The sequence below is a fragment of the Photobacterium sp. GJ3 genome (assembly GCF_018199995.1).
In the GTDB taxonomy this organism is placed as follows: domain Bacteria; phylum Pseudomonadota; class Gammaproteobacteria; order Enterobacterales; family Vibrionaceae; genus Photobacterium.
In genome coordinates, this window is sequence record NZ_CP073578.1 from 576,716 (window position 1) to 807,401 (window position 230,686).

The 230,686-nt window shown below is 50.6% G+C and carries 191 protein-coding genes, 6 tRNA genes, 1 other RNA gene and 5 pseudogenes (2 of these 203 cut by a window edge); 137 read left to right on the forward strand and 66 right to left on the reverse strand.

Annotated features, from left to right (window positions below; all coding sequences use genetic code 11):
* Positions 1-1,218, forward strand: partial view of a murein transglycosylase gene (sltY, locus tag KDD30_RS02625; RefSeq protein WP_211647263.1) — the 3' portion only. It extends 720 nt beyond the left edge of the window; 1,218 of the gene's 1,938 nt are visible here — the last part of the coding sequence; the start codon falls outside the window, past its left edge; the stop codon is at positions 1,216-1,218.
* Between the two features lie 104 nt (positions 1,219-1,322).
* Positions 1,323-1,637 carry a trp operon repressor gene (trpR, locus tag KDD30_RS02630; protein WP_211647264.1) on the forward strand — a complete coding sequence of 105 codons (315 nt, stop codon included), beginning with the start codon at positions 1,323-1,325 and terminating at the stop codon, positions 1,635-1,637.
* 1,207 nt (positions 1,638-2,844) lie between these two features.
* Here the strand turns inward: trpR and yjjX are convergent.
* The gene (gene yjjX, locus KDD30_RS02635; protein WP_211647265.1) at positions 2,845-3,387 is read right to left on the reverse strand and encodes an inosine/xanthosine triphosphatase; all 543 of its coding nucleotides are present in this window, start codon (positions 3,385-3,387) and stop codon (positions 2,845-2,847) included.
* A 117-nt stretch (positions 3,388-3,504) separates the two neighbouring features.
* On the reverse strand, positions 3,505-4,146 hold the full coding sequence (locus KDD30_RS02640; protein WP_211647266.1) for a helix-turn-helix domain-containing protein: 642 nt from the start codon (positions 4,144-4,146) through the stop codon (positions 3,505-3,507).
* A gap of 326 nt (positions 4,147-4,472) precedes the next feature.
* Between KDD30_RS02640 and KDD30_RS02645 the strand changes: the two genes are divergently transcribed.
* Both KDD30_RS02645 and KDD30_RS02650 read left to right on the forward strand, forming a co-directional pair.
* Entirely contained in the window at positions 4,473-4,760 is a 288-nt protein-coding gene (locus KDD30_RS02645; RefSeq protein WP_211647267.1) for a hypothetical protein, read from the forward strand.
* A gap of 41 nt (positions 4,761-4,801) precedes the next feature.
* Positions 4,802-7,195, forward strand: coding sequence for a DUF3772 domain-containing protein (locus KDD30_RS02650; protein WP_211647268.1), 2,394 nt, complete (start codon positions 4,802-4,804; stop codon positions 7,193-7,195).
* Positions 7,196-7,337: 142 nt separating this feature from the next.
* Here KDD30_RS02650 and KDD30_RS02655 read toward each other — a convergent pair whose 3' ends face one another.
* From KDD30_RS02655 to KDD30_RS02670, 4 genes and pseudogenes are all read right to left on the reverse strand, one after another.
* Entirely contained in the window at positions 7,338-8,198 is an 861-nt protein-coding gene (locus tag KDD30_RS02655; RefSeq protein WP_211647269.1) for a GIY-YIG nuclease family protein, read from the reverse strand.
* Positions 8,199-8,377: 179 nt separating this feature from the next.
* Positions 8,378-8,617, reverse strand: a pseudogene (locus KDD30_RS02660) (hypothetical protein); the annotation flags it as partial.
* A gap of 2 nt (positions 8,618-8,619) precedes the next feature.
* Positions 8,620-10,374 (reverse strand): restriction endonuclease subunit S, encoded by a 1,755-nt coding sequence (locus KDD30_RS02665; RefSeq protein ID WP_211647270.1) that lies wholly within the window; start codon positions 10,372-10,374, stop codon positions 8,620-8,622.
* Positions 10,374-11,864, reverse strand: coding sequence for an N-6 DNA methylase (locus KDD30_RS02670; protein WP_211647271.1), 1,491 nt, complete (start codon positions 11,862-11,864; stop codon positions 10,374-10,376). Before KDD30_RS02670 ends, KDD30_RS02665 begins: the two co-directional genes overlap by 1 nt.
* Positions 11,865-12,053: 189 nt before the next feature.
* On the opposite strand from KDD30_RS02670, the gene KDD30_RS02675 reads away from it, so the two are divergent.
* Both KDD30_RS02675 and KDD30_RS02680 read left to right on the forward strand, forming a co-directional pair.
* Positions 12,054-12,272, forward strand: a complete 219-nt coding sequence (locus KDD30_RS02675) for a hypothetical protein (RefSeq protein ID WP_211647272.1) — start codon at positions 12,054-12,056, stop codon at positions 12,270-12,272.
* Between the two features lie 379 nt (positions 12,273-12,651).
* Positions 12,652-13,326 (forward strand): site-specific DNA-methyltransferase, encoded by a 675-nt coding sequence (locus KDD30_RS02680; protein ID WP_211647273.1) that lies wholly within the window; start codon positions 12,652-12,654, stop codon positions 13,324-13,326.
* Positions 13,327-13,374: 48 nt separating this feature from the next.
* On the opposite strand, the gene hsdR is transcribed toward KDD30_RS02680, so the two are convergent.
* The 3 genes from hsdR to smpB form a co-directional block, all read right to left on the reverse strand.
* The gene (gene hsdR, locus KDD30_RS02685; protein ID WP_211647274.1) at positions 13,375-15,822 is read right to left on the reverse strand and encodes an EcoAI/FtnUII family type I restriction enzme subunit R; all 2,448 of its coding nucleotides are present in this window, start codon (positions 15,820-15,822) and stop codon (positions 13,375-13,377) included.
* 245 nt (positions 15,823-16,067) lie between these two features.
* Positions 16,068-16,435, reverse strand: a transfer-messenger RNA (tmRNA) gene (ssrA, locus tag KDD30_RS02690).
* 44 nt (positions 16,436-16,479) lie between these two features.
* Positions 16,480-16,962, reverse strand: a complete 483-nt coding sequence (gene smpB, locus KDD30_RS02695; protein ID WP_211647275.1) for an SsrA-binding protein SmpB — start codon at positions 16,960-16,962, stop codon at positions 16,480-16,482.
* Positions 16,963-17,104: 142 nt separating this feature from the next.
* Here smpB and KDD30_RS02700 point away from each other — a divergent pair, with 142 nt between their 5' ends.
* On the forward strand, positions 17,105-17,539 hold the full coding sequence (locus tag KDD30_RS02700; protein WP_211647276.1) for an SRPBCC family protein: 435 nt from the start codon (positions 17,105-17,107) through the stop codon (positions 17,537-17,539).
* Complete coding sequence (locus tag KDD30_RS02705) at positions 17,529-17,924, forward strand: RnfH family protein (RefSeq protein WP_211647277.1); 396 nt, start codon at positions 17,529-17,531, stop codon at positions 17,922-17,924. Before KDD30_RS02700 ends, KDD30_RS02705 begins: the two co-directional genes overlap by 11 nt.
* A gap of 83 nt (positions 17,925-18,007) precedes the next feature.
* Here the strand turns inward: KDD30_RS02705 and bamE are convergent, their stop codons facing one another.
* From bamE to nadK, 3 genes are all read right to left on the reverse strand, one after another.
* Entirely contained in the window at positions 18,008-18,364 is a 357-nt protein-coding gene (bamE, locus tag KDD30_RS02710; protein WP_211647278.1) for an outer membrane protein assembly factor BamE, read from the reverse strand.
* 170 nt (positions 18,365-18,534) lie between these two features.
* Entirely contained in the window at positions 18,535-20,202 is a 1,668-nt protein-coding gene (gene recN, locus KDD30_RS02715; protein WP_211647279.1) for a DNA repair protein RecN, read from the reverse strand.
* Between the two features lie 173 nt (positions 20,203-20,375).
* Positions 20,376-21,254: an NAD(+) kinase gene (gene nadK, locus KDD30_RS02720; RefSeq protein WP_211647280.1), complete on the reverse strand. Its 879-nt coding sequence runs from the start codon at positions 21,252-21,254 to the stop codon at positions 20,376-20,378.
* Positions 21,255-21,458: 204 nt separating this feature from the next.
* Between nadK and grpE the strand changes: the two genes are divergently transcribed.
* From grpE to dnaJ, 3 genes are all read left to right on the forward strand, one after another.
* Complete coding sequence (gene grpE / locus KDD30_RS02725) at positions 21,459-22,082, forward strand: nucleotide exchange factor GrpE (RefSeq protein ID WP_211647281.1); 624 nt, start codon at positions 21,459-21,461, stop codon at positions 22,080-22,082.
* Between the two features lie 213 nt (positions 22,083-22,295).
* Complete coding sequence (dnaK, locus tag KDD30_RS02730) at positions 22,296-24,215, forward strand: molecular chaperone DnaK (RefSeq protein WP_211647282.1); 1,920 nt, start codon at positions 22,296-22,298, stop codon at positions 24,213-24,215.
* Between the two features lie 88 nt (positions 24,216-24,303).
* Complete coding sequence (gene dnaJ, locus KDD30_RS02735) at positions 24,304-25,446, forward strand: molecular chaperone DnaJ (RefSeq protein ID WP_211647283.1); 1,143 nt, start codon at positions 24,304-24,306, stop codon at positions 25,444-25,446.
* Positions 25,447-25,522: 76 nt separating this feature from the next.
* On the opposite strand, the gene KDD30_RS02740 is transcribed toward dnaJ, so the two are convergent.
* Positions 25,523-25,972 (reverse strand): type IV pilin protein, encoded by a 450-nt coding sequence (locus KDD30_RS02740; protein WP_211647284.1) that lies wholly within the window; start codon positions 25,970-25,972, stop codon positions 25,523-25,525.
* A 21-nt stretch (positions 25,973-25,993) separates the two neighbouring features.
* Between KDD30_RS02740 and KDD30_RS02745 the strand changes: the two genes are divergently transcribed.
* From KDD30_RS02745 to mepA, 6 genes are all read left to right on the forward strand, one after another.
* Complete coding sequence (locus KDD30_RS02745) at positions 25,994-26,587, forward strand: Tfp pilus assembly protein FimT/FimU (protein WP_211647285.1); 594 nt, start codon at positions 25,994-25,996, stop codon at positions 26,585-26,587.
* Positions 26,574-27,170 (forward strand): PilW family protein, encoded by a 597-nt coding sequence (locus KDD30_RS02750; protein WP_211647286.1) that lies wholly within the window; start codon positions 26,574-26,576, stop codon positions 27,168-27,170. Before KDD30_RS02745 ends, KDD30_RS02750 begins: the two co-directional genes overlap by 14 nt.
* Positions 27,167-27,733 (forward strand): hypothetical protein, encoded by a 567-nt coding sequence (locus KDD30_RS02755; protein WP_211647287.1) that lies wholly within the window; start codon positions 27,167-27,169, stop codon positions 27,731-27,733. The genes KDD30_RS02750 and KDD30_RS02755 overlap by 4 nt, the downstream gene beginning before the upstream one ends.
* Positions 27,717-28,142: a prepilin-type N-terminal cleavage/methylation domain-containing protein gene (locus tag KDD30_RS02760; protein ID WP_211647288.1), complete on the forward strand. Its 426-nt coding sequence runs from the start codon at positions 27,717-27,719 to the stop codon at positions 28,140-28,142. Before KDD30_RS02755 ends, KDD30_RS02760 begins: the two co-directional genes overlap by 17 nt.
* 59 nt (positions 28,143-28,201) lie before the next feature.
* Entirely contained in the window at positions 28,202-28,492 is a 291-nt protein-coding gene (locus tag KDD30_RS02765; RefSeq protein WP_211647289.1) for a DUF2218 domain-containing protein, read from the forward strand.
* 459 nt (positions 28,493-28,951) lie between these two features.
* Positions 28,952-29,821 (forward strand): penicillin-insensitive murein endopeptidase, encoded by an 870-nt coding sequence (gene mepA, locus KDD30_RS02770; protein ID WP_211649471.1) that lies wholly within the window; start codon positions 28,952-28,954, stop codon positions 29,819-29,821.
* An 8-nt stretch (positions 29,822-29,829) separates the two neighbouring features.
* On the opposite strand, the gene KDD30_RS02775 is transcribed toward mepA, so the two are convergent.
* Positions 29,830-30,084, reverse strand: a complete 255-nt coding sequence (locus tag KDD30_RS02775) for a YfhL family 4Fe-4S dicluster ferredoxin (RefSeq protein ID WP_211647290.1) — start codon at positions 30,082-30,084, stop codon at positions 29,830-29,832.
* A 578-nt stretch (positions 30,085-30,662) separates the two neighbouring features.
* Positions 30,663-32,036 (reverse strand): tRNA 5-hydroxyuridine modification protein YegQ, encoded by a 1,374-nt coding sequence (yegQ, locus tag KDD30_RS02780; RefSeq protein WP_211647291.1) that lies wholly within the window; start codon positions 32,034-32,036, stop codon positions 30,663-30,665.
* Positions 32,037-32,329: 293 nt separating this feature from the next.
* On the opposite strand from yegQ, the gene KDD30_RS02785 reads away from it, so the two are divergent.
* Both KDD30_RS02785 and KDD30_RS02790 read left to right on the forward strand, forming a co-directional pair.
* Positions 32,330-33,310, forward strand: coding sequence for an SPFH domain-containing protein (locus tag KDD30_RS02785; protein WP_211647292.1), 981 nt, complete (start codon positions 32,330-32,332; stop codon positions 33,308-33,310).
* Positions 33,307-33,792 carry an NfeD family protein gene (locus tag KDD30_RS02790; RefSeq protein WP_211647293.1) on the forward strand — a complete coding sequence of 162 codons (486 nt, stop codon included), beginning with the start codon at positions 33,307-33,309 and terminating at the stop codon, positions 33,790-33,792. The genes KDD30_RS02785 and KDD30_RS02790 overlap by 4 nt, the downstream gene beginning before the upstream one ends.
* A 60-nt stretch (positions 33,793-33,852) precedes the next feature.
* Here the strand turns inward: KDD30_RS02790 and rdgC are convergent, their stop codons facing one another.
* A complete protein-coding gene (gene rdgC, locus KDD30_RS02795) occupies positions 33,853-34,764 on the reverse strand; it encodes a recombination-associated protein RdgC (protein ID WP_211649473.1) in 912 nt (303 codons plus the stop codon).
* A gap of 200 nt (positions 34,765-34,964) precedes the next feature.
* On the opposite strand from rdgC, the gene KDD30_RS02800 reads away from it, so the two are divergent.
* The 5 genes from KDD30_RS02800 (at position 34,965) to KDD30_RS02820 (ending at position 43,462) form a co-directional block, all read left to right on the forward strand.
* Entirely contained in the window at positions 34,965-36,194 is a 1,230-nt protein-coding gene (locus KDD30_RS02800; RefSeq protein ID WP_211647294.1) for an exonuclease SbcCD subunit D C-terminal domain-containing protein, read from the forward strand.
* 196 nt (positions 36,195-36,390) lie between these two features.
* Positions 36,391-40,155: an AAA family ATPase gene (locus KDD30_RS02805; protein ID WP_211647295.1), complete on the forward strand. Its 3,765-nt coding sequence runs from the start codon at positions 36,391-36,393 to the stop codon at positions 40,153-40,155.
* A gap of 132 nt (positions 40,156-40,287) precedes the next feature.
* Positions 40,288-40,977 carry a phosphate regulon transcriptional regulator PhoB gene (gene phoB, locus KDD30_RS02810; protein ID WP_211647296.1) on the forward strand — a complete coding sequence of 230 codons (690 nt, stop codon included), beginning with the start codon at positions 40,288-40,290 and terminating at the stop codon, positions 40,975-40,977.
* A gap of 121 nt (positions 40,978-41,098) precedes the next feature.
* Complete coding sequence (phoR, locus tag KDD30_RS02815) at positions 41,099-42,403, forward strand: phosphate regulon sensor histidine kinase PhoR (RefSeq protein WP_211647297.1); 1,305 nt, start codon at positions 41,099-41,101, stop codon at positions 42,401-42,403.
* Between the two features lie 54 nt (positions 42,404-42,457).
* Entirely contained in the window at positions 42,458-43,462 is a 1,005-nt protein-coding gene (locus tag KDD30_RS02820; RefSeq protein WP_211647298.1) for a PstS family phosphate ABC transporter substrate-binding protein, read from the forward strand.
* A 52-nt stretch (positions 43,463-43,514) separates the two neighbouring features.
* Here the strand turns inward: KDD30_RS02820 and ppx are convergent, their stop codons facing one another.
* The 3 genes from ppx to KDD30_RS02835 are packed head-to-tail and all read right to left on the reverse strand — an operon-like array spanning position 43,515 to position 47,694.
* A complete protein-coding gene (gene ppx, locus KDD30_RS02825; protein WP_211647299.1) occupies positions 43,515-45,023 on the reverse strand; it encodes an exopolyphosphatase in 1,509 nt (502 codons plus the stop codon).
* On the reverse strand, positions 45,020-47,143 hold the full coding sequence (gene ppk1 / locus KDD30_RS02830) for a polyphosphate kinase 1 (protein ID WP_211647300.1): 2,124 nt from the start codon (positions 47,141-47,143) through the stop codon (positions 45,020-45,022). Before ppk1 ends, ppx begins: the two co-directional genes overlap by 4 nt.
* A gap of 29 nt (positions 47,144-47,172) precedes the next feature.
* On the reverse strand, positions 47,173-47,694 hold the full coding sequence (locus KDD30_RS02835; RefSeq protein WP_211647301.1) for a glycine cleavage system protein R: 522 nt from the start codon (positions 47,692-47,694) through the stop codon (positions 47,173-47,175).
* Positions 47,695-47,953: 259 nt separating this feature from the next.
* Between KDD30_RS02835 and KDD30_RS02840 the strand changes: the two genes are divergently transcribed.
* The 4 genes from KDD30_RS02840 to phoU are packed head-to-tail and all read left to right on the forward strand — an operon-like array spanning position 47,954 to position 53,240.
* Positions 47,954-50,167 (forward strand): ABC transporter permease subunit, encoded by a 2,214-nt coding sequence (locus KDD30_RS02840; protein WP_211647302.1) that lies wholly within the window; start codon positions 47,954-47,956, stop codon positions 50,165-50,167.
* A gap of 31 nt (positions 50,168-50,198) precedes the next feature.
* Positions 50,199-51,674 carry a phosphate ABC transporter permease PstA gene (gene pstA / locus KDD30_RS02845; RefSeq protein WP_211647303.1) on the forward strand — a complete coding sequence of 492 codons (1,476 nt, stop codon included), beginning with the start codon at positions 50,199-50,201 and terminating at the stop codon, positions 51,672-51,674.
* Positions 51,675-51,688: 14 nt separating this feature from the next.
* The gene (gene pstB / locus KDD30_RS02850) at positions 51,689-52,507 is read left to right on the forward strand and encodes a phosphate ABC transporter ATP-binding protein PstB (protein WP_211647304.1); all 819 of its coding nucleotides are present in this window, start codon (positions 51,689-51,691) and stop codon (positions 52,505-52,507) included.
* A 13-nt stretch (positions 52,508-52,520) separates the two neighbouring features.
* Positions 52,521-53,240, forward strand: a complete 720-nt coding sequence (gene phoU, locus KDD30_RS02855) for a phosphate signaling complex protein PhoU (RefSeq protein WP_211647305.1) — start codon at positions 52,521-52,523, stop codon at positions 53,238-53,240.
* A gap of 60 nt (positions 53,241-53,300) precedes the next feature.
* Here the strand turns inward: phoU and ppk2 are convergent, their stop codons facing one another.
* Positions 53,301-54,113, reverse strand: a complete 813-nt coding sequence (gene ppk2, locus KDD30_RS02860) for a polyphosphate kinase 2 (protein WP_211647306.1) — start codon at positions 54,111-54,113, stop codon at positions 53,301-53,303.
* 214 nt (positions 54,114-54,327) lie between these two features.
* On the opposite strand from ppk2, the gene KDD30_RS02865 reads away from it, so the two are divergent.
* Positions 54,328-55,812 (forward strand): alpha/beta fold hydrolase, encoded by a 1,485-nt coding sequence (locus KDD30_RS02865; RefSeq protein ID WP_211647307.1) that lies wholly within the window; start codon positions 54,328-54,330, stop codon positions 55,810-55,812.
* A gap of 45 nt (positions 55,813-55,857) precedes the next feature.
* Here KDD30_RS02865 and KDD30_RS02870 read toward each other — a convergent pair whose 3' ends face one another.
* On the reverse strand, positions 55,858-56,610 hold the full coding sequence (locus KDD30_RS02870; protein ID WP_211647308.1) for a copper homeostasis protein CutC: 753 nt from the start codon (positions 56,608-56,610) through the stop codon (positions 55,858-55,860).
* A gap of 137 nt (positions 56,611-56,747) precedes the next feature.
* A complete protein-coding gene (locus tag KDD30_RS02875; RefSeq protein WP_211647309.1) occupies positions 56,748-57,350 on the reverse strand; it encodes a peroxiredoxin C in 603 nt (200 codons plus the stop codon).
* A gap of 129 nt (positions 57,351-57,479) precedes the next feature.
* On the opposite strand from KDD30_RS02875, the gene KDD30_RS02880 reads away from it, so the two are divergent.
* From KDD30_RS02880 to aceA, 3 genes are all read left to right on the forward strand, one after another.
* Positions 57,480-58,376: a hydrogen peroxide-inducible genes activator gene (locus KDD30_RS02880; RefSeq protein ID WP_211647310.1), complete on the forward strand. Its 897-nt coding sequence runs from the start codon at positions 57,480-57,482 to the stop codon at positions 58,374-58,376.
* 617 nt (positions 58,377-58,993) lie between these two features.
* Positions 58,994-60,601, forward strand: coding sequence for a malate synthase A (gene aceB, locus KDD30_RS02885; RefSeq protein ID WP_211647311.1), 1,608 nt, complete (start codon positions 58,994-58,996; stop codon positions 60,599-60,601).
* Positions 60,602-60,763: 162 nt separating this feature from the next.
* Positions 60,764-62,071 carry an isocitrate lyase gene (gene aceA / locus KDD30_RS02890; RefSeq protein WP_211647312.1) on the forward strand — a complete coding sequence of 436 codons (1,308 nt, stop codon included), beginning with the start codon at positions 60,764-60,766 and terminating at the stop codon, positions 62,069-62,071.
* A gap of 349 nt (positions 62,072-62,420) precedes the next feature.
* Here the strand turns inward: aceA and KDD30_RS02895 are convergent, their stop codons facing one another.
* Positions 62,421-63,050: an ACP phosphodiesterase gene (locus tag KDD30_RS02895; protein ID WP_211647313.1), complete on the reverse strand. Its 630-nt coding sequence runs from the start codon at positions 63,048-63,050 to the stop codon at positions 62,421-62,423.
* Positions 63,051-63,345: 295 nt separating this feature from the next.
* On the opposite strand from KDD30_RS02895, the gene KDD30_RS02900 reads away from it, so the two are divergent.
* The 7 genes from KDD30_RS02900 (at position 63,346) to secF (ending at position 71,421) form a co-directional block, all read left to right on the forward strand.
* Positions 63,346-64,461 (forward strand): trypsin-like serine protease, encoded by a 1,116-nt coding sequence (locus KDD30_RS02900; protein WP_211647314.1) that lies wholly within the window; start codon positions 63,346-63,348, stop codon positions 64,459-64,461.
* A 278-nt stretch (positions 64,462-64,739) separates the two neighbouring features.
* Entirely contained in the window at positions 64,740-65,759 is a 1,020-nt protein-coding gene (locus KDD30_RS02905) for a serine protease (RefSeq protein WP_211647315.1), read from the forward strand.
* A 94-nt stretch (positions 65,760-65,853) separates the two neighbouring features.
* The gene (gene queA, locus KDD30_RS02910; protein WP_211647316.1) at positions 65,854-66,909 is read left to right on the forward strand and encodes a tRNA preQ1(34) S-adenosylmethionine ribosyltransferase-isomerase QueA; all 1,056 of its coding nucleotides are present in this window, start codon (positions 65,854-65,856) and stop codon (positions 66,907-66,909) included.
* Positions 66,910-67,106: 197 nt separating this feature from the next.
* Positions 67,107-68,234, forward strand: a complete 1,128-nt coding sequence (gene tgt / locus KDD30_RS02915; protein WP_211647317.1) for a tRNA guanosine(34) transglycosylase Tgt — start codon at positions 67,107-67,109, stop codon at positions 68,232-68,234.
* A gap of 21 nt (positions 68,235-68,255) precedes the next feature.
* Positions 68,256-68,591, forward strand: a complete 336-nt coding sequence (gene yajC / locus KDD30_RS02920) for a preprotein translocase subunit YajC (RefSeq protein ID WP_211647318.1) — start codon at positions 68,256-68,258, stop codon at positions 68,589-68,591.
* Between the two features lie 25 nt (positions 68,592-68,616).
* Positions 68,617-70,461 (forward strand): protein translocase subunit SecD, encoded by a 1,845-nt coding sequence (gene secD / locus KDD30_RS02925; RefSeq protein ID WP_211647319.1) that lies wholly within the window; start codon positions 68,617-68,619, stop codon positions 70,459-70,461.
* A 12-nt stretch (positions 70,462-70,473) separates the two neighbouring features.
* Positions 70,474-71,421 (forward strand): protein translocase subunit SecF, encoded by a 948-nt coding sequence (secF, locus tag KDD30_RS02930; protein ID WP_211647320.1) that lies wholly within the window; start codon positions 70,474-70,476, stop codon positions 71,419-71,421.
* A gap of 112 nt (positions 71,422-71,533) precedes the next feature.
* On the opposite strand, the gene suhB is transcribed toward secF, so the two are convergent.
* The gene (gene suhB, locus KDD30_RS02935) at positions 71,534-72,334 is read right to left on the reverse strand and encodes an inositol-1-monophosphatase (RefSeq protein ID WP_211647321.1); all 801 of its coding nucleotides are present in this window, start codon (positions 72,332-72,334) and stop codon (positions 71,534-71,536) included.
* A 201-nt stretch (positions 72,335-72,535) separates the two neighbouring features.
* Between suhB and trmJ the strand changes: the two genes are divergently transcribed.
* The 22 genes from trmJ (at position 72,536) to KDD30_RS03045 (ending at position 94,056) form a co-directional block, all read left to right on the forward strand.
* On the forward strand, positions 72,536-73,276 hold the full coding sequence (trmJ, locus tag KDD30_RS02940) for a tRNA (cytosine(32)/uridine(32)-2'-O)-methyltransferase TrmJ (protein WP_211647322.1): 741 nt from the start codon (positions 72,536-72,538) through the stop codon (positions 73,274-73,276).
* A gap of 103 nt (positions 73,277-73,379) precedes the next feature.
* Positions 73,380-73,886: a Fe-S cluster assembly transcriptional regulator IscR gene (iscR, locus tag KDD30_RS02945; protein ID WP_211647323.1), complete on the forward strand. Its 507-nt coding sequence runs from the start codon at positions 73,380-73,382 to the stop codon at positions 73,884-73,886.
* A gap of 31 nt (positions 73,887-73,917) precedes the next feature.
* A complete protein-coding gene (locus KDD30_RS02950; RefSeq protein WP_211647324.1) occupies positions 73,918-75,132 on the forward strand; it encodes an IscS subfamily cysteine desulfurase in 1,215 nt (404 codons plus the stop codon).
* Positions 75,133-75,164: 32 nt separating this feature from the next.
* A complete protein-coding gene (gene iscU, locus KDD30_RS02955) occupies positions 75,165-75,551 on the forward strand; it encodes a Fe-S cluster assembly scaffold IscU (protein WP_046218868.1) in 387 nt (128 codons plus the stop codon).
* A gap of 20 nt (positions 75,552-75,571) precedes the next feature.
* Complete coding sequence (gene iscA / locus KDD30_RS02960) at positions 75,572-75,895, forward strand: iron-sulfur cluster assembly protein IscA (RefSeq protein ID WP_211647325.1); 324 nt, start codon at positions 75,572-75,574, stop codon at positions 75,893-75,895.
* A gap of 80 nt (positions 75,896-75,975) precedes the next feature.
* The gene (gene hscB, locus KDD30_RS02965) at positions 75,976-76,494 is read left to right on the forward strand and encodes a co-chaperone HscB (protein ID WP_211647326.1); all 519 of its coding nucleotides are present in this window, start codon (positions 75,976-75,978) and stop codon (positions 76,492-76,494) included.
* Positions 76,495-76,535: 41 nt separating this feature from the next.
* Entirely contained in the window at positions 76,536-78,389 is a 1,854-nt protein-coding gene (gene hscA, locus KDD30_RS02970) for a Fe-S protein assembly chaperone HscA (RefSeq protein WP_211647327.1), read from the forward strand.
* Between the two features lie 2 nt (positions 78,390-78,391).
* Entirely contained in the window at positions 78,392-78,730 is a 339-nt protein-coding gene (fdx, locus tag KDD30_RS02975) for an ISC system 2Fe-2S type ferredoxin (protein ID WP_211647328.1), read from the forward strand.
* Between the two features lie 87 nt (positions 78,731-78,817).
* Positions 78,818-79,018 carry a Fe-S cluster assembly protein IscX gene (gene iscX / locus KDD30_RS02980; RefSeq protein ID WP_305800642.1) on the forward strand — a complete coding sequence of 67 codons (201 nt, stop codon included), beginning with the start codon at positions 78,818-78,820 and terminating at the stop codon, positions 79,016-79,018.
* 355 nt (positions 79,019-79,373) lie between these two features.
* Entirely contained in the window at positions 79,374-80,663 is a 1,290-nt protein-coding gene (pepB, locus tag KDD30_RS02985; RefSeq protein ID WP_211647329.1) for an aminopeptidase PepB, read from the forward strand.
* A gap of 70 nt (positions 80,664-80,733) precedes the next feature.
* On the forward strand, positions 80,734-82,011 hold the full coding sequence (pepB, locus tag KDD30_RS02990) for an aminopeptidase PepB (RefSeq protein WP_211647330.1): 1,278 nt from the start codon (positions 80,734-80,736) through the stop codon (positions 82,009-82,011).
* A 59-nt stretch (positions 82,012-82,070) separates the two neighbouring features.
* Positions 82,071-82,499, forward strand: coding sequence for a nucleoside-diphosphate kinase (gene ndk, locus KDD30_RS02995; protein WP_211647331.1), 429 nt, complete (start codon positions 82,071-82,073; stop codon positions 82,497-82,499).
* A 192-nt stretch (positions 82,500-82,691) separates the two neighbouring features.
* The gene (locus tag KDD30_RS03000) at positions 82,692-83,816 is read left to right on the forward strand and encodes a bifunctional tRNA (adenosine(37)-C2)-methyltransferase TrmG/ribosomal RNA large subunit methyltransferase RlmN (protein ID WP_211647332.1); all 1,125 of its coding nucleotides are present in this window, start codon (positions 82,692-82,694) and stop codon (positions 83,814-83,816) included.
* A gap of 90 nt (positions 83,817-83,906) precedes the next feature.
* Entirely contained in the window at positions 83,907-84,641 is a 735-nt protein-coding gene (pilW, locus tag KDD30_RS03005; protein WP_371826077.1) for a type IV pilus biogenesis/stability protein PilW, read from the forward strand.
* Positions 84,631-85,635, forward strand: coding sequence for a cytoskeleton protein RodZ (rodZ, locus tag KDD30_RS03010; protein ID WP_211647334.1), 1,005 nt, complete (start codon positions 84,631-84,633; stop codon positions 85,633-85,635). The genes pilW and rodZ overlap by 11 nt, the downstream gene beginning before the upstream one ends.
* 14 nt (positions 85,636-85,649) lie before the next feature.
* Positions 85,650-86,765: a flavodoxin-dependent (E)-4-hydroxy-3-methylbut-2-enyl-diphosphate synthase gene (ispG, locus tag KDD30_RS03015; protein ID WP_211647335.1), complete on the forward strand. Its 1,116-nt coding sequence runs from the start codon at positions 85,650-85,652 to the stop codon at positions 86,763-86,765.
* 120 nt (positions 86,766-86,885) lie between these two features.
* A complete protein-coding gene (hisS, locus tag KDD30_RS03020; RefSeq protein WP_211647336.1) occupies positions 86,886-88,154 on the forward strand; it encodes a histidine--tRNA ligase in 1,269 nt (422 codons plus the stop codon).
* Positions 88,155-88,167: 13 nt separating this feature from the next.
* Positions 88,168-88,779 (forward strand): tetratricopeptide repeat protein, encoded by a 612-nt coding sequence (locus tag KDD30_RS03025; protein WP_211647337.1) that lies wholly within the window; start codon positions 88,168-88,170, stop codon positions 88,777-88,779.
* A gap of 12 nt (positions 88,780-88,791) precedes the next feature.
* Positions 88,792-89,949 (forward strand): outer membrane protein assembly factor BamB, encoded by a 1,158-nt coding sequence (gene bamB, locus KDD30_RS03030; RefSeq protein WP_211649486.1) that lies wholly within the window; start codon positions 88,792-88,794, stop codon positions 89,947-89,949.
* A gap of 150 nt (positions 89,950-90,099) precedes the next feature.
* Positions 90,100-91,605 carry a ribosome biogenesis GTPase Der gene (der, locus tag KDD30_RS03035; RefSeq protein ID WP_211647338.1) on the forward strand — a complete coding sequence of 502 codons (1,506 nt, stop codon included), beginning with the start codon at positions 90,100-90,102 and terminating at the stop codon, positions 91,603-91,605.
* A gap of 415 nt (positions 91,606-92,020) precedes the next feature.
* A complete protein-coding gene (locus KDD30_RS03040) occupies positions 92,021-92,290 on the forward strand; it encodes a zinc ribbon domain-containing protein (protein WP_211647339.1) in 270 nt (89 codons plus the stop codon).
* 152 nt (positions 92,291-92,442) lie between these two features.
* Positions 92,443-94,056 carry an ABC transporter ATP-binding protein gene (locus KDD30_RS03045; RefSeq protein WP_211647340.1) on the forward strand — a complete coding sequence of 538 codons (1,614 nt, stop codon included), beginning with the start codon at positions 92,443-92,445 and terminating at the stop codon, positions 94,054-94,056.
* A 26-nt stretch (positions 94,057-94,082) separates the two neighbouring features.
* Here KDD30_RS03045 and xseA read toward each other — a convergent pair whose 3' ends face one another.
* Entirely contained in the window at positions 94,083-95,432 is a 1,350-nt protein-coding gene (gene xseA / locus KDD30_RS03050; RefSeq protein WP_211647341.1) for an exodeoxyribonuclease VII large subunit, read from the reverse strand.
* A gap of 291 nt (positions 95,433-95,723) precedes the next feature.
* On the opposite strand from xseA, the gene guaB reads away from it, so the two are divergent.
* From guaB to KDD30_RS03070, 4 genes are all read left to right on the forward strand, one after another.
* Positions 95,724-97,187, forward strand: a complete 1,464-nt coding sequence (gene guaB / locus KDD30_RS03055; protein ID WP_211647342.1) for an IMP dehydrogenase — start codon at positions 95,724-95,726, stop codon at positions 97,185-97,187.
* Between the two features lie 111 nt (positions 97,188-97,298).
* Positions 97,299-98,876, forward strand: coding sequence for a glutamine-hydrolyzing GMP synthase (gene guaA, locus KDD30_RS03060; protein ID WP_211647343.1), 1,578 nt, complete (start codon positions 97,299-97,301; stop codon positions 98,874-98,876).
* 375 nt (positions 98,877-99,251) lie between these two features.
* Positions 99,252-99,602 (forward strand): helix-turn-helix domain-containing protein, encoded by a 351-nt coding sequence (locus tag KDD30_RS03065; protein WP_249199177.1) that lies wholly within the window; start codon positions 99,252-99,254, stop codon positions 99,600-99,602.
* The gene (locus KDD30_RS03070) at positions 99,596-100,909 is read left to right on the forward strand and encodes a type II toxin-antitoxin system HipA family toxin (RefSeq protein WP_211647344.1); all 1,314 of its coding nucleotides are present in this window, start codon (positions 99,596-99,598) and stop codon (positions 100,907-100,909) included. The genes KDD30_RS03065 and KDD30_RS03070 overlap by 7 nt, the downstream gene beginning before the upstream one ends.
* Positions 100,910-101,032: 123 nt before the next feature.
* Here the strand turns inward: KDD30_RS03070 and KDD30_RS03075 are convergent.
* Positions 101,033-101,172 (reverse strand): annotated as a pseudogene (locus KDD30_RS03075) (transposase); the annotation flags it as partial.
* Between the two features lie 74 nt (positions 101,173-101,246).
* Complete coding sequence (locus tag KDD30_RS03080) at positions 101,247-102,185, reverse strand: LysR family transcriptional regulator (protein ID WP_211647345.1); 939 nt, start codon at positions 102,183-102,185, stop codon at positions 101,247-101,249.
* A gap of 61 nt (positions 102,186-102,246) precedes the next feature.
* Here KDD30_RS03080 and KDD30_RS03085 point away from each other — a divergent pair, with 61 nt between their 5' ends.
* Together KDD30_RS03085 and KDD30_RS03090 are read left to right on the forward strand one after the other, a co-directional pair.
* Positions 102,247-103,230, forward strand: a complete 984-nt coding sequence (locus KDD30_RS03085; protein WP_211647346.1) for an aldo/keto reductase — start codon at positions 102,247-102,249, stop codon at positions 103,228-103,230.
* Between the two features lie 290 nt (positions 103,231-103,520).
* The gene (locus KDD30_RS03090; RefSeq protein WP_211647347.1) at positions 103,521-105,077 is read left to right on the forward strand and encodes an AbgT family transporter; all 1,557 of its coding nucleotides are present in this window, start codon (positions 103,521-103,523) and stop codon (positions 105,075-105,077) included.
* Between the two features lie 73 nt (positions 105,078-105,150).
* Here KDD30_RS03090 and fghA read toward each other — a convergent pair whose 3' ends face one another.
* Together fghA and KDD30_RS03100 are read right to left on the reverse strand one after the other, a co-directional pair.
* Positions 105,151-105,999: an S-formylglutathione hydrolase gene (gene fghA / locus KDD30_RS03095; RefSeq protein ID WP_211647348.1), complete on the reverse strand. Its 849-nt coding sequence runs from the start codon at positions 105,997-105,999 to the stop codon at positions 105,151-105,153.
* A gap of 8 nt (positions 106,000-106,007) precedes the next feature.
* A complete protein-coding gene (locus tag KDD30_RS03100) occupies positions 106,008-107,126 on the reverse strand; it encodes an S-(hydroxymethyl)glutathione dehydrogenase/class III alcohol dehydrogenase (RefSeq protein ID WP_371826063.1) in 1,119 nt (372 codons plus the stop codon).
* 145 nt (positions 107,127-107,271) lie between these two features.
* On the opposite strand from KDD30_RS03100, the gene tadA reads away from it, so the two are divergent.
* Positions 107,272-107,814, forward strand: coding sequence for a tRNA adenosine(34) deaminase TadA (gene tadA / locus KDD30_RS03105; protein WP_211647349.1), 543 nt, complete (start codon positions 107,272-107,274; stop codon positions 107,812-107,814).
* 35 nt (positions 107,815-107,849) lie between these two features.
* Here tadA and mltF read toward each other — a convergent pair whose 3' ends face one another.
* Positions 107,850-109,325, reverse strand: a complete 1,476-nt coding sequence (gene mltF / locus KDD30_RS03110) for a membrane-bound lytic murein transglycosylase MltF (protein ID WP_249199178.1) — start codon at positions 109,323-109,325, stop codon at positions 107,850-107,852.
* 421 nt (positions 109,326-109,746) lie between these two features.
* Here mltF and purL point away from each other — a divergent pair, with 421 nt between their 5' ends.
* The 3 genes from purL to KDD30_RS03125 all read left to right on the forward strand — a co-directional run bounded on the left by purL (position 109,747) and on the right by KDD30_RS03125 (position 115,227).
* Entirely contained in the window at positions 109,747-113,652 is a 3,906-nt protein-coding gene (purL, locus tag KDD30_RS03115) for a phosphoribosylformylglycinamidine synthase (RefSeq protein ID WP_211647351.1), read from the forward strand.
* 226 nt (positions 113,653-113,878) lie between these two features.
* Positions 113,879-114,217 carry a nitrogen regulatory protein P-II gene (glnB, locus tag KDD30_RS03120; protein WP_036751576.1) on the forward strand — a complete coding sequence of 113 codons (339 nt, stop codon included), beginning with the start codon at positions 113,879-113,881 and terminating at the stop codon, positions 114,215-114,217.
* Positions 114,218-114,432: 215 nt separating this feature from the next.
* Complete coding sequence (locus KDD30_RS03125) at positions 114,433-115,227, forward strand: hypothetical protein (protein WP_211647352.1); 795 nt, start codon at positions 114,433-114,435, stop codon at positions 115,225-115,227.
* 21 nt (positions 115,228-115,248) lie between these two features.
* On the opposite strand, the gene KDD30_RS03130 is transcribed toward KDD30_RS03125, so the two are convergent.
* Positions 115,249-115,881 carry a YitT family protein gene (locus KDD30_RS03130; protein ID WP_211647353.1) on the reverse strand — a complete coding sequence of 211 codons (633 nt, stop codon included), beginning with the start codon at positions 115,879-115,881 and terminating at the stop codon, positions 115,249-115,251.
* 488 nt (positions 115,882-116,369) lie between these two features.
* Here KDD30_RS03130 and glyA point away from each other — a divergent pair, with 488 nt between their 5' ends.
* The 10 genes from glyA to KDD30_RS03180 all read left to right on the forward strand — a co-directional run bounded on the left by glyA (position 116,370) and on the right by KDD30_RS03180 (position 126,029).
* Positions 116,370-117,620, forward strand: a complete 1,251-nt coding sequence (gene glyA / locus KDD30_RS03135) for a serine hydroxymethyltransferase (RefSeq protein WP_211647354.1) — start codon at positions 116,370-116,372, stop codon at positions 117,618-117,620.
* Positions 117,621-117,773: 153 nt separating this feature from the next.
* Positions 117,774-118,223, forward strand: a complete 450-nt coding sequence (nrdR, locus tag KDD30_RS03140) for a transcriptional regulator NrdR (RefSeq protein WP_211647355.1) — start codon at positions 117,774-117,776, stop codon at positions 118,221-118,223.
* A gap of 6 nt (positions 118,224-118,229) precedes the next feature.
* The gene (gene ribD / locus KDD30_RS03145) at positions 118,230-119,366 is read left to right on the forward strand and encodes a bifunctional diaminohydroxyphosphoribosylaminopyrimidine deaminase/5-amino-6-(5-phosphoribosylamino)uracil reductase RibD (protein WP_211647356.1); all 1,137 of its coding nucleotides are present in this window, start codon (positions 118,230-118,232) and stop codon (positions 119,364-119,366) included.
* 4 nt (positions 119,367-119,370) lie between these two features.
* Positions 119,371-120,030, forward strand: a complete 660-nt coding sequence (locus KDD30_RS03150; protein ID WP_211647357.1) for a riboflavin synthase — start codon at positions 119,371-119,373, stop codon at positions 120,028-120,030.
* A gap of 44 nt (positions 120,031-120,074) precedes the next feature.
* A complete protein-coding gene (gene ribBA / locus KDD30_RS03155; protein ID WP_211647358.1) occupies positions 120,075-121,178 on the forward strand; it encodes a bifunctional 3,4-dihydroxy-2-butanone-4-phosphate synthase/GTP cyclohydrolase II in 1,104 nt (367 codons plus the stop codon).
* A gap of 183 nt (positions 121,179-121,361) precedes the next feature.
* The gene (gene ribE / locus KDD30_RS03160; protein ID WP_211647359.1) at positions 121,362-121,832 is read left to right on the forward strand and encodes a 6,7-dimethyl-8-ribityllumazine synthase; all 471 of its coding nucleotides are present in this window, start codon (positions 121,362-121,364) and stop codon (positions 121,830-121,832) included.
* Complete coding sequence (nusB, locus tag KDD30_RS03165; protein ID WP_211647360.1) at positions 121,832-122,302, forward strand: transcription antitermination factor NusB; 471 nt, start codon at positions 121,832-121,834, stop codon at positions 122,300-122,302. Before ribE ends, nusB begins: the two co-directional genes overlap by 1 nt.
* A 141-nt stretch (positions 122,303-122,443) precedes the next feature.
* The gene (gene thiL, locus KDD30_RS03170) at positions 122,444-123,421 is read left to right on the forward strand and encodes a thiamine-phosphate kinase (protein WP_211647361.1); all 978 of its coding nucleotides are present in this window, start codon (positions 122,444-122,446) and stop codon (positions 123,419-123,421) included.
* Between the two features lie 3 nt (positions 123,422-123,424).
* Positions 123,425-123,910, forward strand: a complete 486-nt coding sequence (gene pgpA, locus KDD30_RS03175; RefSeq protein WP_211647362.1) for a phosphatidylglycerophosphatase A — start codon at positions 123,425-123,427, stop codon at positions 123,908-123,910.
* 133 nt (positions 123,911-124,043) lie between these two features.
* Positions 124,044-126,029, forward strand: a complete 1,986-nt coding sequence (locus KDD30_RS03180) for a hypothetical protein (protein ID WP_211647363.1) — start codon at positions 124,044-124,046, stop codon at positions 126,027-126,029.
* Positions 126,030-126,158: 129 nt separating this feature from the next.
* Here KDD30_RS03180 and KDD30_RS03185 read toward each other — a convergent pair whose 3' ends face one another.
* The 5 genes from KDD30_RS03185 to rlmA form a co-directional block, all read right to left on the reverse strand.
* Entirely contained in the window at positions 126,159-126,953 is a 795-nt protein-coding gene (locus tag KDD30_RS03185) for an ABC transporter ATP-binding protein (protein WP_211647364.1), read from the reverse strand.
* A gap of 24 nt (positions 126,954-126,977) precedes the next feature.
* Positions 126,978-127,904: an ABC transporter permease gene (locus tag KDD30_RS03190; protein ID WP_211647365.1), complete on the reverse strand. Its 927-nt coding sequence runs from the start codon at positions 127,902-127,904 to the stop codon at positions 126,978-126,980.
* A gap of 63 nt (positions 127,905-127,967) precedes the next feature.
* A complete protein-coding gene (locus KDD30_RS03195) occupies positions 127,968-128,936 on the reverse strand; it encodes an ABC transporter substrate-binding protein (protein WP_211647366.1) in 969 nt (322 codons plus the stop codon).
* A gap of 396 nt (positions 128,937-129,332) precedes the next feature.
* On the reverse strand, positions 129,333-130,289 hold the full coding sequence (locus tag KDD30_RS03200) for a ChaN family lipoprotein (RefSeq protein WP_211647367.1): 957 nt from the start codon (positions 130,287-130,289) through the stop codon (positions 129,333-129,335).
* 213 nt (positions 130,290-130,502) lie between these two features.
* On the reverse strand, positions 130,503-131,324 hold the full coding sequence (gene rlmA, locus KDD30_RS03205; protein WP_211647368.1) for a 23S rRNA (guanine(745)-N(1))-methyltransferase: 822 nt from the start codon (positions 131,322-131,324) through the stop codon (positions 130,503-130,505).
* 387 nt (positions 131,325-131,711) lie between these two features.
* On the opposite strand from rlmA, the gene KDD30_RS03210 reads away from it, so the two are divergent.
* Positions 131,712-132,770, forward strand: a complete 1,059-nt coding sequence (locus tag KDD30_RS03210) for a porin (RefSeq protein WP_211647369.1) — start codon at positions 131,712-131,714, stop codon at positions 132,768-132,770.
* Positions 132,771-132,841: 71 nt separating this feature from the next.
* Here the strand turns inward: KDD30_RS03210 and KDD30_RS24440 are convergent, their stop codons facing one another.
* From KDD30_RS24440 to KDD30_RS03235, 6 genes are all read right to left on the reverse strand, one after another.
* Positions 132,842-133,165, reverse strand: coding sequence for a helix-turn-helix domain-containing protein (locus tag KDD30_RS24440; RefSeq protein ID WP_249199179.1), 324 nt, complete (start codon positions 133,163-133,165; stop codon positions 132,842-132,844).
* Between the two features lie 35 nt (positions 133,166-133,200).
* A complete protein-coding gene (locus KDD30_RS03215; protein ID WP_249199180.1) occupies positions 133,201-134,112 on the reverse strand; it encodes a sigma-54 dependent transcriptional regulator in 912 nt (303 codons plus the stop codon).
* The gene (locus KDD30_RS03220; protein ID WP_211647370.1) at positions 134,096-136,465 is read right to left on the reverse strand and encodes an ATP-binding protein; all 2,370 of its coding nucleotides are present in this window, start codon (positions 136,463-136,465) and stop codon (positions 134,096-134,098) included. Before KDD30_RS03220 ends, KDD30_RS03215 begins: the two co-directional genes overlap by 17 nt.
* 169 nt (positions 136,466-136,634) lie before the next feature.
* Positions 136,635-137,282, reverse strand: coding sequence for an ABC transporter substrate-binding protein (locus tag KDD30_RS03225; protein WP_211647371.1), 648 nt, complete (start codon positions 137,280-137,282; stop codon positions 136,635-136,637).
* Positions 137,243-137,698 carry a hypothetical protein gene (locus tag KDD30_RS03230; RefSeq protein ID WP_211647372.1) on the reverse strand — a complete coding sequence of 152 codons (456 nt, stop codon included), beginning with the start codon at positions 137,696-137,698 and terminating at the stop codon, positions 137,243-137,245. The genes KDD30_RS03225 and KDD30_RS03230 overlap by 40 nt, the downstream gene beginning before the upstream one ends.
* A 412-nt stretch (positions 137,699-138,110) precedes the next feature.
* Positions 138,111-138,602 (reverse strand): YfbU family protein, encoded by a 492-nt coding sequence (locus KDD30_RS03235; protein WP_211647373.1) that lies wholly within the window; start codon positions 138,600-138,602, stop codon positions 138,111-138,113.
* A 72-nt stretch (positions 138,603-138,674) separates the two neighbouring features.
* Between KDD30_RS03235 and KDD30_RS03240 the strand changes: the two genes are divergently transcribed.
* Complete coding sequence (locus KDD30_RS03240) at positions 138,675-139,451, forward strand: energy-coupling factor ABC transporter permease (protein ID WP_371826064.1); 777 nt, start codon at positions 138,675-138,677, stop codon at positions 139,449-139,451.
* 94 nt (positions 139,452-139,545) lie between these two features.
* Here the strand turns inward: KDD30_RS03240 and pflA are convergent, their stop codons facing one another.
* The 3 genes and pseudogenes from pflA to KDD30_RS03255 form a co-directional block, all read right to left on the reverse strand.
* Positions 139,546-140,286 carry a pyruvate formate lyase 1-activating protein gene (gene pflA / locus KDD30_RS03245; RefSeq protein WP_211647374.1) on the reverse strand — a complete coding sequence of 247 codons (741 nt, stop codon included), beginning with the start codon at positions 140,284-140,286 and terminating at the stop codon, positions 139,546-139,548.
* A gap of 111 nt (positions 140,287-140,397) precedes the next feature.
* Positions 140,398-142,673 (reverse strand): annotated as a pseudogene (pflB, locus tag KDD30_RS03250) (formate C-acetyltransferase).
* A 139-nt stretch (positions 142,674-142,812) separates the two neighbouring features.
* A pseudogene (locus KDD30_RS03255) lies at positions 142,813-144,302 on the reverse strand (DUF3360 family protein).
* 1,091 nt (positions 144,303-145,393) lie between these two features.
* Between KDD30_RS03255 and KDD30_RS03260 the strand changes: the two are divergent.
* From KDD30_RS03260 to KDD30_RS03275, 4 genes are all read left to right on the forward strand, one after another.
* Complete coding sequence (locus tag KDD30_RS03260; RefSeq protein ID WP_211647375.1) at positions 145,394-146,164, forward strand: ABC transporter ATP-binding protein; 771 nt, start codon at positions 145,394-145,396, stop codon at positions 146,162-146,164.
* A 115-nt stretch (positions 146,165-146,279) separates the two neighbouring features.
* Positions 146,280-147,056 (forward strand): ABC transporter substrate-binding protein, encoded by a 777-nt coding sequence (locus KDD30_RS03265; RefSeq protein ID WP_211647376.1) that lies wholly within the window; start codon positions 146,280-146,282, stop codon positions 147,054-147,056.
* A gap of 119 nt (positions 147,057-147,175) precedes the next feature.
* On the forward strand, positions 147,176-147,916 hold the full coding sequence (locus KDD30_RS03270; protein WP_211647377.1) for an ABC transporter permease: 741 nt from the start codon (positions 147,176-147,178) through the stop codon (positions 147,914-147,916).
* A 3-nt stretch (positions 147,917-147,919) separates the two neighbouring features.
* The gene (locus KDD30_RS03275) at positions 147,920-148,597 is read left to right on the forward strand and encodes an ABC transporter permease (RefSeq protein ID WP_211647378.1); all 678 of its coding nucleotides are present in this window, start codon (positions 147,920-147,922) and stop codon (positions 148,595-148,597) included.
* Between the two features lie 240 nt (positions 148,598-148,837).
* On the opposite strand, the gene grxB is transcribed toward KDD30_RS03275, so the two are convergent.
* On the reverse strand, positions 148,838-149,488 hold the full coding sequence (gene grxB / locus KDD30_RS03280) for a glutaredoxin 2 (protein WP_211647379.1): 651 nt from the start codon (positions 149,486-149,488) through the stop codon (positions 148,838-148,840).
* Between the two features lie 51 nt (positions 149,489-149,539).
* Positions 149,540-150,352 carry an exodeoxyribonuclease III gene (xthA, locus tag KDD30_RS03285; protein ID WP_211647380.1) on the reverse strand — a complete coding sequence of 271 codons (813 nt, stop codon included), beginning with the start codon at positions 150,350-150,352 and terminating at the stop codon, positions 149,540-149,542.
* 179 nt (positions 150,353-150,531) lie between these two features.
* Here xthA and KDD30_RS03290 point away from each other — a divergent pair, with 179 nt between their 5' ends.
* On the forward strand, positions 150,532-151,500 hold the full coding sequence (locus KDD30_RS03290) for a glutathione S-transferase family protein (protein WP_211647381.1): 969 nt from the start codon (positions 150,532-150,534) through the stop codon (positions 151,498-151,500).
* Here the strand turns inward: KDD30_RS03290 and KDD30_RS03295 are convergent.
* From KDD30_RS03295 to KDD30_RS03320, 6 genes are all read right to left on the reverse strand, one after another.
* Entirely contained in the window at positions 151,497-153,221 is a 1,725-nt protein-coding gene (locus KDD30_RS03295) for a response regulator (protein WP_211647382.1), read from the reverse strand. The two genes, KDD30_RS03290 and KDD30_RS03295, sit on opposite strands and share 4 nt — an antisense overlap.
* Positions 153,222-153,566: 345 nt before the next feature.
* Positions 153,567-153,651, reverse strand: a tRNA-Tyr gene (locus tag KDD30_RS03300).
* Between the two features lie 67 nt (positions 153,652-153,718).
* Positions 153,719-153,803 (reverse strand) — tRNA-Tyr (locus KDD30_RS03305).
* Positions 153,804-153,869: 66 nt separating this feature from the next.
* Positions 153,870-153,954 (reverse strand) — tRNA-Tyr (locus tag KDD30_RS03310).
* Positions 153,955-154,020: 66 nt separating this feature from the next.
* Positions 154,021-154,105: transfer RNA gene (locus tag KDD30_RS03315), tRNA-Tyr, on the reverse strand.
* 64 nt (positions 154,106-154,169) lie between these two features.
* Positions 154,170-154,254, reverse strand: a tRNA-Tyr gene (locus KDD30_RS03320).
* A 330-nt stretch (positions 154,255-154,584) separates the two neighbouring features.
* On the opposite strand from KDD30_RS03320, the gene KDD30_RS03325 reads away from it, so the two are divergent.
* Complete coding sequence (locus KDD30_RS03325) at positions 154,585-155,568, forward strand: efflux RND transporter periplasmic adaptor subunit (RefSeq protein ID WP_249199182.1); 984 nt, start codon at positions 154,585-154,587, stop codon at positions 155,566-155,568.
* Positions 155,568-158,708 (forward strand): multidrug efflux RND transporter permease subunit, encoded by a 3,141-nt coding sequence (locus KDD30_RS03330; RefSeq protein WP_211647383.1) that lies wholly within the window; start codon positions 155,568-155,570, stop codon positions 158,706-158,708. Before KDD30_RS03325 ends, KDD30_RS03330 begins: the two co-directional genes overlap by 1 nt.
* Before the next feature lie 72 nt (positions 158,709-158,780).
* Here KDD30_RS03330 and KDD30_RS03335 read toward each other — a convergent pair whose 3' ends face one another.
* A complete protein-coding gene (locus KDD30_RS03335; protein ID WP_211647384.1) occupies positions 158,781-159,368 on the reverse strand; it encodes a porin family protein in 588 nt (195 codons plus the stop codon).
* Positions 159,369-159,632: 264 nt separating this feature from the next.
* Positions 159,633-160,223, reverse strand: a complete 591-nt coding sequence (locus KDD30_RS03340) for a porin family protein (RefSeq protein WP_211647385.1) — start codon at positions 160,221-160,223, stop codon at positions 159,633-159,635.
* 326 nt (positions 160,224-160,549) lie between these two features.
* On the opposite strand from KDD30_RS03340, the gene rluF reads away from it, so the two are divergent.
* The 4 genes from rluF to KDD30_RS03360 all read left to right on the forward strand — a co-directional run bounded on the left by rluF (position 160,550) and on the right by KDD30_RS03360 (position 163,961).
* A complete protein-coding gene (rluF, locus tag KDD30_RS03345; RefSeq protein WP_211647386.1) occupies positions 160,550-161,635 on the forward strand; it encodes a 23S rRNA pseudouridine(2604) synthase RluF in 1,086 nt (361 codons plus the stop codon).
* A gap of 116 nt (positions 161,636-161,751) precedes the next feature.
* The gene (gene aroC, locus KDD30_RS03350) at positions 161,752-162,849 is read left to right on the forward strand and encodes a chorismate synthase (RefSeq protein ID WP_211647387.1); all 1,098 of its coding nucleotides are present in this window, start codon (positions 161,752-161,754) and stop codon (positions 162,847-162,849) included.
* A gap of 195 nt (positions 162,850-163,044) precedes the next feature.
* Complete coding sequence (locus tag KDD30_RS03355) at positions 163,045-163,587, forward strand: elongation factor P hydroxylase (RefSeq protein ID WP_305800643.1); 543 nt, start codon at positions 163,045-163,047, stop codon at positions 163,585-163,587.
* 101 nt (positions 163,588-163,688) lie between these two features.
* Positions 163,689-163,961 carry a YfcL family protein gene (locus KDD30_RS03360; RefSeq protein WP_211649497.1) on the forward strand — a complete coding sequence of 91 codons (273 nt, stop codon included), beginning with the start codon at positions 163,689-163,691 and terminating at the stop codon, positions 163,959-163,961.
* Between the two features lie 308 nt (positions 163,962-164,269).
* Here KDD30_RS03360 and KDD30_RS03365 read toward each other — a convergent pair whose 3' ends face one another.
* From KDD30_RS03365 to KDD30_RS03390, 6 genes are all read right to left on the reverse strand, one after another.
* Entirely contained in the window at positions 164,270-165,409 is a 1,140-nt protein-coding gene (locus KDD30_RS03365; RefSeq protein WP_249199183.1) for an LPS O-antigen chain length determinant protein WzzB, read from the reverse strand.
* Between the two features lie 275 nt (positions 165,410-165,684).
* A complete protein-coding gene (locus KDD30_RS03370) occupies positions 165,685-165,882 on the reverse strand; it encodes a hypothetical protein (protein ID WP_211647389.1) in 198 nt (65 codons plus the stop codon).
* Between the two features lie 286 nt (positions 165,883-166,168).
* Complete coding sequence (locus tag KDD30_RS03375; protein ID WP_211647390.1) at positions 166,169-168,403, reverse strand: YjbH domain-containing protein; 2,235 nt, start codon at positions 168,401-168,403, stop codon at positions 166,169-166,171.
* Complete coding sequence (locus KDD30_RS03380) at positions 168,403-169,239, reverse strand: capsule biosynthesis GfcC family protein (RefSeq protein ID WP_211647391.1); 837 nt, start codon at positions 169,237-169,239, stop codon at positions 168,403-168,405. The genes KDD30_RS03375 and KDD30_RS03380 overlap by 1 nt, the downstream gene beginning before the upstream one ends.
* 61 nt (positions 169,240-169,300) lie before the next feature.
* The gene (locus KDD30_RS03385; protein ID WP_211647392.1) at positions 169,301-170,020 is read right to left on the reverse strand and encodes a YjbF family lipoprotein; all 720 of its coding nucleotides are present in this window, start codon (positions 170,018-170,020) and stop codon (positions 169,301-169,303) included.
* A 94-nt stretch (positions 170,021-170,114) separates the two neighbouring features.
* A complete protein-coding gene (locus KDD30_RS03390) occupies positions 170,115-170,405 on the reverse strand; it encodes a hypothetical protein (protein ID WP_211647393.1) in 291 nt (96 codons plus the stop codon).
* A gap of 810 nt (positions 170,406-171,215) precedes the next feature.
* On the opposite strand from KDD30_RS03390, the gene KDD30_RS03395 reads away from it, so the two are divergent.
* From KDD30_RS03395 to wecA (KDD30_RS03475), 17 genes are all read left to right on the forward strand, one after another.
* Positions 171,216-172,376 carry a polysaccharide export protein gene (locus KDD30_RS03395; protein WP_211647394.1) on the forward strand — a complete coding sequence of 387 codons (1,161 nt, stop codon included), beginning with the start codon at positions 171,216-171,218 and terminating at the stop codon, positions 172,374-172,376.
* A gap of 3 nt (positions 172,377-172,379) precedes the next feature.
* Entirely contained in the window at positions 172,380-172,820 is a 441-nt protein-coding gene (locus tag KDD30_RS03400; RefSeq protein ID WP_211647395.1) for a low molecular weight phosphotyrosine protein phosphatase, read from the forward strand.
* A 115-nt stretch (positions 172,821-172,935) separates the two neighbouring features.
* Positions 172,936-175,095 (forward strand): polysaccharide biosynthesis tyrosine autokinase, encoded by a 2,160-nt coding sequence (locus KDD30_RS03405; RefSeq protein ID WP_211647396.1) that lies wholly within the window; start codon positions 172,936-172,938, stop codon positions 175,093-175,095.
* 47 nt (positions 175,096-175,142) lie between these two features.
* Positions 175,143-176,210, forward strand: a complete 1,068-nt coding sequence (rfbB, locus tag KDD30_RS03410) for a dTDP-glucose 4,6-dehydratase (RefSeq protein ID WP_211647397.1) — start codon at positions 175,143-175,145, stop codon at positions 176,208-176,210.
* On the forward strand, positions 176,207-177,088 hold the full coding sequence (gene rfbA, locus KDD30_RS03415; RefSeq protein ID WP_211647398.1) for a glucose-1-phosphate thymidylyltransferase RfbA: 882 nt from the start codon (positions 176,207-176,209) through the stop codon (positions 177,086-177,088). The genes rfbB and rfbA overlap by 4 nt, the downstream gene beginning before the upstream one ends.
* Positions 177,089-177,104: 16 nt before the next feature.
* Positions 177,105-177,974, forward strand: a complete 870-nt coding sequence (gene rfbD, locus KDD30_RS03420) for a dTDP-4-dehydrorhamnose reductase (RefSeq protein WP_211647399.1) — start codon at positions 177,105-177,107, stop codon at positions 177,972-177,974.
* 1 nt (position 177,975) lies between these two features.
* Positions 177,976-178,521, forward strand: a complete 546-nt coding sequence (rfbC, locus tag KDD30_RS03425; protein ID WP_211647400.1) for a dTDP-4-dehydrorhamnose 3,5-epimerase — start codon at positions 177,976-177,978, stop codon at positions 178,519-178,521.
* A gap of 20 nt (positions 178,522-178,541) precedes the next feature.
* Complete coding sequence (locus KDD30_RS03430; protein ID WP_211647401.1) at positions 178,542-179,495, forward strand: nitroreductase family protein; 954 nt, start codon at positions 178,542-178,544, stop codon at positions 179,493-179,495.
* A 10-nt stretch (positions 179,496-179,505) separates the two neighbouring features.
* Positions 179,506-180,771, forward strand: a complete 1,266-nt coding sequence (locus KDD30_RS03435) for a flippase (protein WP_211647402.1) — start codon at positions 179,506-179,508, stop codon at positions 180,769-180,771.
* Entirely contained in the window at positions 180,752-182,035 is a 1,284-nt protein-coding gene (locus KDD30_RS03440) for a hypothetical protein (RefSeq protein ID WP_211647403.1), read from the forward strand. Before KDD30_RS03435 ends, KDD30_RS03440 begins: the two co-directional genes overlap by 20 nt.
* Positions 182,010-183,179, forward strand: coding sequence for a glycosyltransferase (locus KDD30_RS03445; RefSeq protein WP_211647404.1), 1,170 nt, complete (start codon positions 182,010-182,012; stop codon positions 183,177-183,179). Before KDD30_RS03440 ends, KDD30_RS03445 begins: the two co-directional genes overlap by 26 nt.
* Positions 183,157-183,957 (forward strand): glycosyltransferase, encoded by an 801-nt coding sequence (locus tag KDD30_RS03450; RefSeq protein WP_211647405.1) that lies wholly within the window; start codon positions 183,157-183,159, stop codon positions 183,955-183,957. The genes KDD30_RS03445 and KDD30_RS03450 overlap by 23 nt, the downstream gene beginning before the upstream one ends.
* Positions 183,958-183,962: 5 nt before the next feature.
* Positions 183,963-185,072 (forward strand): glycosyltransferase, encoded by a 1,110-nt coding sequence (locus tag KDD30_RS03455; protein ID WP_211647406.1) that lies wholly within the window; start codon positions 183,963-183,965, stop codon positions 185,070-185,072.
* A 23-nt stretch (positions 185,073-185,095) separates the two neighbouring features.
* Positions 185,096-186,352: a hypothetical protein gene (locus KDD30_RS03460; RefSeq protein WP_211647407.1), complete on the forward strand. Its 1,257-nt coding sequence runs from the start codon at positions 185,096-185,098 to the stop codon at positions 186,350-186,352.
* Positions 186,349-187,401, forward strand: coding sequence for a DUF1972 domain-containing protein (locus tag KDD30_RS03465; RefSeq protein WP_211647408.1), 1,053 nt, complete (start codon positions 186,349-186,351; stop codon positions 187,399-187,401). The genes KDD30_RS03460 and KDD30_RS03465 overlap by 4 nt, the downstream gene beginning before the upstream one ends.
* Positions 187,402-187,410: 9 nt before the next feature.
* Positions 187,411-188,319, forward strand: a complete 909-nt coding sequence (gene galU, locus KDD30_RS03470) for a UTP--glucose-1-phosphate uridylyltransferase GalU (RefSeq protein WP_211647409.1) — start codon at positions 187,411-187,413, stop codon at positions 188,317-188,319.
* A 54-nt stretch (positions 188,320-188,373) separates the two neighbouring features.
* Positions 188,374-189,465, forward strand: a complete 1,092-nt coding sequence (gene wecA / locus KDD30_RS03475) for a UDP-N-acetylglucosamine--undecaprenyl-phosphate N-acetylglucosaminephosphotransferase (protein WP_211647410.1) — start codon at positions 188,374-188,376, stop codon at positions 189,463-189,465.
* 439 nt (positions 189,466-189,904) lie between these two features.
* Here wecA (KDD30_RS03475) and wecA (KDD30_RS03480) read toward each other — a convergent pair whose 3' ends face one another.
* Positions 189,905-190,942 (reverse strand): UDP-N-acetylglucosamine--undecaprenyl-phosphate N-acetylglucosaminephosphotransferase, encoded by a 1,038-nt coding sequence (gene wecA, locus KDD30_RS03480; RefSeq protein ID WP_211647411.1) that lies wholly within the window; start codon positions 190,940-190,942, stop codon positions 189,905-189,907.
* Between the two features lie 254 nt (positions 190,943-191,196).
* Between wecA (KDD30_RS03480) and KDD30_RS03485 the strand changes: the two genes are divergently transcribed.
* The 8 genes from KDD30_RS03485 to KDD30_RS03520 all read left to right on the forward strand — a co-directional run bounded on the left by KDD30_RS03485 (position 191,197) and on the right by KDD30_RS03520 (position 202,533).
* Entirely contained in the window at positions 191,197-195,024 is a 3,828-nt protein-coding gene (locus KDD30_RS03485; RefSeq protein WP_211647412.1) for a DEAD/DEAH box helicase, read from the forward strand.
* Between the two features lie 79 nt (positions 195,025-195,103).
* Entirely contained in the window at positions 195,104-195,334 is a 231-nt protein-coding gene (locus KDD30_RS03490) for a hypothetical protein (RefSeq protein ID WP_211647413.1), read from the forward strand.
* Positions 195,309-195,632 carry a type II toxin-antitoxin system RelE/ParE family toxin gene (locus KDD30_RS03495; RefSeq protein ID WP_211647414.1) on the forward strand — a complete coding sequence of 108 codons (324 nt, stop codon included), beginning with the start codon at positions 195,309-195,311 and terminating at the stop codon, positions 195,630-195,632. The genes KDD30_RS03490 and KDD30_RS03495 overlap by 26 nt, the downstream gene beginning before the upstream one ends.
* A 335-nt stretch (positions 195,633-195,967) precedes the next feature.
* Positions 195,968-197,431 carry a mannose-1-phosphate guanylyltransferase/mannose-6-phosphate isomerase gene (locus KDD30_RS03500; protein WP_211647415.1) on the forward strand — a complete coding sequence of 488 codons (1,464 nt, stop codon included), beginning with the start codon at positions 195,968-195,970 and terminating at the stop codon, positions 197,429-197,431.
* 48 nt (positions 197,432-197,479) lie between these two features.
* Positions 197,480-198,856 (forward strand): phosphomannomutase CpsG, encoded by a 1,377-nt coding sequence (locus KDD30_RS03505; RefSeq protein ID WP_211647416.1) that lies wholly within the window; start codon positions 197,480-197,482, stop codon positions 198,854-198,856.
* 497 nt (positions 198,857-199,353) lie between these two features.
* Positions 199,354-200,724: an MBL fold metallo-hydrolase RNA specificity domain-containing protein gene (locus KDD30_RS03510; RefSeq protein WP_211647417.1), complete on the forward strand. Its 1,371-nt coding sequence runs from the start codon at positions 199,354-199,356 to the stop codon at positions 200,722-200,724.
* Positions 200,725-200,896: 172 nt separating this feature from the next.
* The gene (locus tag KDD30_RS03515; RefSeq protein ID WP_211647418.1) at positions 200,897-202,069 is read left to right on the forward strand and encodes a nucleotide sugar dehydrogenase; all 1,173 of its coding nucleotides are present in this window, start codon (positions 200,897-200,899) and stop codon (positions 202,067-202,069) included.
* Positions 202,070-202,203: 134 nt separating this feature from the next.
* Entirely contained in the window at positions 202,204-202,533 is a 330-nt protein-coding gene (locus tag KDD30_RS03520; RefSeq protein WP_211647419.1) for a hypothetical protein, read from the forward strand.
* An 89-nt stretch (positions 202,534-202,622) separates the two neighbouring features.
* Here KDD30_RS03520 and mnmC read toward each other — a convergent pair whose 3' ends face one another.
* On the reverse strand, positions 202,623-204,650 hold the full coding sequence (gene mnmC / locus KDD30_RS03525; protein ID WP_249199184.1) for a bifunctional tRNA (5-methylaminomethyl-2-thiouridine)(34)-methyltransferase MnmD/FAD-dependent 5-carboxymethylaminomethyl-2-thiouridine(34) oxidoreductase MnmC: 2,028 nt from the start codon (positions 204,648-204,650) through the stop codon (positions 202,623-202,625).
* 210 nt (positions 204,651-204,860) lie between these two features.
* On the opposite strand from mnmC, the gene fabB reads away from it, so the two are divergent.
* From fabB to purF, 10 genes and pseudogenes are all read left to right on the forward strand, one after another.
* On the forward strand, positions 204,861-206,075 hold the full coding sequence (gene fabB / locus KDD30_RS03530) for a beta-ketoacyl-ACP synthase I (protein WP_211647421.1): 1,215 nt from the start codon (positions 204,861-204,863) through the stop codon (positions 206,073-206,075).
* Between the two features lie 281 nt (positions 206,076-206,356).
* Positions 206,357-207,522, forward strand: a pseudogene (locus KDD30_RS03535) (4-phosphoerythronate dehydrogenase).
* Complete coding sequence (locus tag KDD30_RS03540; RefSeq protein ID WP_211647422.1) at positions 207,519-208,532, forward strand: aspartate-semialdehyde dehydrogenase; 1,014 nt, start codon at positions 207,519-207,521, stop codon at positions 208,530-208,532. Before KDD30_RS03535 ends, KDD30_RS03540 begins: the two are co-directional and overlap by 4 nt.
* A gap of 490 nt (positions 208,533-209,022) precedes the next feature.
* Positions 209,023-213,846 (forward strand): FimV/HubP family polar landmark protein, encoded by a 4,824-nt coding sequence (locus tag KDD30_RS03545; RefSeq protein WP_211647423.1) that lies wholly within the window; start codon positions 209,023-209,025, stop codon positions 213,844-213,846.
* 126 nt (positions 213,847-213,972) lie between these two features.
* Positions 213,973-214,752: a tRNA pseudouridine(38-40) synthase TruA gene (truA, locus tag KDD30_RS03550; protein WP_211647424.1), complete on the forward strand. Its 780-nt coding sequence runs from the start codon at positions 213,973-213,975 to the stop codon at positions 214,750-214,752.
* Between the two features lie 310 nt (positions 214,753-215,062).
* Positions 215,063-215,992, forward strand: a complete 930-nt coding sequence (gene accD, locus KDD30_RS03555; RefSeq protein WP_211647425.1) for an acetyl-CoA carboxylase, carboxyltransferase subunit beta — start codon at positions 215,063-215,065, stop codon at positions 215,990-215,992.
* Positions 215,993-216,212: 220 nt separating this feature from the next.
* Positions 216,213-217,499 carry a bifunctional tetrahydrofolate synthase/dihydrofolate synthase gene (folC, locus tag KDD30_RS03560; protein ID WP_211647426.1) on the forward strand — a complete coding sequence of 429 codons (1,287 nt, stop codon included), beginning with the start codon at positions 216,213-216,215 and terminating at the stop codon, positions 217,497-217,499.
* A 2-nt stretch (positions 217,500-217,501) separates the two neighbouring features.
* Complete coding sequence (locus KDD30_RS03565) at positions 217,502-218,068, forward strand: SPOR domain-containing protein (protein ID WP_211647427.1); 567 nt, start codon at positions 217,502-217,504, stop codon at positions 218,066-218,068.
* Positions 218,069-218,132: 64 nt separating this feature from the next.
* The gene (gene cvpA / locus KDD30_RS03570) at positions 218,133-218,624 is read left to right on the forward strand and encodes a colicin V production protein (RefSeq protein ID WP_211647428.1); all 492 of its coding nucleotides are present in this window, start codon (positions 218,133-218,135) and stop codon (positions 218,622-218,624) included.
* 129 nt (positions 218,625-218,753) lie between these two features.
* A complete protein-coding gene (gene purF / locus KDD30_RS03575; RefSeq protein ID WP_211647429.1) occupies positions 218,754-220,271 on the forward strand; it encodes an amidophosphoribosyltransferase in 1,518 nt (505 codons plus the stop codon).
* A 78-nt stretch (positions 220,272-220,349) separates the two neighbouring features.
* Here purF and KDD30_RS03580 read toward each other — a convergent pair whose 3' ends face one another.
* Both KDD30_RS03580 and KDD30_RS03585 read right to left on the reverse strand, forming a co-directional pair.
* Positions 220,350-220,949: a Yip1 family protein gene (locus KDD30_RS03580; RefSeq protein ID WP_211647430.1), complete on the reverse strand. Its 600-nt coding sequence runs from the start codon at positions 220,947-220,949 to the stop codon at positions 220,350-220,352.
* Between the two features lie 192 nt (positions 220,950-221,141).
* Positions 221,142-222,020, reverse strand: coding sequence for a LysR family transcriptional regulator (locus tag KDD30_RS03585; protein WP_211647431.1), 879 nt, complete (start codon positions 222,018-222,020; stop codon positions 221,142-221,144).
* Positions 222,021-222,352: 332 nt separating this feature from the next.
* Between KDD30_RS03585 and KDD30_RS03590 the strand changes: the two genes are divergently transcribed.
* The 3 genes from KDD30_RS03590 to galU (KDD30_RS03600) all read left to right on the forward strand — a co-directional run bounded on the left by KDD30_RS03590 (position 222,353) and on the right by galU (KDD30_RS03600) (position 225,146).
* On the forward strand, positions 222,353-223,444 hold the full coding sequence (locus KDD30_RS03590) for a response regulator (RefSeq protein WP_211647432.1): 1,092 nt from the start codon (positions 222,353-222,355) through the stop codon (positions 223,442-223,444).
* A 155-nt stretch (positions 223,445-223,599) separates the two neighbouring features.
* Positions 223,600-224,097, forward strand: coding sequence for a transcription/translation regulatory transformer protein RfaH (gene rfaH, locus KDD30_RS03595; protein WP_211647433.1), 498 nt, complete (start codon positions 223,600-223,602; stop codon positions 224,095-224,097).
* Between the two features lie 146 nt (positions 224,098-224,243).
* Positions 224,244-225,146 (forward strand): UTP--glucose-1-phosphate uridylyltransferase GalU, encoded by a 903-nt coding sequence (gene galU, locus KDD30_RS03600; RefSeq protein WP_211647434.1) that lies wholly within the window; start codon positions 224,244-224,246, stop codon positions 225,144-225,146.
* Positions 225,147-225,229: 83 nt separating this feature from the next.
* Here the strand turns inward: galU (KDD30_RS03600) and folD are convergent, their stop codons facing one another.
* A complete protein-coding gene (gene folD, locus KDD30_RS03605) occupies positions 225,230-226,087 on the reverse strand; it encodes a bifunctional methylenetetrahydrofolate dehydrogenase/methenyltetrahydrofolate cyclohydrolase FolD (protein WP_249199185.1) in 858 nt (285 codons plus the stop codon).
* Positions 226,088-226,436: 349 nt separating this feature from the next.
* Here folD and KDD30_RS03610 point away from each other — a divergent pair.
* The 5 genes from KDD30_RS03610 to lon all read left to right on the forward strand — a co-directional run.
* Positions 226,437-226,513 (forward strand) — tRNA-Arg (locus KDD30_RS03610).
* 411 nt (positions 226,514-226,924) lie between these two features.
* Positions 226,925-228,232: a trigger factor gene (tig, locus tag KDD30_RS03615; protein ID WP_211647436.1), complete on the forward strand. Its 1,308-nt coding sequence runs from the start codon at positions 226,925-226,927 to the stop codon at positions 228,230-228,232.
* Between the two features lie 107 nt (positions 228,233-228,339).
* Positions 228,340-228,963 carry an ATP-dependent Clp endopeptidase proteolytic subunit ClpP gene (gene clpP / locus KDD30_RS03620; protein ID WP_211647437.1) on the forward strand — a complete coding sequence of 208 codons (624 nt, stop codon included), beginning with the start codon at positions 228,340-228,342 and terminating at the stop codon, positions 228,961-228,963.
* A 118-nt stretch (positions 228,964-229,081) separates the two neighbouring features.
* On the forward strand, positions 229,082-230,362 hold the full coding sequence (gene clpX, locus KDD30_RS03625) for an ATP-dependent protease ATP-binding subunit ClpX (protein ID WP_211647438.1): 1,281 nt from the start codon (positions 229,082-229,084) through the stop codon (positions 230,360-230,362).
* Positions 230,363-230,500: 138 nt separating this feature from the next.
* Positions 230,501-230,686, forward strand: partial view of an endopeptidase La gene (gene lon / locus KDD30_RS03630; protein ID WP_211647439.1) — the 5' end (the start) only. The gene runs 2,187 nt beyond the window's last position; the window shows 186 of its 2,373 coding nt (coding positions 1-186); the start codon lies at positions 230,501-230,503; its stop codon lies off the right edge, out of view.

The window sequence follows — 230,686 nt, forward strand, 5'->3', positions numbered from 1 at the left end:
ACCGAATTTAACCGTCAGCTCAGTACACTGGCGTATCAGCGACTGGTGCGTGTGGATACTGCCGAAGCGCGGAAGCAACTGGAGCGGGTGGCTGATGGCCAGAAACTCAGTTCAGATCAAAAACAGGCGCTGGCAAATTATACTGCGGCCCGGCTGATGGATTCCGATAACCCTGAGCAGATCCGCTGGCGGGATGCCACGTTGCGTCTGAGCAAAGATGATGATCTGATCAGCCGACGGATTCGCGTGGCGCTGCGTGAAGGCAACTGGACGGAAGCACAAGCCTGGATCCCGGCGTTGTCGAAGGAAGAACAGGAGACGTTGCGCTGGAAGTTCTGGCAGGCGCACCTGCTGGCAAAAACCAATCCGGTAGCCGCCAAACCGCAATATCAGGCGTTGCTGGGCGACCGGAACTTCTACAGTGCAGCGGCTGCCACCGTGTTGGGTGAGACTATTGACTTCCCGGTGGAAACCCTGACGGATGCCGAAAAAGATGTGTCGCCATATCTGCCGGCCCTGAAGCGGATCGAGGAAATGCTGGCGACAGAGAAAGTCTATGATGCCAATCTTGAATGGTGGTATTTGCTCAAAGATCTGGATCCGAAAGCCATCTGGCCATTGGCCGGTTATGCCGGTGAGAATCAGTGGCACCATCTGACGGTACAGGCCACGATTTATGGTCAGATGTGGGAGCATCTGTCGCTGCGTTTCCCGCTGGCCTTTGCAAATACGTTTCAGTCATACGGCAAGCAGCGTGAACTGCAGACGACGACTATGATGGCACTGGCACGTCAGGAAAGCGCCCTGAATCCACAGGCTGTCTCGCCGGTTGGCGCACGGGGATTGATGCAACTGATGCCCGCGACGGCGAAACATACCGCGCGAAAACTGGGTTATAAGTATTCAGGGGTGAGCAGTCTGTTCGAGCCGGAAGTGAATATCCGGTTGGGCAGCGGCTATCTCAAAATGATGCTGGAGCGCTATGACAATAATCGCATCTTCGCTTTTGCTGCGTATAACGCCGGGCCGGGCCGTGTGACCCGCTGGCGGGACATCAGCGGGGGTCAGTTGGATGCCTTTGCGTTCATGGAAACGATTCCTTTCGGGGAGACCCGCGGTTATGTTCAGAATGTGCTGATGTTTAAGGGATATTACGACAAGCTTCTGGGTCAGGATGTCCAACTGCTGACGACGGAAGAGCTGAACGCAAAGTACTGATTCAGTGCTGAGAGTCGCCATTCAGGCTGGTTCAGGGTAGAATTCGGGAGTGTTTGTCAGCCTGTGCAGTCAACCGATTGCACAGGTTTCAGTTGAGGAAAACCATGTCATCTCAATCCGAAACGCCGGAATTCACCGAATGGCAGCAGATTGTCACACTGTTTCGTCAGGCTTCTGCCGATGGTAAAGATGAGCTGTTGCTGCGTCTGTTATTAACGCCGGATGAGCGCGAATCTCTGATCGCCCGCGTGAATATCTTCCATGAATTGCTCAATGGCGAGCGCAGCCAGCGTAAAATCAGCGAGCTGCTCGGCGTTGGCGTCGCCACCATTACCCGCGGCTCCAATGAGCTCAAACATCACGATGAAGAAATCCGTCACTGGTTGTCGGCATTTCTGCAGGAACAGTCGAAAGGCTGACGCTCCTTTTCCCCTATTCAAATGTTCCCTCCCCTTGAAAAGGGGGAGGGACAGATCGAGCTTGCTGTAATTTCAGGCATTCCCTTCGATTATGAGGTGAGGATTCGGGTGGGGTTCGTACAGCGCGCACGGACTTGGCATTGGTGCCAGATAACCCCCGCCTAACCTCCCCCTTGAAAAGGGGGAGGGACTGCTCGAGTTTGTTGTAATTTCAGACATTCCCTTTGAATGTGAGGGGAGGGTTAGGGTGTGGTTCGTACAGCGCGCACGGACTTGGCATTGGTGCCAGATAACCCCCGCCTAACCTCCCCCTTGGAGGAATTGTCCAAGTTTGTTGTGAGTCCAAACGTTCCCTCCCCTTGGCAAGGGGAGGGTGGGGTTCGTACAGCGCGCACGAATCTGGCATTGGTGTCAGATAACCCCCGCCTAACCTCCTCCTTGGAGGAATTGTCCAAGTTTGTTGTGAGTCCAAACGTTCCCTCCCCTTGGCAAGGGGAGGGTTAGGGTGGGGTTCGTACAGCGCGCACGGACTTGGCATTGGTGCCAGATAACCCCGCCTAACCTCCCCCTTGAAAAGGGGGAGGGACAGATCGAGTTTGTTGTAATTTCAGACATTCCCTTTGAATGTGAGATGAGGGTTCGGGTGGGGTTCGTACAGCGCGCACGAATCTGGCATTGGTGCCAGATAACCCCCGCCTAACCTCCCCCTTGGAGGAATTATCCAAGTTTGTTGTGAGTCCAAACGTTCCCTCCCCTTGGCAAGGGGAGGGTTAGGGTGGGGTTCGTACAGCGCGCACGAATCTGGCATTGGTGTCAGATAACCCCCGCCTAACCTCCTCCTTGGAGGAATTGTCCAAGTTTGTTGTGAGTCCAAACGTTCCCTCCCCTTGAAAAGGGGGAGGGAGTGTTCGAGTTTGTTGTAATTTCAGACATTCCCTTTGAATGTGAGATGAGGGTTCGGGTGGGGTTCGTACAGCGCGCACGGACTTGGCATTGGTGCCAGATAACCCCCACCTAACCTCCCCCTTGAAAAGGGGGGAGGGACAGATCGAGTTTGTTGTAATTTCAGACATTCCCTTTACTTGTGAAGTGAAGATTTGGGTGGGGTTCGTACAGCGCGCACGGACTTGGCATTGATGCCAGATAACCCCCGCCTAACCTCCCCCTTGAAAAGGGGAGGGACAGATCGAGTTTGCTGCAAGTCGCGTTAATCTGTGGTGTACAGGGCCGGATTGATAAAGGGGATCAGTGCCAGGATCAGCGCCTGATGGTACACACTGCTGCGGCTGAGCCGATGATCCGTCAGCATGGCGATGGCCCCGCCTTGTTGCTTCACATTCTGTTGTTGGAACATATCATCCATCACGTCCCCCAATTCTTCTCCCTCATGCAGGCGAGTCAGCGCCTGTGGCGGCAGAGGCAGTGACGCAGAGCGTGATTCGCCGCGTTGCTGGCCGTTCTCAATTACCATCCAGGCGAAAGTTGCCCCGCCGTCCAGACCCGCTTCCAGGCTGACATAATAATCCGCTGCTGGCTGAAGTTGCTTAGCATGTGTCACCCGGTTGCGGGCACCTGTCAGCGTCTCGTCGGCGCACATCGGTTGAGCCCGGACACCACTGTCGACAGCCAGACCTTCAATGTTCAGTTTTATCTCAGGGAATACGTCACGGAATGCGGCTTCGACAGCACGGATTTTGGCTGGATTGGTTGAGGCAACAATAATTTGGATCGGGGAAGTTGGGGTGTGCATGATTCGCTCCTTCAGTTCACGCCGCTATTGTACGTGTTGAAAGGACGCTGTCACCCCTGATCTGCAACAAGGTGCGTTCACAGATCAGGAAGCGAGACAGGATCACCAGACAGGCGATCAGATCCGGTCGAAAGACCAGTCAGACTGAATGATATAACCGTGGATTTTGAACTCGTCGTGATTGACGAACAGGTTCGGGAAATCCGGCTGAGAGGTTGAAAACACCACACCGTCGGCCAGTTGCGTCATGTGATAGAAATCGGGCTCGCTGCCGCGAACTGATGCAAACACAGGCTGTTTCGGGCGATACGGCGCTTTGCGTGTGGCCAGCGCATAGCTGCCCAGTGGCGCACATTGCGCAATGTTTTCGTTATCCACCAACAGGCCCAGACAGTCTTCGCGGCTGAGATGGTGCGGGATAGCCCGCTTGCTCAACACTTCCACTTTGCCACCATCCCGGTAAGACAGATAGTCTTTGCGGTGAATGATCGGAATGTAAGTGGATGTGGTGTTATGGCCGGTTTCCTGGCTGATAGCCGTGGTTGCCTGAGTCCCGGAATCAATCTGACCCGTCAGCAGGTAGCTGATGGAGGTGTTCAGGGTTTGGGCAATCTTTTCCAGCTCACGGACTTCGATACCATACTTACCGGACAGCTTACGGCTCATGGTGCCTTGTTGCAGACCCAGTGTTTCTCCCAGTTGTTTTTGGCTGATCCCTTGGATTTTCGCCAGGCGTTTAATGCGCTCTAAATATTCCATATGAATGGCTTCCCGCTCGCAGAAAAAAAGAATGCGAAAGGCATTCGCAAAAGTCATAAATTATTTTACTGATATCCTTGTCTAAAGGTTTTACTCAAGCTGAAAAGTGCGATGGATTTCGTCAAAGGAATATGCATTTGCACTCAATTGGGTAAAAAAAGGAACAATATTTTCTCAGTAAAATAAGCCAGCAGGAAAAATCAGTCTGCCACCCGCGCATAAAAATATCATATCAATCTCCCCACCGGAATAAATTTAGTGCATGAAAAGTGAGGTTTTGTGCATATTTTCTGTTATGCAACATCACGATTTTCGGGATAATCCAAATGGGATGTGAGCTTGCTTCAAAGCTGTTTAGCGCTTTATTTTTTGAAAACGATCTCATATCCCCTGAGGCGATGTGTGAAATCTCTATAGTTCTGCCTGAAAATATCCTGTCAGAGAATAATCCGAGGCTGTTCTTGACTCATTCAAGAGATGGCAACCCAAAAATGGGTAACGAAAGACCGAAATCTTCAAGCAAAGATTCGGGGCGCAAAATAATTCGGTTGCCATTGGATCAACAGCGCCGTTTTCTTAGCCTTATGACGACACCGGCAAGCGCCATCGCATAAGCTCAGAGGATGTTCAGTGATTGCTTCCGGTAGGTTCGAGCATGCAGCAACGGATGCGGCCTTTTGTCTGGCTGATTGGGCTGGTCAGTCTTCTGGTGTCGTGGTGCGCTTTGGCTGAAGAAGCGGCACTGACGACTTTGCATCAAAAAGAGCCCTATCTTTCCTGGGATCAGACAGCATCAAAAGCCCGGCAACTGCTGAAGGATGCGTCTGCTGAAACGGCTGCGCTGGAGCAGCTCCGGGCCACGCTGGCGGATCAGCGTGCCGAAGCGTATCAATTGTCTCAGGATAAGTCGGTGGACGTTCGCTGGCTTGAAGCGCAGATCAAATCTCTCGGTCCGGAACCCAAAGACGGTGACAGTGAACCTGAAGTCATCGCCAGCCGCCGGGCGGAGCTGGAGAACGAACTTGCCACCGCCAGCGCCCCGATATTTCTGGCCGATGCCGCCTATGAACGGGCAAATTTGCTGGTGGGAGAAATCGATCAGCAGATCCGCCAGCAATTGGCCGATAAACTGCTCACCAAAAGCCCGACACCGCTCTGGCCCGGACATTGGGGTGATGCCCTGCGGGAACTGAAGCGCTACGCCAGTCAGCTCAGGCAGGAATTCCGGGCCGTCCGGCAAGATGCCAAACAAAATCAGGCCATGACGGGGTCGATTCTGCCCTTCGTTGCCCTGACGGGGCTTGCGGTACTGATCATGCTGCTGGTGCAACCCTGGGCAATCAACCAGCTAGACAGATTCAGCCGCAGTCTGACCCGGAAAAGTACGATTTTAGCCTGTAATCTGTTTTCCACTTTGCTCCGGCTGGTTTTTCCGTTACTGACGGCGATGTTATTACTGACTGCCATCGGCGTACTGAAACTGCCGCTGGCTTCTGCTCAGATGACGATCCGTGCTTTGGGTGCCGTTGCTTTTTATATCGTGCTCAGTCACTGGCTGGGTTTTTTGATCTTCCGGCCCAATGCGCCCGAACAGCGGATCGTTCAGCTGGATAACCCGTCGGCGAGGGAAGGGATGCGCATTTGCCAGTTGCTCGGGCTGTTTATCGGCCTGATTGTGCTGCTCACCGCGCTGAAAGGAGATTACTCATTTTCGGCGGCCAGCTCAGCCATTTTTACATTTCCGGCGATCCTGCTGGGCAGCTGGCTGATGTGGCGTCTGGCGCAGCTGCTAAGTCAAGCGGCCCACAGCGCCGCATCACATGCGCAGGAGAGCGAGCAGGGCAGCCATGTCAGCCGGGGGATCCTGAATGCACTGGTCTGGCTGATGAAAACCTCCAGTGTGCTGAGTGTGGTGTTTGTCTGTCTCGGCTACGACAGTCTGGCGCGGCAGGCCATTATTCCTATGGTGATGTCCATTGCGCTGCTGGCGTTCGCCATGGTGATCTATTACGGGCTTTTGAATCTGATGGCCCGGATTTTCACCCGGGATGACAAAGAAGAAGACGCAGGCCCCAGTGAAAGTCTGTTGCCTATCATGCTGATTGTGATCATCTTCTTCCTGTTCGCACCTGCACTGGCTCTGATCTGGGGCGCACGCCTCACGGATATTGCCGAAGTCTGGCGGTTGCTCTCTGACGGCATCGAGCTGGGCGACGTGCGTTTATCACTGGATGTCATCATCACCTTTTTTGTGGTGTTGCTTGCCGGGATCCTGCTGACCCGCTGGATTCAGTATGTGTTGCGCAATTCTGTTTTACCGAAAACCAAGACCGACCCCGGCGCGCGTACCGCGATTGTGACCGGGCTTGGCTATGTCGGCTATACACTGTCAATCATCATTGCGGTCTCTGCCGCAGGGCTTAATCTGTCCAGCCTGGCTGTCGTGGCCGGGGCGCTTTCGGTCGGGATTGGTTTTGGCTTGCAGACTATTGTGTCGAACTTTGTTTCCGGGATTATTCTGCTGATTGAGCGGCCTATCAAAGAGGGCGACTGGATTGAAGTGTCCGGCCATTCAGGATTCGTCCGCAAAATCGCAGTGCGATCCACCCGGATCGAAACGTTTGATCTGCAGGATGTAGTGGTGCCCAATTCCGATCTCATCGCCGGTATCGTCAAGAACATGACCCTGCGTTCTAACCACGGCCGACTGGTTGTATCCGTTGGCGTGGCCTACGGCAGCGATCTCAACCTCGTGAAAGAAGTCCTCATGGACGCCGCCAAGAACCACGCCATGGTCCTGAGCTACCCCGCACCCAGCCTCGTATTCACCAGCCTGGGCGACAGCGCCCTGCAATTTGAACTGCGATGTTTCATCCGCGACATCAAAGAATTCATGGTCGTTAAATCCGATCTCCTGTTCGAAATCTACCAGACCCTGACCGACAAAGGCGTCAGCATCCCATTCCCGCAACGGGACGTTAGCATTAAAGGCCTCGAAGCGCTGGTCAAAGCGTGGGGGAAGAAAGGGGTGTCGAGAGATGAGGGATAGCAGGATGAATAAAACAAAAATCCCGCCGGGGCAGGACCTTGGCGGGCTTTGTGGTATCCGAAGATGTTGCTTTTCACTTTATGGCGCATTGTCAGTGAGTCAAGCTGTAATGCTAAGGTGCAGTTGAGCGTGAACCGGATGTCTAAACTCCCATCTCGATTTCTTTCAGCGATCGGCCTTGAGCGTCGCGCCAGTAGTCAGGCCCGCTGCAGGGATAGCCAAGCAGCACAGCGGAGGCCTGCGAGGCACTGGTAAACAAAATATTATCGGTGGCAATCAGCTTGTCATCGTTCTCGACTAATAACCCTTTTTCTATCAGGCCGGCTCTCAATTTGGTGTAGCCAATCGAAAGGCTCTTTTGTGCGTCCGGCAATGCCTGAGAGTTTTTGAGGACCACAATGCCTTCATCGGTTAACTTGGCAGTCGCGTCAATTTTTTTAACTTTCAGCTTTAACAGGCTTTTCTGTTGCGTTTCGGTTTCCTGAGGATCGAAGATGACTTTCGGCTCGAGTAATTTATGGCCCAGAGAGCCAATCACAACGCGGATGCTGTCGATAAATGTTTCCATGGCATCTCTGTCTCCACGGGGCAGAGATGAGGTTGGTGGGCGTTTGTCGTTATCCAGTGCGTATCGGTTCGATGACATGACAATCTCGATGAGCCGGGCTTCCAGATATTTCACATGTGCTTTGGTCAGGTTTTCATCTTTGTTGGTAAAGCAGATGGCTTCATTCCAGAAATCTTTTGCCGCGATGTGTTGCTGCAATCGCCTCTGGATGTGCTCTGCTTCACCAATGTAAACAAGGTTTTTGCCCGTATCGGAATCAAACCCAAACAGAAAATAGACGCCCGGTCTTTGTGTCTCTTCCCAATCCGTCAGATCTTTGACATGAATGCGGGGAACAGCAATGGCTTGTCCGGTCCAATTAACAATTTCTGCATGGCGAATGCCGGTCACCGTTCCGTTTGCGAGATAAATTTTGAGTTGTGTGCCACGCGCCATATGAAAAGCCTTTGAATTCGAAGAGATTAATTCAAAGCATGCTAATACGAATGTATTGTTATTTCTATCGCTTACGCTGGAAAATGAGTTTGTCGTGGTTAACTTATTCAGGAACAGGATGGCCTCATGGGCGTCGATATCTAACCCTTTCCTCTTCAACTAATGGGCAAAATCGTCACACGCTTAAGTTTAAAAGCCGCGATGTTGGCATTCTTGTCGATGGCTAACAGGTCGATACGACGACGGCTGTCTTCCCAGTCTGAAAACTCCTCTGGTATCACCAAACAATCAGGAGCGATGGCATCAATACAGCCTTTCAACGCTTCTTGTAAATCGTGCCGCTCTTGCAGCCCTTCGGCTGCAAAAGTGGTCGGTGTCAGTGCGGTGAGGTTTTTATTGGCGATATTGTAAATGCTCATGATTATATCGCCTGTTCAACAATGGCATCAGTGAGGTGAAGCTGCGTTTTTTGACTGTTACGAAGGCGTTGTTTGAGTTGGTCGCAAACTAAAGTCATTGAAGACGTAACACTCACTATACTGTTCTGTTGGGTTCTTGGCGGAAGAGGGATAACAAATTCTCTGAGTAAACTTAAGTTTAAACCTTTGTAAGCTATCCCCTTTAAATTGGATTCAATCATCAACCAAAAGAAAGGAGAAAGAATTAAGTTTCTCAGATATTCACCTGAAATAGCTTTATTGACAGCCAACATTGCAACCTCTCTTGCAATGTTATACCCGTTCAAACTATCAGGTACTAATGCTACACCACCAAGAGTACCGCGAATGTTTAAAAGAACCTCTCCTCCTTGAAGTCTTGTTCTTTTGTATTGTTCTTCAATACCTTCAACAACATTCCGAACCCCAGACAAATCAATATACCCAGGCTTAACATCACTGCATCTTAGTGTAGGAACTCCTCCAAGTTCAGGCTCAGCCTCCAACTTAATGATACCGTAGGAAATATCTCGCTCTGGGTCGATCACCTCCAATAAACGACACCACTCCCATCCATTCGGCAGTTCAAACGGCTTTTCATCTTCAGAAATCGGCGGTAGCGCTTTTTGCTTTTTGATTTTCTTATCTTTGACTAGCTGCGCTTTTTCTTCCGCAATTCTTTTCAGTAACTCAGCAGCAGGCTCGTCATTTGGATCTTGCGGAACCAACTTACCCATCACCGCCAGTTGTAGGATGGTTTGCTTAAGCTGGTCGATACTCTCTTCAGTAGTGAATAAAGTATCGAAATACTCACTGATTCGCGCCCAGTTTTGCATTAACTCGTCAGCATCGGCAGAGTTGGTGAGTGTATCCAAAAGAGTTGTTACCAGCACTTGATACGCTTCAATACTGGCTTCGGTTTGTTGCTCTAGCTGATCGCAGAGTGCCATTAGCTCATCGACTTTGGCGACAATGCGATGTTGTTCTTCAATCGGAGGAATATAAACAACTAATTCTTTAAGAACAGAAGCTTTGATTCCTTTTGCTGTTGTTCCTGTCGCTTTTTCGGATAATAAATTCTGAAAGCTTGGAGACATAAGAAATAAACGTAGATAATTCGAAATATCGCTTAAGTGAAATTGCAGGCAGATTGCTCGCTGAGCTAATGCAAACTTTTCTTCTAGATCTACTTGAGCTACGTTGCCTAGTGGTGCTTCAGGAGTAAACAAAATATCACCAATGCGAGGAAAGCCCCTTGTCATCCAGGTTTTATATTCTGCCTCTGATATGAACTCTTCAGGTTGTAGGGATAAATAACCAAACTTAACATTCTTGGCTGTAATAAGGCGCACACCTGCGTTCAACTTTTTTGGTGTCTTGCCCCTGTAATCGATAAATTTTGCTAAGTTTCCTAGCTTAATTCTGCCCCAAGTTTCAGGAACTAAAATATATTCTTCACTATCAAGAATACTCTGACTAGCTTTTGTCTTAAGGTTTTCTTCAACAGTTAATCTTGACTGCTCTATATGATTTTTTTTGAGTAAGGTTGCAACAGGCTCATCATTGAGGTCTTGTGGGACTAACTTACCACGAACCGCTAGTTCAAAAATCAGCTCACGCAGCTTCTTAACACCGTAAAGTTCCAGTTTCTTGCTGCTACCGCGACCAGAGGTCGATTTGGTCTTAACTGCTGAAGTCCAAATATGAATGTGCTCGGTGATTAGGTTCTCTAAAGCCATTATTGCTCTCCACCTTGCTTTTTATCTTGAATGGTAGAGCTAAGCGCATCACCGAGAATGTCTTTCAGTTGGTCACGTAGTGCCTTAATTTCTTGCTGTTGTTGCTGATAGCTCGCCAGTAACTCTTCAGGATCATGGCTGACGACTTCGTCCTGATACGGGTTTTTAATATCAAGGTTAAAGTTGCGCTCGATAATATCTTCAATCGACACTTTCCAAGCTTGCTTGGTCTCGATGCGGCTAGCGAATCCATCGGCCTCGTTACCCCACCAATCGATCTCTTGCTGGAACTCCTCAAACTTCATTGGTTTGGTTTTGCTGTAGTTCTTCACGCCTTCTGGGTAAGGGTGCTCATAGAACCACACTTCTTTGGTCGGTTGGCCTTTGGTAAAGAACAGAATGTTGGTCTTAATACCTGTGTATGGGTTGAACACGCCATTCGGTAAGCGAACAATCGTGTGAAGGTAACATTCTTTCGTCAGCATCTTTTTGATTTTGGTTTTTACACCTTCACCAAACAGGGTGCCATCAGGCAACACCACTCCTGCGCGACCATTTTTATCCAAGACTTCGACAATAAGCTGCAAGAACAGATCGGCGGTTTCACGAGTTTGCATTTCGGCAGGGAAGTTCTTTTCAATCCCGTCCTCTTCTGTACCGCCAAACGGTGGGTTAGTCGCAATCACATTGATATTGCTATCCCAGTTTGAAAGCGGTTTATTGAGCGTGTTGCCATGCTTAATCTGCACAGGGACTTCGATGCCGTGGAGCATCATGTTGGTGATACACAGCAAATGTGGCAGTTGTTTCTTCTCTACACCATGGATTTGCTTTTGCAGAGTTTGGTGGTCGGCTGCGCTTGTTACGTAGTTCTCTTTAACGTGATCGAACGAGCAAGCCAGGAATCCGCCCGTACCGCATGCTGGATCCATAATCTGCTCACCCAGTTTAGGGTCAAGACGATTGACGATAAAGCGAGTCACTGCGCGAGGGGTATAGAACTCACCTGCGTTGCCTGCGCTTTGAAGATCGCGCAGAATTTGCTCGTAGATATCACCAAATAGGTGTCTCTCATTGGAGTCGGTAAAATCAATTTCGTTGAGCTTGTTAATCACCTGACGAAGCAACGTGCCGTTTTTCATGTAGTTGAAGGCATCACTAAAGGCTTCTTTCACCACATAGCCGCGCGGGTTAATATCACTCGGTGCCGTTAGGTTCTTCAGTTTAGGGAACAAGTCATCGTTAACAAACTCAAGCAGTTCATCACCTGTAATGCCTTGATTATCTGCCGCCCAGTGACGCCATAGGTACTTCGCTGGGATGGGTTCGCGGTAATCATCTAGCTCGAACTCCAGCTCTTCTTCTTGGGCATCAAACACTTTAAGGAATAAAAGCCAAGACATTTGGCCCAGACGCTGTGCGTCACCATCAACACCTGCATCTTTACGCATGATGTCTTGAATGGACTTAATCACTGAACTGATTGACATGGTTTACTACTGCTAACGGACAAAAAATTGGGTCGGATCATAACAGATTTGATGCGAAATAAGTGAACTTAACATTATGATACTGAGTGAGTATTCGTGATTTAATATGTCGCTGTGAAGGTAAAGATAACCGACTTCATGTTTACCGCTGTATAAGAAGGGATTCACTGTATTTTCAAGGAGAGCAATATGTATAAAGGACATTGGTATGACGTGATGGGAAAAAAGCGAACCGACCTGAGGGCGATGACTTTAGACTTTGAATCGCTTCAGCTTGCTTTAGATGAAGCAATGAGTGTCTTGCCAGATACTCGCTTGATCGTAATGAATGAGAACTTGAATTGGGGGCTGATTTCAATCGAAGGGACCAAGCGTATGTTGATATGTAAGTTGTCTACCCCTGGTTAACCACTTAAATATTAAGGTTATGCTACCTGACTCACTGTTTTGTTTTTAAGCTACTCGTATCATATTTCCCGTCTGAGATAGGAGATTAATATGACATGTAGTTGCTGTCACAAGCGTTTAAATATAGGGATGATTCATAAAAAAGATCCTTACACGGGTCAGAAGTTCAAATCATGTCCTCACTGTTCTGATGCTAATGGGGGAGAGCACATTTTTCACCCTTACCCATCGTCCTTTGGTAAAACACCTGCTAGAGTTACGGCTCGAAACCCAGAAGGATACCAAAGCTACTGCATTGATTGTCGTCGACTCGATAGAGGTGTGCAATCTCAAACCTATATGAATGGGAAAAAATGCGGTAGTCTTGTATAGGAATCTGATGAATTTATATCAAGACGATGCAGTAAAATGGTTATCAACGCTCGATTCTGAGAGCGTTGATTTAATCATCACAGATCCGCCTTATGAGTCTTTAGAAAAGCATCGAAAGATTGGTACGACGACCAGACTAAAAGTGAGCAAATCCTCAAGCAACCAATGGTTTGATATATTTCCTAACCAAAGGTTTGAAGAGCTTCTTCTCGAAATATATCGGGTACTCAAGAAAAATTCCCACTTTTACCTTTTTTGCGACCAAGAAACTATGTTTGTCATTAAACCTATTGCAGAGAAAGTCGGGTTTAAGTTTTGGAAGCCTATTATTTGGGATAAGGTTTGTATCGGTATGGGATACCATTACCGCGCACGCCATGAGTACATCTTATTTTTTGAAAAAGGTAAGAGAAAACTGAATGATCTGGGAATGCCAGATATATTAACGCATAAGCGGGTATTTAAAGGCTATCCAACTGAAAAGCCAGTAAGTTTACTTGAAGTACTTGTTACTCAAAGCAGCAAGGAAGGGGAGTTAGTCATAGACCCGTTTTTTGGCTCGGGTTCAACGTTGATGGCTGCTGATAATCTAAAAAGACGGTTTAAAGGGAATGATATATCGTCAGCAGCACATGAACATTTTCGCCAGCGTATTTTGCCTGTAAGCAAGAAAGTCAGTTAAATTGAACGGCTACCTGATGGTAGCCGTGTGGCGAAATTAAGTTAAGTGCTATGCCGACTGATAAATTGCAAACTCCAGTTCAGTGATGGCTTCCAAGTACTGCTCTTTACCACCAAAACCTTTTTTGATGATTTCGAGAGGGCGACCCATTTCATCAAAAGGTTTTACTTTCAGTACATGGATGTTCTCAATTTCTTGCACACCTTCGTCAGCATATTTATCAAGAAGGTTATTGAGCACCTGCTGAGCGGTTTCGCCATACTTCGTAAAGTAATTACGCTTTTTGACGTTTTCAGCGCGTTCTTTCCTTGTTAATGGCGGCTGATCGTAGACGACATGACAAATCATATCGAATGGATCGAGGTCCTTACCGACCTCCAGTTCTAGCACCTCCCAGATGATACCTGCTTCAGCGAGCTCATCAATGATCGCTTGCTTCTTGTCGGCATCTTGCCAGCGCTTAACAAAGTCATCCATTGAGGTGAACTGTTTTGCCATCGTCTTGCGTGTGTAGTCTTTAAATGACTCGGTGACTAGCTTTCCATCTGCGTCATAGTACTGAACACGCTCGGCAATGGCTTTAACGGTGACACCATTGACATGGAATTTGCGAACGCGGTTTTCGTTTTGCCAATCAGCATCATCGATCGAGTTGCTACCATCAGAATAGGTATTGCCAGACTCATATGAAGCTTCAGGTTCATGAATGCTGGTTGGATCGGTGTCTTCTTCAAATGGATTATCTTGTTCAGACTCGTTTACATCATCAATGATTTCATCGAGCCCTTCATCAGTTTCAAAATCTTCTGGTGTGGTATCTTTGACACGTTCAGGAATGCCATCAAAGCGTTCATCAGCAAACAGCTCTGTGGCTTTTTTGAAGTCGAGAATGGTAAACCATAGCTTTCCGTAACGATCATCAATTCGAGTACCGCGACCAATAATTTGCTTGAACTTGGTCATCGACTGTATGCCTTGGTCAAGAACAACCAGCTTACAAGTTTTTGCATCGATGCCCGTTGTCATCAGCTCCGAAGTGGTTGCGATGACTGGATAAGACCTCTTCGGGTTGATGAAGTTATCGAGCTGTGCTTTACCGATTTCATCATCGCCCGTAATCTTCATGACGTATTTTTCGTTTTTGGCAACTTGCTCTGGGTTACAGTTGATTAGCGCTCGGCGCATGCGTTCTGCATGGTCAATGTCGTTACAGAACACAATTGTTTTCGCCATTGGATCGGTGTGCTTGAGATAGTTGGTAATGGTTTGTGCGACAAGCTCAGTACGTTCATCGATGACCATGGTTCTATCGAAATCTTTCTGGTTATAGATTCTATCCTCAATGATTTCACCATGCTTATCGATTTGACCTTTCGTTGGTCGCCAGCCTTGAAGATCCACATCAATATCCACACGAACTACTTTGTAAGGTGCAAGGAAGCCATCTTCGATACCTTGTTTGAGGGAATAAGTATAAATGGCATCGCCAAAGTACTCAGCATTTGAAACGATATCGGTTTCCTTTGGCGTGGCAGTTAAACCGATTTGAGTTGCAGAACCAAAGTATTCAAGAATCTCTCGCCATGCACTGTCTTCGGAGGCGCTCCCTCTGTGACACTCGTCGACAACAATCAGGTCAAAGAAGTCAGGATCGACTTGTTTATAGGCTTTCTGATGCTCTTCTGGTCCAGTGAGCGCCTGATAAAGCGCAAGATGGATTTCGTAAGCTGGATCGACTGTTCGCCCCGTGACTTTTGTCATTGCTGTGCCAAAAGGCTGGAAATCGTTAGTCTTAGTTTGATCGACTAGGATGTTTCTATCTGCCAAAAACAGGATGCGTTTTTTGGCTCGTGACTTCCACAAACGCCAAATGATTTGGAAAGCGGTGTAGGTTTTCCCTGTGCCTGTTGCCATAACCAGTAGCACTCGGTCTTGGCCTGCTGCCACGGCTTCGACCGTTTTGTTTATCGCTTGTAGCTGATAGTAGCGGGGAGACTTTCCGCTACCGTCATAATGGTAATCTTGAGTGATGACTGGAAGGTGTTCGGTTTTGTAGCCTTTCCAAACGCAGTACTTGTCCCATAGTTGCTGAGGTGTTGGAAAGTCTTCAAGTCGAATTTCTATTTCGAGTTGAGCTGAGTTAGTTTTGTCATGAAAAATGAAACCGTCACCATTTGAAGCAAAAGCAAACGGAACGTCGAGCAAGGTGGCGTAGTCCAGCGCCTGCTGCATGCCTTTGCCAATATCATGTTTGTTGGCTTTGGCTTCGACAACGGCTAAGGGCATGCTTGGCTTGTGGTACAGAACGATATCTGCTGACTTAACTTTTTTTCTTGCTGCCGCTTGGCCACGTACTATCACTTTGCCGTCTCGGAGTTTTACTTCCTGACGGATCTGGGACATGTCATCCCAGTCAGCATCTTTGATGGCTGGTAGAATAAATTTCGTGATGATGTCTGTTTCAGACAGCTTTGCTTTATTTATTGTCGATTCCATGCGATTAGCCAGCTCATTACAAATGCATTTGCATGACTATATCAAACGATGAATAAAAGCAGAAAAGATACCGACTTATGAGTGATGCGGATAACGGAATGGCTATCCAAACAGTTTCACTACATCTTTAGCTATTCTTTGGATAACTTTAAAACGGGAGGTTTTGATGAAACAAACAAAAAGCCCGCCAGGTCAGGACCTCGGCGGGCTTTGTGACATCCGAAGATGTCGTCGTATATACGATTTGGTGGAGCTGGCGGGAGTTGAACCCGCGTCCAAAATCACTCTAACCAATGGCGCTACATGCTTAGTTTGTCTTTAATCTCGTCAGAACGCTGCGAACAAACACGCCACGCTAAGACACACCTGAATTAGTTTTAACGCTTCCGCTCCCAGGTCAAAGCTTCCACGCGATCTCGTTTGGGTTTGACTACCCTTGGTCCCCGTCCTACGAGCTAAGGCTAGGGAGGATAGGCTCTAAGCAGGTTATTAAGCTGCTAGTGCGTAGTTTTCGTCGTTTGCGACTATTTTTTTGCGGCTTTTTAAAGAGGCCAACCGCACCTCTGCATGCTCCACAGGCCTTCATGATCCTGTCGAATCCTGAATCAGCCCCAAAGAGGTGTTCCATACTAGCAGAAAATTCTGCTAGGTCAATGACTACCGCGAACTATGCTTCATAATTCGTGCCTTATCGCGCTGCCAGTCGCGATCTTTGGCGTCGGCACGCTTGTCATGCAGCTTCTTACCTTTCGCGGTCCCTAATTTCAGTTTAACCCAGGATCCCTTCCAGTAAAGCGACAGGGCAACAATGGTTTCACCGTCGCGGTTCACGGCACCAATGATTTTGTCGAGTTCGCGGCGGTTTAACAGCAGCTTACGCACGCGGCCCGGATCGGTCACAACGTGGGTTGAGGCGGCGTTCAGCGGCGTGATGGTCATGCCAGATACGAACGCTTCGCCGTTACGCAAAAAGACGTAACTTTCTGTAATGTTTGCTTTACCCGCACGCAGAGACTTCACTTCCCAGCCCTGGAGCGAAATGCCGGCTTCATATTCATCATGAATCGAGAATTCATGGCGGGCAGACTTATTCAGCGCAATGGTGTTGCTGCCCGGCTTGTTTGGTTTTTTCTTTGCCATAGCTCGTTATTATACGTATTCAATCTGTTAGGGGGAACGATTTTCCCAAGGCCTGTGCCCATGATTTCACTGAGCCACTGAATCTTTGGCAGATCGCCGACTAATGGTATCATTAGCGGCGATATAGGGTTAAGGAGAAACTATGCCTCAAATCAGTCGCTCTGCACTGGTCCCGTTCAGTGCCAAGCAAATGTTTGACCTGGTGAACGATGTCGAGTCGTATCCGGCATTTCTGCCCGGATGCTCTGGCACTAAAATTCTGGAAAGCTCTACAGAACATATGATGGCGTCGGTAGACGTTTCCAAGGCCGGGATTAAAAAAACCTTTGTGACTCGTAACACGCTGGAAGGTATTCATAAAATCAGCATGCAGCTGGTGGAAGGGCCGTTTCGTAAACTGGTGGGTGGCTGGCACTTTACCGAGCTGGATACGGACGCCTGTAAGGTGGAGCTGAAGCTGGATTTCGAGTTTACCAATGTGCTGGTGGAAGCTGTGTTTGGCAAGGTTTTCCATGAGCTGACCAACAACATGGTGAACGCTTTTACCCAACGGGCCAGGGAAGTTTATGAGCTCTGAGCAAAATCATCTGATTCATGTGGAGGTGGTGTACGCGCTGCCCAACACCCAGCGGGTGATCAAACTGGCGATTACCCCGGATACGTCTGTACAGGAGATCATTGAGCGCTCCGGGGTGCTGGAAATGTATCCGGAGATTGACCTGAAAAAGAACAAGGTCGGGGTGTTCAGTCGTCCTGTGAAGCTGGACGCTCAAGTACACGAAGGAGATCGGATTGAGATTTATCGCCCTTTGCTGGCCGATCCGAAAGAAATTCGCCGCAAGCGCGCCGAACAGGCTAAGCAGGAAGCCCTGGCGGCAAAAAAAGCAAAGAAGGATGAAAGCGCAGATTCAGCGGAACATGCTGCTAAATCTTCTGAGCAAATGCCAGACACCGATGCCTGAGTCGAGCTCGATGTGAACCCGATAGAGAAAAGCTCGCCGAGGCGAGCTTTTTTGTGTTCTGTGTCCCATCACTGGTGAGCTGCTTAATTTAACGGATCGTTGAAGTTCGGCCCTGGCTGATAATCTCCGGTCATGCGGGTCAGCAAGCGGTTTTGATCAAAGGTTAAAATCAGATTTTTTTGTTCCGGCTCATTGTGGCCCGGTTTGTGGTAGAACACATAATACCAGGTGTTTGGGTATTCAGGCTCAACCAGCATTGGGGAACCCAGAACATAGCGTACTTGCTCCTGATTCATGCCATATCGCAGATTGTCGATATCCTTTTCATCCAGGTAGTTCCCCTGATTGATATCGATACGGTAGACCAAGCGTTCAACCAAAGAGCAGCCGCCCAGCAGGCTGACACTCAACGCCAGCGCGGCAAAAGTTTTCCAGTTCATAGCATCCCGGCAAAATAATCAGTTCTGTCTGTGATGATAAGCAAGTTACAGGCAAAGTGAAAGCACGATAAAAAAACTCGCCTCATCCGAAGGATGAAGCGAGGGTTGAGACGCATGAAATGTCAAAAAGTTGCATCTTAAAGCAGTAGAAAAGAGAGTTTTTGTTGAAACTATGCCGCGACCAGCAATTCTTTGGCGTTCGCCAGTGTACGTTCGGTAATTTCACTGCCGCCCAGTAAACGTGCCAGTTCACCAATTCGGGAGCTTTCGTCCAGCGGTTTCATGCTGGTTTCAGTCTGGCCCTTGCTGGTTTTCTTGGCGACAAACATTTGCTGATGGCCGCATCCTGCCACTTGTGGCAAGTGAGTTACACAGATAACCTGCGTTGAATCGCCCAGTGTGCGTAGCATCCGTCCGACAATGGCAGCAGTCGGGCCACTGATCCCCACATCGACCTCATCGAAAATCAGGCTTGGGGTTTCCACTTTCTGTGCCGTGATCACCTGAATGGCCAGTGAGATTCGCGACAGTTCACCACCGGAAGCCACTTTGCCCAGCGGTTGCAGCGGCTGACCCGGGTTGGTGGACACCATAAAGGTGATGGTATCGAAGCCCAGCGGTGTCAGCATCCGCTCCGGATCGCTGTGAATGTCGATCTGGAACACCGCTTTCTCCATGCTCAGTTCGTGCATGCTGTGCGAAATCTTTTTGTTCAGTTCTTTGGCATAACGCTGACGACTCTTGCTGAGTTTTTCCGCGCTTTCCAGAAACGCCAGACGTTTCTTCTCAACGGCATCTGCCAGCGCATCCAGTTTTTCGTCGCTGCCGTCGAGATTATCCAGTTCAGTCAGTAAATCCTGATGCTTTTGCCAGAGCTCAGCGGGCATCACATAGTGCTTGCGTGCCAGCGACATGATTGTTGCCAGTCGTTCTTCCAGAAACACCAGACGCTGCGGATCCATATCCAGATGATCCAAATATCCGCGCAATTCCTGGCTGGCTTCCTGGATCTGAATCATGGCTTCTTCCAGCATGGGCGCCAGTGTGCTGAGTTTGCTGTCCATCTCACCCAGATCAATGACCTGCTGGCTGGCTTGTTGCAGCAGTTGCAATGCATTAACTTCATCGCCTTCATAGAGGATGGACAGCGCATTCTGGCTGGTCAGTGCCAGATCGCCGGAATTCGACAGTCGCTTGTGCTCTTCTTCGATTTCCGCAAATTCTTCTTCCCTGAGGGCGAGATCATTGAGCTCTTTGACCTGATATTGGATCAGCTGTTTTTGTGCCTCGTTATCGGCACGGTTCTGACTCAGGCGGCTCAGTTCGTTCTTGGCCTGACGCCAGGCCTGATAATCACTGCGGACTGAATCCATCAGGCCATTGTGACCGGCATAGTTATCCAGCATTTCTTGTTGGTGTTCCGGGCGCATCAGCATCTGATGGGCATGCTGACCATGGATGTTGATCAACAGCTGTCCGAGTGCTTTTTGCTGAGAGGCTGGGACCGGACTGCCATTGATAAAGCCGCGGGAACGGCCTTCTTTGGTGATCACGCGGCGTAAAATACACTCGTCACCTTCTATCAGCTCATTATCTTCCAGCCAGCGTCGGGCGGCCTGATTGTTGCGCAGGGAAAAGGTCGCGTGAATTTCGGCTTTGCTTTCGCCGGGGCGCACCATGCTGGCTTCGGCGCGGTCGCCGAGGCACAGGCCCAGCGCGTCAATCGCAATCGACTTACCCGCACCGGTTTCACCTGTAATGGTTGTCATCCCAGGTTTCATCTCGAATTCGAGATCTTTGACAATAGCAAAATTAGAGATCGTCATATGAGCCAGCATGTGTGTTCACCTGTTTAAATCAACACCTGTTTATTTGCACAGTATATACTGTATCTACATACAGTAAAGTGCTGGTCGCAGAATTTCTTGTGAAAAATGTGATGTGAGGTAAGTTTTTGGCAGACAATAAAAAAGCCAGCAATGGCTGGCTTTGGCAGTGAGCAAAGGATGCGTCAGAAAAGTTTACTCGACCAACCCAGTTTGCCCCGCAGAATGTTGTAGTAGCTGTAGCTTTTCGGGTGGATGAGCTGAAGCTGATCCGGGCTCTGATAAATGTGGATTTCATCGCCGGGATTGACCGGCAGCGAAACCTGGCCGTCGCAACTGACTTCCAGCGTCCGGCCATCGTCGGGCACAATCAGTTTGATCCGGCGATTACCGTCGACCACCAAAGGGCGGCAGGACAAGGTATGCGGGAACATGGGCACCAGTGTGATGGCATTCAGGCTCGGCGATAAAATCGGCCCGCCGCCCGACAAAGAATAGGCGGTTGAGCCGGTTGGGGTGGCAATGATCAGGCCGTCAGAACGCTGCGAAAAAGCAAAACTTTCATCAATATAGACCTCGAACTCAATCATGTGAGCGATTTTGTCCGGGTGCAGCACGGCTTCGTTCAGCGCGGCATTGCGGCTTTTGATCTGGCCGTGACGGTGAATCTCAGCTTCCAGCAGAAAGCGGTGCTCGGTGACGAATTCACCATCCAGCACTTTTTCCAGTTCCTGCTCGAAATTGTCGGGATCCAAATCAGTCAGAAAGCCGAGATTACCGCGGTTCACGCCAATGACTGAAATATCAAAGCGGGAGAGAACGCGGGCAGCGCCGAGCATATTCCCGTCACCGCCGACGACAATGGCCAGATTCGCGCGGTCACCAATGGTGAGCAGATCGCAAAAGACCTCTGCTGGGACATCCAGATCATGGGCAAGCCGGTGATCCACCAAAACTTGATAGCCTTTGGCTGTCAGCCAGTGGTAAAGACTGGTGTGGGTGTGAATCGCGTCAGGGTTTCTCGGTTTGCCAATCAGGGCAATGATTTCAAACGGGCGCGTCATGTCCTTGATCCAACGGGTAAGATTGGGGCCAGTATAGCCTCACGGATGACGAATTGTCGCCCTTTGTCGTCGATCTCGGGTTGAATCGTTGAACTTCATCCCCATAATATGCCCATCACGTTTTAAGAGTGGTCGATTCACTGCGTCTGCGCGGCGGGTCGGCCATGCATTCACCCTTTTTGAGCTTAGCGGAGTAGCGAAAGCATGAGCAAGAAAGACGAAATGTTAAAGGAAGAAGCGCTGCAACAGGCACAGGCTGAGTCAGCAGAAGTTGAGCAGGCTGCTGAAAGTGCAGAAGAACTCACTCCGGAAGGACTGGCACTGGAACGTATCGAAGCGCTGGAAGCCGCACTGGCAGAGAGCGAAGCCAAAGTGAAAGATCAGCAGGATTCTGTTCTGCGTGCCCGTGCCGATGTGGAAAACATGCGTCGTCGCAGTGAGCAGGAAATTGATAAAGCGCGTAAGTTTGCGCTGGAGAAATTTGCCGGTGAACTACTGCCTGTGATCGACAACATGGAGCGCGCACTGGAAGTTGCAGACAAGTCTGATGAAACGATCAAGCCAATGGTTGAAGGCGTTGAGCTGACTCTGAAAACCATGACGGACACGGTAGAGAAGTTTGGCCTGAAAGCCATCAACCCGCTGGGTGAAGTGTTCAACCCTGAATTCCACCAGGCAATGTCCATGCAGGAAAGTGCGGAACACGCGCCAAACACCGTGATGATGGTGCTGCAGAAAGGTTATGAGCTGAACGGCCGTGTGGTTCGTCCGGCAATGGTCATGGTCGCGAAAGCGGCACCGGGCAGCAGCGTAGACACGCAAGCCTGATTGTCTGTTGGGGCAGATTGAAGACAAAGCCCACTCCGGTGGGTTTTACTTTTTTGAAATTTTTTTCAGTCTGACCCTTGAAAAGGTATCCGGTGGCCTTATTTAGTAGTCATACGATACCGTACTTGAATAAACCGTGGGCCTCGGCCCCATGCTCGTCGCTGTGTTCAACGGGACGAAGCCAGTAAACCAACGAATTTCGGAGAAAGCCTGATGGGTAAAATCATTGGTATTGACTTGGGTACAACCAACTCATGTGTCGCTGTACTGGATGGTGATAAGCCACGCGTAATTGAGAACGCTGAAGGCGATCGCACAACGCCGTCTATCATCGCCTATACACAAGATGGCGAAACTCTGGTCGGTCAGCCTGCCAAGCGTCAGGCGGTGACAAACCCAGAAAACACTCTGTTTGCAATCAAGCGTCTGATCGGTCGTCGTTTTGAAGACGAAGAAGTTCAGCGTGATATCGAAATCATGCCGTTCAAAATTGTCAAAGCTGACAATGGCGACGCTTGGGTTGAAGCGAAAGGCCAGAAAATGGCTGCACCTCAGGTGTCTGCAGAAGTTCTGAAGAAAATGAAGAAAACTGCAGAAGACTATCTGGGCGAGAAAGTGACTGGCGCAGTGATTACTGTTCCGGCTTACTTTAACGATGCACAGCGTCAGGCAACTAAAGACGCAGGCCGTATCGCGGGTCTGGAAGTCAAACGTATTATCAACGAACCAACTGCTGCTGCTCTGGCTTACGGCCTGGACAAGAAAGGCGGCGACCGCACCATCGCAGTATATGACCTGGGTGGTGGTACGTTCGATATCTCGATTATCGAAATCGATGAAGTTGAAGGCGAGAAAACCTTCGAAGTACTGGCAACCAACGGTGATACTCACCTGGGTGGTGAAGACTTCGACAACCGTCTGATCAACTATCTGGTAGATGAGTTCAAGAAAGAACAAGCCATCGATCTGCGTAAAGATCCACTGGCAATGCAGCGTCTGAAAGAAGCGGCTGAGAAAGCGAAGATCGAACTGTCTTCTGCACAGCAGACTGACGTGAACCTGCCGTACATCACTGCGGATGCGACAGGTCCGAAACACATGAACATCAAAGTGACCCGTGCCAAGCTGGAGTCATTGGTAGAAGATCTGGTTCAGCGTTCTCTGGAGCCAATGAAAGTTGCTCTGGCTGATGCAGACCTGTCTGTCAGCGAAATCACCGACGTGATCCTGGTGGGTGGTCAGACGCGTATGCCAATGGTTCAGGCAAAAGTTGCTGAATTCTTTGGTAAAGAAGCGCGTAAAGACGTGAACCCGGATGAAGCTGTTGCTGTTGGTGCAGCGGTTCAGGGTGGTGTTCTGGCCGGTGACGTGAAAGACGTTCTGCTGCTGGACGTGACCCCGCTGTCTCTGGGTATCGAAACCATGGGCGGTGTGATGACCAAGCTGATCGAGAAGAACACCACGATCCCAACCAAAGCGGAGCAAGTGTTCTCTACAGCTGAAGACAACCAGAGCGCAGTAACGATTCACGTTCTGCAGGGTGAGCGTAAGCAAGCGAACTTCAACAAGTCGCTGGGCCAGTTCAACCTGGAAGGCATTCAGGCTGCCCCTCGCGGTATGCCACAGATCGAAGTTATCTTCGACCTGGATGCGGACGGTATTCTGCACGTTTCTGCGAAAGACAAGCAGACCGGTAAAGAGCAGAAGATCACGATTCAGGCTTCTGGTGGTCTGAGCGATGATGAAATCGAAAAAATGGTTCAGGAAGCAGAAGCAAACAAAGAAGCGGACAAAAAGTTCGAAGAGTTAGTTTCTGCGCGTAACCAGGCTGACCAGCTGGTTCACGGTACCCGGAAGCAAATCGAAGAAGCGGGTGAAGCACTGCCTGCGGACGAGAAAGAGAAAATCGAAGCCGCTGTTTCTGAACTGGAAGAAGCACGTAAAGGCGAAGACAAGGAAGCGATTGATGCCAAAGTTCAGGCACTGATCGCGGCTTCTCAGAAGCTGATGGAAATTGCCCAGCAGCAAGCTCAGGCACAAGGCCAGCAGGCTGAAGGCGGTGAGCAGGCTCAGTCGAAAGACGACGACGTTGTAGACGCTGAGTTCGAAGAAGTTAAAGACGACAAAAAATAAGAGTGTGAATTCATAATCTTATTTGAGCACGGGCGTTTAGGGGGAACTCTTACGCCCGTAGCTGTATGAGGCAGGTGACAGTTTAACTATGTCAAAACGTGATTTTTACGAAGTGTTAGGCGTGGGCCGTGACGCCGGTGAGCGTGACATCAAAAAGGCCTATAAACGTCTGGCGATGAAATTCCACCCGGACCGTAATCCGGGTGATGAGACAGCGGCGGAAAAGTTCAAAGAAGTGAAAACCGCTTATGAAATACTGACGGATCCGCAGAAAAAAGCGGCTTACGATCAGTATGGCCATGCAGCCTTTGAACAAGGCGGTATGGGCGGCGGTGGCGGCTTCGGCGGCGGCGCGGATTTCAGTGACATCTTTGGTGATGTCTTTGGGGATATCTTTGGTGGCGGTGGTCGCCGTGGCGGACACCAGCGTGCCCAACGCGGTGCTGACCTGCGCTACAACATGGAACTGACCCTGGAAGAAGCCGTTCGTGGCTGTACCAAGGAAATTCGCGTTCCGACTCTGGTGAACTGTGAACCATGTGATGGTTCTGGTGCGAAGAAAGGCTCATCGCCAACCACCTGTGGGACCTGTCATGGTTCCGGCCAGGTGCAGATGCGTCAGGGTTTCTTTGCCGTTCAGCAAACCTGTCCGCACTGTCATGGTCGCGGCAAGATTATCACTGACCCTTGCGGTAAGTGTCATGGTCAGGGCCGGGTTCAGGAAACCAAGACCCTGTCTGTGAAGATCCCCGCCGGTGTGGATACCGGTGACCGCATTCGCCTCAATGGTGAAGGTGAAGCCGGAGAATTCGGCGCACCAGCTGGCGATCTCTACGTGCAGGTGCACGTGCAGAAGCACGCGATCTTCGAGCGCGATGGCAACAACCTGTACTGCGAAGTGCCGGTCAGCTTTACCATGGCTGCACTGGGCGGCGAAGTTGAAGTACCGACGCTGGATGGTCGTGTGAGCCTGAAGGTGCCTTCTGAAACGCAGACCGGCCGCATGTTCCGGATGCGCGGCAAGGGGGTGAAGTCGGTGCGCGGTGGTGCTGTGGGCGACCTGATTTGTAAGCTGGTGGTGGAAACCCCGGTGAATCTGAGTGCCCGCCAGAAGGAATTGCTGCAAGAGTTTGAGCAGACGCTGACAGGCTCTGATGCCAAAAAGCATAAGCCCCGCTCTGAAGGTTTCTTCGACGGTGTGAAAAAATTCTTTGATGATCTGACTGGCTAATCGTCCGCCTGATTGGTCATGCTGAAAGCCGACACCTGGTGTGTCGGTTTTTTTATATCTGTTTTTCATTCAGGGCTTACCAGCACGAGGGTGGCAGTGATGTGCCGTCTGCTTTTAGAGTTAATTGAGGGCATGGGCGCGCAGTTTGATAACTTTCTGCCCGCAGGACGTAACTGCCCTGATGATTTTCCAGCCGATACCTGTAATCAGGGTTTTCAAAACGACAGGCCGGGCAGAGCTCAGGAGAGAGTTCTCCGGGGATTGCTTTGCCTTGTGTCAGCGTTTGCTCAATCGATAAGTGAAGCATGATGAGATCGGCCTGCGCCTGTCTGAAGTTGGCTTGCTGCAGTTGCGCCTGAAAAGCCGGATAGGCGATTGAGGCCAGAATCCCGATGAGGCCGAGTACAATCAGCATTTCGATCAGGGTCACGCCTTGCTGGCGGTGTTGTTTCATCGGCTTGATTTCCTTTCGATTGAGCTCTCTTTCGGGCCTGTTGCCTGCTGCCATATTCTGAGGTTTCGCCATGATGTGCGCCAGAGAATGTCGATGGCAGGAGAAGCACTTTTGGCAGAATGGGAAACGACACAAAAAATGGCTGGGCTGCGCGGTGTGTTTTTGCAGCGATCTGCGAGTCAGCGAGGGGTGACGCTGCTTGAGCTGAGTCTGGTGCTGACACTGATGATGCTCCTCGCGATGTCGGTTGTGCCTTCATTTTCAGCCATGCTGGCTCAGCAGCGGCTTCAGCGGCTAGTGACCGAACTGGAGTGGTTGCTGGTGCAGGCAAAATCAGAATCTGTGATGCGGGGAGAGCCCGTTCAACTGGTGATGCGTGGTGTCCCTCATGTGGCGTCCGTCGGGCGAGAAACCAAAGCCAACTGGCAGATCGCCGTGAATTCAGCCACGCAACAAAATCTGCTCAAAACACTGTCTGGGGAAGGGTATCCGGCACTACAACTCAGCCGGAGCTTTTCAGAGGCGGTGGTGCCGCTCGATTCCCTGACGGGCCGCCCGCATGCTGCCGGAAGCTTGTATGTTCGTCAGTCGGGTCAAGACGAAGTTGTCCGGATCACTTTCAGTAATGTGACCGGGCGGATTTATGTCTGTGCTTCCCGGACATTCGCTGATTATGCAGCCTGTTAGCGCGCCACGTTCAGGCCGGGCAGAGGCCGGTTTCAGTTTGATGGAAATGACGGTTGCCAGTGCGCTGAGCCTGATGGTGTTGTCGCTGCTGATCCACCTGCTGGTGGCCGGCAAGCAGGCTGCACTCAGTCAGACGCGCGCATTGGTTCTGGCGCAGGATGTTCAGGATATCTGGCGGATGCTGTCGGGTGATATTCGCCGGGCAGGTTACCGGAGCGATTCGGCGCAACGGGCGGCTCATAGGTCACAGGAACCCGTGGTGTATGTGTCTGCCGGGGATTGCGTCGTGCTGCACTATGAGTTGGCAGACACGCGGGTGACCAAAGCCTATTACCGGGATGACGATGTGCTGAGGCTCCGCTCGACAACGGTCAGTTTTCCTGTGCCGGAAATGGCTTGTCAGGGTGGGCAATCTTTACTGGATTCCCGCTGGATGCGGGTGACGGACTGGCAGGTGAGGTCTGAATGGATTGAACGCGATGGACGAGGTGTTCAGCACCTGACGCTGAGTCTGGCTGTGACTGCGCAGGATGGCTCGGTGACTCACCGGGAGCGCATGACGCTGCGGGTTCGTAATTCATGAGGGGTTGGCAGAAATGCTCGGGTGTCGCCAGTACCCGGCGGCAAAAGCAACCCGTGAAATATCAATACGGCGTCGCGACCTTACTGATGACCGGGCTCGTGCTGACTGTCGCGATGATGTTTGTGATGAGCCGGTACAGTACAACGCTTTATCAGGTGAAGCGGGCACAAAATACAGTGTTATCCCGGCAGGCGCACTGGCTGGCTGAAGGTGGGTTGGCATGTGGCTTCGAATGGCTTCATGAAACAATTCAGACCCGGTTTCCAGAAACGAAATCTGTCAGTCATCAGCCCCAACAAGTGGCCAGCTGTCAGCTGGGTGCAGAAAACAGACAGCGTAAAGTCTGGGTCCGTGCACTGGGTGAAGGCGGTTATCAGATCACGGCAGAAGCCAAGGTTGCCGGAAAAGCCCGCGTCCGGCTGGGTTATCAGGCATTTTTATGGCTTTGTCAGAACGGGAGACCCGGGGATTGTCAGCGGTTTACGGCGGAAATGCCTGTGAGCGACGGGGATAGCGTTGTTCTGAAATGGCAGGCGGGGAGCTGGCATGATTTTCCGGCGTAATCCAAATCATCAGCAGGGCGGTGGATTGCTGGAAGTGCTGGTGGCGATGGTGCTGGTCAGTGTAGGGTTAGCCGGGCTCATGAAGCTTCAGGCTTATCTGAATCTTCAGGCTGACAATGCATGGGTCACGCTGTCCGCGGTAACGCTTGCAGAATCAAGGCTGGAGCGTTTGTTGGCTCGTCAGCCAGAATCGATCTCCGGCAGCCGTGAGGCGTTGCACATCCGGGGCACTGAGATTGAAATTACACATGGGATTCAGCCGAAGCCGGGAAGAAACGGACTTTACCGAATCGGCGTTTCTGTCGTGTGGCAGGACCGATGGCAACAAGGGCATCATATTGAAATACATACGGAACACTACTTTCCTGATTCCCTCGCCGGGCTCTCAAACCGGAATGAATCACCATGATAATACTTCTCATTTCTGATATTAGTGCCCTCTGAATTTAGAATGGTTGGGAGACCATCATGCAACGGATTGAAACAACAACCCTGAAGACACCGGACGGCAGTAAGTATCTGCGTCACCTGTGCAAACACTTCAATCATAAGGTGGATGCAGAATGGAACGATACACAGGGGCAGGTTTTTTTTGATATGGGCACATGTGAATTTAACGCGACCCCATCTTCGCTGACGATTGCGTGTCGGGCAGATACTGACGATGCCCTGGTCGTGGTGAAAGAAATTGTGAAATCTCACTTTGATCGGTTTGCCCGGCGTGAAGACCTTGTCTTGATTTGGGGACTTGCTGAATAAAGTTTCACAATGATCAGCTTTTTGAGCTTTGGGGTTCCAATAGTCAAAAAGCTGTACATGCTGTACACCTTCTATAAATCAATGAGTTATTTGCTTTTGGGTTGTTGCGATCCTTTTGCCGGAAAAACCGTACAGCACTGAGGTGCACTTGTCTTCGAATGCTGTACTTGTCCGTTTCTCGTGCCGGGGTGAGGATGTTCTGGCAATTGGTAAGAGGAATGTGCTGACGACTCTCTGACTGGCTCAGCGAATCAGGTTCAATGATTTCCACAGTAAAATGATCCGGATGGTATAAACTTGTGTGATGAATATCGCAAATTTATCACAGGGTGACATCCGGTGTTTTATCTCATGAAGCAGTATGCCGTCTTGCAATGGGCTTCGGACAGTCTGCGTCGGCATTGCCATCCATTCGGCAAACCGTCACGATGGCTGGCGTTCTTTTGCCTGACAACCTTGATGCCGCTCTCTGCCGGGGCGACCCCCTGGGAAAAGTTTAAAAATCCAACCACAGCGCAGCCTCAGGCGATTGGCAGTTACAGTAATGGCTGTCTGGCGGGGGCTTCTGTGTTGCCGGCACAGGGAGAGGGATATCAGCGGGTACGCGCTGAGCGGGGCCGATATTATGGTCACGAGAGCATGATTGCGTTTCTGGAAGAATTGTCGGGCAAAGCGCATAAGCTCAAGCTGGGGAACTTACTGGTCAGCGATATTGCTATGCCCAGAGGCGGGCGGTTCCGTTCGGGGCATGCCAGCCACCAGACCGGTCTGGATGCCGATATCTGGCTGACAACGCTGGCGCAGCCGGCGACAGAAGAAGAACTGTCGTCGCTTCAACCCCTGCCTATGGTGGATCTGAAAGCTTACCGGATTCTTTCCGAGAACTGGTCTGAAAATCAGGCGAATCTGATCCAACTGGCGGCTGCAGATGATCGTGTGGCCCGGATTTTTGTGCATCCGGTGATCAAGGAGCAACTTTGTGCCGTGCAATGGACCGACAGAGACTGGCTGAGAAAAGTACGTCCCTGGTGGGGACATTATTATCATTTCCATGTCCGGCTGCATTGCCCGCAGGGTAACCGGGATTGCAAAGAACAGCGGCCACCTCCGACGGGGGATGGCTGTGGCGCGGAACTGGCGTCCTGGAAGCCGAAACCCGCATCAGAACGAAAAGTCGCGGCTGCGAAGCCTGCTAAAAAACGGCCACCGTTGATCCCGGTGCAGCACCCGGGGTGTATGGCGATGCTGAATGGCCCGGCTGAGACGCAGGGCCAGGATCATTACGCTGCCGGTGAGCCGACACTCAAATCCTCGCAACGGGCGCAGTAAGTCTGCGTTTAAGCCAGGCCTTGCAGGACAACGAATTTTTCCAGTAATGCTTCCTCGGTTTCGACATGGTCGGGATCGAGGATGATGCAGTTGGTGATCGGACAAACCGACTGGCAGGTTGGCTTCTCATAATGACCTTTGCACTCTGTGCAGCGTGCCGGGTCGATCTCATAGATATCATCGCCCATGCTGATCGCATCGTTCGGACATTCAGGATCACACATGTCACAGTTGATGCATTTGTCGGTAATGAGTAAGGCCATCGTGTTACTTCCGCGTAAATTCAATGCGTTAGGAAGAGGGCAAGTGATCGGTGCACTTTGTGATATGCCCCCAAAAAATGAAAGGAGATACAGCGCCGCAAAGTCTAGCACAGAAGTCGTGAACGCCAAATAAAACGGGGAATATAGCCCTGATCGTGTCAGGAAACTCAGGTGTCCCGTTGATTTAACGTTATTTCCCTCATAGCCGCACATCATATGTGTTCAAGCAATGCAGATGCCGGGCTGTTTGTCGTCAATCGGATCAACCGATCCTGGTGAGCTGGCATCAACATTGAAGTGGGCGCCTGAAATGCCGGGTGCTGTGTGGTTCCTGAATTTTACGGGGGAAGTGGTTAATGAAGGTGAGATTAGACCCCATAGCCTTAATCGTCGTCTCCATCTTACTGGGGTGGGGTTGGACTGAAATCACGACTGAACCAGTCTGTCAGCAGGAAATGATGCAACAGGGTGTGCGGTACACGATTCCGATCAAGTGCTCGGATATCCCGAATGTCACGGTGAAGGGTTAATCAGCCACCGTATTGCATCACTGCAGCAATACGGTGGTCTGATCTGGATTAAGCCGCGGTTGGGTTTCGGGTTGTGGCGCCGTCATTCAGTTGACGCATCAGCAACGCGAAGGACAGATCCAGCGCTTCAGGAACCGGAATAAAGACGAAATGGCCGCTGCCTTTGGCATCGTCAATGGACTCTGACTTACGGTTTTCCATGTGGTCCAGTTTGAAAATCACATTCCCGTTCGGTGTCATCAGCTCCAGACTGTCGCCCACTAAGAACTTGTTGCGGACTTCGACTTCTGCCAGTTCACCTCGGCGTTTGCCGGTGAACTCACCGACAAACTGCTGGCTGTCGGAAATCGAATAACCGTAGTCATAATTCTGATAAGCATCATGGGTATGACGGCGCAGGAATCCTTCGGTGTAGCCGCGGTGTGCCAGGCTTTCGAGCGTGGACATCAGGCTTTCATCGAATGGCTTTCCGTCAGCCGCATCATCAATGGCTTTTCGGTATACCTGTGCCGTCCGGGCGCAGTAATAGAAAGACTTGGTCCGGCCTTCAATTTTCAGGGAGTGAACGCCCATTTTGCTCAGGCGATCAACATGCTGAACAGCACGCAGATCCTTTGAGTTCATGATATAAGTGCCGTGTTCATCTTCGAATGCGGCCATTTTCTCATCCGGACGGTGACTTTCGCTCAGTAGCATCACCTGATCCGTGGGTTTCCCTTCGCCCAGCGTTGGCGCAACTTCCTGCATCTGAACCGCCGCGCTGGCTTCCTGAACTTCCACAATCTGACCCGCGTCATTCTCTGTGGCCGTTTCGGCTTTGTATTCCCAGCGGCAGGCATTGGTACAGGTGCCCTGATTCGGATCGCGTTTGTTCATGTAACCGGACAGCAGGCAGCGACCGGAATAGGCCATGCACAGCGCACCATGGACGAAAATTTCCAGCTCGGTATTCGGGCATTTTTCGCGGATCTCTTCTATCTCTTCCAGGGACAGCTCACGCGACAGGATCACCCGCTCGATCCCCTGGGTTTCCCAGAACTTGACCGTGGCCCAGTTCACAGCATTCGCTTGAACGGAAAGATGGATCGCCATGTCCGGAAAGCTCTCCCGAACCATCATGATCAGGCCAGGATCGGACATGATCAGTGCATCCGGGCCCATGTCGATAATCGGAGTCAGATCGCGGATAAAGGTTTTCAGTTTCGAGTTATGGGGCTGAATGTTACACACCACATAGAACTTCTTCCCCTGCGCATGGGCTTCATCAATGCCAATCTTCAGGTTCTCATGGTTGAACTCGTTGTTGCGGACACGCAGGCTGTAGCGGGGCTGGCCCGCGTAAACGGCGTCGGCACCGTAAGCGAACGCATATCGCATATTTTTGAGGCTGCCGGCAGGCGATAACAATTCAGGTTTAAACATAACTCGGGATTCCCCTTTTGGGTCAACGTCTGATGTCAGATCAGGCCGTACTCCTGTTCACTGTGCTGTGAAGTCATGGGAGACGGAAAAATAGAGGCCCGGATTTTACTGCGAAGCGCATGCGCTGGCAAATAGCCTGAGATTTTTTAAGGGTATTATTGGCCCATTTTTGCATTCAGAAGAAATCGTGATGTGAACTAAGTACCATAATCTTTTGGTCGTCTATATGAATATGAGCGAAACCGGTTTATTTTCTTACTGTTTAACCTATTGCATATCATTGGAAATCAAGAATGGATTTTGTATATTTAATCTCGTCTGTGTTCAGTGTCTGGGTCGTTCTGGCGATTCTGATCATTATTATTCTTCGTTCGGCGATCAAGTTTGTGCCACAAAATACGGCAATTGTGGTGGAGCGTTTTGGCAAATATCAAAAGACCATGGAAGCGGGTCTGAATTTTCTGGTGCCACTGATCGACCGTGTCGCGTATTCGCAAACCCTGAAAGAGCAGGCTTATGATGTTCCGAGTCAGTCTGCTATTACCAAAGATAACATTTCACTGGTTGTGGATGGCGTGCTGTATCTCAAGGTGATTGACCCGTACAAAACCAGTTATGGCGTCGATGATTACATTTTCTCGGTCACTCAGCTGGCACAGACCACGATGCGGAGTGAAGTCGGTAAGATGGATCTGGACAAAACCTTTGAAGAACGTGAAAACCTGAACACGGCAATTGTCTCTGCCATCAATGATGCGGCAATGCCATGGGGTGTTCAGGTGCTGCGTTATGAAATTAAAGATATCGAGCCACCGCGCTCTGTACTGGATGCCATGGAGCGTCAGATGAAAGCGGAGCGGGAAAAGCGTGCGGTCATTCTGGAATCTGAAGGGAAACGCCAGAGTGAAATCAACATCGCAGAAGGGATGAAGCAGGCTCGCGTCCTGGCGGCCGAGGCAGAAAAAGCTGAGCAGGTATTGAAAGCTGAAGGTGAAGCGCAGGCGATTCTGGCGGTTTCAAAAGCTGAAGCGGATGCCTTGTCCATTGTGGGCCGGGTGGCAGTGACTGCAGAAGGCCAGAAAGCGATTCAGTTGGATCTGGCAGACAAAGCCATTCAGGCCAAAGCTGCGATTGCGAAAGAATCTTCTGTGGTTCTGCTACCAGATAGCAATGCCTCTGCAACCAATGTGGTGGCAGAAGCCATGACCATCATTCATCAGCTGAATCGACAGCAAGGCGGTCAGCCGCAGTCGCCAGTTGAGGAGCATTCATGATCAATGACCTGTTTGGCCTCAGTCCTGCGCAATTCACCATTGTCGTCGGGCTGATCCTGCTGGCAGTGGAAGTGTGGATGCTGGGGTTATCGACCATCGTATTGCTGGCGCTGGGGGTGTCAGCGGTGCTGACCGGTACTCTGGCGCTGGTTGGCGTGGTTCCGGAAACCCTGACAGCACTGGCCAGCGTCAGCGGGATTGGTGCCGGGTTGCTGACGTTCCTGCTGTGGAAGCCGATGAAACGTTCGCAGCGAGCACAGCGGCCGACGCAAAATACCAGCAGCGATTTCATTGGTCTGAAGTTCAGGCTGGATGCCCCTTTGAGTCATGAACAGCAGGGTACTGTGAAATATTCAGGCATCAGCTGGACGCTGGTGCTGAGTCATGATTATCAGGGAGATGTGGTCGAAAAAGGGCAGGAAGTGGAAGTGGTCGCCGTCGATGTTGGCCGTTTTACCGTCATGCCACGACATTTGGATTAATCTGAATGACCTCCCCTGAACAGGGGGAGGTGTGTTCCGCGAATCCGGTTGTCTGAACGATCAGACGCGCTCTTCCAGCCCGCCCATTTCCTCAAACAGATTCGGCAAAATCGCAGACAGTTCACCGCACATCAGCGACAGATCCGCATCCAGACGCTGTGCCATATCTTCACGGTCAATATCGTCGTTTTGTTCTCTCAGTTCATCCGAGAATTTCAGACGTTTGAGCGACAAATCATCCCCCAGCACGAAATCCAGACGGTCCTGCCAGTTGATTGCGAGTTTAGTCACGACTTTATCGGCTTCAATGTGTGCCAGGATTTCATCACTGCTCAGATCCTGCTGCTTGCAGCGAATCACGCCGCCATCTTCCAGCACAGCTTTCAGCTCGGCTTCCTCACCCACGGTAAAGCCGTTCGGTGACTCCCCTGAGCGCACCCACTCCGTCAGCGTTTGTGCCGCAGGTTTCGCTGTGGTGACCGGGACAACCGGCAGGCTGCCGATACTTTTGCGCAGCAGACCCAGCAGATCTTCAGCTTTCTTAAAGCTGCCCGCGTCAACCAGCAACAGTCCCTGAGCGGGCATGATCAGCGCATAGGTGTGGCTCTGGCGACTGAAAGCACGCGGCAGTAAATCCATCACGATTTCATCTTTCAGGGTGTCTTTTTCGCTTTTCTTCAGCTTACGGCCCTGTTCTTTTTCCTGCGCCTCAACTTTGGCATTCAGCGAGTCTTTGATCACCGAAGCCGGCAGCATTTTCTCTTCTTTCCGGGCACAGATCAGAATGTTGTCACCGGCCACATGAGTGTACATATCGCCGTGTCTGCCCAGTGCGGAAACCCAGCCAAATTTCTGAATGTCCTGGCTGCCGCAAGGCGTGAAGCGGAACTCTTCCAGTTGTTTTTCAAGCTGATCCGGATTGATTTCGGTTTCGCGGCTGAAGCGATAAGTCAGCAGGTTTTTAAACCACAGCATAGTAGTGACAGATCCTAGGTTTGTGCATTGGGGGACAATCTTATACCCAAGCTGCCCCAAGATGCTAGGTTCGCAGTCCGGCAAAATCCGCACGATTTTGTCGCATTTTTTTCGATTGCGTGCTCAGTGCCTGACGGGCTGAGGTACAATCGGCCTCTGATTAATTTGAGCATCCAAGCGGCACAGACAGGATCGGCATGAAAATTCTTCACACTTCAGACTGGCACCTCGGGCATCAGCTGCATGGCTATCCCCGGGAATACGAACACCAGCAGTTTCTGGACTGGCTGGCAGAGACCCTCGAACAAGAGCAGGCCGATGCGTTGCTGGTGGCGGGAGATATTTTTGACACCGCCAACCCGCCCGCCAGTGCCTGGCGGATGCTGTACCGGTTTCTGGCCCGGCTGGCGAAAACCCTGCCCAAACTGAATGTCGTGATGACGGGCGGCAACCATGATTCGCCCAGCAAACTGGATGCGCCCCACGAATTGCTGAAAGCCTTTGATTTGCATCTGGTGGGTGGGATCAGCCGGGATGACCAGGGTCAGCTGGAGATGGAGCGGCTGCTGGTGCCCTTGACCGATGCTGCCGGAAACACGGCGGCCTGGGTGCTGGCGGTGCCTTTTCTGCGGAGCAGCGACCTGCGTACCGAAGACTTAACCGAAACAGATGATCGCCTGATCAAAGGTGTGGAAACTCTGTATCAGCAGGTGACAGCGGCTGCGATTCAACGACGTGAGCCGGGTCAGGCACTGATTGGCATGGGGCATGTTTATATGGCTTCGGGTCAGTTGTCTGAGATGTCGGAGCGCCGGGTGCTGGGCGGCAATCAGCACGCCCTGCCTGCGTCGATTTTCCCGCAAGAACTCTGTTATGCCGCGCTCGGCCATTTGCACCTCGCACAGCGGGTGGCGAAACAAGAGCACATTCGCTATTGCGGCTCGCCTTTGCCTTTGTCGATGTCAGAGCGTCATTACAAGCATCAGGTGGTGTTACTGGAAACTGACGGCGAACATCTGTCCGAGATTCGGCCTGTTCCGGTGCCCAGAACCGTCGAGATGCTGAAAGTGCCTGCGGAGCCACAGCCACTCAAAGCGGTGCTGAAAGCCCTGACATCGCTTGAGCTGGATGAGCATCCCCGGGAAGCTCAGCCGTTTCTTGAAGTGCCGGTGCTGCTCGAAAAGCCGCAGGCGATGCTGCGCGAGAAAGTCATGCAGGCGCTGGAAGGTAAAGCGGTCCGGCTGGCAAAAATCACTCCGCATTATCAGCAGCAGGACAACGCTCCCTCGCTGGCGCACCAGCGATTGTCGGAAGTCAGCCCACAGCAGGTGTTTGCCCTGAGCTGGCAGCAGAAATATGACGGTCAGCCTTCAGATGCCATGCGTGATGCATTTGAACAGTTGCTGACACAGGTTGAAGATGAATAATACCAATCGCAGTCAATCACTGGTCATCCTAGCTTGTTCAAATGTTCGATCACTGCGTTAGATTTTTTGATTGTAGAATCAGGACTTATCTAAAAAATCTGCCTTGTTCTCAAACATTTTTCCTGCGCTATTTTTGATCACTGACTGACTTTGATTGGTATAACCCCCGGACTCCGAATTTTAAGGCTGACTTATCATGAAAATACTGGTTTTGAGAGGCGAGAATCTCGCCAGCCTGCAAACACAGTTCGAGATCGATTTTGCCAACGGGCGGCTGGGGGAAGCCGGTCTGTTTGCGATTACCGGAAAAACCGGTGCCGGAAAATCTACGCTGTTGGATGCGGTCTGTCTGGCGCTGTACGACCGCATGCCGCGTCTGCAATCGAATAAAAAGAACGATGCAGAGATTGGCCGGGGTGAAGATGACAACCGCCTCAAAGCCAATGACGTTCGCAGCATCCTTTCCCGGGGCAAGGCAGAAGCTTTTGCTGAGGTGGATTTTCAGGCTAATGACGGCACGCAGTGGCGGGCACGCTGGCAGGTGCGCCGGGCCCGAGGCAACGCGGAAGGGCGGATTCAGCCTGCGGAGCAGTGGCTGGAAAATCTTGAATCGGGGCAGCGTTTTGCGGGGAAGAAACAGGAAGTTCAGGCAGAAATTGAGCGGTTAATTGGCCTGACGTTCGATCAGTTTCGCCGGGCAGTGATGCTGCCGCAGGGCGAATTCGCTGCTTTTCTGAAAGCCGGAGCGGATGACCGGGCTGCCCTGCTCGAAAAGATGACGGGCGGGGAAATCTATGGCCGTTTATCCGTTGCGGCCTTTGAAAAAGCCCGAGAAGAAAAACAGAAACTGAATCAGTTGCAGGAAAAACTGGGAGATATTGCGCTCCTCAGCGATGCAGAAAAACAGGCGCTGGATGAAGCGATCGCGGTCCTGAAAGCCCAGTTGACGGCCAGCGAGAAGCGGCTGGCTGAACTCGGGCAACATCAGCAGGCGATGGTGCATCAGGCGGCTTTGCAGCTGCGGGTCACCCAGAGCCAGCAGGCACTGGCGGAGACCCACGTGCAGTGCGAACAGGCCGCCCCCCGCAGCGCGTATCTGGCGCAGCTGGAAAAAGCCCAGCCCGCACGGGCAGATTTTATGCTGCTGAATCAGTCAAGATTGCAAATAGAACGGCTGGAAAAATCGCAGGTCACCGCGCAGCTGGCTCTGGACAGTCATCAGCAGCAGCGGATTCAGGCTGATGCCGCGGCTGAACAGGCGCAAGCGGCGCTGCTGAAGGTACAACAGGACTGGCAGACGTTTGAGCCCAAGCTGAAACAGGCCCATCTGCTGGATCAGAAAAAAGAAGGTCTGGAACAGCAGCAACAGATTTACCGGCAGGAAATGCAGTCGTTGCAGCAGCAACTAAATCAGGAAAATGAAAACTGCCAGCGTTTGCAGGCGGAACAGCAAGCGCTTGAAGCGCAAGGTCAGCAGCTCGCTGTCCGGCTGGAACAGCATCAGGCGCTGGCCGCCGTGGCTGAGCAACATGCGTCGGTGCAAGATAATCTGAAGCAATACCTGAGTGCTCACCGGGCGATGAGCCGGATCAAGCATGAGCGTCAGCTCGGATTGCAGGAGCAACAGACTTATCAGCAGCAGAGCAGCACGCTGAATCAGGAAAGCGAACACCTGCTGACTCAGAAGCAGGCTTTGACACAGCAATTGGCGGCTCTGGATATCAATGCGCTGGAAGCGGCTCAGGCGCAAAGTCAGCAAGCGTATCGTCTGAGCCAGCAACGATTGGATGGTTTACGCCAGCTGATGGCGCAGGCGCAGGAATGGAGCAGTTTGCTGGAGCGGGAGGGACGGCTGACGCAGGAGCTGCAGGAACTGAGCCAGGCCCGGCAAACGGCCGAACAACGACTCGAGGTGCTGAGCCCGGAACTGGCTCAGATTCATGTCCGCATTGAAGAATCGGATTATCAGTTGCAGCAGAACCGGGCTGTACTGCAATTGACCGATTATCGCAGTTTACTGAAACCGGGGGAGCCCTGTCCGCTGTGTGGCGGCGCGGATCATCCTTACGCAGCCCAGCATCCTGTGGTGGAAAGTCTGCTCGATCAGCAGCAACAGCGTCGTCAGGCACTGGCAAAAACCGCGCAGCAACTGGAGGGGGAACGCCATCATCTTGAACAGTTGCTGCCGCAGCATGCCCAGCGTTTGGCCGTGATTCAGGATGAGCTGGCCAGTCTTCAGGTGGTGTCCGCCAAGGCTGCAACCCAGATTGGTCAGCAGGCGCTGTCACTGGAGATTTCGCTTGCCGCAGACATCAGCGGGGAAGAACTGCGGACGCAATGGCAGGGATGGCAGCAGGAAGCCGAACAGCTTCATTTGCAGATGAAACAACTGCAGCATCAAGATGAAATCAGCCAGGATCAGATCCGGCAAGGCCGGGCACTGGAGCAGCAGATCCAGCAACTGGTTCAGGCGGCATCACAGCTGTCTGAGCAAAAACATCAGCTCGATCAGATCGAAGCGGGCAGACAGGCACGTCTGGCGGCTTTGGATGAGCAGCAGCAGGAACAGCAGCAGGTGCTCAAGCACAGGGCAGAGGCGCTGAATCTGCCGTTCGGTGGGGAAGTCTGGTTGACAGGGCTTCGGGAGTTGGGCGAGGAGCAATATCTGCTGCAACTGAATCAGCAGGTGGCGGATTACCGGCAATGGCAGCAGGCGCGGCTCACAACCGAAAAGCAATTGCACGAACTGGCCCCCCGTATTGCTCAGAGTCAGACGCAACGACAAAACCTGCACAAGCAACATCAGGAGATAGCACAGAAACAGAGCGCTTTGTCGCATGACATCCAGCAGTTGTGGCAGACGCGACTGGCCTTGGTCGGTGAGCAGCCACTTGCGCCATTAGAGGCGCAGCATCAGGCACTGATTGAAAATGCCCGACGGGCAGTCACCACCAGTGAGCAGCAGCAGCGACAGACCGGTGAAGCCTGTGCTGCTGCACATTCGGCGTTGCACAGCCTTCAGCAGCAGTTGAACGAAGCACAGGCCGAATCAGAGCGCGTGCATCAGCAATGGCAGGACTGGCACCAGAAACTGGGGATGGATGCTGCGGAACTGGTGGCCTTGCTCAGCCGGGAGGAATCCTGGGTGGCTCAGGAAAAAGCGGCCTTGCAAGCGCTGGATCAGGCGCAGGCGGATGCCCGGACCCGATTATCTGAGCGCGAGCACGCGCTCGAAGAACATCAGCCGAAGGTGGTGGCTGCGACGGCTTGGTTCGTCGCACAGGATATCCCGATGGAGGCTGCGCAGCAGGAAGCCTGCCAAGCCCGGTGGCTTGAAGAGAAACATCTGCTGGAGGAGCAGCATTTCAGCAAGCGTCAGCAACGGACCCAGGCCGAACAGGCCGAGCAGCAGGCGGGAGCGCTGACCACGCAGTTACAGCAGCAGCAGGCGCAAACCGAGCTCTGGCTGAATATCAGTGAGCTGATCGGTTCTTCTACCGGCGATAAATTCCGTAAGCTAGCCCAAGGGCTGACCTTGCAGCAACTGGTGCTGCTGGCAAACGAACATTTGCAGGATCTGGCACCGCGTTATGCCCTGCAGCCTGTGCCGGGCAGCCCGCTGGCCCTGCAGGTGATCGATCATGATATGGGCGACGAAGTACGCAGTGTCGAGTCCCTGTCCGGTGGCGAGAGCTTTCTGGTGTCGCTGTCGCTGGCATTGGGTCTGGCGTCGCTGGCGGCTGATACCCGTCAGTTGGGCTCACTCTTTATTGATGAAGGCTTCGGGACGCTGGATCCGGACAGTCTGGAGATGGCGCTGGCCTGTCTGGATGCATTGCAGGCCGATGGCCGTCAGATTGGGGTGATATCCCATGTTGGGACACTGGTTGAGCGCATTGGCGTTCAGGTGGCCGTTGAGGCGATGGGCGGCGGCCGAAGCCGGGTCAAAGTCACAGGTTGACGAGGCTTGAACAGCATAAGATGACAGTTTAATAGCAATCCCATTAAGCTTTTCGCCGACGGGTCACAAAAGTGTCATACTTTATTCGGATAATGGCGCCCGACAGAGAGCTACGACTTAGGTATCGAAACTATGGTTAAACGGATTCTTGTGGTTGAGGATGAAGCACCAATCCGCGAAATGTTGTGCTTTGTACTGGAACAGAAAGGCTATCAGGCCATTGAAGCGGAAGATTACGATTCAGCACTGGAAAAGATCAACGAACCTTTTCCTGAGCTGATCCTGCTCGACTGGATGTTACCGGGCGGCTCCGGGATCAACCTGATCAAGCACCTCAAGCGTGATGAAGTCACCCGGAACATCCCGGTTGTGATGCTGACGGCTCGCGGTGAGGAAGAAGATAAAGTCCGCGGACTGGAAGTGGGTGCGGATGACTACATCACCAAGCCTTTCTCTCCGAAAGAGCTGATGGCACGTTTGAAAGCGGTGATGCGTCGTGTATCTCCGACATCGCTGGATGATGTGATTGACGTGCAGGGGCTGAAACTCGATCCGGTGTCGCACCGCGTGACGTCGAATGATGAGCCGCTGGACATGGGACCAACAGAGTTCAAGATGCTGCATTTCTTTATGACGCATCAGGAGCGGGTTTACAGCCGTGAGCAGCTGCTGAACAATGTCTGGGGCACCAATGTGTATGTGGAAGACCGGACGGTTGACGTTCATATCCGCCGACTGCGCAAAGCGTTGGAGTCAGGCGGTCACGATAAAATGGTGCAGACTGTGCGCGGCGCAGGGTACCGCTTTTCCACAAGGATTTAACTGCCGGTTTGAACCGCTGCAATTTTTGTATTTCGTTTCTGAAGCGGTTCCGGAACGCTGAAAAAAGCCAGAAGTTGGATGTCCGGTTGTCGCCGACCGCAACTGCTGGTGGGAGACATTAATGGTAGAACGTTTGTCCTGGAAAAAGCTGGTCAGAGAACTGGCTTTTTTTTATTTGCCCTGGGTAATTCTGGGCCTGATCTTCGGCGATATGCCTTGGTTTTTGCTGGCTGCCAGCTGGATCTTGCTGGGCTGGCATTGCCACAACCAGCTGAAAATGTCGCACTGGCTTTGGACGGACCGGAGTCTGACACCGCCGTCCGGTTCCGGCAGCTGGGAACCGCTGTTTAACGGCATTTATCGCTTACAGCAACGGAACCGCCGTCGTCGCCGGGAACTGGCAACCCTGATCCGTCGATTCCGCAACGGGGCAGAATCCCTGCCGGATGCCGTGGTGGTCTTTCGCAGTGAAGGCAATATTGTCTGGTGTAATAAGCTGGCTCAGGATCAACTGGGTTTACGCTGGCCGGATGATGCCGGTCAGCCAGTCAGCAACCTGCTGCGGAGCCCGGATTTTGTGCGTTATCTGGCGCGTCAGGATTTTGAGGATCCGCTGGAAATCACTTCTCCGCTGAATTACGACCGCACCCTCGAGCTGCGGATTATGCGTTACACCGAAGGGGAATACCTGATGGTGGTGCGGGATGTATCTCAGCTGAAACAGCTGGAAGGCATGCGCCGCAATTTCTTTGCTAACGTTTCTCACGAGCTGCGTACGCCGATGACGGTCCTGCAGGGGTATCTGGAAATGTCCCGTGATCCGGAAATGCTGATCGGTCCGATGTGGGAAAAAGCCCATGGTGTGATGACGGAGCAGCTCACCCGGATGAATTCGCTGGTTGAGCAACTGCTGACGCTGTCTAAAATCGAAGCGGCACCGAACCTGGAACTGGATGAGCGTGTCGATGTGCCCGCCATGCTGGATGTTCTGGAGAAAGAAGCGATCTCGCTCAGTGGTGATAAAGATCAGGTGTTTGAGTTTGAGGTGGATGAAGCACTGCATGTTCTGGGCGATGCGGACCAGCTGCGCAGTGCCATTTCAAACCTGGTGTACAACGCGGTGAAGCACACGCCGCCGCAGTGTAAAGTCAGTGTGCGCTGGTTCCTGTCATCAAAAGGGCCGCGCCTGGAAGTGACCGACACGGGCAGTGGGATCGAACCGCAACATATTCATCGTCTGACCGAGCGCTTTTACCGGGTTGATAAAGCCCGTTCCCGCGAAACCGGGGGCAGTGGCCTCGGACTGGCGATCGTGAAACATGCTCTCAGCCATCATGACACATTCTTAGAAATTCAAAGTGTGGTGGGAGAAGGCAGTACATTTTCGTTCACATTGCCGCAGCGACTGGTTGCGAAAGCCGCCTGAAGCGAGGATAGTGTGCGACGGCTGAATCGAGGAGGGGACAGAGCGGTCCATGAAATGCAGAGGGCAGAGTGTGAAGAGCAGTTGGATTGGACTGGGATTGCTGGGGTCGTGAGTTCAGGTCTGGCCTGGGCAGGCAATGATATTCAGGCGTCAACTGCGCCGGAATGGCCGGTGTACCAACCCGTGGCTGAGATTCAGGGAACCCTGAGTTCCGTTGGCTCTGATACGTTTGCGAATTTGATGACTTACTGGTCCGAAGCATTTCGCCACCTCTATCCGCAGGTCAATATTCAGGTACAGGCGATCGGTTCCTCGGCAGCGCCAACGGCTTTAACAGAAGCAACGGCGCAACTGGGGCCGATGAGCCGTCCGATGAAGACCAAAGAAATCGCGGCATTTGAACAAAATTACGGTTACAAACCCACCCCAGTTCGGGTCGCCATTGATGCGCTCGCTGTGTTTGTCCATGAAGATAATCCGTTGCCGGGTCTGCGTTTTCAGCAAATTGATGCCATGTTTTCCCGGACCCTGCGGTGTGGCGGCAATCGCCAAATTACGCACTGGGGGCAGCTGGGGCTGACGGGACGCTGGGCCATGCGGGATATTCAGCGGTTTGGCCGGAATTCTGTCTCTGGGACATACGGTTATTTTAAGCAAAAAGCCTTGTGTAACGGCGATTTCCGGAATGATGTCAACGAGCAGCCGGGGTCGGCATCTGTGGTTCAGTCAGTGTCGACTTCTCTCAATGCGATTGGCTATTCAGGCATTGGTTACCGGACCACGGGGATACGCGCCATTCCAGTCGCTCAGGGGGATGGGCCGTTTGTGGCCGCGACGCATGAGAACGTCGCCAACGGGAGCTATCCGCTCGCACGTTATCTCTATATTTATATCAATCAGGTGCCGGGTAAGCCGTTGCCAAAACTACAGGCAGAATTTCTGCGTTTTGTACTGTCGGCGCAGGGGCAGCAGCTGGTCGATAAAGATGGGTATGTGCCCTTACCACCAGCTGTCCTGGCCAGAGAACTGGCCGCGCTGGGGCTGACACCAGCCCATTAAACGTTGAGGTGAGTGCTGCGCAGGCAGGAAGATCACCCGCACAGCACGGGCTTCACACCATCTCTTCCGATGGACTGATGCTCAGCTCCCAGCCAGCTTTTCGCCAGTATTCCTGTTCTTTATCCAGATCGGCAGCCAGCAGTCGGTTATTGGTCTGCCAGCCATCCGGTAAATTCAGTAACCATTTTTCTTTCTCTGCCGTCAGCACCATCGACGGCAGCGGCTCATCGGTGCGCTGGCCGTGCAGTGCGACCGCCAGACGCAGTGCCCGGATCATCGGATAAAGATGCTTGCGCTTAAATATGCTCAGCTCAGGCATTTCATCGAGTTTGAGGGATTTGCGCTGGAAGCGGGCCAGTGTCGCCAGCACGGTCTGTTCTTCCAGATTAAAGCCGGGCATCGTACTGTGGCGCAGCAGATAAGCGGAGTGGCGGTGAAAACCGGGATAACTGATACTGAGCCCGACTTCGTGTAAAAGTGCGCCCCAGTTCAGCAGGGACACCAGATCCGCATGGGTGCTGCCAGCCGTCGCCTGTATGTAAATCTCTTTCGCCGTATCCCGGACCCGGGTTGCCTGATCGATATCCACATTATATTGCGTTGCCATCGCTGTAGCTGTCCGGATCCGGATATCGCTGTGCCGGAAACGTTCTTCCATTTCATACAGCAGACCTTCACGTAATGCACCGTCCGAAAAGATCATCTGATCGATTTTTAAGGCAGTGAAGACTGCGCTCAGAATGGCGACGCCTGCGGCAAAGACCGGCTTCCGGTCATCTGGCAGACCGGGTAACGTCAGCTCGTCACTGTGTTTACAGGCGGTCACCAGCTTCACGACCTCTTCCAGCCGTTCTTTGCTGATGATGCCATCCGCATGGCCCTGCGCAATGATGACTTCCCGAATCGCTTTAATGGTGCCGGAAGCGCCGATGGCGGTATCCCAGCCCAGCCGTCGGTACCGACTGGCGATGCTCTCCATTTTTTGCAGCGCAGCCATGTGTGCCGCAGCCATCGCTTTGGGGGAGATCTTGCCTTTCGGGAAAAACTGCTGGTTGTAACTGACACAGCCCATGTGTTTGCTGTATTGCAGTTTGGGCTGAAATCCTTCACCGATGATCAGTTCCGTACTGCCGCCGCCGATATCAACGACCAGCTTCTGTCCCGGTTCATGCTGGGTATGTGCGACTCCCAGATAGATCAGCCGGGCTTCTTCTGTCCCGGCAATAATTTCAATGGGGTAAGGCAGAACCCTTTCGGCACGTTTTAAAAAGACAGCGGCATTTCGGGCCTGACGCAAGGTATAGGTGGCGGCAATCCGGACATTTTCAGGGTCAAATCCCTGAAGTCGTTCGGCAAACATCGCCAGACAACTCAGGCCGCGCTGAATGGCGGCCTGATCCAGTTCCATGTTGTCATTGAGGCCGTCAGCCAGATGAACCCGTTGTTTATGTCGGCTGACAATCTGCAGGCTGTGGCCGACCACCCGGGCAACCACCATATGGAAACTGTTGGAGCCCATATCGATGGCGGCTATTTCTCGGGGACGATCGATTTCTATCATGCGGCGTTTTCGTTATTCTCTTGAGTGGCTTCAGCATCAGCCTTTCGGCTGGCTTCCTTTTGCAGCTTTTTTTCAGACTGCTTCAGATAATCGTAGATCTCAATCTGAGATCGGATCTTTCGTTTGTTGCCACGAGGCACGTAATTATTGCTCATCGACTTGTCCAGAATCCGGGCCTTGACCGTGTCTGAGAACTGGATATTGAGAATGTCGATGATCTTCTGTTTGAGCTCGGGCTGGCGGATCGGACAGCCGACTTCAATCCGGTTATCGATATTACGCGTCATCCAGTCTGCGGAAGAAATATAAACTTCCGGGTTGCCATCGTTTTCAAACACCATGATTCTGGGGTGCTCCAGAAAACGATCGACAATACTGATGATGCGAATGTTGTCACTGATCCCCGGTATTCCCGGGACCAGCGAACACATGCCCCGGATGATCATATCAACCTGAACACCCGCGCTGCTGGCCTGATACAAGCGATTGACCAAGCCTTTATCGACCAGATTATTCACTTTCAGTGTAATCGCCGCGCGCTGATTCTGCTTGGCATTGTCAATTTCCCGGTCAATCAGCTCGTACAGACGGCTGCGGGAGTTGCGCGGCGAGACGATGAGCTGGTTGAATTTCACCGGACGATAAGGGTTCTGAATAAAGCTGAAGACCTGACGGACTTCGTTGGTCAGTTCCGGATCGGCGGTAAAGAGAGAGAAATCGGTGTAGATGCGGGCGGTTTTCTCGTGGAAGTTGCCGGTTCCGATATGGGCGTAACGGACAATTTCGTCGCCTTCCTGCCGGGTGATCAGACAGAGTTTTGAGTGAATCTTCAGGCCCGGCACACTGAACACGACACGAACATCGGATTCGGTCAGCCGACGTGCCCACTCAATATTGGCTTCTTCATCGAATCGGGCCTGCAGTTCCACAACGACCGTGACCTGCTTGCCGTTGTTCACGGCATCAATCATGGAATCAATGATGCGGGAGTTTTTCGCCACCCGGTAAATATTGATGTAAATACTCCGGACTTTGGGATCGAAAGCGGCCTGGCGCACAAACTCTGTCATGTGATTGAAAGAGTGATACGGGTAGTAGAGCAGGATATCCTGTTCCCGAATGGCTTCAAAAGCGTTGCGGGCACTGGTGAACTGGTAGCTGTCGATCGGCGGCAGGGGCTTATTTTCCAGATACTTGCGCCCGACATTCGGGAAGCTGATGAAGTCTTTAAAGTTATGGTAGCGGCCACCGGGAATGATACTGTCGTAGCTGGAGACTTTCAGCAGGCTGCACAGCTTTTCGATTAATTCGCCCGGCATGTCCCGCTGATACACAAAACGCACCGGCATCGCGGTCAGTCGCTGACTCAGGCCTTCGGACATCAGCTCCAGAATACTGTGATCCACTTCCTGACTGAGATCGTATTCCGCATCCCGGGTCATTTTCATGGAATAAGCAGATAAACTGTCGTAATCAAAGAACCCACTGAAAATGTCATCCAGACACAGACGAATGATGTTATCGAGCAGAATCAGTGTCTTGCGGTTTTTGCCTTTGGCTTCCGGGACTTTGATGAAACGGGGCAACTGATCGGTTGGGATCTCCAGCAGTGCATACTGACTGGATTCGCCCTGCCTCATATCAATGGCCAGATAGGTGTATTCATCTTTCAGGAACTGAAGCAGATCGATATCTTCGGTCAGCAGGATCGGGGTGACATGCGGCAGAATGGTGTTGCGGAAATAGCGTTTCAGCCATTCGCTCTGGTTGTCATCAATTTGCTGTTCATTGACCAGAAAGATATTGCGCCGTGCCATTTCCAGCAGGATTTCATTGTAGAGCGTGTCGAAGTCCTGATTCATTTTCAGCACCCGACTCTGAATCTTACTCAGCAGATGCTTGGCATTGTCGTTGACCCCTTGCTCCTGACTGATCAGGATGCGCCGCTTTACATCAGCAAAGCGGACTTTATAGAACTCATCGGTGTTGCTTGAAAAAATACCCAAAAAGCGAACGCGCTCAATCAGTGGGACGGATTTATCAGCGGCTTCCTGCAGGACGCGTTCATTAAAAGACAGCCAGCTCAGTTCTTTATCGATATAAAGCGGTTCAGTACTCATGATTTTCCTAACACAAGAATCAACAGCAATTAATGGACCTCGATTCCCTCCGGTTCTTCGAAATCAATCGTCAGATCATCTGCGAGACTTTCCAATTGCAATTGCACGGTCGACACAGAAAGCGATGCTGGAATTTCGAGTTCGAACCAGGCGGTAAAAATGGGGTAGCCCCAATTTGGAGCACTGTGGGTATCGGTTTTCAATTTATAAATATTGATGCCCAGCTCGCCGAGGCTGGTCGTAACTTCTTTGACAATGCCGGGACGGTCATTCCCGGTGACGGTCAGCGATTGCAGTTGCTTGGGAGGCGGAGTGAGGTGAGTGTCTTCTTCAATATGAATCTTCAGCCCTTCGAGTTTGGACATGGCCTGCCGAAATGCTTTCACGGATGCTTCCGGAACATCGACCTGAAGAATGCCGGCAAATTGTCCGGCCAGATGATTCATACTGCTACCCAGCCAGTTTCCCTGGTGCTGATATACAGTATCCGATAACTTTCCAACTAAACCTTGGCGATCCTGGCCAATGACAGTAATGACAAGATGCTTCATGTCGTGCCTCCTTCTGGTAGCGGTTCAATTCATTATCTGACCCCACTCTGATTATGTCCAGACAGGATATGCATTGAGTGACCAGAATACGGCTACCGTCATAAAGCATTCAGATTATTCGGTTTTTGTGACACTTTTATGTCAGCCAACCATCCTGTGCACAGATTCATTTGTGAAATGAAAAACTTACGGGTCGTGTAATATAATTGTCATCTAACAGACATATAATTTGTCAGTATGTAACTTTCATGGGGTGAGAATGGCAAATGCCGGTGCATTTTTGACAGACGACAGCCGTATCCGTCGATATAAAGACAGGGTGGCGCGTTATAGTGTGATTGCCGGTGGAATTTTTGTCCTTTTAACGCTCGTTCTGATCTTCTTCTATCTGCTGTATGTGATATTGCCTGTTTTCTCACCGGCAAGGATCACACCTGTTCAGGCATTCACGGTACCGCTTTCAGACACCCGGGCGGTGATGCTGAATGATCAGGGCACCGCTGCATTTCATTTTTCATCATCCGGTGAGCTGAGTCTGGTCCCGCTGAATCCGAAAGCAACCCCTGTGTCGTCGCTTTCTGTGTCGGTGATGGAACAACCAACCAGCTTTGCCGCTGGTTTGCCGCATGAACAGGTTTTTGCCTACGGGGATGCCCGCGGGGGCGTGCGTGTGGTCAAACCTTTGGTTCATCAGGGGCAGCTACGGGCCGCCTATCCGCTGGATCAGACGTATATCCAGCTCGATCCGCTGGGGCAGCCTTTGGTCCGGTTGGCGATTTCTGTCCGGCGGCAGGTTGCGACCCTGGTTGGTCTGACGCAGGATCACCGTTTGGTCGCGAAAGTGTTTCAACGCACGCATGGCTTAGATGCCAGTGCGCAGGACTGGGCTGAAACCACGCTGTCCATGCCTGAGATCTCTGAAGAGATCACCGCGATGATTGCGACGCCGGATGGTCGTTCGCTGTATCTGCTGGCAGGAGACTGGCTGCGTGCGATTGATTTACAAGGGGTAAAAGGCAGCATCCGCCTGCAGCAGAATGTCAGCCGGGGCTCGGGTCAGCCTGTGGCCATGACCGCATTGTCCGGGGCGAACTCTTTGCTGATCACTGGTGCGAACGGCGACGTGGTTCAGTGGTTTGAAGGGGTGAAAGGCGGGCGCCGCCAGTTGATAGCGGCCCGCAGTTTTGAAGCAGCGCAGGGCGGATTGCAGCAACTGACCCCGGAGTATTACCGAAAAGGTTTTTTTGCGATTCAGGACGACGGCACACTGAATGCGTATTACATGTCGGACAGCACCCACCCGGTGCTGAGCACGCCGTTATTTATCAAGAAACAGGGTCAATTACCTGAACTGATGGCCATTTCGCCGCGGGCCAATCGTCTGCTGGCGATTGACGGGGCGCAATGGCAGTTATTCTGGGTTGAAAACCCTTATCCAGAAGTCAGCTTTCACAGTCTGTGGCGAAAGGTCTGGTACGAAGGTTATCCAGAGCCGGATTATGTCTGGCAGTCGACTTCGGCTTCCGATGAATCCGAGCCCAAACTCAGTTTAGTGCCAATCGTATTTGGCACGCTGAAAGCCGCCGTTTATGCACTGTTTTTTGCGATTCCGCTGGCATTAGCCGGTGCGATCTATACGGCTTATTTTATGTCGACCAAGATGCGCCGGGTCATTAAGCCTACGGTTGAGATCATGGAAGCCTTACCCACGGTGATTCTGGGATTTCTGGCCGGGATCTGGCTGGCGCCGCTGGTGGAAACCCACTTGATTGGCATTGGGCTGTGTTTGCTGATTTTGCCGCTGGCGATGGTTGCTGTCGGGTTCGGTTGGGCATTCCTGCCGGGACGCTGGCATCGCCGGGTGCCGACAGGTCTGCATATATTGCTGTTGATGCCGGTGCTGGTGCTGGTCGGTTATCTCTGCTTTGCAATTAGCCCTATGATTGAGCAGGCGTATTTCAACGGTGATATCCGCTCTTATCTGACGAATGTCTGGGGCATTGGTTATGATCAGCGCAATGCGCTGGTGGTCGGGATCGCCATGGGGTTTGCTGTCATCCCAACCATCTTTACCATTGCAGAAGACGCGATTTATTCGGTGCCGTCTCATTTGAGTAATGGGTCGCTGGCATTAGGTGCGACGCCGTGGCAAACCCTGACCCGGGTGGTGCTGCTGACGGCCAGCCCTGGGATTTTCTCGGCGGTGATGATGGGGCTGGGCCGGGCCGTCGGTGAAACCATGATTGTGCTGATGGCGACCGGAAATACACCGTTGTTGGAGTGGAATGTGCTGGAAGGGCTGCGCACCCTGTCTGCAACCATCGCGATTGAAATGCCGGAATCAGAAGTCGGCAGCGCACATTATCGTGTGCTGTTTCTGGCGGCATTTGTCTTGTTTATTTTTACGTTTTTCTTCAATACCCTGGCAGAAATCGTGCGTCAGCGATTGCGCGATAAATACAAATCGCTCTGATAGCCGGGGTAAGGGCTGAGTTGCAAAATCAATGTTGAAATGGATGCGTTCCGGTTCCCCCTGGATCTGGCTGACGGCAGGTATGGTCAGCCTGAATCTGCTGGCGGTGCTGGGCTTATTACTGATGATAGGCTGGAAGGGGCTGAGCTACTTCTGGCCGGCACAGGTTTATCAGTTTGACGTTGATCTGGCCGATCAACGGCAAAGTGTGCTGGGTGAAATTTATGAAACCAGTGCCGTTCCACGTCAGCAATTGTTGGATGCCGGATACGCGTTGCCGGATTCAGGCAACCCGACGATTACCCGGTATCTGATTAAAACCGGCAACCGGGAGCTGGCTGTACTGGACTTTATCACCCTGCTGGATACTCAAATCCGGACTAAGGACATTGCTCATGGGGCGGTGGTGATAGAGCGTGTCCGAAACGGCAAGTTTTATGGCTATCCGCAGGCTTTGCTTCATGGTTTGGAGCGTCGTGAAATCACCGCTCCCGACATGCTGTTGACCTGGCTCGATCATGCGATCGCCGAGCGGGAAACCCAGGCTGATTTTCAGGCGGTACAACAATCACAGGCGCTGTTGATCCAGGATGCGCAGGGACAAGAGGTCCGGATTCCGCTGACGGATATTTTAGATCTCTGGTATCCCAATGATATGTCCTGGCACGACAAGCTGATGCACTGGGGCAGTCAGGTGCGCCATTTTGTGACGGATGCGCCCAGAGAAGCCAATACCGAAGGCGGTGTTTTTCCGGCGATTTTCGGCACCGTACTGATGGTGTTACTGATGAGTGTGATTGTGACTCCTTTGGGGGTACTGGCTGCAATTTACCTGCACGAGTACGCGGAACAGAATCGCTTGACCCGCATCATCCGTGTCGCGGTGATCAATCTGGCTGGTGTCCCGTCCATCGTATATGGGGTGTTCGGCTTGGGCTTTTTTGTGTACATGGTTGGCGGTACGCTGGACGAGCTCTTTTTTTCGGATCAGCTCCCGGCACCGACATTTGGCACCCCGGGGATTCTCTGGTCAGCACTGACGCTGGCGATTCTGACGCTGCCAGTGGTGATTGTGTCGACGGAGGAAGGCTTGGCGCGGATTCCGCCTTCAATCCGCCATGGCTCGCTGGCGCTGGGCGCCACGCAGGCTGAAACCCTGTGGCGGATTGTACTCCCGATGGCCAGCCCGGCGATTATGACGGGATTAATTCTGGCAGTGGCCCGTGCGGCGGGAGAAGTGGCACCACTGATGCTGGTCGGTGTGGTGAAAATGGCCCCGTCTTTGCCAATTGATGCACAGTTTCCATACTTACATTTAGACCGGAAGTTCATGCACCTTGGCTACCACATCTATGATGTTGGCTTTCAAAGCCCGAATGTCGAGGCGGCACGGCCGCTGGTGTACGCAACTTCATTGCTGCTGGTCACCGTGATTGTCGGGCTGAATCTGACGGCCATCGGGATTCGTAATCATCTGCGGGAAAAATTCCGCGAACTGGAACAATAACGAGAAGGGTGGAGATGTTTTCATTCAACGCCAGTATGGACTTGCTCAAGCCAGTCGATCTGACCGCACTGCCAGAGGAAAAAACGGCGCTGACCATCGACGGGCTGGATTTGTATTATGGTCAGAAACAGGCGCTGTATCATATCAACATGAAGATTGCCAAAGGGCAGGTCACGGCGTTTATCGGTCCTTCCGGCTGTGGTAAATCGACCCTTCTTCGCTGTATCAACCGGATGAACGAGCTGGTGGAAGGCTGCCGTGTTGAAGGGCAAATCCTGCTGCATGGCAAAAATATCTATGATCAAAACGTAGATGTGGCGGCATTACGTCGTCAGGTTGGCATGGTGTTTCAGCGACCCAACCCGTTTCCCAAGTCTATCTACGAAAATGTGGTATACGGCCTTCGGCTGCAGGGCGTGAAGAATAACCGGGTGCTGGATGACGCTGTGGAGAATTCACTGCGCGGTGCTGCCTTGTGGGATGAAGTGAAGGATCGTCTGCACGAAAATGCCTTTGGACTGTCCGGCGGTCAGCAACAGCGACTGGTGATTGCACGGGCCATTGCCATTGAGCCTGAAGTGATCCTGCTGGATGAACCAACGTCTGCGCTGGATCCGATCTCGACACTGACTATTGAAGAGCTGATTAACGATCTCAAGAAAAAATATACGGTGATTATCGTGACCCATAACATGCAGCAGGCTGCACGGGTGTCGGATAATACCGCATTTATGCATATGGGCGAGCTGGTGGAATACGCGTCAACCAATGATATCTTCACCACCCCGAAAGAAAAACGTACCGAAGATTACATTACTGGCCGTTACGGCTAAGGAGTTGCAGCGCATGTTGGATAATTTAAGTCTCAGCCGTCATATCTCCGGCCAGTTTAATGCCGAGCTCGAAAGCATTCGCACCCATGTGCTGGCAATGGGCGGCTTGGTGGAACAGCAATTGACTGATGCCCTGAAAGCCATGCATAAGCAGGATGTTGATCTGGCCCGACGGGTCATTAAAGATGATCACAAGGTGAATGCCATGGAAGTGGCCATTGATGAAGCCTGCACCCGGATCATTGCCAAGCGCCAGCCAACCGCCAGTGACTTGCGGTTGGTGATTGCGATTATCAAGACGATTACGGATTTGGAACGCATTGGGGATGTGGCAGAGAGCATCGCCAAGGTTGCGCTGGAGAATTTCACGAACAAACAATACAACCTGTTGGTGTCACTGGAAGCCCTGGGCCAGCATGCAGCCCGGATGCTGCACGAAGTCTTGGATGCGTTTGCCCGGATGGACGTGAAGGCGGCGATCCGGGTCTATCAGGAAGACGACCGTATTGATAAAGAGTATGAAGCGATCATTCGCCAGCTGATGACGTATATGATGGAAGATCCAAGGTCGATTCCCAATGTCCTGCAAGTGATGTGGTCTGCGCGCTCCATTGAGCGGGTCGGGGATCGCTGCCAGAACATCTGCGAATACATTATTTATTTCGTCAAAGGCAAAGATATTCGACATACCAGTCCGCAGGAAATGGAACATTTTATCGACAGCAACCGCTAGAGGATGGCTGATAGCCATGTTTTCAGGGAGCTTCAGGCTCCCTGATTGTTTCGGGCGGGATCAGTCATGATCGCCCTTGTCGAATCGGTCTGGTACAAAGGTTTGCTCATCCATCGGCGGGCGGTTATAACCTTCTTTATTGATCTCAGGTAACTCGATGTCCGGGTATTCGATGGTTTCGTAAGGAATCTGGCTGAGTAAGTGCGAGATGCAATTGATCCGGGCTTTTTTCTTATCATCGCTGTCGACCACCCACCAAGGGCTTTGTTTGGTGTCGGTGTGGGCAAACATTTTGTCTTTGGCTGCGGAATATTCGACCCAGCGCGAGCGGGATTCTAAATCCATCGGGCTGAACTTCCAGCGCTTAATTGGCGTATTAATACGCTCCAGAAAGCGCTTTTCCTGCTCTTCGTCAGAGACGGAAAACCAGTATTTGATCAAAATGATGCCGGAGCGCTGCAGCATGCGCTCGAACTCAGGGCAGGCAAGCAGAAACTCTTCATATTCTTCTTCGGTGCAAAACCCCATGACTTTTTCGACACCGGCCCGGTTGTACCAACTGCGGTCAAACAGCACAATTTCTCCGGCAGAAGGCAACTGCTCCACATAACGCTGAAAATACCATTGGGATTTTTCTTTCTCGGTGGGTTTTGGCAAGGCGACCACCCGGCAGACCCGAGGATTGAGTTTTTCGGTGATCCGCTTGATGGTTCCGCCTTTCCCCGCGGCATCCCGGCCTTCAAAAATCACCAGTACACGCAAGCCTTCCTGCTTCACCCATTCCTGGCATTTCACTAATTCGATCTGAAGGTGCTCGAGTGCTTTTTCGTAATCTTTCTTTTTCAATTTGTTACTTAAATCATAGCTGCTCATACTCTTCTCCATTTTTATGGAACGGTGCGCACATTAACTGCTATCATCTCGGCGCTTTCTAGTTGTGACAAGTAGATATCTTTCAGAATGTTACATCGGGCTAATGAGAGACCCAAAGAAAATGCAGCTGAACTAAATTGATCTGGACGTCATTTTAGTCAAGCGGTTTTATCGGGACAAAGCAATGAATAGTTAGAATTATAAGGATAATAAAATGAATAAGTTCGCACTAAGTGCATTGGGATGTTTGGTGTTAACTGGATGTGGAGGCGATGGTGGAAACAATAACAATTTTGCTGCCAGACAACAGTTCATTATGGAGAATTGCCCTTACAACATGACCTGTGATTACCTGAGCGTGCCCAAGGATTATTCTCAGCCTAATGGCGAGATGGTCGATGTATTCTATGGTGTCCATCCTGCCCGCAATCCAAATGAACGTATCGGCGCTTTACTGATGAACTTTGGTGGGCCTGGTGCCGAAGCCGTTCAAAGTGCTGCCTACATGGCTGAAAACTTATTCCCTGCAGAAATTTTAGATCGTTTTGATATTGTTGGGATCGATCCGCGGGGGGCCGGACTGAGTGTTTTTGCCGATTCGTTAACTCAGTGCGCGGTTGCCGAATACAATGAAACCGGAAGTTGTGACAATACATATCGTCAGGTTGCGCCCTTCCTCGGCAGCAACTCTGTGGTCAATGACATTGATAGGCTTCGGGAAAAACTTGGCGATGAGAAGCTGACATTCCTTGGATATTCATATGGGACGCGTTTGGGCGCTTTGTATGCGCATACTTATCCAGATCGTGTCCGAGCCATCGTTCTGGATTCACCGATGTCGCCTTCACTGGCGAATAACGTTGAAATCAGGGTTGGAAACAGCGCTGGATATGAAAAAATTGCATCATACCGACTTGATTATCAATGGAATCCTGATCGTGAACGTCGTTACCTGACCGTGATGGAAGATGCTATGACGAATGGCAATTATATAGCGCGAGATATGAATCTGGAAGTATCCGATGTGGTGCAGGCGATGCATGCCACAGTTGCTAGAGAGTCTTCAAGTGATTGGAGTGATGTTTCTTTCTCATTGCAAAGTTTATTAGATGATGACTATGCGTATTCACTGTCATGGGATTTGCAGTGGCAGCGTAACGTCAATCAAGGTGAAGTAACAGCAGACGATTTGCGAGGCAATGCACTCTTCAGAGCGGTGGTCTGTACTGATGAAAGAACGCCGCTATCGGATAACCGGATTCATGCCTCTGAATATCGGTATAGCGATGCTTCTGCTTTGTATGGTCGGTTAACCTTTGCTGAAACTGCTGGGCTTTGTTTGGGCTGGTCTGCGCAACGCGATCCAATTGCTGATATGTCCGATTTGGGCCAGAAACTCAATGGACAGCAGATTTTGGTCATCGGGGGGCAGTATGATCCGGCCACCCCTTATGTATGGGCAGAAGAAATGGTGCAGGCACTTGGAACTTCAGCCAGTTTCCTGACCATGAATGATTATGTGGATCATGCTTTCAGCTACAATAACTTTAATTGTATTGATCAGGCTACGACTGATTATCTGATTAGACCGGAAAGTAAGGTGATGGACAGAACTTGCTCACCATCTTCATGGTATTCGGATCGGTTTGGCAAAAAGCTAAGAATTCCTCATCCGGTTGATAAGATCCAAGGGTTCTGAGGTCATTGGCCTGCTTGATGGCAGGCCTTTTAATTGTCCGTCTGTTCAGCGTATCGTTTTAACCGCCTGAAGCACAGCGGCAATTTTTTCTGCGCTGGTGACGGGAATGGCGAAGTCGTCCACACTGGCATCACCCATGTGCGCACTGGCGGCGATATGTTCCATCAGGCTTGCCCGTGTTGTTTTGCCCGACAGGTGTAACTCTTTCACGCCGGTTTGAACCAGAATGTCGGCAGCGTTATCCGCGGTAACCCCAGCACCGGCCATGATGCTCAGGCGGTTATCGCAGTAGCGCACCATTTCGGCCAGCGTCTCTGCACCGTCCAGTGCTGTGGCTTGTAAGCCGGAAGAAAGGACCCGTTCACAGCCCGCAGCCATCACCATATCCAGAGCTTCGTAAACATTCACACACTGGTCAATCGCGCGGTGGAAAGTGACGCCCAGACCATCGGCAGCCTGCATGAGTGCGGCGAGCTGATCGTGATCGACTTTTCCTGCGGTGTTGAGTACGCCAATGACGACGCCCTGTAAGCCAATCTGTTTGGCCGCATGAATATCAGCCAGCATGATTTCCATATCCTCCCCGGAGAACAGGAAATCGCCCTGGCGGGGCCGGATCATGGCATAAACCGGAACACTCGACAGGCGGGCCGCCTGACGCATGAATCCGACGCTCGGGGTCAGCCCACCCAGAGAGAGGGATGAGCAGAGTTCAATGCGGGTTGCACCGCCCTGTTGTGCGGCATGAAGGGATTCAATGTTGTCGATACAGACTTCAAGATGGGTCAGTGCAGTCATGATTCAGCCTTTGCAAAAAAATATCATGGCTGAGTGTAATCGCTGAAAGGAGCGGAGTCGAAGCGGAAGATCAAAGAAGCTCAGAAAAAAGAAGCCCGGCACAATGGCCGGGCTCAGAAATCTAGCGCAAAGCTGGATTACAGGTCAGCAGTGTGCTCAGACAGGTAAGCTGCAACGCCGTTTGGAGAAGCGTCCATACCTGCTTTACCTTCTTCCCACTGTGCTGGGCAAACTTCACCGTTCTTCTGGTGGAAGTTCAGAGCGTCAACCATACGCAGCATTTCGTCGATGTTACGGCCCAGTGGCAGGTCGTTCACAACTTGGTGGCGAACAACGCCTTCTTCGTCGATCAGGAAAGAACCACGGAAAGCAACGCCAGCTTCTGGGTGCTCAACATCGTAAGCTTTACAGATTTCGTGCTTCACGTCTGCAACCAGAGGGTATTTCACTTGACCGATACCGCCGTTTTCAACAGCAGTGTTACGCCATGCGTTGTGAGAGAACTGAGAATCGATCGATACACCGATGACTTCAACGCCTTTTGCTTGGAAATCAGCGTGACGCTTGTCGAAAGCAATCAGTTCAGAAGGACATACGAAAGTGAAGTCCAGCGGGTAGAAGAAAACAACCGCTTTTTTACCTTCTGTGAACTGCTTGAAGTTGAAGTTTTCAACGATTTCACCGTTACCCAGAACTGCAGCAGCTGTGAAATCTGGTGCTTGACGACCTACTAGTACCATGTTGGTGCTCCTAATATTGGAATGTTTACCACCCCGTATGGGCAGTCCCTGATAAAACAGGACACACTATATCGAAAGTGCTACATTGAAAAAAGTGGAATAAATAGATTATTACAATCGAAAAATACGATGAGCAAATTTCCTTCACTGAAGCAACTGCATTATCTGGTGACTTTATATGAAACCCGTCACTTTGGTGAGGCCGCCAAGCAATGTTTTGTCAGCCAGTCTACCTTGAGTTCCGGGATCCAGAATCTGGAAGACTTGGTTGGATGCCAATTGATTGAGCGCGATAACAAAGCGCTGGTGTTTACGTCGGTTGGTGAAGAAGTGGTGATCCGGAGCCGGGAGTTACTGGCCCGGACGCAGGATATGATGGAACTGTCGAAAAGTGGCGATGATCAGATGGCAGGGCAGGTACGTCTGGGTTGTATTCCGACCATTGCGCCTTTCCTGCTGGGAGATTTGGTCCAGGCCGTCAACCGTCGTCATCCACAGCTTCACCTGTTATTAAGAGAGGACACCACGGATAACCTGCTCAGCGCCCTGAGAAACGGCGAAATGGATGTGCTGATTCTGGCATTACCGGTGGAAATCAGTGGTATGCAAAGTCAGGTGGTGGGGCGGGATCCGTTCAAAATGGTGCTCAGCAAAACTCAGGCTGTCCGGGTGGCATCGCCGCTGCGCTATACGGATTTGCCCGACGAATCTGTGTTTTTACTGGAAAAAGAACATTGTCTGACTGGTCATGCGGTCTCAGCCTGTCAGCTGACCAGTAAAGAGAAGATCAATCCTTTCGCGGCAACGAGCCTGCATACGCTGGTTCAGATGGTCTCCAATGGTCTGGGATCGACGTTTATTCCCCAGATGGCGATAAAGCATGGCTTGGCAGATAACCCGGATCTGGTCATTTTGGAACCACCGGGTGATGCCGCATACCGGGAAATCGGTCTGGTCTGGCGTCCGACTTCAAGCCGAATTCCGACCTTTCAGGCGCTCGCAGCGATTGTTGCCGACTTACTTTAAGTGCTTCCAAATGGGTCAGCAGAAAATATCTTTATATTTGGTGAATGATTCTGCTGATCTGCCATTCTTCTGAAGTATTATCCTGTCCCGGAAAAATCTCAAACGACTGATTTTGTAGATTTTTTCTGTTTCGTTCAGAAAAACAATTCTGTTTTGCATCATGAAAGTGATTCCCTGTGTGTATGACTCCTATAATTTTTGTCTATAAATGTATTGAGATTGAGCCGTTTGCATCCGGTTGCTGATCCGGCTGATGTTTTAAACGTTCTTTTTGCAATTCAGAATTGCACCCGAAATTGTTATTTAATTACGTAATCCTCAACATTTTTGAGGTCGTACAGATTGAAAGACAAAAAAACGGAAATATCGCTTCAGGCTGTTTTAATTTGGTGTTTTGAGTAATAGCTCTATACTTTTCAAGTGTTTGATTTTGTGTATTTTTATTTGTTTTGTTGATTGGGTTGAGTTTTGGGGTGGTTTGCTTTTCTCAATTCATTCAGGCAACTTAGCTTCCATGTCGGGGCCAATTCTGGTCTAAGCTGAACATCAGCGAGCGCCTTGCTTAGGTAGTTATTTAGTTACAGCTGTCTGTGGCTGAAGCAAATGGGGAGATTTCAATGGATAGGGACAATCAATATCAGTTTGGTCAGTTGACCTTGAAGGCATCACTGTCTGATTCGCAACGCGATATTTTAAGTGATGAGGCGATGGCATTCGTCGACAAACTGGTGACCCGTTTTGCTGCCCGTGTCCCTGAGTTGCTGGCAACCCGTGAAAGCCGTCAGAAGGCCATTGATGACGGCCAGCTGCCGGATTTCCTTCCAGAAACCCGGGATATCCGTGAAAGTGACTGGACCATTCAGAATATTCCTGCCGATCTTCAGGACCGCCGTGTCGAGATTACCGGTCCGGTCGATCGGAAAATGGTGATTAATGCGCTCAATGCCAACGTGAAAGTTTTCATGGCTGACTTTGAGGATTCATTCGCACCGGCCTGGAGTGCTGTGATTGATGGTCAGCGAAACCTGCGTGACGCGGTCAATCGCACGATCGCTTATACCCAGCCTGAAACGGGCAAAGTCTACGAACTGAACGCGGACCCTGCGGTATTAATTTGCCGGGTGCGCGGACTGCACCTGCCGGAAAAACACGTGCTTTGGCAAGGTCAGCCCATTCCTGGGGCGCTGCTGGATTTCGGTCTTTATTTTTTCCATAACCACAAACAATTGCTGGCCAATGGCAGCGGGCCATATTTCTACGTGCCGAAACTGCAGGCCTATCAGGAAGCGGCCTGGTGGAGCGATGTTTTCAGCTTTGCTGAGGATGAAGCAGGCCTGTCTCGTGGCACCATCAAAGCCACCGTGCTGATAGAGACGCTGCCGGCAGTATTCGAAATGCATGAAATTTTGCACAGCCTGAAAGAGCATATCGTCGGCCTGAACTGTGGTCGCTGGGATTATATTTTCAGCTACATCAAAACATTGCGTAATCACCCGGACCGCATTTTACCGGACCGTCAGGTGGTGACGATGGAAAAACCATTTCTGAATGCATACTCCCGTTTGCTGGTCCGAACCTGTCACCAGCGTGGCGCCTTTGCCATGGGCGGTATGGCTGCCTTCATCCCGTCAAAGGATCCAGAGCAGAATGCCTGGGTGCTGAATAAAATCCAGACCGATAAAGCGCTCGAAGCGAAGAATGGTCACGATGGCACCTGGGTGGCACACCCGGGACTGGCTGATACCGCGCGTGCTGTGTTTGATGAGTATCTGGGGGAGCGTTCGAACCAACTGGATGTGACCCGTGAATCCGATGCGCCGATTACCGCGCAAGAACTGCTGGCCCCTTGTGAGGGGGAGCGAACGGAAGAGGGCATGCGCCACAATATCCGTGTCGCGGTGCAATACATTGAAGCCTGGATTTCCGGTAACGGTTGTGTGCCGATTTATGGCCTGATGGAGGATGCAGCGACGGCAGAAATCTCCCGCGCTTCAATCTGGCAGTGGATCAAGCACGGCAAGACGTTAAGCAATGGTCAGGTGGTCACAAAAGAGTTGTTTGCGCAGATGCTGGCAGAAGAAATGCAGGTGCTCGAGCAGGAAGTCGGGGCATCCCGGTTTCATCAGGGCCGGTATCAGGAAGCCGCATCAATGATGGCACGCCTGACCACCAGTGAAGCACTGGTGACCTTCCTGACATTGCCGGGCTATGAATACCTTGAATAAGCCCGGCGTTGTAAAAGTCAGGCAATGAAACGTTAGCGACATACGATTGAAACATGGCTGTCCGGGAAACCGGACAGCGGAAGCCCAAGAAACCCAATGAAAACTGAACCGCAGAACCTCCAGATTTTGCGAATTATCGTCACATAATATGAGGGATTTATTATGACACTGACTCGCCAGCAACAGATTGAAGCCATTGAAAAGGACTGGGCTGAGAATCCGCGTTGGAAAAACGTGAAGCGTACCTATACCGCGGAAGACGTGGTGAACCTTCAGGGTTCCGTCGTCCCGGCGAACACACTGGCTCAGCGCGGTGCTGACAAGCTGTGGGATCTGGTGAACGGTGCTGCGAAAAAAGGGTACGTGAACTGTCTGGGTGCGCTGACCGGTGGTCAGGCTGTCCAGCAGGCGAAAGCTGGAATTGAGGCGATTTACCTGTCTGGCTGGCAGGTGGCGGCAGATAATAACACGGCCTCTTCGATGTATCCGGATCAGTCGCTGTATCCGGTGGATTCTGTCCCGGCCGTGGTGAAGCGAATCAACAACTCTTTCCGCCGGGCTGATCAGATTCAGTGGGCGAATGGGAAGAGTCCGGAAGAAGGCGGTATTGACTACTTCCTGCCAATTGTCGCAGATGCAGAAGCCGGTTTTGGTGGTGTTCTGAATGCTTACGAGCTGATGCGCAGCATGATTGACGCGGGTGCGGCCGGGGTTCACTTTGAAGACCAGCTGGCTTCTGTGAAGAAGTGTGGCCACATGGGCGGCAAAGTGCTGGTGCCGACGCAGGAAGCCGTTCAGAAATTGGTTGCCGCCCGTCTGGCCGCAGACGTTGCAGGTACAACCACGCTGGTGATTGCGCGGACCGATGCCAATGCTGCTGATCTGCTGACCTCGGACTGTGATGCATACGATGCCGACTTCATCACCGGTGAGCGGACTCCGGAAGGTTTCTATCGCGTTCGCGCCGGCATTGATCAGGCGATCGCCCGTGGTCTGGCTTACGCACCATATGCCGACCTGATCTGGTGTGAAACGGCGACGCCGTGTCTGGAGGAAGCCCGTAAGTTTGCAGAAGCGATTCATGCAGAATATCCGGATCAGCTGCTGGCCTATAACTGCTCCCCGTCTTTCAACTGGGAGAAGAATCTGGATGCTGCAACCATTGCGAAGTTCCAGCAGGAACTGTCTGACATGGGCTACAAGTATCAGTTCATTACTCTGGCAGGGATCCATAACATGTGGTTCAACATGTTTGAACTGGCCCACGCTTATGCGCAGGGCGAAGGCATGCGTCATTATGTCGAGAAAGTACAGCGTCCTGAGTTTGCGGCAGCAGAGAAGGGTTATACCTTCGTGGCGCACCAGCAGGAAGTGGGTACTGGTTATTTCGACAAGATGACCAATGTGATTCAGGGCGGAAACTCTTCAGTGACCGCGCTGACCGGCTCGACCGAGGAAGATCAGTTCTGAGCAGACTGATTGGATTTGACTGAGCAATCTATCCTAGTAAGACCGTTTCGCAGCTGTACTCCGGAAGGAGATTGCGATGAGCGTTATCTTCTATATCCAGGGGCTGGTCACGCAGCCCCAGAAAGATAGCCTTTGAATACCAATCGCAGTCAATCACTGGTCATCCTAGCGGGTTCAAATGTTCGATCACTGCGTTAGATTTTTTGATTGTAGAATGACGACTTATCTAAAAAATCTGCCTTGTTCTCAAACATTTTTCCTGCGCTATTTCTGAACATTGACTGACTTTGATTGGTATAACTTTGAAATTGTTATCGCCTTGGGAGCCGTTGGCTCCCCTTTTTCTTTCTTAATCTTTCGAAGAACCAGCCGGATCCGGCTGAATCAACCTTGCCTGATTTTCCTGCCAGTACATCCGGCTTGCCGCCATCAATCTCGGGTACAGAATCAGGAAACTCTCCTCCAGTGCAGCGTAATGTGTCGTCAGAAACTGCGGGCACTCAGACAGTGCATGCAGTTTGGGACGTCTGGCGGCCATCCGCGCCAACGCATGATGAATACTTTCAGCCCGGCGGTACTCCAGCAACCACGCTTGTTCCCACATTCGCGTGGTCATTTGCTGGTACGTCTCTGGTACGGGTTCGGCAAAACCTTCGATTTCCGCTCTGGCCAGTGCAACAAATGCGGTGAGCGGTAACGTATGAAATGCAGTCCAGTGTCGTGCCAGATAATGGTCCCAGATCATATCCAGAGCAATGCCGCTGACCCGGCGGATCGCGGGCGGAAACGCCTGACGCCAGGCCCGGACTTCGGGCTGGCTGTCAATAAAGCCGTCGACAAAGCGATGCAGCCGGATCCCCGCAGCCACTTCTGGCGAGTATTGCCTGTATGGGTCACCACGGACAAAATCAGCCAGCAGGTTGCCGGTCAGATGGCTCTGGCAATGATCGGCCAGATGCAGATGTGCAAGGAAATTCATGTGCTGTACTTGTGAAAGAAGTCATCGTCTGGCCCCAGTTCTTCAGGACGCATACCAACACTGTAACAGGGAAATGGATGGGCTGTGCAATCGGAGTGCCAGAAATTGAAACGCCCTAAGAGTGTTTCCCGGTTGACAGAAAGTCTGTGCCATGGTGTCCAACTTTTTAGAAAATCTGTCTCGAATCGGAAGAAATGGTCACTTCAGGGGTCAATATCACAAAGCGGCTGGTAGTTTTTTATACAATAAAAAGAGATGTCGCAGTCATTTTATGTTCAGACAAGGTGAAGGTGTAATGCGAATCTCAAAAGCGATGAAGGTTTCTACAGGGGTGGCACTGGTCATTTCTGTACTCAGTTGTTCTGTTTTTGCGCAGCAAAATTCTTCACAAGATGAAGTCTCTGCGGTGGCGAAAATCATTGGCGGAACACCAGCCGAGCAGAATGCATTACCCTGGCAGGCTTTAATTTATATTGATTATGGCCGGGATGGGCAGGATATCTTTCAATGTGGCGGGGTGATCATCGATGCGATGACCGTCCTGACTGCGGCACATTGCATGGAACAGAACCAAGTTGTTGCCATGCCTTTTGAAATATTAGTCTGGGGAGGTATTACTGCGACCAGCAGTGCCCGGCAGAGCAATGCCTATACAGTGGCCAGTGTGACCATTCATCCTGATTTTGACGCTGATACCTTCGCCAATGATATTGCGTTGCTGCGATTGAATTCTGCACTCACCGGTGATGTACAGCCGATTCAGATTGCCACGATCAGTGAGCAGTTTGAGGCCGATCTGACTTTCGACAATACCTATACCCAAGGGGGTGTCAATCCGGAAAATCTGCTGGTTTCCGGCTGGGGCCTGACGTCTACTGAGCCTGATGCCATAGTCTCTGATACGTTACAGCAGGTACTGCTGTCTGGGGTGCCGGATGAGGTGTGTGATCGGGTCTGGAGTAATATTAATCTCGGGAACCGGGACCAGGTTATTTGCGCGATCTCTCCGTCACCGGCGGTTGAGCGGGACAGTTGCCAGGGGGATTCCGGCGGACCCCTGGTATGGCAAAACCCGCAGAATGAGGGTGATCCGGACTTCGGACTCCGGCTGGTCGGGCTGGTGAGTTTTGGGGCTCAGTGTGCCTCCGATGTGCCGGCAGTGTATACGGAAGTGTCGCATTACCGGACCTGGATTGGCTCTGTCGCGGGTGTCGGGCTGGATTTTGACCCCGATCCGGTTTACATCACCGATCCATTTGAACGGGCCAACATGAATCCAGAATCGTCTTTTCAAGATGCAGAAACACCCGTTCAATCAGGACTGTCCCGTTCTGACAGCGGTGGTGGCAGTCTGGCGCCTGGCGGACTGTTGGGATTACTCTCCCTGTTGTACTGGCGCAGGAAAAAGTAAGCGGCAGTCAGCCTTTTGGCGTCTGAATGAGCGGCGCGAATTGTGCAGGAAAGCTGACACGATGGACGGGTCTCACCTGTGGTGCAGGCCCGTTTCGCAATTCTAACCCAGAATATCATTTATGTAACAATTGACGATTTTTATCGGGCCTTATACTTAACCCACTGTAGTTCATGAGGGTAGTAGTGATGAAGGCCCCCATCGATAAGTGCCTGTTATTCCTTCTATTATGTGTTTTTCATGTTTCTCCTGTTTTTGCTGAGACTGAGCCGCCGCCCATGGGGAACACGGAAAATCCACCTGAAGCCAGAATCATTGGCGGTATCTCCGCCATGCCGGGGGAAGTGCCCTGGCAGGCGTTCATCAGTATCGATTTCTCCAGCAACGGGACAGAAGCCTATCAGTGTGGGGGCGTGGTGGTTGATGCCAGAACTGTCCTGACAGCTGCCCATTGCATCATCAATGCCGGGCGAAGAGCGACACCTGAGCATGTCCGGGTCTGGGCCGGTATTACTTCACTGCTTGGGGCAACCAGTCGCAGCGTCACGCCCGTGAGCGCCATTACGGTCCATCCGGCTTATAACAGCAGTAATTTCAATCATGACATTGCCATATTGCAATTGGCGATGGATCTGCCCGAAGCGGCAATCCCTATCCAGATTGCGTCTGTAGCCACACAACAGCGAGCAGATAATGCGTTTGCCAATACCTGGGTGGTGAATGGTGATCGACCGGGAAACCTGCTGGTGACAGGGTGGGGCAGTACAACGCCAAATCCGGACGCACCCGGGGCAACGCAACTTCAGCAAACCTTGTTATCCGGTGTGCCGGACAGGAACTGCGACATGCTGTGGGGCAGTTCGGTGAATCCGCAGGTGTACCGTATTTTTGTGTGTGCTTCTCCCCCTTCTCCCCGGTTGTCGCGGGACAGTTGTTATGGTGATTCCGGCGGGCCGCTGGTTTGGCAGGATCCGCAGGCGAGCAGTGATCCGGACTTCGGCCTGCGTCTGGTCGGGCTGGTGAGCTTCGGCGAAGGATGTGCCGGAAACCTGCCGGGCGTCTATACACAAGTGTCAACCTATCTGGATTGGATTGCCGCGGTAGTGGGCAGCGGTTTTGTCGCAACCCCGGCTTCCGTTTTTGCCATGAATCCTTTTTTGAAAGATTACAGTCAGGCCGGGCTGGAGAACTTTAATGTTCAGAGCAGTGGCGGCGGCGGAGATGACAGTGGTGGTGGTCTGTCGTTGTTGATTTTACTGGCCCTGACTGGGCTGGCCATCCTGCGAACCCGACGCTGACAACTGAGCAAAGTATTTCATCCCATTTCTGCGGGCTTGATCTTGCAGTAAGGCAGCCTATACTAGCTGCCTGCTGTAAGTTAGGGCCCAAAAAATGCAAGTTTCAGATTTTCACTTTGACCTTCCCGATGAATTGATCGCGCGATATCCGCAACCTGAGCGGTCTGCGAGCCGTTTACTGCAATTAGACGGCAATAGCGGTGAGATTGCGCATCAATCGTTTAAAAATGTGTTGGATCTGGTTCAGCCAGGTGACTTGCTAGTGTTTAACAACACGCGAGTGATTCCGGCACGTCTGTTCGGCCGTAAGGCAAGTGGCGGTAAGCTGGAAGTTCTGGTTGAGCGGCTGCTGGATGATCAAAGCATTCTGGCACATGTTCGTGCTTCAAAGGCACCGAAGCCGGGTACACAACTGCTGCTGGGCGAAAACGATGAATTCGAAGCCGAAATGGTTGCCCGCCATGACGCTCTGTTTGAAATTCGATTCAACAGCGAGCTGACCGTACTGGACATTCTGGAACAGGTCGGCCATATGCCATTGCCGCCTTATATCGACCGCCCGGACGAAGATGCAGACAAAGAGCGTTATCAGACCGTCTATAACGCTAAGCCAGGTGCGGTTGCAGCACCGACGGCTGGACTTCATTTTGATGATCAGCTGCTGGCAGACATCAAAGCCAAAGGCGTTGAATTTGCTTTTGTGACCCTGCATGTTGGTGCGGGAACATTCCAGCCGGTTCGCGTTGATAACATTCATGACCATCACATGCATGCGGAATACGTAGAAGTACCGCAGGAGGTTGTCGATGCGATTCAGGCAACCCGTGCTCGGGGCGGTCGCGTGATTGCAGTGGGCACTACTTCAGTTCGTTCACTGGAAAGTGCAGCACAGGATGCCCTGAAAAACGGCACTGAACTGGTCCCGTTCTTTGGCGACACCGACATTTTCATTTTCCCGGGCTACGAATTCCAGTTGGTGGACGTATTGATTACGAACTTCCATCTGCCGGAATCAACACTGATCATGCTGGTCAGTGCTTTTGCGGGATATGAGCACACCATGAATGCTTATCGTCAGGCGGTTGCAGAGCAGTACCGCTTCTTCAGTTATGGGGATTCCATGCTGATCACGCGGCGGCAGGCTGAATAAAAAACCTTCGGTTAGCGACATGTTTTTGCTTTGTGGCAATCCGTGTCGAACTTTCCCCGAATCTGACTGTCTGGCTTTCAGCCGGACAGTTTTCGATCTCATGGCAGATCACTGTTGCATCAGGCGAAGGGCCTTTTGCATAAACCTGGGTCGTCAGACCTGAATGTCAGACTGTTTCTCTGGCAATTGGAGGCTTTGTGAAATTTGAATTAGATAAATCTCTGGGACGTGCTCGTCGCGGCCGTCTGGTATTTGAACGCGGTACCGTAGAAACGCCGGCATTTATGCCTGTGGGAACTTATGGCACCGTCAAAGGAATGACACCGGAAGAAGTCAAAGAAACGGGTGCTCAGATCCTGCTGGGGAACACCTTCCACCTGTGGCTGCGTCCGGGTCAGGAAGTGATGAAGCTGCATGGCGACCTGCATGATTTCATGCAATGGCAAGGTCCGATTCTGACGGATTCAGGCGGCTTCCAGGTGTTCAGTCTGGGGGATATCCGTAAGATCACTGAAGAAGGCGTTCATTTCCGTAACCCGGTGAATGGCGACAAGATCTTTATGGATGCCGAGAAATCCATGGAAATTCAGTACGACCTGGGGTCAGATGTCGTGATGATTTTCGATGAATGTACACCGTACCCGGCGACGCACGAAGAAGCCAAGCAATCGATGGAAATGTCACTGCGCTGGGCCAAACGCAGCCGGAACCATTTCGATAAACTGGGTAATGAGAACGCACTGTTCGGCATTGTTCAGGGTGGCGTGTATGAAGATCTGCGTGATGTGTCCGTGAAGGGCCTGACGGAGATTGGTTTTGATGGTTACGCGGTGGGTGGTCTGGCCGTTGGTGAACCGAAAGAAGACATGCACCGTGTACTGGAGCATACCTGTCCGCAACTGCCGGAAGATAAGCCACGTTACCTGATGGGTGTGGGCAAGCCGGAAGACCTGGTGGAAGGTGTGCGTCGCGGCATCGACATGTTTGACTGTGTGATGCCAACCCGGAACGCACGTAACGGTCACCTGTTTGTCACTGGTGGTGTGATCAAGATCCGCAATGCGAAACATAAAACGGATACAAGTCCACTGGATCCGCATTGTGACTGTTACACTTGTCGCAATTATTCGAAGGCGTATCTGTACCATCTGGATAAATGTAATGAAATTTTGGGTGCGCGCCTTAATACAATCCACAACTTACGTTACTATCAGCGTTTGATGGAAAGCATTCGTCAGGCGATTGAAGAAGATCGTTTCGACGCATTCGTAGAAGAGTTCTACGCGCGCCGGAACCGAGAAGTTCCACCGTTGAAAGACATTTAACTATAACGAGGACGTGAATAAATGAGTCTTTTTGTTTCTCAAGCACATGCTGCTGCTGAAGGTGCACCACAGGGTGGCGGCATGCAACTGTTCATCATGCTGGGCCTGTTTGCAGTCATTTTCTATTTCATGATCTACCGTCCGCAGGCGAAGCGGGTGAAAGAGCATAAAAACCTGATGTCTTCCATGGGCAAAGGGGATGAAGTGCTGACGAATGGTGGCCTGGTTGGCAAAATCACCAAAGTGTCTGAAGAAAATGACTACATTGTGATCGCACTGAATGACACCACTGAAGTGACAATCAAGAAAGATTTTGTTTCTGCGGTTCTGCCAAAGGGCACAATGAAATCTCTGTAATTTATGGCTTTGAAGGATCTTCTCAGTGTTAAACCGGTATCCCTTGTGGAAGAACCTGATGGTAGTGTTCGCACTGCTGATCGGTTTGCTTTATGCACTTCCCAATGTGTACGGTGAAGATCCAGCGATCCAAATCTCCGGGGCGCGTGGCGCCTCGGTAGATATGTCAGCGCTGGATAAAGTCACCGCGCAACTTAATCAAGATAATCTCTCCTACAAATCTATCGCATTCGAAAATGGGACTATTCTGGTCCGGTTCCAAGACACTGAGACGCAAATCAGTGCCCGCGATTTAATGAATCAATCTTTGGGTGATGACTACGTTGTTGCTCTCAACCTTGCCCCATCGACGCCCCAGTGGCTGGAAATGCTGGGGGCAACACCGATGAAACTTGGTCTTGACCTGCGTGGTGGTGTTCATTTCCTGATGGAAGTGGATATGGATGCGGCCATGGAAAAGCTGCTGACCCAACAGGAAGAGGCGTTCCGTACCGAGCTGCGTGAAGCCCGCATTCGCTACCGTTCGATTGATGTAAAAGAGAATGGTGTTGAAGTGCGCCTGCGTAATGAAGAGCAGGTTCAGCAGGCAAGACGTGAACTGTCCAAGTTACATCAGGATATGCTGTTCAGCGAAGGCAGCGGTTTCGCATTGAATGCACAATTTACCGAAGGCCGTTTGCAGGAAATCCGCAATTACGCCGTTGCTCAGAACATTACGATTCTGCGTAACCGGGTGAATGAACTGGGTGTTGCCGAGCCGCTGGTTCAGCGTCAGGGTGCGAACCGTATTGTTGTTGAATTACCGGGTGTTCAGGATACTGCTCGTGCGAAAGAGATTCTGGGAGCGACTGCGACCCTGGAATTCCGTGAAGTAGACACCGGGGTCGATTTGGCTGCGGCTGCGTCAGGACGCGTACCGCCAGGCAGCGAAGTGAAAACCTCGCGTGAAGGCAACCCGGTTGTCCTGAAAAAACGCGTGATTCTTGAAGGTGCACACATCACAGACTCCACTTCCGGAAGTGATGAATATGGCCGTCCTCAGGTCAGCATCAAGCTGGACAGCGAAGGTGGCAGTAAAATGACCGCTTTCTCACGGAGTAACGTGGGTAAGCTGATGGCCACGCTGTTTATCGAATATAAAGACAGCGGCAAGCGCACTCCGGAAGGTAAAGTGATTCTGGAGAAACATGAAGAAGTGATCAACCAGGCCACGATTCAGACGGTGCTGGGACGTGACTTCCGGATTACGGGAATTGATACCCCGGCTGAAGCGCAAAATCTGTCTCTGCTGCTCCGTGCCGGTGCACTGATCGCCCCAATCTCAATTGTTGAAGAACGGACGATTGGTCCATCAATGGGACAGCAAAACATCGACATGGGAATCCAGGCTTGTATTTGGGGCATGGTCGCGGTGATGTTGTTCACCCTGATGTACTACCGCAAGTTCGGTCTGATCGCCAATCTGGCACTGGCGATGAACCTGGTTCTGATCATTGGTGTGATGTCGATGATTCCGGGGGCGACGATGACGTTGCCGGGGATCGCCGGTATTGTTCTGACCGTCGGTATGGCGGTGGATGCCAACGTCTTGATCTTCGAGCGGATTCGTGAAGAGCTGCGCGAAGGACGGAGTCCGCAACAGGCGATTCAGCAAGGTTACGCGAATGCCTTCAGTACGATTGCAGATGCCAACATTACCACGTTAATCACCGCGATCATCCTGTTTGCGGTGGGAACCGGGGCAATCAAAGGCTTCGCAGTCACCCTGTCTATCGGTATTCTGACGTCAATGTTTACGGCCATTATCGGGACCCGCATGCTGGTGAACCTGCTGTATGGCGGCAAACGTATCGATAAGTTGTCGATCTAAGGAGACGCTGACATGTTTCAAATCTTGAAAGCGGATAAAGTGATCGACTTTATGCGTTGGTCAAAACTGGCCTTTGTGTTGTCTGCCGTCATGATCATTGCCTCGATTGGCGTGGTTGCGACCAAAGGTATGAACTGGGGGCTGGACTTTACCGGTGGTACGCTGATTGAAGTCGGCTTTGAGAATCCGGCTGATCTGGAGCAAATTCGTCAATCACTGGAAACAGCTGGTTTTGGCGATGCGATCGTTCAGAACTTTGGCACGGCCCGTGATGTCATGGTGCGTTTGCAGCCGCGTGAAGGCGTTGCTGGCGAAACACTGGGTAATCAGGTGCTGGATGCCCTGCGCGATGGGACTCATCAGCAAGTGGAAATGCGACGGATCGAGTTTGTTGGCCCGAATGTTGGTGATGAACTGGCAGAAGCGGGCGGTATGGCGATTCTGGTCTCGTTGATTTGTATTTTGCTTTACGTTTCCATGCGCTTTGAATGGCGTTTGGCTGCGGGTGCTGTTCTGTCACTGGCGCACGATGTCATTATCACGATCGGCATCTTTTCTCTGCTGCAGATTGAAGTTGACCTGACCATTGTTGCAGCACTGCTGACTGTTGTCGGTTACTCACTCAACGATACCATCGTTGTGTTCGACCGGATTCGTGAAAACTTCCGGAAGATGCGTAAAGGTGGCCCGGCAGATATCATGAACAACTCCATCACACAAACATTAAGCCGGACGCTGATCACGTCAGGAACAACCTTGTTTGTTGTGATTGCACTGTTCATGAAAGGCGGCACCATGATCCACGGTTTTGCAACCGCATTGCTGATTGGTATCACGGTCGGTACTTACTCCTCTATTTATGTGGCTTCTGCACTGGCGCTGAAATTGGGGATTACCCGTGAGCACTTGATGCCACCAAAAGTTGAGAAGGAAGGCGAAGAATTTGATGCGATACCTTAAGGCAGTTATCTGGTGGTCAGCTCGATGACCACTGTTCTTCAGTCGAAAAAAAGCCCCGGCCATTAACCGGGGCTTTTTCAGTTCTGAGCTCCCTGTTCGGGATCAGTCAGACTTATTTCTTCAGCGCTTCACTGCCGTGTTCACGGATCTTGGACAGAATCGGTTTCACAACACGAACGTTACCTGCCACGATGTTACCGGACACCAGGTAGTTTGTATTACCAGTGAAGTCAGTACAAATTGCGCCTGCTTCACGTGCAATCAGTTCACCTGCAGCCATTTCCCATGGCTTTTGGCCCAGTTTGAAAACGCCGTCAACACGACCAGCTGCCAGATAACACAGATCCAGCGCAGTCGAACCGGACTGACGCATATCATCACATTCAATGAACATGGCGTGTTGAATTTTTGAATAGCTTTCAGCGTGTTGTTTTGCCGCAAAAGGCAGGCCAGTTGCCAGAATGGTACCGGTCAGGTCACGTGGCTGAGAGGCACGGATACGCTGGTTGTTCAGCTGAGCGCCAGAACCACGGGTTGCAGTGAACAGTTCGTTACGGGAAGGATCGTAAACAGCAGCAACTTCGGTGCGGCCACGCATGCGCAGGGCAACAGAAATTGCAAAGTGCGGCAAGCCGCGAACGAAGTTATTGGTGCCATCCACCGGGTCGATGATCCATTGGCATTCTTTGTCACGGCCTTCCTTTGTGCCAGACTCAGCACCCACGATACAGTGCTCAGGATAGGATTTCAGAATCGTGTCGATGATCATCGCTTCTGCTTCGTGATCGATATTGGTGACAACATCGTTGCCTTTTTTACTGACTTCAATGCCTTGTGGTTTTTCTAAAGACTTAGCGACATGGTCACCGGCTTTACGTACAGCACGGATCGCGATATTGAGCATCGGATGCATAGGATCTTCCCAACGGATGTTAAAGAACTAAAAAGCGGCGGGGAGTATATCAGAGACTGTGCAAAAGGGAAGCGGTTATTTTTCGTACGAAACTGGCTGTGCAGATCTGTCCAATATCTCTCTAATAATGTTTTCCCCACTTTATGATTGGCTGTGCTAAAATCCCCCGGTTTTGGAATCAGAGTTGGAAAACACACCTTCATGTTAGAGCAAATCCGCGTGGTGCTGGTGGGCACATCTCATTCAGGAAATATTGGTTCAGCGGCACGCGCCATGAAAGTGATGGGATTAAGTCAGTTGGTGCTGGTTGAACCGGCCTGTGAAATTGACGGACAGGCAATCGCACTGGCTGCCGGTGCGGCAGATATCGTTGAAAACGCCAGAATTGTGAGCAGCCTGGACGAGGCGATAGCCGATTGCGGTCTGGTGATTGGCTCCAGTGCGCGCTCCCGCAGCCTGGAATGGCCGCAACTGAATCCGCGAGAGTGCGGTCTTCAATCGATTGAAGAAGCGCCTTCTCATCCGGTCGCGCTGTTGTTCGGACGTGAGCGGACCGGCCTGACCAACGAGGAGCTGCAAAAGTGCCACTGCCATGTGTATATTCCGGCAAACCCAGAGTATAGCTCGCTGAATCTTGCCATGGCGGTACAGACAATCAGTTATGAAGTCCGGATGGCTTATCTGGCCAAAGAAGCACAGGCATTCCCTGCAGAAGAGACGTTGCCGGAATATCCGAGAACCATGGAACTGGAAAAGTTCTTTGACCATTTGCAGGAAGTCATGGCGCAGACCCAGTTTATCAGCAACCGTTCCGGCATGGTGATGCAAAAACTTCGCCGATTGTTTGTCCGGGCCAGACCGGAAGAACAGGAGCTGAATATTCTGCGTGGCATCCTGTCTTCAGTGCAAAAATCCCTCTCAGGACAGAAAAAACAGCCATAAATGAACAAGATAAAACCTGACTGTTTTACTCAGGTATATACTTGACCAAATTAGTCAGGTATGCGACACTGCTGCCATAGATTGAAGTGGGTAGCGGTGTGTTATGAGATTGACATCAAAAGGACGGTATGCAGTCACAGCCATGTTAGATGTGGCACTGCATTCTCAGGAAGGTCCGGTGCCTCTGGCTGATATTTCAGAGCGCCAGGGGATATCACTGTCTTATCTTGAGCAATTATTTGCTCGCTTGCGCAAAGCCGGTTTGGTTGCGAGTGTTCGCGGACCTGGTGGCGGCTATCGCTTGGGTGAAGAAGCAGATCAGATTGCAGTGGGCACTGTCATTGCTGCTGTCGACGAATCTGTTGATGCAACGAAATGTCATGGGAAAGGCGATTGTCAGGGCGGCGTACGCTGTCTGACCCATACCCTCTGGCATGATTTGAGCACCCGAATCAGTGACTTCCTGAACAATATTACGCTCGGTGAGCTGATGCAGGATAATGACGTTATCGAAGTTTCGGATCGTCAGGACCAACGCCTTCAGAAATCGTCCTTTGGAAATAAAAATACACACGACAGCGCCACTATAGGTGTCGATGTTCGCTCCTAGCGCCCAGCGGCCCGTGTTTTTGGAGATGAAGATGAAACTGCCAATATATTTAGATTATTCTGCTACTTGCCCTGTTGATCCACGTGTTGCCGAGAAAATGGTGCAATGCATGACAATGGACGGAAACTTCGGTAACCCGGCGTCCCGTTCTCACCGTTTCGGCTGGCAAGCCGAAGAAGCAGTTGATACTGCCCGTGAGCAAGTGGCTGACCTGCTGAATGCTGATCCACGCGAGATCGTATTCACGTCAGGTGCAACAGAATCTGATAATTTGGCGATTAAAGGTGTCGCACACTTTTACGCGAAGAAAGGTAAGCACATCATTACCTGCAAAACCGAGCACAAAGCAGTTCTGGACCCATGTCGTCAACTGGAGCGTGAAGGCTTCGAGGTGACTTATCTGGAGCCTGAAACCAATGGTCTGATCGATCTGGCGAAATTGCGTGATGCCATTCGTGAAGACACCATTCTGGTTTCTATCATGCACGTGAACAATGAAATCGGTGTGATTCAAGACATCACAGCGATCGGTGAAATCTGCCGTGAAAACGGTGTGATTTGCCACGTGGACGCTGCGCAATCTGCAGGCAAACTGCCAATTGATGTTCAGGAAATGAAAGTTGACCTGATCTCTCTGTCTGCACACAAAGTTTATGGCCCGAAAGGGATTGGCGCACTTTATGTTCGTCGTAAGCCGCGTATCCGTCTGGAAGCGCAGATGCATGGTGGTGGTCATGAGCGCGGTATGCGTTCAGGGACTCTGGCAACGCATCAGATCGTGGGCATGGGCGAAGCATTCCGTATTGCAAAAGAAGATATGGAAAAAGATCGTCAGCACGCACTGGCGCTGCGCAACCGCCTGCTGGACGGTGTGAACGACATCGAAGCGATGACGGTCAACGGTGACCTGGAACAACGTGTTCCGCACAACCTGAACATCAGCTTTGCTTTTGTTGAAGGTGAGTCGCTGTTGATGGCGCTGAAAGACCTGGCGGTTTCTTCAGGTTCTGCCTGTACTTCTGCAAGTCTGGAGCCTTCTTATGTACTGCGTGCATTGGGTCTGGACGACGAGCTGGCACACAGTTCAATCCGCTTCTCTTTCGGTCGATTCACAACTGAAGAAGAAGTAGACTACGCAATTTCGCAAATCAGTTCCGCAGTCAACAAACTGCGTGAGATGTCACCGCTTTGGGATATGTACAAAGAGGGAATCGATCTGAACACAGTTGAGTGGGCGCACCACTAAGTTGCGATCTGCACGAATTCGAGGATACTACCATGGCATATAGTGACAAAGTAATTGATCATTATGAGAATCCACGTAACGTGGGCTCTTTTGACAAAGATGACAAAAACATCGGTAGCGGTATGGTGGGTGCACCAGCCTGTGGCGATGTGATGAAACTGCAAATCAAGGTATCGGATGAAGGTATCATTGAAGATGCACGCTTTAAAACATACGGTTGTGGTTCAGCAATCGCATCCAGCTCTCTGATCACTGAGTGGGTTAAAGGGAAGACACTGGACGAAGCTGCATCGATCAAAAACTCAGCCATTGCTGAAGAGCTGGAATTACCTCCTGTGAAGGTACACTGCTCGATTCTGGCTGAGGACGCCATCAAGGCGGCAGTCAGCGATTACAAAAAGAAACATCAAAGCAATTAATGAAATAAGGGTTGTTGTATATGGCCATTACCATCACTGAAGCGGCGGCGAGCCGTGTTGCGGCTTTTCTGGAAAATCGAGGCAAAGGCATTGGCTTGCGCCTGGGGGTCCGGACATCAGGATGTTCTGGTATGGCCTATGTCCTTGAGTTCGTTGACGAACTGGATGAAGGAGATCAGATTTTCGAGCAACATGGTGTGAAAGTCATCGTGGATGCCAAAAGTCTGGTTTATCTGGAAGGGACAGAACTGGATTTTGCCAAAGAAGGGCTGAATGAAGGTTTTCAATTCAACAACCCGAATGTATCCAGCGAATGTGGTTGTGGTGAAAGCTTCAACGTTTAATATTTGCTGACGGCAGACCCTGCCAGGGCGCGGACCTTCAGTGCCGCGCTACTTGCTTGTAAACCGATATCAGACGCCATATGAATCATTTCGAACTCTTTGGGCTACCTTTCCAATTTGAATTGGACGGTAGCCTTCTTGCCACTCGCTTCCGCGAATTACAACGCCGATTCCATCCGGATAACTTTGCGACCGCTTCAGAGCGTGATCGATTGATGGCTGTCCAGAAGGCAGCGCAAATCAATGATGCATTTCAGACGCTGAAAAATCCGGTATCCCGTGCGGAATATATGCTGGCAGAGAACGGCGTAGATATTCGTGCAGAGCAGCAAACCTTGCAGGATCCAGAATTTCTGATGCAGCAAATGGAACTGCGCGAAGCTTTGGAAGAGATTCCTTCCGCTGCTGATCCACAAGCAGCTCTGTTTGATTTTGATCTGCAGGCCGTACATTTGCAAAAAGCCCAGCTCAGTGAGCTGAAGACCCTGCTGGAATCCGGTGAGTGGGAACCAGCAGCCGTTGCAGTGCGAAAACTGAAGTTTATCGACAAACTGCGTACTGAAGTCGAGCGTCTTGAAGAGACGATGTTCGACGACTAACTCTTTCAACCCTATTCCAGCGAAAGCCCACAGGAAGGACAATGGCACTGTTACAGATTGCTGAACCCGGTCAAAGTGCTGCACCGCATGAACATAAACTCGCGGTGGGAATTGATCTGGGAACAACCAACTCCCTCGTTGCTGCGGTCCGTAGCGGCGTGGCTGAGACTCTGCCAGACGAGCAAGGCAAGTCAATTTTACCCTCTGTCGTTCATTACGATGCGGACACGATTCGCGTGGGTGAACCCGCAAAATCACTCGCCCAGCAAGATCCGGCGAATACTATCATCTCTGTAAAGCGAATGATGGGACGTTCTCTGGCTGATATTCAGCAACGTTATCCGAATCTGCCTTATCAGTTTGAAGCGTCTGAGTCTGGCTTACCTCAGGTCGTGACCCGCCGGGGGAAAGTGAATCCGGTTCAGGTGTCTGCTGATATCCTGAAACACTTGAGTGAGCGTGCTAAAGCGACTCTGGGTGGCGATCTTGAAGGTGTGGTGATTACGGTCCCTGCATATTTTGATGACGCTCAGCGCGCCGGTACTAAAGATGCTGCAGCGCTGGCCAATCTCAAGGTCCTGCGTTTACTGAATGAACCGACAGCGGCGGCAATTGCGTATGGCCTGGATTCAGGTCAGGAAGGCGTGATTGCTGTCTATGACCTGGGTGGGGGGACTTTCGATATCTCCATTCTGCGTTTGTCGAAAGGTGTTTTCGAAGTTCTGGCAACGGGTGGCGATACCGCATTGGGCGGGGATGACTTTGACCATCTGCTGAGTGACTGGATTCTTGCCCAGAGCGGCCACGAAGCTGCACTGACGGCGTCTGAACGCCGTGCGCTGCACGATGTCTCTACCGCTGCCAAAATCACACTGTCTGATCAGGATCAGGCTGACATTGATGTGCTGGGCTGGCAGGGTACGATTTCCCGGGCACAGTTTGATGCGCTGATTCAGCCATTAGTGAAAAAGACTTTGATGTCTTGCCGTCGCGCTGTAAAAGATGCCGGCATCGATCTGGATGAAGTGATTGAAACCGTCATGGTTGGCGGGTCAACCCGAGTTCCGTTGGTACGGGATATGGTTGGCGGTTTCTTCGGAAAAACGCCACTGACCTCAATCGATCCGGATAAAGTGGTTGCGATTGGTGCTGCGATTCAGGCGGATATTCTGGCTGGTAATAAGCCTGATTCAGAAATGCTGCTGCTGGATGTGATCCCGCTTTCTCTGGGTATCGAAACCATGGGTGGCATGATTGAGAAAATTATTCCACGCAATACGACAATCCCTGTGGCTCGTGCACAAGAGTTCACCACGTTTAAAGATGGCCAGACAGCGATGTCGGTACATGTGGTGCAGGGTGAGCGGGAAATGGTCGCAGATTGCCGTTCCCTGGCGCGCTTTACCCTGCGTGGTATTCCGGCCATGGCAGCGGGCGCGGCGCACATTCGCGTGACCTATCAGGTAGATGCGGATGGGCTGCTGTCGGTGACCGCGATGGAGAAAAGTTCTGGTGTTCAGTCATCTATTCAGGTCAAACCTTCTTATGGTCTGACGGATAACGAAATCGCCGACATGATCCGCGACTCAATGACACATGCCCGTGAAGATAAAGACGCGCGTGCGCTTGCCGAACAGCGTGTCGAAGCGGACCGTGTGCTTGAGGGGCTGATTGCTGCGCTGGCTGCCGATGGCGAGACGCTGTTGTCGAAAGAAGAGCGTGAAGCACTGGAAGCCGTGATGATGGAGCTGGTTCAATTGCGACAGGGTGATGATCCGCGCGCCATTGAAGCCGGTATTAAGAAAACAGATAAAGCAAGCCAGGAATTTGCCGCGCGCCGGATGGATAAATCCATTCGAGAGGCACTGGCCGGTCAATCGATTGATGAGGTTTAGGCATGCCTAAAATTGTTGTATTACCCCATGTAGAACTTTGCCCGGAGGGGGCGGTACTGGAAGCCAAGACAGGTGAGACCGTACTGGATGTTGCCCTGCGTAATGGGATTGGCATTGAGCATGCCTGTGAGAAATCCTGTGCTTGTACAACCTGTCACATTGTCATCCGCGAGGGTTTTGACTCTCTGGAAGAAAGTGAAGAACTGGAAGATGACATGCTGGATAAAGCTTGGGGGCTGGAGCCAGAATCCCGTCTGGGTTGTCAGGCCAAAGTGGCTGATGAAGATTTGGTTGTAGAGATTCCACGCTACACCATCAATCTGGCCAGCGAAAACCACTAATTTCCCTCCAGCCCGTTCACGTGCCGTGAGCGGGCTTGCTACACTCTAAAGACTTCTTCTTTTCATCAAAGACCTGCAGGTGAAATTATGGGACTGAAGTGGACGGATTCAAGAGAACTTGCCTTAGCATTAATCGATGCGCATCCGGATATTGATCCCCAGCAAATCCATTTTGTGGACTTGAGAGATTGGATTCTGGCGTTGGACGTCTTCGATGATGATCCGAAACACTGCGGTGAAAAAGTGTTAGAAGCGGTACAAATGTGCTGGATGGAGGAAATGGACTGACGTTGATTGCAACAATAGTCGATCATTCTCTTAATCTTGCTGCAAATGCCTTGTTTATTTGTGGTTTTGTCGGCAAGGTGAACCAATCGCTTACGATTTTCAGTTCAGGCCAATCATTTACCTGTAACTGATAAAGCTATTCAGCGGGCCCTGAGGTCCGCTTTGTTGTTTTTTCGCACGGCTTATCTTGCTTCTTGCCGGAGCGACCCCCATAACCATGGATATTTGAAGGGCGATGCAGTGCATTGACCTGAAAAAGCATGACCCACGGGTGCAGAGCCAGGTGCTCTGATGAGATAAGCATGCCGTCGGCTGTGTTGAACACGGTATCCGGCGATGATTCGAGGAGTTTTTCATGTCTGCCACTATGTCAGTCTTCCTGACCGAAGAAACCGCAGCAGCGCAATGGGGCGAGAACGCCCTGATTTCCTTTACTGCTGAAGGTGTCCAAATTCATATCACCAATGATGATGTGCTCAACACAATTCAGCGGGCCGGTCGCCTGCTGGACGGGCAGGGGATTAAGCAGGTTAGCCTCAGCGGAGAGGACTGGGATCTGGAAACGATCTGGTCGTTTATTCAGGGACACCGGAACGCGAAGGCGGGCAATCAGGTCAGTTGGACTTCACTGGAAGATGCCGACGAAGCTGAACTTCAGGCGCGTCTGACTGCAACCAATTGGGTGCGCGATATCATCAACCAGAGTGCCGAGGTGGTGAATCCGTCACACCTGGCAAATCGCGCGGGCGAATTTATCAAATCACTGGCCCCGGATCAGGTCACTTATAAAGTGATCAAAGGCAATGACTTGCTGGATGAAGGCTGGGTGGGCATTCACACGGTCGGCCGGGGTTCTGAGCGTTCGCCTGCAATGCTGATTCTGGATTACAACCCAACGGGGGATGCAGAAGCACCTGTGTTCGCTTGTCTGGTCGGTAAGGGCATTACCTTTGACTCCGGCGGTTACAGCATGAAACCGTCTGCCGGTATGGCTTCGATGAAAGCCGACATGGGTGGTTCAGCCATGGCGACCGGTGGTCTTGCACTGGCGATTGCCCGTGGCGTAGAAAAGCGGATCAAGCTGGTTCTGTGCTGCGCTGAAAACATGGTGTCTGGTCGTGCCTTTAAACTGGGTGACATCATTACCTATAAAAATGGCAAGACGGTTGAAATCCTTAATACCGACGCCGAAGGCCGACTGGTACTGGCTGATGGCCTGATTTACGCCAGTGCCCAGAAGCCAAGCCTGATTATTGACTGTGCGACCCTGACGGGTGCTGCGAAAAATGCACTGGGCAATGACTATCATGCACTGTTCAGCTTTGATCACGGCATGGCGCAAAGAGCGCTGATCGCGGCCAGTGAAGAGCATGAAGGCCTGTGGCCGCTGCCGCTGGGCGAGCACCACCGTCGGATGATGCCGTCCGGTTTTGCGGATCTGGCTAATATTTCAAGCGGTGATTTTATGCCAGGCGCCAGCACTGCGGCGGCATTCCTGTCTTACTTTGTCGAAGACTACAAACAAGGCTGGTTGCATTTAGACTGCAGCGGCACATACCGCAAGTCAGCCAGTGATAAGTGGGGCGTCGGTGCAACAGGCATGGGTGTGCGCACACTGGCAAATCTTCTGGCGCAGGACATTTAACTTTATCTTTGAATTGAATTGACGCACAACAGGTCAGCCTGTTGTGCGTTTTAACGCAGGGAATACCGTTATGCTTACCGTATTACTTTCCGCTGAACCGAGTCAGGGTGTCTGGGGCGACAAGGCGCTGGTTTCTTATCACAACGATAGTGCAGTGATTCACTTTCAGGGTGATTTTGTGCTGCGTCGCATCCAGCAGGCTGCCCGCCAACTGTCCAACCAGGGAGCAACGCAGGTTAGCCTGAGCGGCGATGGCTGGAGCTATGAGCGTCAGTGGGCGTTCTATTGTGGCTTTGTTGCACCCCGGAAAGCTGTTGAAGTGCAGTGGGCATCCGACGATGAAGATGAAATCGAACTGCTGAATGCGCGCCGCCGCAGTGCGGAGTGGGTGCGCCAGGTGGTGAACGCGACCCCGGAAGATATGTATCCGGAGAAGCTGGCGAAAGACGCAGTTGCCTTCCTGGAAAATATTGCTGGCAACCACATCAGCCATGACATTCTGGTGGGTGACGAACTGCTGAGCGAAGGCTGGATCGGGACACACAGTGTTGGCCGCGCGAGCAGCCGCCCGCCAGTCATGCTGACGCTGGATTACAACCCGACTGGCGACGCCGATGCCCCGATTCATGCTTGTCTGGTCGGGAAAGGGATCACGTTCGATTCCGGTGGTTACAGCATCAAGCCAAGTGCAGGCATGGTTGCGATGAAATGTGACATGGGCGGTGCAGCGACCGTTGCAGCAGCACTGGCTTATGCAATTGAGCAGGGCCTGAAGAAGCGTGTGAAACTGATTTTGTGCTGTGCAGAAAACATGGTTGCCGGGAACGCCTATAAACTGGGCGACGTGCTGACTTACAAGAATGGCCTGACGGTAGAAGTTGTGAATACAGATGCGGAAGGTCGTCTGGTTCTGGCTGATGGCCTGATCAAAGCCAGCGAAATGAAAGCGCCATTGATCATTGATGCCGCGACGCTGACAGGCGCAGCGATGATGGCCGTTGGTCAGGACTACAATGCTATTTTCTCGATGCAACCTGAACTGCTGAGAAAAGCGCAGCAGTTGTCTGAACTGGTCAATGAACCTGCATGGCCGTTACCGCTGCAGAAATGGCACCAGAGCTATTGCCCGTCAGACTATGCGGATACCGCGAACAGCCGGACGGTGAAAGGCGGTGGTATGGGCGGCGCTTCGAATGCGGCAGCGTTCCTGTCTCGTTTCGTCAGTGATGACAGCCGCTGGGTACATTTTGACCTGGCTTCCTGCTTCCGGGATGGTGCGGATACCCGTTGGGCAGCTGGCGCGACCGGTCTGGGGGTAGCGAATATTGCTGCCTTGCTGTTACAGTAAGGCTCAGAGGGCAGGGAAGCCTGCCCGCCTGAAGTGAATCAAGCATAAGGAATATAATAATGACAATTGAACGTACCTTCTCAATTGTGAAGCCTGACGCCGTGGGACGGAACCAGATTGGCGCAATTTATCACCGGATGGAAAGCGCGGGCCTGACGATCGTTGCGGCCAAAATGCTGCACCTGACTGCCGAGCAAGCGCAAGGCTTTTACGCAGAGCATGAAGGCAAACCTTTTTATGAACCACTGATTGAATTCATGACCTCAGGTCCGGTCATGGTTCAGGTGCTGGAAGGTGAGCAGGCGATTCCCCGCTACCGTGAACTGATGGGCAAAACCAACCCGGAAGAAGCGGCTTGTGGCACCCTGCGCAATGATTTTGCAGAAAATACACGACTGAACGCAGTTCACGGCTCCGACAGCCCTGAATCTGCTGCGCGTGAAATTGCGTACTTCTTCTCTGAGGACGAGATTTGCCCGCGTGGGTAAGCGTCAGCCAGAATTGAACAAACGGGAAGCTCAGGCTTCCCGTTTCCGTATGGAGTCATCCACACGGCTCAACTATGCTTTCTGTGGGAAAAGTGGAAACGCATCGATAAAGTCTGTACAATTTCGCGCCTTGAATCTCCCGTATTCGGGCCACCCAAACGGATCTGTCATTTTTTAGTGAGGCAACAACCGATGACTAATGCCAAAATCAATCTGCTGGATTTTGATCGCGAAGGACTGCGGCAATACTTTGCCGATGAGCTGGGCGAAAAAGCCTTCCGCGCCGATCAGGTCATGAAGTGGATGTATCATTTCGGTTGTGATGACTTCGATCAAATGACGAACATCAACAAGAAGCTGCGCGAAAAGCTGAAAGTTGTCGCTGAAATTCGTGCGCCTTACGTGTCGGAAGCACAGCATTCCTCAGACGGCACCATCAAATGGGCGATGCGTGTTGGCGATCAGGATGTTGAAACCGTGTATATCCCGGAAGATGACCGGGCGACCTTGTGCGTTTCATCTCAGGTCGGCTGTGCGCTGGACTGTAAGTTCTGTTCCACAGCGCAGCAGGGTTTCAACCGGAACCTGAAGGTTTCAGAAATTATCGGTCAGGTTTGGCGTGCAGCCAAAGAAATCGGTGTTGAGAAAGAAACGGGTCGCCGCCCAATCACCAATGTGGTGATGATGGGGATGGGTGAACCGCTGCTCAACATGAAAAACTTGATCCCGTCGCTGAAAATCATGCTCGACGATCTGGGTTTCGGCCTGTCCAAGCGCCGCGTCACCGTTTCGACTTCGGGTGTGGTTTCTGGTTTGGAGCAAATGATCGGAAAAATCGATGTTGCACTGGCGATTTCTCTGCACGCAGGAAACGATCAGCTGCGTTCTGAAATCATGCCAATTAACGACAGATACAACATTGAAACCTTCCTGGATGTTGTCCGTCGTTATGTGGCTTCTTCGAATGCGAACCGCGGGAAAGTCACCGTGGAATATATCCTGCTCGATCATGTTAATGACAGCATGGATCATGCGCGTGAGCTGGCCCAAACGCTGAAAGATACCCCAGCGAAAATCAACCTGATCCCGTTTAACCCGTACCCGGGCTCGCCTTACCGTAAACCAAGTAATTCCAGAATCGATCGGTTTATGAAGACCTTGATGGAATATGACTTTACGGTCACCGTGCGGAAAACGCGCGGGGATGATATTGATGCAGCCTGCGGACAGTTGGTGGGAGATGTGATTGACCGCACGAAAAGAACCATGGCCAAGCAAGCCCATGGTGAACCAATTCCGGTTAAAGCGGTCTCATAACCAAGAGATGCCACCCTGAAGAGGGCATTTCAGGGATGCGTGCAGGGAGCAATGATGGTCCGTCAGAGACTGTATCCAATCACAAGCGGCATGATAGCCGCTTGTTTTTTAATGGGCTGTGTGACCGTAGAATCGCCAGCCAAGCGACAATCCGTTGATCCTGTTGCGGCTTCTGATGCCAGAGTGACGCTGGGCCTGAGTTATCTGGAGCGCGGCCAGTGGCAGCGCGCCCATCTGAATTTGCAAAAAGCACTCGATGCCGCCCCCGCTTATCCAAGAGCACAGTTGGCATTGGCACATTATTACCAGAAAGTGGGTGAAAATCGTTCAGCTGAAGCACTCTATGTCCGGGCTTTGCAAGATTCCCCAAAAAATGGCGATGTGCTTAATAACTATGGTGTATTCTTGTGTAGTGAAGACCGCTACGGTGAGGCGATTTCGGCTTTTGACCGAGCCGTCCTGCAACCGGATTATTTTCAGGTCGCATCCAGCTATGAAAATGCTGCTTTGTGCAGCATGAAGCAAGGGAATGCGACAGAGGCAGCGGATTATTTCAGAAAAACACTGGATCATGAACCATACCGGCCAGTCGCCATGCTGCAACTGGCGAAAATAGAGATGAGCGACGGTCAATTCCGTGCAGCCGATGACAGACTGGCTCAGTTCAGCCAGCGTTATGGTGAGACTGCTGATAGTCTTCTTCTTAAAATTCAGTTGTCCCGCCGGAATGGTCGCCTTGATCGGGTGGAAAAATATGCCGAATTGTTAAGACAACAATTTCCTGATTCTCAGCAATATCAGAATTATCTAGCCAATGAATACTGAACAGAACGAAGAACGAGTAACGGAAGACGTCATTCGTCCGGGCGACATACTCCGTCAGGCGCGTGAGCAGCTAGGCTATTCTCAGAAGGATGTCGCTAGCCGCTTGCGTTTGCGGGTATCAGTGATCGATGACATTGAGCAAAACAGATTTGATGAAGCACAAATGGCCACGTTTACCCGTGGTTATGTAAGATCTTATGCCAAGTTTGTCGGACTGGATGTAAACGATGTCTTGAGTAAGCTGGAGAGCTGCGGCCAGGGGCAACCTCAGGCGCAGACCATGCAAAGCTTTTCCCGTAAAACTAATCGCGAAAAACATGACAGCCGGATCATGGGGCTGGCCTGGATTTTCGGCGCCGTAGTCGTCGGAATGACCGCGGCCTGGTGGTGGCAGGCAGAGCAGAAAACCGAAACACCGGTGATCACCGAACAAGCCAGCACAGGCTCCCAGCCATTGGATGAGTCTCTGGCGGGCACGACGGATGAACTCGGGACCATGAGTCGCGATGACGTGAGTGCGATTGCAGAAGGGATCACTCAGCCACAGTCACCGGAAACGGCCAATGCTGTGGGTGAAGAGTACAGCAACGCTGCGACAGATAATGATTTGCCCCTCAGTACTTTTGATGAAGCAGCGCAGAATCCGGGGAGTGAAACACAACCTGGCTTTCTCGCTGATGAGGCAGGCAATGCTCTCTTTGATGAGGTGACTGAATCGCTGACTGCAGAGACGACGCTGGCAGAAGAGGTGCAGGTTCCGGATCTGAAACTGACATTTAACGGTGATTGCTGGATTGATATCCGCGATGCAAAAGGCAAACAGCTTGAAACTGGGATTAAAAGTTCCGGTGATGTGGTTTCTCTGGACGGTCAGGCACCGTTTAAGATAGTGCTCGGTGCGCCGAGTGTTGTTACAATGAGCTTTAAAGGTGAACCAGTTGATCTGAGCGGCTATCCGGCCGGTAAAGTCGCCCGGTTGAAATTGCCGTTGTAAGCAGAGAATGAGAGATGCATAACGAGTCCCCGATTAAACGTCGTCCGTCTACCCGAATTTATGTAGGCAAAGTGCCGATTGGTGATGGTGCGCCGATTGCTGTGCAGTCGATGACCAACACCCGAACCACCGATGTCGAAGCAACGGTTGCACAAATCCGTGCTCTGGAAAAGGTAGGGGCAGATATTGTCCGTGTCTCTGTTCCGACGATGGATGCGGCAGAAGCTTTTAAGTTAATCAAACAGCAAGTGAATGTGCCCTTGGTGGCAGATATTCACTTTGATTACCGGATTGCTTTACAAGTGGCGGAGTACGGGGTGGACTGCCTGCGGATCAATCCGGGAAATATCGGCCGCGAAGATCGCATTCGTGCCGTTGTGGATTGTGCCCGCGACAAGAATATCCCTATCCGGATTGGGGTGAATGGCGGCTCTCTCGAAAAAGATCTGCAGCTCAAATACGGTGAACCCACCCCTGAAGCGCTGGTTGAATCTGCCATGCGCCATGTCGATATTCTGGATCGTCTGAACTTTGATCAGTTCAAAGTCAGTGTGAAAGCCTCCGATGTGTTCCTGGCCGTTGAATCCTACCGCAAATTGGCGAAAGAAATTCAGCAACCGCTGCATCTGGGGATTACGGAAGCGGGTGGTGCCCGTGCGGGTGCTGTGAAATCTGCTGTGGGCCTGGGGATGCTGCTGGCTGAAGGGATCGGGGATACACTGCGTATCTCTCTGGCCGCAGATCCGATTGAAGAAATCAAAGTGGGCTTTGACATTCTGAAATCGCTGCGCATCCGCTCCCGGGGCATTAACTTTATTGCCTGCCCGACCTGTTCCCGTCAGGAATTCGATGTGATCGGAACCGTGAACGAGCTGGAACAGCGCCTGGAAGATGTGACCGTACCGATGGACGTCTCTGTGATTGGCTGCGTCGTCAACGGTCCGGGTGAGGCGGAAGTGTCGCATATGGGGATTGCCGGCGGTAACCGCAAGAGTGCTTTTTATGAAGACGGTGTCCGTCAGAAAGAGCGCTTCGACAATGATAATGTGATCGACCAACTGGAAACGAAAATCCGTGCCAAAGCAGCAATGCTGGATCAGCGCAACCGGATTGACGTGATCGAAAAGTAAGCCTTTTCTGTTTACCTTGCCCCGGAATCCTGCGGGGTAAGGTTCACAACGACCTGCAGAACCGATATATTCGGTTTAATCTATTCGAACTTAATCCCCTTCGGTGAATTGAGAATCAACGTGGCGAAACAAATTCAAGCAATCCGAGGCATGAACGACTGCCTCCCATCCCAGTCTCCACTGTGGCAAAAAGTGGAAAATACCGTGAAACAGGTCGTCAGCGCCTACGGTTATCATGAAATCCGTATGCCGATTGTCGAAATGACGAATCTGTTCAAACGTGCCATTGGCGAAGTGACCGATGTGGTTGAGAAGGAAATGTATACCTTCGAAGACCGGAACGGCGACAGCCTGACATTGCGACCAGAAGGAACGGCGAGCTGTGTCCGTGCCGGGATCGAAAATGGTCTGCTGTACAATCAGGAACAGCGTCTGTGGTATATGGGCCCGATGTTTCGTCATGAACGACCACAGAAAGGCCGATATCGTCAGTTCCACCAGTTCGGTGTTGAAGTTTTTGGCATTGAAGGGCCGGATGTTGATGCAGAGCTGATCATGATGACGGCCCGTTTGTGGCGTGAGCTGGGTATTGACAAGCATGTGCGCCTGGAGCTGAACTCCATTGGTTCTTCTGATGCGCGTGTTGCTTATCGTGAAGCGCTGGTTGCTTTCCTTGAACAGCATATTGAAGTACTGGACGAAGACTGCAAACGCCGGATGTATACCAACCCGATGCGTGTTCTGGACTCCAAAAATCAGGCGGTACAGGAACTCCTGGCGGATGCACCGAAGTTGTCTGAGTATCTGGACGAAGATTCCAAAGCACATTTTGCCGGATTGTGTGAACTATTAGACGCTGCTGGCATCGAATACCAAGTAAATGAACGCCTTGTGCGTGGTTTGGATTATTATAACCGCACTGTATTTGAGTGGATCACCAACAGTCTGGGTGCTCAGGGCACTGTCTGTGGTGGTGGCCGCTACGATGGCATGGTTGAACAACTGGGTGGCCGTGCAACGCAGGGCGTCGGTTTCGCCATGGGCCTGGAACGTCTGGTGCTGATGATGGAAGAGCTGAAGCTGACTGACGTTCGTCGCAGTGTGGATGTTTACGTGGTGACGGCTGGTGAAGGCACGCTGATGGCGGGCATGAAGCTGGCAGAATCACTGCGTGAAACGGTTCCGGGTCTGCGGGTCATGAGCCACTTTGGCGGGGGGAACTTTAAGAAGCAGTTCAAACGTGCGGATAACGTTGGTGCTGTGGTTGCCCTGGTTCTGGGTGAAAACGAAATCGCAGACAATACTGTGGTGCTGAAAGACCTTCGTGGTGGCGAGCAGCAAACTTTACCTCAGGCAGAGGTTGCGGCCAAGCTGGCAGAATTGATTTAAGAGAGGACAGGACGTGGACGTCAATACCACTGAAGATCAACAGATTGAATCCATCAAAGCATGGATGAAGGAAAACGGGAAAGCCGTTGTGCTTGGCGCCGTATTAGGTTTAGGTGGCCTGTATGGCTGGCGTTATTACCAAAGTGAAGTTCAGACGGCCAAAGAGCAGGCCTCGGAAGCTTACTCTCAGGCCGTGCAGGCACTGGCCAGTGGTAACGACGAAGCGATCAGCCAGACACAAAGCTTTATTCAGAGTCATGAAAGCAGTCATTATGCGGTGCTCGCTGCATTGCAACTGACCAAAGTACAGATCGAGAAAGGCGATCTGGATGCGGCTGCCGAACAATTGAACTGGGTCACCAGTCACACGGAAGATTCTGCACTGTTAGCCGTTGCGCATACGCGACTGGCGCGGGTTCTGGCCGCACAACAATCGTTTGATACTGCGTTGTCTGAGCTCGATAAAGTGACTGCAGAAAGCTGGCAGGGCAAAATTGCTGAACTGCGCGGTGATATTCTGCTGCAAAAAGGTGACAAGTCCGCTGCACGTAATGCTTATCTGGATGCGAAGGATCAAGGCGCTTCACCTGCACTACAGATCAAGCTCGACGATTTAGCCCAGTAAAGGCGACAGATGATGCGCAAGCGATTGAAGCAAGCTTTAGCTCTGGCCGTTGCCATTGGTGTGTTAAGTGGCTGTGCCAGTGAGGAAGAAGCGGTACAGATGGCACCTTTGCCAGCTGTGACCAATCAGTTCACGCCCGTGCAGGACTGGACTCGCAGCATCGATGATGGTGTACAGCATTTTTACTCTCGTCTGGTGCCTGTGACGGGGTATGGCAAGCTCTATGTTGCCAGCCGGAACGGTTTGATCGAGGCACTTGATCCGGTAACAGGTCAATTGGTCTGGGAACATCAGATCGACGCGGAAGAGAGTGCCAAGCTCTCGGGCGGCCTGTCTGTGGCATATAATAAAGTGTTTGTCGGCAGCGAAAATGCTGAAGTCATTGCACTGGATGCTGAAACGGGTGAAGAAGCCTGGCGTGTCAAAGTGGATGGCGAGGTGCTTGCAAAACCATTGGCAGATGAAGGCATGGTGATGGTCAATACCAGCCGAGGCATTCTGCAGGCCATGGATGCACAAACGGGTGCCACGAAATGGCAAATCAGCAGTGAAGTGCCAACGCTGACGCTGCGTGGTGACAGCGCACCGGTGTCGATTTCCGGTGGCGTCTTCTGGGGACAAGCGAATGGCCGTTTAGCCGGCGCTTATATCCAGAATGGCCAGTTGATCTGGCAGCAACCTGTCGGGCAGCCTCAGGGTGCGACTGAGATTGATCGTCTGGTCGATGTCGATGCGTCGCCGGTGATTGATGGGGGCCGTTTGTATACAGCAGGTTATAACGGCAATCTGATTGCCATTGATCTGCGCAGCGGTCAGCAAGTCTGGAAGCGGAATTATTCGTCGGCAACAGATTTTGTGATTGAGTCTGGCGTGCTGTATCTGGTGACGGCAGAGGATCATCTGGTCGCTGTCGATATCCGCAGCGGGACGGAGTTGTGGCAAAATTCCGAGTTGTCACACCGGATACTCAGCGCGCCTGCTGTGATTGGCGGACGTCTGGTGGTCGGTGACAGTCTGGGCTATCTGCACTGGTTGGATCCGCTGAACGGTGAGTTTGTCGCTCAGCAACAAACAGACGGCAGCGGCATTTCAGTCCCGCCGTTGGCACTGAACGATGGGTATCTGGTGGTGACCCGAGAAGGCAAACTGAGCAAAATGCATTTGCCTTAGTCACAGGCCTATTCTGTGATAAGATTAACGCTTCGGCTCCTGTTTGTGTTCGCATCAGGGGCCGTTGTTATTCTACCCGTGGCGTCGTGATTGTCGTTTGAGACAAACATGGCTTCATTAAGATGATGAAAAGATAGAGGTAAGCTCATTATGATTCCTGTAGTTGCCCTTGTCGGGCGCCCGAACGTGGGTAAATCGACGTTGTTTAACCGTCTTACCCGCACCCGGGATGCGCTGGTCGCTGACTTTCCTGGCCTAACCAGGGATCGTAAGTACGGTCGAGCAGAGCTCGAAGAGAACGAATTTATTGTCATCGACACTGGCGGTATCGACGGAACAGAAGAAGGCGTTGAAACCAAAATGGCAGAACAATCGCTGATGGCGATTGAAGAAGCCGACGTGGTTCTGTTTCTGGTGGATGGCCGTGCCGGACTGACGGCAGCGGACGAAGCCATTGCCAAGCACCTGCGCAGCCGCGATAAACCGACCTTCCTGGTTGTGAATAAAATCGACGGGATTGATGCAGACAGCGCTTGTTCCGACTTCTGGAAACTGGGTGTAACCGAAATGCACCAGATTGCCGCGTCGCAGAACCGGGGCGTGACTGCGTTAATGGAGCGTGCGCTGGCGCCATTTGTGGAAGCCTGGACAGCCCGTCAGACGGAAGATGAAGAGTTAGTCGATATCGAAACGCTGGATTCGGTTGAAGCGATTGAAAAAGCAAATCTGACCGAAGAAGATGCGGAAGCGGCTTACAAGCGTCTGCAGGAGCAGCCGATTAAGCTGGCAATTATCGGCCGCCCGAATGTGGGTAAATCTACACTGACTAACCGGATTCTGGGTGAAGAGCGTGTGGTTGTGTACGACATGCCGGGCACCACGCGTGACTCCATTTATATTCCAATGGAACGTGATGGACAGGAGTATGTCCTGATTGATACTGCGGGTGTTCGTCGACGCAAAAACATGAATGAAGCCGTTGAGAAATTCTCGGTGATTCAGACACTGAAAGCGGTTGAAGATGCCAACGTTGTATTGCTGGTGATTGATGCCCGTGAAAATATCTCTGATCAGGATCTGAGCCTGTTAGGCTTTGCCCTGAACGCTGGCCGTTCACTGGTTATTGCCGTCAACAAATGGGATGGTCTGGATAACGAAGTCAAAGAGCGTGTGAAGTCTGAACTGGACCGCCGTTTGGGCTTTGTTGATTTTGCCCGGATTCACTTTATTTCTGCATTGCATGGGACAGGCGTAGGTCATTTGTATGAATCGGTCCGGGAAGCATATCAGTCTGCGACCAAGCGAATCAGTACTTCTTTGCTGACCCGCATTATGCAAATGGCACAGGATGATCACCAGCCGCCAATGATTCGTGGCCGACGTGTGAAACTGAAGTATGCGCACGCAGGGGGTTATAACCCGCCGATTGTGGTGATTCACGGGAACCAGGTGAATGAATTGCCTGGCGCTTATAAGCGTTACCTGATGAACTATTATCGTAAAACGCTGGAGATGATGGGAACACCGATTCGTATTCAGTTCCAGAACAGCGATAACCCGTACGGCAATATGAAACGTCAGAAGCTGACCGTTTCTCAGGAGCGCCAGCGTAAACGACTGGCAACCGCGCTGAAGAACAGAGAACAAAATCAGTAATCCACCAGAACCCGGCCAGTGTGCCGGGTTTTTTTTGATCTGAATCTGGGGAAATCGATCCTCTGGCAGGAACAATGGGATCAAATAACGCAGATTATGCTGCCCGATTTGGGTTGTGTGATCACGGCAGAAACAGGCTAACTTATTGTTAACCCAATCAGAAATTGAGAAATCAGATCAAAGGTTATGTTTTGGTTCATTCTGGATCTCGACGAAAAAAGGACAGGTTTGTGTATTTTATCCTGTTTAAAATCCAAATACAGCACATGTAACTTATGCTTTCGGGAAGTGTATTGATAAATATTCTTTTCAGGGGTGATCGCTGATCATTCCGGACTTTGTCGTTGATCATGTCTTTGTTGCGGATCCCTGCTATCGTCATCTCAATGGTGTTATTCATGGAGCAGACCATCTGATGTCACAGTCATTCTGTCCGGTTTGTCAGCTGCCGTTGTTATGGCAATTGGGCGGGTATTATTGCGCGCACTGTCAGAAAAAGGTCGTTAAGGAAGCATTCTGCGATGATTGCGAGCATCTATTGGAGCGCGTCAACGCTTGTGGTGCCGACAATTATTTTTGCCCGCATTGCAATACCCTTAAATCTAAGTCGCGGGCGCGGATTACTTTTCGGATTGCAGCGCCTGATTCACAGAAAGATTCAGGAAATCCTTCTTCCTCGGCATAGATTTTCCGGACAAAAACGATCTGAGCCTGATTTTTGCCATTTTTTACTGCTGATTTCGTATGAATCTGTAGTCAGCCTCCTTGTTTCAATATACTCTTATTTGCCAATAATTCTCATTATTACTTATGGACGAGAAACGTAAGGGTTCAGGTATGAATAAGCACAAGTCGCTGCTGACAGTCGATGCACTGTCGGTGTCGTTCACGATGGAAAGTGGTACCGTAGATGCGGTGAAATCAATGAGTTTCACCCTGGATAAGGGGCAGACACTGGCCCTGGTAGGTGAGTCCGGGTCTGGTAAGTCGGTCACTTCCAGTGCGGTGATGGGGTTGTTGCCAAAGAATGCGCGTGTTTCACCGACAAGCCAAGTTTGGTTTCAGGGCACTGAACTGCTTGCTTTGCCGGATAAAAAACTACGTCAATTCCGGGGTGGGAAGATTGCCATGATTTTCCAGGAACCCATGACCTCGCTGAACCCTTATATGCCCGTTGGCGAGCAGGTTGCGGAAGCGATCCGGTGCCACCGGAATGTGTCCATGAAAGCTGCGATGGAAGAAACGCTGGCTTTGTTTGAGCGGGTACATTTACCGGATCCCCGGAAACGTCTGCGTCATTATCCCCATGAATTCTCTGGCGGTCAGCTGCAACGGATCATGATTGCGATGGCACTGGCGAATAAGCCAGATCTGCTGATTGCCGATGAGCCAACTACGGCGTTAGATGTGACAGTACAGGCGGAAGTGCTGGCTTTATTGAAAGAAATTCAGGCTGAAATGGGGATGGCCATTTTGTTCATCACCCATGATCTGGGTGTTGTACGGCATTTCGCCGACGATGTGGTTGTGATGTGTAAAGGGGAAGTTGTCGAGACGGGCTCCGTCGAGAAAGTGTTCCATCAGCCGGAAGACCCCTATACCCGGATGTTGCTGGATGCTGAACCGAAACCTGTCGTGCGAGACGATAACTCTTCTTCTCCTCTGATATTGCAGGCTGAAGACGTCCGTGTGAATTATGTGCTGAAATCGAACTGGCTGGGCCAGCCAACCGAGTATCTTGAAGCGGTGAAGGGGATCAGTCTCCAATTACGTCAGGGCGAAACGCTGGGGATCGTGGGCGAATCCGGCTCAGGAAAATCAACACTGGGCCGCGCACTCATGCAGCTGCTACCTTCAACCGGAAATATTGCCTTTGAAGGCAAGAACATGAACCAGATGACTGCTTCGGAGCGATTTGAGCTTAAGCGGCACATGCAGATGGTCTTTCAGGATCCGTTTGGTTCTCTGTCACCGCGGATGACTGTCGGGGAAATCATTACGGAACCGCTCACGGTCTTCACCAAGATGACCCGGGCAGAACGGATGCAGAAAGCGCGTCAGGTATTACAGGAAGTGCGTCTGGACCCACACAGTATCAACCGCTATCCTCATGAGTTTTCCGGTGGGCAGCGTCAGCGGATTGCGATTGCACGAGCGCTGATTTTTGAGCCGAAATTCATTTTGCTTGATGAACCAACATCGGCGCTGGACCGTTCCGTTCAGCTGACGGTACTGGATCTTCTGAAAGATATTCAGCGCAAACACAATATCGGCTTTCTATTTATCAGCCATGACTTGGCAGTGGTGCGTGCCATTTCTGATCATGTCATGGTGATGCAGCGTGGCGAAGTGGTTGAGCAGGGAACGCCTGATCAGATCTTTGACCATCCTCAGCAGGCTTATACTCAGCGTTTGATCAGCGCGTGTATGCTGATTGAAGACGCCGCTTAAACGTTAATCTGAATCGGGAATATCGCTCAGTCGGTGACGGTGGAGCGAATATCACCATCGGCCAGTGTGGTTTTCAGTGTATCGCCGGTTTTCACCTGAGCAGCACTGCGGATCACCTGGCCGTTGTCATTTCTTGTGATGGAGTATCCGCGCGCCAGAGTGGCTAGCGGACTGACCGCATCCAGAGTTTCGGTCGCGATGGCGAGCTGGTGCCGGGCGTTGACCAGTCGACGGTCCATGGCATCCAGTAATCGGCGCTGTTGAGCGTTCAACTGTGCAGACAGTTTTTCCAGTCGCTGTGCCGGCGTGTGCAATGCCAGTTGATACTCGCAGCGGTGAAGGTGTTGCTGACGATCGGCCACCTGCTTGCGTATGGCACGTTCCAGACGGTTTCTTAACTCATCCAGGCGCTGACTCTGCTGATTCAGCTGTACCTGCGGATGCTGGCGATCCAGACGGTGCTGCCAGCGCACAAGCTGGCTCTGACGACCTGACAGATAATGGCGCATCGCGTGTCGCAGGTGCTGCTGACGCTGGTTGATTTTCTGAAGCTGAGCACTGAGATCACGGCTCACCAGTTCTGCCGCGGCAGAAGGCGTTGGCGCACGCATATCGGCCACAAAATCAGCAATGGTGACGTCCACTTCATGCCCGACGGCACTGATAATCGGAATTTGGCTGGCTGCAATTGTCCGGGCGACGATTTCCTCGTTAAAAGCCCATAAATCCTCGAGAGAGCCGCCCCCGCGTCCGACAATCAGAACATCGCATTCCTGTCGGGCATTGGCCCGGCCGATGGCCTGCGCAATGGAAATCGCAGCGCCGTCACCCTGAACTATGGTCGGGTAAATCACAATGGGTAGCCCGGGATCCCGGCGTTTGAGCACGTTGAGAATATCGTGCAGTGCTGCACCGGTTTTGGAGGTGATAATGCCGACCCGTTTCGGTTCTTCCGGCAAGGGCTGTTTGAGACTCTGTGCAAACAAACCTTCTGAAGCCAGCTGCATTTTTAGTTGTTCAAACTGTTGCTGCAGGCGGCCATCGCCTTCTGGCTGCATACTTTCGACAATCAGCTGGTAATCGCCACGCGGCTCATACAGGGAAAGTCTGGCTTTCACCAGCACCTGATTACCATTGGCCGGACGGAACGTTACTCGCTGATTGTTGCCACGGAACATGGCGCATTTCACCTGAGCCCGCGCATCTTTAAGCGTGAAGTACCAGTGCCCGGAAACAGGCGCTGAAAAGTTAGACAGCTCGCCGACCAGCCAGACAACCCCCATCTCATTTTCCAGTAACAGACGCACCTGTGCGTTGAGGCTGGAAACAGTGAAAATACGCTTGTTCTGAGATGAAGCAGTCGGGTATAGACTCACGGCAACGGGACCTGTATTTGCAGGAATAGACTTAGCTGAGGATGGTGCCCGAAATTGGCAAGAGTATCAAATGAATGTCGTGACGGGGTGGTTGAAAAGTCGACAGACGCAATGAGGCCGGGGAATTTGGCCCGCAGCTCGGTCACTTAAACCGGAATATATTACGTATCAAGTGAAAAGTGTCAATTAATTTTTTTAATTTTTTTCTAGCCAAACGTTTGCTTGGTACGTATAATTCGTCCGCAATATTTTATCCCTTCTTTAAAACCTTACATGGTGTGAGATATTGCGATGTTACGTATCAAACAAGAAGCTTTGACCTTTGACGATGTCCTGCTGGTTCCGGCACATTCGACTGTACTTCCTAACACTGCGGATCTGCGCACCCGTCTGACCAAAACAATCTCGCTGAACATTCCGATGGTGTCTGCATCTATGGATACAGTCACTGAAGGCCGTCTGGCGATTGCGTTGGCCCAGGAAGGGGGCATTGGCTTTATTCACAAGAATATGTCAATCGAGCAGCAGGCACGTGAAGTGCGCATGGTGAAGAAATTCGAAGCGGGTGTGGTTCAGGAGCCGGTGACGGTAAAACCTTACCAGACCATTCTGGATGTGAAGCGCCTGACCGAAGAAAACGGCTTTGCCGGCTATCCTGTTGTTGATGATAATCACGCGCTGGTGGGGATTATCACGGGTCGTGACGTCCGTTTCGTGACGGATCTGTCACAGACCGTTGAAAGTGTGATGACCTCTAAAGAGCGTCTGGCTTCTGTGAAAGAAGGCGCTTCCCGTGAAGAAGTGGAAGCTGTGATGCAGGCGCACCGTGTCGAAAAAGTGCTGGTTGTGAACGACAGTTTCCAACTGAAAGGCATGATCACTGCGAAAGACTTCCAGAAAGCAGAACGTAAACCCAATGCATGTAAAGATTCGCAGGGACGTCTGCGTGTCGGTGCTGCTGTCGGTGCGGGTGCTGGTAACGAAGAACGTGTGAAAGCACTGGTTGAGGCTGGTGTGGATGTGCTGCTGATTGATTCATCACACGGCCATTCTGAAGGTGTCCTGCAACGTATCCGTGAAACCCGCGCCGCTTTCCCTGAGCTGCCGATTGTCGGCGGAAATGTCGCGACAGCCGATGGTGCGCGTGCCCTGATTGAAGCCGGTGTCAGTGCGGTCAAAGTAGGTATTGGCCCAGGTTCAATCTGTACAACCCGGATTGTCACCGGTGTGGGCGTGCCACAAATCACAGCGATTGCTGATGCTGCAGCGGTTGCGAACGAGTACGACATTCCTGTGATTGCCGATGGCGGTATCCGCTTCTCTGGCGATATGTGTAAAGCCATTGCAGCAGGTGCATCCTGTGTGATGGTGGGCTCGATGTTTGCCGGTACCGACGAAGCACCGGGTGAAGTCGAGCTGTATCAGGGCCGTGCTTATAAATCTTACCGTGGCATGGGCTCCCTGGGTGCGATGTCCAAAGGTTCTTCTGACCGTTACTTCCAGACGGACAATGCTGCCGACAAACTGGTGCCGGAAGGTATCGAAGGCCGCGTGGCTTACAAAGGCCACCTGAAAGAGATCGTTCACCAGCAAATGGGCGGCCTGCGCTCCAGCATGGGTCTGACCGGATCGGCAACGATTGAAGATCTGCGCACCAAAGCTGAGTTTGTTCGTATCTCTGGTGCCGGTATGCAAGAGTCACACGTTCATGATGTGACCATTACCAAAGAAGCACCGAACTACCGTCTGGGCTAACCAGCGACAGACAGACCGGTTGCTCAGGCAGCCGGTCTTCGTTAACACGACAGATTTTTTCCGGAGCGGGTAGCCGCTCCTTCAGATTCAATTGATATTTGAGACTGCCCAATGACCACAAATATTCATGCGCAACGTATCCTCATCCTGGACTTCGGTTCTCAATACACACAGCTGATTGCACGTCGTATCCGTGAAATTGGTGTGTACTGTGAACTGTGGAGCTGGGATGTTGAAGAGGCGGATATCCGCGATTTCAATCCGAACGGTATCATCCTGTCTGGCGGTCCTGAGAGCGTGGCAGCAGAAAACTCACCGCGTGCCCCACAATACGTGTTTGAAGCGGGTGTGCCTGTTCTGGGTGTGTGCTACGGCATGCAAACGATGGCAGAGCAGCTGGGTGGTAAAGTTGCCGGTTCCGACATGCGTGAATTTGGTTATGCTCAGGTTGAAGTCGTTGAGCCAACCGCACTGCTGAAAAACATTGAAGATGCTGTGGCAGAAGATGGCCATGCGCTGCTGGATGTCTGGATGAGCCACGGTGATAAAGTGGTTGAAATCCCGGCTGATTTTGTGAAAGTCGCAGCGACCGAAACTTGCCCTTACGCAGCTATGGCAAACGAAGAGAAGCGTTTCTACGGCGTTCAGTTCCATCCGGAAGTCACCCATACCCGTCAGGGACAGCGTTTGCTGGAAAACTTCGTGATGAACGTCTGTGGCTGTGAAAAGCTGTGGACGCCGTCTTCTATCATTGACGACGCAGTTGCCCGCATCAAAGCGCAGGTTGGCGATGACGAAGTGATTCTGGGACTGTCTGGCGGCGTGGATTCTTCTGTCGTTGCGATGCTGATCCACCGTGCGATTGGCGACAGACTGACCTGTGTGTTCGTCGACAATGGTCTGCTGCGTCTGAACGAAGGCCATCAAGTGATGGAAATGTTTGGCGACCACTTTGGTCTGAACATCGTTCATGTCAATGCTGAAGATCGTTTCCTGTCTGCGCTGGAAGGTGTGGATGAGCCGGAAGCGAAGCGTAAGATCATTGGCCATGTGTTTGTGGATGTTTTCGATGAAGAATCGAAGAAACTGAAAAACGCCAAGTGGCTGGCACAGGGCACCATTTATCCGGACGTGATCGAATCTGCGGCGTCGAAAACCGGCAAAGCACATGTGATCAAGTCGCACCACAACGTTGGTGGTCTGCCAGAAGATATGGCCATGGGCCTGGTTGAGCCGCTGAAAGAGCTGTTCAAAGACGAAGTGCGTAAGATTGGTCTGGAACTGGGTCTGCCGTACAACATGCTGTACCGTCACCCGTTCCCTGGACCAGGTCTGGGTGTGCGTGTGCTGGGCGAAGTGAAGAAAGAATACTGTGACCTGCTGCGCCGTGCGGATGCAATCTTCATTGAAGAACTGCATAAAGCCGACCTGTACAACAAGGTTTCTCAGGCCTTCACTGTCTTCCTGCCAGTCCGCTCTGTGGGCGTGATGGGCGATGGCCGTAAGTACGACTGGGTTGTGTCGCTGCGCGCTGTTGAAACCATCGATTTCATGACCGCACACTGGGCCCACCTGCCATACGATTTCCTGGGCAAGGTATCTAACCGCATCATCAACGAAGTCGACGGTATCTCCCGTGTGGTTTACGACATCTCCGGTAAGCCGCCTGCGACGATTGAGTGGGAATAATTTTCCAACCGGAAACGTCTGGCACTACATATCTAAGCCCGCATGATTGCGGGCTTTTTTTGTTTTTGGCTCTGGTCGCTGCTTAAGTCGAAAGTTGTTCAGGTATCCTGTATCCGCGAGTGTTTGGAGCTGAAGGGTGGCAACAACGTTTTGGGACAGTGGCTACACAACACCTGACACGGCCCGATTACAAGTGATATTAACGTGTTTTAATGATTTTATTTTAGGTCAAAAAATGTGTTTATATGACTTTATGACCTGTTTTTAGGTCGTTAGGTTTTTCTTGAATCTTACGTTCGTGACTACCATAATGACTTGTAATCAGGTCATTATGGTAATATTGTGCACTTAAGGACTGAAAAATAGGTCATTATTATGGAGTTTAATATATACGCTATGTCAGATGAGGCACTTTCGCTTGAGCTTGGCCGGCGAATTGAAAGACGAAGGTTGGATAATCAAACGCCTTTTACTCAGTCTGAGTTAGCAAAGAAAGCAGGTATCAGCCGCTCTACCTATCAAAATATGATTGAGGGCAAAGCGACCTTGGTGAATATTATTAAGGTCCTCAGAGTATTGGAGGCTCTGGAAGGAATTGAATCTTTCTTACCTGATCCTGGCATCAGTCCAGTACAACTATTAAAGATGCGAGGTAAGCTCCGACAGCGAGTGAGGGGCGCTGCTGAAAAATCAAAAAGTGAAGATGAGGAGGACTTAGATTGGTAGATAAAAAATACGAGATGGCAAAAGTGAGTATCTTTGGAAAAGACGTCGGAGCTTTAGCAAGAAACTCGGATACTGGTGTCGTGAGTTTCGAATATTTCAAGGAATGGCTGAAAGGAGGATTCGCTATTTCTCATAAGCTACCTCTAAAGTCTGGTGTTTTCAGTTTTCCAAACTTGAGTTTTCCAACATATAAAGGTTTGCCAGCTGCATTTGCGGATACCCTACCTGATGATTTTGGTAATGCAGTCATCAATGCTTGGCTTGCAAGGCAAGGACGCGATCCGCAATCTTTCAGTGCATTGGAACGATTGCTTTATACTGGCACTAGAGGGATGGGGGCACTTGAGTACACTCCAGCTTTAGCAGAAAGAGCTAAAACGAATAGCGAACTGCTTGAAATGGATGCGCTTGTGGTCATGGCGCAATCGGTTCTGGATCAGCGTAATAATATCAATGAAACGATACAAAATGACGATGCGGAGCAGGCATTGTCTGGCATTGTTCAGGTGGGTACATCTGCCGGTGGTGCTCGCGCTAAGGCTGTAATAGCTGTCAATGCAGATCGTACTCAGCTTCGTTCTGGCCAAGTGAATTGTCCTGAAGGGTTTGAGCACTTCTTGATTAAGTTTGATGGAGTGGTAGAACGTTCATCAAGTCGTGAAGTTTTTGGCGATCCGAAAGGGTTTGGCTTGATGGAGTATGCATACTATAAAATGGCCAAAAAGGCGGGTATTGACATTTCTTACTGCGAGCTGCTTAGAGAGAATGGAAGGGCCCACTTTATGACGAAGCGATTTGACCGCATTGGAAATGATAAAGTGCATTATCAATCTTTGTGTGCAATGGATCATGCTGATTTTAAAAAGCCGGGATCTTATAGTTATGAAGAACTTTTTACTCTGTTACGCATTCTAAAATTAGATAGAAACGCGGCACTGGAGACCTTTAGACGTATGGTTTTTAACGTCATGGCTCGCAACCATGATGATCATACAAAAAATTGGGGTTTTGTTTTTAACGACCAAAAAAAGTGGACTTTAGCTCCTGCGTTCGATTTAGCATACAGTTATAAGCCTGGTTCACCTTGGGTGGATAGTCATCAGATGTCTATAAATGGTAAACGCGACAATTTTATTAAACAGGATCTGATGGGGGTATTACCCGAATCCTTGAGAGCAGAAGCGGAAGAAGTCATGAAAAAGGTCCATGAAGCCGTCTTAGATTGGCGAAGAATAGCAACTGATATTGGAGTCGAGTCATCGTTTATCGATGAAATTGAATCTAATCATCGTCTTTCATTGATATAGACTTATGCTGCTGCGAGTTAAGGTGTACGGTTGAGGATAATCTTAACTCTCATGAGGTTGACGCGACTATAACCCATCGTTTATTTATTGATACCAAGGCTATTCTATCTAACTGATTTCTGGGCTGTAGCGTTGAATCCAGGCATAAAGACGATGTGTTGTTGTTCCTAGACGATTGGCCACATCAGCCACGCTATGACCTTTTTCGTAACCTGTTTGACGGCTTCAATTTTGAATTCTTCTGGGTATCGCTTGCTGCTCATCAGCACCTCTCTACGAATCATTTTGTCTGACTAAAAGGTGTCTATCAAGTCGGTGGCTATTCAGGCTGGCTTTTTCATGGCGCTAAACTTTCACGCTTTTCTGTGAGCAGTTGGCTCAGAAAATCAGCGACAGCTCTGATTCTTCGGGAGTGCGCCAGATCGGCATGAATCGCTAACCAGATGGGCTGATCGCAGCCCAGATCACGCTGTACGCAAACCAAATCTTTGGCTTGGGCAATAAAATGAGGCAGAACCGCCATACCAATGCCAGATTGCACGGCGCTGAGCTGAGCGGACATGCTAGTGGTGGTGATGCGGCAAGGTTTTCCGCGCAGCGTACGTTCCAGCCATTGGGCGGCAGGGAGGTGCTGTTGGGTCTCTGACCAGCCAATAAAATCATCCTGTTCCAGAGAACTGCGTCGCTCGGGATCTGAACGGCGTTCTAAGTAGCTTTGGGATGCGTACAGGCCAAATCCCAGTTCGCCTAATCGCCGGATACTGACATGACCGCGTTCGGGTCTCACCATTCGTAAGGCCATGTCGGCATCGCGCCGGTGTAAATTCACAGTCGAGACACTGGTCACAATTTCCAGAGTTAAGTTTGGATGGGCTTCAATGAATCTGGGCAGTGCCGGGATGATGAGATGGTCAGCAAGCCCCTGCGCTGTTGCCAAACGAACGTGCCCCATCACACTCTCATTCTGGCCGCGAACGGCATCGCTCAAGGCATAGCCCGCCAGCTCAAGTGCTTCAGCCTGAGGTATGAGCGCGGCACCTTCATCGGTGAGTTTGTAGCCCAATTGATCTCGGGTGAACAGCCGGACACCTAATGCCGATTCCAGTCGCTCCAGACGTCTGGAGGTTGTGGCAATGCCGAGCTTTAATACCTTTGAGGCGCTGCTCAGTGTGCCTTCTCTCGCGACTGCTAAAAAGATTCGTGTGTCATCCCAGTTCAAGTGCGGGCCGCCCGCTGACTTTCCGTTATCGGAAAACTGATTGCGATTTTCTGTCATATTAAGCTCCATTTTTGGGAAATATACTGAAATACGTTGAACAAACCAAGGGAGAATCACGATGAAAAAACGCATCTTAGGGAACGGGCTGGAAGTGTCGGCGATTGGACTCGGCTGCATGGGAATGAGTGAGTTCTATGGCCCGCGAGATGATCAGGCATCCATGCGGGTACTTCATCAGGCCGTCGAGCTGGGGTGTACGCTGCTGGATACTGCCGACACTTACGGAAACTTTCATAATGAAGCACTGATTGGTGATTTTCTGAAAGAAAACCGTGCTGAAGTTCAGATCGCCACGAAGTGTGGCATTGTGCGTCAACCCGGACAGTATCAACGGCGTATCGACAACAGCCCTGAATATATCCGAAGCGCGTGTGAGCATTCGCTTCGACGCTTAGGCGTTGAGTGCATCGATCTGTACTACATTCACCGTTTAGATCCAAACGCAGCCATCGAAACTACAATGCAGACACTTGCGGCTCTGGTTGCCGAAGGAAAAATTGCTCATATCGGGCTGTCGGAAGTCAGTGCGAGCACGCTGAGAAGAGCGCATGCGGTTCACCCGGTTACTGCCGTTCAAACGGAGTATTCGCTGTGGACGCGTGATGTGGAAGCTGAAATCCTGCCAACCTGCCGCGAATTGAATATTGGCTTCGTTCCATACTCACCGCTTGGCCGGGGGTTTCTGACCGGCCGTTTTCATTCGCAGAGTACTTTCGAGGCCGATGATTCCCGAAAAGCATTACCGCGCTTCACGCCGGATAATCTGAAAGCCAACAGTCCACTTTCTGATGCCGTGATGCAGATGGCGCACGCCAAGTCATGTACGCCCGCACAAATCGCACTGGCCTGGTTGCTGGCGCAGGGCAATCACATCGTGCCGATTCCCGGAACAAAGAGAATCGCGCACCTTGAGGATAATCTCGGTGCCGTCAATATCACGTTAACGCCAGAGGATTTAGCACAAATCGAACGTGCGCTCGGAGATTTTCAGCCTGCCGGGGCGCGCTATACCGAAGAAGGAATGAAAGGCGTGAACGTATAGGTCCATTCATCCATACCTGTGGAAAAATTTTTATTCAATCTGAGTCATAATTATTGAAAAAGGTGTCTGGAAAGACGCCTTTTTTGCACATCAAATTCAGGGAAAGAACAGATTTTTCCTGTGGTTTAACAATCCATTCATAAAATCATTAATGGATAATTATTCTGTAATTATTTATTAATCCAGTGCCTGTTGCTGATTTTTCGGCTCATATTAGTTTTACTGAATTATGACAATCGAGTAATCTCAAACCCTTTCATAACTCATTCGATTCATAAGGAAGTACAACTATGAGTGAGACCCTGAATCCGGCGAAGCATTCGCGGGGTGTGATTGCGTTCATAGAACGTGCGGGACAAAAAATACCGGATCCGGTTGTGATCTTCATGTTTCTGTTCGCTTTTGTACTGGTTCTGACCAGTCTGATTGGTGGTATGCAGTTTGAGGTCATGGGCGCTGATGGAAACGGCGTGACGCATACCATCAAAAGCATGACGGAAACAGAGCATGTCCGCTGGCTTTTCGATAACGCTTTGCTGCAGAACTGGCTGGCGTTCGGCCGCGGTGTACTGGGTGTGATTCTGATTGTGATGCTGGCTGTGGGCATTGCGGAGCATTCCGGTCTGCTATCGGCGTTGATTAAGAAAATTGGCCTGCGGATCAGCGATCGCTGGTTGCCGTACATGGTGGTTTTTCTGGGGATTATGTCCTCGATTGCCAGTGATGCGGGCTATCTGGTCCTGGTTCCGCTGGCAGGCCTGCTGTATGCCGGTTTGGGAAAGAACCCGCTGATTGGGATGGCTGCGGCATTTGCTGGCGTGTCTGCCGGTTTCAGTGCGAACCTGATCCCCGCAACACCTTCTGATGTCATTCTTGGGGTCAACGCACGCATTTTTGCCGAGTCGCAGGGCGTTCCGTTTACAACGGCCAGCGGTGAACCGCTGAACCCGGCGACCATGCACTATTACTTCATTTTTGTGTCGACCATTGTGCTGACTGTGGTGGGCGGCTGGATCACCAACCGCTTTATTGCCCCGCGTTTGTCGGGCATGGCGTTTCAATTGCCGGATGATCTGAAACTGGATGATTTCCAGCTGTCATCTCAGGAACAGAAAGGACTGCTGATGGCGGGCCTGGGCCTGCTGGCTGCACTGCTGGGCGTTTATCTGCTGGCAACGGGGCCGCTGGCTCCATATACCAATGCTGACGGACGCGAAGTCACCCCGTATCTGGACAATGTGATTCTGCTGATTTCTTTTGTCTTTGTGGTGGTTGGCCTGTGCTACGGCATCACAACCCGGAAGTTTAAGTCGCTGCAGGACGTGGTGAAGGCCATGGTGAAGCAGATGAACACCATGGGTTATATTCTGGTGCTGACTTTCTTCTGCTACAACTTTCTGGCAATGCTGAGCTACTCAGGGCTGGGGACTTATGTGACTTATCTGGGCGCGACTTTTCTGGGCTCACTGGGTTTGCAGTCTTTCCCGATTGCACTGATTATCGGGTTTATTCTGACCACGGCCTTTATCAACCTCTTTGTTGGTGGCATGACATCCAAGTGGATGCTGCTGGGTCCGATTTTTGTCCCCATGCTGTATCAGGTTAACCCGAACATGACGCCGGATCTGGTCACGGCGGCGTTCCGGGTTGCGGATTCATCCACCAATATCATCACGCCGATGATGACTTATGCAGGGGTGATTCTGGCCTTTATGCGGAAGTACAAACCTGAACTGAAGTTTGGTGATGTGATCAGCATGATGGTGCCTTACTCTGCGGCCTTCCTGGTTCTGTGGTCAGCGCTGCTGGTGGGGTTCTTTGCTTTCGGCCTGCCTTTGGGCTTCTGATTACGTTCAATGTATTCATGGCTACGAAGACGCCCGGCATTTGCCGGGCGTTTTTTCGTGACGTCTGCAACCGTTAATGATCAAACCATTGGGCATGAAATCTCAGGTGTTCTTCGATAAAGCTGGCAATAAAGTAATAGCTGTGGTCATAGTCCGGCTGCATCCGCAGACTGATGGGATAACCGGCTTGTTCTGCGGCCTTGAGGAGCGCGCCCGGTTTGAGTTGCTCGCTCAGGAATTGATCGGCCGTGCCCTGATCGATCAGTACCGGGAGGTGTGGGGTGCTGAGAGCCAGCAATTCGCAGGCATCATACTGCTGCCAGATCATGCCGTCATCCGGTCCGAGATAATGGGCAAAGGCTTTCCGGCCCCAGGGACAGTCGCTTGGGTGACTGATCGGACTGAAAGCCGACACCGAGCTGTAACGCTGCGGATTTCGTAACGCAATAACCAGCGCCCCATGGCCGCCCATTGAATGTCCGGCAATCGCCCGTTGCTGTGTGACCGGAAACTGCGACTCAATCAGGCTGGGGAGCTCATCGGCGACATAGTCATACATCTGATAATGCTGGTTCCAGGGCGGCTCGGTGGCATTCACGTAGAACCCTGCACCCAAGCCAAGATCGTAGGCCTGATTGGGATCATCCGGCACGCCCGCACCGCGCGGACTGGTGTCTGGCGCCACAATGGCAATGCCGAGGTCGGCAGCAATGCGTTGTGCGCCGGATTTTTGCATGAAATTTTCATCGGTGCAGGTCAGTCCGGACAGCCAGTAAAGGACAGGCACCCGGCTGCTGTTTTCGGTTTGTGGCGGTAAGAAAATCGCAAAACGCATGGAGCACTGCAGATCTTCAGACGTGTGCTGCCACTGCTGATGCCATCCGCCGTAGCATTTGTTACTGCTGACCAGTTCCGAAATCATGACTGCCTCTAAAAATGAATGACGGAGCGAATACTCTTGCCCTGATGCATCAGCTCAAAAGCCTGATTGATATCGTCGAGCGGCATGGTATGCGTGATGAAATCATGCAGTGCAAACTCGCCCTTCAGATAGCGCTCGACGATATCCGGTAACTGGGTGCGGCCTTTCACGCCGCCAAATGCAGTGCCGCGCCATACCCGGCCGGTGACCAGTTGGAAGGGTCGGGTTGAAATTTCCTGTCCGGCACCGGCCACGCCGATGATCACTGATTCGCCCCAGCCCTTGTGACAACATTCCAGGGCAGACCGCATTACATTGACATTGCCGATGCATTCAAACGAAAAGTCGACGCCGCCATCGGTCAGGTCGACGATGACTTCCTGAATGGGTTGATCGTAATCATTCGGGTTGATGCAGTCGGTCGCACCGAGCTTTTTCGCCAGCTCAAACTTATGCGTATTGATATCAATACCGATGATCCGGGATGCACCCGCCATGGTTGCGCCAATAATGGCAGACAGGCCAATACCGCCCAGTCCGAAAATAGCAACGGAATCCCCTTTGTGGACTTTGGCCGTATTGAGCACTGCGCCCATCCCCGTGGTGACCCCGCAGCCGAGCAGGCAGATTTCTTCCAGTGGCGCGGCGGGATTGACCTTGGCCAGCGAGATTTCAGGTAAAACCGTGTATTCCGAAAAGGTTGAGCATCCCATGTAGTGATAAATGGGTTCGCCGTTGAATGAAAAGCGGGAGGTGCCATCGGGCATCAGTCCCTGTCCCTGTGTCGCCCGTATCTTCTGGCACAGATTGGTTTTGCCGGACAGGCAGAATTTGCATTCGCCGCATTCCGGCGTGTAGAGCGGAATGACATGATCCCCCACCTGAACTGTGGTGACGCCGGGGCCAACCTGCTCGACAATACCACCGCCTTCATGGCCCAGAATGGCGGGGAAAATGCCTTCCGGGTCTTCGCCGGATAAAGTGAAAGCATCGGTATGGCAGACGCCGGATGCGACAATGCGGACCAGCACCTCGCCAGCTTTGGGCAGTTCAACATCGACGGTTTCGATTGTCAGGGGCTGATTTGGCCCCCAGGCCACGGCTGCCCGGGATTGAATGGTTTTCATCGTTATGCTCTTCAGTCATGAAACTATTTCTATAAAGTAGGTGAGAATGCGCTGATCTGCCTCCTGATGATGGGACAGATGCTGGTGAGGGGCATGTGCTTGGCTTATAATCGCCGACCTCGGAAAAGCAGGACAGAGATTTAAAGTGAGTGACCTAAACAGCCAGGATGAAATCTTTATGCAGCGGGCCATTGAACTGGCCAGCCAAGCGGAAGCAGAAGGCGAAGTGCCGGTCGGCGCGGTCGCTGTGCTGAATGGTGAAGTTGTGGGTGAAGGCTGGAACCGATCGATCGGCCAGCATGATGCCACGGCCCATGCCGAGATGATGGCTTTGCGTCAGGCGGGTAAAGTGTGTGCCAATTACCGTCTGCTGGACGTGGTGCTTTATGTCACGCTGGAACCCTGCCCGATGTGTGCCGCTGCCATGGTGCACAGCCGGATTGGCCGGGTGGTTTATGGTGCGCCGGACCCAAAGACAGGGGCTGCAGGCAGCGTCATGAATCTGCTCAGTTACGCTGGGGTCAATCATCATGTTGATTGCCAGCCTGGCGTGCTGGAGACCGAGTGCCGCCACCAGCTGCAGGCATTTTTCAAGCGACGCCGGGCAGAGAAAAAAGCCCTGAAAAAGCAAACCGTAACCGGTGAGCCCCCAGCAGAATCGTCTGGGAAAAAATCTCAGCCAGAATGAAAAAAGAGTGGCGTTTGCCACTCTTTTAGGTTGGTTTACCGGCTGACACTCTTGCCGGATTTGGTGTTTTCGATGACCTCGTTCAGAGCCGACTGGACCTGCTCTGTGGTTTCCGCTTCGTTTACCGTTTCATCTACTGGGGTAATGGTCTGCCAGTCATCGACCAGACGAATGCCGTCGCCGAGAATCGGCTGGCTGTGGGCCTGTTCATAGCCAATGATGCTCTGGTAGTAGCGGCGAATGTTCTCCACATACAGCAGCGCTTCGTCACCACGGGCATAGCCATAGTGGGTCTGGCGATAATATTTACGCTGGCGCAGTAATGGCAGACGCTGTTTCACATCACTCCAGGCATCCGGATTCCCGCCCTGCTTTTTGGTCAGGCGGCGGGCGTCCATCATATGGCCAAAGCCGACATTGTATGACGCCAGAGCAAACCAGACTTTTTCATGAGGTTCGATGCTGTCCGGTACCCGGGCCACCATTTTTCTCAGATATTCCGTCCCGCCGCGAATGCTCTGGTCTGGATCCAGCCGGTTCTGAACGCCCACAGATTTCGCGGTTGGCAGTGTCAGCATCATCATGCCGCGCACACCGGTCGGAGACACGGCCCGCGGATTCCAGTGCGATTCCTGATAGGAAAGCGCTGCCAGCAAGCGCCAGTCGAATTCATTCGCGTACTTCTTGAACATGCCTTCCCAGCGTGGGAGCTTTGTTTCTAAAGCGCGCAGGAATGCCCGGGTGTCTACATAGTCGAACTGATCCACATGGCCGAAGTATTTCTCTTCCAGTTTGGCCAGCTCACCGCTTTGCTTGAGTTCACCAAAAAATTCAATCAGCAGGGCATACAGGCTATCGTCATTGCTCTGATGCAGATACCAGCCAATCGGCTGATCTTCTGTCAGTTCCAGGGCAACGGCGATATCCGGATGAATTCGCTGGCTGAGGGCGACATCCACAGAGTCGGCCACGGTGTAATCCACTTCCCCGACGGCAACCTGACGCAGCAGCTCTTCACTGTCGATTTCATCGACAGCCTGCCAGGTCAGGGTGGGGTATTCTTTCTTGATGGCCAGCAGGTTTTTCTCGTGGCTGGAACCGCGAACGACGGAAAGCGTCCCTTTATTCTGAGCCAGATCTTCCAGATCACGGGGGCGCCACTGGCCTTTTTTATACACCAGAATCTGGCTGGCATAGTAATAGGCCGGGGCTGCCCGGAACGATTGAATACGCTCTGGCGTCATGGTCAGTCCGGCTGCCAGCATATCGACATCTCCCCGGGTGAGCGCAGGAAAGAGCCCGGACAGTGAAAACACGGGCTGCATCTCCAGCTTCACGCCCAGCTTGTCAGCAAAGCGCTGGGCCAGGTCATAATCCAGCCCGGTCGGGCCATCCGGACCAATGTAATAGGAGATTTGATTGTTCAGTGTCCCGACGCGCAATACACCACTGTCGCGGATCCGCTCCAGCTCCGTGCGGGTGTCACTTTCCCACTGGCAACCCGATAACATCAATGTTGTCAGTAGGATAAGGGCACAGTGCCGCAACGCTGCGGATAAAACTACTCGTCTCAATAATCTATGCTCATCTGTTTCATTAGTCGTTCTTTATACCAAAGGTCGCATTCAGGGCAAAGCAGAGCCCCTGTTGATCTTATCTGCTGGTCACAGACTGGGCGAAAATTTGCTCAATTTTGAGCTGGTAGTCAAATATACCTGCGTTTTGGCAGGCGAAAGAAAAAAAATAACGCAAACGGTTGCGTCAGGTGTTACGTCGTCCTTCGTTTTCCCTTATACTAGCGCCCGTTGTCATTTCCCTCTTTGGCAAATGAGAGAAAAACAGTGCAGAACAAGGTGACATTGACGTGGCTCCCGAGCCGGGGTTCAGGCCAATATCACCTTCATTCAACTGCTAATCGAGAGTCGTACGCACATGGAAATTTTGCGTGGTTCACCCGCACTGTCTGAGTTTCGTGTCAACAAGCTGCTGGCGCGTTGTCAAGAATCTGGTTTGCCTGTCACGGGCATTTATGCCGAGTTCGCACACTTTGCAGAACTGACTTCGCCACTGAGCAGCGAAGCACGTGACACCCTGACCAGCCTGCTCACCTATGGCCCGACGATTGCCGAACATGAACCTGCCGGCACCCTGCTGCTGGTGACCCCACGTCCAGGCACTATTTCTCCTTGGTCGTCGAAAGCGACAGACATTGCCCATAACTGTGGCCTGAAACAGATCAAGCGTCTGGAGCGCGGTACAGCCTACTATGTGACGTCTTCAACTGATCTGAATGCGTCGCAACTGGCCGAGCTGAAAGGCCTGCTGCACGACCGGATGATGGAAGTCATGTTTGAGGACTTCGCTCAGGCTGAAGCTTTGTTCAGCCATGCTGAGCCAGCACCGGTGCAGAGTGTGGATATCCTCAGTGGCGGCCGCAAGGCACTGGAAGCGGCGAACCTGTCTCTCGGACTGGCGCTCGCTGAAGATGAAATCGATTATCTGGTTGAAAACTTTACCAAACTGGGCCGTAACCCGAACGACATCGAGCTGATGATGTTTGCGCAGGCAAACTCTGAGCACTGCCGGCACAAAATCTTTAATGCAGACTGGACGATCGACGGGGTTGATCAGGAAAAGTCGCTGTTTAAGATGATCAAAAACACTTACGAACAACACAGTGACTACGTGCTGTCGGCTTATAAAGACAATGCGGCAGTGATGGTCGGTTCTGAGGTGGGTCGTTTCTTCCCGGACGCAGAAAACCGTCAGTACAACTACCATCAGGAAGCTGCGCATATTCTGATGAAAGTGGAAACCCACAACCACCCGACGGCGATCTCGCCATGGCCTGGCGCATCTACTGGTTCGGGCGGTGAAATCCGAGATGAGGGCGCAACCGGTATCGGCGGTAAGCCGAAAGCGGGTCTGGTTGGATTTACCGTGTCTAACCTGCGCGTCCCGGGCTTTGAGCAGCCATGGGAAAGTGATTTCGGTAAGCCTGGCCGTATCGTCACTGCACTGGATATTATGCTGGAAGGCCCGCTGGGCGGCGCTGCATTCAACAACGAATTTGGCCGTCCGAACCTGTTGGGGTACTTCCGGACTTACGAAGAAAAAGTCACCTCGCATAATGGCGAAGAGATTCGCGGTTATCACAAGCCGATCATGATCGCGGGTGGTCTGGGTAATATCCGTGAAGACCACGTTCAGAAGAAAGAAATTCCTGTCGGTGCCAAGCTGATCGTGCTGGGTGGCCCGGCCATGAATATCGGTCTGGGCGGTGGTGCGGCATCATCGATGGCATCCGGCCAGTCTGCTGAAGATCTGGATTTTGCATCTGTACAGCGTGAGAACCCGGAGATGGAACGTCGCTGTCAGGAAGTGATCGACCGCTGCTGGCAGCTGGGCGATGATAACCCGATTGCCTTCATTCACGATGTGGGCGCTGGTGGCATCTCGAATGCATTGCCAGAGCTGGTGAACGACGGTGAACGCGGCGGGAAGTTCCAGTTGCGTGATGTCCCGAATGACGAGCCGGGCATGAGCCCGCTGGAAATCTGGTGTAACGAGTCGCAGGAGCGTTATGTGCTGGCGGTTGCACCGGAGCAGATGGCCGTGTTTGATGCCATTTGTCAGCGTGAACGTGCACCTTATGCCGTCGTGGGTGAAGCAACAGAAGAGCGCCACCTGACGCTGGATGACAGTCATTTCGACAACACGCCGATTGACATGCCGATGGATATCCTGCTGGGTAAGCCGCCGAAAATGCATCGTGACGTGACGTCTCAGAAAGTGCAGGGCACGGCGCTGAACCGTGACGGCATTGATCTGACCGAAGCAACTCATCGCGTACTGCGTCTGCCGGCTGTTGCTGAAAAAACCTTCCTGATCACCATTGGTGACCGTACGGTGACCGGTCTGGTCGCGCGCGATCAGATGGTTGGCCCTTGGCAGGTGCCTGTCGCAAACTGTGCAGTGACCGCGGCCAGCTATGACACCTATCACGGTGAAGCCATGTCGATGGGTGAGCGCACGCCGGTTGCACTGCTGGATTTCGCAGCATCGTCCCGTCTGGCAGTGGGTGAAGCCATGACCAATATCGCCAGTGCAGACATTGGCGATCTCAAGCGGATCAAACTGTCTGCCAACTGGATGTCTCCGGCGGGTCATCCGGGCGAAGATGCGGGTTTGTATGAAGCGGTCAAAGCAGTCGGTGAAGAACTCTGTCCGGCACTGGGTTTGACGATTCCGGTCGGCAAAGACTCCATGTCTATGAAGACCAAATGGGAAGAGAACGGTGAAGCAAAAGAAGTCACGTCACCGCTGTCTCTGGTCATCACAGCCTTTGGCCGGGTGGAAGATGTCCGTAAAACAGTCACGCCGCAACTGCGGACCGACAAAGGGGATTCCAGCCTGCTGCTGATTGACCTGGGCTGTGGTCAGAACCGTCTGGGTGCGACCGCGCTGGCGCAGGTTTATAAACAACTGGGTGATCGCCCGGCGGATGTGGATAACCCTGAACTGCTGAAAGGTTTCTTCAACGCGGTTCAGCGTCTGGTTCGTGAAGAGAAGCTGCTGGCTTACCACGACCGTGGTGACGGTGGTTTGTATGTCACGCTGGCAGAAATGGCGTTTGCCGGCCATACCGGTGTGGAAGTCGACCTGAATACAACGGATACAGATGTCTGCGACGATGTTCTGGCAGCATTGTTCAGCGAAGAGCTGGGTGCTGTGCTGCAGGTGCGCACGGACGATCTGGCAGCTGTTGAGCAGACGCTGGCAGAATTTGGTCTGGCTGATTGCAGCCATGTGATTGGTACTGTGGTCGACGAAGATGTGGTTCGTATCTGGAACGGCAACGATCTGGTGCTGGCGCAGAGCCGTACTGAACTGCGGACCATCTGGGCGGAAACGACCTACCAGATGCAGGCGCTGCGGGATAACCCGGCAGGCGCGCTGCAAGAGTTTGAAGCCAAGAAGGACAGCAATGATCCGGGCCTGAACACCCAACTGAGCTTTGATATCAACGAAGATATCGCAGCACCGTTTATTGCAACGGGTGCGCGTCCGAAGATGGCGATTCTGCGTGAGCAGGGGGTGAACTCCCATGTAGAGATGGCCGCGGCGTTTGACCGTGCCGGTTTTGATACCCGTGATGTTCACATGAGCGATATTCTGTCGGGGCGCACTGCACTGGAAGGCTTCAATGGTCTGGTCGCCTGCGGCGGTTTCTCTTACGGTGACGTCTTAGGTGCCGGTGAGGGCTGGGCGAAGTCTGTGCTGTTTAACGGCATGGCGCGTGACCAGTTCGAGCGTTTCTTCCATCGTGAAGACACTTTCGCACTGGGTGTGTGTAATGGCTGTCAGATGATGTCGAATCTGCGTGATTTGATTCCGGGTGCAGATTTGTGGCCACGCTTTGTCCGCAATGAATCTGAGCGTTTTGAAGCGCGCTTCAGCCTGGTTGAAGTGCAGCAGAGTGATTCGTTGTTCTTCAATGGCATGGCAGGTTCGCGGATGCCAATCGCTGTTTCTCATGGTGAAGGCCGTGTGGAAGTGCGCAACGGAGAGCACCTGTCTGCTATTGAGCAGTCAGGTACGGTGGCACTGCGTTATCTGGATAACTACGGCAATGTCACTCAGAATTATCCGGCCAACCCGAACGGTTCACCAAACGGGATCACCGGTCTGACGACTCGTGATGGTCGGGTGACCATTATGATGCCGCACCCGGAGCGTGTTTTCCGGACCGTGGCAAACTCCTGGCATCCGGATGACTGGAATGAAAACAGTCCGTGGATGCGGATGTTCCGTAACGCAAGGAAGAATCTGGGCTAAGCGTCAGCTCTGACAGATTCATCTTTCATCCAGGGCCGCTGCTTCAGACAGCGGCCTTGTTGTCTGTGCCGCAGAAAAACGGTACGGATTCCCGGGTTGAACAGGATGAGCCGTTGAGTTTTCAGTAAAAAATCGGTGATAATGAGGCTCTTTTCCGAGTCGGTATCCGGTCTACAGACCTGAACCTGCCGACCCACGTCTGCTGCGAAGCAAAGGATATTGTGATATGAAAAAAATCGAAGCCATTATTAAGCCATTCAAACTGGATGATGTGCGTGAGGCCCTGGCAGAGGTGGGAATCACAGGGATGACAGTGTCAGAAGTCAAAGGGTTTGGACGTCAGAAAGGTCATACCGAGCTGTATCGTGGTGCGGAGTACATGGTCGACTTTCTGCCGAAGGTGAAGCTGGAAATTGTCGTCAGCGATGATGTGGCAGAGCAATGCGTTGATACCATTATCGAAACGGCACAAACCGGTAAAATTGGTGACGGTAAGATCTTCATGTTCGACATTGAACGTGTGGTTCGTATCCGTACCGGTGAAGAAGACGAAGACGCGATCTGATCGGTGCCATCCAATCGCTTCAACGGCTGCCAGGCCACCCATACAGCCCCGTGATTGAGCGGGGCTGTTGTTTATGGAGCGATCTCTTATTGTGAAATTGATTATTTAATATTCAATTCTGCCCGCCGCATAATTGCCATAAATGCTTATTTTTTCAGTGATTCCAAATCTGGGATCGGCTGATCGTTCATTTATTGTCTTCAAGGAGAGTCACTATGAATCACGTGTCATTGTCGACCTATGGCGGGCTGATTTTCTCCATGCTGGCAGCAACGGTTGTGGCGTTTGTTCTGTCGCCACTGCTCATCAGTACACATCAACACATCATCACGCTTTATCCTTCCGTGAACCTGCCGGGGTTGCCCGTTCTCCTGGCCTGGTGGCCCGGGTATGCGGTTGCTGCCGTGGTGGCGCAGGGGCTGAGTTTGTGGCTGCTGAACCGAGCTGTATTTCTGGGGAAATGTCTGACCTTGTTTGCCACTCTGGCCTTATTTCCATTTGGCCTGTTTTTTCACATCTGCTACTTTCGTGATGCGCAGCGCATTCGTTTTGGCATGTTGCAGGAAGTACCGTCTGAGCTGAAACCAGAACATCCACAGTTTGGCTTTTGTGATGAGGATCCACTGGCTTTCGGACTGGCGGGGGTTGGGGTTTTGCTGTTGTTTGTCGGCGTGCCGTTCGGCATTCTGGCGCTGTTGGCCGGGATGATTATTTTTGCCCGGAATCTGGCCGGAAAGAAGAAAACTGCACTGCTGGTGACCTCTGATGCGCTCTACATTACGCCGAACCCCTGGCTGGGGTGCTACCGGATTCCATTTGCTCAGGTGGCTCAGGTGTCCGTGGTGAAAAACCAGCTGAAGCTGGAGATTCGTAAGGAGAGCGGGGAGCAACTGACACTGCCAATCAATATCAATGTGCTGGATCGTGATTTACGCCATCAGGCGAGGCATGTCTTGCTGGACAGGCTGGCTCACGCAGGCTTACTGCATGAGCCAGTGGTGGTGCCTTAACCGAAGCGGAAAGCACACGAATCAGCTGTCCCCGACGGCAGGATCAGATAGGGTTCTGCCGTCGTTATACCGCCCCGGCTTATGATTCATTGCCAGGACCAGATTGAGCATCACCGCACCCAGTAAAGACAGCATCAGAATGGTTGGCGTCATCAGGAAGAATGAGCCCACCAGAATGCTGATATCGATTCCCATCTGAAGTTTCCCTGCTGAAATCCCGAACTTTTCCTGCAGAAACAGTACCAGCACGTTAAATCCGCCCAGACTGGTGTTGTGTCTGAACAGGATCAGCATCCCCAAGCCCATCAGTAATCCGCCAATCACGGCGCAGTACACCGGATCAAAGTGACTGATTTCCACCACACGATGCAGATTGTCCGTAATGAGCGAGACCAGTCCGCCACAGCAAATGCTGGTCAGGGCGAAACTCCGGTTCATCCGGAACCAGGCCATGATGTAAAAAGGAATATTCATGACGAAGTACAGCTGCCCGAAACTGAAGTCTACAAAATGTGTGAGCAGCAATGCCAGGCCTGTGGTGCCGCCTGTCAGTAACTGTGCCTGTTGTAAGAAAAAAACGCCTTGTGCGACGATGAATGTGCCCGTAAGAATGGCGATTAGGTTTTCCTTGCGAGAATGACCGCGGTGTTTCAATCGATACCTCCAAAAGATGCCCTGCACGGACCAGATATTGCCGGGTAGGGGTAAATGCGCGCGATATAATATAGAGCAGCCAGCAAAAAAGAATCCCGTCGCTGAACAAAAGAAAAGACAACTTGTAGTGAATTATTTACGGTGATGTAAATTAATATTTTCGATTCAGGGTTGCGTTCACAGATTTACTGTAATTGATTTGATGAAAGTTTGCGCTAACTTGAAATAGATTCATCTTCCCAATGAGAAAAACGCACAAAAAAGGGGATAAAAAAGCGGATCAGGGGCTATCTGCGAAGGCGCAATTTCGTTAAAATACGCCCTGATTAAACGATGTGACGAAAACGTTTGCGTTCCCGTGGTGACTGGGGTTGTCTTTTTAGCGCAAATCGGGAAAAATGCAAAATATTCCACGTTCACCTAAGCGTCTGACGCTGTCAGATACTTAGGTGAACGATTTTGAGAACTATCTGAGTCAGGAGAGACTGATGCTAAAGCGTGACATGAATATTGCCGATTATGATGCGGAATTGTTTGCTGCTATTCAGGAAGAAACGGCCCGTCAGGAAGAGCACATTGAACTGATTGCTTCTGAAAACTACACCAGCCCACGGGTGATGGAAGCACAGGGTTCCCAACTGACGAATAAGTACGCTGAAGGTTATCCGGGCAAGCGTTACTACGGTGGTTGTGAATATGTCGACAAAGCAGAGCAACTGGCGATCGACCGTGCTTGTGCACTGTTTGGTGCTGAATACGCGAACGTACAGCCACACTCGGGTTCTCAGGCGAACAGTGCGGTTTACATGGCGCTGCTGAACGCAGGCGATACCGTGCTGGGGATGAGCCTGGCACACGGCGGTCACCTGACTCACGGTTCACCGGTGAACTTTTCCGGTAAGCTGTACAACATTATTCCTTACGGTATTGATGAAGCCGGCCAGATTGACTACGCAGAAGTCGAAGCACTGGCACTGGAGCACAAGCCGAAAATGATCATCGGTGGTTTCTCTGCTTACTCTCAGATCGTTGACTGGAAGCGCATGCGTGACATTGCAGACAAAGTCGGTGCTTACTTCTTTGTGGATATGGCGCACGTTGCCGGTCTGGTTGCTGCGGGTGTGTATCCGAACCCGGTTCCACACGCACATGTGGTAACCACCACCACGCACAAAACGCTGGCTGGCCCACGTGGTGGCCTGATTCTGTCGAATGCGGGTGAAGACCTGTACAAGAAGCTGAACTCAGCAGTTTTCCCTGGCGGTCAGGGTGGCCCGCTGATGCACGTGATTGCGGCAAAAGCTGTGGCGTTCAAAGAAGCCATGGAGCCGGAATTCAAAGCTTACCAGCAGCGCGTAGTGGACAACGCGAAAGCCATGGTAGGTCAGTTCCTGGAGCGCGGTTATAAGATCGTATCTGGCGGGACTGAAAACCACCTGTTCCTGGTAGACCTGATCGACAAGAACATCACAGGTAAAGATGCTGATGCAGCGCTGGGTGCCGCAAACATCACTGTGAACAAAAACAGTGTGCCGAACGATCCGCGCAGCCCGTTTGTGACGTCTGGTATTCGTATCGGTACGCCAGCGATCACCCGTCGTGGTTTCACCACTGAAGATGCAAAAGCACTGGCAGACTGGATCTGCGACGTGCTGGATAACATCGACAATCCTCAGGTGATTGAAGCGACCAAAGCGAAAGTTCTGGAAATCTGTCAGCGTCTGCCGGTTTACGCATAAGTTGGCACGACACAGATTTTCTCAGCGAATATCGCGCTGATGGCGAGACGGCATCCACAGGATGCCGTTTTTTTGTCGATAAAAAATTTGGTTCCAGGTCTCTCAAGGCGGTTGATTTGGGTTACACTGATTCGACGAAATTGAGGAGGCAAGATGCATTGTCCGTTTTGTGGTGCGAACGACACCAAAGTCATCGATTCCCGTCTGGTTGCGGATGGTCATCAGGTTCGCCGTCGTCGCCAGTGTCTGGCGTGCAGTGAGCGCTATACGACCTTTGAAACCGCCGAGCTGGTGATGCCGCATGTCATCAAAACCAACGGCAGCCGTGAACCCTTTCATGAAGATAAACTCCGTGGCGGGATCGAGCGTGCGTTAGAGAAACGCCCGGTCAGTGCGGATGATATTGAGCGCGCGATTAATACGATCAAATCCCGCCTGCGTGCGACCGGTGAGCGTGAAGTGAAAACCGACATGATCGGCAATCTGGTCATGGATGCGTTAATTGAACTCGATAAAGTGGCTTATATCCGCTTTGCGTCGGTTTACCGCTCGTTTGAAGATCTTCGAGAATTTGGCGAAGCCATCGCTAAGCTGGAAAAATAAATCAAGATGTTTACGCCAACCGATCACGCCATGATGCGCCGGGCACTCAGTCTGGCCAAGCGTGGCCGTTTTACCACCGCCCCAAACCCGAACGTGGGCTGTGTGATTGCCAAACATGACACCATTCTCGGGGAAGGCTTCCATTATCGTGCCGGTCAGCCACATGCTGAAGTGTTTGCACTGCGTGCCGCAGGCGATCACGCTGCTGGCGCAACCGCTTATGTCACGCTGGAACCCTGTTCCCATTATGGCCGGACTCCACCTTGTGCCGAGGCACTGATTCAGGCCGGTGTTGCCCGTGTGGTGTGCGCCATGGTCGATCCGAATCCCAAGGTTGCCGGACGGGGCGTTGAGATGCTGAAAAGCGCTGGGATTCAGGTAGAAACCGGTTTGCTGGAAGCTGATGCACTGGCCCTGAATCCCGGATTTATCTGCCGGATGAAAACCGGCCGTCCTTATGTTCAGCTGAAGCTCGCAGCCAGTCTGGACGGAAAGACGGCGCTGGCCAACGGTGTCAGCCAATGGATTACAGGGCCGCAAGCCCGTGCGGATGTACAGCGGTTTCGGGCGCAGGCCGGCGCGATTTTGTCGACTAGTGCGACTGTGCTGGCTGATGATCCGTCGCTGAATGTGCGCTGGGAAGAGCTGGGCGAGTCGGTCCAGGCTGAGTATCCGCTTTCTGAGCTGCGCCAGCCGGTCCGGGTCATCATCGACAGTCAGAATCGTTTATCCCCGTCTCAGCGTTTGTTCTCGCTGCCCGGCAGGATTATCCTTGCCAGAGCAAAAGCCGACGAACAGCACTGGCCGTCGCACGTTGAACAACTGGAGATCCCGCTGGATGAGCAGGGTCAGCTAGACTTATCGGCATTGATGCACGCCTTAGCGCAGCAAGACATCAACCATCTTTGGGTGGAAGCCGGTGCCTCTCTGGCTGGCGGTTTGATTCATGCGGGTCTGGTGGATGAACTGCTGTTGTATCAGGCACCCAAGCTGATGGGCAGCGGCAGCCGGAGTTTAATTGATTTGCAGGCGATGACGGCCATGTCGCAAGTCCCTGAACTGGTGCTCAACGACGTGCGGCAGGTCGGGCAGGACATTCGGATTCGTGCGACGATTGTCCCGACTGCAACCAAGGAATCATAGAAAAATGTTTACAGGAATTATTGAAGCCGTTGGCCGCATTCAGGCGCTGACGGCGAAAGGACAGGATGTATCCGTGACCGTGGAAAGCGGCAAATTGGATCTCTCTGACGTCAAACTGGGTGACAGTATTGCGACCAATGGCGTGTGTCTGACTGTGGTTGCCCTGACCGGGAAAGGCTATGTGGCAGATGTCTCGGTTGAAACTCTGAACCGGACAGCCTTTCGCGATTATCAACCCGGCCAGAAAGTGAATCTGGAAAAGGCGATGCTGCCGACCACGCGATTTGGCGGTCATATTGTCTCGGGTCATGTGGATGAGACCGGAGAAATTATCTCCCGCACCCTGACTGGCCGCGCCATTGAGTTCTGGATTAAAGCGCCGGATCATCTGGCGAAATACATTGCCGAGAAAGGCTCGGTAACCGTGGATGGGATCAGCCTGACGGTGAATGCCATTCGTGGTGCCGAGTTTAAGCTCACGATAGTACCGCACACGGCATCGGAAACGACCATGGATGATTTCCAGCCGGGCCGGAAAGTCAATCTGGAAGTGGATGTGATTTCCCGGTATCTGGAGCGTTTGATGCTCGGAGAAAAAGCAGCGCAACCGGAAGCCACAGAGATCAGTATGTCATTGCTGGCCCGCAGCGGTTTTCTGGGCTGAGTAAACACATCAGTCAACATCGAATGAAATAAGAGGGATGGAAGATGGCGTTGAGTAGCGCGCAGGAAATTATCGAAGAGATTCGTCAGGGCAATATGGTGATCCTGATGGATGACGAAGATCGGGAAAATGAAGGCGATTTAATCATGGCTTCGGAGAAGATTACGCCGGACGCGATTAACTTCATGGCGACCCACGGTCGCGGCCTGATTTGTCTGACGCTGACAAGAGCGCGTTGCCAGCAACTGAAGCTGCCCCTGATGGTGCAGGACAATACTGAACAGTTCAGTACCAATTTCACGATTTCAATTGAAGCCGCCAGCGGTGTCACAACCGGGATTTCTGCAGCCGATCGTGCCCGAACCGTACAGGCAGCCGTCGCAAAAGATGCATCGCCGGCAGATATCGTGATGCCGGGTCATATCTTTCCGCTGATGGCGCAGGAAGGTGGTGTGCTGGCGCGTGCCGGTCATACTGAAGCTGGCTGTGATGTGGCACGTTTGGCCGGGCTGGAAGCATCCAGTGTGATTGTTGAAATCCTGAACCCGGATGGCACCATGGCCCGTCGTCCGGATCTGGAAGTCTTTGCGGCTCAACATGGCCTGAAACTGGGTACTATTGCGGACTTGATTGAGTACCGCAACAATAACGAAACGACTATCGAGCGCGTTGCCGAAAGTCCGATTCAGACGGAGTTTGGTGAGTTTGATCTGATCACTTACCGCGACACCATTGATAATCAAGTGCACTATGCACTGCGCAAAGGCGAGGTGACACCGGCCAATCCAACGCTGGTGCGCGTTCATCTGCAAGATACCTTTAAAGATATTCTGCACTCCGGCGCGTCTCAGTGGACCTTGCCTTCAGCCATGGCTCGCATTGCCGAGGAAGGCGGGGTCATGGTGATTCTGAATCGTCACGAAACGCCGGAAGGTATGCTGACCCGAGTGAAAAATATGGCTGCGCAGGCTGTCGGTCAGCCGGGAGTGAAGCTGAATCCGAAAAATCCATCCCGTCAGGTTGGGGTCGGTTCGCAGATTCTTTCTGATCTGGGGGTTGGCAAAATGCGTTTGCTTTCTTCCAGTAATCAACGTTATCACTCCCTGTCCGGCTTTGGACTGGAAGTGGTGGAATATATTTGTCAGTAGGGATCCGCTGGACGGATTCCAAACTTAACCTTTTGTTTTTAATCATCTCTGGACCGGAATCGAGATCGCATTTTACCGGGGGTTCTGGCTTGACAGTCAAGCCAATTGGTATCACTCATAAATTGTGATAGACTCCCGCGGTTTCTCAATCCGGAAAGAAAAGACATAGTCACAGGAAGGCCCATGAAGGTAATTGAAGGCGCCATTGCGGCACCCAACGCAAAAATTGCTATTGTTATCAGTCGCTTTAATAGTTTCATCAACGAAAGCCTGCTGGAAGGTGCGCTGGACGCACTGAAACGTCAGGGACAGGTGAGCGACGACAATATTACTGTTGTTCGTTGTCCTGGTGCTTATGAGCTGCCGTTGGTTGCTCAGCAAGTCGCGAAAAGCGACCGTTATGACGCCATTGTGGCGCTGGGCTCTGTGATCCGTGGCGGTACGCCACACTTCGATTATGTTGCCGGTGAATGTAATAAAGGTCTGGCACAGGTTGCGCTGGAGTACAACACTCCGGTTGCATTCGGTGTTCTGACTGTTGACACCATTGAACAAGCCATCGAGCGTGCCGGTACCAAGGCTGGTAATAAAGGGGCAGAGGCTGCACTCAGCGCGCTTGAGATGGTAAACGTCCTGTCCCAAATTGAATCCTAATGGGGGTTAGTGTGAAACCAGCCGCACGTCGTAACGCACGACACTTTGCCGTCCAGGCCATCTATTCCTGGCAAATCACCAAAGAAAATGCTGCCGATATCGAGCTGCATTTTCTGTCTGGCGAACCGTTTGAAGAAGAAGCCCATCAGGCAGAGGCGCCGGTTCTGGCTGCACCGCATACTGATGTGGAATACTTCCGTGATCTGTTCACCGGTGTGGTGCTGAATCAACAGGAACTGGACAGCAAGATGCGTCCATATCTGTCCCGTCCGCTGCAGGATCTGGATCAGATGGAGCTGGCGCTGTTGCGTCTGGCTGTGTACGAAATCATGAAACGTGAAGACGTACCTTTCAAAGTTGTGATCAACGAAGCTATCGAACTGGCGAAAGTGTTCGGTGCCGAAGACAGTCACAAGTTTGTGAACGGTGTGCTGGATAAGCTTGCACCTGTTCTGCGTAAAAAAGGATAATCGTTGATTCATCAGTCAACGAATGGAGGCCAGCGTTGCTGGCCTTTTTTCTGAGTTGCGCGACCTGAAACCAATCTGAACCGGCACCGGTTTCGCAAGACGACATCTGCGTGCAAGGGAAAACACTGATTCTGATCTCCTATGGCTAGTAATGAATTCGATCTGATCGCCCGATATTTTGCCCGCCAGCCTGTGCATCGCCGTGATGTCGCGCTGGCGATTGGTGATGATTGTGCGCTGCTTGAGGTGCCAGTTGGCAGCCAACTGGCAGTGAGCACAGACTCACTGGTCTGCGGCAATCACTTCCTGCAAACCATGGATCCGGCGCTGGTGGCTAAAAAAGCGCTGGCGGCCAATCTGAGCGATCTGGCGGCGATGGGGGCAACACCGGCCTGGGTGTCTCTCGCGCTGACGATGCCATCCGCTGACGAGGAATGGCTGGCCCGATTCTGCGATGGCTTCTTTGAAATAGCCGAATATTATCAGGTACAGCTGATTGGTGGCGATACCACCAAAGGCCCGCTCAGCCTGACTTTAACCGTTCAGGGTTTGGTGCCTCAGGGGCAGGCACTGACGCGCCACGGTGCCAGCGTGGGCGATCTGATTTATGTCACCGGAAATCTGGGGGACAGCGCGGCAGGTCTGGCCGTGCTGCTAGAGCAAGCACCGGAGATTCCCGCTGAGCTGGCCACACACATGCTAAACCGCCATTATCAGCCGCAACCGCGAGTGCTGGCGGGTCAGGCATTGCGGGGTATTGCTTCTGCGGCGCTGGATGTTTCCGACGGACTGATTGCCGATCTCGGCCATATTCTGGATCGCTCTGGAGTTGGCGCTGTGATTGAGCCGGATCTGTTGCCGGTTTCACCTGAACTGCTGGTGTTTTGTCAGGACAATCTGGATCAGGCGCTGAAGCTGGCCCTGACCAGTGGTGAAGAATACGAATTGTGCTTTACTGTGCCAGCCCATCATCGTGGGGCACTGGATGTTGCACTGTCTCATAGCGGGGTCAAAGCGACCTGTATCGGCCAGATCCGGGCCGGAGACAGCATCGTGCTTGAAAGAAACGGGCAGCCCCTCGACTGGCAGCTGCATGGATACGATCATTTTTCGGGGTAAGTTGTGCGAGATCCCAAACTGTATATCAAATTAACCAACCCGTGGCATTTGCTGGCTACCGGGTTTGGCAGTGGCTTGTCACCTGTCGTTCCGGGCACGGTCGGCACACTGGCGTCGGTGCCTTTTTATTACCTGCTGATCCAGTTGCCTTATCCGGCGTATCTGGGGGTTACTGTGCTGGCGGCGGTTCTCGGTGTGCTGATTTGCCGCAATACCGCGCAGGACATGGGGGTACATGATCACGGCAGTATTGTCTGGGATGAGTTCGTCGGCTTTTGGATTACCATGGCCATTGCCCCGCCCATGGGTATCCACTGGGTGATCAGCGGCTTTGTCTTGTTCCGTTTCTTCGATATGGTCAAACCCTGGCCGATCAGCTGGCTGGATAAAAATGTCCATGGCGGGCTGGGGATCATGGTTGACGATATTCTGGCCGGCTTTATGGCAATGATTTCCCTTTGGGGACTGGGCCATTGGATGGGCTGGTAAGTCAGCCTCTGTGATTGAAGAAAAAGCCGCTCGGGACCTGAGCGGCTTTTTTGTCCGGTATTGAATCATGCTCAGGTGATGAAACCACGCTAAGCTAAACTGAATCCCGCCGGTTCAGGGGCTGACGTGTGGCATGAAACTTCGACCTGTTTTTGTTCTGTTCTTTTCCTTTCTGAGCTGGGCCGCCGCGGCGCAAATCTATCCTTCGACCGGTGCCGCCTGGATCGATCCCGGCCAGTGGGAAGAGCCCATGGCGACCACACGTTTTGATTCTGCGGATGCGGTCCAACGCTGGGAAAGCCGTCATGCTGATCTGTCGCTGGGGGGCTGGGGGACGCCGGAACTCAATTCGAACAGCAAGGTTTTGCTTCCGCTGCGGCCTCAGCATCTGAGTTGTCAGCCGGATGAGCAACAAGCCTGGCTTGTGCAGCAGGCTGTGCGGGCCGGACTGGATCCGGAAACGCTGTATCTGCATTATGCGGAAGATACCCGTCTGTCTTTGTCTGCCGACAATCTTGCCCTGAACCAACGCATCGAGGCCCGCCCGAAGCTCTTTCTTCAGGCACAGAACGGCACTTTGTCGCCAGCGGTTCTGCCTGTTTCCATTCCAGCCGATCAGCGTCTGGTCGTTCTCACGGATCACCCGTTTACCCGCTTTGAACTGGCCGCTGAGGTGCTGCCCAGTGAAGTTTCCTGGCATGATGAAACACAAGAGTCACAGCCGCTGGAAGTGATCTGGCAGCCTGATCGTCCCACATCGGTGAGCGGAAGCTTTGCCTTTCCCACTGGGTGGCAGGCCCGTGTCTGGCCCGGTCTGCGAGAGTCACAGTGGGCGCTGATTTTGCAGTGGCCGCAGGCCGTGAGTGTCGCCGCTCTCCATCCGCAACCATGGCTGATCCGGGGATCTGAAACGCTGACGATTCCGGGGTGGGATCCCCGGAACGACAGGGACAATAACGGCATGCTGAGTGATGAGGAATTCGAATTGCGCGCCAATGCTGCCGCGAGTGCACGATTTCCTTATCAGGCGCGGGTGATCGTGGTTGACGAATCTGCCTCCGCTGAGTGTACCTATCAGACCAACCTGACGGATCCGGCGATCAGGAATCTGATTCAGGGATGGTATCGTTACCATTGGCAGCGTGAAGCTGCTGCTGGAGGAGATTTATCGCACGTTCGGCCGGTGCAGCAGCGGGTTCTGAGCGGCGGTAAGCTCCTTGAGTTGCCTTTGATTGCCGGGACAGCCGAAGCGGAACAGGCCTATTTTGATGGGGTGATGGATATGCTGACACAAATGAAGCGTCAGTTGTCTCCACCGCTGCTGGGGGCGGATGTCTCAGGGCTGTCGCTCTGGCAGGCCGGTTCGCCGGGCGCCCGTTTGCGCGAGGTCGTGGATGTCTGGATCCGGCCACGCTATTTGTCGCCAGCCATGGGCCTGGCCAGGTTGCAGCGAAGCTGGCGGCACTTTGCACTCAGTGCGCAGGGAAGACAAAGCGTGTTGATGGTGGCGATGGAGGATGGGCACAGCCGTTTGCATCCGGGAGATGCTGGTGCCTGGTACCGGGATGCCGAAACCGGATTGGCGCTTTATTACCTGTTCAATCTGCCGCAGCAAACCTATTACCATAACTGGGGCCGCAGTCGCCGGTATGACAGCGCCAACACAACAATGCGGGACTGGTATCGTCCCGGCTTGCCGAAAAACTGGGTCTATCAGCCGACAGGGATGCTGAAGGTGGATCTGGGTCAGCCTGTCGCTGCACCAAAAGGATATAAAGCGGTCTGGTGGCAGGGGGAAAATGTCAGTAGCAAGAGCGGGCAGGGCACGTTCGGCAACGAGCCAGTCCTGCCCGCGCACTGGTTCTGGCTCTATCGCAGTGGCTGGTTTGGAAAAATGCCAGCAGAAGGCGTGATTGCGCGCCGTTATGAACATGGACTGGTTGTGTACCGTGCAGTGCAGCAGGCCGGAGAAAGTCGTTTTCTGGAAGCCAAACCAATCCGGATCTCATTGCCCGGCAGGTTTGAGCGGATCTTTTATGATGGCAGCGTGAGCGAGCCACTGAACTATCTGGAACTGGGAGGTTATGAAGGGGCAGTGTTGCACGACGTCAGGGAATAAAAAAGAAGGCTGGTTGTGTGGCATGAAGTCTATCAAGCGACGGCGTATTTTGGGACGGCTGGGTAACCTGCCAGATTCAGATTCACAAGAAAGAGAATCTGACAGGTTGGACGGGTGAACTGAACCTGCTTAACTGAGCAGCAGGCTGTCGTCTGCCAGTTCTTCTCCCCGGACTTTACTGAACATGTCGAGCAGGTGTTTAACGTCCATGTCGGCCCGTTCCTGACCCGCCACATCCAGCACAATATTACCCTGGTGTAGCATCACGGTACGATCCCCGTAAGCCAGTGCATCCTTCATTGAGTGCGTCACCATCATCACGGTCAGGTCAAATTCTTCAACCACCCGGTTGGTCAGCTCCAGCACGAATGCAGCCATGCGAGGATCCAGCGCCGCGGTATGCTCATCCAGCAACAGCAGTTTGCTCTCTGCCAGCGTCGCCATCACCAGGCTGACCGCCTGACGCTGCCCGCCGGACAATAAGCCGATGCTGTCGCCCAGACGATCTTCCAGGCCCAGACCCAGAATACTGATGCGTTCCTGAAACAGTTTCCGGCGCTGGGAAGACAAGGCCAGCTTCCAGGTCCGGCGGCTACCCCGTTGCATCGCCAGAGCCATGTTCTCTTCAATGGTGAGGGACGCACAGGTGCCCGCCAGCGGATCCTGAAACACACGTGCCGCATACTGGGCACGTTCATGTACAGACTTACGGGTAACGTCGACCCCGGCGATGACCACTTTGCCGTCAGACATTGGGGTTTCGCCGCTGATCGCGCCAAGTAATGTTGATTTTCCCGCACCATTGGAGCCGATGACGGTGACAAACTGGCGTTCCGGCACGGTCAGGTTGACCCCGCGCAAGGCCTGATTCTCAAGGATTGTGCCTTCATTGAAGGTAACGCGGATGTTATTCAGTTCAATCATGGTGTTCCTACCTTCTCCGTTGGCTTACGCGAGCTTCTTTGCGGTCAGGGCCTGTTTCTTTTTGCGCTGAAAATTACGTTTGAGTTTCGGCGCAATCAGGGCCAGCGCGACCAGTACCGCAGTGATCAGGTTCAGGTCAGAAGCCTGCAGACCAAACATGCCGGTGCTGAGTGCAAATGCAACCGCCAGACGGTAAAGGACAGATCCCAGGATCACCGCCACGACAGCAACCCAGATTTTCCGGCCTGGGATCAGGGTCTGACCCAGAATGACCGCAGCCAGACCCACCACAATCGTACCCACACCGGACGTGACATCGGCAAAGTTGTTGGTTTGGGCAAACAGAGCACCGGAAAAGCCAACGAAGGCGTTCGACAGCGCCAGTCCAAAATAGGTATACAACGCCGTGCTGCCACCCTGCGCGTTCACCATGCGGCTGTTGACCCCTGTGGCACGCAGGCCAAGACCAAAATCACTCGCCAGCAGACGAATTACAAACCAGCCACTGAAAATGACCAGTGCCAGCACCACGGCAAGGCGCACCAGCCCGGTATCGATACCGGTTTCAAAGGCGAAGTTTTCGAAGGGCGTCAGAATGGTGTCATCCCCCAGCAGTGCCAGGTTCGGACGGCCCATAATCCGAATGTTGATAGAGAAAGCCGCAATCATGGTCAGAATACTGGCCAGCAAATGCAGGATCCCGCACCGCACGGCCAGAAATGCAGTCACCAGACCACACAGACCCCCCGCCAGAATCGCCATCATGGTTGCAATCCATGGATTCACACCCGCAATGATGGCTGTTGCAGCCACAGCGGCCCCCATCGGGAAACTGCCGTCAACCGACAGATCAGGAAAGTCCAGCACTCGGAAAGTCAGATAAACACCCAGGGCGACCAGGCCATAAACCAGACCGATTTCCAGCGTACCGATCAAAGCAAAGAAAGACATCGACAACTCCTTATTCCTTGCCGACACCGGCTGAGCGCCGGTGTCTGAGAGAGACAGGTGGGATTATTTGGCAACCGAGGTTGCACGGCTGAGCAGATCCTGAGAGAAGGTAATCTTCAGCTTGGTTGCAGCTTTCTCATTCAGCGCCAGATCTGAGCCCATGGCCACTTTTACTGGCAGCTCAGAAACTTTCTTCCCTTTCAGCAGGGCATCGACATATTCGGCAGTCTGGACACCGACCTGATAGTAGTCGAAGCCCAGAGCAGCCAGGGCACCGCTTTCAATATAAGTGGTGGATGCGCCGATGACCGGAATCCCCGCCTGATTGCCTGCATTGACCAGTCCTTCGACTGCACTGGCAACCGTATTGTCTGTCGGGGCATAAAGCGCGTCTGATTTGCCAGCGACGATTTGTGCTGCAGACTGTACATCTGCGCTCTTCAGCGCTGTGCCTTCAACAACTTCCATGCCATTTTCTCGGGCCGACTGACGCAGCAATTCAACCAGCGCAACTGCGTTCGCTTCACCTGGGTTATAAACCACACCAATACGTTTGGCATCGGGCAGAATTTCTTTGATTAATTTGACGTGCTGACCGACCGGTGAAAGGTCAGATAATCCGGTGACATTGCGTTCAGGTTGTTCGGTGTTGCGGACCAGTTTTGCGCCAACAGGATCAGTCACAGCGGTAAAAACGACGGGAATAGAACGGGTCGCTGCGGCTAAAGCTTGTGCGGTTGGTGTGGCAATACCGACCAGAACATCGGGCTGATCACCGACAAACTGCTTGGCGATCTGAACGGCGATGGCTGGGTTCCCTTGTGCGGTCTGATAGGTAAATTCCAGATTTTTACCTTCTTCGTATCCTTTTTGTTTCAGACCATCCAATAAGCCCTGACGGGTCGCATCCAGTGCCGGGTGTTCTACGATCTGAGACACAGCAACTTTTGCCACGTCAGCAAAGGCTGGTGAAGCGCTCAGGGCCAGGGCAGCGGCGATGCAGGCCGCAGAAAGCAGTTTGGTTCCCTTCATACATACAATCCTTGTTCTGGTGATGACCGGGATGGGAGCAGGACAATGTCATTGATTACCCCCATCATTGGCATAATGTTTTAGCTCAATGAGAAAAGAAAGAACATCCAAAAATTAACAACAATGTAACAACTGTTAGGTCTATCAACCTGTGATTCATATCAATACTAGACTTTTATTTTATGAAACTGCTGTATTTATGGTTAGAAGTTAGACGATTTTCGTATGCGGCAGCGGTATGTTTTAAATTCGGATTTTTGTGACTGTCGCAATGCATGGCGGGGAAATGGCAAAAATGAACGAAGCTTTGACTGTTTTATGAGCAGTTTCAGAACGAAGGACACATCAGGGGCTGGTCTGTGCAGGCAGCCACATCAGACTGCCTGCGAGGAAGTTTTATTGAGAATCGCCGAGACACTGAAGCTGGCTGTTTCGCTGACCCATCTGGGCAAATGCCGCTTTCATATTGGCTTCCTGGACATAACGGGGCGGCAGTGGCTGGACTTCAACCTGATAATCCGGGGCACCGGCTGACAGCGGGCTGTCTTTGGTAACCGGGGTGACCATGACCACATTCAGCGCCGGATTTCGGGCCAGAATCCGGGATGCTGTGCCTAATCCTTCTGCGGTATGGAAGCGGCCGGCGACATGCAGAATCTGGTGGCCGGGATGGGTTTGAAGGTAATTGACCATGCTTTCGGCCATGGTGTCGTCCCAGCTGGTTTGGGCTGCGAATTGTCTTTCTGTTTGGGCTTCATCACCATGGTGCATTGACTGAGTGAATTTCTCTTTATATGGGTCATTTTCCAGTGTAAGTGACTGAGCCACCCATTGCCGTTCGGTTGCTGGCAGCCGGTTTAAGTAGTCCGCGCCGTAACGTCCTACACAGCGGACAATGGATTTCGGGGCATTGGCTGCGATCACATCCAGTTGATTCAGCCGGGCAAACTCCACCAGCGGGCGGTAGTCGGATTCATAGTTCGGCCAGGCATTGCCTTGTTTGATCAGCACCTGTTCACCAATGTCGCCTTGGAGATATTGATCCAATAGCGCCTGATTGTCCCGGGTGAACTGCTCCATGGATAAAGCCAGATTGGGTTGGATGGCGTAGAGTGCAGCCAGCAGCCGGGTTTGCATCAGGTGCGTCCCGGGATGGCTGTGCCATTCACCGATCAGGACAATATCCGCTTGTGACAGGGCATCAGCAAGCTGTTGTTCTGTCAGAGGATTCCCTTGCGGGGAGCGGATGCTGTAGTCATATAAGGTGGGCGGAAGTGGTTTACCGGCAGAGGGCGTCTGAGCGGCGCAACCACTCAGCAGGGCTGCCAGCAGAAAGGCGTAGCCAGTCTTCATGAATTTTTCCTTATCGCCGAAGCTTCAGTGCTGTAAGTCCCTGAGAAATAACATTGGGCATCAACTGCCATCCAAGATTTCAGTATGGCTTTGTGAGAAGGGATCGGACAATGTTATCGCGTCAGTTTCTGATTTGTCGGCGATATGATAGTGAAGACTGGTAAAAGACTCAATAGTAATGAGAATTAATTTCAATTACATTGATCGGCGAGATTAGGCCGACGGCACCCGGTACACCCGCAGGGTAAAATCAGCCTCGCAGTGAAAATCCTGTTGCTGTTTCAGATGTGTCCAGACCGACTCCGGGGTTTTCCAGGCAAACGGCGTCATTTGCATCAGGGCTGTGGCTTCATCCCCATTGAGGGCCATTTCATAATGCAGCTGAGTTTCGTGCGCCAGTGTCAGCCCCGGTAACGCTTCCGGCTGAATATCATGCAAGCGGACGTCCTGATAAATCAAAGCCTTCAACTGATACAGATGACGGGCTGCTGGTGTGACGGTCAGTAAAATTGCGCCGGGCTTCAGGGTGCGGGCAATCTCTTCCGCCTTACAGGGCGCATAAATTCGAACCATGGCATCCAGGCTGTGATCGGCAAATGGCAGCCGGTGGCTGGATGCGACACAGAAACGGCAGTCTTGATAGCGCTTGGCTGCATACTTCACGGCGATTTTGGAGATATCCAATCCGTGAATGACCAGCGCTGGCTGGGCTTCCTTTAATTCGGTGAAGGCGGAAGTGTAATAGCCTTCGCCGCACCCAATATCCAGTAGTTGCTGGCTGTCCGGTGCCATGAACTGCCGGAGTAGCTTCAGGACATTTTCCCGCATGGGAGCATAATGACCGCCTTCGAGAAATTGCCTTCTGGCTTGCATCATCTCTTTGTTATCACCGGGGTTCTTCGAGCTTTTATGGTGTGCAGGCATCAGATTGACGTAGCCCTCTTTAGCCTGATCAAACTGATGATTTGCGTCACAACGCCAGTGATTGCCTGCCTGATGCAGAGGATGATGACATAGCGGACATTGGTAGGACATAGAAAGCACCGAATCTTAAAACAGCGCATTGTAACGTGTTTAGGGTCAACAGAGAACATGCAGCCTGTTCGACATCAGGATGATCATTGAATGACAGTGAAAGCTGAAAAGGGTGATCATTTTCACAAATAAATATCCTTCTTTTTCAATGACCCATAGACGTATTTTGATTAAGGATATATTCAGGCAAGGCAGTTACTCTGGTTGCGCATGAAGTGACTCTCTCCTCCATGCCTTTTTTGGTGATGAAATCATGAAGAATCTGGCATATCAGGATTTGGCTGCCTTTCTCCCTGTCGCCCGGTTCATTGTTGTTCATCCCGATTTTTGCGTGATTGTCCGCTCCGGATTCAGAGCGGTGATTGACCACACTCAAGGAAACAAAAAATGAAAAAAACACTAGCAGCGGCAATGATCTCCAGTATTTTTGCAAGTGGTGCGAGCTACGCAGCGAACATTTATCAGGGTGAAGACGGTAGTGAAGTCAATGTTTATGGCCGTCTGGGCTATAACATTACCGATAAAGCGACAAACAATGGCGATACCGAAGGCCAGTTCGATGCACGAATTGGTTTGGGCGGCTCTCAGCGTGTGAATGATCAGGTGTCTGTCATTGGTTGGGCTGAGTATCAGGTTGGGGCTGCTGAGGCCGAAAATGGTTTTGTAAACGGTGGTGAAGAACTGACTGCACGTTATGTCTGGGCAGGGATTGACGCCGGTGATGTCGGTAAGATCACCGGTGGCCGTGTCGCCTCCGGTATTATCTGGCTGTCTGACATTGTCGATGTGTTCCATGCATCTGATGTTGCACTGGGTCGCCAGATTGTCGAAATCGATAATTCTGCCGTACAGACATTCCGTCAGGATGGTACGCTCCAGTATCAAAATAATTTCGGTGGTCTGGACGTCTCTGTCGCTTATATCTTTGGTGATGGCAGCTCTGAAGATGGTTCAGCAAATGCTGTGCTGGATTATGGTTACAATACAGCACTCCGCTATGGCATCGAGTTGGGCAATGGGATGACGCTGACACCCGTTGTGGCTTATCAATACAATGAAAACAAAGGTGGTGATGAGTCCACTTTCTGGGGTGCTGGTGCAAACTTTGTCGCTGGTAATCTGACTGTCGGTATGGAATATTCTGAGAACGAACTGGATTTCTCAGGTGCGGCAAGCAATAGTAAAGATGAAGTGTTCGAAGCCATTGTTGCTTATAATATCAATGACTTTGTGACAGTTCGCGGTGGTTACCGTAATCTGGATAACACAGGTGGTGATGAGCTGGAGCTGGACGAGTACACTTTGGAAGGCCAATATCGCCTGACCAGTCAGTCATCTATCTATGCAGATTATGTGATGCGTGATGGTAACAATGGTTTCAGTAATGGTTTCGCGGGCGATGCGGATGAAGACTTCTATAACGTAGGTTTACGTTACGAATTCTAAACAGAAAACACCGAACAATCGATTCGAACAGGCCGGCGCATCAGCGCCGGCTTTTTTCTGATCTCTGCCTGTTATTGTCTGGCTTTGTAATCCGCTTTGTCGAGATTGTGTTTTTTCATTCTCAGGTACAGCTTCTTGCGGGGAATTTGCAGATAGCCGGAAACCTCGTTGATGCGGCCACTGAACAGGTAGAGCGCATCTTCAATCACTTGTTTTTCGTAGCTGTCGATCAGGTCATCCAGCGGGCTACTCATCTGCTCCAGCGGCTGTGTTCGTTCCTGACCGGCCAGTTTCACGATACCGATGGCGTACAGTTCTGCGACATTGCGGAGCTCCAGAACATTGCCGCGCCAGTGATGGCGGTTCAGTGTATTGATATAGGCTTTATCAATCACAGGAACGCTTTTATTCAGCTTCTGGCAACTGGCTTTCAGGAAATGTTTGAATAAGGGCGTAATATCGGTTGCGCGCTGGCGGAGGGGGGGGCAAGAAACCGCACCTGGCTGAGGAAATAGAACAGCTCCGGAACCAGAGACTCTTTTTCGACAGCTGCTTCGGCGGTGCCTTCCAGAATCGCCAGCACACGAACTTCGCGTTTTCCCAACCGCTCTTGTTCGAGCAGGAAGCGGCACAGCCAGCGCTGTGTGTCTGCGGGCATGGCAGGCAGGTTATTGATACAAATACTGCCGCTGCGTGCATTGATCATGGCGCGCTGTAAATCCGGTGTGCGTTCGACTTTCGTGCCACACAGCTTAATCAGCGGTCCATTGGCCAGGTGACTGTTGCTGTGAAGCAGCCGGGCAATGGTATGACGACCGGTACCGCATTCCCCTTCAATCAGGACATCTTTGTTGTTGTTGGCAGTCTGGCTGATCTGTTCCCGGAGTTTGACCATCAGCGGACTGTCACCCAGCAGCTCATAGCTGGTGGTCTGCTGCAACCTTTTCCGGTGGGCAATCAGTTGTTTACGTTTTGGCAGATGTTTTTCAAGCAGGGTGATCAGTGCTGCAGGTTGCAACGGCTTTTGCAGGAAATCGACCGCACCGCTTTTGAGTGCGTCAACCGCCATCGGAATGTCTCCGTGGCCCGTGATCATGATGACCGGCAAGCTGTTGTCCAGCGATTTGACTTGCTGTAAAACTTCTTTACCGCTGGTTACGGGCATATACATGTCGGTAATGACTACCCCCGGCCAATCCTTGTGTAACTGTGCCAGTGCCTGCGCCGGATTCGTGGCAGTTCTCGCCCGGTATCCGGCGACTTCAAGCAGATGCTGATACGCATCAACAACATCCTGATCGTCATCAATGATCAGCACTTCAATGTTATCGGAAATCGTCATACTTCTCTAACTCCAAAACAACCATAGCGCCTCCTTGCAATGTCGAAGCAAGGTAAATATTGCCGCCCAGCCTGTTCATAATCGAACGGCAAATGTTGAGCCCTAATCCCAGTCCGACATCTTTTGTGGTGGTAAAAGGGGTGAATAATTTTTCGATGATGTCCGGTGCAAATCCACAGCCTGTATCACTGACTGCAATGTGCAGCATGTCGTTGTCCGCCGCTGATGTCAGTAAGGCCACCTCGATGTCACGGCGTTCATGACCCGCAACCGCATCGCAGCTGTTTATGAACAGGTTGACCAGCACCTGTTCAAACTGGACGGGATCTGCGGTCACCAGATACGGGCTGTTGATTTGGCAGATTAAGTGCGTTTGCTGAACTTTTAATCGGCTTTCAATGAGTTGCCGTGCCTGATTGATTGATTGCTGGACATTGATTCCCTGCAAGGGACGGTTGGCCGACTGCTTTTTGGCGAAATTCCGCAGGCTGGAGATAATTCTCCCCATACGCTCGGTCAGGCTTTCCATCTTGTCCAGGCTGGCGGGTAACTGTGAATAATTGTTCTTGCCAACGGCCATCTTTGTGGCGAATAAGTGAGTCGACATGGCGGAAAGCGGCTGATTCAGTTCATGGGCCAGTGAGGTCATAGTCTGGCCGACAACCGCCATCTTGGCGGCCTGAATCAATTCGTCCTGCGTTGCGCGCAGATCGGATTCAATCCGTTTTCGGTCTTCAACTTCTGCTTTCAGCTGGAGGTTGCGCTTGGTGAGCGATTCTGTTTTTTCATGGACCATACTTTCGAGCCAGCGAGCCGCATTTTCCTGCTCCGTAATATCGGTCATGGTGATAATGACCTTGGCTTCCCGGCCTTGGTTAAACTGACGGAAATCCAGTCGCAGATAGCCCTGTTCCTGATGGCTGGTATGCCGGATGGTCAGGCTGCACGCGCCATTGTTCTGTAGTGGACTCTCAGGCAGAAACAGGCTCTTCAGCCGGCTTTCCATGGCCGCTGGAAAAAGTGCCCAGAGTGTATGATCGGTCGGAATGGTGTCGGTGTGGAACAGGGCGAGGGCACTGGGATTGACCGATTCAATCACACCGGACAAATTACAGGTAATAATGCTGGCCTGTGTGTTATTGATCAGATTCAGCGCATTGGTTTGCTGCATTTCCAGCATTTGCTGACGGAAGTGACGCAGACTGTCTCCCAGCAGGCCGATTTCGTCATCGCCGTCGACCTGAATGGTGGCATTGAGATCGCCTTGAGCCACGGCATACAAGTCATGACTCAGTTGGTTCAGCCGCGTCACGATCCCCCGGCTGACCAGATACACGGATATCAGGACGGACAACGTAATCGCCAGCAAAACCACCCCCAGCAAGAGATAGCTGCTGATGATCACCGATTGGCGGGTATGGTCGTTTAAAGTCAGCAGCGAGCTGTCTGCCTGTTCAACCATGGCCTGAATGAGTTCTTCCTGATAGTGCAGACGATTTCTGATGCGTTTGTCAAAATTCTGGATGAGCAGCTCTAACTGAGCCAGCTCCTGAAGCTGGAGTTCCAGCGGCCCGCTTGGCTGAACCAGTGTGATAATCTCGTCAAGATGCTGTCGGAATGCGAAAGTCGATGGATAATGGCTGAGAAGATCGCTCAGCGATTTTAACTGTTTGGTTTTATGGCCGATAAAATGGAACGCATTGACGATATCCCGACTCTGATGCTGCAGAAAGATATCTTTGACCAGCTGATTTAATTCGTTTTCTTTCACCGTGATGGATTGCAGCAGCGCAAATTCGTTGATGGTTTCCCGGATGCGCTCGCCGTCCAGTTGCTGCGGGTCGAGCCGGGTCAATTGCCATTCCAGTTCATGCCGGATCGGAGCCAGATCTTCCACGATATTTTGATGTAACCAGTTCAGGCGCGTTTCTGACTGGGCCAGCGCGAGTATTGCGTTGGCTCGCCGATTCAGCAGGACGGCGTAGGTCTGAATTTCACTGAGTAGAGTTTCGTGCTCGATTTTGAGCGCAGGATAAGACGACAGGCTGGCCGTATTCGAGATGGCCTGAGAGATCTGTTCTGCCTGTAATGTAATGGCCTGATTCAGCTCTGCATGTAGGACCGGATCTTCGTTGGCACTGATTTGATGCAGGGTATCTTTCAGTGCGGTGGTGTGGCGTTCCAGATGATAGCTGGCCCTCAGGGTCGGCAGGTTCTTACTGACGATGGCGTCAATCTGGTCATCCAGACTTTCCCAGGTGATCAGGGCAATCAGACTGACACCGATACTCAGAAAGGCCATCAGGCTGATGGCACTGATCAGTCGGTTGCCGATGGTTTTTCGTTTCAGCATTAGGGCGTCTGCCTTTGAGCCATGAGAATTTCCCGAGATAAGCGAATCGATTTCTGGAGTTGCTGGCTCATAGTTTGTTGCAATTGTTCGAAGATCTGCGCCGCGGCTGCATCGTGGATCGGGTCATTCAAAGCTGTAAACCGTGGGGAGCCTGCCTGTTCTGCATTAATCACCGGCGTGGAAGCCAGTGCGACCGCGAGTGCGAGTTGCGTTTGCTGGGGGCAGATAAATCGCCGGACTGCCGGATTTCATGAATCAGTCGCCAGGCCTGACTCAGTAAGGGCAGCTGTTTACTGATACTCAGATCGAAGAGCTGCTGAACCAGCATGGCCCGCTGTTGCAACAAGGTATGATCTAACGGAAACGGGGAAACGCCGAAATCGGGCTGCTGATTGCGGCTCAGCTTATAAAGAGGCGCTTCATGGATACGGGTCTGAATATCTTCAGAAAGCATGAATCGAACGAAGATCTGGCCTGCCGGATCGTCGGCACCGCGATCCAGCGCAGCGATATAACCGGGCAGGATCAAACTTTTCGGCTGATAGCGGAATTCAACAAAAGGAAACAGCGCTTGCTGGGCTTTGGCATAGCTGTCGATCACCAGACCAATCCCGGCCTGACCACTGGCAATGATGTTGCTGACTCTTTCGCTGTTGGCGGTTACAGCATTGAGGTTGCCACCGACCTGAAGCAGGATTTGCCAGCCCTGATCCCAACCATGGCGTTGTAACAGATTTTCAACCATTTGGTGGGTTGTGGTGGAGCGGAACGGGCTGCTCATGACGAGATGATCGTGATACAGCGCGTTTGACAGCATCTCCCATTGCTCTGGTGGGGGAGCTGATGACGGTCCAGGTAGCGTTGATTCCAGATCATGCCGCAGCCTGAATACCCTAACACCGCAACCTGCTCTGTATCATGGATTCCGCGTTCAGCAATCATGTGGCTGACCGGAACCAGTGCGTTTTGCTCGGCCAGGGGCTGAAACAGCCGGGTCGAAGAAGAAAATACGACATCAATGCCATGGTCCGGCGAGGACAGTAAAGCCAGCCCGTCTGATTCCCGGCGTTGCAATACCTGAACATCTAATTGCGGGTGTTGCTGTCTGAAACTGTCGATACTGGGAGAGAGATGCGCCGGATTATAGGTGGTCAGAATCACGAGCTGATTCTTTTCTGCGGCACCAGCAAGGCCAGAGAAAAGAAACAGTGTTGAGAGAAGCCACTTGAACATGTCGTCGTATCCTTTCCAACGTCACAAGATAGATCATGCTGCCTGTTCCGAGATAGGTTGTTTCAGGCATAAGCTGTATCGTGTTTATGCGTTTATATACAAGTTATCGAAACCGGGAGACAGTTCTTTCCGTGAGCTGTTAACTGATTTATTAATAAGCTACCGCTTTTCTCGGTGATCCGAGAAGCTTTGGGGTAAAACTGACCCAGTTTTCCATGAATATTGCTTTGGATCACATCAATCTAACAGAGTCCCGGATATCACCAAGGGGAAAAGTGAAAAGATGTGTGTCAATAATATGACGATGGGCTGCCAAAAAGAACCATTCCGGCTTCAGACAGTCTCTCTGGCTGGCAGATGGCAGTCTGAACTGCCATCTGATTCTTGCGGGAGTTGCTCGATGGTGCAGGTGCTATGCGTTGAGAATCTGCTGAATTTCTGTGGCAGATAAGTGATATTGTCTCGGGCATTTCTGCCATACCGTCAGCATCCGGCGGTATTTGCTTTGCATCGGGACATGACTGTTGAACTGGTGCTCGGATGGCAGGAAGCTTGGGTACAGATGTTCAACCTGAGTCAGAAAACGAACATAATGCATTTGCTGAGGTTCGCTTTGGGCATCAAAGCCGAGAAATAACAGGCGTCGGCTGTCAATCTCATGATTGTTCAGCTGTTTCTGTGATTCCTGCATCGCATGATGCATTTCCATCACATTGATGATTTCTTTACACTCTGCTTCAGAAAGTGCGCCAAAGTCTTTGTCGAGTTCCCGTAACTGTAAACCGTAGCCACGCTCGACAATGGTTTGCAGCCGTTGATATTTGGCCGCGTGATTCGGCTCTAACTGAGCCATTAAGCGGTATTGGTTAGACAGAATGAGACGTTGTGCGTTTGTCATTTCCATAGCGGTGTCCTGCAATGTTTTTACTGGCGTATCCGGTGACTCGGAAGCTGCCCGGATATTCAGCATAGCAGGATGACAACGGCAACTATTGATCTGACCGGGTATTCTTATTCAGTTTTTTATCAGATTGTCTTGGCGGCATCTCTGCCCGGTAAATCGCGAAACGATGCCGCACTCGATTTCAATAAAGGAAGCAGCATGACAGGTCTCCACTGGGGCGGGTGGGCCGTTTGGCTCATCATCCTTCTCCTTACTTATCCAAAAGAGTTTTACCCGAAGTTCAGGCAGGAAAGAGATTATCAGCATCTGGTTCTGGGATCGGCCGTGGCACTGTTTGTCCTCTGGAGCCTGAGGGCCGGGTTGGTGGATGGATTACAGGTTCATTTTCTGGCGTTAACGGTGCTGGCCTTGTCCCATGGCTGGCGTATTGCCATTTGGATCAGTGTGATCCCAAGTCTGTTGCTGGCTGCTTTTGGTCTGGTGGACTGGCAGGATCTGGGCATGATGAACCTGACGGGGGTCATTGCGCCCGCGATGATCAGTTACGGTATTTTCCTGCTGAGTTATCGGTTTCTGAACCGACATTTGTTTGTTTACATCTTTGTCGCAGCCTTCTTCAACGGCGCGTTTTCGCAGGTGGTCTATATGCTGCTGACCGGGGGATGGGTGTGGCTGGAAGGGGAGTTCAGCGGTCAGTATATCGTGGATAATTTTCTGATTCTGATCCCGTTGCTGCTCTTCCCGGAGGGGTTACTCAATGGCATGGCAACGACTCTCTTGGTCGTCTACAAACCCGAGTGGGTCCGGACATTCTACGAGCGGGATTATATTTACAAAAGAGATCAGTAACAGCTGGCGGGCAGGCGGGCATTTCAGAAGCATTGCACTCCCGCCTGCATCGTTGCAATGATAGTCAGGGCCTTCCCTTATCTCTGCACCGACTTCAGTACATCACATTGGGGTGATATTCCGATAAGATCGCTTTCACCTTTTCCATCACTTCTTTGGACGGCGGCTTCACGCCTTCCAGCGGATAGTCGTAGCCCATGGCTTCCCATTTATGGGCACCGAGCTGGTGGTAAGGCAGCAACTCAATTTTTTCGATGTTATCCATGTCTTTGATGAATTCGCCCAGCAAGCGGACTGAGGTTTCATTGTCGGTAAAACCGGGAACAATGACATGACGAATCCAGGTTTTCTGTCCGATTTTATGCAGGTAATGCGCAAAATCGAGAATGCGTTTATTCGGGACTCCCACCAAATCGTGGTGAATGTCGTCGTCGATTTGTTTGAGATCGAGTAAGACGAGGTCGGTTACTTCCAGTAATTCATCAATCACTTCGGTGTGTTTACGCACATAGCCGTTGGTATCCAGACAGGTGTGGATGTTCTCGGCTTTGGCGGCGCGGAAGAAATCGCGAATGAATTCAGGTTGCAGGACGGCCTCACCGCCGGATGCGGTTACCCCGCCGCCGGAAGCGTTCATGAAATGCCGGTAAGAAAGTGCCTCTTTCATCAGTGCCTCGACCGTGATTTCCTGTCCGCCTTCCAGATCCCAGGTATCCCGGTTATGACAATACTGGCAGCGCAGCAGGCAGCCTTGCATAAAGACAATGAACCGGATTCCCGGGCCATCAACGGTGCCACAGGACTCGAATGAATGAATGCGGCCTTTTACGGACATATGCGCGCTCCAGAACAAGAATGACGAAGGGGCTTTTTGATGATAATCCCCGCGGCTCAGGAAGTCGCGGGGATTTTGTATGGCCGGACAACAGACTGCCCGGCATGGGTGTTACAGCGAGTCAGTGAAGGTTCGTGCAATGACGTCCTGTTGCTGTTCCGTGGTCAGTGAGTTGAAGCGGACCGCATAACCAGACACGCGAATGGTCAGTTGCGGATATTTTTCCGGGTGCTTCACGGCATCTTCCAGTGTGTCTCGGTTGAGCACATTCACGTTGAGATGCTGTCCCCTTCAATGCCACGCTCGTGATGGAAGTAACCATCCATCAGACCTGCCAGATTCGCCCGGCGGGCATCATCCGATTTACCCAGTGCGTTCGGCACAATCGAGAAGGTATAAGAAATACCATCTTTAGCGTGTGCAAACGGCAGTTTACCGACGGAAGTGAGCGAGGCGACGGCCCCTTTCTCATCCCGGCCATGCATTGGGTTCGCCCCCGGTGCAAATGGCTGGCCTGCTCGGCGACCGTCCGGCGTGTTCCCGGTTTTCTTCCCGTACACCACGTTGGAGGTAATGGTCAGAATTGATTGGGTTGGTACTGCATTCCGGTACGTTTTCAGCTGGCGGATCTTGTTCATGAAACGCTCAACCAGGTCGCAGGCAATGTCATCGACACGGGCATCGTTGTTGCCGAACTTCGGATAATCCCCCTCGATCTCGAAGTCGGTGGCAATGCCGTTTTCGTCACGTACTGGCTTCACTTTGGCATATTTGATGGCCGACAGGGAATCTGCTGCAACAGACAAACCGGCAATCCCGCATGCCATGGTCCGGCGCACATCTCTGTCATGCAGGGCCATCAGTGCAGCTTCATAGCTGTACCTGTCGTGCATGTAGTGGATGGAGTTCAGAGCGGTGACGTATTGCTTCGCCAGCCAGTCCATGAATGAATCCAGGCTGGTCATCACTTTGTCGTAATCCAGCACGTCCTCTGTCATTGGCGCAGAAGCCGGACCCACCTGAATTTTCAGCTTCTCGTCGACACCACCATTGATTGCGTACAGCAGTGTTTTCGCCAGGTTGGCGCGGGCTCCGAAGAATTGCATGTGTTTCCCCACCACCATGGGCGAGACACAGCAGGCGATGGCGTAGTCATCCGACTCGAAATCCGGACGCATCAGATCGTCGTTTTCATACTGAATCGATGAGGTGTCGATCGACACTTTCGCGCAGTATTTCTTAAAGCCTACCGGCAATTGCTCAGACCAGAGAACCGTAATGTTCGGCTCTGGGCTCGGGCCCATGGTATAGAGGGTGTTCAGGAAGCGGAAGCTGGTTTTCGATACCAGTGTCCGGCCATCCGCGCCCATGCCGCCAATGGATTCCGTGGCCCAGATGGGGTCGCCAGAGAACAGCTCATCATATTCCGGAGTCCGCAGGAAGCGAACCATACGCAGTTTCATGACGAAATGGTCAATCATTTCCTGCGCCTGTTCTTCGGTGATGATTCCGGCTTTCAGATCCCGCTCGATGTAAATATCAAGGAAGGTTGATGTCCGGCCCAGCGACATCGCGGCACCGTTTTGTGATTTCACTGCGGCCAGATAACCGAAGTAAGTCCACTGAATCGCTTCCTGTGCGTTTTCTGCCGGACGGGAAATGTCGAAGCCGTATTTGGCTGCCATTTCTTTCATTTGTGCCAGTGCGCGGTGCTGCTCAGCGATTTCTTCACGGAGCTGCATCGTCATGTGCAGATCCTCGCCGTTTTCAAATTGCGCCTGCAGCGATGTGAATTGCGCCAGTTTGTCTGCCATCAGGCGGTCAATGCCGTACAGGGCCACGCGGCGGTAATCCCCGATGATACGGCCACGGCCATAGGCATCCGGCAGACCGGTCAGCACACCAGATTTCCGGCACTTCATGATGTCCGGGGTATAGATATCAAACACACCCTGATTATGCGTTTTGCGGTATTCGGTGAAGATTTTCTTCACTTGTGGGTCCAGCTCGCGGTCATAGGCTTTGCAGGAGCTTTCCACCATTCGGATCCCGCCGTTCGGGATGATGGCACGTTTCAGCGGCGCTTCAGTCTGCAAACCGACAATGGTTTCCAGCGCCTGATCGATATAGCCGGCATCATGGGCAGTGATGGTTGAGATCACTGAGGTATCGAAATCAACAGGGGCATGGGTTGCGTTCTCCTGTTTGATGCCTTCCATGACCTTGTCCCACAACTGTTGGGTTGCAGCCGTTCCTTCACTCACCAGAAAAGCTTCATCGCCTTCATAAGGGGTGTAGTTGTTCTGAATGAAATCACGAACGTTGACTGCGCTTTGCCATTCACCACCGGTGAAGCTTTCCCAAGCTTTTGCAAATTGCTCTGCCATATTATACCTACCTGTTATGCGTCAGTAGAAAGTGTTCCAGGTGCTGCCCCGCAGAGCAGCGTCTGTCTATGTAACCTTTTTCATCATTGGGTGCTTTGATGTGCCGCATCCAATGGTTTGAATCTGAATGCCTTATTGCTTATCCCAGTAAGGCCGGAATGCCGGGAATCATGCCAACAGCCAGCATGGCACCCAGACACACCAGTAAGGTCAGGCCGGGAATGATCAGCCGGTCGGCCAGGGTCAGGTGATTCGGACGGTCTTTGTCCCCAATCAGGCCGTTGTTATCCAGCAGCATGGTTACAGCCCAGCCAAAGACCGGATTCACGGCCATGGAGGCAAAGATACAGATCCCCGCCGACTGGCTGGATTTAGAATCTTTCACCATCTGCATACCGGCTTCGAGCAGGGGCAGGAAAACACCGGCCAGCAGCGCGATAGTCATCACCGGCGGCCAGATCGCGATATCCATCGGGTATCCGATAATCGCCACCACAATACAGATGCTGCCCAGTAAAATCGCACCAGCCGGAATCGGGCGTTTGGCAATTGCGGCCGGGATCATATAGGTGCCCCAGGACGAGGTGACATTACCGCCGCCAAATGCAGCGCCGACAATCTGGCGAACAGAACAGCCGGTCATGGTGTCGTCGACATCCATCAGGACCTTGTCGGTTTTCTCAGGGTAGTTCATTTCCTGAAAAATGCGGTGACCCAGAAAATCCGGTGACCACATCGCGACGGCGAGCAGTGCGAAGGGCAAAGACGCAATGAAGTGTTCAACGGTTGGCAGGCCCAGCTTCCAGCCAGTTTCAGTGGATCCCCACCAGTACGCCGGGTTCAGATTGGGCAGTCCGGGTGTGGTGTGGAACTCAAACGGCGCACCCAAGAGCGCAGCAATGATACCGCCAGTGACCGCACAGACCGGAATTGCCAGCCAGCGTTTACCAATCCGGGCAAGAAAAGCATAGAGCACAATGCTGACAAAGAGGATCAGCGCTGCGATATAACCCATGTTGATGTCGCTGCCCCAGCTCAGCAGGCTTTTGATTTGTCCGGTTGAACCCACAAATCCCAAGAAGATCAGGAGCCCCCCGGCCACCCCGTCGCTGGTCAGTTTCACCAGACGGGAGCCACCTTTACAGAGACTGAGAGCCAGTCCGAATCCACCAAGCAGGATGGCCAGTGCCAGCGGGTGACCCCGGCGGCGGCAATCATCCCGATCATCGGAATCATCGGGCCGTGATTCCCGGCCAGATTGGCTCGCGGATTGAGAAACCCCGAGACCAGAATGCAAAACAGCGAAGCGGAAACCAGCATCTCCACCCGCACGTTTTCCACCACGAATTCAGGGCCGAGACCGAAGGCTTCGGCATAGGCAGACATCACGGCGGAATACATGGCGATAATGCCGATCGTCCCGGCAACGGCGGGCACCAGATCTTCCCATTCGAACCGGAAATCACGGCCGGGCAGATTCAGTCCCCAACGGCGGGGTTTCATGATCTGCAGCTCATGATCCAGATAACGGCTGCGGTTCGGGAAAGCACTGGCAGGTTTGTGGTGGGCCGAATAGCTATCGGTTTCCACTTCGGTATGGACGTCACCGTATTGAATGTTTGATGACATAAGGGCCTCGTTCTACAAGTCAGGAATTCTTTCAACTGCACCTTTCATCGGGCCTGAATCCGGTGCAGATGCTGTTGGAGCATCGAATAATGATTATGGGGTTAGTTTACGCGTGCGCTGTGTGGGCAAAATTGATCCTGATCATCAGCTTTCCCGAAATGAAGGAAAACTACATCAACAGCACGTATATCAGAGACGAAAAATGGGTTTTTTAGAATTTACTGTAATTAAATTACGAAATTTTCTGGGGAGAGAGAGTTAAGGTCACTCATCAGAAGGCGTGAAAATGTTTCCAATCGGAGTCAGCCCAAGTCTCGGGCCTGATTTCTGCAAGCGTCGTCAAGTTATCGCGAATTTTCTTTACCCTGCTGGTTTACATGAACAGTTAGAGAATCTGCATGTTTTTCCATTTTAACCGGACCGGAATCATGCCGTGGGCAACTGTGGCGGCGAATTTTTGCAACGGCCTGCTTACGACAGGAAATGGTGAATCTCCGCTATTCTGCCGCTCGCTGAATTTCAAGGTTCCCGATGGTGACTCCCTGTCCCGCATTCATTTATCGGTTCAGCACGGGCATGTCAGGCCTTTGCATTGAGTAAAAGTGTGATTTCATCGTATGAAACCGGTTTTTTATTTGTTTTGTATGCGTTTTTATTGCGTCTACGAAATAATCGTTTGTCGCGATTTAATGATTAAATATGCGATTTTTTCATCTTATAATGCTAAAATTCGAAAGTTAACAAAATGTTGTCATTGTGGGTTTGTGGTGATACCGTCGACAAAGGGCTGGGAAAACAGACTATCTCACTGCAAAGACAGAGTGAAAGCCGGAAATCGCAGAATAGCGACTAACTTGCTGATAAAAAGATAGTGTTGAGTCGTGTTGGGCTTCAGGCCAAACCGGGTCGTCAGCTTCCAGAGATTGTTCAACGCATTTCGGATGTTGGTATCATGTGAACGATGCTGATGACGGGGGTTCTGTCGTCGTGCATAACCGTTCGCGAGGGCAGTATTCAATACATTCAGCCAGTTTTGCATGGTTTGACGCATGGCAAAACTGGATTTGACAAAGCAACAGGAGACAAAGCGCATGACAGATGCAGTAGCGCTTGAAGTAAAGGAATTACATAAATCTTTTGGCCAGAACGAAGTGCTGAAAGGGATCTCACTGACGGCGCACCGTGGGGATGTCATCTCCATTATTGGATCTTCCGGTTCAGGTAAAAGTACATTTCTTCGCTGTATCAACCTGTTGGAAACGCCAACCCAGGGAGAAATCTGGGTGAATGGTGAACTCATTAAAATGAAAAATAATCGCCGGGGTGAGTTTTTACCGGTTGATGAACGTCAGGTACAGCGGATTCGCTCCCGGCTGGCGATGGTCTTTCAGGGCTTTAACCTGTGGTCGCACATGACTGTGCTGGGCAATGTGATTGAAGCGCCAGTTCACGTTTTGGGGGTTCCCAAAGCAGAAGCGATTGAAAAAGCAGAAGTATTACTGAAGAAAGTCGGTCTGTATGAAAGACGTCATTATTATCCGGGCCATTTGTCTGGTGGTCAGCAGCAGCGTGCTGCCATTGCCCGTGCATTGGCGGTGGATCCGGAAGTGATGCTGTTTGATGAGCCCACTTCTGCACTGGATCCGGAACTGGTTGGGGAAGTGCTTGGCGTCATGCAGGATTTGGCGCAGGAAGGCCGGACCATGCTGGTGGTGACACACGAAATGGCGTTTGCCCGGGATGTGTCCAATCAGGTGATGTTTTTGCATCAGGGGCTGGTGGAAGAGCAGGGTGAACCGTCTAAATTGTTCCAAAACCCGGATTCAGAAAGATTAAAGCAATTTATTTCTTCGATTTACTAAACTTAGGCTTGAGTTTTTTCTCTGGCCCAACAATGAACGACGTTGCCCATACAACAACTTCGGTTCACGTATAAAGATTTGTATCGTGAATTGCAAATACAACAGGAGTAAGACAATGAAAAAATGGATTTTGGCCGCCGCAGTCGTTTCCGCTCTGGGTGCCACTTCGGTGCAGGCAAAAGAGTGGAAAGAGATTCGCTTTGGCATTGAAGGCGCCTATCCTCCATTCAGCTGGACTGAGCCGAGTGGTGAGCTGAAAGGTTTTGACGTCGATATGGCAAATGCTTTGTGTGAAGAGCTGCAGGCGAAATGTAAGATCGTGTCCCAGGACTGGGATGGCATTATTCCGTCGCTGCTGGCACGTAAGTACGATGCCATCATTGCTGCAATGTCAATTACAGACGAGCGGAAGAAGAAAGTCGACTTTACCGGCAAGTATGCTCTGATTCCAAACAAATATGTGGCCAAAAAAGGCACCGAAATTGATTTCAGCAGAGAAGGCCTGAAAGGTGTGAAGATTGGTGTGCAGCGTGCAACCACGCATGATAAATACCTGACAGATAACTATGGCGATGCGGTTGAAATCGTGCGTTATGGTTCTTTCGATGATGCTTATCTGGATCTGAAAGCAGGGCGTATTGCTGCCGTTCTGGGTGATGCTTCTGCGCTGGAAGAAGGGTTGCTGAACAAAGATGGCGGTGATGGCTATGAGTTCATTGGTCCTTCGCTGACGGATCCGAAATGGTTCGGCGAAGGTTTCGGCATCGCAACCCGGAAGCAAGATAAAGACCTGACTGAGAAGCTGGATAAAGCCATTCTGTCGCTGCGTGACAAAGGCGTTTATAAGCAAATTCAGGATAAATACTTCACTTACGACGTATACGGTGAGTAAGTTCTGAACTTTACCGAGACAACGTCCGTCTCCCGGTAAAGCGATGGACCATTCAGAGTGCCGGCCGCTCCGGCACTCTTCAGCCATCGCAACTCTTTGCAGTTTAAAGGAGTGACCCCTTGCTGGATTTAAAAGGATATGAATGGTCGCTGGTGGAAGGCGCATGGGTAACCTTACAGGTTGCGCTGTTGTCTTTAATACTGGCGATGGTGCTGGGCATGTTAGGTGCGCTGGCAAAACTGTCCCGATATCGTGTTGCCAGACTGACGGCGACCACCTATACCACGGTGATCCGCGGCATTCCGGATCTCGTGCTCATGATGCTGATCTTCTTTGGTGGCCAGGTGCTGCTGAACAACAGTCTGTATGGCGTCAATGAGTGGCTGAACAATTACTTCTCCGCGTCCGACCCCAATCATGAATGGACGGCTTACCTGCCGGATTATATTGAAGTCAGTCCCTTCATCGCAGGTATTCTGACCATTGGATTCATCTTCGGTGCCTATATGGCCGAAACCTTCCGTGGCGCGATCATGGCGGTGGACAAAGGTGAACTGGAAGCGGCGAAAGCCTATGGCATGAGCAGCGCGATGTCTTTCCGTCGTGTGTTGCTGCCGCAAATGATTCGTCATGCCTTGCCCGGCTTCGGGAATAACTGGCTGGTTCTGCTGAAGACCACGGCACTGGTTTCTATCATCGGTCTGGATGATATGGTGCGCAAAGGTTCACTGGCAGCAGGCACCACTCAGATGCCCTTTACCTTCTATATGGCAATTGCCGTGCTGTTTTTGGTGTTTACCTCGCTTTCTACTTCAGTGCTGAAGTGGGCAGAGCGTCGGTTCAGTATCCATACGAGGTAAGACATGGATTTTAGTATTCTGACGGAAAGCTGGCAGCTGTATCTGCAAGGGTTTTACACCACGCTTTGGATGGTGTCTCTGGCACTGGTGATTGGCCTGGTTGTTGCCATCCCGATGGGCGTTGCACGGAACAGCAAGAATCCGGCGATTTATGGTCCGGCCTGGGCTTACATTTATTTTTTCCGGGGAACCCCGCTGCTGGTTCAGCTGTATCTGATTTATTACGGAGTCAGCCAGTTTATGAATGTGCAGGGCACCTTATGGGAAGAAGCCTGGTTCTGTGCGCTGGTTGCCTTTGTGTTAAACACCGCTGCGTATACAGCGGAAATTGTTCGCGGTTCGATTAACAGCATGCCGAAAGGTGAAGTGGAAGCCGCAAAAGCCTATGGCATGAGCCACTGGCAGGCATTCAGCCGGATTATTCTGCCCAGTTCACTGCGCCGTGCGCTACCCGCTTACAGTAACGAAGTCATTTTTATGATTCACGGTTCTGCCGTGGCCGGGATTGTCACCATTATCGATCTGACCGGTGCCGCCCGGATTGTGAACTCCCGCTATTACGCGCCATTTGAGTCCTTCCTGTTTGCAGGCTTGTGCTACATGGTCCTGACATTCACGGTGATCTGGATATTCCGGAAGCTTGAGGGCAAATACCTGCGCCATATGAAAGCATTAAGCTGAATTATTCCCAATGAAAAATCCCGGCCAGCCCGGGATTTTTTTTGCCTGCTGAATTGTCGGGCAGGCACTGCCAGAAAAGATAGTATAGCTTGAAAGGCTTGGGCTATAGGGAAGCAGCAACGGGGGTGGAGGGCCATGTAAAGGTAATGATGACGGGAATGGCTTCCAAACGTTATGACTCTGTCTGGAATCAAAGCCGGTGCCTGAAGCCCCGGCTCTATTTTTGTTGCAAATGACCGATCAGACGGCCACGTGATCGTAAAGCGCAATCCCCGTCAATGCGGCCACTTCATCCGTGTACTGGCGAATCCGCGGCGGGAAAGACAGCCCTTTCACCACCGTGAGATTCCGCAGCGTCGGGAACAGATTCACGTCATCCAGGCTGAGCTGATTGTTACGCTCAGACGGCAAGGTCAGCCAGTCGAGTTCAGCCAGCAGGTGCGACATGGTTTCAATATGAGCCGCGCTGTTGGCATAGGCTTCCGCAAAACTTTGTGCCATTGCGGCTGATTTATTGCCTTCAAACCAGTCTTTCGCTTCCTGACACTGGAACTCAGGTAAATCAATCATGAGCCAGCGCGGATAGACCAGACGGCTGTTTGCAGGGCGTGCGGCGGCGATCCAGGCGGCAATTTGCTCTGGATGCCGGGCTTCAGTCAGACGAGGCTGACCATCCTGCGTATCCAGATAGTGAGCAATATCCAGACTTTCAGCCATATAGCTGCCATCTGGTTTCTGAAGAATCGGCACCATGTTGGCACCCACTTTATCGATTCGTGCCTGCACATCATGGTTCTGCAGATAAACCAGCTCGATGTCTGACTGTTTCAGCCCGGCGACCATCATGGCTTTGATGCAATACGGGCAGTGATCAAAAACGAAGAGTTTCATGTTCGGACCTCGGTTGAACAAACAGCCCCGGTTCGTGGGGCTGTGAGGGAATTAGGATTCGCTGAAGACAGACCAGATAGGCGCATGATCGGACGGTTTTTCAATCCCGCGCAGCTCATAATCGATCCCGGCTTCCTGACAGCGTGCTGCCAGAGAAGGGGTCGCCAGAACCACATCAATGCGCAGGCCGCGATTATCGTCAAACCCTTTGGAGCGGTAATCAAACCACGAGAACTTGTCATCTGCGGTTGGGTGCAGTTGACGGAAGGTATCAACAAAGCCCCAGTCCATCAGCTTTTTCAGCCAGTCGCGTTCGATCGGCTGGAAAGAACATTTGCCGGTTTTCAGCCAGCGCTTGGCATTCGGTTCACCAATACCGATATCCAGATCGATCGGGCTGATGTTGATGTCACCCATGACGATCACGGCTTCATCGGCGCTGTGGTGGGTTTCAAGGTAGGTCATCAGATCGGCATAGAATTTTTCTTTCGCCGGAAATTTCACTTCGTGGCTGATATTTTCACCCTGCGGGAAATAGCCATTCAAAATGGTGATAGGAGTTCCGTCGGCCTGCTCGAAGGTCGCCATGATCATCCGGCGCTGGGCATCTTCGTCATCGGTCGGGAAACCTTTCCGGACATGGACCGGCTCCTGCTTGCACAGCATCGCCACGCCGTAATGACCTTTCTGGCCGTGGTGATAGACCTTGTATCCCATGGCTTCAACATCAGCCAGCGGGAAAGCTTCATCATGTACTTTGATTTCCTGCAGGCCAATGACATCGGGCTGATGCTTGTAGATGACGGCTTGCAGTTGATGGAGTCTTGCTCTTAAACCATTGATATTAAATGAGATGACTTTCATTTTTCTTCTGTTCTGTCGGCATGTGATGTGCGGTCATCCTAGCATAGTTGGATTGCGGAGCGTAAGCACCGAAACCGGATGTTCGAATATCTTGACGATCTCTGCCGGATTTTATGCGCCGACTGCGAAACAGGTCTTTTCTATAATCCAGTTCAGGTTGAAAAAATGCTGAGGTAACTATGGGAAAGCTGATTCAGGGTGTCTGGCACGATGTCTGGTACGACACAGAGAAAAGTGACGGGAAATTCGTTCGTGAAGATGCAGGATTTCGCCATTGGCTGACCGCGGATGGCCGTGAAGGGCCAGACGGACAGAAAGGATTTCCGGCTGAATCCGGACGTTATCATCTGTATGTGTCGCTGGCCTGTCCCTGGGCGCATCGCACACTGATCCTCCGTCAACTCAAAGGCCTGGAATCCCATATCGGGGTGAGTGTTGTCAGTCCGGATATGCTGGAACATGGCTGGGAATTTGATCAGCCTGAGCCGCTGTATGGCTTTTCTTATATGCACCAGCTTTATACCAAAGCCAAAGCGGATTACACCGGACGGGTCACGGTGCCCGTATTGTGGGATAAGCAAACCCAGACGATTGTAAGCAATGAATCTTCGGAAATTATCCGGATGCTGAACACCGCGTTCAACGCGATCACTGGCAATCAGGACGACTACTATCCGCAGGCGCTTCAGCCGGAAATCGATCAGTGGAATGATTTTATCTATCCACACATCAATAACGGCGTGTACCGCTGTGGTTTTGCAACCACACAGGCTGCTTATGAGACGGCATTCACCGACTTGTTCAGTGCGCTCGATAAAGTCGAAGCGCATCTGGCAAACCACCGCTATCTGGCGGGCAGTCAAATCACAGAAGCAGACTGGCGGTTATTTACGACGCTGATCCGGTTTGATGCGGTTTATGTCGGACACTTCAAATGTAACCAGCAGCGTATTGCCGATTATCCGAATTTACAGGGTTATCTGAAATCCCTGTATCAGGTGCCGGGGGTTGCTGAGACAGTCGATTTTTATCATATCAAGCGCCATTACTATTTCAGCCATCAGATGATCAATCCAACGGGTGTGGTTCCGGCAGGCCCAGCGCTGGACCTGGATTCTCCACACGGACGCGATGCCAGTCGTTTCTAGTGCAATAGCGGGGCCCAAGTCTGGATCCGGACCGGGTCCAGCTCCCGGCGCAGCGGGCGATATTGGCCGTTTCTGAACTGGCTTTCAGGTAAGTTGCTGATTTGCGCTCTTAACAGCGTGCGCCATTGGCTCAGGAGTGGGGGCAGCGGCATGGTACTGATGGCTGAAAGCTGTGGCGTGAAATCAACCCGACAATCCTGCTGTGGTATCCGCAGCAGGCAATCGATTTTGCCCAGATTTGCTTCAGTGCAGTATGGGTAATCATGCAAGATCGCTTTAAACTTCAGCAGCGCCTGAGCAGGCTGTGACTGGCTTGCCGATTGTGCCGTCCTGAGCGCCGATTCCAGTTTGCGCAGCGCTTCAAACGCACAGTGGTTTTCCCGCAGAGCCTGCAGTCTGAACTGACTGTGGCCATCAAAGTGGTCTCTGTGTTTCAGTACTTGACAGATGTCAGCGATCAGGCCGGTTTCCCCGAGTTGCAACAGTATAGGAAGGGCCTCAGCCAGAATCACGGACGGCAGTTTGTTGAGGCAGCCAAAATAGCCTGACAACCCCAGCATCAAACGTCGTTTGGCTTTTAGCGTCGCGCCCTGAGCCAGCAGCAGCCGGGCATCGGTGATCTGCCGGAAAGCATTCAGAAAGGGTCGCTGCGCTGGTAATACCCGATGGTGCGCGCGATCGCTGATCTGATTGAGTCTGCGTCTGAGCTGGCGTCGAACCTTGGGTTCGGGCTGGCTGAAGTAATGCTGTTCGAAGGTGGCACAGAACTCCGCCAGACAAATAATCCATCCGACATCAATGATTGGCAGATGAGTCGCCAGCGTCATCCCGGCCTGAATCAATGGCTCGCCCTGTCCTGTCTTTGCCGCCAGTTGGGCGAGCTTCAAGGCGCGATGGCTGGCGGCGGGATTGAGTTTGAGTGCCCGGTGCGCCGTGAGCATCGCTTCATGATACTGACCGGTGTCAGACTGATAGCTGGCCAGGAGATCCAAGGCGTCCAGACACATGGGTGATTTCTCCACCAGTCGGCGGAGCAATTGAATCGCGCTGTGTTTGTCTGTGGTATGGGCGAGCAGACGGGCTTCGGCCAGTGCGACTTTTGCCGAGGGATGATAGGTCTGAAACAGCTCGATATAGCGTTTCGCCTGTGCCCAATCCTCTTTGTCGAGCAGCATATCCAGCAACAGACTTTCCAGCTGATAATCCGGTCCGTGTTTGAGCAGCTGTTCTTTACAGTAGCGAATCCCCTCATCAAAGCCTTTTTCACTCATCTGCTGATACAACGGCTGCCGTGCCTGACTGTTGCGCCAGGCCTGAGTCAGTTTTTCCTGCAGAGATCGCAGTGGCATCGGCAAGGTCATGAATGCATCCGGTTCGACCGCTAACGCACTTAAAACGACACGGGCACTGGCATCTGCAGAAAAGATCACCAGACCACAATCCGCGCTGAGCAGTTGTTTTTTGCGCAGCAGACTGATCAGTTCGCTGCCGTTCAGCGTGTGATCGAGATGATAATCCACCAGAATCAGTTGGTAAGCCGCCTGTTGGCATTGGCTGATGGCCTCGCGGTAATTGGAAGCCGTATCAATGTGACGAATCCCGAATCGCAGCAGCATACTTTTCATGAAGCTTTGTGCACTGTGCTGATCATCAATGACCAGAACACGCAGTTTTGGCCACGGCGGGGAGGTGAGATTGATATTTTGGACCTTGTCAGTCATACCGCTGTCCTCTTCAACCCTGATGATCTTATACCAATCGCAGTAAATCTCTGGTCATTCTAGCTTGTTCAAATGTTCGATCACTGCGTTAGATTTTTTGATTGTAGAATCACTACTTATCTAAAAAATCCGCCTTGTTCTCAAACATTTTTCCTGCGCTATTTCTGATCATTGACTTACTTTGATTGGTATTGTCAATGGTATTTTTTGTTTGAGTTTAGCCTTTTTTTGTGGCGGATTTTTGAGAAGCGGTGTCTCGGGACATGAAGATCGTTGAACGTCGCAGAAATGAGATGGGGGATTGCAGGCAATAAAAAAGCCAGTGCAATGCACTGGCTGAAAAAATGGTGGAGGGAGAAGGATTCGAACCTTCGAAGGCGGAGCCGTCAGATTTACAGTCTGATCCCTTTGGCCACTCGGGAATCCCTCCACGGGATTTTGCGTATTGTCGGGCTTTTCAGCCAATTGAAAGTGAGAAAGGCCACTTTCAGAAAAGATGGTGGAGGGAGAAGGATTCGAACCTTCGAAGGCGGAGCCGTCAGATTTACAGTCTGATCCCTTTGGCCACTCGGGAATCCCTCCACGGGATTTTGCGTATTGTCAGGCTTTTCAGCCAGAAAGCGATTGAAGAACCACTTTCAGAAAAGATGGTGGAGGGAGAAGGATTCGAACCTTCGAAGGCGGAGCCGTCAGATTTACAGTCTGATCCCTTTGGCCACTCGGGAATCCCTCCACGGAATTTTGTATATTGTCGGGCTTTACAGCCAGAAAGCGATTGAAGAACCACTTTCAGAAAAGATGGTGGAGGGAGAAGGATTCGAACCTTCGAAGGCGGAGCCGTCAGATTTACAGTCTGATCCCTTTGGCCACTCGGGAATCCCTCCACGGGATGTTGCATATTGTCAGGCTTTTCAGCCGGAAAGCCGTTCGGAACGACTTTCAGAAAGATGGTGGAGGGGGAAGGATTCGAACCTTCGAAGGCGGAGCCGTCAGATTTACAGTCTGATCCCTTTGGCCACTCGGGAACCCCTCCACAAGTGCGGTGCGGATAATAGCAAACAAGCGGTCACTGTAAACCCTTTTTATTGATATTCATAGTTGCCTGCTGGATTTTTCGTCATTTGCCCATCAATCAGCACCTTTGGTGGGTTTTGTGAGGAAAACTTGCGTTGCTTTACATTTCTTTACCCCTTTCCGGATCATCGTCAGATATCATTAGCCCAGAATGAAAAATAAGGTTTGAGCGCATGAAAAAAGTTGTTTTGGCCGTGATCGTTGCGGCATCCCTGAGTGGTGGGGATATGTCTATTTTCAGCAGCAGTCCCATGCTGCGCAGACTGCCCAGCCCAAACCGAACCGGGCCGTGCCGGTTGCGACCGGTCAGGTGGCATCCCATGAAGTGATTAGTTCTGTTGCACTGGTCGGCAAACTGGCGGCCCAGCGCTCTGTGGTGGTGGCATCAGAAGTGGCAGCGAAAGTGGACCAGATTGTGGTGAGTACAGACCGGAAAGTGAAACAGGGTCAGCTCCTCGTTCAGCTTGATCATGCGAAACCGAAAGCCGCTTTTGATGAAGCCAAAGCTTATTACGACGACGAAAAACGAAAATATGTTGAATATCAGCGTTTGGTGAAACGCGGTGCCCTGACCCAAACGGAGCTGATTGCACAGCAGGCCAGTGTCAGTATTGCCAAAGCGCGGTTGGATGCCGCCAAAGCAGAGCTGGATGATCATCAGATCCGTGCGCCGTTCTCCGGCACGGTTGGCCTGATAGATTTCAGCCAGGGGCATACCGTCACGGTCGGCAGTGAACTCTTTACCCTGGACGATTTGTCTCAGATGCGTCTGGATGTGCAGGTCCCGGAAAAATATCTGTCCAGACTGGCCCCAGGAATGGCTGTTCAGGCGAAGAGCCAGGCCTGGCCGGGAGAAATTTTTTCCGGCACGATTCAGGCAATCGACTCCAGAGTCCAGTCTGAATCACTGAATATCCGGGTCCGGGTGCTGTTTGAGAATGTCAGCGGCAAACTCAAACCGGGCATGCTGATGTCCGCCGCACTGGATTTCACCCCGCAACATGCCGCGATTGTGCCGGTGCAGGCACTCGAATATTCCGGCACTAAACGTTTTGTTTATCTTGTTGATGATGCCGGAAAGGCTCACCGGACCGAAGTGGTGCTGGGAGAGCGGGTGAAAAATGAAGTGGTGATCGAGTCCGGTATTCAGGTTGGCGATCGGATCGTCGTTCAAGGGCTGGTGAATATGCGCGACGGCCTGACGGTGAAAGACGTCAACCCGGTGGAAGGGTCAGAGAACGTGTCCGTGTCTGAAGCCGGAGGCAGTGCCTGATGTGGTTATCCGATGTGTCGGTCAAGCGGCCGGTCGTTGCCATCGTGCTCAGTCTCTTGCTGCTGGTGTTTGGCTTCGTTTCTTTCAGTAAACTCCCGGTCCGGGAGATGCCGGATGTCGAAAATCCGGTGATCAGTATTGGTACCTCTTATGAAGGCGCGTCGGCCACCATTATGGAAAGTCGCGTCACGACCGTGCTGGAAGATGAGCTGTCGGGGATCAGCGGTATCGAAAGTATCACTTCGACAACGCGTAATGGCAGCTCGCGGATCAGCGTAGAATTTGAAATGGGCTGGAACCTTACCGAAGGGGTCAGCGATGTCCGGGATGCCGTTTCCAGAGCTCGTCGTCGCCTGCCGGATGGTGCCGATGAGCCGATTGTTTCGAAAGACAATGGTTCCGGCGAAGCGGCCATCTATATCAACCTGACTTCCAGTGAAATGGACCGGACGCAACTGACGGATTATGCCGATCGGGTGCTGACGGATCGATTCAGCCTGATCAACGGTGTCAGCTCAGTCCAGATGACGGGGGCTTTGTATAAAGTCATGTATGTCCGGTTGCTGCCAGAGCAAATGGCAGGCCGGGGCGTGACGACTACTGACATTATCGATGCTCTGCGTGATGAAAATGTCGAGTTACCGGGCGGGGAAGTCCGCAATGATGCGACAACCATGTCGGTACGAACGGCCCGCCTGTACCGGACCGCTGAAGACTTTTCATATCTGGTGGTCCGGCAGACCGCAAACGGCACGCCGATTTATCTGAAAGATGTCGCCGATGTGGCGATTGGCGCGCAGAATGAAAACGCGACTTTCAAGAACAACGGCGTTTCCAGCCTGAGCCTGGGCATTGTACCGATGTCCGATGCCAATCCATTGCAGGTTGCAGATGCAGTGCATCAGGAAGTGGATCGCTTGCAGCGCTTTTTGCCGGATGGCACAGAACTGGCCGTTGATTATGATTCGACCGTATTTATCGAGCGCTCCATTGATGAGGTGTACAGCACACTGATGATTACCGGCGCACTGGTCGTCTTGGTGCTTTATATCTTTATCGGTCAGGCGCGGGCGACACTGATCCCTGCGGTCACGGTGCCGGTTTCGCTGATCTCTGCCTTTATGGCGGCTTATTACCTGGGCTTTTCAATCAACCTGTTAACGCTGATGGCGCTGATTCTGGCCATCGGGCTGGTGGTGGATGATGCCATTGTGGTGGTGGAAAACATCTATCACCACATTGAGCGGGGCGAGCCACCATTGCTCGCGGCATTCAAAGGGACACGGGAAGTCGGGTTTGCTGTTATTGCAACCACGCTGGTGCTGGTGATGGTCTTCCTGCCTATTGGTTTTATGGATGGCATGGTTGGCCCGCTCTTTACTGAATTTTCCGTCTTGCTGGCGATGTCGGTGATTTTTTCTTCCCTGATCGCTTTAACCCTGAGTCCGGTGCTGGGCAGTAAGTTGCTGAAAGCCAATGTGAAACCGGGACCCTTTAATCGCTTTGTTGACCGTCAGTTTGCCTCGCTGGAAACCGTGTACCGCAAAGCCGTGACGGTTGCAGTGCGCTGGCGCTGGGGAGCGCCGGTGCTGATTGCAGCGCTGGTGGGCGGAAGCGCCTGGCTGTTTCAGTTGATTCCAAATCAGTTGGCACCGTCAGAAGACCGGGGCGTGATTTTTGCCTTTGTTCGCGGGGCGGAAGCAACCAGTTATAACCGGATGGTCGGCAATATTGAACAGGTCGAGCAGCGGCTGTTGCCACTGGTCGGTCAGGGGCTGATCCGCTCGGTCAGCATTCAGACGCCAGCGTTTGGCGGTCGCGCAGGCGATCAGACCGGCTTCGTGATCATGCAGCTGGAAGACTGGGAAGCACGGCATGTCAGTGCGACAGAAGCGCTGGGTGTAGTGCGCAAAGCCCTGCAGGGCATTCCGGATATCCGGGTCTGGCCCTTTATGCCGGGCTTTCGCGGGGGCTCCTCTGAACCGGTTCAGTTTATTTTGAATGGTGCAGATTACGATGAGCTGTTTGCCTGGTCGACCCAGCTGAAAGACGTCGCGCAGAGCAGTGGGATGATGGACGGTGTGGATATCGATTATGCCGAAACCACGCCTGAGCTCGTAGTGACGGTGGATCGTCCGCGTGCGGCCGAGCTTGGAATTCCGCAGTCTGATATTGCAGAGACGCTGGAAGTGATGCTGGGTGGACGCAGTGAAACCACCTTTGTCGAGCGTGGCGAAGAGTACGATGTTTACCTGCGTGGCGATGAAAACAGCTTCAACAATGCCATGGATCTGAGCCGGATCTATGTGCGGGCCAAAAACGGCGAGCTGATTTCCCTCAACAGCGTCGCGAAAGTTGAGGAAGTGGCAGCAGCACGCAAACTGAGCCATAACCAGAAGCAGAAATCGATGACCATTACGGCAAATCTGTTGCCGGGGTACACGCTTGGTCAGGCGCTGGACTTCCTGGATGCACAAGCCCTCGAGATGCTGCCCAGCGACATCGTAATTGATTACGGGGGCGAATCGAAAGATTTCCGGGAAAACCAGAGCAGTATGGCGATGATTTTCGGTCTCGCATTGCTGGTCGCTTATCTGGTGTTGGCTGCGCAGTTTGAAAGCTTTATCAACCCGATGGTGGTCATGCTGACCGTACCACTCGGCATTTTCGGCGGGCTGATGGGCTTGCTGGTGATGGGGCAGAGCCTGAATATTTACAGTCAGATCGGGATGATCATGCTGATAGGGATGGTCACCAAAAACGGGATTCTGATTGTGGAATTTGCCAACCAGTTGCGGGATAAAGGCATCCCGTTCGAACAGGCGATTATTGATGCGTCGGCAAGACGTTTACGCCCGATCCTGATGACGGCCTTTACCACCTTGTTTGGTGCATTGCCGCTGTTGCTTTCAACCGGCGCAGGCTATGAGAGCCGGATTTCGGTGGGGACTGTGGTGTTTTTCGGGATGGCCTTTGCGACCTTGGTGACCTTGTTCGTGATTCCGGCGATGTATCGTTTGGTGTGTACTCATACCCAGTCACCGGGCCATGTCGCTGCGCAGCTCCAGAAAGCACTTGAGCATGATTACGTTGGACGACGCAGTCATGGTGACTTACCGCTGAATGATTCGAAGTCGTGAATGTTCAGATGAACAAAAGGGGCGTGATGCCCCTTTTTTATATCGTCCGGAAAACAGCACAACTGTGCTCTGTCAGAACCGGTAACCCAGCGTCAGCTGTGCGCCGCTGTAGTCGTAATGATCGCCCAGATTATTCAACGAGCTGTCGGCGATATTGGTGATGTATTCTGCACGCATCATCAGGCGAGGGTTGATATCCCAATGCAAGCCGATACCTGCATCAATCATGACCCCGCTCTCGCTGTCAGATGGCATATAGCCGAGGTTTTTGTACTCTGTCTTCACTTTCACAAAGGAAGCATTAATCCGACCGACCAGTTTCAGGTTGGTATTCCCTAAATAGTCAGTGCTTGGCACCAGACCCACACCCAACTGAGAAATCGATACATCTGTTTCAGCATTGCTGAACAGGAAATCATACGTTGTTGAACCGTAGTTATAGAAAGCTTCCACCGCGATGTGCGGGTGAATTTCCCGACCCAGACCCAGCGTGTAACTCGGGTTGATTTCTTCTGTTGCGCCACTGACCGACTGTTTCGACTCCAGCGAAACAGCACCCGCCCCAGCATAAATATAGTTATTGCCGTCTGCTGGAATGGCAGCCAGCGCACTGGTGCTGAATGCTGCTGTCGCGAACGCGAAAAGGATGGTTTTTTTCATTGTTATGTCTCATGAACAGGAATGGATTATTGCGCTACGCGCATCGACTTCATATCAGCCGGATGTGATATATATCAATGCTCTAAGTGCAAGGCGTCATGATATTGAAAATAATGATCGATTTAGCACACAAATTTGAGGGAATTTTGTGTCCAGGTGTGAAAAGCGGCTTGTGACCGATGGGATCTGCGATTGCTGAAGTGCAGTTGTCTGCCAAGGGTAGAAAAAGGAGCATGCCTGCCCCTTAGTCCTTGTTGATATTGATCAGAAACGATAACCCAGGGCCAGTTGTATCCCTTCATAACGAATGCTGTTTTCGAAATCGAAATTATCCAGAGAACTGTCCGCAACATTTGTGATGTATTCACCGCGGAACATGAACCGCTTGTTGATATTCCATTGAATCCCAACACCTGCGTCCAGCATGAATCCGGAATCATTGACTTTATGAGGGTAACCCTGAAAGGTGGTTTCCGTTCTGACATTGACCATTGAAGCGTTCAGACGGGTATAGAGTTTGATCCCCGAACGGCCAATCTCTCCGGTAGAAGGCACAATACTGAATCCCAGCTGGCCCAACGACATTTCATATTGCGTGTCATCGAGCTGATTCCATTCGTTGGTGTAATCCGTTTTGCTGTAATTGAAAAAAGTTTCTAAGGCAATGTATTCATTAAAATTATGACCGAATCCCAAAGTCAGATTGGGTGTCAGGTTTTCGGTGAGATGTTCGGGTTTGTCCTTCAGTGTCGGACTTAAAAGGCCGATTCCCCCATAAATATAAGATTGCCCGGCCAGTGCTGGTGTCCCGGCCAGCATGCAGAGGACTGAAAGTGCTGCGATAATAGTTTTCATTGATACAACCCCAAGGTGAAAGTAATTGAACGGTGTACAAAACGAGGGGATTAATAACAAGGAATGAATATGAGATCAATGTTTTATGCATTTTGTTTTGTATTTCAGTGCTTCATTGATGTTGGGTTGGTTGTTTTTTGAACGATTTGAGCTGAGTGTTGACTGTGTAAAAGGGATGCGATTCAGATTCAATGAGATAAAGAACGATGCCGTTCTGAGACAATGATGTGATAGAGATAAGTCTCGTGAAAGCATGGCATCTTGACGATTTTCCAGTAAAATCCTTCCCCCATCCGCGTTGTGAAACGCACAGTGAGAAGAGCATCATGTCAGAGAAGAAACCACAGCCGCGTTCAGCCGCACCATCGTCAGACAACCAGGTCCGACTCAATAAATTTATCAGTGACACCGGTTACTGTTCCCGTCGTGAGGCGGATAAGCTCATTGAGCAGGGACGGGTGCTGATCAACGGCCAACCCCCGGAAATGGGGATGAAAGTGGGGCCTGAAGATGAAGTGCTGGTCGATGACAAGCCCCTGCGCCGCAAAGAGCAACCGATTTATATTGCGCTGAATAAACCGTCGGGCATTACCTGTACCACGGAACGCCATGTTGAAGGCAATATTGTGGACTTCATCGGCCACCGCAAGCGGATTTTTCCGATCGGCCGGCTGGATAAAGCCTCTGACGGGCTGATTTTCATGACCAACGATGGGGACATCGTCAATAAGATACTGCGTGCCGGAAACTCGCACGAAAAAGAATATGTCGTGCGTGTGAACAAGCCTGTGACGGAAGAATTCTTGTCCAAAATGGCCTCTGGGGTGCCCATCCTGGATACGGTCACGCTGCCTTGTAAAGTCACGCAAGAAACGACTTACTCATTCCGGATTGTGCTGACCCAGGGGTTGAACCGTCAGATTCGCCGAATGTGTGAAGCGCTGGACTACGAGGTGTATAAACTGCGCCGCGTTCGGATCATGAACATCACCATTGACGGATTACCGAATGGCAAATGGCGCTATCTCACCGATGCAGAAATGGCAGATATCCATCGCTTGCTCGCACAATCGAGCAAAACGGAAGAAGCTTCCCGTGTGAGCGGTGGCGGGCAGTCGATTTCCAAAGCGACCGATGCCAAACTGTATGACGCACGCCAGCAAGAGAAAAAAGAAGGCGAGAGCGTGAAGTACAAAACCTATCAGGGGAAAGGTGAAGTGGATCGCCGCCGCTCCGGTAGCAAACCGAGTAAGCACCCGCGTGCTCAGTCGGGAGCCGGGCAAAGATCTCAGGGTCAAAAACCGAGTGGAAAGCCAGGCCAGGGGCAGCGCCGTGGTCGTCCGGATACGTCCGGAACCGCATCGGCACCGACCGGGATTAAAAAGTGGAAGTCCAAAAAAGAGCAGGACTGATTTCACACCGTCTGCCTTGAATTCCGCTTGCATTCCCCTGGACATCTTTGCACTATTCAGTGATTACAACATTTATTTTAGTGAAGTCGCTAAAAAGCAAAGCAACAGGGGAAGTCATGGCAGGCAACACAATAGGGCAAGTTTTTCGTGTGACCACCTTTGGTGAAAGCCATGGGGTGGCACTGGGCTGCATCGTCGACGGCTGTCCGCCGGGACTGGATCTGACCGAAGCCGACATGCAGCACGATCTCGACCGTCGGCGTCCGGGCACTTCAAAATACACCACACAACGTCGTGAACCCGATGAAGTGAAAATCCTTGCCGGTGTGTTTGAAGGAAAAACTACAGGCACTTCGATTGGCCTGATGATTGAAAATACCGATCAGCGGTCCAAGGATTATTCCAATATCAAAGATCTTTTCCGTCCCGGTCATGCTGATTACACCTACGAACAAAAATATGGCATCCGCGATTATCGTGGCGGTGGTCGTTCCTCTGCGCGCGAAACCGCAATGCGGGTTGCTGCGGGCGCGATTGCCAAGAAATATCTGAAACAGGTACACGGCATCGAAGTGCGTGCGTATCTGTCGCAGATGGGCGACGTGACTATAGATAAAGTTGATTGGGCGCAGGTTGAGCAAAATGCATTCTTCTGTCCGGATGCATCGAAAGTCGAAGCCCTGGATGAACTGATCCGCAAGCTCAAAAAAGAAGGCGATTCCATTGGTGCCAAACTGACTGTCGTGGCCGAAAATGTCCCGGTTGGTTTGGGGGAACCTGTTTTTGATCGTTTGGATGCGGAAATCGCACACGCGCTGATGGGCATTAATGCGGTGAAAGGCGTCGAGATTGGCGATGGGTTTGATGTGGTACAACAGCGGGGCAGTGAACACCGCGACGCGATGACGCCGGAGGGATTTACCTCGAACCATGCGGGCGGCATTCTGGGCGGGATCTCTTCAGGACAGGATATTGTGGCGCATCTGGCCCTGAAACCGACCTCCAGTATTACGGTGCCGGGTGAAACCATCAACAAACAGGGTGAAAGTGCCGAAGTCATTACCCGTGGCCGTCATGATCCTTGTGTTGGGATTCGCGCCGTTCCGATTGCTGAAGCCATGGTTGCGATTGTGCTCATGGATCACCTGCTGCGCAACCGCGCCCAAAACGCAGATGTCGTCACCCAAACGCCAAAACTGAAAGAAGTCAGATAACCCGGGATTGGCAGTGATTCATCATAAAAAGGACGTTGGGGCGTCCTTTTTTATTGAGCTGGTGTTTGCATCAACGATCTTCAAGATTCGCACTCAAGACGCAAAATCGCTATAATCGCCGCGCTTTTGAAAGCAGTACGGGTTGATGATGATCTGTACTTTTCGGGTTGTTCCACTGAAATGAATGCGCTGCTCATGTCCCACGATTATCACGATCTGATTCAACTGTTTAACCGTACTTTTCTGCCCACCTACCAGACCGAATTGGTTCTGGGAGGCGACGAGCCTATTTATCGGCCTGCAGATGCAGCTCATCCGCATCACCGGGTGATTTTTGCCCGGGGCTACTTTGCCTCTGCGCTGCATGAAATTGCTCACTGGTGTATTGCCGGTGCCGAACGTCGTTTACTCGAAGATTATGGTTATTGGTACTTACCGGATGGCCGGGATGAACAACAGCAGGCTGCATTCGAGCAGGTTGAAGTGAAGCCTCAGGCAGTCGAATGGCTGCTGTCGGCCAGCTGTGGTTTTCGGTTTCAGGTCAGTTGCGACAACTTGAGTGGTGATCATGAGCCGGATCGGGTAGGCTTTACCCGCAAAGTGCGTGAGCAAGTGTTGTCCTATCTGAATCAGGGCATGCCTGAGCGAGCTGCGATGCTCTCGGAAGCATTACGGGCACATTACGGCGTGCCTGCACTGAAATCAGAACACTTTGCCGAGCCATGTCTGTCATTGTGAATCGTCACGTGAAGAGATGCGTGGCAGTCAGAATCAAGTAACCTTTGGCCATCCGCCCGCCTGCCGGGCTGGCCGACAGCACAGAAAACAAGAGTGACGAGATGATCCATCAATACGAAGAAAAGCTGCTTACCTTAATTGATCAGATGGTCGAAACAGCCTCTGATGATGAACTCTTTGCCGGAGGTTACCTGCGGGGGCATATCTCACTGTCCGCCGCAGATTGCGAGCGTGATGGCGTGACTTCTGTTGATGTCATGAATCAGGCCGTCAATAACAGCCTGAAAGAAGCGCAGTCAGAACTGAACCCGGCCGATCAGTCGCTGGTGAAATCTTTATGGCAACAGCTTCAGCAGAACGCCGCAGTTTCATAAAGGCGCAGTTTCATCAAGAGATAATACCAATCGCAGTCAATCACTGGTCATCCTAGCTTGTTCAAATGTTCGATCACTGCGTTATATTTTTTGATTGTAGAATAACTACTTATCTAAAAAATCCGCCTTGTTCTCAAACATTTTTCCTGCGCTATTTCTGATCATTGACTGACTTTGATTGGTATAACACGCCATTCAGGTTGTTGTTTTACATGGCGAGGAATGGAAAGACAACACTGATACCAGAAACACAAAAGCCAGCCCGAGAGCAATCTGGGCTGGCTTTGTTGTATGGGGTAGTTTTGGACTTAATCGTGGTTTCTGAATGCCGTGCGAATCAGCACAAAAGCCACACCCAGCATGCCACCCAGTAAGGTTGCAATCACCACAATCAATGCGCGTTTCGGTTTGTCCTTGGTGATTGGCTTTTCAACGTTTTCCAGAAAACGGTAAGTTTTAAAATGGATGTTTTTATCCAGTGCTGTCCCACGAAGCAAGGACAAACGCGCTTCGACCTGCTGAATTCTTGGTTCAACAACACTCAGGTTCTTTACAGATTCCAGAGCACTCACTTTGGCGGCAAGAGCTTTTGAGCCCAGATTAATCGCAAAGATTTCACCATCGCCCAGGTTCTGTACCGGTTGGTTCACATCCGCTGCACTGGCAATATCCAGCGCGTACTGCGTCCGCTCTTTCTCAACCGCTAAATAACTGCTGGCCTGATTGCGCAGCACCCGTAATTGCTGTTGCAGCTCATTTTCTTTCGCCAGCACCAAGGCCTGCACGTTAGCCAGAGTATCGTGGTAAACCTTAGCAGACACATAATCAATGTATTGCTTCAGCATTTGAAAGCTACTGTTGCTGGTGGTGGCCTGCAGGTTGATCACATAGATATCAGACTCTTGCTTGCTCGCTTGCTGGGCACTGATTTTGTCGAACCAGCTCTCCAGCACACGATCCATGCTTTCTTCATCGGCATCGCTAATCTGGTTTTCGGTCAGATAATGCTGAAATTCAGCATTGTTCATCAGGAAGGCTTTTTTATTCTCCAGCGAGTTAAAGCCATTCACAAAGTTTTTAAACAGGAGCTCGGCATCGGCGACGTCTGTCAGTTGGGTGCTGACCAGCACAGTGCCGTCGGCCTGATAAATATCAAAAGCGGGCTGAAACGCACTGATTTCACGCTGGAGCTGCGCAAAGTCGGTAATTTGCGGTTGAATCACTTTGGCCTTGGCGGTCCACCATTCCTGGGCGGTCAGGGCATAGCCAACCCCGGCAAGTGCGAAGATGACAGTGAACAAAGTGATCAGCAGTTTTTCCCGCCAGAGTGTTCTGACGAGTTCTACCAGATCGATTTCATCAGCGTGGTCGTGATTGGGCATAGGCGACTGAGGTGGATGGACAAGTTGGGGGCCGGATGGCATGGCTTTCGTGTGTGTATCTGTCACTATGATACTTCCATTAATAACTGCAATTTGCGATGCGGTAAAAGATAAATGTTGAACGGTTTCTGCTTTGTAATTTTATAAGTTGGCTTAAGCAGTGTATTGGCATCAGGTAAATGATTACTCACTGCGGAATTATAGGGGGGCCTCAGGGGAGAAGCAAGCGGACAAGTGCCTGTGACTGAATTTTGTGGAGCAAGTTTACTTTCAACGTGATCACAGGCAAAAAAGAAGCGATGTTTTGCGGATGAAAATACAATCAGTGAAACGCAATCCCATCAGTCCAGCGTGTAGGGAAAGCTGATGTATTTACGGCGATAGTTTGACGATCCGGCAAACAGTGTCAGCAACACCGAGACCGCGAGGATGCCCAGACTGAAGATCAGGTTTTCCTGAACGATCAGCTGATAACAGCAGGTGGCAAAAAATGCGATCGCCAAACACAGGTTCAGCTTATGCAGCAATGGAAATTTCATTGAAAAAACTGCGTATTTTTTGAACATCTGACTACCTCTAGTTAACCAAAAGATTCATCCATGCAATCAGTGAAGGCGGCCGGGAGTCCGCAAGATTAATTTTTTGCGATCATTTTGCTCGATTCAGATCCCCTCTGCGCAGCAGATCACCTTCACGGGGAGCGAAGGCACTATCATGGGCAGTGGTCAGGCACAGGGCAACTCAAATATTCTTAATTAATCTCAAGAAACTTTAATTAATCTCAAATGTAAAACCACCGCCTGAAGGCGGTGGCATACGAGTCGCTTAAGGGGCCGATGATGTCATTTTTCGGCTGTACCAGGGTTCCCGTGCATCGGTGATTTGGTACAACTGATACTTCCGGTTCAGCATCTGACCGCCGTCTCGGGTCAGGGGCAGCCAGGAAATCGTGGCGCGGTTGCGGCTGGGTTTAATCGTCATGATGTCGTAAGGAATAGAGATATAAAATCCTTTGTTGTAGCTCCCTTCGCCAAACTCTTCGGCAGACAGGTCGGTGAGCGTCACGAATGCGCCCGCAATCACGCCACTATCGAACTGTTTCGAGAAGTCAAAGGTCATCCCGACATCTTCTGTCAGGTAGCGGCCCGCACTGATTTTCATCAGGGTATTCGGCAGAAATGTCCATTGCGGCTGATAATAAAGCGTTGCATGGCCCGTCAATGCGCCTGTCTGAACCCGATAATCTCGTCCCGTGATAGGGTCGAAGTGGACTTCGTCGTGGAACAAGCCCAGTTGGGTGTCCGGATCCCGCTGAATCACATAGTTCATATCCATCCCAAAGGCCCAGTTTGAGCGCATTGGCCGGTATAGGAACTCACTGCCTGCGCCTGCGAACATCATTTCCAGATAGCCGCCATAGGCTTGTGCGTACCAGTCATCGGCCAACTGATCCATCCAGGTCAGCTGCAGGTTATTGACCCGAAGCGGATTGCCATCAATATACTGCCGGACTAAGGTTCGGACCCGTTTTAAATCGGTGCCATCCGGCGGGACGTCATATTTGAACTTATCGTAATTGTCCAGCAGGTTCAGGTACAGGCTGCCGCCCAGTTCCCACTGATCATTGAATGCGTAGCTGGCCCCGGCATTGATACCGAGGTTATAGAGATAAAATCCTTCTGAGCCACCGAAGGATTGCTGCAGGTTGGGGGACAGGCTGAGATCCCAGGGATCGTTATCTCTGGCAATCAATTGTCCCTGCGGCGCACGCGGCACCTGCGTGGTTAAGGCATCGTCAATGGTTGCATTGACGTAGAGAAGTCGTGCGACCGCATCATAGTCCGCGACATTGATCTGGGTTTCGGTAATCGGCAAATCCTGGCTGGTCTCAATCAACCGATAGGTGTCAAAAGCGGGCTGGCCTGTTATCGGATCGGTCGGAAGTTGATTGCTCAGAATGGTGGCAGCGCGATCATAGCCCTGCATCCGATCCCGGTATTTATCCTGCGAGGCGAGCACAGTGACTGTGGTGTCGTCCGCATAAAGGGTCGGATTTTTCAGCCCCGCATTCTGATGGAGCTCATCCGCAATCTTTTGCCAGTCTTCGGCAATGAGATCCTGTTTTTGTGGATTGGGCGCATAGGCGGGTTTGGGAGTATCCCGCCAGGCCGTCGTTTGCTGATTAAAGTTGGTCTTCAAATTCAGGCCAACCGTCCAGGTATTGCCTCGCTCATAACTCAGGCGCAGATCGCCCCAGTTCCCGAGGCTGTACAGGGTACCAATATTGAACGGGCTGTCCTGCGACATATCTGTTCCTGCACGGGTGACTGGAAAATCACTGGTGTAGTCGTTGCCGTCATATTCCAGTTTGAAGCGCAGCGGTTGCCAGGGGGTCTGATACTCCACACCGCCGAACACCGACATGCAGCCGGTGAACCAGCGCTCGAAATCAACACTGCCCCCTTTCCCTTTGTATTCCGTGTTCCGGCCGCAGTCGTTGCTGAGACTTTTATCGCCTTTCAGGTTGGCGCGGTTGCCCATATAGCCCCAGCCGAGGCCGAGGGTGAAATCCAGGGGCCCCCAGTGTTTACTGGCTGCCAGATATTCACCATCAAACAGGCCGGTACCGCCAAAATCCCGGATACCGATAGACGTCTCCGGCAGCCAGTAACTTTCTTCCAGCAGACGAATTTTAAAATCAATGCCTTTATCGGTGTATTTGGTATCGCCACTGAAGTTGGGATCGTTGCTGTAAAGCACATCCTGCACCAGAGTGTAGCGAATCGTTGTTTCCAGCCAGGGGAACAATTGCAGCGACACGTTGTAATGCAGGTAATCCTTGTTATAGGTGGTCCCGAACGTAAATTCACCTTCAGGCGCGACCCGGCCTGAAGGCATCTGCATCAGGCCGACACCGCCAAAGTCACTTTGAGACACGTGAAAAACCGGCGCACTGAATTCGTCTGCTAAGGCAGAGGGGGCGACCAGACTGAGCGACAACCCGGACAATAAACCGAAGCGACAGCGGATGGCGCGAGAAGAGGAAACAGGCAGCAACATCAGAAAGGCCTTTGTTTAAGCAAATCGAGAAGATGAAGGTTCAAAGAGGCCAGCTCATCCGGTAAGCCGGAAAAAGGCAGAAAAAGGGTTGCCCCCGGGGCGATATCCCGATGGGTCCGGTTCCAGTAAGCTATCGGATGCTTTTCTGTCGTTCCGTCGGGCTGAATCACCCAGACATAATCGGGTTCTGCCACAGCCAGTTGACCGGTCTGTTCAAGGTATCCGGTGGCATTTTGACGCGCTTGCCACGGCAGGCGGACTTCTCCCGTCTGAGCACTGCCAGCTTGCGTGTTCAACGGAATGGCGCCCGTGACTTTGACAATGTCTGGCCGGGTCAGCAGTTGTAATTCAAAGGAGCCGTTCAGTCCGGGGTTATCCGAAGGCGTGATTCGGATGTGATCCCAATCCAGCGGCATGACTAAGCGTTGGCCAGGCATCGGTTGAGCGAAGGCTTTGGCCATGACTTGGAGTTGACGACTGGTGGCCGGAGATTTGGCTTGCCAGTGCCGGGACAAGGACTGAAGTTGTTCTGCGACCCGTAACTGTAACTGTTGCATTTCAAGCTTGGCACTGGGGCTGGTTTGCCATAGGCGGGCGCCAGACCAGTAAAGGGATGCATTTTTTGCTGATGACGGCAGTTGATTCAGATTTGCCAGAGTATCCTGAAAAACCTGCTCCAGCCGGACTGTCGCCGGATAGCGAAGCGCGAGGCCCTGCGAGGCATCGTTCAGACGAACCGTGACCTGGGTAGCCTCTTGCGTGTTTTTCTTGATTTGGACGTCTGTGTTCGCCGATACGGCTGAAGCCAGCAGCAGGAGGATGGCAGTGAGGGTCAACAGGCCCGCCTTTCCGCTGGTCAACAAGGAAAAGGGAAAAGAATAGAGGCGTTTTGTCATGTTATTCATTTCCATACGGCTTGAGTAATTGTATTTCTATGTCGGGCAAGCCAGGCGCAAGTTTTTGCCGGCTCATCAGGACCACTCCACTTTCCGGGTGAATCCAGAATGCGTTGTCGAAGGTTTGATTCAGCGCAGGTACTTCAACGTGCTCAATGAAGTACCGGGCATAACGTGTCACGTCATTGATGGTGATGCTTTGCAAGCCTTTGTCTTCAAAACGGGAAATAACCGGGTAGCCAAAATGGTAGCCGGGTTGCCAGTCAATCTGTCGACGCCAGTGATTCGGCGTGGTGGACAAATGGAGGCCGAGCGCGACCGGGTCGGGCTCCTGTGATTCGACCTGGATCAGGTTGCCTTGTGGCAGGTTCAGGGTTTTGACCAGACGCCCCTGTTCGGTCACCAACATCCCGCGATCTGCAGCCAGCCACTTGAGTTGCAGCGCTTCAGGGGCGTTCTCAGCATGAGTTCGGGGAGCTTTCTCGGCTAATGCCAGCACCATAAATGCCCGGGGACCCTCGTTGATCCGCGCGTAAATACTGGCATAGGGCAAGGTTTCGATCCAGGATTGAGACTTGACTGAATCATCTTCGCCGGACACGGCTAGTCGAAAGGTTTCAGAGACATTTTGAAATTTCTGGCTGCATCCGGTGATTAACAGAACTGAGAACAACAGAGCGAAAATCGGTCGACATGAAGAGAGGAAGCGAGCGGGTTGCATCGAATATCCATATCACATAAGAGCGAAAATATAAAAATAACCGCACAGAACCGTGCGGTTATAGAGACTCGTTAAGGCATGTCAATCACAGGCATTAACTGTTATTTGATACGGTGGTTGCAGTGTCGTTGTCGGTTGCATCCACAATCGCAACAGCAGTCACGGCAACGGCCGCACCCACAGCAACGGTTGTTGCAGTAATGCCACCAACAGCAGCAGCGGTCGCGCCCGCAGTGCCAGCAGCAGTGCCAGCCGCAGCTGTAGACGCTGTGGTCGCAGTTGTTGTAGACGTAGAAGCTGCAACAGAACCTGTGCTGGTGCCTGTGGCAGCCATTGCTGAGCCAGCCATCATCAGGGCGGCCAGAGAAATGAACACTTTTTTCATCCTAATTCCCTTATTGTGTGAAGTGATTAATCTTAATAATGCGGTTTATCATCAAGTCAAAGCGCTTTTTAATGATATTTGGATATATCAAGGATAGCAATGAATTGAATGTGAAGATTGCGCATTTCAGCCGGGTGCAAACAAAATGCTCGTTTAGAATATCCTATTTTATGGAAGTGAGATTGGTTCAGAAAGTGAATAGCCGAAACACCAAGCGCATATAATTCAATCGGTTGTTCACGTTAATCTTTGTTCTGACAGTCAGCTAACAAAGAACAATTACTCTAAGTTGATACCAGTTGCATTTAATGGTTTCTCACTGAGGTGTGATTGTGTAGAATGCGGCAGCCAAAATGACAGTCTGTCCTGAAGATTTGATATGTCTGACAGCGATTATTTCAGGCAAACTGGTTTTTGCAAATTTTTGGTGAAATTGAACTTAACTGTAGGGCTAATCACAGTTTTCCAATAAAACGTGATTGAGGGTAACGCTTCAATCAGGTGAAACGGTAACCTGCACAGAACAACATGGATGTCGTGATGAGCAATTGGGAGCTGTAACCTAAGGGCGGTAGCATGCTCAATCGCTACCATCAATGGTCTTAAACCAATCTGCCTGAATCATCATGATTGGCTGTCATGGGATAAAGTTATTTTACCTTTGTCTAAATTAGCAACCTGCATGACTTTCTGGATACAACAGTGTTCATAGTGTGCGAGTTACATCAAGTTTGGCAATTGAAATAGATAACCCAGATTTAATTTTTAGATCTAAATTCCACTTTTTATTACTTATTACGTTGATTGGATATGGATTTCTCTAAGAAGCTCATTTTTTCTGCTGTCGCTTCACTGTTATTAGCAGGTTGTACAGTCGTCCCCGGTTCCCACCTGTCGTTACCAGACAATAAACAACAAGAAGACAATGATGCGTTCAGTGTGTCTGAACAGGTCAATGTATATCCGTTAACGCCTTCCGTGATTCGTCAGTCCAAACGTCCAGAAGCCTCGGCAAGAACAAACCCCGCGCTGGATGCAGAACTCAATGGCTATGAATACTATATCGGACCGGGTGACATCCTGAATATTACCATTTGGGATCACCCTGAGCTGACGATACCGGCCGGTTCTTACCGAAGTTCGAGTGAATCAGGCAACTGGGTACATGCAGACGGAACAATCTTTTACCCTTACATCGGAACGGTTCTGGTGGGGGGGAAAACCGTAACCCAGGTGCGCGATGAGATTTCCCGCCGTCTGGCCGCTTTCATTGAAAGCCCGCAGGTGGATGTGAATGTGGCTGCGTTTCGTTCTCAGAAGGCGTACGTAACCGGCGAAGTGAACACGCCCGGGCAACAACCGATCACTAATGTGCCATTAACCCTGCTGGATGCTATAAACAGAGCAGGTGGTCTGGCAAAAGATGCCGACTGGCGAAATGTCACATTAACGCGGCAGGGCGGTGAACAACCGATATCGCTGTATGCGCTGATGCAGCGTGGCGATTTGACTCAAAACCGTTTGTTGCGCCCGGGCGATATCATCCATGTGCCACGAAACGACGCACAAAAGGTTTTTGTGATGGGTGAAGTAAATGCTCCACAACTGCTGAAGATTGATCGTGCAGGTATGACACTGACTGAAGCCTTAAGTAGTGTTGGCGGTATCAACGAACTGGAGGCGGATGCCACGGGGGTGTTTGTGATTCGGAACGTACACAAAGCCCAATCTGGCGTTGTGCAAACCACCACCGTGCAGACCAATCAGGTGATGGCAGATATCTACCAGTTGAATATTCAGGATGCGGCTGCATTGGTGTTGGGCACAGAGTTTGAACTGGAGCCCTATGATGTGGTGTATGTCACCGCCGCACCCATTGCGCGCTGGAATCGCGTGATTCGTCAGCTCCTGCCGACCATTACCGGGTTTAACCAGCTCACTGAAGGTGCGGTAAGAGTAAGGGATTGGTAACACATGTTTAATCATATACTGGTGGTGTGCGTCGGCAATATTTGTCGCTCTCCATCCGGGGAGGCGCTGTTAAAACAACTGCTCCCCGGTAAAAACATTCGCTCGGCCGGGCTCAGTACCGAAAAAAGTGGCCTGAGTGGTAAATCCGCTGATCGCATGGCGACAGACATTGCTGCTGAAAACGGGATTTGTCTGGATGGTCATCAGGCACAACAACTGACCGCTGATCTGTGTCGTGAGTTTGATCTGATTCTGGTGATGGAAAAGGGTCATCTTGATGTTGTGGCGTCTATTGCGCCGGAAGCCCGGGGTAAAACCATGCTGTTCGGACAATGGATTGGACAACAGGATATTCCGGATCCCTATCGTATGAGCCGGGAAGCTTATGAACACACTTATCAGTTGATAGATAAAGCGGCTCATGCCTGGGCACAAAAGCTGTAAATTCAGCCGCTGAAAACTCTCGACCTGAGCGCTGCTTCTTAGAAGGAAGCCAGTGAAAGAACAGCACTCAGACAGGAATAATGACTTAGAAAAGTAGCCAGAGTAGAAGTATACGATGACTGTTTCGCAACAAGTGTCGGTCAAACAATCCGACTCCGATGAGATTGATCTAGGGAAACTGTTCGGTATTTTACTGGACAGCCGCTGGACCATTATCGCCATCACCTTTGCCTTTGCTGTTGTAGGTGTCGCTTATGCGCTGCTGGCAACGCCAATTTATAAAGCCGATGCTTTGCTTCAGGTGGAAGAAAAAAACAACGGCTTGTCTGCATTAGGCGATATGGGGGAAATCTTCTCCAGCGAATCTTCGTCCAATACCGAAATTGAAATTTTACGCTCACGAATGATTCTGGGGAAAACGGTCGATAAACTGAACCTGACCACGCTGGCAAGCCCTGAAGCCCTGCCATTGATTGGACCCGGTCTCAACCGCCTCGCCAACAATCAGGACAGCATTGCAATCAGCCGCTTTGAAATTCCGCAAGAGATCGAAAAACCGAATTTTACGCTGGTTGTGGATGATCTGAGCAATCATACCTTCATCCTGTTCAATCATGACGGGGAAAAAGTCCTGTCTGGCAAAGTGGGTGAGTTAGCGGTTGCCGGCGATTACAAAGTTTTTGTTACGGAAATGAATGCTGAAACCTCCGGCACAGAGTTTGAGATTCAAAAACGCTCCCGCCTTGACAGTATTCAATGGGTCCAGCAAAACCTGAGTGTTGCAGAACGCGGGAAGCAAACCGGCATTCTTCAGTTGTCTTTTACCGGACCCGATAAAGCGCAAAATACGGCGATTTTGAATGACATCAGCCAAAATTATTTCTTACAAAACGTGGCGCGTAACTCCGCGGAAGCAGAAAAAAGTCTGGCGTTTCTCCGGGGCCATCTGCCCGATGTTAAATTACAGCTCAATCAGGCCGAAGATGAATTGAACCAGTTCCGTCAGGCAAATGATTCGATCGATTTAGGGCTGGAAGCCAAATCGACGCTGGATGTGATGGTGAAGCTGGAATCCCAGCTGAATGAACTGACCTTCAAAGAGAGTGAAATTTCACAGCGGTTTACCAAAGAGCACCCGGCGTACATTGCCCTGCTGGACAAGCGGCAAACTCTGCTGAAAGAGCGGGAGCGATTCAACCGACAGGTTCAGAAGTTGCCGAAAACACAACGAGAAGTGTTGCGGTTGACTCGGGATGTGGAAGTCAATCAGCAAATCTATGTGCAGCTGCTCAATAAAGTGCAGGAATTGAACATTCTCAAAGCCAGCACGGTCGGGAATGTCCGGATACTGGATGTCGCACAGTCGTACACGCAGGCTATCAAACCGAAGAAACCACTGATTGTGGTGCTGGCGACCTTATTGGGCGGTATGTTGGCAGTGGCTTTGGTGCTGGTTCGTGCAGCCTTCCATCGTGGGGTTGAAAACCCGGATGAGATTGAAGCGATTGGTTTACCTGTGTATGCCAGTATTCCGATGTCGGACTGGCAGGCGGATATGGAGAAAAAACAAAAAGCCAAGCGTCAATTGACCGTCGAAGAAAGTTTACTGGCCGTGGCAAACCCGGCGGATCTGTCGATTGAAGCCTTGCGCAGCCTGCGAACCAGCCTGCACTTTGCGATGATGGAAGCGAAGAATAACGTGCTGATGATTTCGGGGCCGAGTCCGGGTATCGGCAAGTCCTTTGTATCGTCCAATATGGCTGCCGTGATTGCAAAAGCAGGGCAACGGGTGTTGCTGATTGATGCCGATATGCGTAAAGGCCGGTTAGAAAAAAACATGGCGGTCACCCATACACCTGGCCTGTCGAACTATCTGGCAGATACTGCAAGCATTGAAGACATTATCAAACAGCCTGGTGTGGAAGGGCTGGCCTTTATTGGCCGGGGCGAAGTGCCACCGAATCCCTCGGAACTTCTGATGCATCCACGTTTCAAGAAACTGCTGGAGTGGGCGTCTGAAAACTACGATATGGTGGTTGTGGACACCCCGCCGATTCTGGCGGTGACCGATCCAGCCATTGTGGGTACTCATGCGGGGACTACTTTGCTGGTTGGCCGCTTTGGCCAGAATGCCGTGAAAGAGATTGAAGTGACCAAACAACGCTTTGAGCAAAATGGCATTGAAGTGAAAGGCTTTATTCTGAATGCGGTGCTGAGAACTGCGAGTTCGCATTATAGTGGTGGTTACTATAACTATAGCTATGAATCAAAATAAATTTAAATTATCAATTTCCCCCATTACGAAGTAATTAAGGTAACAGTGTGAAAATACTTGTAACAGGTGGTGCTGGTTTTATTGGGTCAGCCGTTGTTCGACATATTATTCAAAATACAACGGACAGTGTTATTAATCTGGATAAGCTGACTTATGCTGGCAATCTGGAATCTTTAAATAATATTTCAGAAAACGATCGTTATTGTTTCGAGCAAGTGGATATCTGCGATAAAGCTGCGCTAGAACGCGTATTTGCTGAACATCAGCCGGATGCTGTGATGCATTTGGCTGCGGAAAGCCATGTCGACCGTTCAATAGATGGTCCTGCTGACTTTATCGAAACCAATATCATCGGGACGTATCACTTGTTGGAAGTGTCTCGAGCCTATTGGAATCAGTTGGACGAAGCACGTAAAACAGCTTTTCGTTTCCACCATATTTCAACCGATGAAGTATATGGTGATTTAGAAGGCACAACCGATCTGTTTACTGAAAACACGTCATATAAACCAAGCAGCCCGTATTCTGCATCAAAGGCCTCAAGCGATCATCTTGTCCGTGCCTGGCTGCGAACTTATGGCTTTCCGACCATTGTGACGAATTGCTCTAACAATTACGGTCCTTACCATTTTCCGGAAAAGCTGATTCCACTGATGATTTTGAATGCTTTAGATGGAAAGCCGTTGCCTGTGTATGGCGATGGTATGCAGATTCGTGACTGGCTCTTTGTCGAAGATCACGCACGTGCCTTGTACAAAGTGGTGACTCAGGGCGTGGTTGGTGAAACATACAACATTGGTGGCCATAACGAGAAAGCTAATATCGAAGTGGTGAAGACCCTTTGTGCGCTTCTTGAAGAACTGGTTCCAGAGAAACCAACTGGTCTGGCGTCTTATGAATCACTCATTACTTATGTGGCTGACCGCCCGGGTCATGATGTGCGTTACGCCATTGATGCGAGCAAAATTGAGCGTGAACTGGGCTGGACACCTGAAGAAACCTTTGAAACCGGTTTGCGTAAAACCGTTGAATGGTATCTGAATAATAAAACCTGGTGGCAGCGTGTATTGGATGGCTCGTACAGTATGGAACGTTTGGGAGTAACTGCATCATGAAAGGTATTATTCTAGCTGGCGGTTCTGGCACGCGTTTATATCCGATCACGCGGGGTGTATCCAAACAGTTGCTTCCTGTTTACGATAAACCGATGATTTATTATCCGCTATCAACGCTGATGTTGGCAGGTATTCGAGATATCTTGATCATCACGACACCAGAAGATAACGAATCTTTCCGACGTCTTTTGGGCGATGGTTCAGACTTTGGCATCAATTTGCAATATGCAGTCCAGCCAAGTCCGGATGGTCTGGCACAGGCATTCATTATTGGCGAAGAGTTCATTGATGGTGACAGTTGCTGTTTAGTACTCGGTGATAACATCTTCTATGGCCAGTCATTCTCGAAAACTTTAAAGTATGCAGCTGAACGTGAGCAAGGTGCGACTGTCTTTGGCTATCAGGTGAAAGATCCGGAGCGTTTTGGCGTGGTCGAATTCGATCAGGAGATGAAAGCTGTCTCTATTGAAGAAAAACCGACGTCACCCAAATCAGACTACGCTGTGACCGGGTTGTATTTCTACGATAATCGTGTCGTTGATTTTGCAAAACAAGTGGAGCCATCTGAGCGGGGTGAGCTGGAAATTACGTCAATCAACCAAATGTATTTGGAAGATGGCAGTTTAAATGTAGAGTTGCTTGGCCGTGGCTTTGCTTGGTTAGATACGGGCACCCATGAAAGTTTGCATGAAGCTTCTTCTTTTGTTCAAACCATTGAGCATGTACAGGGGTTGAAAGTCGCTTGTTTAGAAGAGATTGCATGGCGTAATGGATGGCTGAGCAATGAAGCGCTGTTAGAGATCGCCAAGCCCATGCTCAAAAATGAATATGGTCAATATTTAAAACGTCTGATTGACGAAAAGTTCAAATATCAATAAAGACTGGACAGCCGATATGAAAATATTGATTACGGGTGCAAATGGCCAGGTCGGTCAAGCGCTTGTCAATAAACTTCAGGGTAAGGCTGAATTGCTCGCGGTTACACGCGAGCAATTGGACATTACCAATGAAGCAAGAGTACAAACACAAGTTCAGGCCTTTTTACCGGATGTCATTATCAATGCCGCAGCATATACAGCAGTGGATAAAGCAGAGCAAGAACAGGAACTATCGCATCAAATTAATGCAGTCGGTCCTGAATTTTTGGCAAAAACCGCGGAAGGTATCAATGCAGCTTTGCTTCATATTTCGACTGATTATGTGTTTTCTGGTGAAAAGTCGGGTTGCTACAATGAGCTGGATGAAACGAACCCGCAAGGTGTTTATGGCCTAACGAAGTTAGCCGGCGAAAAGTTGGTGGCTGAATTTTGTTCGAAACATATTATATTGCGTACCGCCTGGGTCTTTCATGAAAATGGCGAAAATTTCGTGAAAACAATGTTACGTTTGGGTAAGGAGCGAGATAGTCTGGGAATTGTAGGAGACCAGTTCGGTGGACCTACTTATGCCGATGATATTGCTGATGCGTTAATACAAATTGCACATCATATTACCAGTGGGATGCCAACGAATTATGGTATTTATCATTTTTCTGGCATGCCTCATGTTACTTGGTTTGACTTTGCTAGCGCCATTTTTGATGCCGCAGTAAAACATCAGGTGATCGATAAAAAACCTCAGCTAAATACAATTACGACAGCAGACTTTCCCACTCCTGCAAAACGACCAGCAAATTCAAAGCTAAATTGTGACAAAATTCAGCGTGAATTTGGGATTACACCAAGTAATTGGCATCTTGCTTTAGAACGAATTGAAGAATATTGATATGAAAGTTATAGAAACTAACATTCCGGATGTCAAAATTATTGAGCCTGCTGTATTTGGTGATGAGCGCGGTTTCTTTATGGAAACCTGGCAGCAGAAAAAATTTGAAGAGTTAGTGACGGGTAAACCGTGCCAATTTGTGCAGGACAACCATTCCAAGTCGAAAAAAGGCATCTTACGTGGGCTACATTACCAAACCGAAAATACTCAAGGTAAATTGGTTCGAGTAATCTCTGGTGAAGTATTTGATGTGGCAGTTGATATTCGTAAGAACTCGCCAACATTTGGCCAATGGGTTGGCGTATACCTTTCTGCAGAAAATAAACGACAACTTTGGGTGCCAGAAGGTTTTGCTCATGGATTCTATGTAACGAGTGATGAGGCTGAATTTGTTTATAAATGTACAGATTACTATAACCCAAAATTTGAACATAGTATCATATGGAATGATCCATCTATTGGGATCGAATGGCCAGTAAATAATTCAATAATCTTGTCTGATAAAGATGAAAATGGCTCTTTGCTAGTAGAGGCTACAACACTTTGATTAAAAATATGAAGCGAGAAGTGAAGAGAATCATTAATTGTTTGAAAATGATTCCTGACTATTTTTATGACTACAGAAACTATGCAAAGCATTCATTACATGTAGGGCGTTATCGAGAAGAAGAACATGCGTTTGGATTGATAATTCGCATTTATCATACTATTGAAAAAGGCTTATCAATAACTAATAAAAAGCCAGAGTTTGGATTGGACAGTATCCATTGGTTGCAAAATATTATTATTGAAAACCTAAGTGAATCAGAAAGGAAAAACAAGCATGTTCAAAGCGCTATAATCACATTAAAAAAATATTTTGAAATTAATAAGAACGATAAAAATAGCCAAAAGTATTTATTTGAAGAAGAGAGGTTCAACAGAGTCGTTTCAGGGTTCTACACTGGTGGAATAAATGGCGGCACAAAGAGATTAAATGTTATCAATAATTGGGTTGATTACTCAACATTCTTTAAAAATAGAAGTAGTACACGTGAGTTCAATACAGATGTTATATCAGACGAAGATATTAAGAAAATTATTTCGATAGCAAAGCATTGCCCATCTGCATGTAATAGACAAGCTATAAAAATATTTTACTCTACATCTTTAATAAAAAATAAAGATATTCTTTCATTACAAAACGGAAGTCGTACATTCAGAGATAAGGTACCAGGTGTTATGATTGTTTGTTCTGATATTAGGTATCAGGAGGGGCATGAAGAGAGAAATTTAGGTTACATTGAGGGTGGAATATGGGTTATGTCCTTGATTAATGCAATGCACTCATTAAACTTTGGTTCTTGTGCATTAAACTGGTGTGTATCAAGAAAAACAGATCAGAAACTAAAGCAATTAATAGATATACCAGATTATTATCAGATTTCTGCATTGATTGCATTTGGATATCCGGATAAAGACCAGTTAGTTCCATATTCTTTAAGGAAAAATAGTCAAGATTTTATGGAAGAAATTAAGTAGAGTTTATAAATTGTATCAATTAATTCTTTTGTTTGCTGAGAGGTTTTTTCGTCTTGGTGTTGGGCTAACATCCTCAATATTAATTGCAAGAACACTTGGTGCTGAACAATTTGGTCTTATTTCATCAGATCTTGCAATTAGAAGTATAATAATTGTATTACTTAGCTTGGGCTTAGAAAGTTATGTACTTAGAGAGTCTTCTTTAAAAGAATCCTCTAAGCTGTTTAGCTCTCATTTTTTGGTTAGATTAGTATTAAATTCACTTTATTTATTTGTGGCTTTAGTTATATTTAATTTGGGAGATGTGGATTTAGCTACTACTGTCATATTGATATCAGCTTTTTTTAATTTATTTGATGTTAGAGAAATACAGTTTAAAGCTAAGAAAAAGGTGAAAGAGCTTTGTATTATTTCTATAGCAATTTATTCAATAGTTTTGGCTGCAAGAATTTATGGCAGCTATAATAAAATGGGTTTGGATTATTTTGCATATACTTACGCTCTTGAATATATTTTAGGTTTAATTGCATTTTTTGTATACAAAAGAAAAGACCAAAAAATAATAATAAGCTATGAAGTTATTACTTTAGCATCTCAATTATTTAAGCAAGGTGGTTTTTTAGTTGCCTCGGCTCTGTCTGTTATTGCATTTTCTAAAATAGATATTATCATGTTAGAAAATATTGATGGTCCAAGCTCTGCTGGTATTTATAGTGCAGCAACACGGATTTCAGAAATGTGGTTCATGATACCAGCAATTATAATGAGCTATTTGATACCTAGGATAGAAGGACAAGCAAAAAAAATTTTTGAGACTGAAGTATTTGGAATGCAAATAACAGTTGCATTGTCATATTTTTTCTTAATTGTTGTTTATTTTTGTTCAGAACCATTAATAACTTTTTTATACGGCAATGATTATATAGCTGCTTCCAATATATTAAAGATACACGCTGTTGCAAGTATTTTTGTGTCACTTGGCACTTCACAAGCAGTTTTTTTCTATAGAAATAATCTTGTGTGGTACTCTACTGTAAAGAATGTAGTAGCAGTCTGTTGTGCTATAGGGTTGAATTATATCTTTATTCCAAAGTATGGAGCACAAGGTGCTGCAATTGCGACAGTGTTAGCTTTTTCAGTGTCCACATTAATAATGAATGCTTTAAACAAAAGAACTAATGAAATATTTATTCAAAATATTAGAGCATTGCTTTTATTAGATATAATCGAAATTTTAAATTTATTAAGAGAGAAAAATGTCAAGTCTAGTTGTTAAAAATGTAAAAGAAATTCAAGGCGAGGTGAAAATTTCAGGAGCAAAGAATAGCACGCTTCCTTTAATGTGCGCATCTCTCTTATCAAGAAAATCCTTGTTTACTAATACACCAGTATTAAGAGATACAGAGATTTTAGGGAACATTTTGCAGACAATTGGTGTTGAATTCACCCATTCAGATAACGAAATATGCTTAGAAATTCCAGATCTTCCATCAAATATTGAAATTACAACTGAATTAGCAGCTAAGATCAGATACTCAACCATCTTAATGGGAGCTCTAGTTGGTGCTGGTGTTAAAACGTTTAAATTAGGGCTGTCTGGAGGATGCTCTTCATTTGGTGAACGCCCGATCGATATTCATTTGGATTTTTTTAAAAGTATTGGTTGTAAAATTACAGAACATATTGATCATATAGAGTTTGATAATAAAGAAATTGTTGAATCATTTAATTATACTTTACGTTTTCCTAGTGTTGGAGCAACAAATAACATATTGATCTCTGCAGCAACTATGAAGAGCCCTTGTATTGTTCGAAATATTGCCATCGAGCCAGAGATCATTGACTTAGTGGAATACCTAGAAAAAGTGGGAGTGGAAGTTGAGTTCATATCTGAGCGAGATGTAAAAATCACACCTAATACGGAGAACCATAGACCAAGTGTTGAACATCGGGTTATCTCTGATCGTATTGAAGCTATTAGCTATATAGTTCTTGGCGCAATGCATGCTAAACACGAACTAACAGTAAGTAATGTTGAAATTGAATATATTAAGCAACCCTTGGAATACTTGAAGTCTCTTGGTTTAGACTTTGAAGTAAAAAAACATGAACGAATGGTTATCGTTCGAAAAGCAAAAGCACTTGATGTGAAGGACTTGGAAGTTGGTGTTTATCCAATGATAGGTACAGATTATCAACCTGTTATTGCTATGTTACTGGCATATGCCGCTGATAAACCTGTAAAAGTGATAGACCCAATATATCCAAAACGTTTCAAGTATTTAGAAGAAGCGATGAAGATAGGTTTAAGTGCTGAAGTTGGTACAGGTGAGTCAACAATTTATAGTTTATCTCTTAAAGATATAAATAACAATGTTGGCTTATATTCTCATGATCTACGGGCTGGGTTCGCTATGCTATTACTGGCAATATTTTATCCAGGTTTGATCAATGTAGATAATGCTGTTCAAGTACTTAGAGGGTATTCTTTAATAGAACAAAAAATGAAGAATATTGGCATCGAAATTCAACTTACTTGAAATGGATTATACTAAAAGTATGAAATGCGTTTTCTTTATAAATACAATTAACCGCGGTGGTTCAGAACAATATGTATATAGCTTGGCAAAGCAACTTAAGGAAAAAAAATCTGCTGAAATAGTTATTATATCTAGTAATGGTGTTATGGCAGAGTTTTTAAGAGAATGTGGTTACAAGGTTGTTTTAATCCCATTTGTTGGGATTAATGCTGATAGGGTATCCGATTTACCAATAAAGCATAGATTATTTTATAGAAATTGGTTTTGGTTAAAGTTCTTTTATAGAGCTTATTTAGGTCAATATGTAAAAGGTGCAGATTTTTTTATATCACAGCAAGGCTATCCGACAATAGTGGCTTCTGCTTTATTAAGAGCTGTACCTCATATAAATATAGTCCATCATATACTTCCTAATGAGTATACCAGTATTTATAACGAACTTAATATTAATCCGAACAAGTTTGTTGCTGTTAGTGAAGAAGTAAGAGATTTCCTGGCTAGTAAAGGGGTTTATAATTCCGAGGTTATTCAAAATCCCATAGATATACCAAATTTAGCACAAGATGAAATAAGTGAAAGTAAGAAACATAATATTGTACTTCTTAGCCATTTACATGAAGAAAAAAGAAGTACAATAGAAAGCTTTTTAGGTTTTGTTGAGAAAGCTGATATTGAAGAATATAGTTTCACTGTTATCGGAGATATATCTAGTGCATATGCAAGTGAAATATATACGAGATATAATCATATTGTAAGATTTACTGGCTCCTTAGCTCGAGATGAGCTTTTGATTGAGTTAAATCATGCTGATTGTGTAATTGCCGTTGGTCGCTCAGCTTTAGAAGCATTACTATTAAAAAAGAAAGTTATAATGGCTGGGCATATTATTGGTAAAAATGGTGGTAATTTTGGTGGTTTGTTGACATCTGAAAATATTACAGAGGCTGCTTATTATAATTATTCAGGTCGACATGCAAAGGATATTACTTCAAAAGATAAAATTGCTTCTTGCATACAAGAGTCTCAAATAATATCACCGAATGAAATTGAAATAATCGTAAGAGAACTTGAGAGTAGACATTTACCTAATATTGTCATGAACAAATTTTTATCGGTGGTAGATGATGTTAGAAAAGAAATCTAAGGTACTGTTACTTATAGTTGTTTATAATAAATTGATTGAAAACATTCCCGCGCCAAGAACTTTTCTCTTAGATTCTGATGATGTTGCAACTTCATTAGAAAGAGAAGTTATCATTTGGGATAATAGTACTGAAGATGAATATAGGAAAGAAAATAAAAATCATGCTTTAAATGCAGGCTATAGGTATTTAACAAATAATCGCAATTGCTCATTAAGTTATGTTTATAACTTTGTTATAGCTACACATGATTTTGATTATATTGTTATTTCTGATGATGACTCAAACTACTGCAAAAATTACTTATCTAGTTTAGAGAAGGTTATTAATGAAAAGCAATTGGTAGCTATTCCTCAAGTTTTTTCAAACGGAAAACTGTACAGCCCTGCGAAACTTGGGGTAGTAGTTGGAAAACATCTAAAGCATATTTCTCCAGGAATTAATTATGGTTTAATTGGTATAACTAGTGGAGTTATTATCAATAAGATTGTTTTCGAAGATTGCAGAATAAAGTTTGATGAGCAGTTAGATTTTTATGGGATTGATACAGATTTTTTCCTTAATCTGAAAAAGGAAAAAATTCCAGTATATGTTCTTAATGAAACGATTGAGCATGATCTTTCAATGGAAAGTGAAAATCTAACATTTGAAGAAAAAATAAATGGTTTTAGGTATAAAAATAATAAGTCAGCCATGATTTATATCAATAAAAAAAGAACATTATTTCATTATTTAATGTGTCGACTATATTATTTTTTATATGAAACTATTAAAGGATGAATTAAGTGGAGAAATATTACCTCTGTCATTTATATGATGATTTTAGTGGCAGCCCGAAAGTTTTATCGCAGTTAGTAAATGTACTAAACAATCAAGAGTTAGATAATGTTTCCATTTTGGGGTCTTCTAGCTCAGGATTTATTTCGAAGGTTTCTTCAAGCACTGAGCGTTTTTTTTATAAACGATCTAATAATAAAGCACTCACACTTTTTTATTATTTGCTAAGTCAGTTTATTTTGTTTTTTAAACTTTCATTTATGTTGTTTAAAGATAGGAAAATAAAAAATAAAGTGGTTGTTGTTAATACATTACTTCCATTTTCGGCATCCTTAGCTGGTAAGATATTTGCTAACAAAACTATATTATATTCACATGAGATTTCAATTAAGCCTCTAGTACTGAATTCTTTTCTTTTAAAATTCCATTCTATCTTTGTAGATAAAGTAATTTATGTATCAAATTTTTTAGCAAATGAGTTAAAAAATAAATTACTATGTGATTATAGTGTCGTACATAATTCTTTAGACTCTATATATATAGAGTCTAAAATGACTGACCAAGAGTTAGAAAAAAAATGGAGTGGAAAAACAATTTTAATGCTGTCTTCGCTAAAAGACTATAAAGGAATTCCTGAGTTTATTCAGTTGGCTAGCAATATGAAAAATGAAGGTCTTACGTTTACTCTGATTGCCAACTGTGAACCTTATGAAGGTGAGACCTATTTTTCAAGATTTAGCTTACCACATAACTTAAATATACTTTACAGACCATCAGATTTGTTAAAATGGTACCAAAAGTCATTTCTGGTATTAAATATGTCTAGACAGAATGGTTGGATTGAAACTTTCGGTTTAACTCTTATTGAGGGGATGTCTCAGTTCAATCCTGTTATAGCACCAATAGTTGGAGGACCAGTAGAAGTTGTATCTAATTCTGATTCTGGTTTTTTGATTGATTCTAGAAATTTAAATACAATACAAAAAACAATTCTTGATGTCGCTGATAATTATAATTATTGGTTAGTCCTGGCGCGGAATGCAAAATTAAGAGCACATGATTTCAGTTTCGCTAAATATGAACAAAAAATAGTGGACGAGATTAAAGAAATTAATTGATTTCGTTTAATGAAATTGAAGTAATGCAAAAGTTTGTCCTGAATTCTTATCGCGGGAAGTTTTTAAATATGGAATTTTTAAAAATATTTGATATTTTATATTTTTGTGTGATTTCAGGTTTGTTTATATTGTTTATGTCTTTAAGAGTCAATTTCACAATAATTCTGTGTGCATTTACAATATTTCTTGCCTATTATGATTTCTTTTTCTTAAAATTAAAAGAAAATCTAGCATACTTCGAGCCTTTCATCACTAGCGCGTTGTATGATTTCTTTGTATTATTATTATTTTCTATTGCTGTTTTTCAGGTTATTAAAGATAGAAATATCAACAAATCTTGTCTTTGGGTTTTGTTATTTGTTATTTTGTTATCTTTAAATGGGGTGCTTCATTACGATCTATCAAGTGTTGTAGTTGGATATAGGTCTTATATATCAATTTTATTGCTTTCATTTTCGCTTGTAGTATGCGGAAGGAAAGTAAGCCTTCATCGATACATGACATTTTTAATAACGTTTATATTTATACCAAACATCACATTTGCTTTATATCAATATTTAAACTATTCCAGTGTAGAGGACTTTTGGTTTTACTCTGCCTATAATGATTTAAATTTAGAGCTTTTTTATTGGGATTTTTTCAGAGATGATGTAATTCGACCGTTTGGTTTTTTTACGAGCACTTTAGGCATTGGTTTTCTAAGTCTTTCTGTATTTATGTATAGTCTTACATATAACTATAAGTTTCGCACTATAATATTAATTTTAAGTTTGGTAGCTATTTACATAACAGGTGTTAGAACTTTTTTCCTCGCTGGAGTGTTATTTATTTCTTTGAAATTTATCTTATCAAAAGATTTTCCTTTGAAGAGAACGATGCTTTATTTGTCAGTTCCTTTGAGTTTCTTGATTACTATTGCTGCTATTAGTTATTTTTCTAATGATCTTTCTGCATTGGGACGAATTTATCAGTGGGGCGAAGTTGCAAACTTTGTATTCAGTAATCCTATCGGTACTGGAATTGGTATTGTTGGTCCTGGGTTAACTTTCTGGCCGGATTCACAGCTGATTGCATTTTTATATATGGGAGGAGCACTTAGCTTGGTTTTATACTTGTATTTTTACAACCTCCTTTTTCAGTATAGTAATAGCTATCATTTTGCGGTTTCTTCTTCTTGCGTTCTGTTTTATTTAATGTTGTTCCAAAATATTGGCTTTGGATTTTTTTGGTTGTTTATGATCGCAATTTATTTTAATTCGGATAATAAAGTAGATTTATGAAAAATGTTTTTGTTGTTGGTACTGTTGGTTTACCGGGATGTTACGGTGGTTTCGAATCTTTAGTCGAAAACTTAGTTAGCTACAGTAGTGACTCATATAAATATACCGTATTTTGTTCTTCAAAAGCATATGATATGAAAATTGAACAACATAACGGTGCAAGATTAATTTATATTCCGTTTAAAGCAAACGGTATTCAAAGTGTTATTTATGATATAGTTTCGTTGTTATTATGTTTGCGTTATAGACCTGATGTTATCTTGATTCTTGGCGTATCGGGTTGCATTTTTTTGCCTATATTTAAAGTTTTTTCAAAAGCAAAAATTGTAACAAATATCGATGGCTTAGAATGGAAAAGAGATAAGTGGGGTTGGTTTGCCAAAAAGTTCTTGAAGTTTTCTGAGTATCTAGCCGTTAAGTTTTCTAATGTTGTGATTACTGATAATAAAGCTATTGGAGATTATGTAGACCTTGAATATGGAAATGATAATATTGTTATTCCATATGGAGGAGATCATGCTATTAGCTCTACTTGCAAGTATCCTGAAGGTGATTATTGTTTGGCTTTATGTAGGATTGAACCGGAGAATAATGTTGAGATGATATTAAAAGCATTCCAAGGTAGTACAAGAAGTATTAAATTTGTTGGGAATTGGAATGCTAGTGAATATGGTAGAAGACTTAAAGTAAATTACTCACAAGAAAATAACATTGAATTGATTGACCCTATTTATGATCTTGATGAGCTTTTCAAGTTAAGAAGCTCATGCCAGCTCTATATTCATGGCCATTCTGCAGGAGGCACAAATCCATCTCTAGTTGAGATGATGCATTTCAATAAGCCGATTGCTGCATTTGATTGTGTTTTTAATCGTTACTCTACTGAAAATGAAGCTCAATATTTTGATTCAAGCTATTCGTTAAAATTAATGATTGAAAATAAGGATGAAAAAGCATTATTAGGGAATGCTAATTCAATGAAAAAAATTGCAGAAAAAAGGTATGTTTGGAGTGAGATTACCAAACAGTATGAGTCTACCTATAACTGATGTTAAATTATGAAAATAAGTAAAGCTGTAATCCCGGTAGCAGGACTGGGTACACGAATGTTACCTGCAACAAAAGCAATTCCCAAAGAGATGTTGCCGTTAGTCGATAGACCGCTGATTCAATTTATTGTTAATGAATGTGTGGTTGCAGGAATCAAAGAAATTGTGCTGGTAACTCACTCGTCAAAAAATGCGATTGAAAACCACTTCGATACATCATTCGAATTAGAGGCAACACTGGAAAAACGTGTAAAGCGTCAGCTTCTAGAAGAGGTTCAATCTATTTGCCCGAAAGATGTCACTATCATGCATGTGCGTCAAGGTAATGCCCTTGGGCTCGGGCATGCTGTGTTATGCGCTAAACCTTTAGTAGGAGATGAACCTTTCGCTGTCGTATTACCAGATGTCATTTTGGATGAATATACAGCCGATCAAAGCCAAGAAAATTTAGCTGCAATGTTGAAGCGTTTTGAGGAAACATCAGCGAGCCAGATTATGGTTGAGCCTGTTCCGATGCAAGATGTTTCTAAATATGGTGTTGTAGATTGTTATGGTGCAACACTTTCAGCAGGGCAATCTCATGAGATGCGTGCAATGGTTGAAAAACCGAGTATAGATGAAGCACCATCAAATTTGGCTGTCGTGGGTCGTTACGTACTTTCAGCGAATATTTGGAACAAATTGGCGAAGACACCACCAGGAGCTGGTGATGAAATACAGTTGACCGATGCCATCGATATGCTGATGACTGAAGAAATGGTAGAAGCTTTTCATATGATGGGTAAATCTCATGACTGTGGTGATAAGCTGGGATATATGAAGGCATTTATCGAGTATGGATTGCGTCACGATGCACTTGGAGAAGAGTTCAAAGCATATTTAGCTGATTTAATGCCACCCATGCGAGCTGTATCCTGAGTGAATACCTAAAACCCTGCGATGATCGGGGTGATTTAACCAAAGAGTCCAAACATGACCTCTGCATTCCTATTTGCCTTTCTAATGTCCTTTTGCAGCCTGTTTATCTGCAGGAAAATTGCGAGAAGGATTGGGCTGGTTGATGCACCCAATGCACGGAAGCACCACAAAGGGGTGGTTCCGTTGGTTGGCGGTGTCTCCATATTTATCACGCTGGCGATTGCCTTTACATTGTTTGAACTGTTTCCTCACAATGCAATGCTGTATTTAAGTTGCGCGACTGTGCTGGTCGTTGTTGGTGTTGTGGATGATCGCTATGACATCAGTTTTAAGTTCAGGCTGTTGGTGCAAGCCTGTGTTTCTCTGGTGATGATTTTTGCCGGGGAGAAAAGCCTGCACGATCTGGGCTACATGCTGGGGAATTTCCCGCTGGAGTTGCCCGTTGCGGTCAGTACGGTGCTGACCATTCTGGCTGTGATTGGCGCGATCAATGCTTTTAACATGGTCGACGGCATTGATGGCCTGCTGGGCGGCTTGGCCTCGGTTAGTTTTGCTGCACTCGGTTATGTATTTTGGATGGCTGGTAATACAGAACTCTTTGTCATCTGTGCCATGATTGTGACGGCGATGGTGCCTTATATTCTGCTAAATCTGGGCTTTCCGCTCGGGCGGCGTTTTAAGGTGTTTATGGGCGATGCGGGCAGCATCTTTATTGGCTTCACTGTCATTTGGTTATTGTTGGATGCCACACAAGCAGGCGAGCAAAGTGCGATGCGTCCGGTGACAGCACTCTGGCTGATTGCATTACCGCTGATGGACATGGCAACCATTATGGTGCGTCGCATCCGCAAAGGCCAGTCGCCATTTAAACCCGATCGCGAGCACCTGCACCATATCTGTCAGCGTATTGGCTTGTCGCCTTTCATGACGCTGGTTGTGATCTGTGGCCTGGCTGCAATCATGGCGGCAGTGGGGATCTGGTCTGATCTGGCTCAGATCAATGAAACGGTCATGTTGTTGAGTTTCTTGCTGACCTTCGGGGTGTACTTTGCAGTGATTTGTCACATCTGGCGGATTACAACCTGGATTCACCGTTTGACTGGCAAAGTGACAGCGAAACCAGCCGAGCAGGCAACATCCGAATAAAATATTGCGCTCATCTCGATAGACGCATTCAGAACCCAGGCCTCGGCTTGGGTTTTTTTATGCGATTTTTCGAGGCTATTTGAAATGACCGAGACGGTCTTCTCTTCGCAGTTGTTTGGCTTCCCGGTCAAATGCATCGAGTTGGCAAAACCAGGCATCCAGTTGCCAAAGCAGCAACAGTCCCACATCTGCCGGAGATGTGAAAAAGAATGGGATTCTCTGTGATCTGGTGTTTGGAAGTTTAAATCGTGACATTGCTGGGTCCGCAGGCTGTGCCTTGAATGTTTGTATAGTAAAGGTAACTATGGCGTCTGAAATAAAGTACAGAATAAGCGGATGAAAATATCAATTGAAGAACTGCGAGAAGCTGCCAGCTTTGAATGCAATGAAATGAATATGAAGTGCTCAGGCTGCTACCGCACGAGCAGCCTGAGAGGGATTAAGCGTTGGTTGTGACTTTGACTTTTTCAGCTTTCGAGAGCAGGAAAAAATAAGCTATAAAACAGGCGATAAATAACCAGAACATCACGTATTCAGGCACATTCGCAATTTCACCGTAAATACCGACACAGCAGAGCAGGGTTGCAATGGTACAAATGGCAATCAGAGTTTGCGTCGAGTTCAGTCCCATGCGCTGGAAGATATGATGCAAATGCTCCCGATCCGGTTTAAACGGAGAATCGCCCCGCTTGACCCGGCGAATCATGATGGCAGCCATATCCATCAAAGGCACGGCAATCAGCCAGAGTGCCGTCACCGGACGTAAAGGCGGTCGGCTGCCATTCTGGCTGGCCAGTAATAAGAACCAAATCACGGTAAAGCCAATCAGCATACTGCCGGCATCGCCCATGAAGACTTTGCGTTGACGGCCGAAGGCACCGAGGTTGAGTAAAATATAGGGGATCATGGTAATAATGATGATGGTGCACAGGTAAGCCAGGGAGCCTTGTCCATCATGAAACAGCATGAAGCCCAACCCACCAAAGGTCACCATCGACAACCCGCCTAATAGCCCATCGATACCATCCACCATATTGAAGGCATTGATCGCACCGATCACAGCCAGTACGGTCACGCCATAGCCAAACATGCCCAGATCAATCTTACCGAAACCAATCATATTGCCCAGTGTGTGTAACTCCAGGCCTGCGAAGTACATCATACAAACCGAGAGAACAGCCTGTATCAGCAGCCGGATTTTAAAACTGACATCGAATTTATCGTCGAGCGCGCCGACGAGGGTCAGAATGGCGATGCAGAAAATATAGAGTCCGGCATCATCGAGAATATCGGGAGAATAGTAGAGAAACTGGGCGATGGTGATGCAAATGGCAATCCCCCCCACCAGCGGCACAGCCCCTTCGTGGAGCTTTCTGGCATTAGGCTTGTCGACTAAACCGACACGTTTGGCGACCTTTCGGAGTAAAAAAAGTGCAGCAAAAGACGAAAAAAAGACAAAGAAAAAGTCAGCAACCATGAGTCGTTCCGAAAGTGGTCAAAACGCCCAAAGACTATCAAGAATTCATCAGCCGAGGAAGCGTTTACAGGACCGCTTGAGTGAAATACTTTATTTCAGTTCAATTTCTTGCGAAGACCAGCCACAGACCGCAGGGGATAAAACGAGGCGGTCGTCCCTTGTGATTTGATGGTATAGTTGGTCATTATTTTCGCTGGTCAAAATTTAATTGTTCGTTTCTCCATCCTTTCAAACGGACGAATCAGGAATCAAGCATGCAATATTTAAAGTCTGACGCATCTTTGAGTCAGGAGTTGTCTGTCCAGATCTTCATCTCGCCCCGAATCACCACAAAGCGCTTATGTATACAGTTAACTAATCGTGATGCAGCAGCAGACGTGGAAAACGAACTGGCTGTGCTGCATAGAAACAAACTGATTGCGAAAGAAGGTCAGCGATGGCAATTGACCCTGAAGGGATTGCAGTTTGCACTCCAAAACCTGCTGAGTGCTGGTGACAACCGAATCATCCTGGATTTGATGATCGGAGAAGATGACCCCAGCCCTGAACTTGAAATTTATCTGCTGCTTGCAGATTTAAGCTGGATGCCAACATTCAATGGATACGCTCAGGAGCTCTCCCAGCATGCGGAAGCTTTATTGATGCAGTTGCTTCTGTTGCCGGACATTTGGGCATTATTGACAACCGTTGAGCATGGGCGTGTTCGCGAAAGCCTGCAGGGATGGGCCTGGTTATTACATCAACTGTACTCAACCGACGATGATGGCTGGGTGTCGCAGGCGTTGCGCTCGCTGGATGCGCCTGACGAAAGCGCCCATTACTGGTCTCCGCAAGCCGATCTCTGGCTCAGAGAGTCTTCGGGACGCAAAGAGCATCCCTTATGCCAACCTTACAACAGTGATTATCTGCATCGCCGTACTGTGCTTCAAAAGGACCTGACGCCCTACTCGTTTACGGCGTTGCTCGATATTGCCGTCATGACGCTGTTAGATAAAGAAGAAGCCAGTCAAATTTATTTTCGGCGACGCGAGCAACTGCGTTTCCGGGTGAATCAGCATGATGATGTCTGGGAGCAGTTTGCGCATCTGATTACGACAACACTTGAAGAACAACAAGACTATTTTGTCTCGGTCGATGACTGGCTGGATAGTGTTTATGCTTTTGATGCCGGGGTGTGCTGGGGCAAGTTGTTGCTGGATGTTTTAATCCTCAGCCAATGGCAGCAGACAAATACAGCACTTTATCAGCAGTGGGTCACTCAGGTTCTGGACCATCCCATGATGGCGTTGATTCTGGCGCAGAAAGCAACTGGTACGCTGGCATGGAAAGCGCAGCAGGCATTTCGTTACCTGACCGGAACCATGTCGGAGGATGAACCGCCGTTCTATCAGCCTGCTGCTCTGCAGGATATCTGGCTGAATAAACTGACAGAACTCATGATTCATGAAACACAGGCAGCGCCAGCACAGCGGCTGGCGTGGGAATTGTGTACGGATACCGGAATCATTCAGGCAAGAGTCCAGGCTTTGGGAAAAAGAGGCTGGACGAAAGGTCGCCTGGTCCAGACACATTCACTGCAATATTCAGTGGCGGCTGAGTTAATGACAGATCACGACTGGCATGTCATGCATCAGCTTGAACGCAGCGGACGTGGCTTTGGTGCGCATCAGGGCACCCGAGCTTTGCCGGTTTTAAAAGCCTTGTCTGCTTGCGATAACCTGATGAACCGTGCCGGAGAGCCGATCAGCTTACATGGCATCAAACCGCTGCTCATTCTGCATGCTTCGCCTGATTTGAAAATTGAGATGTATCCTCAGATTGATCCCAGACGACTGGCTCAGTTGCTTGATGACACGTGGTGTTTTCTGGATACAACCGAGATCTCCCCCGCATTGCTGTCTTTAATCGAATCTCGTCCGGAACATTTAGAACTCGGCCATCATCCATCTTTGCTTCATGCCCTGACGCAGCAACAGGGCCTGCAGTGGTACAGCACGGTGTCTGGCGATGGGAGTATCGATCCGGGCCGTTGGGATCCTGCACCTCATTTATGGCTGGATTGGCAGCAAGGGAAATTATCCGTGGCCATCGAGCATCAGAATGTTGTCTCTGAGCATGGCGCGTCGAACCGGGTGAGCCGGCCATCCGGCCAGGGAGAAAGCTGGATTTCAGGGCCGGATGCCACTTGGTATCCACGCGACCTGGAACAGGAAAAAGAGGCATCACGGTTGCTCCGGAAACGATTGGGTCTGAAGGCGAACAAGCAGTGCCTGTGGGATTTATTCGGTGATGATGCGATGTCATTGGTGAAGCAGCTGTCCACGCTGGAAGGCATCCCCGTGCACTGGCGTCAGAGAAACCGTCAGGTTCAGGTGCTGACCAGTCGCGATCTGGCGTTGAATATCGAAAAACAGCAGAACTGGTTTACTGTGAATGGGAAGGTCAAATCCGATCAGCCACTGGAATTAGATTTGCGGATGTTGCTTGCGAACAGCCGGCAAGGGTACATACAGCAGGACAGCGCTGGCCTGATCGTGTTGCTGGAAGATGATCTTCAGCAACAGCTCCGGATGCTCGACAGCCTGCTCAATGAAGAGATGCAGGTTGATGTGCAGATGGCTTACCCGCTGCAACAATTACTGGAAACTCTGACCCATGACGGCGACAGCGGCTGGCAGGCACTTCAGGCCAAGTGGTCTGAAAAGCCTGTGATTGCAGCGCATATTCTGGCCCCCCTTCGGGATTACCAGAAGGTCAGCGTTCAGTGGGCCGCGCATTTGTCTCATCATGGTTTTGGTGCCTGTCTTGCGGATGATATGGGGCTGGGGAAAACCCTGCAGGCACTCAGTTTAATCCGCCATCATGCTCATTTGGGCGCGGCACTGGTTGTGGCCCCGAAGTCTGTGATTCATAACTGGGAATCCGAATGTCAGCGCTTTGCGCCTGAATTACGCGTGGTTGATCTGGAGCAGGTGCAAGATCGGAGCGAAGCGATTACCTCTGCGACCGAATCAACCATTGTGCTGGTCAGTTACGGGTTAATGACCCGTTGTCAGGAAGCGCTTCAGAGTGTGTCCTGGCAAACCATCGTGATGGATGAAGCACAGCAGATTAAAAATCCGCAGACAAAACGCGCGAAACTGGTGTTTGGTCTGAAAGCTGAGCGTCGGTTTACCCTGACGGGAACCCCCGTCGAAAATCATTTAACCGAGTTATGGAGTCAATTTGCATTTTTGAATCCGGGGTTACTGGGCTCTTTAAAGCATTTCAAACAGAAATACGGACAGGCGGATCGAAGCCAGGAGGACATGATGCGCCTGAAGGCATTGATCAGTCCTTTCATCATGCGTCGGACCAAGTCAGAGGTGTTGCAGGAGTTGCCGGGTAAAACGGAGATCACCCACACCGTTTACCTGTCTGCAAAAGAAAGTGCGGCGTATGAAGCCGTGAGAAAAGATGCGCTTAAAACGGCGCAGCGTCAACAAGGTGTGGTTGAAGTTCTGGCGGCGCTGACACGCTTGAGACAGGTGTGCTGCGACGCCAATTTGGTGTTTGACTCATTTTCTGAACAGAGCAGTAAATTGAAAGAGGCCCTGACACTGGTAACAGAGGCGCTTGAGGGCGGGCATCAGATTCTGGTATTCAGCCAGTTTGTGCAACTCTTGAAGCGCTTTTCGGGGATGATGGCACAATCGTCCCTGTCTTTCAGCTATCTGGATGGTCAGTCAACCTCGAAGCAACGAAAACAAGCCATTGAGGACTTTAAAAGCGGCAAACATCAGGTTTTTCTGATCAGTCTGAAAGCGGGCGGAACCGGTTTGAATCTGACAGAAGCAGATACAGTCATTCATCTTGATCCATGGTGGAATCCGGCGGTTGAAGATCAGGCCAGTGATCGCGCCCATCGGATGGGGCAGCGCAGGCCTGTGACCGTCTATCGGTTAGTCACAGAAAATACGGTTGAAGAAAAAATTATTCAGCTTCACCGGGACAAGCGTGATCTGGCTGAAAAAGTACTTTCCGGACAAGATAATACGCAGGCACTGAACCCTCAGATGTTGCTGAGCATGATAGAAGATTAATGACGAAATGTGCGACAAATGATTGCGTTGTGCGTCACTATGTCTATACTCAATTCATCGTTAAATAGGAGATTGAACAATGGCAACAAGCGTCCGGTTAAATGATGACTTTGTTTCCGAAGCCAAGGCTTATGGGATCGCAGAGAATCGCTCTGTGCCTATGCAAATAGAGTACTGGGCCAAGATCGGTAAAATCATGATGGAGAACCCAGACCTCTCTTATGATTTTGTCCGTGAATCATTATTAGCGACAGAAGAGGTGAAGCAAGGATTGGTGAAGCCATATGAGCGAAGAACAAAGAGAAATTGAGGTCTTTGAGGCTAGGCGCTTCACCAAGGCCTTGAGCAAGCTGCCAACAAAGCAGCTCAGCATCGTTGAAGATGAGATCGAAAAGATTATTGCCAATCCAGAAATCGGGCAGCAAAAGAAAGGTGATTTGTCACACTTACGCGTTCATAAGTTCAAGGTGAACAGGCAAGAATTGCTGCTCGGTTATTCTTGGGTGGATAACGAATTAAGACTCTACCTCTTAAGCCTTGGTTCGCATGAGAATTTTTATACGGACCTGAAGACCCAACGGAAAAACGACCTCAAGTGGATCGGCTGAACCTGCGGGAAATCACCTGTGTATCCAGCAGTACAGTTGCGGGTGGTACTTTTTCATCCGCGCCTCTTCAATCCCCTTGTCTATACTTGCCTTGAACGGGCGATAAAAATAGACAAATATCTGATACCAATCGCAGTCAATCACTGGTCATCCTCGCTTGTTCAAATGTTCGATAACTGCGTTAGATTTTTTGATTGTAGAATCACGACTTATCTAAAAAATCTGCCTTGTTCTCAAACATTTTTCCTGCGCTATTTTTGACCACTGACTTACTTTGATTGGTATGAGAAAGAAGTACCGAGCATCTTGAACTTTTTTGCGAAGGGGAAAGGCGTATGCAGATTTTGCCGGTCATTTTAGCCGGGGGGACAGGCAGTCGCCTGTGGCCGTTGTCTCGCGAGCAATATCCCAAGCAATTTCTCCGGCTGCTGCCAGCGCACGCTTCAAAGCCGCCGACAGCATCAAACGCCTCACTTTCCATGCTGCAGCAAACCATCCAACGCTTGTCGGACTTGGATCATGCTGCGCCCTTGGTGGTCTGTCAGGAAGCACACCGTTTTTTGGCTGCGGAGCAATTGCGAACTTGTCATCAGGGGGATTGCCGGATCGTGCTGGAACCCCATGGTCGGAATACCGCGCCAGCCGTTGCGCTGTCCGCGCTTCTCGCGCAGAGTGACACCGGAGTTATTGTGCACGAGAGCGATGATCCCTTATTGCTGGTGTTAGCGGCGGATCATCATATTGTTGATGACCCTGCGTTTGTGCAAGCCATTGAGCAGGCCATCCCTCTGGCGGCGTCCGGTCAGCTGGTGACCTTTGGCATCACGCCGCAATCGCCGGAAACGGGCTATGGCTATATCAAGCGGGGTGCTCCGTCCGGCAGTGGTTATGCTGTCGATCAGTTTGTTGAAAAGCCGGATCTGCCCACAGCCAGAGAGTATCTGGTCAGCGGCGATTATTTCTGGAACAGCGGGATGTTCTTATTCCGGGCTTCGGTTTATCTGCAGGCCTTGTCCCTGTTTCGTCCCGACATTCTGGCGGCCTGTCAGGCTTCCATCGCCTCCCCAAGATTGGATCACCATTTTATCCGAATCGATGAGCAGGCTTTTGCGCAGTGTCCGTCAGAATCGATTGATTACGCCGTGATGGAAAAAACACCGTCGGCGGTGATGGTTCCCATGGATGCCGGCTGGTGTGATTTAGGGGCCTGGTCGGCGTTGTGGGCGCAAAGCGGCAAGGATGTCTCCGGCAATGTGTTGATCGGAGATGTGCTCACAGCGCAAACACAGAACTGTTATCTCCGCTCAGATGGCCGCCTGGTGGCCACAGTTGGGCTGAGTGATGTGGTGGTGATTGAAACCAAAGATGCTGTCTTGGTTGCTGCGAAAGAGCATGTTCAGGATGTGAAAGACATCGTCACCCGGCTTCGGGAAGCACAGCGGCCTGAATTTGATTTGCACCGGGAAGTTTACCGGCCCTGGGGAAAATACGATCAGGTTGATGTTGGCCCCCGGCATCAGGTCAAACACATTACGGTCAACCCCGGAGAGAAGCTGTCTTTGCAGATGCATCATCATCGGGCCGAGCATTGGGTGGTGGTTTGTGGCACTGCTCAGGTGACCGTGGGTGATAAAACCTGGCTGCTGAGTGAAAACGAGTCGACCTATATTCCCATTGGTGTGGTTCATGCGTTGGAGAACCCGGGCAAGATCCCGCTGGAGATCATTGAAGTTCAGTCCGGCAGCTATTTGGGAGAAGACGACATCGTCCGGTTTGAAGACAGGTACGGCAGACAATAAGCGACAGGCTGGAATGAATGAACTGGCAATCGGGTCGATGGAGGCGCCATGCAATCCCTGACATGTTTCAAATCCTATGATATTCGCGGTGAATTGGGTTCAGAGCTCAATGAAGAGATTGCCTACCGGATCGGGCGGGCTTTTGCTCAGCACTTTCACCCGCGATGCGTTGCTGTTGGTGGCGATGTGCGTTTGTCTTCCCCGGCATTAAAACAGGCACTGGCACAAGGGCTGATGGATGGTGGCAGTGATGTCATTGATCTGGGCCTGACCGGGACTGAAGAAGTCTATTTTGCTGCGCAAACGCTGGCTGTGGACGGAGGCATTGAAATCACAGCCAGCCATAATCCCATCAATTACAATGGCATGAAGCTGGTTCGGGCAGGTGCGGTGCCTGTGAGCGGTGACAGTGGGCTTCATGCCATCCGGCAACTGGCCGAACGCAACTGCTTTGAGGCTGTGGCAGCCCAGGGGAAGTTGTATCATGATTCGGTGCAAGCTGATTATGTGTCTTTCCTGATGCGAAGCTACGCGCCAAAACAGATGCGCCCGATGAAACTCGTGGTGAACGCTGGTCATGGCACGGCTGGACCCTTGATTGATGCCCTTGAAGCAGCATTGCATCAGCAACAGATCCCGATGACATTGATCAAGATTCATCATGAACCGGACGGTACTTTCCCTCACGGGATTCCCAACCCATTATTGCCCGAATGCCGCGCTGCAACAGCGCATGCGGTGATTGAACATCAGGCCGATATGGGCATTGCCTGGGATGGCGATTTTGATCGCTGTTTCCTCTTTGATGAGCGAGGAGATTTTATCGAAGGGTATTATATTGTCGGCTTGCTGGCTGAGGCTTTTTTACAGCAGTCGGCACAGCCTGCCACAGAAAAAATCATCCATGATCCCCGTTTAATCTGGAACACTCAGGATATTGTCAGGACTTATGGCGGACAGGCGGTGCAGTCGAAAACCGGCCATGCATTCATTAAAGAACGGATGCGGCAGGAGGATGCGATTTACGGCGGAGAAATGAGCGCCCATCATTATTTTCGTGATTTTGCCTACTGTGACAGTGGCATGATCCCCTGGTTACTGGTCGTACAGCTGCTGTCTCAGAAAGAACAGCCTTTGTCGTCACTGGTGGCAGCCAGAATTCAGGCGTACCCGTCTTCGGGAGAAATCAACCTGAAAGTCGCCAGTTCTCAAGCCGCGCTCCATCGTGTTCTGGATGTTTATGAACCGGATGCACTGGCTGTGGATACAACGGATGGCCTCAGCCTGAGCTTTGCACACTGGCGCTTTAACCTCAGGGCTTCCAACACTGAACCTGTCTTGCGGCTCAATGTTGAATCCCGTGGCGAGATGACGCTGATGCAGGAAAAGACCGCAGAACTGCTGGCGCTGATTCAAGATAAATGAGCCCTGATTTTTAATTATCTTTGGATTGTTTATGAAAAAGACAAAGGCCTCCTATGTGATTGAGGTATAGCTTTCTTGTTTTTCTTATCAATGCCAAGCGGATGTTTCTTTGGGCTTTTAAAATATCGGCGACTTTCACTGAACTTTTTGATGAGGTGGGATTAAAGGCGTTCAGGTTTCACGTATTTACAGAATGTTCGTGAACCTGTTCAGAAAAGAATGATGAGGCGTGCTTCCGGGAAGAGTAATTTTTCTCAGAGAAAGTTTGTGTAAAAAAGATTAAATTTAGCCTTATGATTTTTAAGGTTATTTTGAGAGATTATTGGCGTGCTTTCCCCCATTTCGTCAATTTGTCGGGATTTTGGAATTAACGGATGTGGATCCGTGAAGTTTTTCGTGAATTAAGTCGCGCAATTTCGCTGCTAATGTTCCACCTGTTATTAAGTTTGTCATGCTGTTGAACATATTTCAGTCAAAAGCAGCACTAGGGGAGTCCGGTGAATATTTTACACCATGGCGCCAGGGACGGAGTGACCGGTTCCTGCCACGAATTACAGTTAGGGAAATACAGTCTGTTAATTGACTGCGGGGCTTTTCAGGGCGAAGAAGCTAAGAGCAGCAATGATATTAATTTTCCGGTTGAACCGATAAAAGCACTGGTACTGACCCATTGCCATATCGACCATGTTGGCCGGATTCCCTGGTTGCTGGCGGCGGGATTTCGTGGGCCGATTTATGCCACGGAAGCCACTGCATCTTTACTGCCGCTGATGCTGGAAGACGGGCTGAAACTGCAACTGGGACTGAGTGACGAGAAATGCGAAGCTTTTATTCGACTGGTTCGATCGCAGCTCAAACCGGTGCCGTTTGATTGTCGGGCTCAAATTATGCTGCCGGATGGTCAGGATGTTAGCCTTGTGTTCCGGCAGGCGGGCCATATTCTGGGCTCGGCTTATCTGGAATTTACCTTACCTGATCGACAGAAGATTGTGTTTTCCGGGGATCTCGGCCCCAGCCAGACGCCATTGCTGGTGGATCCGGTTTCTCCGGCGCATGCGGATGTGCTGGTGCTTGAAAGCACCTATGGTGATAAACGGCATCCGGGCGTGGAAAATCGGGAGCAGGTATTGAAGGCAATTGTGGAACAGTCCCTGCAGGATGGTGGTGCCATTTTAATTCCGGCATTCAGTCTGGGCCGTACTCAGGAAGTGCTGTTTGATCTGGAGAATATCGTGGTTCAGGAACAGGCTAAAATCGGGGGGCGAAGTCAGTGGCCAGCCTTGCCGATTGTGCTGGATTCGCCGTTAGCAATGAAAATCACGCAAACCTATCAGGGCTTTAAACGCTTATGGACTCAGGAAGCCAAAGCAAGAGTGCACAGTGGCCGTCATCCGCTGGATTTTGAGCAGTGTACGCAAATCGACAGTCATGAAGATCACATCGGCTTGGTGAACCGTCTCAAAGCCAGCGGGGAACCGGCGGTGATTATCGCGGCCAGCGGCATGTGCTCCGGCGGCAGAATCATGAATTATCTGGAAGCTTTGCTGCCGGATCCCAGAACGGATGTGGTGTTGATTGGCTATCAGGCCAGAGGCACGCTGGGACGAGAATTGCAAAACGGGGCAAATGAAGTGATCATTCAAAATCAGCGGATTGAGGTGAAGGCCCGGGTACACACCATGACGGGGTATTCAGCCCATGCCGATCAAAATGATTTGCTGCGGTTTGTCAGAGGTATCGAAAATGGCCCCAGAGAGATCCGTCTGGTCCATGGCGACAGACCCGCGCAGGAAGCACTCGCGCGCCGCCTGAGTAAAATCAAGCCGGACGCAAAGGTGATAGTTTGCGCAAACCTGAACCTGGACTAAGTCATTCCTTGCATCCGGGCAGTGTTCCGATACTCTAGTCTCCGCGACGACACCAAGATAGCTTAACAGCAAGTTTCACAGGATTGCGCCTGCCTTGTCATCTACATCCCATATCAATCCTCTAAGCTGGGGCTATCATTGGTGTTAAGAAGACCGAGTTTGAGGAAAGAGAATGAAAATAACAGTCGCGGGAACAGGTTACGTGGGCCTGTCGAATGCTGTCTTGCTGGCTCAGCACCATCAGGTGATTGCGCTGGATATTGTAGAAGAAAAAGTAAACCTGTTAAATCAAGGGCTGTCACCGATTGTCGATCAAGAAATCAGTGAGTACCTCAAACATCATTCGCTGGATCTAACGGCGACAACCGACAAACATCTGGCATACAGTCATGCGGATTTTGTCATCATCGCGACACCGACGGATTACGATCCGGTCACCAACTATTTTAATACGTCATCGGTTGAGTCTGTGATCCGGGATGTTCTGGCGGTGAATCCCCATGCAGTGATGGTGATAAAATCGACCATCCCGGTTGGCTATACCCAGCGCATTAAAGCTGAATTCGGAACCGAGAATATTCTCTTTTCACCAGAATTTCTGCGTGAAGGTCGGGCGTTGTATGACAATCTCTATCCTTCCCGGATTATTGTCGGTGAGCAGTCTGAACGGGCAAAAACCTTTGCCGGCTTGCTGCTGGAAGGGGCGAAAAAAGAGAAAGCCGATATTCCGGTGCTCTTTACCCATGCAACTGAAGCAGAAGCCGTGAAGTTGTTTTCGAATACTTATCTGGCCATGCGGGTAGCTTACTTCAATGAGCTGGACAGCTATGCGGCAGCACATGGCTTGGACAGCCGTGAAATTATTGAAGGGGTGTGCCTGGATCCGCGGATTGGTAATCACTACAACAATCCATCTTTTGGTTACGGCGGTTATTGCCTGCCCAAAGATACCAAGCAGTTGCTTGCGAACTACCAGAAAGTCCCGAACAACATCATTCGTGCCATTGTGGATGCAAACAGTACCCGTAAAGACTTTATCGCGCAGGCGATATTAGCGAAAAAGCCAAAAGTGGTTGGTATTTATCGTCTGATCATGAAAAGCGGTTCTGATAACTTCAGAGCTTCGTCCATTCAGGGAATCATGAAACGCATCAAAGCCAAAGGTGTGGAAGTTGTGGTTTATGAGCCAGTCCTGAAAGATGATGAATTCTTTCATTCCACGGTGATCCGGGATCTGGATGCATTCAAGGCAATGTCAGATGTGATTGTGTCGAACCGAATGGCAGACGACCTGCACGACGTGGCGGACAAAGTCTATACCCGAGATTTATTCGGTGCTGATTAATCCAATAAAAGCCTCAACTTAGGGTGAGAACCTAGTTTTCTTGCCCTAAAACCCTCGCATAGATCACAGATTTCTCCTGCTGCTGACTATACTGAAATTACCAATTCGTTTTTTCAGAAGGGTCAGGGGCAGCGATGAGAATACGGAAAAGTGGCTTAATTGCGCTCAGTCTCAGCGGGCTGATGAGTGTCAGTGTTTTTGCAGCAGATCCGGTTGCAGACGTGCCTGCGACGCCTCAGGCCGCCAGCACGCCGCCGGTCACGACGTCTTCGGCGACCACGACAACCAGTTCGACTTCGACAGGTTCAGCGGCCGGAATTACGAAAGCGTCTGCCGCTTCTGCCGGTGGCCTGACGGCGACCGTGGTGGCGGTCGGTGTGGCTGCGGTGGTGATTGGTGTCGCGCTGTCGGATACCGGCGGCGGGGATGACAATCCGGCACCACCCGTGACGGATCAGCAGTAATCTGAACCGACCTTTCGAACAGTGGACCATTTTCCCTTTAATTTTGTCTCCCCCTCGCAGAGGGGGGAGTGCGTTCAGGCTGTGAGGACTCAGCTGTCGACCGCTTTTCCTTTCAGCAGCTTGCGAACCCACATCCGGCCCGGATGCAGTGCATCCAGCACACTGAGTGGCAGTGGCAGCGGATCCCCGCATAATTGTGAGGCCAGCAGCTCACCGAGTAATGGCGCAGAACTTAACCCCCGGGAACCCAGTCCAATCATGGCATAAAGCCCCTTGTAGACAGGTACATCGGCAGCTTGGGCTTGCGTGTCTTTCAGATTGGCATATTGGTGCAGCACGTCTTCATAGCGACAGACATCCCCGACAAACGGCAGATGATCCCGGCTGGCACAACGAACACCGACACGGGCATCCTGCGCAGAAAAATCAATGGCCTTTGGCCAGTCTGTATCAGGCAGGCAGTCTACCAGGCGGGTCTGATTGTCCTGATGTTCTTCTTCAGAAAAACTCAGATCAGTACTGTTTCTGCGGTAGCTGGCTCCGATGCAGTGCGTGCCGGTGGATGGATTGACCGGGGTGAGGTAGCCATCGTAGCAAAGCACGGATTTCAATTGCGCCAGTTCTCCCGTGCTTGGCACATGGCTGACTTGTCCCCGGACCGAATAAGCCGGGATCATTTCGGTTTGGCTGAATTCGGCAAAACGGTGACCATTGGCAAGAATCACGGTTGGGTGATGGAACTGGCGCCCATCTGCGGTGTTCAGTGTCCACTGTCCTGCGTCATCTTGAGAAGCGGAAGTCACTTCAGTGCTGGCGTGTACCGTCAGCAGGCCGGTTGCCTCAGCTTGTCGGATCACGCTGCGTGTCAGTTCTTGCGGGCACAGCCAGCCCCCGAGCGGATAATGAACGCTGCTGTGTCCGGTCTTCACGCCGGTGACGGTTTCGGTCTGCTCAACATCCAGTGCCTGAATCACCTCAGCCGGGAATCCGCCTTTCAGCATCTTATCGAGTTTCTCCCCCGCTTTATCGCGCCAGGCCAGTTGGGTGACACCGCACCAATCGTGGCTGAAATCACCGGATTGAGCGGCTTGTTCAACAAACTGCCTGGCAAAGAGGTAGGCCGGGGCAAAGAAGCGGCTCAGGGCATCGTTGGAACCATTGAGGAGCGGATAGACTGCGCCTTGGCGATTTCCGGATGCGCCTTCTGCCGGTAACGGGTCAGCACAGTAAAGACTGACGGCGATCCCCCGTCGCACCAGTGCGCTGGCAAGTGCTGCAGAACCGATGCCGCCGCCGACAATGGCAACGTCCGTGAGATCCGCTGCGGATTGCCGCGCATACCAGGGAGCAAGATTGCTGCCTTGCTGGCGCTCGGTCAGTGTGCCGGCCAGCATGTCGCGTTTGTAGCCGAATCCTTTCACTTTTTTCATGTCGAACCCGGCTTCAATCAGCCCGCGGCGAACAAACCCTGCGGCTGTGAAGGTCGCGGTTGTACAGCCTTCACGGGCCAGAGCAGCCATGCCGTTGAAGAGTTCCTGATTCCACATGTCCGGATTTTTGCTGGGGGCGAAGCCATCAAGAAACCAGGCATCGACGAAGCCGTCTGCATGGGTCCATACTTGAGGGAGGGCTGTTTTGATATCACCAAACCACAGATCCAGCGTAATCATCCCGTCTTCCAGCACCAGACGGTGACAGTCCGCCACGGCTGGCGGGTAATGGGCATGAAGTTGGCTGGCCAGTTCAGCCAGCTCAGGCCAGGATTGATGGGCTTTGATCAGATCATCTTTGGTGACCGGAAATTTTTCGAAACTGATGAAATGCAGTTCTTTGACATCGGCATCCGGATTGGCCTCGCGGAACGCTTTGAACCATTGCCAGACGGCCAGAAAGTTCAGACCGGTGCCAAAACCGGTTTCTGCGACGACAAAGCGGCGACGCGGGAAAGTCGCCCAGCGGGTTGGCAGACCGTTCTGCTGTAAAAACACATAACGCGTTTCTTCCAGGCCGTTGGCGTTGGAGAAATACACGTCATCAAAATCGTTTGAAACCGGTGTCCCGGCTTCATTCCAGTCCAGCACTGCATTTTCTATCTGTTTTGGTGATGAATGGGACAAAAGATAAACCTCTTCAAAAAAGTTGGGATCAAGGATGCTAAGCTGATGATTTTTTATACATTGATGTTGTCGCATCAGGGCGAACTTTGGTAAAAGTCATCAATTGACCACGATAAGCGGCGGATTGTAACTGATCAGGGGGAAAGCTGACCACTTAAGCTTGTGAAACCCGTTATCATCAACCGCGTTAAATGACAGTAGGAATTCATCATGAAACGAGCCGTAATTACAGGCATGGGTATTGTCTCCAGTATCGGTAACAATGTGAAAGAAGTACTGGAGTCTCTGAAAGCGGGCAAGTCAGGCATTAATTTTTCTCAGCAGTTCGCCGATGCGAAGCTTCGCAGTAATGTCTGGGGCGACCTGAAAATGAACCCCGCTGATCATATTGATCGCAAGAAAATGCGTTTCATGGGCGATGCCGCGGCATTCGCATATTTGTCGATGGAGCAGGCCATTGAAGATGCTGGTCTGACAGACGATCAGGTTTCGAATGATCGGACGGGCTTAGTGGCCGGTTCAGGCGGTGCTTCCTCTTATAATCAGGTTGCAGCCGTTGATATTCTGCGCGAAAAAGGCGTGAAGCGTGTGGGTCCTTACATGGTGCCGCGTACCATGTCGTCCACGGTTTCTGCCTGTCTGGCAACCCCATTCAAAATCCGTGGTGTGAACTACACCATGAGTTCAGCCTGTGCAACTTCTGCACACTGTATTGGTCACGCACTGGAGCTGATCCAACTGGGCAAACAGGATGTTGTGTTTGCCGGTGGCGGTGAAGAGCTGGACTGGTCACTGACCATGATGTTTGATGCCATGGGCGCATTGTCGACCAAGTATAACGACGATCCATCAAAAGCTTCCCGTACCTATGACGCGGACCGTGACGGTTTCGTGATCTCCGGGGGTGGCGGCATGATGGTCATCGAGGAGCTGGAACACGCACTGGCGCGCGGCGCGAAAATCTACGGAGAAATCGTCGGTTATGGCGCAACTTCAGACGGTTACGACATGGTTGCACCGTCTGGCGAAGGTGCAGTGCGTTGTATGAAGATGGCAATGCAGGATCTGGATGCGCCGGTGGATTACATCAATACCCACGGGACTTCTACGCCTGTCGGTGATGTGAAAGAGCTGGGTGCGATTCAGGAACTGTTCGGTCACAACAGCCCGGCAATTTCAGCGACCAAAGCGATGACAGGTCATGCCTTGGGTGCAGCGGGTGTACACGAAGCGATTTATTCAACGCTGATGCTGGAGAATGGCTTCATTGCGCCAAGCATCAACATCGATAATCTGGATCCGGCTGCGGAAGGTCTCGACATTGTTCGCGAAGCCCGCGATGCATCGCTGAAGACCGTGATGTCGAACTCGTTCGGCTTCGGTGGTACCAATGCGACGCTGGTGATTCAGAAGTACGAAGGCTAAAACGTCAGGTGCTGAATCCGGCACCTGAACAGCAGAGATTTCCAGGCCGGCATCAATCGACAAAGCGTTGTATGCCTGTATTCAGACGCGACATCTTGCAGTGCGAATTTCGGTTCGCAGAACGGAAATCTGTGCATGCAAATGTTTTCCCATCCTGGATTTTTAACCCGGTATTCTTACCGGGTTTTTTTATTTCCGGGGGCGGTCGCTGCACCTGCTTGACATCAGCCAAAATTTTCCCAAGCTAGAACCAATTTTTTCCGATGCTTCCCGGAGCCCGAATGAAAATCCTTGTAGACGAAAACATGCCTTATGCGGTGGAACTGTTCAGCCGACTGGGCGAAGTTATTGCCAAACCCGGTCGGACCCTGACTGCCGACGATCTGGTGGGTATCGATGGTCTGATGATCCGCTCGGTGACCCATGTCAATGCCGAACTGCTTGAGAAAGCGGATAACTTGAAATTCATTGGAACCGCAACTGCCGGGCAGGATCACATCGATCAGGCTGCCGTGGCAGAAAAGGGAATTGCGTACACTGCGGCACCGGGCTGTAACAAAGTCGGGGTGGCCGAGTATGTATTGAGCAGCCTGATGGTGCTGGGGCAGCAGCAGGGCTTTTCTATTTTCGACAAAACGGTTGGCATCATTGGCGCTGGCAACGTTGGGTCTTATCTGGCGAAATGTCTGGATGCGCTGGGCATTCGCTATTATCTGAATGACCCTGTGCTGGAAGCGGCTGGCGATCCGCGTGAATTTCATACACTCGAGACATTGATTGAAGCATGTGATGTCATCACCGTGCACACACCGCTGACCCGCTCGGGTGAGTATCCAACCCATCATCTGATTGATGCCGCTTTTCTGGGCCGCCTGAAAGACGGCGCGATTCTGATCAACGCTGCCCGGGGCCGATTGCGGATAATCAGGCGCTGAAAACAGCATTGCAGCAGTCGGTGTCCGGACAGGGCAAATCCCTGACGGCTGTGCTGGATGTGTTTGAACAGGAGCCGCTGGTGGATCGTGAACTGCTGCCATTGTTAGCGTTTGCAACTCCACATGTCGCCGGTTACGGTCTGGAAGGAAAAGCACGCGGTACGACCATGATCTTCAACAGTTTCTGTGAATTTCTGGGGCGGGACGATCGGGTTGAAGCGGCAGAGCTGCTGCCAGTTGCGCCTGTGCCTCATGTGCGCTTGAGCGAGACCTGGGATGAGCCGACGTTATTCAGTCTGATTCAGTTGATCTATGATGTCAGAAAAGATGACGCGTTGTTCCGCCGTAAGATGACAGCCGTGGATGATGCCGGGATGGCTGCACAATTCGACAGGATGCGTAAAAATTACTGGGATCGCCGCGAATACAGTGCGGTGACGGTAGCAGGCCAGGGTCATTTTGGGTTAGAGTCGCTGGCTAAACTAGGTTTTACTGTTGAGGAAACACCATGAGTCAGGAATTTGATATTGCCATTCTGGGCGCAACCGGGGCCGTTGGGGAAACCATGGTTGAGGTGCTGGAGGCGCGAAACTTTCCTGTCCGCAACCTTTACCTGCTGGCTTCCGAACGAAGCGCAGGGAAGACCGTGCGATTTAAAGGCAAAAGTGTTCGGGTGACCAATGTTGAAGAATTTGACTGGTCTCAGGTGCAGATTGCACTCTTCTCGGCCGGGTCTGAAGCTTCTGAATACTGGGCCCCGATTGCTGCGGATGAGGGCGTTGTTGTCATCGACAATACATCGTGTTTCCGATACGACCCGGAAATTCCGCTGGTGGTGCCGGAAGTGAATCCGGAGGCGCTGGCCGATTTCCGTAACCGCAATATTATCGCCAATCCAAATTGTTCCACGATTCAGATGCTGGTGGCCCTGAAGCCGATTCAGGATGCCTATGGCATTGATCGGATCAACGTGGCGACTTACCAGTCGGTGTCTGGCTCCGGCAAAAGCGGTATCGACGAACTGGCCGGTCAGACGGCCAAGCTACTGAACGGCATGCCGATTGAAAACAAAGCTTACCCGAAACAGATTGCGTTTAACTGTTTACCGCAGATCGATGTCTTTATGGACAACGGTTACACCAAAGAAGAAATGAAAATGGTGTGGGAAACACAGAAGATTCTGGGTGATGCCAATATTCGGGTGAACCCGACCTGTGTTCGTGTCCCGGTTTTCTACGGCCATGCAGAAGCCGTTCATGTCGAAACCTGCCAGCCGGTGGTTCTGGAAGAGGCAATCAGCCTGCTGGAAAATGCGGAAGGCATTGAAGTGTTCCATGGCACGGAATTCCCGACGCAGGTGGTGGATGCCAACGGTAAAGACCATGTGATGGTTGGCCGGATTCGTGAAGATATCAGCCACCCTTGTGGGCTGAATATGTGGATCGTGGCTGATAACGTGCGTAAAGGCGCAGCAACCAACAGTGTCCAGATTGCCGAGAAACTGATTCAGGACTATCTGTAAACACCGTCCTGTGAAGGGGCAGCTCAGGTACGCCTGAAGCTGCCCTTATACCAATCGCAGTCAATCACTGGTCATCCTAGCTGGTTCAAATGTTCGATCACTGCTTTAGATTTTTTGATTGTAGAATCACGACTTATCTAAAAAATCTGCCTTGTTCTCAACCATTTTTCCTGCGCTATTTCTGATCATTGACTGACTTTGATTGGTTTATTTTATCCGGATGAGATGTTCAGTTCCCGAACCGTTCAAATATACCTGACGCCAATTTCTTGATCTTCACAGTAAAAGCTAGGCGTGATGATTGACATCATGCTGTAGCAGGCAACAATCACAATATTTGTTCAAAAGCCTGTGGTGATGCACTGTATGTTTAAGATTTCTGGCGACAGGCCGAAGCATTCCAGACAGACTGGCCCTGCCGAACCCTCCAATTTCGCAGTCCGGTCCACAGACCTTAGTATTTTATCTCTGTCAGAGAGGACAGCAGGCAGTGTCTGACTCATCAACTAAAATGAAACGCGTGATTTTACCGGTCGTTATCGCTTCGGCTGCATTGCAATTGCCGGTAACCGTACAAGCCAACACGATTCGGATTATGGGCCCAACGGATGAAGTTGCAGAGCCTGCAACGCCGCCCAGCCGGACGACACAAGCATCGCAAACGACACCGTCATCGCAACCGGCACCGCAGCGTCCTGCCGTTTCTCAGCCCGCGAATCCTTCGCCGCGTGCGACTGCGCCTGCGACGCCCGTGCGCGCGCCAGCGAGTACGGCATCTCAGCCGAGCGCCCGTTCGGTGGGGATTTACGGCCCGACCGGTGAGAATGAAACGCTGTGGTCGATTGCGTCCCGCTATAAACCCAATGACAGTGTGACGATTTATCAGGTGCTTGGTGCGATTTTCCGGGCGAACCCAGGTGCATTTTCGGACAACAATATCCATGGTCTGATCCCGGGTAGCCGATTGAGAATGCCAACCATGGCACAGATTCGGGCGGAAAATTCTGATGTGATTCGGGATCGGGTTGAAGCCGATCTGAAACGCCGCGAGCTGGCCCGGGCAGCGAATGCATCCCGAACTGCGACGGCGCCGAAACCGGCACCGGAAGCAGCCCCCGAAGCCTCCGGTCAATCGGCAGCGCCGAAAGCCACCGCGCCAACGACACCATCAACACCCAAAGTGACTGCACCCGAGCAGAAGACAGCGACGGGTAACGTGACTTCCGGCAATTCAGCAACGTCATCGCAAACGCCGAAACAAGTCACATCGGTGGAGAGCGCTCCGTCTGCCTCGTCTCCGGTACTCACCAGTCAGCCGCTTGCCGCATCAGCGCTGAAAGATCAGCTGAATGCCTCTGATGAAGAGTTAGCGCAACTGCGTGAAAGTAATCATGTCCTGAAACTTCGCCTGGCTGAAATGCAACATGAAATTGGCGCGCTGAAGGAGCAATTGGCGGGGGACGATGAACTCCGCAATGAGATTCAGTCGTTCATTGAGCAGCAAAAAGCGGGTCAGCAAGAATCCAAGGGGCAGGCACCTGCGGAGCTGCCTCAGAACTGGCTTGATAAATTAGCCTCTAATCCGCTGGCACTCGCTGGTGCTGCGCTGATTCCGGGCACTTTAATTGCTGGTTTACTGGCATTTTTCCTTGGCCGCCGCCGGAAGCAGGAAGAAGAACCTGAACCAGCCGCTGAGCAGCCAGCGCAGGACACGCCGAAACCGATCGCGTCAGAGTTCGATGATGACGATGAACCGCAATTGGGATTGGATGCTGAAAACAGCAGCCTGGATGAGTTGTTTGATGATCACTCGACGACGGATGATCCGGTGTTCTCGGATAATCTGTTTGATGATAATGATGCCGATCTGGACGAGCTTGATCTGACGGATGGCCTGGATGATGCATTTGACAGTGATCTGCCGAAAAGTGATATCACGGTCAAAAACAATGATGAAGCCATCGGGCTTCAGGACATGGAGCGTGCGCTGGATGAAATCGATCAGACGCCTGCCCGTGATACCGACAGCGAAAATGAAAGCCTGAGCGGTCTGTGGGACAAACCACTGAGTGCTCAGGAAGAAGAAGATACTGATTTCGATCTGGCCGTGGGGTTACAAACGGAAGTCCCTTTGCAGGCCAGTGCACCGCAACCGGAACCGCAAGCCAGAACAGAATCTTTGGACGATCTGCTTGATGGTGTGGCAGATCAGAATGCAGACAGTATTGAACTGGGCATGCTGGATCAGGACATTCTCAATGAACTGATGGACGACTTTGATCGTGAAAGTTCTGTCCTTGAGGAACCGCGTGCTGCGGTACCTGAAATGCCTGCAACTGAACCGGAAGCCGTGGAAAGTGAATGGGATGCCGATGATCTCATTGATGATTACAATCTGGATGCTAACAGCACTGAGTTGCTCGATGAACTGCTCGAAGAGAACGAATCAGAACCTGAAACCAACATTGAATTGGATGAAAACAGCACGGCATTGCTGGATGAACTGATTGAGGAAGAGCCTGAGCAAGCGCCAGTTGAACTGGCGGAAGACAGTACTGAGTTACTGGATGAGTTGCTGGGCGAAGAGGCTCAGACCTATGACGATCCGGAGCTGGATAACGAAGAAGACAATCCTGATGTCTTTGATGAGTTACTGACGGTAGAGAACGAAACCGCAGACAATTCCCAGCCCGACAGCGATGTGATGTCAGATCTGGATACAGAACTGGCCCCAGAACTGGATTCAGAACTGGACTCAGAACTGGACTCAGAACTGGATTCGTTTGAGCCCTCGGATCTGGCTGAAAAGAAAACCGTCGATGAGTACTTAAATGCGCTGGATGAGGCAGAAGCTTCGGCTGCTCAATCTGCAGGGCAAGAGCCAGACGTTGAGGCTGAAATCGATGCGGCACCCGCGTTGACGGAAACAGAGACTGAACCGGATGCTTTGCTGGCGGATGTTGCACCAGCCATGGCCGGTGTGGCGCACATGGCTTCTGAAGAAACTGAGCTGCAAGGCGCGACAACGGATGCAGCACCTGAATCAGAAGCTGATTCTGAAACTTCAGACGAAAGCGATGATGTTGAGACTCAGCCTGATGTCCTGGTTGAAGCGTCAGAGCCAGAAGTACCCGAGTTGTCATTTACGGCAGAAGCATCTGACGACAGGACTGAAGTACACGCAGAAGAAAATATTGATGCGATCGCGCAAGCGGATCTTGAGTCGGATTCAACGCCAGCGTCTGAACCAGAGTCAGAACTGATCTCAGAACAGGTTCCAGAACAGGAGCCAGAACTTGCTCCAGAATTGGATCCGGCGTTGGTCCCTGAAATGGCTGCCGAGCCAGAATCAGCAGCGCTTCCGGTGTCGTCTTCTGAACAGGAAGATGATGAGCGGACGCCGGTGCCTGAGCTGGATATGGCTGCGATGGATGATGCAGATGCCGAGAATTTGGCGCAAGCATTCTCAGAGCCGGTATCTGAAGCTGCTCAGCCTGTTCAGAGCGATATGGCAGATAATGCCACCGGGTCTGAAGACGATGAGGCAGCGCAGACGGTTGCTGAGGCAACCGAAGTTGATGTTACTGAGGCTGATGCAACCGAGGCTGAAGTACCCCCTGAAGAAGCAGTTGAGCATACAGAGGTCCCAGAGCAGGAGTCAGTACAGGCGGATGCGCTGGATGAAGCGAAGCCCGAGCCGGATGCAGACTGGCAGCATGACAGTGAAGCCACCGAAGCACCGATCAATCAGAACCGCTATTTAAGGGATTTCCCGGAATCAGAGCTGGGTGAAGCAGAGGAAGCGCCGGAAACAGAGACACCGGAAGCGACGCTGGATCCTGCCTGGGACGAAGCGGTTGCTGATCGGCAGACGCCGACCATGAATCTGGATGATTTTCCTGAGTTCGATGAGGAAGCGGCGTTACTGGATCCGGAAGCTGAGCCTTGGGAAGACGGTGAGGATGACGGTACCCCGGAGTGGTCTGATGAAGAATCTCAGGCGGCAATGGCCCGTGTGTCCGAGCAATTACAACTGGCGGCGCAGGCAGCAGAGCCAAAATCGGAACTGACCGAGTCAGTTGAACAGCCTTCGTTGTCTGATGCGCCGCAGCCGGAAGTGATGCCAGAAGCGGCGCAGGAATCTGTTCAGGAATCTGTTCAGGAATCTGTTCAGGAATCTGTTCAGGTTCCGATTCATGACAAACCCAAGTATGAGTATGCGGTGATCGATCCGCAAAGTCTGCCCGAGTTTGACGAAGATGATGCACTTCACGCGTCGTTTGAAGAACAGATGGAACTTGAGCAGTATGAACAGGAAATGCAGCATGGCATTGCTGAGGCGGCGGCTGATAATGTGGCGCCACAGCCACAGCCACAGCCACAGCCACAGCCACAGCCACAGGTTCAGTCAGCTCAGCCGGAACTCAGCGAAGAGCTGATCGATTCAGCGGGCCTGGATATGGCAGCTTTGCTGGCCGATCCGGACATGGATATACCAGCGATGACGGCGCACAATGACGTAGCGTCTGACAATGACTGGCCTTCTTTTGCTGCGCAGGATGGCGTTCAGAACCATGAGGCGGGCGACACGGATGTGTTGTCTGATACGTCGGAGCCTGTCACATCTGGGGTTGCAGAACCGACGGAATCGGTTGCGGAAGATGCCGTGGCAGTTCCGGAAACTGTGACTCAGGCTGAGACTGAATTACCGCTGGTATCTGAACCTGAAGTTCATGCTGAACCCGCAACAGAGGCACCTGCATTCGATGCACCAGCGCAGGGCGATGAGTTTGAGCATGAGCAATGGCTGTTGCATGAAAGCGTCCCGGCTTCTGAACTGGAAGAACAGGAACTGACCCCGGAAGAGAATGAGATCTGGGGGACGGATATTCCTGAGCCTGAGCTGGAAAGTGAAGACTGGGGTGAGCAACCGCCTCTCTCTGAACAGCCGGAAACGGTCGAAGAAGATAAACAGGCGGACAGCCAGCTGGTCCAGACAAAGCATGAAAAAGAACCTTATATCAGCATTGATGAGCTGATGAAGGAACTGGAAGGGGAGTCTGACCCGGATCTGGATATGGCACCCCTGAAGCTGGATGTCGGTCTGGATGAATTTCCGGATGTTTTGGCGGGCATTGGTGAGTTGGATGTTGACGGCGCCGGTGAGTATGCCAGCAAGCTGGATCTGGCGAAAGCCTATCTGGAGATGAGCGATATTGATGGGGCTTACTTCCTGCTGGAAGATGTCGCAGAGAACGGTGATGGTGATGTCAGCCGTGAAGCAGCCAACCTGCTGCTGAAACTGGATCGCTAACTTCACTTCTCAACTGAACAGGAAGTCCGCAAGTGCGGACTTCTTTTTTTTTGTGCCTTTTTTTATAATCGCCGTTTGAATTTTCTGGGGCTGTCTGCTGGCAGCCCGTGACGTAAGAGTGTAACGATGCGAATTGCCCTTGGGATTGAGTACGACGGAAGCCGCTATTATGGTTGGCAGCGTCAGCGGGATGTCGACAGTGTTCAGGGAAGACTGGAAGCCGCGCTGAGTAAAATTGCCAATCAGGACATTGAAGTCCAGTGTGCCGGTCGAACCGATGCCGGGGTGCACGGAACAGGTCAGGTGGTTCACTTCGACTGTGATGTGCCCCGTAAGCTGGTCGCCTGGACCATGGGCACCAATGCACATTTGCCCAAAGATATTGCGGTTCGCTGGGCGCATGAAGTCCCGGATGATTTTCATGCCCGATTCAGTGCAACCGCACGTCGTTACCGGTATGTGATTTACAATCATGCGTTGCGTCCTGCGATTCTCAGCAGCGGGATCAGCCATTACCACGGTGAGCTGGATGCAGAAAAGATGCACGAAGCAGGGCAGTATCTGCTGGGTGAGAATGACTTCACTTCTTTCCGTGCCGTGTTTTGCCAGTCGCGCAGCCCGTGGCGGAATGTGATGCATCTGAATGTCAGTCGCCAGGGACATTATGTGATCATCGATATCAAAGCCAATGCTTTTGTCCATCATATGGTCCGCAACATTACTGGCAGCCTGATTAAGGTCGGGCGCGGTGAAGAGAAGCCAGAGTGGATTCAGTGGTTGCTGGCTCAGAAAGATCGCACGTTGGCAGGCGCAACAGCCAAAGCGGAAGGCTTATATCTGGTTGAGGTGGATTACCCGGAAACTTACGCGTTACCCGTGGTTCCGGTGGGGCCGCTGTTTCTGTAAAAGACGGGCGTCTGATGAACTGATCTGATGTTCGGTTCACATTGATTTACGAAAAAATATGCAGCTTCGTTCACACTGCAACCAAGACACACTAGAATTGAACAAAACTTCATCATTTGATGATTGGGGAACAGAAAACTGGTCGGGCAATTTTCTTGAGCTAAGATCCCGTTAACTGGTTATTTCCACAAGGTACTACCAGTTTTTTATCTACACTGACTCGAGTTTGTGTTTTAATTCCTGACTTGAAAATTATCGAATTGATTATCCTTTGCCTTCGGGCGTGGGAGTTGTAAATGAAAGGTCATTCATGAGCTGGCTTGAAAAGATCCTCACAAAAAGCAACATTGTATCGTCTCGTAAAGCTTCCATTCCGGAAGGGGTGTGGACGAAATGTACCTCCTGTGAGCAGGTACTGTACTACGCAGACCTCGAGCGCAATCTGGAAGTTTGCCCGAAGTGTGATCATCACATGCGAATGAAAGCCCGTCGCCGTCTGGAAACCTTCCTGGATGAAGAAGGTCAGGTGGAGATTGCTGCTGAACTCGAACCCAAAGATCACCTGAAATTCCGCGATTCAAAAAAATACAAAGACCGTATTACCGCAGCGCAGAAAACCAGTGGTGAAAAAGACGCGCTGGTTGCGATGAAAGGCACACTGCTGCAACAGCCGATTGTGGCCTGCGCATTTGAATTCAGCTTTATGGGCGGTTCCATGGGCTCTGTGGTGGGTGCGAAGTTTGTCCGTGCGGTTGATGAAGCCATTGCTAACGATTGTGGTTTAGTGTGCTTCTCTGCCAGTGGTGGTGCCCGGATGCAGGAAGCGCTGATGTCGCTGATGCAAATGGCTAAAACCAGTGCAGCACTGGAACGTCTGTCTGCCAAAGGTCTGCCGTTTGTCTCTGTGCTGACGGATCCGACAATGGGCGGTGTGTCTGCCAGTCTGGCGATGCTGGGCGATATCAATATCGGTGAGCCGAAAGCATTGATTGGTTTCGCCGGTCAGCGCGTCATTGAGCAAACCGTGCGTGAAAAGCTGCCGGAAGGTTTCCAGCGCAGTGAGTTCCTGCTGGAGCATGGTGCAATTGATATGATTGTCGACCGCCGCGAAATGCGTCAGCGCATTGGTGGTTTGCTGGCGAAGATGACCAATACACCGTCTCCGCTGGTTGTCCCGGTTGTTCAGGAGCCTGTCGCAGATTCTGAAGCCGATGCAGAATCTGCTGAGGACAAGGCATAAGCCGATTCCCTTCTTAACGCCTGGCCTCTGCCAGGCGTTTTTCTTTCCGGAAGCCCGAGCAGGATGTCATGTCAGCGAACGGTGAAAACTGGTTGCTGGCTGTTCAATTTTGTCATTGTTCCACAATTCCGGCCTCCGATGACGCAGCAAGCATTAAATTTCGCCTGCTTCATGCTACATTATGCCCCATCTTCTTTATCAAATTAGTTAGTACGGTTACATGTCTGATACCTCTGCAATGCCGCTGTCTGTTCCTTCGGCACATTCACCTTTGAACGATTGGTTCACGTATCTGGAGAATCTTCATACCAGTGCCATTGATCTGGGTCTGGAGCGTGTTCAGGCCGTCGGGGATCGAGCCGGTTTGCGCAAACCGGCACCGACTGTGATTACTGTGGCCGGGACCAACGGCAAAGGCTCGACCTGTGCCATTCTGGAAAGTATTTTGCTGCAGGCGGGATATACTGTGGGCGTCTACAGTTCCCCTCATCTGGTGCGATATAACGAACGCGTTCGGGTGAATGGTGCAGAACTGCCGGATCATGAACACAGCCAGGCTTTTGCGGCGGTAGAAGCGTTTCGGGAAACGACCAGCCTGAGCTTTTTTGAGTTCGGGACGCTGGCTGCGCTGCAACTCTTTAAGATGCACCAGGTCGAAGTTTTGGTTCTGGAAGTGGGGCTGGGGGGCCGGTTGGATGCCACCAATATTGTCGATCATGATGTGTCGGTGATCACTAGCCTGGCGATTGACCATGTGGACTGGCTGGGCGACGACATTGAAGTGATTGGCTATGAAAAAGCCGGTATCTTCCGTGCCGATAAGCCGGCCATTTGCGGGCAGCCTAATCCGCCCGCCTCGGTGGCCGCGCATGCGGACAGTATTGGTGCAGAGCTGTATCAGGTCGGTTATCAGTATACGTATGAGCAGTCAGGCGAAACCTGGAACTGGAAATGTGGTGCATTTGATATGGAACAATTGCCGTTGCCGGCATTGCCATTACCGAATGCGGCCACCGCTTTGATGGCACTGGGGGTCGCTGAACTCGACATCACGGATCAGCATATTGTTGCCGGTCTGGCGAAAGTGCGTCTGGCGGGGCGGATGGAAACCGTTTCGGATCAGCCACTCATCTTGCTGGATGTGGCCCATAACCCCCATTCTGCACACTATCTGGCGCGTCAGCTCAAAGCGCTGAAGAATATTCGCGAAGTCGGACAGATCCATGGTGTGGTTGCCATGCTGAAAGATAAAGATATCGCGTCGACACTCGATGAAATGCGCGCGGTGATCAATGTCTGGTATCCGGCGTCACTGACCGGACCAAGAGCAGCTTCGGCACAGCAGCTTGCTGATCATCTGAATTATTCCGGCCAGATGTTCGGTGAGCCGGTGCAGGCGTATCAGTCAGCACTGGCAGCGGCTCAACCGGAAGATGTGGTGATTGTCTTCGGTTCTTTTCATACCGTTGGTGAAGTGTCCGCTCACATTCAGTCAACTCAGGAGTAAGTGTGGCGAGTAAATTTCAAAGCAGACTGGTCGGCACCATTGTGCTGGTCGCCATTGGGGTGATCTTCTTGCCTGATTTCTTTGATGGCAAGAAGCAGCATTTTCAGGAGCAGTTTGCCAGCATTCCGCTCCAGCCTCAGGCGGGCGGTGAAGAAACATACACGGCAATTCCTGAACCTGTGGATGCAGAAGCGGAATTGCCACCGATGCCAGTCACTGAGCAAATCGCAGGTCAGCCTGTGACTCAGTCATCCGTTCAGGAAAAAGATCCGGTGTCGGTAAAAACCCAACCGCAGGGGGAGCCGCAGCCGGGACATTTGGACAGTGGCTGGGTGATTCAGTTGGGGGTATTCCGCAATTTCGAGAATGCGCACCTGCTGGTTGAAAAACTGAGAAGTAAAGGTTATCAGGCGCATGTCCTGCCAAAACAGCTCAAACCAGGCGATTTGGCTAGAGTTGTCGTTGGACCTGAAATCAGTAAGGATTCTCTGTCAGGAAAAGTAGACGATTTGCGTCAGCTCACCGGACTGAACGGGCAATTGCTCAGATTTAACCCACTAAACCCTTAGGTAAACGTTTGCGTTCTGATTTTTTCTGTTAGAATACGCGCCAACAACAAGAATTATATAGAAGATGATCTGGATTGATTTTGTCATTTTAGGGGTGATTGGCTTCTCTGCACTGGTCAGTTTGATCCGTGGTTTTGTCAAAGAAGCGTTGTCACTGGTGATTTGGTTTGCCGCCTTTTTTGTAGCCAGCAATTTTTATCAGGAGCTGGCGGCATACTTTACCAACATTCAGGATGAACTCATCCGAAATGGCAGTGCGATTGCGGTGTTGTTTATTGCGACCCTGATTGTGGGCGCAGTGGTCAATTATGTGATCGGGCAGCTGGTGCAGAAAACGGGCTTGTCCGGGACTGACCGAGTCTTGGGTGTCGTGTTCGGGGGCGTACGCGGTGTGCTGATCATTGCTGCGTTGTTATTTTTCCTCGATGCTTTCACTGGATTTCCGAAGTCCGACTGGTGGCAGGCGTCTCAGTTAATTCCGCAGTTTGGTGTGGTGATTGAGTGGTTTTTCTCTTATCTGAAAGAGAGTTCGAGTTTTCTTCCCGGCGCGTTATAGCGCCGGATTTATATCAGTTGTATTGCGTAACAGCGAGGGAGACATTGATCTGAGCGAGTTGTAAAGGCTCAGGGATAACACGCTGTTACTCAATGCAATTATTGATGATCCATAACGAGGATTTAAGACATGTGTGGTATTGTCGGAATCGTGGGAAACACCCCGGTTAACCAGTCTATTTATGATGCACTGACCGTGTTACAACATCGTGGCCAGGATGCCGCGGGTATTGTTACCCTGGAAAGCAATCGTTTTCGTCTTCGTAAGGCGAACGGCCTGGTGCGCGATGTGTTCGAAGCAAAACACATGCAGCGCCTGCAAGGGACGGTCGGAATCGGCCATGTCCGTTATCCGACCGCGGGAAGCTCAAGTGCCTCAGAGGCTCAGCCTTTTTATGTGAACTCCCCCTACGGGATTACACTGGCACACAACGGCAACCTGACCAATGCCGCCGACATCCGGGACTCTCTGTTCGAGCAGGCCCGCCGTCACGTGAACACGTCGTCGGATTCTGAGATCCTGCTGAATGTGCTGGCCCATCAGTTGGAAGGTGCGACGAACTATCCGCTGACTTCTGATGATATTTTCTCTGCGGTGCGTGCTGTACATAAGATGGTGCGTGGTGCTTACGCTGTGGTTGCCATGGTGATTGGTCATGGCCTGATTGCCTTCCGTGACCCGCACGGTATCCGCCCGTTGTGTCTGGGCAAACGCGAAGTCGACGGCAAAGTGGAATACATGGTGGCGTCAGAGTCGGTTGCGCTGGACGCGGTCGGTTTTCACTTCATGCGTGATGTTGCGCCGGGCGAAGCGGTTTATATCAGCTTTGATGGCCAACTGTCCACAGAACAATGTGCCGAGAACCCTGCACTGAATCCTTGTGTCTTTGAATTTGTTTATTTTGCCCGCCCGGATTCTTTCATCGATAAGATTTCTGTTTACAGTGCCCGTTTGAACATGGGTAAAAAGCTGGGCGAAAAAATCAAACGGGAATGGGATGATCTGGACATTGATGTTGTCATTCCAATTCCGGAAACCTCCTGTGACAGTGCGCTGGAAATTGCCCGTACCCTTGACAAACCTTACCGTCAGGGATTTGTGAAGAACCGTTATGTTGGACGGACCTTCATCATGCCGGGTCAGCAATTACGCCGGAAGTCGGTGCGCCGTAAACTCAATGCCATCAGCTCTGAGTTCAAGGGCAAGAATGTCCTGCTGATTGATGACTCAATCGTGCGTGGGACGACATCAGAGCAGATCATCGAAATGGCTCGTGAAGCGGGCGCAAATAAGGTGTATCTGGCGTCTGCGGCACCAGAAATCCGTTTCCCTAATGTTTATGGGATAGACATGCCGAGTGCGAATGAGCTGATTGCCCATGGCCGCGAGGTGGACGAGATCTGTAAGATGATTGGTGCCGATGGCCTGATTTTCCAGGATCTGGAAGACCTGGTTGAAGCGGTGGCAGAAGGCAATCCGGATATTCAGCTGTTCGAAACGTCTGTCTTTAACGGCAATTACGTGACAGGTGATGTGAACCAGCAATATCTGGAATACCTGGAAACGCTGCGCAGCGAAGATGCAAAAACACAGCGCGAGATTCAGCAGGAACTGGCGAATTTGGAACTCTACAACGAAGGCGTGTAATCCGCCCGTTGTGAACCAGCTGAAAAAGGCAAGCGCGAGCTTGCCTTTTTGCTTTTTCCGGTTTGAAACAGTTGTTGTTTAATGACTGAATTGCGGCCCAATCCCGACATTCCACAAAATCACAGAACCAGCAATGATCGACACCAGCAGGACCAGTCCACAGGTCACAATGGAACTGGCGTATATAAAGCCGCGCTCTTCAGGAATGTGCATCAGAATTGGCACACCGGTATAGAGCAGATAAACCGAATATGAAATGCCCACCAGACCAGCCATCATCAGAAACCACAATTGCGGATAGAGTGCCGCGACGCTAATCATGAAGAGTGGGGTCGCGGTGTAGGCTGCTAATTCCAGTGCTTGTGTATACGTTGGGGTTGAACCGAAGGTATGACTCATCCAGTAAGTGAGGTAAGCGAGTGCAAACACACCGCCAATCAACGCAAAATACATGGCCACCGACATCCCCAGCGCACTGGCCGGTGTCAGGAAAATCGGGTCAACGGCACCCACACGCCAGCCAATGAACACGCTGGAAATATAGGCAAAAATCGGGGGTAACAATGCAATCAGCAGAATGTGACTCAGACTGCTTTGCACGCCTTCGTGTTGCTCATCAATGTTTTTCCACTCTTTTTTGGGATGAGTGTAAAGCCCGAATAAATGTCCCAGAATCATAACCTATCCTCGTTATTTAGGGTGCATCATGCACAACGTATTACAGGTTGTTGTTCAGAACACTTCAGTGTTGATCCGGACACCCGTTGTGTTCTCTTCTCTATAACATTTAGTCGGGCTTCGGGCGCTTGGCAAGATTGTGAATCACCAAGCATTCCCAAGATGTGAGGTTGGCAGACCTCGGCTCAGCATTCAGGACGTACTGAAGTAATGGCTGGCAAATTCAATGAAGAGGCGCAGTTTTTCAGGCTGGTGATCTTTGTGGTTATACAACAGGTAAACATTTCTCGGGTTGGCGGACCAGCTTTCCAGGACACGGATCAATTCACCGCTCTGAATGTATTTCTCCAGCATCGCATCTGGCATCAGTGTGATGCCCAGTCCGGACACACAGGCTTTACGAACCACATTGAGCTGGTTGGATTCGAACCGACCTTTCTCATTCACCGTGATGGTTTCACCATTTTTGTTCGACAGTCGCCAGCGAAGCAGAGGTGAGCCCTTGAGCAGCGCATGTTCCGACAGCTCCTGGGCATGGGTCGGCGCCGGATGGCGGCGTAAGTAGTCCGGGCTGGCGACGAGAATGTCTTCGACGGCATTAATTTTTCTGGCGATGAGCGCTGAATCACGCTGCGGGCCGACACGAAAGATCACATCCCAGTCGGTTGGATCCAATTGCTCGGGTTCGTTACTGAGGAAGAGTTCAATGCTGATGGCCGGATGCTCATGCATGAATGCATTCAGCATGGGTTGCAGCATCACTTTGCTCAGGTTGGTTGGTGCGGCAATTCTCAGACGTCCACTGGCGCCTTTGGATTCATCCCGGATATGTTCGGCGGTATCCAGCAACTGCTGCAGGAGCGGCGTACACAGCTGGTAGTACTGCTGGCCGGCTTCCGTTAAAGAAAGCTTGCGGGCATGGCGATTCAGCAAACGCAGATTCAGGCTGTCTTCCAGTGCCTGAATACGTCGGGTCAAGGTTGCGACCGGCACCTGATATTTTCGGGAGGCTGCTGTGTAGCTTCCTTCTTCAACGACGATCCGGAACAGGTTTAAATCATCTAACTTCATAGGCGATGTTGAGATCGATATGGGAAAGTGGGAATTGTATAACAAAATACTCAATGTGAAGAGGTTAAGATTTCGAGTATCGAATTAAGTGGTGGTGACGGCGTTGAGAACCACCAACGGACAGGGCCAGATGTTGAGCGAGCTAGCAGAATACTAAAACTAAAGTTGAGAGCGGGTCTTCAAGCCTGACGTTGCAGGGTTTAGCACCTATTCTAAAGGGAAGCCCCTCACGTGTGATTGACGCGTCAGACGATTTCATCCACAAGGAAACCGCTGCTCTGCAGAAATTTATTCTGTGTACTTGGCCCATTGCAACCTGGAGGGCATACGCATTGTTAGAAGGTAAAGAAGTTCTCATTGTCGAGGATGACCCGGTTTTTCGCCGGATGATCACTGGATTCCTGCAGTCTCAGGGATGCGAGACCCGGGAGGCTGAAGATGGTCTCGCTGGCTTGCGCGCACTTCGTGACGGCATTCCGGATATCTTATTGTGTGATCTGGCAATGCCTGTGCTGACCGGCATGGAATTTGTGGAAGAAGTCTCGCTGCAGTATCCCATGGTCCCTGTGATTGTGATTTCCGGCACCGGTGAGATGGCTGATGTCGCCAATGCACTCCGGCACGGTGTGAAAGATTTTCTGGTGAAGCCACTTGATAACATCATGGTGCTGAAAGCAGCCTTGATGTCTGTGCTGAAAGCTCAGGACAACAGTGCTGAGTACTCAGATTTTTCCAGCCAGTTGTTGCAGCATGACACCGCTGTTGATGACGAGTTGAAATGGCATATTGAGGAGTTGGAGTCCAACCCTGAAATTGCCCGGGAACTCCTGGTGGGTTTGATGCCGGAAACGCAATCTCGTCAAGGAGACTGGCAACTCAATTACTGTGTGCTGCAATCTGCAGATGTTCTGCCCGTATTGCTGGATTACACCTGGCTCATGGACGGACGTCTGGCGTTTTATCTGTTAGATGCTGAATCTGGTGGACGTCGTGGTGCTGCGACCGTGCTGTTGATTCGCGCCTTGTTCAATGACTATCTGCGAAAACGCATGGCGTTTGAGAATGATTTGAACAGCATGCTGGCAGCGATCGAGCAAGGGATGCAACAGTCCGGTTATGCAGTGCCGGTTCGGGGACTGTTTGGTATCTTTGATGCCTGTGACCGGAATTTGTCGGTGATTTCCGTGGGTTCTGAAGCGATGCTCAAGACGAGTGAAGGTGAACGAACAATGGCTGCGGGAGAATATCTGGGCCAGGGTGCCCGGAAAAACCCGGTCAGTGAGCATATTTTACCGCCTTCCGGGGCACGGCTGTCACTCAGTAAAATCGGGACCACAAATTTCAGTGTGACGATTCAGCGTTTAGAAGCCATGAAGGATGCTGGAGACCATCCGGTTATCAAAGCAAAAACAAGGTTTCAGTAACGATAAAAAACTCACTTAGCATGATTTATCAACAGCTTGACGCAAAAGCGCACGTGAATTCGCTGCGAGACTGAATCTGGCAATGGAATCGGTTGAGGTTTGGGTCTCTCTCCATATAATCACTATGAGTGAAAAGTTACCTGAGCAGAGGCGTTATGAAAGATTGGTTTTTACTATATTGCAAGCGGAGTGAACAAGAGCGCGCAGTAGTCAATCTGGAACGCCAGAGCGTCACATGTTATTACCCGCAGGTGACGGTAGAAAAATTGGTTCGTGGTAAACGCGTGACGGCGAACGAACCGCTGTTTCCCAATTATATGTTTGTCCGGTTCGATCCTGAGCAAGTCAGCTATACAACGGTACGTTCAACCCGTGGTGTGGCTGATTTCATCCGTCAGGGGCCTTATCCCCAAAAAGTGCAACCTGAGTTGTTGCATCAGTTGATGATGAATGAAAACAGTGAAGCGCATCGGGAAAAACTGTCGAATCTGCCTAAGCCTGGCGAATCAATGGAGCTTCAGCGAGGTCAGTTTCAGGGCCTTGAAGCCATTTATCAGGAGCCGGACGGCGAAAAGCGTTCTTTCATGCTGATTCATTTACTGGGCAAGCCAGTGAAGGTCAGTGTCGATAATGCGGATATCGTGCGGCGTTGAGCCGCATTGTCCGCCCCGCCACACCTTTCTGCCGTAATCCGTTGTCATAGTGGTGCAGGTCACGTTTTTACATCCGTGATACCTCGCTGTCATCATGCATCTTTGTTATATTGCGGCAGACAATGACAACTTACATGGATAATGCAATGCAAAAGACTTCCCCAGTTCGTAAAGCGGTCATTCCTGTAGCCGGTTTAGGAACCAGGATGCTGCCTGCCACGAAGGCAATTCCTAAAGAAATGCTGCCGATTGTGGACAAGCCATTGATTCAGTATGTGGTGAACGAGTGTGTCGCCGCAGGCATTAAGGAAATAGTGCTCGTCACACATTCTTCGAAAAATTCGATCGAAAACCATTTCGACACCTCGTTTGAGCTGGAAGCGACGCTGGAAAAGCGTGTGAAACGCCAGCTGCTGGATGAAGTCCAGAATATCTGCCCGAGTGATGTGACCATCATGCATGTTCGTCAGGGACAGGCGAAAGGCCTTGGCCACGCTGTCTTGTGTGCGCGTCCGCTGGTTGGCGATGCTCCTTTTGCCGTTGTACTGCCAGATGTCATTCTGGACGATGCAGCCAGCGACCTGCGTCGCGAGAATATGGCTGCGATGGTGAATCTGTTCAATGAGACAGGTGTCAGTCAGGTGATGGTTGAGCCGGTGCCGATGTCGGAAGTTTCCAGTTATGGTGTCGCGGATATCAATGGAGAGCAGATCGAACCCGGTGAGTCAGCTCCCATGTCACAAGTCGTTGAAAAACCATCGCAAGAAGATGCGCCATCGAATCTGGCAATTGTGGGCCGTTATATTCTGCCTGCTGAGATCTGGGATATTCTGGCGAAGACGCCTGTGGGTGCCGGTGACGAAATTCAGCTGACAGACGCCATTGCGATGCTGATGGACAAGCAGCCTGTGCATGCTTTCCACATGACAGGCAAGAGCCATGACTGTGGCAGCAAACTCGGCTATATGCAGGCATTCGTCGAGTATGGCCTGCGTCACCCGCAACTGGGTGAAGCATTTGCGGCTTACCTGAAAGGTGTCGCGAAATAATTGATTCCCTAGAGAATCAGATTCCAGATGATTAAAAAGCGAGGGTGACCTCGCTTTTTTGGTTTTTGCGGTGGGCTGCGTTTTTATCTTTCGTGGAACTGTTCGCAGGCAAGCAGCGTATTTTCGATCAGTGTTGCAACCGTCATGGGGCCCACACCGCCCGGGACTGGGGTGATGTGTTTGGCGCGCTGGCGGGCCGCATCATATTCGACATCGCCGGCCAAGGTTCCGTTATCCAGCCGGTTAATGCCGACATCAATCACGGTCGCACCGTCTTTGATCCAGTCTCCGGGAATAAAATTCGGTTTCCCGACGGCAACCACCAGAATATCCGCCTGACGGACATGGCTTTCCAGATCCTGAGTAAAGCGGTGGCAGGTTGTTGTTGTCGCACCTGCCAGCAGCAGTTCAAGAGTCATCGGGCGGCCGACAATATTTGAAGCGCCCACGATGACCGCATGCTTGCCGCGCGCCTGGATGTTGTATCGTTCCAGTAGGGTGATGATGCCTTTCGGGGTACATGAACGCAGTTTAGGAATGCGCTGGCACAGGCGACCGACGTTATACGGGTGGAAACCATCGACATCTTTTTCCGGGTTGATATGTTCCAGTACTTTAGTTGAGTCGATGCCTGCCGGAAGCGGTAGCTGGACCAGAATACCGTCAATACTGCTGTCAGCATTCAGTTCATCGATCAGCGACAGAAGTGCGTCTTCTGTGGTGTTGCCGGGTAAATCAAATGAACGGGAGATAAAGCCCACTTCTTCACAGGCCTTGCGCTTGCTGCCTACATAGATTTGCGAAGCAGGATCCTGACCCACCAGAATCACAGCCAGCCCGGGTGCGCGTAAGCCTGCATCGGTGCGCGCTTTGACGCGTGCAGCAACTTCTTGTCTGACAGTTTGGGAGATGAGTTTTCCATCAATGATTTGAGCGGCCATGGTTTTCCTTCGTGCAGAAATAAACTGAGCGGCGCTATTGTCGCAGAGACGACGGGGGAAATCCATAGCGCAAACGTTTGCTTTTTACGTGAGCCGTCATTTTTGTTGCGAGAGTTTTGCCTGGAATACCGACACAAGCAGAATGAAATCATCTGTTTCGTGCTTGATCTCATGATTTGCAGATCGTAAATGTAGCGATAAAGATCAGATTTTCTGCTTCCGCTGTCTTAACTTTAACCGCTTGATTCATTGGACACGGGAAAATCACGTTTTCCCGTTGACCTTGTTTTCAGGCAACGTATAATCCACTCCCGTTACGCGATATGCCGCGTATCATCTCCCTATCGATGCGCCCTTAGCTCAGTTGGATAGAGCACGTGCCTTCTAAGCATGTGGTCGCAGGTTCGAATCCTGCAGGGCGCGCCATCTCTTTTCCCGATTCCCGTATTTCCCGATTCACTCACTGTATTCTGATCGTTTCGATGTCAGCATGGGGCGCAGGTCTGTTCAATTTTCCTGCACTGAATCTACATTTGGATAAAAAAGCACGTGATCACGGCAATTTTTTCGGGTTTTCTATTGAAAATACGAAATCAGTCCCTATCTTGTCGTAAGGTTTGCGCTTGGTATGGTCCGGATGCCTCGACGAATGCGGGTGAGCCCGTTATAATACCGCGCTTTAATTTCACACTCATTGTCGATGGCAGTGAGACTGAAATTGACAGAATTCAGGCGTTATGGTGCGCAATGCCGTAACACGAAAGGATGCCAACGTCAGCAGCGCGCTGACGGGCAAAATAACTCAGTCAACCTGAGTCAGTTTTGAGGTTTATGAAAATGCAAGTTACCGTTGAAACCACTGAAGGCCTAGAGCGCCAAATTACGATCACTGTTCCTGCTGCGAACATCGAAGATGCTGTAACAGCTCAACTGAAGCAAATTGCTAAAACACGTCGTTTCGACGGTTTCCGTCCTGGTAAAGCTCCAATCAAGATGGTTGCTCGCATGTTCGGCGCATCTGTACGTCAGGATGTTCTGGGTGAAGTGATGCAGCGTCACTACATCGAAGCAATCATTCAGGAAAAAATTAACCCAGCAGGTGCACCAACGTTCACGCCAGTCGATATGGCTGAAGGTAAAGATCTGGTGTTCAAAGCAACATTTGAAGTTTTCCCAGAAATCGAACTGTCTGGTCTGGACAAAATCGCAGTTGAAAAACCAGCGGCTGAAGTGAAAGATGAAGACGTTGCACAAATGCTGGACACCCTGCGTAAGCAACAAGCGAGCTGGACTGAAGTCGATACTGCTGCTGCAGAAGACAGCCGTGTGACCCTCGACTTTACCGGTTCAATCGACGGTGAAGAGTTCGAAGGCGGTAAAGCTGAAGCATTCCCGCTGATGATGGGCCAAGGCCGCATGATTCCTGGCTTCGAAGAAGGTATCGTGGGTAAAAAAGCAGGTGAAGAGTTCAGCATCGACGTGACTTTCCCTGAAGATTACCATGCAGAAAACCTGAAAGGTAAAGCTGCGGTATTCGCAATTAAACTGCACAAAGTTGAAGCACAGGAACTGCCTGAGCTGACTGAAGAGTTCGTGAAGAAATTCGGAATTGAAGACGGTTCTGTTGACGGTCTGAAAGCTGAAGTTCGTAAGAACATGGAACGTGAACTGAAGCAGGCTATCAAAGGCCGCATCAAGGATCAGGTTCTGAACGGTCTGATCGAGCAAAACGACATCAACGTGCCTGCTGCACTGATTGATCAGGAAGTGAACACCCTGCGTCAGCAAGCAGTTCAGCGTTTCGGCGGTGATGCAAACAACGCACCTGAGCTGCCACGTGAGCTGTTCGAAGAGCAGGCGAAGCGTCGTGTTGTTGTGGGTCTGTTGCTGGGCGAAGTGATCAAGGCCGAAGAACTGAAAGCAGATGACGAGCGTGTTAAGGCGCTGATCACTGAAATGGCATCTGCTTATGAAGATCCTTCTGAAGTTGTTGCATACTACGAGAAGAATGAGCAGCTGATGAACAACATGCGTAATGTTGCTCTGGAAGAACAAGCGATTGATGCTCTACTGGCTAAAGCACAGATTTCAGAAAAAGAAATTAGCTTCAACGAGCTGATGAACCAACAGCAACCTGCTGCTTAATTGACTGAAATGACTGTAAAGATTTGACTTCGTTTCAAATCTTCTGCTAACAATGGTCCGTATGAGTCAATCATTCGGGCCATTAATTTTTTTGGGGAAATAAGGTTATGAGCTACCAAGATAATAATGCCATGTCGCCAATCATGAATGCGCTGGTTCCTATGGTGGTCGAGCAGACCTCTCGTGGTGAACGTTCCTACGACATCTATTCCCGGCTACTGAAAGAGCGTGTGATCTTCCTGACTGGTCAGGTTGAGGATCAGATGGCGAATCTGGTTGTGGCACAGCTGTTGTTCCTTGAGTCAGAAAATCCTGACAAAGATATTTTCCTGTACATTAACTCACCTGGCGGTTCTGTGACGGCAGGGATGTCGATTTATGACACCATGCAGCACATCAAACCTGATGTCAGCACCTTCTGTATGGGACAAGCCTGTTCCATGGGCGCTTTCCTGCTGGCAGGTGGTGCAAAAGGAAAACGTTTTTGCCTGCCAAATTCCCGGGTGATGATTCATCAGCCTCTGGGTGGTTTCCAGGGTCAGGCGTCTGATATTCAGATTCATGCGCAGGAAATTCTGACGATTAAACAGCGTTTGAATAAGCTGCTGGCTGAACATACGGGACAGCCGCTGGAAATCGTTGAAAGAGATACGGACCGGGACAACTTTATGTCCGCTGAGCAGGCGGCAGAGTATGGTCTGGTTGATGCCGTTTTGAATAAGCGTGACTAACGAGTCAGGATGATGCACAGTGTCCGTGTTGAGTGGGCAAGGTGACAGCAAAATGACGAGAGTTGTTATACACTCAAAACTAGGCAAAGATGGGTGAAACCCAAAATGAGGTTAGCGAATGACAGATAAGCGAAAAGAGAGTGGTAGTGGAAAACTGCTGTACTGCTCTTTCTGCGGTAAAAGTCAGCATGAAGTTCGCAAGCTGATTGCTGGCCCTTCTGTGTATATTTGCGATGAGTGCGTTGACCTGTGTAACGACATTATTCGTGAAGAAATCAAAGAAGTTATGCCAAAGCGCGATGGAAGTGAACTGCCAACGCCAAGAGAGATCCGCACGCATTTAGATGATTATGTCATCGGTCAGGATCACGCGAAAAAAGTTCTGGCTGTAGCTGTCTACAACCATTACAAGCGTCTGCGCAATGGGGATACCACCAGTGATGGTGTTGAACTGGGCAAAAGTAACATCCTGCTGATCGGCCCGACAGGGAGTGGTAAAACGTTGCTGGCTGAAACGCTGGCGCGGATGCTGGATGTGCCATTTACGATGGCAGATGCAACCACATTGACCGAAGCGGGTTATGTTGGTGAAGATGTCGAGAACATTATCCAGAAGCTGCTGCAAAAATGTGATTATGATGTTGCGAAAGCAGAGCGCGGTATTGTTTACATCGATGAGATCGACAAGATTTCCCGCAAATCCGACAACCCTTCAATTACCCGTGATGTCTCCGGTGAGGGTGTTCAGCAGGCATTGCTGAAGCTGATCGAAGGGACTGTTGCATCGGTACCGCCTCAGGGTGGACGTAAACATCCTCAGCAGGAATTCCTGCAGGTCGATACGTCGAAAATCCTGTTTATCTGCGGTGGTGCTTTTGCGGGTCTGGATAAAGTGGTTGAGCAGCGTGTTGCAACCAGCTCAGGCATTGGCTTCGGTGCGGAAGTCCGCTCGAAAGACAAACGCAGTACACTCAGTGATCTGTTCGAGAAAGTTGAGCCGGAAGATCTGGTGAAATATGGCCTGATCCCTGAATTCATCGGTCGTCTGCCTGTGACCGCAATTCTGAGTGAGCTGGATGAAGCTGCGCTGGTTCAAATTCTGCGTGAGCCGAAGAATGCGCTGACCAAGCAGTATGCAGCTTTGCTGGAACTGGAAAATGTTGAACTGGAATTCCGTGACGACGCACTGCAGGCGATTGCCCGCAAAGCGATGGAACGTAAAACTGGTGCGCGGGGTCTGCGCTCGATTGTTGAAGCGGTACTGTTGGATACCATGTACGAACTGCCATCGGCTGAAGGTGTGAGTAAAGTGGTGATCGATGAATCAGTGATCAAAGGTGAATCTGAGCCTTTGCTGATTTACGAGAACACTGAAAGCCAAGCCGCTGGCGGCGAGTAAGCGGTTGCTAAATGTACAGTTTGAATAAATAAAGGAGGCTTTGGCCTCCTTTTTGATTTTCTGGCAAATCGGCCGTTGAATCTTTGTATTCTGCCCCCATATACTCATGAAAAGAGACTGAACGGAAGAGAGAACAATATGAACCTGGAGCGTTCGGAACGCCTTGCCATTCCCGTTCTGCCACTGCGTGACGTGGTGGTCTACCCTCATATGGTTATTCCATTGTTTGTAGGCCGGGATAAATCTATTCGTTGCCTTGAAACCGCAATGGATAACGATAAACAAATTTTGTTAGTGGCCCAGAAAGAAGCGGCGACTGACGAA

Coding starts and splice junctions, on each gene's coding strand:
- trpR (WP_211647264.1), top strand. CDS start 1,323: ATGTCATCTCAATCCGAAACGCCGGAATTCACCGAATGGCAGCAGATT.
- yjjX (WP_211647265.1), bottom strand. CDS start 3,387: ATGCACACCCCAACTTCCCCGATCCAAATTATTGTTGCCTCAACCAAT.
- KDD30_RS02640 (WP_211647266.1), bottom strand. CDS start 4,146: ATGGAATATTTAGAGCGCATTAAACGCCTGGCGAAAATCCAAGGGATC.
- KDD30_RS02645 (WP_211647267.1), top strand. CDS start 4,473: ATGGGATGTGAGCTTGCTTCAAAGCTGTTTAGCGCTTTATTTTTTGAA.
- KDD30_RS02650 (WP_211647268.1), top strand. CDS start 4,802: ATGCAGCAACGGATGCGGCCTTTTGTCTGGCTGATTGGGCTGGTCAGT.
- KDD30_RS02655 (WP_211647269.1), bottom strand. CDS start 8,198: ATGGCGCGTGGCACACAACTCAAAATTTATCTCGCAAACGGAACGGTG.
- KDD30_RS02665 (WP_211647270.1), bottom strand. CDS start 10,374: ATGGCTTTAGAGAACCTAATCACCGAGCACATTCATATTTGGACTTCA.
- KDD30_RS02670 (WP_211647271.1), bottom strand. CDS start 11,864: ATGTCAATCAGTTCAGTGATTAAGTCCATTCAAGACATCATGCGTAAA.
- KDD30_RS02675 (WP_211647272.1), top strand. CDS start 12,054: ATGTATAAAGGACATTGGTATGACGTGATGGGAAAAAAGCGAACCGAC.
- KDD30_RS02680 (WP_211647273.1), top strand. CDS start 12,652: ATGAATTTATATCAAGACGATGCAGTAAAATGGTTATCAACGCTCGAT.
- hsdR (WP_211647274.1), bottom strand. CDS start 15,822: ATGGAATCGACAATAAATAAAGCAAAGCTGTCTGAAACAGACATCATC.
- smpB (WP_211647275.1), bottom strand. CDS start 16,962: ATGGCAAAGAAAAAACCAAACAAGCCGGGCAGCAACACCATTGCGCTG.
- KDD30_RS02700 (WP_211647276.1), top strand. CDS start 17,105: ATGCCTCAAATCAGTCGCTCTGCACTGGTCCCGTTCAGTGCCAAGCAA.
- KDD30_RS02705 (WP_211647277.1), top strand. CDS start 17,529: ATGAGCTCTGAGCAAAATCATCTGATTCATGTGGAGGTGGTGTACGCG.
- bamE (WP_211647278.1), bottom strand. CDS start 18,364: ATGAACTGGAAAACTTTTGCCGCGCTGGCGTTGAGTGTCAGCCTGCTG.
- recN (WP_211647279.1), bottom strand. CDS start 20,202: ATGCTGGCTCATATGACGATCTCTAATTTTGCTATTGTCAAAGATCTC.
- nadK (WP_211647280.1), bottom strand. CDS start 21,254: ATGACGCGCCCGTTTGAAATCATTGCCCTGATTGGCAAACCGAGAAAC.
- grpE (WP_211647281.1), top strand. CDS start 21,459: ATGAGCAAGAAAGACGAAATGTTAAAGGAAGAAGCGCTGCAACAGGCA.
- dnaK (WP_211647282.1), top strand. CDS start 22,296: ATGGGTAAAATCATTGGTATTGACTTGGGTACAACCAACTCATGTGTC.
- dnaJ (WP_211647283.1), top strand. CDS start 24,304: ATGTCAAAACGTGATTTTTACGAAGTGTTAGGCGTGGGCCGTGACGCC.
- KDD30_RS02740 (WP_211647284.1), bottom strand. CDS start 25,972: ATGGCGAAACCTCAGAATATGGCAGCAGGCAACAGGCCCGAAAGAGAG.
- KDD30_RS02745 (WP_211647285.1), top strand. CDS start 25,994: ATGGCAGGAGAAGCACTTTTGGCAGAATGGGAAACGACACAAAAAATG.
- KDD30_RS02750 (WP_211647286.1), top strand. CDS start 26,574: ATGCAGCCTGTTAGCGCGCCACGTTCAGGCCGGGCAGAGGCCGGTTTC.
- KDD30_RS02755 (WP_211647287.1), top strand. CDS start 27,167: ATGAGGGGTTGGCAGAAATGCTCGGGTGTCGCCAGTACCCGGCGGCAA.
- KDD30_RS02760 (WP_211647288.1), top strand. CDS start 27,717: ATGATTTTCCGGCGTAATCCAAATCATCAGCAGGGCGGTGGATTGCTG.
- KDD30_RS02765 (WP_211647289.1), top strand. CDS start 28,202: ATGCAACGGATTGAAACAACAACCCTGAAGACACCGGACGGCAGTAAG.
- mepA (WP_211649471.1), top strand. CDS start 28,952: ATGCCGCTCTCTGCCGGGGCGACCCCCTGGGAAAAGTTTAAAAATCCA.
- KDD30_RS02775 (WP_211647290.1), bottom strand. CDS start 30,084: ATGGCCTTACTCATTACCGACAAATGCATCAACTGTGACATGTGTGAT.
- yegQ (WP_211647291.1), bottom strand. CDS start 32,036: ATGTTTAAACCTGAATTGTTATCGCCTGCCGGCAGCCTCAAAAATATG.
- KDD30_RS02785 (WP_211647292.1), top strand. CDS start 32,330: ATGGATTTTGTATATTTAATCTCGTCTGTGTTCAGTGTCTGGGTCGTT.
- KDD30_RS02790 (WP_211647293.1), top strand. CDS start 33,307: ATGATCAATGACCTGTTTGGCCTCAGTCCTGCGCAATTCACCATTGTC.
- KDD30_RS02800 (WP_211647294.1), top strand. CDS start 34,965: ATGAAAATTCTTCACACTTCAGACTGGCACCTCGGGCATCAGCTGCAT.
- KDD30_RS02805 (WP_211647295.1), top strand. CDS start 36,391: ATGAAAATACTGGTTTTGAGAGGCGAGAATCTCGCCAGCCTGCAAACA.
- phoB (WP_211647296.1), top strand. CDS start 40,288: ATGGTTAAACGGATTCTTGTGGTTGAGGATGAAGCACCAATCCGCGAA.
- phoR (WP_211647297.1), top strand. CDS start 41,099: ATGGTAGAACGTTTGTCCTGGAAAAAGCTGGTCAGAGAACTGGCTTTT.
- KDD30_RS02820 (WP_211647298.1), top strand. CDS start 42,458: ATGCAGAGGGCAGAGTGTGAAGAGCAGTTGGATTGGACTGGGATTGCT.
- ppx (WP_211647299.1), bottom strand. CDS start 45,023: ATGATAGAAATCGATCGTCCCCGAGAAATAGCCGCCATCGATATGGGC.
- ppk1 (WP_211647300.1), bottom strand. CDS start 47,143: ATGAGTACTGAACCGCTTTATATCGATAAAGAACTGAGCTGGCTGTCT.
- KDD30_RS02835 (WP_211647301.1), bottom strand. CDS start 47,694: ATGAAGCATCTTGTCATTACTGTCATTGGCCAGGATCGCCAAGGTTTA.
- KDD30_RS02840 (WP_211647302.1), top strand. CDS start 47,954: ATGGCAAATGCCGGTGCATTTTTGACAGACGACAGCCGTATCCGTCGA.
- pstA (WP_211647303.1), top strand. CDS start 50,199: ATGTTGAAATGGATGCGTTCCGGTTCCCCCTGGATCTGGCTGACGGCA.
- pstB (WP_211647304.1), top strand. CDS start 51,689: ATGTTTTCATTCAACGCCAGTATGGACTTGCTCAAGCCAGTCGATCTG.
- phoU (WP_211647305.1), top strand. CDS start 52,521: ATGTTGGATAATTTAAGTCTCAGCCGTCATATCTCCGGCCAGTTTAAT.
- ppk2 (WP_211647306.1), bottom strand. CDS start 54,113: ATGAGCAGCTATGATTTAAGTAACAAATTGAAAAAGAAAGATTACGAA.
- KDD30_RS02865 (WP_211647307.1), top strand. CDS start 54,328: ATGAATAAGTTCGCACTAAGTGCATTGGGATGTTTGGTGTTAACTGGA.
- KDD30_RS02870 (WP_211647308.1), bottom strand. CDS start 56,610: ATGACTGCACTGACCCATCTTGAAGTCTGTATCGACAACATTGAATCC.
- KDD30_RS02875 (WP_211647309.1), bottom strand. CDS start 57,350: ATGGTACTAGTAGGTCGTCAAGCACCAGATTTCACAGCTGCTGCAGTT.
- KDD30_RS02880 (WP_211647310.1), top strand. CDS start 57,480: ATGAGCAAATTTCCTTCACTGAAGCAACTGCATTATCTGGTGACTTTA.
- aceB (WP_211647311.1), top strand. CDS start 58,994: ATGGATAGGGACAATCAATATCAGTTTGGTCAGTTGACCTTGAAGGCA.
- aceA (WP_211647312.1), top strand. CDS start 60,764: ATGACACTGACTCGCCAGCAACAGATTGAAGCCATTGAAAAGGACTGG.
- KDD30_RS02895 (WP_211647313.1), bottom strand. CDS start 63,050: ATGAATTTCCTTGCACATCTGCATCTGGCCGATCATTGCCAGAGCCAT.
- KDD30_RS02900 (WP_211647314.1), top strand. CDS start 63,346: ATGCGAATCTCAAAAGCGATGAAGGTTTCTACAGGGGTGGCACTGGTC.
- KDD30_RS02905 (WP_211647315.1), top strand. CDS start 64,740: ATGGGGAACACGGAAAATCCACCTGAAGCCAGAATCATTGGCGGTATC.
- queA (WP_211647316.1), top strand. CDS start 65,854: ATGCAAGTTTCAGATTTTCACTTTGACCTTCCCGATGAATTGATCGCG.
- yajC (WP_211647318.1), top strand. CDS start 68,256: ATGAGTCTTTTTGTTTCTCAAGCACATGCTGCTGCTGAAGGTGCACCA.
- secF (WP_211647320.1), top strand. CDS start 70,474: ATGTTTCAAATCTTGAAAGCGGATAAAGTGATCGACTTTATGCGTTGG.
- suhB (WP_211647321.1), bottom strand. CDS start 72,334: ATGCATCCGATGCTCAATATCGCGATCCGTGCTGTACGTAAAGCCGGT.
- trmJ (WP_211647322.1), top strand. CDS start 72,536: ATGTTAGAGCAAATCCGCGTGGTGCTGGTGGGCACATCTCATTCAGGA.
- iscR (WP_211647323.1), top strand. CDS start 73,380: ATGAGATTGACATCAAAAGGACGGTATGCAGTCACAGCCATGTTAGAT.
- KDD30_RS02950 (WP_211647324.1), top strand. CDS start 73,918: ATGAAACTGCCAATATATTTAGATTATTCTGCTACTTGCCCTGTTGAT.
- iscU (WP_046218868.1), top strand. CDS start 75,165: ATGGCATATAGTGACAAAGTAATTGATCATTATGAGAATCCACGTAAC.
- iscA (WP_211647325.1), top strand. CDS start 75,572: ATGGCCATTACCATCACTGAAGCGGCGGCGAGCCGTGTTGCGGCTTTT.
- hscB (WP_211647326.1), top strand. CDS start 75,976: ATGAATCATTTCGAACTCTTTGGGCTACCTTTCCAATTTGAATTGGAC.
- hscA (WP_211647327.1), top strand. CDS start 76,536: ATGGCACTGTTACAGATTGCTGAACCCGGTCAAAGTGCTGCACCGCAT.
- fdx (WP_211647328.1), top strand. CDS start 78,392: ATGCCTAAAATTGTTGTATTACCCCATGTAGAACTTTGCCCGGAGGGG.
- iscX (WP_305800642.1), top strand. CDS start 78,818: ATGGGACTGAAGTGGACGGATTCAAGAGAACTTGCCTTAGCATTAATC.
- pepB (WP_211647329.1), top strand. CDS start 79,374: ATGTCTGCCACTATGTCAGTCTTCCTGACCGAAGAAACCGCAGCAGCG.
- pepB (WP_211647330.1), top strand. CDS start 80,734: ATGCTTACCGTATTACTTTCCGCTGAACCGAGTCAGGGTGTCTGGGGC.
- ndk (WP_211647331.1), top strand. CDS start 82,071: ATGACAATTGAACGTACCTTCTCAATTGTGAAGCCTGACGCCGTGGGA.
- KDD30_RS03000 (WP_211647332.1), top strand. CDS start 82,692: ATGACTAATGCCAAAATCAATCTGCTGGATTTTGATCGCGAAGGACTG.
- pilW (WP_371826077.1), top strand. CDS start 83,907: ATGATAGCCGCTTGTTTTTTAATGGGCTGTGTGACCGTAGAATCGCCA.
- rodZ (WP_211647334.1), top strand. CDS start 84,631: ATGAATACTGAACAGAACGAAGAACGAGTAACGGAAGACGTCATTCGT.
- ispG (WP_211647335.1), top strand. CDS start 85,650: ATGCATAACGAGTCCCCGATTAAACGTCGTCCGTCTACCCGAATTTAT.
- bamB (WP_211649486.1), top strand. CDS start 88,792: ATGCGCAAGCGATTGAAGCAAGCTTTAGCTCTGGCCGTTGCCATTGGT.
- der (WP_211647338.1), top strand. CDS start 90,100: ATGATTCCTGTAGTTGCCCTTGTCGGGCGCCCGAACGTGGGTAAATCG.
- KDD30_RS03040 (WP_211647339.1), top strand. CDS start 92,021: ATGTCACAGTCATTCTGTCCGGTTTGTCAGCTGCCGTTGTTATGGCAA.
- KDD30_RS03045 (WP_211647340.1), top strand. CDS start 92,443: ATGAATAAGCACAAGTCGCTGCTGACAGTCGATGCACTGTCGGTGTCG.
- guaB (WP_211647342.1), top strand. CDS start 95,724: ATGTTACGTATCAAACAAGAAGCTTTGACCTTTGACGATGTCCTGCTG.
- guaA (WP_211647343.1), top strand. CDS start 97,299: ATGACCACAAATATTCATGCGCAACGTATCCTCATCCTGGACTTCGGT.
- KDD30_RS03065 (WP_249199177.1), top strand. CDS start 99,252: ATGGAGTTTAATATATACGCTATGTCAGATGAGGCACTTTCGCTTGAG.
- KDD30_RS03080 (WP_211647345.1), bottom strand. CDS start 102,185: ATGACAGAAAATCGCAATCAGTTTTCCGATAACGGAAAGTCAGCGGGC.
- KDD30_RS03085 (WP_211647346.1), top strand. CDS start 102,247: ATGAAAAAACGCATCTTAGGGAACGGGCTGGAAGTGTCGGCGATTGGA.
- KDD30_RS03090 (WP_211647347.1), top strand. CDS start 103,521: ATGAGTGAGACCCTGAATCCGGCGAAGCATTCGCGGGGTGTGATTGCG.
- fghA (WP_211647348.1), bottom strand. CDS start 105,999: ATGATTTCGGAACTGGTCAGCAGTAACAAATGCTACGGCGGATGGCAT.
- KDD30_RS03100 (WP_371826063.1), bottom strand. CDS start 107,126: ATGAAAACCATTCAATCCCGGGCAGCCGTGGCCTGGGGGCCAAATCAG.
- mltF (WP_249199178.1), bottom strand. CDS start 109,325: ATGTTATCGGGTTGCCAGTGGGAAAGTGACACCCGCACGGAGCTGGAG.
- purL (WP_211647351.1), top strand. CDS start 109,747: ATGGAAATTTTGCGTGGTTCACCCGCACTGTCTGAGTTTCGTGTCAAC.
- glnB (WP_036751576.1), top strand. CDS start 113,879: ATGAAAAAAATCGAAGCCATTATTAAGCCATTCAAACTGGATGATGTG.
- KDD30_RS03125 (WP_211647352.1), top strand. CDS start 114,433: ATGAATCACGTGTCATTGTCGACCTATGGCGGGCTGATTTTCTCCATG.
- glyA (WP_211647354.1), top strand. CDS start 116,370: ATGCTAAAGCGTGACATGAATATTGCCGATTATGATGCGGAATTGTTT.
- nrdR (WP_211647355.1), top strand. CDS start 117,774: ATGCATTGTCCGTTTTGTGGTGCGAACGACACCAAAGTCATCGATTCC.
- ribD (WP_211647356.1), top strand. CDS start 118,230: ATGTTTACGCCAACCGATCACGCCATGATGCGCCGGGCACTCAGTCTG.
- KDD30_RS03150 (WP_211647357.1), top strand. CDS start 119,371: ATGTTTACAGGAATTATTGAAGCCGTTGGCCGCATTCAGGCGCTGACG.
- ribBA (WP_211647358.1), top strand. CDS start 120,075: ATGGCGTTGAGTAGCGCGCAGGAAATTATCGAAGAGATTCGTCAGGGC.
- ribE (WP_211647359.1), top strand. CDS start 121,362: ATGAAGGTAATTGAAGGCGCCATTGCGGCACCCAACGCAAAAATTGCT.
- nusB (WP_211647360.1), top strand. CDS start 121,832: ATGGGGGTTAGTGTGAAACCAGCCGCACGTCGTAACGCACGACACTTT.
- thiL (WP_211647361.1), top strand. CDS start 122,444: ATGGCTAGTAATGAATTCGATCTGATCGCCCGATATTTTGCCCGCCAG.
- KDD30_RS03180 (WP_211647363.1), top strand. CDS start 124,044: ATGAAACTTCGACCTGTTTTTGTTCTGTTCTTTTCCTTTCTGAGCTGG.
- KDD30_RS03185 (WP_211647364.1), bottom strand. CDS start 126,953: ATGATTGAACTGAATAACATCCGCGTTACCTTCAATGAAGGCACAATC.
- KDD30_RS03190 (WP_211647365.1), bottom strand. CDS start 127,904: ATGTCTTTCTTTGCTTTGATCGGTACGCTGGAAATCGGTCTGGTTTAT.
- KDD30_RS03195 (WP_211647366.1), bottom strand. CDS start 128,936: ATGAAGGGAACCAAACTGCTTTCTGCGGCCTGCATCGCCGCTGCCCTG.
- KDD30_RS03200 (WP_211647367.1), bottom strand. CDS start 130,289: ATGAAGACTGGCTACGCCTTTCTGCTGGCAGCCCTGCTGAGTGGTTGC.
- rlmA (WP_211647368.1), bottom strand. CDS start 131,324: ATGTCCTACCAATGTCCGCTATGTCATCATCCTCTGCATCAGGCAGGC.
- KDD30_RS03210 (WP_211647369.1), top strand. CDS start 131,712: ATGAAAAAAACACTAGCAGCGGCAATGATCTCCAGTATTTTTGCAAGT.
- KDD30_RS03215 (WP_249199180.1), bottom strand. CDS start 134,112: ATGACGATTTCCGATAACATTGAAGTGCTGATCATTGATGACGATCAG.
- KDD30_RS03220 (WP_211647370.1), bottom strand. CDS start 136,465: ATGCTGAAACGAAAAACCATCGGCAACCGACTGATCAGTGCCATCAGC.
- KDD30_RS03225 (WP_211647371.1), bottom strand. CDS start 137,282: ATGCTGTCAAACGCGCTGTATCACGATCATCTCGTCATGAGCAGCCCG.
- KDD30_RS03230 (WP_211647372.1), bottom strand. CDS start 137,698: ATGTTCAAGTGGCTTCTCTCAACACTGTTTCTTTTCTCTGGCCTTGCT.
- KDD30_RS03235 (WP_211647373.1), bottom strand. CDS start 138,602: ATGGAAATGACAAACGCACAACGTCTCATTCTGTCTAACCAATACCGC.
- KDD30_RS03240 (WP_371826064.1), top strand. CDS start 138,675: ATGACAACGGCAACTATTGATCTGACCGGGTATTCTTATTCAGTTTTT.
- pflA (WP_211647374.1), bottom strand. CDS start 140,286: ATGTCCGTAAAAGGCCGCATTCATTCATTCGAGTCCTGTGGCACCGTT.
- KDD30_RS03260 (WP_211647375.1), top strand. CDS start 145,394: ATGACAGATGCAGTAGCGCTTGAAGTAAAGGAATTACATAAATCTTTT.
- KDD30_RS03265 (WP_211647376.1), top strand. CDS start 146,280: ATGAAAAAATGGATTTTGGCCGCCGCAGTCGTTTCCGCTCTGGGTGCC.
- KDD30_RS03275 (WP_211647378.1), top strand. CDS start 147,920: ATGGATTTTAGTATTCTGACGGAAAGCTGGCAGCTGTATCTGCAAGGG.
- grxB (WP_211647379.1), bottom strand. CDS start 149,488: ATGAAACTCTTCGTTTTTGATCACTGCCCGTATTGCATCAAAGCCATG.
- xthA (WP_211647380.1), bottom strand. CDS start 150,352: ATGAAAGTCATCTCATTTAATATCAATGGTTTAAGAGCAAGACTCCAT.
- KDD30_RS03290 (WP_211647381.1), top strand. CDS start 150,532: ATGGGAAAGCTGATTCAGGGTGTCTGGCACGATGTCTGGTACGACACA.
- KDD30_RS03295 (WP_211647382.1), bottom strand. CDS start 153,221: ATGACTGACAAGGTCCAAAATATCAATCTCACCTCCCCGCCGTGGCCA.
- KDD30_RS03330 (WP_211647383.1), top strand. CDS start 155,568: ATGTGGTTATCCGATGTGTCGGTCAAGCGGCCGGTCGTTGCCATCGTG.
- KDD30_RS03335 (WP_211647384.1), bottom strand. CDS start 159,368: ATGAAAAAAACCATCCTTTTCGCGTTCGCGACAGCAGCATTCAGCACC.
- KDD30_RS03340 (WP_211647385.1), bottom strand. CDS start 160,223: ATGAAAACTATTATCGCAGCACTTTCAGTCCTCTGCATGCTGGCCGGG.
- rluF (WP_211647386.1), top strand. CDS start 160,550: ATGTCAGAGAAGAAACCACAGCCGCGTTCAGCCGCACCATCGTCAGAC.
- aroC (WP_211647387.1), top strand. CDS start 161,752: ATGGCAGGCAACACAATAGGGCAAGTTTTTCGTGTGACCACCTTTGGT.
- KDD30_RS03355 (WP_305800643.1), top strand. CDS start 163,045: ATGTCCCACGATTATCACGATCTGATTCAACTGTTTAACCGTACTTTT.
- KDD30_RS03360 (WP_211649497.1), top strand. CDS start 163,689: ATGATCCATCAATACGAAGAAAAGCTGCTTACCTTAATTGATCAGATG.
- KDD30_RS03370 (WP_211647389.1), bottom strand. CDS start 165,882: ATGAAATTTCCATTGCTGCATAAGCTGAACCTGTGTTTGGCGATCGCA.
- KDD30_RS03375 (WP_211647390.1), bottom strand. CDS start 168,403: ATGTTGCTGCCTGTTTCCTCTTCTCGCGCCATCCGCTGTCGCTTCGGT.
- KDD30_RS03385 (WP_211647392.1), bottom strand. CDS start 170,020: ATGCAACCCGCTCGCTTCCTCTCTTCATGTCGACCGATTTTCGCTCTG.
- KDD30_RS03390 (WP_211647393.1), bottom strand. CDS start 170,405: ATGAAAAAAGTGTTCATTTCTCTGGCCGCCCTGATGATGGCTGGCTCA.
- KDD30_RS03395 (WP_211647394.1), top strand. CDS start 171,216: ATGGATTTCTCTAAGAAGCTCATTTTTTCTGCTGTCGCTTCACTGTTA.
- KDD30_RS03400 (WP_211647395.1), top strand. CDS start 172,380: ATGTTTAATCATATACTGGTGGTGTGCGTCGGCAATATTTGTCGCTCT.
- KDD30_RS03405 (WP_211647396.1), top strand. CDS start 172,936: ATGACTGTTTCGCAACAAGTGTCGGTCAAACAATCCGACTCCGATGAG.
- rfbA (WP_211647398.1), top strand. CDS start 176,207: ATGAAAGGTATTATTCTAGCTGGCGGTTCTGGCACGCGTTTATATCCG.
- rfbD (WP_211647399.1), top strand. CDS start 177,105: ATGAAAATATTGATTACGGGTGCAAATGGCCAGGTCGGTCAAGCGCTT.
- rfbC (WP_211647400.1), top strand. CDS start 177,976: ATGAAAGTTATAGAAACTAACATTCCGGATGTCAAAATTATTGAGCCT.
- KDD30_RS03440 (WP_211647403.1), top strand. CDS start 180,752: ATGTCAAGTCTAGTTGTTAAAAATGTAAAAGAAATTCAAGGCGAGGTG.
- KDD30_RS03450 (WP_211647405.1), top strand. CDS start 183,157: ATGATGTTAGAAAAGAAATCTAAGGTACTGTTACTTATAGTTGTTTAT.
- KDD30_RS03460 (WP_211647407.1), top strand. CDS start 185,096: ATGCAAAAGTTTGTCCTGAATTCTTATCGCGGGAAGTTTTTAAATATG.
- KDD30_RS03465 (WP_211647408.1), top strand. CDS start 186,349: ATGAAAAATGTTTTTGTTGTTGGTACTGTTGGTTTACCGGGATGTTAC.
- galU (WP_211647409.1), top strand. CDS start 187,411: ATGAAAATAAGTAAAGCTGTAATCCCGGTAGCAGGACTGGGTACACGA.
- wecA (WP_211647410.1), top strand. CDS start 188,374: ATGACCTCTGCATTCCTATTTGCCTTTCTAATGTCCTTTTGCAGCCTG.
- wecA (WP_211647411.1), bottom strand. CDS start 190,942: ATGGTTGCTGACTTTTTCTTTGTCTTTTTTTCGTCTTTTGCTGCACTT.
- KDD30_RS03485 (WP_211647412.1), top strand. CDS start 191,197: ATGCAATATTTAAAGTCTGACGCATCTTTGAGTCAGGAGTTGTCTGTC.
- KDD30_RS03490 (WP_211647413.1), top strand. CDS start 195,104: ATGGCAACAAGCGTCCGGTTAAATGATGACTTTGTTTCCGAAGCCAAG.
- KDD30_RS03495 (WP_211647414.1), top strand. CDS start 195,309: ATGAGCGAAGAACAAAGAGAAATTGAGGTCTTTGAGGCTAGGCGCTTC.
- KDD30_RS03500 (WP_211647415.1), top strand. CDS start 195,968: ATGCAGATTTTGCCGGTCATTTTAGCCGGGGGGACAGGCAGTCGCCTG.
- KDD30_RS03505 (WP_211647416.1), top strand. CDS start 197,480: ATGCAATCCCTGACATGTTTCAAATCCTATGATATTCGCGGTGAATTG.
- KDD30_RS03515 (WP_211647418.1), top strand. CDS start 200,897: ATGAAAATAACAGTCGCGGGAACAGGTTACGTGGGCCTGTCGAATGCT.
- KDD30_RS03520 (WP_211647419.1), top strand. CDS start 202,204: ATGAGAATACGGAAAAGTGGCTTAATTGCGCTCAGTCTCAGCGGGCTG.
- fabB (WP_211647421.1), top strand. CDS start 204,861: ATGAAACGAGCCGTAATTACAGGCATGGGTATTGTCTCCAGTATCGGT.
- KDD30_RS03540 (WP_211647422.1), top strand. CDS start 207,519: ATGAGTCAGGAATTTGATATTGCCATTCTGGGCGCAACCGGGGCCGTT.
- truA (WP_211647424.1), top strand. CDS start 213,973: ATGCGAATTGCCCTTGGGATTGAGTACGACGGAAGCCGCTATTATGGT.
- accD (WP_211647425.1), top strand. CDS start 215,063: ATGAGCTGGCTTGAAAAGATCCTCACAAAAAGCAACATTGTATCGTCT.
- folC (WP_211647426.1), top strand. CDS start 216,213: ATGTCTGATACCTCTGCAATGCCGCTGTCTGTTCCTTCGGCACATTCA.
- cvpA (WP_211647428.1), top strand. CDS start 218,133: ATGATCTGGATTGATTTTGTCATTTTAGGGGTGATTGGCTTCTCTGCA.
- purF (WP_211647429.1), top strand. CDS start 218,754: ATGTGTGGTATTGTCGGAATCGTGGGAAACACCCCGGTTAACCAGTCT.
- KDD30_RS03580 (WP_211647430.1), bottom strand. CDS start 220,949: ATGATTCTGGGACATTTATTCGGGCTTTACACTCATCCCAAAAAAGAG.
- KDD30_RS03585 (WP_211647431.1), bottom strand. CDS start 222,020: ATGAAGTTAGATGATTTAAACCTGTTCCGGATCGTCGTTGAAGAAGGA.
- rfaH (WP_211647433.1), top strand. CDS start 223,600: ATGAAAGATTGGTTTTTACTATATTGCAAGCGGAGTGAACAAGAGCGC.
- galU (WP_211647434.1), top strand. CDS start 224,244: ATGCAAAAGACTTCCCCAGTTCGTAAAGCGGTCATTCCTGTAGCCGGT.
- folD (WP_249199185.1), bottom strand. CDS start 226,087: ATGGCCGCTCAAATCATTGATGGAAAACTCATCTCCCAAACTGTCAGA.
- tig (WP_211647436.1), top strand. CDS start 226,925: ATGCAAGTTACCGTTGAAACCACTGAAGGCCTAGAGCGCCAAATTACG.
- clpP (WP_211647437.1), top strand. CDS start 228,340: ATGAGCTACCAAGATAATAATGCCATGTCGCCAATCATGAATGCGCTG.
- clpX (WP_211647438.1), top strand. CDS start 229,082: ATGACAGATAAGCGAAAAGAGAGTGGTAGTGGAAAACTGCTGTACTGC.